Annotated in this window: 169 protein-coding genes, 1 tRNA gene, 3 other RNA genes, 12 pseudogenes and 1 riboswitch (2 of these 186 only partly in view); of the genes and pseudogenes, 90 read left to right on the forward strand and 95 right to left on the reverse strand. The window is 64.9% G+C overall.

The genetic code is table 11. The features are described from left to right. Both M3O59_RS14305 and M3O59_RS14310 read right to left on the reverse strand, forming a co-directional pair. On the reverse strand, positions 1–479 hold the beginning of the coding sequence (locus M3O59_RS14305) for a cytochrome ubiquinol oxidase subunit I (RefSeq protein ID WP_064632057.1). Its footprint begins 919 nt before the window's first position; 479 of the gene's 1,398 nt are visible here — the first part of the coding sequence; its start codon is at positions 477–479; its stop codon lies off the left edge, out of view. A 1,040-nt stretch (positions 480–1,519) separates the two neighbouring features. Then, positions 1,520–2,908: an amino acid permease gene (locus M3O59_RS14310; protein WP_064632059.1), complete on the reverse strand. Its 1,389-nt coding sequence runs from the start codon at positions 2,906–2,908 to the stop codon at positions 1,520–1,522. 162 nt (positions 2,909–3,070) lie between these two features. On the opposite strand from M3O59_RS14310, the gene M3O59_RS14315 reads away from it, so the two are divergent. Then, complete coding sequence (locus tag M3O59_RS14315; RefSeq protein ID WP_181920547.1) at positions 3,071–3,226, forward strand: hypothetical protein; 156 nt, start codon at positions 3,071–3,073, stop codon at positions 3,224–3,226. A 55-nt stretch (positions 3,227–3,281) separates the two neighbouring features. On the opposite strand, the gene M3O59_RS14320 is transcribed toward M3O59_RS14315, so the two are convergent. The 3 genes from M3O59_RS14320 to M3O59_RS14330 all read right to left on the reverse strand — a co-directional run bounded on the left by M3O59_RS14320 (position 3,282) and on the right by M3O59_RS14330 (position 7,202). After that, on the reverse strand, positions 3,282–4,343 hold the full coding sequence (locus M3O59_RS14320; RefSeq protein ID WP_064632060.1) for a pectate lyase family protein: 1,062 nt from the start codon (positions 4,341–4,343) through the stop codon (positions 3,282–3,284). Between the two features lie 752 nt (positions 4,344–5,095). Further along, positions 5,096–6,037, reverse strand: a complete 942-nt coding sequence (locus M3O59_RS14325; RefSeq protein WP_064632061.1) for a proline iminopeptidase-family hydrolase — start codon at positions 6,035–6,037, stop codon at positions 5,096–5,098. A 400-nt stretch (positions 6,038–6,437) separates the two neighbouring features. After that, the gene (locus M3O59_RS14330; RefSeq protein WP_064632115.1) at positions 6,438–7,202 is read right to left on the reverse strand and encodes a LuxR family transcriptional regulator; all 765 of its coding nucleotides are present in this window, start codon (positions 7,200–7,202) and stop codon (positions 6,438–6,440) included. 193 nt (positions 7,203–7,395) lie between these two features. On the opposite strand from M3O59_RS14330, the gene M3O59_RS14335 reads away from it, so the two are divergent. The 4 genes and pseudogenes from M3O59_RS14335 to M3O59_RS14350 form a co-directional block, all read left to right on the forward strand. Further along, entirely contained in the window at positions 7,396–8,778 is a 1,383-nt protein-coding gene (locus tag M3O59_RS14335) for an APC family permease (RefSeq protein WP_249047063.1), read from the forward strand. 471 nt (positions 8,779–9,249) lie between these two features. Then, positions 9,250–10,647 (forward strand): trypsin-like serine peptidase, encoded by a 1,398-nt coding sequence (locus tag M3O59_RS14340; RefSeq protein WP_116905789.1) that lies wholly within the window; start codon positions 9,250–9,252, stop codon positions 10,645–10,647. A 190-nt stretch (positions 10,648–10,837) separates the two neighbouring features. Beyond that, positions 10,838–11,236, forward strand: a complete 399-nt coding sequence (locus tag M3O59_RS14345) for a hypothetical protein (RefSeq protein WP_116905819.1) — start codon at positions 10,838–10,840, stop codon at positions 11,234–11,236. A gap of 51 nt (positions 11,237–11,287) precedes the next feature. Then, a pseudogene (locus tag M3O59_RS14350) lies at positions 11,288–11,809 on the forward strand (MBL fold metallo-hydrolase); the annotation flags it as partial. Positions 11,810–11,851: 42 nt separating this feature from the next. On the opposite strand, the gene M3O59_RS14355 reads toward M3O59_RS14350, so the two are convergent. The 6 genes from M3O59_RS14355 to soxR form a co-directional block, all read right to left on the reverse strand. Beyond that, positions 11,852–13,369: a tryptophan halogenase family protein gene (locus M3O59_RS14355; protein WP_116905820.1), complete on the reverse strand. Its 1,518-nt coding sequence runs from the start codon at positions 13,367–13,369 to the stop codon at positions 11,852–11,854. A 40-nt stretch (positions 13,370–13,409) separates the two neighbouring features. Continuing rightward, a complete protein-coding gene (locus M3O59_RS14360; protein ID WP_249047064.1) occupies positions 13,410–14,456 on the reverse strand; it encodes a cupin-like domain-containing protein in 1,047 nt (348 codons plus the stop codon). 4 nt (positions 14,457–14,460) lie between these two features. Further along, positions 14,461–15,219, reverse strand: a complete 759-nt coding sequence (locus tag M3O59_RS14365; protein WP_116905821.1) for a SapC family protein — start codon at positions 15,217–15,219, stop codon at positions 14,461–14,463. Positions 15,220–15,549: 330 nt separating this feature from the next. Continuing rightward, positions 15,550–18,708 carry a TonB-dependent receptor gene (locus tag M3O59_RS14370; RefSeq protein ID WP_181920541.1) on the reverse strand — a complete coding sequence of 1,053 codons (3,159 nt, stop codon included), beginning with the start codon at positions 18,706–18,708 and terminating at the stop codon, positions 15,550–15,552. Positions 18,709–19,714: 1,006 nt separating this feature from the next. Further along, positions 19,715–21,712 carry a M1 family metallopeptidase gene (locus M3O59_RS14375; RefSeq protein WP_249054651.1) on the reverse strand — a complete coding sequence of 666 codons (1,998 nt, stop codon included), beginning with the start codon at positions 21,710–21,712 and terminating at the stop codon, positions 19,715–19,717. A 409-nt stretch (positions 21,713–22,121) separates the two neighbouring features. Next, positions 22,122–22,577 (reverse strand): redox-sensitive transcriptional activator SoxR, encoded by a 456-nt coding sequence (gene soxR / locus M3O59_RS14380; RefSeq protein WP_116905792.1) that lies wholly within the window; start codon positions 22,575–22,577, stop codon positions 22,122–22,124. A gap of 100 nt (positions 22,578–22,677) precedes the next feature. Here soxR and M3O59_RS14385 point away from each other — a divergent pair, with 100 nt between their 5' ends. After that, positions 22,678–24,051, forward strand: a complete 1,374-nt coding sequence (locus M3O59_RS14385; protein ID WP_249054649.1) for an MFS transporter — start codon at positions 22,678–22,680, stop codon at positions 24,049–24,051. 526 nt (positions 24,052–24,577) lie between these two features. On the opposite strand, the gene M3O59_RS14390 is transcribed toward M3O59_RS14385, so the two are convergent. The 8 genes from M3O59_RS14390 to pdxH all read right to left on the reverse strand — a co-directional run bounded on the left by M3O59_RS14390 (position 24,578) and on the right by pdxH (position 30,543). Then, a complete protein-coding gene (locus tag M3O59_RS14390) occupies positions 24,578–25,744 on the reverse strand; it encodes a glutathionylspermidine synthase family protein (RefSeq protein ID WP_116905794.1) in 1,167 nt (388 codons plus the stop codon). Between the two features lies 1 nt (position 25,745). Continuing rightward, the gene (locus M3O59_RS14395; RefSeq protein ID WP_116905795.1) at positions 25,746–26,321 is read right to left on the reverse strand and encodes a DUF1190 domain-containing protein; all 576 of its coding nucleotides are present in this window, start codon (positions 26,319–26,321) and stop codon (positions 25,746–25,748) included. A 12-nt stretch (positions 26,322–26,333) separates the two neighbouring features. Continuing rightward, positions 26,334–26,738: a DUF350 domain-containing protein gene (locus M3O59_RS14400; protein WP_064632088.1), complete on the reverse strand. Its 405-nt coding sequence runs from the start codon at positions 26,736–26,738 to the stop codon at positions 26,334–26,336. A gap of 34 nt (positions 26,739–26,772) precedes the next feature. Then, complete coding sequence (locus M3O59_RS14405) at positions 26,773–27,450, reverse strand: YjfK family protein (RefSeq protein WP_181920542.1); 678 nt, start codon at positions 27,448–27,450, stop codon at positions 26,773–26,775. Then, positions 27,447–28,529, reverse strand: a complete 1,083-nt coding sequence (locus tag M3O59_RS14410) for a potassium channel family protein (protein WP_116905797.1) — start codon at positions 28,527–28,529, stop codon at positions 27,447–27,449. The genes M3O59_RS14405 and M3O59_RS14410 overlap by 4 nt, the downstream gene beginning before the upstream one ends. Positions 28,530–28,554: 25 nt before the next feature. Then, positions 28,555–29,328 carry a PspA/IM30 family protein gene (locus M3O59_RS14415; RefSeq protein ID WP_116905798.1) on the reverse strand — a complete coding sequence of 258 codons (774 nt, stop codon included), beginning with the start codon at positions 29,326–29,328 and terminating at the stop codon, positions 28,555–28,557. A gap of 12 nt (positions 29,329–29,340) precedes the next feature. Further along, the gene (locus M3O59_RS14420; protein WP_039414395.1) at positions 29,341–29,757 is read right to left on the reverse strand and encodes a YjfI family protein; all 417 of its coding nucleotides are present in this window, start codon (positions 29,755–29,757) and stop codon (positions 29,341–29,343) included. 186 nt (positions 29,758–29,943) lie between these two features. Beyond that, positions 29,944–30,543, reverse strand: coding sequence for a pyridoxamine 5'-phosphate oxidase (pdxH, locus tag M3O59_RS14425; protein ID WP_116905799.1), 600 nt, complete (start codon positions 30,541–30,543; stop codon positions 29,944–29,946). Between the two features lie 365 nt (positions 30,544–30,908). On the opposite strand from pdxH, the gene M3O59_RS14430 reads away from it, so the two are divergent. From M3O59_RS14430 to M3O59_RS14475, 10 genes and pseudogenes are all read left to right on the forward strand, one after another. Beyond that, on the forward strand, positions 30,909–31,451 hold the full coding sequence (locus M3O59_RS14430) for a shikimate kinase (protein ID WP_064632098.1): 543 nt from the start codon (positions 30,909–30,911) through the stop codon (positions 31,449–31,451). Next, entirely contained in the window at positions 31,448–32,560 is a 1,113-nt protein-coding gene (gene aroB / locus M3O59_RS14435) for a 3-dehydroquinate synthase (RefSeq protein ID WP_249047067.1), read from the forward strand. The genes M3O59_RS14430 and aroB overlap by 4 nt, the downstream gene beginning before the upstream one ends. A gap of 196 nt (positions 32,561–32,756) precedes the next feature. Next, on the forward strand, positions 32,757–33,008 hold the full coding sequence (locus tag M3O59_RS14440) for a WGR domain-containing protein (protein ID WP_064632101.1): 252 nt from the start codon (positions 32,757–32,759) through the stop codon (positions 33,006–33,008). 13 nt (positions 33,009–33,021) lie between these two features. Continuing rightward, positions 33,022–34,086, forward strand: coding sequence for a uroporphyrinogen decarboxylase (gene hemE / locus M3O59_RS14445; RefSeq protein ID WP_064632104.1), 1,065 nt, complete (start codon positions 33,022–33,024; stop codon positions 34,084–34,086). Positions 34,087–34,674: 588 nt separating this feature from the next. Then, positions 34,675–34,986, forward strand: coding sequence for a DUF2946 family protein (locus tag M3O59_RS14450; protein WP_239686980.1), 312 nt, complete (start codon positions 34,675–34,677; stop codon positions 34,984–34,986). Between the two features lie 109 nt (positions 34,987–35,095). Beyond that, the gene (locus M3O59_RS14455) at positions 35,096–35,806 is read left to right on the forward strand and encodes a Plug domain-containing protein (RefSeq protein ID WP_116905801.1); all 711 of its coding nucleotides are present in this window, start codon (positions 35,096–35,098) and stop codon (positions 35,804–35,806) included. A 93-nt stretch (positions 35,807–35,899) separates the two neighbouring features. Continuing rightward, positions 35,900–37,177 (forward strand): TonB-dependent receptor, encoded by a 1,278-nt coding sequence (locus M3O59_RS14460; protein ID WP_116905802.1) that lies wholly within the window; start codon positions 35,900–35,902, stop codon positions 37,175–37,177. Positions 37,178–37,299: 122 nt separating this feature from the next. After that, positions 37,300–37,719 carry a hypothetical protein gene (locus M3O59_RS14465; protein ID WP_116905803.1) on the forward strand — a complete coding sequence of 140 codons (420 nt, stop codon included), beginning with the start codon at positions 37,300–37,302 and terminating at the stop codon, positions 37,717–37,719. Positions 37,720–37,755: 36 nt separating this feature from the next. Further along, a pseudogene (locus M3O59_RS14470) lies at positions 37,756–38,764 on the forward strand (IS481 family transposase). Between the two features lie 27 nt (positions 38,765–38,791). Then, positions 38,792–39,664 (forward strand): annotated as a pseudogene (locus M3O59_RS14475) (MFS transporter); the annotation flags it as partial. Positions 39,665–39,682: 18 nt separating this feature from the next. Here the strand turns inward: M3O59_RS14475 and M3O59_RS14480 are convergent. Beyond that, a complete protein-coding gene (locus tag M3O59_RS14480; protein WP_330462214.1) occupies positions 39,683–40,897 on the reverse strand; it encodes an IS4 family transposase in 1,215 nt (404 codons plus the stop codon). Positions 40,898–41,002: 105 nt separating this feature from the next. Between M3O59_RS14480 and M3O59_RS14485 the strand changes: the two are divergent. Next, positions 41,003–41,572, forward strand: a pseudogene (locus tag M3O59_RS14485) (MFS transporter); the annotation flags it as partial. A gap of 101 nt (positions 41,573–41,673) precedes the next feature. After that, positions 41,674–41,747: non-coding RNA, sX9 sRNA (locus M3O59_RS14490), on the forward strand. A gap of 3 nt (positions 41,748–41,750) precedes the next feature. On the opposite strand, the gene M3O59_RS14495 is transcribed toward M3O59_RS14490, so the two are convergent. The 3 genes from M3O59_RS14495 to M3O59_RS14505 all read right to left on the reverse strand — a co-directional run bounded on the left by M3O59_RS14495 (position 41,751) and on the right by M3O59_RS14505 (position 53,079). Continuing rightward, positions 41,751–45,296: a hybrid sensor histidine kinase/response regulator gene (locus M3O59_RS14495; protein WP_181920674.1), complete on the reverse strand. Its 3,546-nt coding sequence runs from the start codon at positions 45,294–45,296 to the stop codon at positions 41,751–41,753. A 135-nt stretch (positions 45,297–45,431) separates the two neighbouring features. Continuing rightward, complete coding sequence (locus M3O59_RS14500; protein ID WP_249047015.1) at positions 45,432–48,935, reverse strand: hybrid sensor histidine kinase/response regulator; 3,504 nt, start codon at positions 48,933–48,935, stop codon at positions 45,432–45,434. A gap of 568 nt (positions 48,936–49,503) precedes the next feature. Next, complete coding sequence (locus M3O59_RS14505) at positions 49,504–53,079, reverse strand: hybrid sensor histidine kinase/response regulator (RefSeq protein ID WP_116906904.1); 3,576 nt, start codon at positions 53,077–53,079, stop codon at positions 49,504–49,506. A 96-nt stretch (positions 53,080–53,175) separates the two neighbouring features. Between M3O59_RS14505 and M3O59_RS14510 the strand changes: the two genes are divergently transcribed. The 4 genes from M3O59_RS14510 (at position 53,176) to M3O59_RS14525 (ending at position 55,697) form a co-directional block, all read left to right on the forward strand. Beyond that, complete coding sequence (locus M3O59_RS14510; protein WP_249045178.1) at positions 53,176–53,847, forward strand: YceI family protein; 672 nt, start codon at positions 53,176–53,178, stop codon at positions 53,845–53,847. Further along, positions 53,844–54,407, forward strand: a complete 564-nt coding sequence (locus M3O59_RS14515) for a cytochrome b (protein WP_064633988.1) — start codon at positions 53,844–53,846, stop codon at positions 54,405–54,407. The genes M3O59_RS14510 and M3O59_RS14515 overlap by 4 nt, the downstream gene beginning before the upstream one ends. Before the next feature lie 9 nt (positions 54,408–54,416). Further along, a complete protein-coding gene (locus tag M3O59_RS14520; RefSeq protein ID WP_064633986.1) occupies positions 54,417–54,986 on the forward strand; it encodes a YceI family protein in 570 nt (189 codons plus the stop codon). Between the two features lie 150 nt (positions 54,987–55,136). Next, on the forward strand, positions 55,137–55,697 hold the full coding sequence (locus M3O59_RS14525; protein WP_249047008.1) for an excalibur calcium-binding domain-containing protein: 561 nt from the start codon (positions 55,137–55,139) through the stop codon (positions 55,695–55,697). A gap of 49 nt (positions 55,698–55,746) precedes the next feature. On the opposite strand, the gene M3O59_RS14530 is transcribed toward M3O59_RS14525, so the two are convergent. Then, positions 55,747–55,980 (reverse strand): glutaredoxin family protein, encoded by a 234-nt coding sequence (locus tag M3O59_RS14530; RefSeq protein ID WP_064633981.1) that lies wholly within the window; start codon positions 55,978–55,980, stop codon positions 55,747–55,749. A gap of 87 nt (positions 55,981–56,067) precedes the next feature. Here M3O59_RS14530 and M3O59_RS14535 point away from each other — a divergent pair, with 87 nt between their 5' ends. Then, positions 56,068–57,450, forward strand: a complete 1,383-nt coding sequence (locus tag M3O59_RS14535) for an L-serine ammonia-lyase (RefSeq protein ID WP_116905985.1) — start codon at positions 56,068–56,070, stop codon at positions 57,448–57,450. Between the two features lie 2 nt (positions 57,451–57,452). Here M3O59_RS14535 and M3O59_RS14540 read toward each other — a convergent pair. Next, positions 57,453–57,526: non-coding RNA, sX9 sRNA (locus M3O59_RS14540), on the reverse strand. 335 nt (positions 57,527–57,861) lie between these two features. On the opposite strand from M3O59_RS14540, the gene M3O59_RS14545 reads away from it, so the two are divergent. Then, a complete protein-coding gene (locus tag M3O59_RS14545) occupies positions 57,862–58,857 on the forward strand; it encodes an alpha/beta fold hydrolase (RefSeq protein WP_116905991.1) in 996 nt (331 codons plus the stop codon). Positions 58,858–58,952: 95 nt separating this feature from the next. Here M3O59_RS14545 and M3O59_RS14550 read toward each other — a convergent pair whose 3' ends face one another. Genes M3O59_RS14550 through metX form a run of 3 tightly spaced genes read right to left on the reverse strand, consistent with a single transcriptional unit; the run spans position 58,953 to position 62,283 of the window. After that, on the reverse strand, positions 58,953–60,041 hold the full coding sequence (locus M3O59_RS14550; RefSeq protein WP_181920568.1) for a homoserine dehydrogenase family protein: 1,089 nt from the start codon (positions 60,039–60,041) through the stop codon (positions 58,953–58,955). Then, positions 60,038–61,255 carry an O-succinylhomoserine (thiol)-lyase gene (locus M3O59_RS14555; protein WP_116905984.1) on the reverse strand — a complete coding sequence of 406 codons (1,218 nt, stop codon included), beginning with the start codon at positions 61,253–61,255 and terminating at the stop codon, positions 60,038–60,040. Before M3O59_RS14555 ends, M3O59_RS14550 begins: the two co-directional genes overlap by 4 nt. Continuing rightward, positions 61,252–62,283, reverse strand: coding sequence for a homoserine O-succinyltransferase MetX (gene metX / locus M3O59_RS14560; RefSeq protein ID WP_116905983.1), 1,032 nt, complete (start codon positions 62,281–62,283; stop codon positions 61,252–61,254). The genes M3O59_RS14555 and metX overlap by 4 nt, the downstream gene beginning before the upstream one ends. 70 nt (positions 62,284–62,353) lie before the next feature. Continuing rightward, positions 62,354–62,473, reverse strand: a riboswitch (SAM riboswitch). 128 nt (positions 62,474–62,601) lie between these two features. Here metX and M3O59_RS14565 point away from each other — a divergent pair. The 5 genes from M3O59_RS14565 to M3O59_RS14585 all read left to right on the forward strand — a co-directional run bounded on the left by M3O59_RS14565 (position 62,602) and on the right by M3O59_RS14585 (position 68,090). Further along, positions 62,602–63,501: a M23 family metallopeptidase gene (locus M3O59_RS14565; RefSeq protein WP_372367282.1), complete on the forward strand. Its 900-nt coding sequence runs from the start codon at positions 62,602–62,604 to the stop codon at positions 63,499–63,501. 130 nt (positions 63,502–63,631) lie between these two features. After that, entirely contained in the window at positions 63,632–65,236 is a 1,605-nt protein-coding gene (locus M3O59_RS14570; protein WP_116905981.1) for a peptide chain release factor 3, read from the forward strand. 7 nt (positions 65,237–65,243) lie between these two features. Further along, entirely contained in the window at positions 65,244–65,435 is a 192-nt protein-coding gene (locus tag M3O59_RS14575; protein ID WP_116905980.1) for a hypothetical protein, read from the forward strand. Then, the gene (gene trhA, locus M3O59_RS14580) at positions 65,432–66,076 is read left to right on the forward strand and encodes a PAQR family membrane homeostasis protein TrhA (protein ID WP_064633963.1); all 645 of its coding nucleotides are present in this window, start codon (positions 65,432–65,434) and stop codon (positions 66,074–66,076) included. The genes M3O59_RS14575 and trhA overlap by 4 nt, the downstream gene beginning before the upstream one ends. Before the next feature lie 49 nt (positions 66,077–66,125). Then, positions 66,126–68,090 carry an AsmA family protein gene (locus M3O59_RS14585; RefSeq protein WP_116905989.1) on the forward strand — a complete coding sequence of 655 codons (1,965 nt, stop codon included), beginning with the start codon at positions 66,126–66,128 and terminating at the stop codon, positions 68,088–68,090. 428 nt (positions 68,091–68,518) lie between these two features. On the opposite strand, the gene M3O59_RS14590 is transcribed toward M3O59_RS14585, so the two are convergent. Genes M3O59_RS14590 through mtgA form a run of 3 tightly spaced genes read right to left on the reverse strand, consistent with a single transcriptional unit; the run spans position 68,519 to position 70,693 of the window. Continuing rightward, positions 68,519–68,947 (reverse strand): CBS domain-containing protein, encoded by a 429-nt coding sequence (locus M3O59_RS14590; RefSeq protein WP_064633960.1) that lies wholly within the window; start codon positions 68,945–68,947, stop codon positions 68,519–68,521. A 19-nt stretch (positions 68,948–68,966) separates the two neighbouring features. Beyond that, positions 68,967–69,953 (reverse strand): glycosyltransferase family 2 protein, encoded by a 987-nt coding sequence (locus tag M3O59_RS14595; RefSeq protein ID WP_147308502.1) that lies wholly within the window; start codon positions 69,951–69,953, stop codon positions 68,967–68,969. 2 nt (positions 69,954–69,955) lie between these two features. Then, the gene (gene mtgA, locus M3O59_RS14600; protein WP_116905978.1) at positions 69,956–70,693 is read right to left on the reverse strand and encodes a monofunctional biosynthetic peptidoglycan transglycosylase; all 738 of its coding nucleotides are present in this window, start codon (positions 70,691–70,693) and stop codon (positions 69,956–69,958) included. Positions 70,694–70,768: 75 nt separating this feature from the next. Between mtgA and hslO the strand changes: the two genes are divergently transcribed. The 3 genes from hslO (at position 70,769) to M3O59_RS14615 (ending at position 75,745) form a co-directional block, all read left to right on the forward strand. Next, entirely contained in the window at positions 70,769–71,659 is an 891-nt protein-coding gene (gene hslO / locus M3O59_RS14605; RefSeq protein ID WP_116905977.1) for an Hsp33 family molecular chaperone HslO, read from the forward strand. A gap of 152 nt (positions 71,660–71,811) precedes the next feature. Further along, entirely contained in the window at positions 71,812–72,648 is an 837-nt protein-coding gene (locus tag M3O59_RS14610) for an XOO1806 family protein (protein WP_181920567.1), read from the forward strand. Between the two features lie 241 nt (positions 72,649–72,889). Beyond that, the gene (locus tag M3O59_RS14615) at positions 72,890–75,745 is read left to right on the forward strand and encodes a TonB-dependent receptor domain-containing protein (RefSeq protein ID WP_116905975.1); all 2,856 of its coding nucleotides are present in this window, start codon (positions 72,890–72,892) and stop codon (positions 75,743–75,745) included. 126 nt (positions 75,746–75,871) lie between these two features. On the opposite strand, the gene M3O59_RS14620 is transcribed toward M3O59_RS14615, so the two are convergent. Further along, the gene (locus tag M3O59_RS14620) at positions 75,872–76,480 is read right to left on the reverse strand and encodes a TetR/AcrR family transcriptional regulator (RefSeq protein WP_064633946.1); all 609 of its coding nucleotides are present in this window, start codon (positions 76,478–76,480) and stop codon (positions 75,872–75,874) included. Positions 76,481–76,616: 136 nt separating this feature from the next. Here M3O59_RS14620 and M3O59_RS14625 point away from each other — a divergent pair, with 136 nt between their 5' ends. Both M3O59_RS14625 and M3O59_RS14630 read left to right on the forward strand, forming a co-directional pair. After that, positions 76,617–77,540 (forward strand): alpha/beta fold hydrolase, encoded by a 924-nt coding sequence (locus tag M3O59_RS14625; RefSeq protein WP_116905974.1) that lies wholly within the window; start codon positions 76,617–76,619, stop codon positions 77,538–77,540. Beyond that, on the forward strand, positions 77,537–80,011 hold the full coding sequence (locus M3O59_RS14630) for an acyl-CoA dehydrogenase (protein ID WP_064633942.1): 2,475 nt from the start codon (positions 77,537–77,539) through the stop codon (positions 80,009–80,011). The genes M3O59_RS14625 and M3O59_RS14630 overlap by 4 nt, the downstream gene beginning before the upstream one ends. A gap of 215 nt (positions 80,012–80,226) precedes the next feature. On the opposite strand, the gene M3O59_RS14635 is transcribed toward M3O59_RS14630, so the two are convergent. After that, positions 80,227–80,580, reverse strand: coding sequence for a DUF1304 domain-containing protein (locus M3O59_RS14635; RefSeq protein ID WP_116905973.1), 354 nt, complete (start codon positions 80,578–80,580; stop codon positions 80,227–80,229). A gap of 294 nt (positions 80,581–80,874) precedes the next feature. After that, positions 80,875–82,236: an NTP/NDP exchange transporter gene (locus M3O59_RS14640; RefSeq protein WP_064633937.1), complete on the reverse strand. Its 1,362-nt coding sequence runs from the start codon at positions 82,234–82,236 to the stop codon at positions 80,875–80,877. 368 nt (positions 82,237–82,604) lie between these two features. On the opposite strand from M3O59_RS14640, the gene M3O59_RS14645 reads away from it, so the two are divergent. Next, positions 82,605–83,948, forward strand: a complete 1,344-nt coding sequence (locus M3O59_RS14645; RefSeq protein WP_181920571.1) for a serine hydrolase domain-containing protein — start codon at positions 82,605–82,607, stop codon at positions 83,946–83,948. Positions 83,949–84,694: 746 nt separating this feature from the next. Here the strand turns inward: M3O59_RS14645 and M3O59_RS14650 are convergent. Then, on the reverse strand, positions 84,695–85,198 hold the full coding sequence (locus tag M3O59_RS14650; RefSeq protein WP_082925818.1) for a histidine biosynthesis protein HisIE: 504 nt from the start codon (positions 85,196–85,198) through the stop codon (positions 84,695–84,697). Between the two features lie 384 nt (positions 85,199–85,582). Here M3O59_RS14650 and M3O59_RS14655 point away from each other — a divergent pair, with 384 nt between their 5' ends. After that, on the forward strand, positions 85,583–86,128 hold the full coding sequence (locus M3O59_RS14655) for a hypothetical protein (RefSeq protein ID WP_116905971.1): 546 nt from the start codon (positions 85,583–85,585) through the stop codon (positions 86,126–86,128). An 82-nt stretch (positions 86,129–86,210) separates the two neighbouring features. On the opposite strand, the gene gcvH is transcribed toward M3O59_RS14655, so the two are convergent. The 8 genes and pseudogenes from gcvH to nudE form a co-directional block, all read right to left on the reverse strand. Further along, entirely contained in the window at positions 86,211–86,606 is a 396-nt protein-coding gene (gene gcvH / locus M3O59_RS14660) for a glycine cleavage system protein GcvH (protein ID WP_064633931.1), read from the reverse strand. Positions 86,607–86,766: 160 nt separating this feature from the next. Then, complete coding sequence (gene gcvT, locus M3O59_RS14665; RefSeq protein ID WP_116905970.1) at positions 86,767–87,876, reverse strand: glycine cleavage system aminomethyltransferase GcvT; 1,110 nt, start codon at positions 87,874–87,876, stop codon at positions 86,767–86,769. A gap of 180 nt (positions 87,877–88,056) precedes the next feature. Further along, positions 88,057–88,173 (reverse strand): annotated as a pseudogene (locus M3O59_RS14670) (NfeD family protein); the annotation flags it as partial. Beyond that, a pseudogene (locus M3O59_RS14675) lies at positions 88,174–88,473 on the reverse strand (SPFH domain-containing protein); the annotation flags it as partial. A gap of 2 nt (positions 88,474–88,475) precedes the next feature. After that, the gene (locus tag M3O59_RS14680) at positions 88,476–88,811 is read right to left on the reverse strand and encodes a YnfA family protein (protein ID WP_116905968.1); all 336 of its coding nucleotides are present in this window, start codon (positions 88,809–88,811) and stop codon (positions 88,476–88,478) included. Beyond that, positions 88,808–89,842, reverse strand: coding sequence for a nucleoside triphosphate pyrophosphohydrolase (gene mazG, locus M3O59_RS14685; RefSeq protein WP_116905967.1), 1,035 nt, complete (start codon positions 89,840–89,842; stop codon positions 88,808–88,810). The genes M3O59_RS14680 and mazG overlap by 4 nt, the downstream gene beginning before the upstream one ends. Positions 89,843–90,081: 239 nt before the next feature. Further along, a complete protein-coding gene (gene cysQ / locus M3O59_RS14690) occupies positions 90,082–90,882 on the reverse strand; it encodes a 3'(2'),5'-bisphosphate nucleotidase CysQ (protein WP_116905988.1) in 801 nt (266 codons plus the stop codon). Further along, the gene (nudE, locus tag M3O59_RS14695) at positions 90,879–91,427 is read right to left on the reverse strand and encodes an ADP compounds hydrolase NudE (protein WP_064633673.1); all 549 of its coding nucleotides are present in this window, start codon (positions 91,425–91,427) and stop codon (positions 90,879–90,881) included. The genes cysQ and nudE overlap by 4 nt, the downstream gene beginning before the upstream one ends. 41 nt (positions 91,428–91,468) lie before the next feature. Here nudE and bioA point away from each other — a divergent pair, with 41 nt between their 5' ends. Next, complete coding sequence (gene bioA, locus M3O59_RS14700) at positions 91,469–92,887, forward strand: adenosylmethionine--8-amino-7-oxononanoate transaminase (protein ID WP_116905966.1); 1,419 nt, start codon at positions 91,469–91,471, stop codon at positions 92,885–92,887. After that, positions 92,878–93,612 (forward strand): 16S rRNA (uracil(1498)-N(3))-methyltransferase, encoded by a 735-nt coding sequence (locus tag M3O59_RS14705; protein WP_116905965.1) that lies wholly within the window; start codon positions 92,878–92,880, stop codon positions 93,610–93,612. The genes bioA and M3O59_RS14705 overlap by 10 nt, the downstream gene beginning before the upstream one ends. A 134-nt stretch (positions 93,613–93,746) precedes the next feature. On the opposite strand, the gene M3O59_RS14710 is transcribed toward M3O59_RS14705, so the two are convergent. Then, complete coding sequence (locus M3O59_RS14710) at positions 93,747–94,745, reverse strand: glucokinase family protein (protein WP_181920570.1); 999 nt, start codon at positions 94,743–94,745, stop codon at positions 93,747–93,749. A 719-nt stretch (positions 94,746–95,464) separates the two neighbouring features. Here M3O59_RS14710 and M3O59_RS14715 point away from each other — a divergent pair. The 9 genes from M3O59_RS14715 to M3O59_RS14755 all read left to right on the forward strand — a co-directional run bounded on the left by M3O59_RS14715 (position 95,465) and on the right by M3O59_RS14755 (position 115,929). Then, positions 95,465–98,143: a TonB-dependent receptor gene (locus M3O59_RS14715; RefSeq protein ID WP_064633665.1), complete on the forward strand. Its 2,679-nt coding sequence runs from the start codon at positions 95,465–95,467 to the stop codon at positions 98,141–98,143. Positions 98,144–98,349: 206 nt separating this feature from the next. Next, positions 98,350–100,035 carry an alpha-L-fucosidase gene (locus M3O59_RS14720; RefSeq protein WP_064633663.1) on the forward strand — a complete coding sequence of 562 codons (1,686 nt, stop codon included), beginning with the start codon at positions 98,350–98,352 and terminating at the stop codon, positions 100,033–100,035. 3 nt (positions 100,036–100,038) lie between these two features. Then, positions 100,039–101,106: a glycosyl hydrolase family 18 protein gene (locus M3O59_RS14725; protein WP_064633661.1), complete on the forward strand. Its 1,068-nt coding sequence runs from the start codon at positions 100,039–100,041 to the stop codon at positions 101,104–101,106. A gap of 253 nt (positions 101,107–101,359) precedes the next feature. Next, entirely contained in the window at positions 101,360–103,810 is a 2,451-nt protein-coding gene (locus M3O59_RS14730) for a family 20 glycosylhydrolase (RefSeq protein ID WP_181920566.1), read from the forward strand. Between the two features lie 21 nt (positions 103,811–103,831). Further along, on the forward strand, positions 103,832–106,522 hold the full coding sequence (locus M3O59_RS14735; RefSeq protein ID WP_181920565.1) for a beta-mannosidase: 2,691 nt from the start codon (positions 103,832–103,834) through the stop codon (positions 106,520–106,522). A gap of 380 nt (positions 106,523–106,902) precedes the next feature. After that, positions 106,903–109,563 (forward strand): glycoside hydrolase family 3 C-terminal domain-containing protein, encoded by a 2,661-nt coding sequence (locus M3O59_RS14740; RefSeq protein WP_116905964.1) that lies wholly within the window; start codon positions 106,903–106,905, stop codon positions 109,561–109,563. Positions 109,564–110,059: 496 nt separating this feature from the next. Further along, positions 110,060–111,523: a glycoside hydrolase family 125 protein gene (locus M3O59_RS14745; protein WP_116905963.1), complete on the forward strand. Its 1,464-nt coding sequence runs from the start codon at positions 110,060–110,062 to the stop codon at positions 111,521–111,523. Between the two features lie 135 nt (positions 111,524–111,658). Beyond that, positions 111,659–114,001 carry a GH92 family glycosyl hydrolase gene (locus M3O59_RS14750; RefSeq protein WP_116905962.1) on the forward strand — a complete coding sequence of 781 codons (2,343 nt, stop codon included), beginning with the start codon at positions 111,659–111,661 and terminating at the stop codon, positions 113,999–114,001. 86 nt (positions 114,002–114,087) lie between these two features. Then, positions 114,088–115,929: a glycoside hydrolase family 35 protein gene (locus M3O59_RS14755; RefSeq protein ID WP_116905961.1), complete on the forward strand. Its 1,842-nt coding sequence runs from the start codon at positions 114,088–114,090 to the stop codon at positions 115,927–115,929. Between the two features lie 75 nt (positions 115,930–116,004). Here M3O59_RS14755 and M3O59_RS14760 read toward each other — a convergent pair whose 3' ends face one another. Next, complete coding sequence (locus M3O59_RS14760; RefSeq protein WP_064633646.1) at positions 116,005–116,265, reverse strand: XAC0095 family protein; 261 nt, start codon at positions 116,263–116,265, stop codon at positions 116,005–116,007. A 156-nt stretch (positions 116,266–116,421) separates the two neighbouring features. Between M3O59_RS14760 and M3O59_RS14765 the strand changes: the two genes are divergently transcribed. The 8 genes from M3O59_RS14765 (at position 116,422) to M3O59_RS14800 (ending at position 126,604) form a co-directional block, all read left to right on the forward strand. Further along, the gene (locus M3O59_RS14765; protein ID WP_181920564.1) at positions 116,422–117,009 is read left to right on the forward strand and encodes a restriction endonuclease subunit S; all 588 of its coding nucleotides are present in this window, start codon (positions 116,422–116,424) and stop codon (positions 117,007–117,009) included. A 15-nt stretch (positions 117,010–117,024) separates the two neighbouring features. Beyond that, positions 117,025–118,533, forward strand: coding sequence for a type I restriction-modification system subunit M (locus tag M3O59_RS14770; protein WP_116905959.1), 1,509 nt, complete (start codon positions 117,025–117,027; stop codon positions 118,531–118,533). Next, positions 118,526–119,392 carry a BRO family protein gene (locus tag M3O59_RS14775; protein ID WP_181920563.1) on the forward strand — a complete coding sequence of 289 codons (867 nt, stop codon included), beginning with the start codon at positions 118,526–118,528 and terminating at the stop codon, positions 119,390–119,392. Before M3O59_RS14770 ends, M3O59_RS14775 begins: the two co-directional genes overlap by 8 nt. Before the next feature lie 162 nt (positions 119,393–119,554). After that, positions 119,555–120,643 carry a virulence RhuM family protein gene (locus tag M3O59_RS14780; RefSeq protein WP_239687008.1) on the forward strand — a complete coding sequence of 363 codons (1,089 nt, stop codon included), beginning with the start codon at positions 119,555–119,557 and terminating at the stop codon, positions 120,641–120,643. A 125-nt stretch (positions 120,644–120,768) separates the two neighbouring features. Further along, on the forward strand, positions 120,769–122,067 hold the full coding sequence (locus tag M3O59_RS14785) for a restriction endonuclease subunit S (protein WP_220375936.1): 1,299 nt from the start codon (positions 120,769–120,771) through the stop codon (positions 122,065–122,067). Continuing rightward, complete coding sequence (locus M3O59_RS14790; protein ID WP_116905956.1) at positions 122,064–125,354, forward strand: type I restriction endonuclease subunit R; 3,291 nt, start codon at positions 122,064–122,066, stop codon at positions 125,352–125,354. Before M3O59_RS14785 ends, M3O59_RS14790 begins: the two co-directional genes overlap by 4 nt. Next, the gene (locus M3O59_RS14795; RefSeq protein WP_373419018.1) at positions 125,354–126,097 is read left to right on the forward strand and encodes a M48 family metallopeptidase; all 744 of its coding nucleotides are present in this window, start codon (positions 125,354–125,356) and stop codon (positions 126,095–126,097) included. Before M3O59_RS14790 ends, M3O59_RS14795 begins: the two co-directional genes overlap by 1 nt. A 306-nt stretch (positions 126,098–126,403) precedes the next feature. Next, positions 126,404–126,604: a hypothetical protein gene (locus M3O59_RS14800; RefSeq protein ID WP_116905954.1), complete on the forward strand. Its 201-nt coding sequence runs from the start codon at positions 126,404–126,406 to the stop codon at positions 126,602–126,604. A 57-nt stretch (positions 126,605–126,661) separates the two neighbouring features. Here the strand turns inward: M3O59_RS14800 and M3O59_RS14805 are convergent, their stop codons facing one another. After that, on the reverse strand, positions 126,662–126,991 hold the full coding sequence (locus M3O59_RS14805; RefSeq protein ID WP_116905953.1) for a RebB family R body protein: 330 nt from the start codon (positions 126,989–126,991) through the stop codon (positions 126,662–126,664). Positions 126,992–127,394: 403 nt separating this feature from the next. Further along, positions 127,395–127,471, reverse strand: a non-coding RNA gene (locus M3O59_RS14810) — sX9 sRNA. A 108-nt stretch (positions 127,472–127,579) separates the two neighbouring features. On the opposite strand from M3O59_RS14810, the gene M3O59_RS14815 reads away from it, so the two are divergent. Then, positions 127,580–128,665 carry a sialidase family protein gene (locus M3O59_RS14815; protein WP_064633630.1) on the forward strand — a complete coding sequence of 362 codons (1,086 nt, stop codon included), beginning with the start codon at positions 127,580–127,582 and terminating at the stop codon, positions 128,663–128,665. Between the two features lie 838 nt (positions 128,666–129,503). Continuing rightward, positions 129,504–130,855 (forward strand): IS3 family transposase gene (locus tag M3O59_RS14820; protein WP_409350118.1). Its coding sequence is split into 2 segments (ribosomal slippage): positions 129,504–129,960 and positions 129,960–130,855, totalling 1,353 coding nucleotides; the frame shifts between segments, so codons are not numbered across the junction. 243 nt (positions 130,856–131,098) lie between these two features. On the opposite strand, the gene M3O59_RS14825 is transcribed toward M3O59_RS14820, so the two are convergent. Both M3O59_RS14825 and M3O59_RS14830 read right to left on the reverse strand, forming a co-directional pair. Further along, positions 131,099–131,836, reverse strand: coding sequence for a copper homeostasis protein CutC (locus M3O59_RS14825; protein WP_064634648.1), 738 nt, complete (start codon positions 131,834–131,836; stop codon positions 131,099–131,101). Next, a complete protein-coding gene (locus M3O59_RS14830; protein WP_116905338.1) occupies positions 131,833–132,897 on the reverse strand; it encodes a N(4)-(beta-N-acetylglucosaminyl)-L-asparaginase in 1,065 nt (354 codons plus the stop codon). Before M3O59_RS14830 ends, M3O59_RS14825 begins: the two co-directional genes overlap by 4 nt. Positions 132,898–133,652: 755 nt before the next feature. On the opposite strand from M3O59_RS14830, the gene M3O59_RS14835 reads away from it, so the two are divergent. Then, entirely contained in the window at positions 133,653–134,036 is a 384-nt protein-coding gene (locus tag M3O59_RS14835; RefSeq protein ID WP_116905339.1) for a hypothetical protein, read from the forward strand. A 12-nt stretch (positions 134,037–134,048) separates the two neighbouring features. Here the strand turns inward: M3O59_RS14835 and M3O59_RS14840 are convergent, their stop codons facing one another. The 8 genes from M3O59_RS14840 to pilG form a co-directional block, all read right to left on the reverse strand. Beyond that, a complete protein-coding gene (locus M3O59_RS14840) occupies positions 134,049–134,627 on the reverse strand; it encodes a GNAT family N-acetyltransferase (RefSeq protein WP_116905340.1) in 579 nt (192 codons plus the stop codon). Positions 134,628–135,013: 386 nt separating this feature from the next. Further along, positions 135,014–135,490 (reverse strand): chemotaxis protein CheW, encoded by a 477-nt coding sequence (locus tag M3O59_RS14845; RefSeq protein ID WP_116905341.1) that lies wholly within the window; start codon positions 135,488–135,490, stop codon positions 135,014–135,016. 33 nt (positions 135,491–135,523) lie between these two features. Further along, positions 135,524–136,711: a chemotaxis protein CheB gene (locus M3O59_RS14850; protein ID WP_116905342.1), complete on the reverse strand. Its 1,188-nt coding sequence runs from the start codon at positions 136,709–136,711 to the stop codon at positions 135,524–135,526. Positions 136,712–136,718: 7 nt separating this feature from the next. Then, positions 136,719–143,954, reverse strand: coding sequence for a hybrid sensor histidine kinase/response regulator (locus tag M3O59_RS14855; protein WP_116905343.1), 7,236 nt, complete (start codon positions 143,952–143,954; stop codon positions 136,719–136,721). Between the two features lie 113 nt (positions 143,955–144,067). After that, complete coding sequence (locus tag M3O59_RS14860) at positions 144,068–146,104, reverse strand: methyl-accepting chemotaxis protein (protein ID WP_064634642.1); 2,037 nt, start codon at positions 146,102–146,104, stop codon at positions 144,068–144,070. 39 nt (positions 146,105–146,143) lie between these two features. Further along, a complete protein-coding gene (locus M3O59_RS14865) occupies positions 146,144–146,674 on the reverse strand; it encodes a chemotaxis protein CheW (protein ID WP_064634641.1) in 531 nt (176 codons plus the stop codon). Continuing rightward, entirely contained in the window at positions 146,674–147,036 is a 363-nt protein-coding gene (locus M3O59_RS14870; protein ID WP_006450735.1) for a response regulator, read from the reverse strand. The genes M3O59_RS14865 and M3O59_RS14870 overlap by 1 nt, the downstream gene beginning before the upstream one ends. 17 nt (positions 147,037–147,053) lie before the next feature. Further along, positions 147,054–147,455: a twitching motility response regulator PilG gene (gene pilG, locus M3O59_RS14875; RefSeq protein ID WP_005913706.1), complete on the reverse strand. Its 402-nt coding sequence runs from the start codon at positions 147,453–147,455 to the stop codon at positions 147,054–147,056. Positions 147,456–147,692: 237 nt separating this feature from the next. Between pilG and gshB the strand changes: the two genes are divergently transcribed. Continuing rightward, a complete protein-coding gene (gene gshB, locus M3O59_RS14880; RefSeq protein ID WP_116905344.1) occupies positions 147,693–148,643 on the forward strand; it encodes a glutathione synthase in 951 nt (316 codons plus the stop codon). Beyond that, positions 148,640–149,515, forward strand: a complete 876-nt coding sequence (locus M3O59_RS14885; RefSeq protein ID WP_116905345.1) for an energy transducer TonB family protein — start codon at positions 148,640–148,642, stop codon at positions 149,513–149,515. The genes gshB and M3O59_RS14885 overlap by 4 nt, the downstream gene beginning before the upstream one ends. A gap of 82 nt (positions 149,516–149,597) precedes the next feature. On the opposite strand, the pseudogene M3O59_RS14890 reads toward M3O59_RS14885, so the two are convergent. From M3O59_RS14890 to mrcB, 6 genes and pseudogenes are all read right to left on the reverse strand, one after another. Further along, positions 149,598–150,155 (reverse strand): annotated as a pseudogene (locus M3O59_RS14890) (ADP-ribosylglycohydrolase family protein); the annotation flags it as partial. Positions 150,156–150,422: 267 nt separating this feature from the next. Continuing rightward, a pseudogene (locus tag M3O59_RS14895) lies at positions 150,423–150,778 on the reverse strand (ADP-ribosylglycohydrolase family protein); the annotation flags it as partial. After that, positions 150,775–151,494, reverse strand: coding sequence for a tRNA (adenosine(37)-N6)-threonylcarbamoyltransferase complex dimerization subunit type 1 TsaB (tsaB, locus tag M3O59_RS14900; protein ID WP_116905346.1), 720 nt, complete (start codon positions 151,492–151,494; stop codon positions 150,775–150,777). The gene tsaB and the pseudogene M3O59_RS14895, both read right to left, overlap by 4 nt. A gap of 320 nt (positions 151,495–151,814) precedes the next feature. Continuing rightward, positions 151,815–153,812, reverse strand: coding sequence for an ATP-dependent DNA helicase (locus tag M3O59_RS14905; RefSeq protein ID WP_116905347.1), 1,998 nt, complete (start codon positions 153,810–153,812; stop codon positions 151,815–151,817). Positions 153,813–154,248: 436 nt separating this feature from the next. After that, complete coding sequence (locus M3O59_RS14910) at positions 154,249–154,773, reverse strand: hypothetical protein (protein ID WP_064634635.1); 525 nt, start codon at positions 154,771–154,773, stop codon at positions 154,249–154,251. Between the two features lie 13 nt (positions 154,774–154,786). Next, positions 154,787–157,231, reverse strand: a complete 2,445-nt coding sequence (gene mrcB / locus M3O59_RS14915) for a penicillin-binding protein 1B (protein WP_064634634.1) — start codon at positions 157,229–157,231, stop codon at positions 154,787–154,789. Between the two features lie 239 nt (positions 157,232–157,470). Here mrcB and M3O59_RS14920 point away from each other — a divergent pair, with 239 nt between their 5' ends. Continuing rightward, on the forward strand, positions 157,471–159,573 hold the full coding sequence (locus M3O59_RS14920) for a glycosyltransferase (RefSeq protein WP_249046929.1): 2,103 nt from the start codon (positions 157,471–157,473) through the stop codon (positions 159,571–159,573). A 341-nt stretch (positions 159,574–159,914) separates the two neighbouring features. Here M3O59_RS14920 and M3O59_RS14925 read toward each other — a convergent pair whose 3' ends face one another. Then, positions 159,915–161,357 carry a hypothetical protein gene (locus tag M3O59_RS14925; protein WP_064634663.1) on the reverse strand — a complete coding sequence of 481 codons (1,443 nt, stop codon included), beginning with the start codon at positions 161,355–161,357 and terminating at the stop codon, positions 159,915–159,917. A 387-nt stretch (positions 161,358–161,744) separates the two neighbouring features. Then, positions 161,745–163,931 carry a RelA/SpoT family protein gene (locus tag M3O59_RS14930; RefSeq protein ID WP_249048973.1) on the reverse strand — a complete coding sequence of 729 codons (2,187 nt, stop codon included), beginning with the start codon at positions 163,929–163,931 and terminating at the stop codon, positions 161,745–161,747. 291 nt (positions 163,932–164,222) lie between these two features. Between M3O59_RS14930 and pqqA the strand changes: the two genes are divergently transcribed. The 9 genes and pseudogenes from pqqA to M3O59_RS14975 form a co-directional block, all read left to right on the forward strand. After that, positions 164,223–164,303, forward strand: coding sequence for a pyrroloquinoline quinone precursor peptide PqqA (gene pqqA, locus M3O59_RS14935; protein ID WP_002812057.1), 81 nt, complete (start codon positions 164,223–164,225; stop codon positions 164,301–164,303). Positions 164,304–164,384: 81 nt separating this feature from the next. Then, entirely contained in the window at positions 164,385–165,284 is a 900-nt protein-coding gene (pqqB, locus tag M3O59_RS14940) for a pyrroloquinoline quinone biosynthesis protein PqqB (RefSeq protein ID WP_249054496.1), read from the forward strand. Further along, a complete protein-coding gene (gene pqqC / locus M3O59_RS14945; protein ID WP_064634630.1) occupies positions 165,281–166,033 on the forward strand; it encodes a pyrroloquinoline-quinone synthase PqqC in 753 nt (250 codons plus the stop codon). Before pqqB ends, pqqC begins: the two co-directional genes overlap by 4 nt. Further along, positions 166,030–166,308, forward strand: coding sequence for a pyrroloquinoline quinone biosynthesis peptide chaperone PqqD (pqqD, locus tag M3O59_RS14950; protein ID WP_249054502.1), 279 nt, complete (start codon positions 166,030–166,032; stop codon positions 166,306–166,308). Before pqqC ends, pqqD begins: the two co-directional genes overlap by 4 nt. Further along, complete coding sequence (pqqE, locus tag M3O59_RS14955; RefSeq protein WP_249054509.1) at positions 166,305–167,423, forward strand: pyrroloquinoline quinone biosynthesis protein PqqE; 1,119 nt, start codon at positions 166,305–166,307, stop codon at positions 167,421–167,423. The genes pqqD and pqqE overlap by 4 nt, the downstream gene beginning before the upstream one ends. A 61-nt stretch (positions 167,424–167,484) precedes the next feature. Next, positions 167,485–167,997, forward strand: a complete 513-nt coding sequence (locus tag M3O59_RS14960) for a hypothetical protein (RefSeq protein WP_064634627.1) — start codon at positions 167,485–167,487, stop codon at positions 167,995–167,997. 438 nt (positions 167,998–168,435) lie between these two features. After that, positions 168,436–169,947, forward strand: coding sequence for a PhoPQ-activated pathogenicity-related family protein (locus M3O59_RS14965; RefSeq protein ID WP_249054516.1), 1,512 nt, complete (start codon positions 168,436–168,438; stop codon positions 169,945–169,947). 296 nt (positions 169,948–170,243) lie between these two features. Then, a complete protein-coding gene (locus M3O59_RS14970; RefSeq protein WP_249054522.1) occupies positions 170,244–171,278 on the forward strand; it encodes a glucokinase family protein in 1,035 nt (344 codons plus the stop codon). 102 nt (positions 171,279–171,380) lie between these two features. After that, positions 171,381–172,550: pseudogene (locus tag M3O59_RS14975) on the forward strand (TonB-dependent receptor domain-containing protein); the annotation flags it as partial. Positions 172,551–172,694: 144 nt separating this feature from the next. Here the strand turns inward: M3O59_RS14975 and hrpA are convergent. Continuing rightward, complete coding sequence (gene hrpA / locus M3O59_RS14980; RefSeq protein ID WP_116905352.1) at positions 172,695–176,816, reverse strand: ATP-dependent RNA helicase HrpA; 4,122 nt, start codon at positions 176,814–176,816, stop codon at positions 172,695–172,697. A 102-nt stretch (positions 176,817–176,918) separates the two neighbouring features. Between hrpA and M3O59_RS14985 the strand changes: the two genes are divergently transcribed. The 4 genes from M3O59_RS14985 (at position 176,919) to M3O59_RS15000 (ending at position 180,897) form a co-directional block, all read left to right on the forward strand. Continuing rightward, entirely contained in the window at positions 176,919–177,467 is a 549-nt protein-coding gene (locus tag M3O59_RS14985) for a Dps family protein (protein WP_064634622.1), read from the forward strand. A 529-nt stretch (positions 177,468–177,996) separates the two neighbouring features. Then, on the forward strand, positions 177,997–179,793 hold the full coding sequence (gene recQ / locus M3O59_RS14990; RefSeq protein WP_116905353.1) for a DNA helicase RecQ: 1,797 nt from the start codon (positions 177,997–177,999) through the stop codon (positions 179,791–179,793). 138 nt (positions 179,794–179,931) lie between these two features. Next, complete coding sequence (locus M3O59_RS14995) at positions 179,932–180,414, forward strand: hypothetical protein (RefSeq protein ID WP_116905354.1); 483 nt, start codon at positions 179,932–179,934, stop codon at positions 180,412–180,414. 78 nt (positions 180,415–180,492) lie between these two features. Further along, a complete protein-coding gene (locus M3O59_RS15000) occupies positions 180,493–180,897 on the forward strand; it encodes a response regulator (RefSeq protein ID WP_064634619.1) in 405 nt (134 codons plus the stop codon). Positions 180,898–181,737: 840 nt separating this feature from the next. Here the strand turns inward: M3O59_RS15000 and M3O59_RS15005 are convergent. Continuing rightward, on the reverse strand, positions 181,738–182,448 hold the full coding sequence (locus tag M3O59_RS15005) for an rRNA pseudouridine synthase (RefSeq protein ID WP_249046931.1): 711 nt from the start codon (positions 182,446–182,448) through the stop codon (positions 181,738–181,740). A 221-nt stretch (positions 182,449–182,669) separates the two neighbouring features. Between M3O59_RS15005 and M3O59_RS15010 the strand changes: the two genes are divergently transcribed. Together M3O59_RS15010 and M3O59_RS15015 are read left to right on the forward strand one after the other, a co-directional pair. Next, entirely contained in the window at positions 182,670–182,876 is a 207-nt protein-coding gene (locus tag M3O59_RS15010; RefSeq protein WP_064634617.1) for a hypothetical protein, read from the forward strand. 499 nt (positions 182,877–183,375) lie between these two features. After that, positions 183,376–185,544: a methyl-accepting chemotaxis protein gene (locus M3O59_RS15015; RefSeq protein WP_116905356.1), complete on the forward strand. Its 2,169-nt coding sequence runs from the start codon at positions 183,376–183,378 to the stop codon at positions 185,542–185,544. Here the strand turns inward: M3O59_RS15015 and M3O59_RS15020 are convergent. Together M3O59_RS15020 and M3O59_RS15025 are read right to left on the reverse strand one after the other, a co-directional pair. Beyond that, positions 185,456–185,920 (reverse strand): GNAT family N-acetyltransferase, encoded by a 465-nt coding sequence (locus M3O59_RS15020; protein ID WP_116905357.1) that lies wholly within the window; start codon positions 185,918–185,920, stop codon positions 185,456–185,458. The genes M3O59_RS15015 and M3O59_RS15020 overlap by 89 nt on opposite strands. A 24-nt stretch (positions 185,921–185,944) precedes the next feature. After that, positions 185,945–186,430 (reverse strand): annotated as a pseudogene (locus M3O59_RS15025) (LysE/ArgO family amino acid transporter); the annotation flags it as partial. Between M3O59_RS15025 and M3O59_RS15030 the strand changes: the two are divergent. Beyond that, positions 186,379–186,659, forward strand: a pseudogene (locus tag M3O59_RS15030) (LysR substrate-binding domain-containing protein); the annotation flags it as partial. The pseudogenes M3O59_RS15025 and M3O59_RS15030 sit on opposite strands and share 52 nt — an antisense overlap. Before the next feature lie 56 nt (positions 186,660–186,715). On the opposite strand, the gene M3O59_RS15035 reads toward M3O59_RS15030, so the two are convergent. Continuing rightward, entirely contained in the window at positions 186,716–187,075 is a 360-nt protein-coding gene (locus M3O59_RS15035; protein WP_064634615.1) for a response regulator, read from the reverse strand. Next, complete coding sequence (locus M3O59_RS15040; protein WP_249046932.1) at positions 187,072–188,079, reverse strand: sensor histidine kinase; 1,008 nt, start codon at positions 188,077–188,079, stop codon at positions 187,072–187,074. Before M3O59_RS15040 ends, M3O59_RS15035 begins: the two co-directional genes overlap by 4 nt. 229 nt (positions 188,080–188,308) lie before the next feature. Here M3O59_RS15040 and queC point away from each other — a divergent pair, with 229 nt between their 5' ends. Further along, positions 188,309–188,983: a 7-cyano-7-deazaguanine synthase QueC gene (gene queC / locus M3O59_RS15045; RefSeq protein WP_064634613.1), complete on the forward strand. Its 675-nt coding sequence runs from the start codon at positions 188,309–188,311 to the stop codon at positions 188,981–188,983. Between the two features lie 47 nt (positions 188,984–189,030). Continuing rightward, positions 189,031–189,106, forward strand: a tRNA-Lys gene (locus tag M3O59_RS15050). 254 nt (positions 189,107–189,360) lie between these two features. Here M3O59_RS15050 and queE read toward each other — a convergent pair. From queE to aspS, 16 genes are all read right to left on the reverse strand, one after another. Further along, positions 189,361–190,044 carry a 7-carboxy-7-deazaguanine synthase QueE gene (gene queE, locus M3O59_RS15055; RefSeq protein WP_064634612.1) on the reverse strand — a complete coding sequence of 228 codons (684 nt, stop codon included), beginning with the start codon at positions 190,042–190,044 and terminating at the stop codon, positions 189,361–189,363. 44 nt (positions 190,045–190,088) lie between these two features. After that, positions 190,089–190,907: a tol-pal system protein YbgF gene (ybgF, locus tag M3O59_RS15060; protein ID WP_249045216.1), complete on the reverse strand. Its 819-nt coding sequence runs from the start codon at positions 190,905–190,907 to the stop codon at positions 190,089–190,091. A gap of 6 nt (positions 190,908–190,913) precedes the next feature. Continuing rightward, on the reverse strand, positions 190,914–191,432 hold the full coding sequence (gene pal, locus M3O59_RS15065; protein ID WP_016904129.1) for a peptidoglycan-associated lipoprotein Pal: 519 nt from the start codon (positions 191,430–191,432) through the stop codon (positions 190,914–190,916). Between the two features lie 57 nt (positions 191,433–191,489). Beyond that, positions 191,490–192,809: a Tol-Pal system beta propeller repeat protein TolB gene (gene tolB, locus M3O59_RS15070; RefSeq protein ID WP_116905361.1), complete on the reverse strand. Its 1,320-nt coding sequence runs from the start codon at positions 192,807–192,809 to the stop codon at positions 191,490–191,492. 271 nt (positions 192,810–193,080) lie between these two features. Next, on the reverse strand, positions 193,081–194,121 hold the full coding sequence (tolA, locus tag M3O59_RS15075) for a cell envelope integrity protein TolA (RefSeq protein ID WP_116905362.1): 1,041 nt from the start codon (positions 194,119–194,121) through the stop codon (positions 193,081–193,083). After that, entirely contained in the window at positions 194,111–194,560 is a 450-nt protein-coding gene (gene tolR, locus M3O59_RS15080) for a protein TolR (RefSeq protein WP_064634608.1), read from the reverse strand. Before tolR ends, tolA begins: the two co-directional genes overlap by 11 nt. 154 nt (positions 194,561–194,714) lie before the next feature. After that, a complete protein-coding gene (gene tolQ / locus M3O59_RS15085; RefSeq protein ID WP_003482569.1) occupies positions 194,715–195,494 on the reverse strand; it encodes a protein TolQ in 780 nt (259 codons plus the stop codon). Positions 195,495–195,505: 11 nt separating this feature from the next. Further along, a complete protein-coding gene (gene ybgC / locus M3O59_RS15090) occupies positions 195,506–195,964 on the reverse strand; it encodes a tol-pal system-associated acyl-CoA thioesterase (RefSeq protein WP_064634607.1) in 459 nt (152 codons plus the stop codon). A 52-nt stretch (positions 195,965–196,016) separates the two neighbouring features. Beyond that, positions 196,017–197,054: a Holliday junction branch migration DNA helicase RuvB gene (ruvB, locus tag M3O59_RS15095; RefSeq protein ID WP_116905363.1), complete on the reverse strand. Its 1,038-nt coding sequence runs from the start codon at positions 197,052–197,054 to the stop codon at positions 196,017–196,019. Positions 197,055–197,214: 160 nt separating this feature from the next. Next, a complete protein-coding gene (locus M3O59_RS15100; RefSeq protein ID WP_064634605.1) occupies positions 197,215–199,122 on the reverse strand; it encodes a potassium transporter Kup in 1,908 nt (635 codons plus the stop codon). Positions 199,123–199,317: 195 nt separating this feature from the next. Further along, the gene (gene ruvA, locus M3O59_RS15105; protein ID WP_064634604.1) at positions 199,318–199,902 is read right to left on the reverse strand and encodes a Holliday junction branch migration protein RuvA; all 585 of its coding nucleotides are present in this window, start codon (positions 199,900–199,902) and stop codon (positions 199,318–199,320) included. Positions 199,903–200,041: 139 nt separating this feature from the next. Then, the gene (gene ruvC / locus M3O59_RS15110; protein ID WP_064634661.1) at positions 200,042–200,560 is read right to left on the reverse strand and encodes a crossover junction endodeoxyribonuclease RuvC; all 519 of its coding nucleotides are present in this window, start codon (positions 200,558–200,560) and stop codon (positions 200,042–200,044) included. Between the two features lie 127 nt (positions 200,561–200,687). Beyond that, on the reverse strand, positions 200,688–201,422 hold the full coding sequence (locus M3O59_RS15115; RefSeq protein ID WP_064634603.1) for a YebC/PmpR family DNA-binding transcriptional regulator: 735 nt from the start codon (positions 201,420–201,422) through the stop codon (positions 200,688–200,690). Positions 201,423–201,511: 89 nt separating this feature from the next. Then, positions 201,512–202,159, reverse strand: a complete 648-nt coding sequence (locus M3O59_RS15120; RefSeq protein WP_147308457.1) for an alpha/beta hydrolase — start codon at positions 202,157–202,159, stop codon at positions 201,512–201,514. Between the two features lie 195 nt (positions 202,160–202,354). Beyond that, complete coding sequence (locus M3O59_RS15125; protein WP_064634602.1) at positions 202,355–202,882, reverse strand: GNAT family N-acetyltransferase; 528 nt, start codon at positions 202,880–202,882, stop codon at positions 202,355–202,357. A gap of 150 nt (positions 202,883–203,032) precedes the next feature. Beyond that, the gene (aspS, locus tag M3O59_RS15130) at positions 203,033–204,799 is read right to left on the reverse strand and encodes an aspartate--tRNA ligase (RefSeq protein WP_064634601.1); all 1,767 of its coding nucleotides are present in this window, start codon (positions 204,797–204,799) and stop codon (positions 203,033–203,035) included. A 157-nt stretch (positions 204,800–204,956) separates the two neighbouring features. On the opposite strand from aspS, the gene M3O59_RS15135 reads away from it, so the two are divergent. Then, entirely contained in the window at positions 204,957–205,733 is a 777-nt protein-coding gene (locus M3O59_RS15135) for a DUF3011 domain-containing protein (RefSeq protein WP_116905364.1), read from the forward strand. Between the two features lie 27 nt (positions 205,734–205,760). Here M3O59_RS15135 and M3O59_RS15140 read toward each other — a convergent pair whose 3' ends face one another. Both M3O59_RS15140 and M3O59_RS15145 read right to left on the reverse strand, forming a co-directional pair. Next, positions 205,761–206,378: a hypothetical protein gene (locus tag M3O59_RS15140; RefSeq protein WP_116905391.1), complete on the reverse strand. Its 618-nt coding sequence runs from the start codon at positions 206,376–206,378 to the stop codon at positions 205,761–205,763. Between the two features lie 77 nt (positions 206,379–206,455). Next, positions 206,456–206,749 carry an FmdB family zinc ribbon protein gene (locus M3O59_RS15145; RefSeq protein WP_064634599.1) on the reverse strand — a complete coding sequence of 98 codons (294 nt, stop codon included), beginning with the start codon at positions 206,747–206,749 and terminating at the stop codon, positions 206,456–206,458. A gap of 549 nt (positions 206,750–207,298) precedes the next feature. Between M3O59_RS15145 and M3O59_RS15150 the strand changes: the two genes are divergently transcribed. Together M3O59_RS15150 and M3O59_RS15155 are read left to right on the forward strand one after the other, a co-directional pair. Further along, positions 207,299–208,543, forward strand: coding sequence for an MFS transporter (locus M3O59_RS15150; protein ID WP_064634598.1), 1,245 nt, complete (start codon positions 207,299–207,301; stop codon positions 208,541–208,543). Between the two features lie 183 nt (positions 208,544–208,726). Further along, positions 208,727–210,400 (forward strand): phospholipase domain-containing protein, encoded by a 1,674-nt coding sequence (locus tag M3O59_RS15155; RefSeq protein ID WP_181920485.1) that lies wholly within the window; start codon positions 208,727–208,729, stop codon positions 210,398–210,400. Between the two features lie 152 nt (positions 210,401–210,552). On the opposite strand, the gene bla is transcribed toward M3O59_RS15155, so the two are convergent. Beyond that, positions 210,553–211,446, reverse strand: a complete 894-nt coding sequence (bla, locus tag M3O59_RS15160) for a class A beta-lactamase (protein ID WP_116905365.1) — start codon at positions 211,444–211,446, stop codon at positions 210,553–210,555. Positions 211,447–211,546: 100 nt separating this feature from the next. Between bla and ampR the strand changes: the two genes are divergently transcribed. Then, on the forward strand, positions 211,547–212,419 hold the full coding sequence (gene ampR, locus M3O59_RS15165; RefSeq protein WP_116905366.1) for a LysR family transcriptional regulator AmpR: 873 nt from the start codon (positions 211,547–211,549) through the stop codon (positions 212,417–212,419). Positions 212,420–212,874: 455 nt separating this feature from the next. Here ampR and M3O59_RS15170 read toward each other — a convergent pair whose 3' ends face one another. Beyond that, positions 212,875–214,734 (reverse strand): ABC-F family ATP-binding cassette domain-containing protein, encoded by a 1,860-nt coding sequence (locus tag M3O59_RS15170; protein ID WP_116905367.1) that lies wholly within the window; start codon positions 214,732–214,734, stop codon positions 212,875–212,877. 180 nt (positions 214,735–214,914) lie between these two features. Here M3O59_RS15170 and M3O59_RS15175 point away from each other — a divergent pair, with 180 nt between their 5' ends. From M3O59_RS15175 to M3O59_RS15190, 4 genes and pseudogenes are all read left to right on the forward strand, one after another. Then, positions 214,915–217,296 carry a TonB-dependent receptor plug domain-containing protein gene (locus M3O59_RS15175; protein ID WP_116905368.1) on the forward strand — a complete coding sequence of 794 codons (2,382 nt, stop codon included), beginning with the start codon at positions 214,915–214,917 and terminating at the stop codon, positions 217,294–217,296. Positions 217,297–217,343: 47 nt separating this feature from the next. Next, a pseudogene (locus tag M3O59_RS15180) lies at positions 217,344–217,622 on the forward strand (VOC family protein); the annotation flags it as partial. 275 nt (positions 217,623–217,897) lie between these two features. Then, on the forward strand, positions 217,898–220,285 hold the full coding sequence (locus tag M3O59_RS15185) for a TonB-dependent receptor plug domain-containing protein (protein WP_064634593.1): 2,388 nt from the start codon (positions 217,898–217,900) through the stop codon (positions 220,283–220,285). Between the two features lie 329 nt (positions 220,286–220,614). Then, positions 220,615–223,014: a TonB-dependent receptor plug domain-containing protein gene (locus tag M3O59_RS15190; RefSeq protein WP_116905369.1), complete on the forward strand. Its 2,400-nt coding sequence runs from the start codon at positions 220,615–220,617 to the stop codon at positions 223,012–223,014. 204 nt (positions 223,015–223,218) lie between these two features. Here M3O59_RS15190 and M3O59_RS15195 read toward each other — a convergent pair whose 3' ends face one another. After that, complete coding sequence (locus M3O59_RS15195) at positions 223,219–224,412, reverse strand: cytochrome P450 (RefSeq protein ID WP_116905370.1); 1,194 nt, start codon at positions 224,410–224,412, stop codon at positions 223,219–223,221. A gap of 503 nt (positions 224,413–224,915) precedes the next feature. Here M3O59_RS15195 and ybaL point away from each other — a divergent pair. Beyond that, a complete protein-coding gene (gene ybaL / locus M3O59_RS15200; RefSeq protein ID WP_116905371.1) occupies positions 224,916–226,613 on the forward strand; it encodes a YbaL family putative K(+) efflux transporter in 1,698 nt (565 codons plus the stop codon). A 154-nt stretch (positions 226,614–226,767) separates the two neighbouring features. Here the strand turns inward: ybaL and M3O59_RS15205 are convergent, their stop codons facing one another. Genes M3O59_RS15205 through M3O59_RS15215 form a run of 3 tightly spaced genes read right to left on the reverse strand, consistent with a single transcriptional unit; the run spans position 226,768 to position 229,258 of the window. After that, positions 226,768–227,337 carry a hypothetical protein gene (locus M3O59_RS15205; RefSeq protein ID WP_064634589.1) on the reverse strand — a complete coding sequence of 190 codons (570 nt, stop codon included), beginning with the start codon at positions 227,335–227,337 and terminating at the stop codon, positions 226,768–226,770. 29 nt (positions 227,338–227,366) lie between these two features. Further along, positions 227,367–228,683 (reverse strand): alpha/beta hydrolase family protein, encoded by a 1,317-nt coding sequence (locus M3O59_RS15210; RefSeq protein WP_116905372.1) that lies wholly within the window; start codon positions 228,681–228,683, stop codon positions 227,367–227,369. Next, positions 228,680–229,258: a hypothetical protein gene (locus tag M3O59_RS15215; protein ID WP_116905373.1), complete on the reverse strand. Its 579-nt coding sequence runs from the start codon at positions 229,256–229,258 to the stop codon at positions 228,680–228,682. The genes M3O59_RS15210 and M3O59_RS15215 overlap by 4 nt, the downstream gene beginning before the upstream one ends. A 344-nt stretch (positions 229,259–229,602) precedes the next feature. On the opposite strand from M3O59_RS15215, the gene M3O59_RS15220 reads away from it, so the two are divergent. Both M3O59_RS15220 and M3O59_RS15225 read left to right on the forward strand, forming a co-directional pair. Then, positions 229,603–230,364 carry an HpcH/HpaI aldolase family protein gene (locus tag M3O59_RS15220; protein WP_116905374.1) on the forward strand — a complete coding sequence of 254 codons (762 nt, stop codon included), beginning with the start codon at positions 229,603–229,605 and terminating at the stop codon, positions 230,362–230,364. Next, positions 230,365–230,686 carry the start of a TonB-dependent receptor family protein gene (locus tag M3O59_RS15225; protein ID WP_116905375.1) on the forward strand. 1,814 nt of this gene lie beyond the right edge of the window, so the window shows 322 of its 2,136 coding nt (coding positions 1–322); it begins with the start codon at positions 230,365–230,367; its stop codon lies off the right edge, out of view. It begins immediately after the preceding gene.

Genomic DNA, 230,686 nt, shown 5'->3' on the forward strand with positions numbered 1-230,686 from the left:
TCGATCACCTCGAAGCCCGCCGGCGTCTGCAACCAGCTGTTGGACGAGAGAATCCAGAAGGTGGAAAACAGCGTACCCAGCGCCACCATGCAGGTGGCAAAGAAGTGCAGGCGCTCGGAAATGCGGCCCCAGCCGAACATCATCACGCCCAGAAAGCTGGCCTCGAGAAAAAACGCAGTAAGCACTTCATAGCTCAGCAACGGCCCGATCACGCTCCCGGCAATCCGGCTCAGTTCCGGCCAGTTGGCGCCGAACTGAAACGCCATCACGATGCCGCTAACCACGCCCATGCCGAATGACACGGCGAAGATCTTCTGCCAGAAAAAATACAGCTCGCGCCAGACCGGCAGGCGCGTGCGCAGCCAGCGCCATTCCAGGAACGCCAGCAGGCTGGAAAGCCCGATGGTGAATGCCGGAAACAGCACGTGGAAGGCAATGACAAACCCGAACTGGATCCGTGACAACAGCAAGGCATCCATGGAGATCCCTCAAGGAAAAGTGGGGTTAATCGTCAGCGTGCAGGTCGCACATCGATCGCCGGGTAGACGCTGCGGTGGTCGATGTGGCGCTGCCGCGCTACGTGATCATGATAGGGACGGTCGGGCCCGTTCCCGATGCGACACGGCGTCGCATCTGCGGCAAAACGTCGCTTCTGCGCTTTGGAGCGGCTGACAAAACTACGTCATGCCGGTCGGCTGGGGGCTGGCTGATCAGCGGTCTGGCTGCAAGCACGCTGATCTGCGGGTTGGCTGCAGGGCCCTTGCCCGCCCACCATCGCAGGACACGCCGTCAATCCGTCCCTGGAGGCTCTGGCGCGGCATCCATGCCGCTCAAGGTCCCGCGACGGTGAGCGGGCAAGGACCAGTCGAGATGGTCGGTGCGCACAGGTTTCGACAAGCGATCAGCAAACTGGTGAAGCTGTGTCTTCGCTCTTCCATAAAACCACCGACCAACTGTCTGGCGCGGTGTCCTTACCGATTGCGGGACCGTTGGCGGCATGGATGCCGCCACCGAGCCCCCATGGACGGGTTAACGGCGTGTCCCGCGAGCGGTGAGGGCACCGCGCACTCGACATCTTTGCGCTTGCTGCAGGGCCCTTGCCCGCCCACCATCGCGGGACACGCCGCAAGTACGTCCGTGTAGGCTCTTACGCGGCATCCATGCCGCGTAAGGTCCCGCGACGGTAGGCGGGCAAGGACCAGTCGAGATGGTCGGTGTGCACGGTAGGGGCCGTGACTAATGCGCATTGTTCGATCATGACGCGCAGGCTCAACACCTGATGCGCAGCGCGCTACAAGCAGCTTTAACGCAACCACCGACCAACTGTCTGGCGCGGTGTCATCGCCGCTTGCGGGACCGTTGGTGGCCTGGATGCCACCAACGGTTCCGCAAGGGTGGGTGCACGACCTGTCCCGCAAGCGGTGAGAGCACTGCGCGCTCACTCACTCAGCGTTTGACCCCGGACTACCGGCGCCGCTCCATCGCGCGCCAGCGCGCTGCAACCAAACGTTGTGGATGTTCAGTGCTGGCGACGCATCCGCCGTGCAAGCTCGCTGAACAACGCAAACGCTGCGGTCAAACCGACCATCGACAGGAACTGCGCGCGCGTGTCGGCCGAGCTGGCCAACAGCACGAAGATCACCGCCAGGATCGCCAGCGCCAACACCGTCAGAAACGGATAACCGCGCATACGGAACGGCAACGCGATGCCGGCGCGGTCGGCGCGGCCGCGCAGGATCAGCTGCGACACCAGCGAGATCGTCCACACCAGCAGGCAGGTGGCGCCAACGATGTTGAGCAGCATCGGCAACACCTTGTTGGGATACAGCAGCTCCAGCGCCGCCGCGGCAAAACCGAACAGCACGCTGGCGATCACTGCCACCAGCGGCACCTGCTCGCCGCTGGTCTTGCCAAGCAAGCGCGGCGCTTCGCCACGCTGGGCCAATGAGAAGATCATCCGCGAGGCGCCATACAGATTGGCATTGAGCGCCGACAGCAACGCCACGACCGCCACCAGGGTAATGGCCGTGGCCGCGCCGGGAATGCGTGCCACTTCCAGCACGGCAGCGAACGGCGAGCTGAGCGCGGCGCTGGTCCACGGCACCACCGCCACGATCACGCTGATCGAGCCGATGTAGAACACCAGGATGCGCCAGGCCACGGTGCGGATGGTGCGCGCCAGGCTACGGCCCGGGTCGGCAGTTTCTGCCGCGGCCACCGCCACGATCTCGGTGCCGCCAAAGGCAAACACCACCACCAGCAAGGCCGAACCGATACCGGCCAGGCCCTTCGGCGCAAAGCCGCCGTTCTGGGTGAAGTTGGACAACCCCGGCGACACCACACCGGGCAACCAGCCGGCCAGCAAGGCCACACCGATCAACAGGAACACGATGATCGCCACAACCTTGAGGATGGCGAACCAGAATTCGAACTCGCCGAAATTGCGCACCCCCAGCAGATTGATCGCGGTGAAGGTGGCCATGAACAGCAGCGCCAGCAAGGGCACCGGCAACGCGGGCCAGACGGTCGCGAGCAGGCCGGCGGCGCCGACGGCTTCGGCGGCAATCACCACCACCACCTGGAACCACCACAACCAGCCCACGGTCGCGCCGGCGGTCGGGCCCATCGCATCGGCCGCGTACACCGAGAACGCGCCGCTGGCCGGCTTGGCGGCCGCCATTTCGCCCAGCGCGTTCATCACGATGATGACCAACGCACCGGCAATCAGGTACGAGATCAGCACCGCCGGCCCGGCCGCATGGATCCCCACGCCGGAACCGAGAAACAGCCCGGCGCCGATCGCCGTGCCCAGGCCCATCATCATCAATTGCCGCGGCTTCAGCGCGTGGCGCAGTGCAGGCGCGGCGGACGCAGCGGTCTCAGCAACGGGATCGGTCGGAAGCGGCATGGACGGGTTTGAACGAATGGAATCGCCACACGATACCGCGTCGCGGCGCCTGCCGCGCCTCTTGACGCCGGCCCGGCGAAGGAGTGGCGAAGGAGTGGCGACGCCACGAAAGCGTGCCCTGCCCTCACTTGCAGCAGGCAACGCTCGGCCACCTGCCGGGACGTGCTGCCGCTTGCCTGCAGGTCCCGGTGGCCGATCTCGCTGCTGTCGCGCGAGGTCAGCGGTTTCCTGATGTTCTCGAAAGAGTTCGACGCGATCTTCGCCGCGCCGCCCGTGCGCACGTTGATGCCCGAACTGATCACATTGTTGACTGCGTAAACCCACATCCCCGGGCGGGCAGGGGATGTGGGTTGCTGCCACTACGCGCTGCCGGTCACTCGGCCAGGTTCTTGCCCGCACCCGCCGTGGCGATCACCTTGGCCTTGACCTGCGCGGCCGGGGTGATGGTGTAGGTGTAGCCCAGCGATTCCGGGAACACCTTGGAGCTCACCCAGTTGGTGGCATTGGCGTAGGGCTTGCTGCCATCGGGCGTGCCCCAGGTGATGCCGCTGCCGACGTAGTTGTTGATCAGGTCCCAGTAGCCGATCTCGCTGCTGTCGCGCGAGGTCACCGGGTTCTTGATGTTCTCGAAGTAGTTCGACTCGATCTTCGCCACGCCGCCCATGCGCACGTTGATGCCCGAGGTAAACACATTGTTGAAGTAGTTGTTGTAGATGTGGCTCAAGCCGCGGCGCTGCAACGGCACGCGCGATTCCACGTTCTCGAAGCGGTTGTGGTGATACGTAGTGCGCGCGGCCGAGTTCTTGGTGTCGCTGTCGCTGTAGCCATTCAGCGCGACCTTTTGATAGTTGTAGACGTAGTTGTAGGACACGGTGACGTGGTGCACGCCCTTCTTCATGTCGATGCCGCCATCGAAGGAGGCATCGCCCGCACCGGAGCATTTGGTCAACGAGGCGAACACGGTGTTGTGGTCGACCCATATCCTGGACGGCGAGCCGCTGGAGTTGCCTTCCAGCGAAATCGAATCGGCATCTTCGCCACCTTGCAGCAGGCCGATGGTCATGTTCTGGATGATGATGTTGTTGGCGTTGCCCACGACCCACAGACCGAAGTTGGCCGCCGAGCCATTCGCCCCCCTAATGGTGACATCGCTCTTGTTCTTGATCTGCACGGTCTTGGCCGGCAGCTTCCACTGCGCGCAGACGTCCTTGATGGTGCCGTAGTCGAACTTGCCGGTGTAGTTGAGCACCAGCCCACCGCTGCCGGAATAACTGTCGATGGCGGCCTGCATGGCTTCGAACGTTGCCACGTTGACCGGTGTCTTGTTGCCGCCACCGGTGGTGGCCGCACCGTACCCGACCGGGCCGGCGATGGCGCTTGCTGCGCACGTGGATAGCGCAAGCGCGAGCGCGCCCTGGAGCATCTTGCTAGTCATGCAGCCTCTCCCAAAGAAGTCGATAAGCGATGCGTGCCGTCTGCGCAGTGGCAACGACAACGACAAAGCGGGGCGTGGGGGCCGCATTCTTCGCGCGATTTAAAACATAAAACAATTATCCATCACTGAAAGTTTGACGCACCACGGTGTTCTCTTTGCGGGACATGCAAAAGAGACAGCAAAGGACAGCCGGGACAGGACACGGCAGTGCCGGGAGATGCGATGGATGTGCATGATCGATGCGCGTCTGCGCTGGTGCAGGCATGCCTGTGCTGCAGGTGCGTGCGCTCGAGCGCGCACGCCTGCGTGGATGTTCGCCACTTCACGCCTGTGGTGCTTGCGTACTGGTCGCCATTGCGGGCATGAGCTGCACATGCGCCTGGCGATGACAGCTGCGACGCAGCGAATTTGCAGCGCAGCAATACAACACGTGCACCGGCAACGACGCGCCAATGCGTGTCGCCCGGATTCTCGCGGGATTCTGCGGGTTGCCTGCAGCGTTGCTGCACAGCAGCAGAACGCTCGCGTGCATTTACATTGCAAGCCTACGGTGGCGAAGACGCTGCACGCGGTGCGCGACGGCGCACGCAAACAGATTGCACCAGCAATCAGCACGCCGTCGAATCAAGCAGCTGTCTGCGTGTTCGTCCGCATGCCGCACGGTCCGCTCAACGTCGGACGCACTCAGAGATCGCAATGGTGAAGAATCGCAAACCACGCATATCGAACGTCAGCGTCCGCACACCGCGCACTCAAACAGCGCGATTGACCAGCGCCGAAGAACGCACCATCTGCCCACCGGGCCAGGGTGTCTGATCGTCCAGGAAGTTGCCGACCAGGCGCATGCAGGCCGCGCGTTCTTCCACGTGCGGCATGTGGCTGGAATTGGCGAACACATGCCAGCGCGCATCCGGAATCAGCCGCGCATACGGCTCGACGGTTTCCGGCGTGGCTTCGTCGTACTTGCCAGAAAGCACCAGTGTGGGCGCGGTGATGCGGTGCAGGCGCTCGATGATGCTCCAGTTGCGCAAGCTGCCCACCACATGAAACTCGGTCGGGCCGTTCATGGCGTGATACACGGTCGGGTCGGCATCGATGGCGGCAAAGGTGCGTGCCACTTCGGCAGGCCATGGCACGACGCGACACACGTGCTGTGCGTAGAACACCTGGCTGGCGGCGCGGTAGGCCGGATGGTCCAGCGTACCGGCGGCTTCGTGCTCGTCCAGCGCGGCCTGGATGTCCTCGGGCAGCCGTGCACGCAAACGTAGCGCCGCAGCACGCCACAAACCCATCGAAGCGGGCGAGTTGGCGATCACCAGCGCACGCAGGCCGGTAGGACGGCGCACTGCATGTTCGGCCGCCAGCATCCCGCCCCAGGACTGGCCCAGCAACGCGTACTGCGAAACCCCAAGATGCGCGATCAACGTCTGCAGCTCGTCCAGAAACAGCCCAACCGTCCAGAAGCCTGGGTCGGCGTTGGGCAGATGGGTGGAGTTGCCGTTGCCGAGCTGGTCGTAATGAATCACCGCACGGCCGCTGGCCGCCAGGTCCGTGAAGCTGTCCACGTAGTCGTGGGTGCACCCGGGGCCGCCATGCAGCACCAGCAACGGGCAGGCATCCGCGCGCAGGTCGCCGGTGATGCGGTACCAGGTGCGATAACCGCGAAATTCGACGTAACCCTCAGTGCACTGCATGACCTGCGCCTGCCTGCGGCAATAATGAGCCTTGAGCTTAGCGACGGCGCCGACTGGCGTTAACTGGCAAATCTCACAGGTTTGGATGCACCGGGGACGCGGTTGGCGCTGGCGGAAGACCAGTTCGACCGCAGGCTGCGCGTCGCCGCATGCCGCAAGGCATCGCACGACGCCACTTCGCATCTCGATCGAACCGTGCGCTTCGAATCAGCGTAACTATCTCGCGCGCGCAACGTCGCCGACGTTGGAGCTGTCAGGCATGCGACACCAGCGCTCGCGATTTGATGCACTGGCGAAAGCGTGCGAATAGCGCACGAGGACCAGGATTGCGTGGCGTAACGCCGATTCGGAGTACCTGCTGCGCCAGCGTGCCGGCATCGCAGGCACCGGCCAGCGTTGCTTATGGCTCTAGCAAGCGATAGTGCATCCCGCGCACCACTGCTTCCACGCGGTTGCGGGCGCCCAGCTTGCGGGCGGCCGAATTCAAATGCAGGTTGACCGTGGCAGTGGAGCGGTTGAGTGCAGCCGCGATACTTTTGGACGTCAGGCCTTTGGCCGAATACTGCAGGCATTCGCGCTCGCGACGGGTCAATGCAATGTGGTGGCAGCGGCGCTCCTGTGGGTCCAGCACTTCCTGCGCACGCGCCTGGAAGGCGTGTGCCAGCAGCAGGAACGGCAACAGCTGCGCCTCGGCCAGGCGCGGTGCTTCTGCAGCGCCGGCATCGACCGCGCCGCTGAAAGTGGCGAACGCGCCACCGGGCAGATGCAGCGGCACGGTGACACCGGTTCCCATGCCGCTGTCGCACAGATACCGGGTCACTTGCCGGTGCTGCCCGCCCACGTATTCCACGCCTGCACGGTTGCCGTCGTTGCGGTACGACCACACGAACGGAGTGGTGCGCCGCGCTGCACGCTGCTGAACGGGGTCATGCTGGTAGTAGCCGTGCTCGCACCAGACATGCTGCATATCGCCCGGCGCATTGCGCTGCATGAACACGGTGGGCGTGATCAGCGCACCTTCCATACTGAGCGGCACTGGCGCGTAGTCGTAGACCAGCGACTGGAAACCGAGTGCACAGACGTCGCGAAACACCCGATCCAGGCAGCTGTTGAGCGTATGCAGCACCTGCAGATCGCGGCCCAGGCTGGCCAGAGTGTCGAACATGGTGAGTCCTTGGGTACCGATGTTTGCCAGCAACTGGCAAGCAGCATGGAAAACCTAGCACTTTTACCAATGGATGGGCTTGCCGGCCACATTATCGTCACAATGCCGGTCACATGGCTGCAGCGCCGCATCGGCGTTCAGGTCCTTCAAGCGCCTGCGCTGTGCGCCGGCATTCCTTTCAGCGGACACCTGCATGACCGACACCCCACGCCGCGACGATGCGGCCACGCTGGAACGCTTTGGCTACGCACAGGAGCTCAAGCGCCAGCTCACGCTCAAGGATCTGCTGATCTACGGGCTGGTCTTCATGGTGCCGACGGCGCCGTTTTCGATCTTCGGCGGCGTGTTCGACATCAGCGCCGGGATGGTGCCGCTGACCTACCTGGTTGGCTTCGTGGCCATGCTGTTCACTGCGCTGAGCTACCAGCAGATGTCGCAGGCATTTCCGGTGGCCGGCTCGGTGTATGCCTATGTGGGGCGCGGGCTGAGCAGCGGCATGGGATTTCTGGCCGGCTGGGCCATCCTGCTCGACTATCTGCTGGTACCGACCCTGCTGTACGTGGTCGGCGCCAATGCGATGCATAACGTAGTGCCGGCGGTGCCGCAGCCGGCGTGGATCGCGTTCTTCGTGGTGCTCAACACCTTGGTGAATCTACGCGGCATCGAAACCACCGCGCGTGCCAATCGCTTTTTTCTGCTTGCGCAATTGGTGGTGCTGGCGGTGTTCGTGGTGCTGGCGACCCTGGCGATCCAGCGCGGCGTCAACGGCGCGCACTGGAGCTGGCGCCCGTTCTACAACCCGCAGGCGTTTTCGCCGCAGTTGATCTTCAGCGCGTTGTCGGTGGCGGTGGTGTCGTTCCTCGGCTTCGATGCGATCTCCACCTTGTCGGAGGAAGCGCGCGGCGGCAACCGCGTGGTAGGGCGTGCGACCTTGCTGGCGTTGCTGATCGTGGCAGGCCTGTTCGTCCTGCAGACCTGGCTGGCGGCGTTGCTGCAGCCCACCCTGCAGCGCTATCCCAGCGCGCAGGCATCCAACGATGCGTTCTTCGAAATCGGCCGCCTGATCGCCGGGCCGTGGCTGCAGATCGTCATTGCACTTACGGTGGCGATCAGCGCGGCGATTGCCAATTCGCTGGTGGCGCAGGCGGCTACATCGCGCCTGTTGTTCGCGATGGCGCGCGACCGCCAGTTACCGGCGTTCCTGCGCTACATCCACCCGCGCACCGGCGTGCCGCAACGTGCGATCTTGCTGGTGGCGGGCCTGAGCATGGTGCTGGGCGAAGTGTTCGTTGGCCAGATCGCGTTGCTGTCGTCGCTGTGCAATGTCGGCGCGCTCACTGCGTTCGTGCTGCTGCATGTCGCGGTGTTGTGGCACTTCCGCGCCCAGGGGCGCCGCGTGCTGCATGGCGTGGTGCCGTTGGTCGGCATCGTCATCCTGGCCTATGTATTGATCAATGCAGACGCGCATGCGCAACTCGGCGGCACTGCATGGATGCTGATTGGGCTGGCGGTGCTGGCCTTTCTGAAACTCAGCGGACGCTCCACCGAATTCCGCGCCAGCGATGCGCTGGAATAGCCGCGGCAGCAGCGGTGCCTGTTGCAGTGCAAGGTTGGCGACAAGTCCTGAAAAACGCGGTCTCTGATGCCACCGCAGGGCATGGCCTGCAAGCGGTATCAGGCGCCGGAAACGCGTTGCTGCAGATGAAGTGATGGACGTGTTGCGGCATGCATCGCGTATGCATTGGGCACGCACCAGACAGAGGTGCGCCTAGCGCGCACAGCAGTGCGCGGGCGCACGCCGCGGTGGGTCAGCGACGCTGCCACCTCATCGGCATGTGCACACCCACCATCCGGCTCACCGTCCGCAAGACGCTGTCCGTCGATGCGCGAAAGATCAACTGTATTTTTCGGGACTGTTTATCTCTGAACGAGATTTTCAGCACATATTCAGCTATGAACTTTCGCTAGTCTCGTTGGGCGCCACCGATGGCGCCGCACGTTGCAGCCCCCGCTGCAGCCTGCCGATCCCTGACGAGAAGGACTACCCATGAATCGCAAGAACGCGTTGTATCTGGCGCTGTTTTCCGCTGTTTCCGGTACTGCAATGGCCACACCTCCCACCGAGATGGATGCAGCGCCGGTGACCACCGCGCCGCAGGCGGCCAAGCTCGGTGCGGCGACGTTGCAGTCGGCAAGTTTGCGTGGCGGCATCCTGCCCACGCGCGTGGCGCAACTGACCGCGCCGACCAGCACGGAGATCAGCCGTGTGCGCGAGCGCCGCATTGCGCAGGTCAAGCATGGGCAGCCGTTGCAGATCGGTTTTTCGCGTGCAGTGGCGCAGCCGCTGGTGAACCTGTCCAAGCTCGATTGGCAGATGGCACCCGATGGTTCACGCGTGGCCAGCCTGAAGGTCAGCTCCGCACAAGCCGCGTCGCTGCGTGCGTCGCTGACCTTGCGTGGCGCCGGTGCGACGCCGGGTGACCCGGCCAAGGTGACGCTGCGCTTTGCCGGCGACGATGGGCGCGTGTTCGAACAATCCGGCGCCAGCTTCGCGGCCGGCGGTAACGACATCGGTTGGTCGCCGACGGTAAGCGGCGAGAATCTGCTGATCGAATTGTCGTTGCCGGCCGGCCTGTATCCGGAAAATTTCAGCCTGAGCATTCCGCAGCTCTCGCATCTGGACATCAGCCCCACCGCCAGCCCGCGCGACATGATGACCATTGCCATTGGCGAAAGCGATTCCTGCCAGAACGACATCGTCTGCCGCGCCAACCCCACCGCCGGTTTCACCAGCGCCGCAAAGGCGGTGGCGCGCATGGTATTCACCACCAGCCAGGGCTCGTTCCTGTGCACCGGCACGCTGCTCAACAACACCAATTCGCCCAAGCGCAATCTGTTCTGGACCGCAGCGCATTGCATCAGCACGCAGACCGTGGCCAATACGCTGCAAACCTACTGGTTCTACGATGCTGCCAGCTGCAACGGCAACACTGCCAGTTCGCAGGCAACCACGTTGACCGGCGGTGCGTTCCTGCGCCATGCCAACACCACGCGCGACACCGCCTTGCTGGAGCTGAAGACCGCACCGCCAAGCGGCGCCTTCTATGCAGCGTGGAATAGCGCGGCGATCGGCACCACCAACACCTCGATCGTCGGCATCCATCACCCGTTTGGCGACGTCAAGAAGTATTCGCTGGGCAGCGTGAATGGGCTGAACACCTCCATCGACGGCAAGAGCCCGCTGTACCGCGTGGTCTGGAACGATGGCGTGACCGAAGGCGGCTCGTCCGGCTCGGGCCTGTTCACCATCGCCAGCGGTGGCGCCTACCAGCTGCGCGGCGGCCTGTATGGCGGCTACTCGTACTGCACTGCGCAGACCGATCCGGATTACTACTCGCGCTTCTCGGACGTGTATTCCACCATCTCTACCTACTTCGGCCCGTAAGCGGCCAGCCCACGTGGCAGGCGGTGTTGCGCCTGCCACGTCCGATCGCGCTTCGCCTGGCATCGCACTCTGCACTTCCATGGCGACGCCGCTTACGGTGTTGGTGCTGCACCATGCGCACGCACGCGCAGCCAGCGGCACGCCGCGCGATGAGGCAGACTTGCCGGGTCTCCATCAGCACCCATCGCCCATGCTTCGCGCACGCACTGCACTCGTCATCATCACCCTCGCCGCCCTCGCGCTGCAGACCACCGCGCTGGCAGCCGGCAAAACGGCCGATCGCGAGGACATCAAGGCCTACGCGCTGCAGCGCTGCCTGGATAACAACTACGCGCGCAGCGGCAAGTACGCGCCAGACCAGCTGCGCGACCGCTCGTATTTGCTGACCACCTATGCGATGGACAACGCCAAGGCCGGGGCGACCGATCGCCTGCATCGCTTTGTCGACGCCAATACAGCGGATTTCGACAACGGCGAAGTCCCGATGAAGGACGAAGCACGCCGCGGCCCGTTCAACCGCATTTTCGTCCAATGCATGGCGTTCTACCGTTCGCCGGCATTGACCCAGTTCATCGCGCGCGAGCTTTGAGCCTGGCGGCAAGAACCGCAGCGCCTGACCTCACTTGGTGGATCAGCGCCCATCGACATCGATGCGCGCATTCGTGAGGAAGGCCGCCCGCCCTTCAGGCCGCTGATTCATGTGCATGAGTTCGACCAGCCTGGCACGGTGCTGAAGAACGATCAGCTCACCGTGACCGCCACCTTGGTGGACCATTACACGCTCAAGCCGGCATTTGCGTATCGGTTCGAGGCACGCGACCGCAGCGTGGTGTTCTCCGGCGATACGCGCTACCTGCCTGCGTTGGCAGAGTTCGCGAAGAACACCGACATCCTGGTGCATGAAGTGATGTATCTGCCGGCGCTGCAGAAGATGCTGCAGACCAACGACAACGCACCGACGCTGCTGGACCATCTGCTCAAGAGCCATTCCACCAGCGAAGAGGTCGGCAAGATCGCCGCCGCGGCCAAGGCGAGCCTGCTGGTGCTCACGCATTTCGTGCCCGGTGGCGATGCATCCATCACCGATGCGATGTGGAGCGAAGGTGCGCGCAAGCATTACACCGGGCCGATCGTGGTCGGCCAGGATCTGATGCGGCTGTAGCGCAGGCACGTACTGCAGCTGGCCTACAGTGCAATGCCGGCGCTAGGCCGGCAGCGGGTTGCGTCCCCCCCACACCTGTTCGCCTGTCTTGCAATAGCGCTCGATGAAGGCCTGTTGCGACGGCATCTGCTGCACCGCGTGCTGGATCGGCTGGGCGATACCGTCGAGCAGACGGCGCAGATCGTGATCGGAAAAGGCGCGGGTCAGCGGGTGATGTTGTTCCGGCATCAGGCCCTGCCCCATCAGCACATGGGTCCAGGAATCGACACGAAACAGCTCGTCGGCGCCCTGCCACGCGTGTGCGCATTCGCGCCAGGCACGCAGGCGCAGCGCCAGTGACTCCGGCAGCTCCATCTCGCGGCATTGCTGCCACAGCGGTTCCTCGCGCTGGGTGGCGTGATAGTGCAAGGTGACGAAGTCGCGCACATGTTCCATTTCGGCGCGGCTGACGTCGTTGAACAGCTGCACCTGCGACGGTGCGATGCCTTCGGCCGGAAACAGCGCCAGCAGCCGCACCACCGCAGAGATGGTGAGATGGATGCTGGTGGATTCCAGCGGTTCGATAAAGCCACTGGCCAGGCCAAGCGAAACCACGTTCTTGTTCCATGCCTTGAGCCGGCGGCCGGTGCGGAACGGCACCATCCAGGGATCCTTCACTGCCGGCGCGGCGGCGTCGTGCAGCAACTTGGCATGCGCTTCATCATCGGACAGGTGCTTGCTCGAAAACACCAGGCCGTTGCCGACGCGATGCTGCAGCGGAATATGCCAACGCCAGCCAGCCGCGTGCGCGATGGCGCGGGTGTACGGCACCGGCGGGCCGACCGCTTCGGTCTGCACCGCCACCGCGCGGTCGCACGGCAACCAATGGCTCCAGTCTTCATAGCCGGTGTGCAGCGTCTGCTCGATCAGCAGGCCGCGAAAGCCGCTGCAATCGATGAACAGATCGCCTTCGATCACTTGCCCGTCTTCGAGCACCAGGCTGGCGACATCGCCGCTATGCGGCTGCACGGTCACCTGCTGGATCTTGCCTTCGATGCGCTTGACGCCGCAGGCCTCGCTGCGTGCGCGCAGGAACCTGGCGTATAGCGCCGCATCCAGGTGATAGGCGTAATTGACCGCCGGCTCGCCCTGCAGCGCAAAACGGTCCACGCGCGAGGCCACCGTTTCCAGGCAGTAATCGCCGAAGCTGCCCGGCATGCCGCGGCGCTGGCTTTCCAGCCATAGATGGTGGAACGCGCACACCAGGGTGCCCTGCCCGGTGATGCCGAACGGATGGATGTAGCGCTCGCCCTGGCGGCGCCAATGCTCGAAGGAGATCGACAGCTTGAAGGTGCCGGCCACCGCGCGCAGGAATTCCTGCTCGTCGATCTGCAAAAACCGGTGGAAGGTGCGGATGGGTGGCACGGTGGATTCGCCCACGCCCACGGTGCCGATCTGTTCCGACTCGACCAGGGTGATGTCCAGCAGGTCGCGAAATTGATGCGAGAGCGCACAGGCTGCAATCCAGCCGGCCGTGCCACCACCGGCGATCACCACCTTGCGAATCTGAGCCTGAGTCACTGCGCACTCCTGGGAGATGGGTTGCAGGCGGTCTTGCACATCAGCGGTTCAACTTGCCGATCAACATGGCGCGCAACTGCCGCGCCAGCATCGGGTCGATCGGACCAAGCGCCTGCCGCGCCGGTTCGGGCAGATGTTCGCCGGCCTGCCCGGCAGGGCCGAACACGTAGTAATCGAACAGCGCGCGCCATGCCTGCTTCTCTGCTGCCGGGCGGTCGCGAATAGCCCACAGCGCGTGGTAGAGCGCCGGCATCGCGGCAGGCAGCTGCGCGGGCGCACTGCTCCACCAGTAGTTGATGAGCACGTTGAAGGGCTGCAGCGATTCGACGTGATGCCACCACATGCCGGGAATGAACAACGCATCGCCCGGCGCCAGCACCACGCTGCGCGCATGCGGCAAGGCCTCGGCAAAGCGCGGAAAGCGCTGCAGATCCGGCTGGGCGAAATCGACCATGCTCACCACCTGCCCCCCCGGCGTGGGATCGAGCGGGCCCGGGTAGAGATTGGCCACCTGCTCCGGTGGAAACAGCGTAAACCGCCGTTGCCCGACTGCGCAGCACGCCAGATTATCCAGTGCATCGTAGTGACACGAGGCAATCACGCGGTTGCCGATCCAGATGCTGGGCTGCACGGGGCTGCCGTGGGCAGTCACATCCAGCGAGTTGTCTGCACGCAAACCCGGCAGGTTGGCATCCACCGGCAACGAGGCCAGGTAATAGGTGGGCGGTTGCACGTCGTTGCGATGTGCCGCAATGGCATCCAGCAAGGTGCTCACGCTGCCGCGCTGCACCTCGAAGTTGAGCGCACTGCAATCGTCGCGATAGAACGGGCGGCTGCCGATGTCCGGGCCGCCGTAGGAATACTGCAGATGCCGGCCGGTATCGTGCGCCCGTACCAGCGCCATGGCGTCCTCGGCGCTGCGCAGCCCCGCCTGCACCAGCGACCAGTGGCGTGCCACGCCACGCAGCACCACCGGCTCGGCGGCGTCGCAGAGTGCAGCCAGCGGCAATGCGTCGGGAGTGCAGTCGCTGCGCTCGGCAATGACGGCACGTGCGGCGACAGAGGGATCGGTTGCGCGTACGGCCATGTGCTTAGGCAAACGCGGCAACGGGGTCGCTGTGCGACTGCTGCAGGCGGCGCTGCTTCTCGGCCATCAGCCGGCGCACATTGTGCTGCGATGCCAGCATCAGGAAGGCGCCTTCCAGATAACCGGCCTGATGCAACTGGTGCAGCGCAGGTGCATCGAGCGCGGCGAGCCGCTCGCGGTCGATGGCGAACAACCCTTGCAACTGCGTGGCATGGCTGGCATCCAGGGCCACGTCCAGGCGCACCGGCTGGATCAGGCCCAGCGTGTCGAACGCGGCCGCCATCGCCTGCCCGGCGTCCACGCCCTCACGAATGCCGCGCAACACGCCGATGATGTGCTCCAGATACGGGCTGTGGCCGCCCTGCGGCAGGAACACCGGCTCGCCCTCGCTCCGGCTCACGCGCGGATGCTCCACATCGAGATGGATCACCGGCTCCTGCACCAGCGCGCCGTCGATGTGCTGCTCCTGGAACCCGATCAGGAACGGCCCCTTGGCGACGATGCCCGGCAGGTAGCTGGCATTCCAGCGCCCGTCCTGCAGAAACAGGTTTTCGTCCTGCGCAAAGCCCAGCAGCGCGACCGACTGATAACTGCCGTTGGCCGGGTCCTTGCGGAAGAACAGCGGGTACTCGCGCTGCAGCTCGGCGTACTCGGTGACGAAGGCCGGCACCACGCCAACCGCATCGCCGAACTCGGCGCCGAAGCGCAGGATCACGTGCAGATCGTGATGCGCCACATTGTTGAGCACTGCGTATCGCGTCATTAAAAACTCCGGCCGCCATCCCTCGCGGAAGACTGCAGTCAATAAAGAATTCGGTCGCACGCACTACACCGTGCGTGTCGACACTGAGCATTGCCAAAAATCGCTGCGCCGGCAAGTCGCAAGGCAGCAATGCGCGGCATGAGTGCGGACGCCAGCGTGCGGGACGTCCGTGCGCACAACGCATGCGGTGACCAGACGCATGCATACAGCGTGCGCGACTGCCGTGTGGCTGCATGCGGTGCGCGAACGCCTGCCTGCACAACCGGTCGCGGCCGCCATCAGATGATGGCGGCCGCAGGTGCACCCACCGGCATGCACCGGCTCGCCGGATCAGAACGCGTAACGCACACCCAGCGTGTAACGTGGCTGCTGGTCGATCAAACGCACGATCTGCTTCTCCGAACGCCCATGCCACCGGACATCTTCGCCGGTGAGGTTGATCGCCTCGAAGCCAAACGACAGCTGCTTGTTGAGTGCATAGCTGACGCTCAGATCGAACTGGTGGTACGCCTCGACGTAGTACGGGTTGCGGTTGGATGCATCCTGATTGGCCGCAATCAGATACTCGTCGCGCCAGTTCCAGGCCAGGCGTGCGCTCCAGCCGTATTTTTCGAACATCAGCATCACGTTGGCGGTATCGCTCAGGCCCAGCAACGCAAACTGGTCGCGGTCGATGAGGTTGTTGTCGAAGGCCACATCGCCTTCGACGATGGTGTAGTTGGCATAGATACCGAAGCCGCTGCTGCCGAAGAAGTACTGCCCGCCCAGCTCCCAGCCGTGGATGTTGGCCTTGTTCTGGTTGATCGGGCGCGACACGTCGAACTGGTACAACGGGTCGGCCGCGGTGCCGACCAGGTCGTAGGCATTTTCCACCGCCAGGCTCTGCGCGGAGCTGCCGTTATAGGCGCCCAGGCCACCAGTGGCCGCTGCGTTGCGCAACAAGGCGGTGGCGGCGAACAGGGAAGTGTCGTTGGCCGAACAGGCCGCCGCCACGTCATTGCCGGCCGCACCGACCTGCGCGGCGCAGGCACCGCTTTGCAGGAAGGCCAACGCGGCTTGTGCATCCGGCCCCGAGGTGGGGTCGGTCAGCCCGTACAGCGTCTCGCGCGATACCGTGGTGCCGATGAAATTGCTGACGCGCTTGTTCCAGAACGTGGCCGAGATATAGCTGGCGTCGGCGAAATACCACTCCAGCGCCAGGTCGAGGTTGTCCGATTCCAGCGGGTCCAGCGTAGGCGTCTGCGAATCGCCGCTGGCCCGGTTGGACGGGTTGATCAGGATCGAGCCGGCCGGCGTGTTCGGCGTCGGCCCGGCGAGCAGGTTGTTGTACGGCGCCCGCGCAATGGTCTGGCCGAACGAGGCGCGGCCCTTCAGCGACTCGGTGATGTCGATGCTGAAATCCAGATTCGGCAGGATGTAGTTGTAGCTGGTCTTTTCGCTGAAGGGCTGCTGCTCGGCGGAACGCAGCAACTGGAAGTCGTTGTTTGCCTGCCATTGCAGCGCCGTCGGTGTGGCCACCTGCGAGGTGGATTCCACATCGGTGCGCTCGTAGCGCAGGCCCAGGCGCGTATTGGTGGTCATGCCGGAGATGTCGCCGGTCAGTTCCAGTTGCACGTACGCCGCACGGGTCTTTTCTTCGACCTGGTTGTTGGCGCTGTACAACGGGTTGTAGCGCGTCTGCGCGCCGTACTGGCTGCCACCCCACAGCGCCAGCTGGCTGGCATCGCCGCGCCACGCATTGCGTGCCGTGCCGTTGGCATTGAAGTCGTCGAACATGCCGACAATGCTTACCGGCCGCAGCAAGTCCGTCATGCCCGGCTCCCTGCCGGCATTGGCCACGCCCCAGTCGCCCAAGGTGGAGTTGTTATCGCTGGTCAGGCGATGCATGGTGGTGTTGGACGAGCTGACACCGAACTGGAAGCGCCCGTCGTCGAAGTCGAACTTGCCATCCAGGCGGCCTTCCTTGGTTTCGGTCACCTGCTTTTGATAATAGATGCGCTGCACCTGCGAGCCGAGATTGTTGGTGGTGAAATCCGGATTGACCACGCCATTGGTGCCGGCCAGCGAATCGGCCACGGTGGGGTACCACGTGCGCGCGCCGATCGGCAGCGAATTGTTGAACCACAATTCCTGCCCCCATTGGCCGCCGCACGAAGGGCCATTAGTGCAATTGTTGGTGCCGGCAAAGCTGAAATAGGTCGCGCTGCCGCCGGTGATCGGGTCGTTGGGCAGGCTCTGGGTCTTGGAGTTGTGCGCATCGAAGGTGAGCTGGAAGCGGTCGCTCACCTGCCAGTCCGCATTGAAGCCGAGCGAGCCGAGCGTGTACTTCTGCTCGTTGCGCTGTTGCTCCATGCCGAAGTCCTTGGCGCCATTGGGCACATCGCGCAGGTAGACCGGCGTGGCGACCGTCTGGCCGGTATCGAAGGTGAGATCGGTGAAGCTGTTGGCGCGTTGCAGCCAGATGCCCTGCTCGCCACGTTCTTCGCGGATTTCGTTGGCCGAATAGGTGTAATCCAGGGTCAGCGTGACGCTGTCGGTGGGCGCGAACTGCAGCACCGCCTGGCCGTTCATGCGCTCGCGCTGGAAATCGGCGAATGCGTAGCGAATGTCGTTGGGCAGGCCATACAGCTGGCCGATCGCCGGTGCGTTGGTGACCACGGTGTCCGGACGCAATGCCGGGTCGGTGCCGGTCCAGCGCTGGATGTTCCAGCGGTTCTCGGTGGCCTGCACCGAACCGCCGTGACGCTTCTGGTAGCTGGCGCTCAGGCCGATACCGAAGGTCTTGTCCGGGTTGGTGTAGCTGAAGATGCCCGACACTTCCGGGGTGAGCGAATCGCCGAACGGCTGCGAGCGGTCCGACACCATCTTGGCGCCGGCATTGGCCACCACGCCCTCGTGATTGAACGGCTTGTCGGTCTGGATGTTGATCGTCGCACCGATACCGCCGCTGGGCGCGGTGGCGCGGCTGGTCTTGAACACCTCGATACCGGTGATGGCTTCGGACGCGAGCTGGGCGAAGTTGAACGCACGCGTGCCGACATCCACACCGCCGATCGGCGTCTGGCCGGGCGCACCGAAGGCATCGGCACCGGGAATCAGGCGGCCGTTGAGGGTGACGGTATTGAACTGCGGGCCGAAGCCGCGCGCGGTGACCTGCGCACCCTCGCCGTCGCGACGCTCGATCGAGATGCCGGTGATGCGTTGCAGCGATTCGGCCAGGTTGGTGTCCGGAAACTTGCCGATGTCCTCGGCACTGATCGCATCCACCACACCGGCGGCATCGCGCTTGATGCCCATCGATTGATTGAGGCTGTTGCGGATACCGGTGACGGTCACCGTATCCAGCGTGGTGGCAGCGTCGCTGCTGGACTGCGGCGCCGCTGCGGGCGGCTGCGCGACATCCTGCGCAAACGCGGGATTGATGACCAACAGGCCGCCAACGAAGGTGAACATGGCCTTCGACTTGAAGCTGTTCAACGTACGACGCATCGATGTGTCCTCGGGAGTGGAGTCCAACCGCCAACGGCCGATATCGCGGCATGCGACATGGCAGAATCATGGCCGCTGCCCAACGGGCCGTGGCGACCGGTGCTGCAACTGCTGGAGCCACCAACCCGACGCCTGCGCGTTCGCCATGCGCGCGCAGCCGGCATGCGGATCCGACATGCGCTGCGCATGTCTTTCCGTTTTTGCCGTGCCACACGCACTACTCGACCACTGCGCTACGTTGTGTCAGCCGCTCTTCGAACTTTCCCCTAGCACGCAACCCACCGGTCGCCCCTTCGACCGTTGACCTGCGGTGTGCTTGCACCTGGACGCTGCGCATCAACGGCAACGTGTGCCATTGCTGCAGGTTCGAACGGATGCTTTGCACCGCATGTCAGCCAGTGATAGCGCTAACACGCAGCGCAGCCTAGTCAGGGCATAAAGGGCTTGTCACCGTGCGTTGCAGCATAGTGATGGGGGTGCACTGTTACAGCCGATACGGCAGCCGCTTGAGCCCGCATATGGTTTTCAACGCTGGCGCGGCTGTAAGCGTTATCACGGCATTACGCAAAAACCGGCAAGGCACGCGGGGAAATTTGCACAATGAAACGGCCGCAGCAGTGCCGGATGCGGCGAGTGCGCAAACGCAGAATCGAACTGACGCTGTTGGCGAAGTGGTTGTATGGCACAGGCCGCGCAATCTACCGGACGCAGCAGCGACGCGGCGGGCGATCTCGTTACTACTTCCGCCCGCGGATGTGGAACGCAGCAGGCACGGCGCATAGAAAAACGGCGCAATCTTCGCAATCGATTGCGCCGTTGGTAGAGCGTCCGACAACACGAAGTGCGCCGTCATCAGATGAGCGTGAATGGCGTAGAGGCACCACGGTGTGCGAATGCGACCTGCCGCATTTAGCACCAGCCGCGTCCGCCAGGCGTCTAGCGCAGTCGGTGTGTTGGCCGCTCTTTTCGCCGCCACCGCGTCAGCCTGTGTGTCCTATCGCAACACTCAGCCGATCACGTCCACACGCGCATCGCTGCGGTCGGCGTCCGGCAGCACGTGGTCCGGGTCCAGCGTTACGTGCAGCACTTTCCGGGTGGTCGGCAGGGTCAGCGTGGGGGTGCTGGTCTGCAGCCAGGTTTCCACCGGCACGCGCCGGTCCAGGTGGCTGCCATCGGCCAGATCCACGCGCACGGTCACCGGCATCACCAGTTTCTGCCGGCTGCGCAAGGTGAGCTGCACGCCCTTGGCCGGGTCATGGTCGACGTAATGCGCCTCGGTGATGCCCATGTCCAGCTGCCAGTTGTTGAAGTACCAGCCGCGCCACCACCACGACAGGTCTTCGCCACTTTCGCTTTCCATCAGCCGGAAGAAATCCGACGGCGTGGGATGCTTGTAGGCCCAGGTGGCGATGTATTTGCGAAACGCCGGATCGAAGCGCGCCGGCCCCAGGATCTGTTCGCGCAACAGCACCAGCCCCAAGGCGCCCTTGAAGTAGGTCAGTGGATGGCGATAGGTCTCGCTGGTGGAATCGGCGTTGTCCATCAGCGTCGGCGCACTGGCATCGGCCAGCAGCGGCAGGATTTCATCGACCGGGTTTCCGCCCTTGGGCGCATATTCCGAATCGCGCTTGGGCGCGTATTCGCCCTTGTTGAAGGCATCGGATGCATAGACGTCGATGAAGGTATTGAAACCTTCATCCATGAAGGCGTGCCGGCGCTCGTTGGAACCGACGATCATCGGGAACCAGGTATGGCCGATCTCGTGTGCGGTGATCCAGAACAAATCCTTGCCGCCGTCTTCGAAGCCGTCGAAGACGATGCCGGGATATTCCATGCCGGCGCCATAGCCACCCAGATTGATCGCTGCCGGCCACGGGTACGGGTACCACTGCGAAAAATGTTCGATCGCGCCTTTGACGTATTCGGTAGAGCGGTTCCACTTGTCTGCGCCCACGCCCTCCACCGGGTAGACCGACATCGCCAGCGATTGCTTGCCGCCGGGCACGTTGATGCGCGCCGCGTCCCAGACGAACGCCGGCGATGCAGCAAACGCCACATCGCGGGTGTGCTCCATATGGAAGCGCCAGGTCTGCGTGCCCTTGCCCGCCGGTTTGGCTGCACGTGCCGTCACTTCGGCGGGGGTGCGGATCAGTACCGTGCGGTCGCTGCCGCGCGCCTGCTCCAGGCGTTGCTGCTCGGTGCGGCTGAGCACGTCCTGCGGGTTGGTCAGCGCGCCGGAGCCGGCGACCAGGAAGCCCTCCGGCACGGTCACTGCGTAGTCGAAATTGCCGTATTCCAGATAGAACTCGGACCCCAGGTAGGGCTGGGTGTCCCAGCCGCGCAGATCGTCGTAGACCGCCATGCGCGGGTACCACTGCGCAATCTCGTAGATTTCTCCCTGCTTGCTGGCGCTGAAGGCGGTACGCCCGCCCCAGGTGCCGGGAATCGTGTAGCGGTAACGGATATGCACGGTGAGCGCCTTGCCCTGGCCGGCCAGCGGCTGCGGCAAGTCCACGCGCATGCGGGTATCGTCGACGACGAACTGCGCAGGCTGGCGGCGCCCACCTGCATCGACCTGGACACTGGCGATCTGCATGCCTTCGGTGAACTGCTTGCGTCGTAGCGGACGGCTGGCGGCAGCACGCGCATCGGCCCGGTAGATGTTCTGGTCCAGCTGCAGCCACAGCACGTCCAGCGTGTCGGGGCTGTGGTTGGTGTAGGTGATTGCGGCCTCGCCGGTGAGCGTATGCGTTGCAGGGTCGATGCTGGCGGCAAGGCTGTAATCGGCACGGTTCTGCCAGAACGCCGGGCCGGGCACCCCACCGCCGCTGCGATAGGCATTGGGGGCATCGGGCAACTGCAAGGGCGCGAACAAGGCCAGCGGGTCGAATGCGTTCGCAGGAGCCGTTGCGGCGCCAACTGGTGCGGCAGCGACAAGCCCGGGCATGGCAACACATGCCAACGACACGGCAAGGGGGAGCGATCGGCGCACGGTGGGGGGCATGCGAAATCCTTCGGCGGAGGGGGATTGCCATCCTACGGCGCACCATGCCCCGCACGGGAATGCCATTGGTCCCGGATGGCGCACCTGGCGACATCGGTCTGCTGCTTGGCTGCAAGGACTGGTGGAGATGGTTGGTGTGCATGGTTTTCAACGAGCAACCGGCAAGCCGCGATGCGCTCCTCGCACTTCAACAAAACCACCAGCCAACTGTCTGGTGCGGTGTCCTTGCCGATTGCGGGTCCGTTGGCGGCATGGATGCCGCCACCGAGCCTCCAAGGACGGATTCACGGCGTGTCCCGCGAGCGGTGAGGACACCGCGCCCTCGACCCACCCAGCGTTTCCGACGGCCACCACCAAGAAACGGCCGACAAAACCAGACTCACCGCCAGGCGCCCGCGCGCTACGTGTCTTAGCCACTTTTATTCGGAATCACGCTACCCAGCCGCGATGCACCCTCACCGCCCTCGCCCATGGCGTCGTCCGGATTGCTCAAGCGACAGCGACGCAGCGACAGACAGCCACAGCCGATGCAGTCGGTGAGCTGGTCGCGCAGCGCCTGCAGTTCGCTGATGCGCGCATCCAGCTGCCCACGCCAGCGCGCCGACATGCGCGCCCATTCCGCACGCGTGGGCGTGCGCTGGTCGGGCAATACCGAAAACGCATCGAGCACCTGCTGCAACGGCACCCCGAGCCGCTGCGCCACGCGAATCACCGCAATCCGCCGTAACACATCGCGCGCATAGCGGCGCTGGTTGCCGGCAGTACGCAGGCTGCGGATCAAGCCCTTGCGCTCGTAGAAATGCAGCGCCGACACCGCCACGCCACTGCGCTTGGCCACTTCGCCCACGGACATCTCACGCTGCATCGCCTTGACCTCAACCTAGGTTGAGGCAGGATGCTGCGCGGCCATCACCGGTGCAAGCACCTGTGTCATGGCTCCACACACTTCTGTTCCTGGATGTTCGATGCCCACCGAAATGCCGACCACTGCCGCCACGCCGCGATACGCCACGCAGCCTATGTCCATCCTTGCCGCGCCCTACCGCGCGGCGACGCTAGGCATGGTGGCGCTGGTGTCGCTGAACGCCTTCGAGTCGTTGGCCGTTGCCGCCGCCATGCCGACCGTGGCGCGCGAATTGAATGGGCTGCCGCTGTATGCATTGGCGTTCGGCGGCACCCTGGCTACCAGCGTGGTCGGCATGACCGCAGCCGGGCGCTGGAGCGACCGGCGTGGCCCAGCGGGTGCTTTGGCCTTGGGTTTGCTGTGTTTTGTAGTCGGCCTGCTGGTTGCCGGGCTGGCGCCGAGCATGCCGCTGCTGATTGCCGGGCGCCTGCTGCAGGGCCTGGGCGCCGGCGCCTATTCGGTGGCGTTGTACGTCATCGTCGGGCGGCTGTATCCGGAAGCCTTGCGCCCGCGGGTGTTTGCGGCGTTTTCGGCCGGTTGGGTGGTGCCATCGTTGATCGGGCCGGGCATCAGCGGATTGATCGTGCAACACGTGGGCTGGCGCTGGGTGTTTCTATCAGTGCCGCTGCTGGCGATTCCAGCTGGATTGATGCTATGGCCGGCGCTGCGCGGGCGGACCTGGGCGAGCGACGCATCCGATGCGCCGACTGCATCGCTGGGCTGGGCCGTGGGTGCGGCGTTGGGCGTGCTGGGCGTGTACCTGGGTGGGCAGCTGCACGGCATGCTGGTACCGGGCGCGATGCTGCCGGCACTGTTGCTCACCGCGTATTGCGCCTGGCACCTGCTGCCGACCGGCACCTTGCAACTTGCACGCGGCCTGCCCAGCGTGATCGCGTTGCGAGGCATCGCTGCGGCCGCATTTTTCGGTTTCGAGGCCTTCCTGCCGTTGCTGCTGTCGCGCGAACGCGGGCTCTCGCCGCTGCTGGCCGGCGTGGCGCTGAGCGTGGGCGCATTGGGCTGGTTCAGTGGCTCCTGGTACCAGGGCCACAGCCGCGCCGGTTGGTCGCGCCCGCGCCTGCTCAAGACCGGCGCGCTGCTGATGACGCTGGGCATCGCAATCAGTGCAACTGCGGTGTGGCCGGCGATGCCGGTGCCGCTGGCAATCGCCGGCTGGGCGCTGACCGGCCTGGGCATGGGCCTGCTGTATCCCAGTTTGTCGGTGGTGATGCTGTCGCTGTCGCCACCGGCGCAGCAAGGCGCCAACAGTTCTGCCTTGCAATTGAGCGAAGCCATTGCCGTGGCGGCCATGCTGGCGCTGGCCGGTGCCTTGTTCGCGGCGCTGCTGACATCGGCAACGAGCGCGGCATACCTGAGCGTGTTCGGGTTGGCGTGGCTGCTGGCGGTGGCGGGCTTTTGTGTGGCGCGGCGGGTGTGATGGGTGCGCGGTGTGCGCAGAGTGTCGAAGTAAAGCGGCACCGAGCGCCGATGCTGGCGCGTCTTGCGCGCGGCGCTGGTGCGGTCTGCGCGATCTGCATGCTCGATACGTCGCGTTGGCATGCCGCAACACAAGCCACGACATCGCAGCACAACCGACTTTGCCGATCCTGTCGAGATCGCTGCGACGGAGACTGAAAAAACTTCGCCGCTCACGGCTGGTCATTTTTTCGCCACCCATCTTGACAGCGTTGCAGGCCGGGGCCTGCACCCACTTGTCCACAGCCTTGTGCAAGTTCCATCCACAGGGGGTGTGGAAAAGATGCGCCGCCTTGCATGCGCCAGAGGCCTTGCGCGGCGCCGGTGCTTGTGCCAAGCGCGATACCAACAGCCGGCGCAGCTGCGTCGTGGGCACTTGCGGCAGGCCCGCCAGCATCCAGAAAGCGGATTCCGCTACACCGCACAAGACGGTGGCTCCCACGCGCAACACCGCCAGCTCACGGTGGCGATGCACGCACAGCTGCGGATCAATCGATGATGACGTGCGGCACGAAGCGCGACGTATCGCGGGTGATCGGGCCATCGTCGTCGCGCATGCCCAGGCCGGCAGGGCGATCGGCGACCACCCAGCTGCCCACCAGCGCATGCCGGCCGTCGAATACCGGCAACGGATGGTGTGCCTGCAGGATTGCCGGCCCGTCCAGATACGGGCCATCCGTCTGTGCAGTGGCGCCCTGCGCGGTGACCAGGGAGATATTGGCGCCCTCGCGCGACAGCAGCGGCTTGCGCACCCAGCCTGCGGTCGGTGCTTCGCCGGCTTGCGCAAAGCGTGCCGGCAGCAGATTGGGATGGCCTTGATGCCGCTCCCACAGCAGCGGCAGGATGCCCTTGTTGCTCAGCACCGATTTCCACGCCGGCTCGATCAGGCGCACACGGTCGGCGATCAGGGCCGGCCCGAAGCGTTCTTCCATCATGAATTCCAGCGGGTAGAGCTTGAACAGCGTGTGGATCACCCGGTCCTGCTCATCGGTGAACCAGCCATCGGCGCTCAGGCCGATGTCTTCGATGGCCACTTCCTCGGTGCTGATGCCCACCTGATGCGCGCAGTCGCGCAGGTAACGCACGGTGGCACGATCTTCCAGCGAATCGCGCACCGCCGAAAAATGCATCTGCGCGCCGATCGCGCCGTCCACCGCCAGCGCACCCAGCGTCTCGCATAACAGGTCCTGGATCAGGTTGTACTGATCGGTACCCTTGGGCAGCGCGCCGCTGGCGATCTGCTGTTCAAGCCACAACCACTGGAAATACGCCGACTCGTACAGCGAGGTCGGCGTGTCGTAATTGAGCTCGTACAACTTGGCCGGGCCATCGCCCGAATACGCCAGGTCCATGCGCCCGTACAAATGCGGGTCGCGGTCTTTCCACGAATTGGCGATCCAGTCCCAATAGAACGGCGGGATCGCCAATTGCGTCATCAGCTGTTCCGAGCCCACCACCTCGTCCACCAACTGCATCGCCATATCGTGCAGGTCTTGGGTGGGCGCTTCGATGTCGTCTTCGATCTGCTGCAACGAAAACGCGTAGTAGGCGCTTTCGTCCCAATACGGCGCGCCGTCGATGGTGTGGAAGTGGAAGCCGAGCGACTCGGCCTGCTCGCGCCAGTCCGGGCGTTCGGCAATTGCGATCCGTTGCATGTCAGCCGCCGAACCCGGAACTGCGACCGCCGCTGCCGAACGAGCTGCGCGCCGCCGCGCTGGAGCCGAAGCCCGAGCGCGATACGGTGATGGCGCGCGTCGGCATGTCGATCGCGCCGCTGCGCCCGCGCACGGTGCCGATGCGGTTGCTGGCCAGATCGCCGTTGGGCTTGTAATACCCGCCGCTGCGGTAGTCGCGGTACAGCGGAATCGAGCCGCCGTAGCGGTAGCCGCCGCCACCGGTCATGTTGCCCAACGCGTAGCCCAGCAGGAACCCGCCCATCGGCGGGACCCAGCTTTGCTGGCCCTGCGCCGTCTGCACCGCCGTGCAACTGCCGAACTGCGCATCGCACTCGTAGCGCGTGTTGAAGCGCGGCGCGGCCTGCTGATGCTTGGCCACCGCCTCGTCGTAGGCCTTGAGGCATTGCTGGATGTCGCTCTGTTCCTGTTTGATCTGGTAGCAGTCCGAGGCCGACTGCAACACCACACCGGTCTCCGGCTCGGAGCCGCAGCCGGTGACGAAGGCGGCCGGCAGCGCGGCCATCAAGGTGAGTTTGAGATTGCGTGATCGCTTCATGCCTGCGCTCCGTTACGGCGTGATCGCGGCGGCATTGATCAGCCCCACCGCGATCGACACGCCCGCCGAAAAGATGCCGGCGGCGGTGACGTTGTCGGTGATCTGCCGCGAGATGCGCCCGGCCACCAGGTTGGCCAACAGGTACGCCACCACCTGGATGCCGCAGGCAACCACGCCCCAGATCAGCGCATCGACCAGGCTCACCGAATGGGTGATGGCCGAATGCAGCGGCAATGCCACGCCGATCAGGTTGCCGGCCAGCGCGGTGGCTGCAGCCACGTTGCCCTGCCGCAGCAGGGTGAAATCCTTGTGCGGGGTGACCAGGGTCACCAGCACCACCGCGACGATCAGCACGCCCAGGCCGGTGCCGAAGTAGGAAAGAAATGCGAGAAAACTCTGCAGGTTGATCGGGTTCATGACAGGACCGTTTGAGTGAAGGGCGAGCGCATGCTCAGGTGATATCCAGATCGGCGACGGTGACATCGATACCGACCGCATAGGTGACGCAGAATTCGTTGGGGCCGGAATCCTCACCGGTCACCAGCAGAAATTCTTCGCGCTGCAGCTCGCGCACATCGCGGCTATAGAGCATGGCGTAGTGGGTCAGGTCGCCATCGCGGCGCGGCGGCTGATAGCGGTACAGCACTTCGTCGTAGGCGATCGGCGGAATCCGCGCAGCATCATCGATGGACTGCGTGGCGCGTTGCCAGCGCTTGCCGGCGTAATCGATCTGCGCGGCACCCAGATGCGGATGCTGCATCACGAACTCCTGAAACGCCTGCTTGCTGGGCGGGTTCACCGTTTCGCAATACACGAACGCCTTCATCGCTTCCAGATCGCCACCCACGGTGGTGACCTGCAGGAACGCATCGTCATCCAGATAAAAGCGGTGCAGCGAATAGCCATCGCCCAGATTGACATGGCCATAGCACGGAATGCCCTGGTGCCCGCCCGGCAATTCGGCGGTCATGGCATCGGGCGCCATGCGGTACAGGGTGGTGTCGATTTCCACCTGGCCGCCGACACGCAGCCCCAGCGGCAACGTGTGGCCGATCGCGCCGGTGCCGGACGTGGGCAGCGGCGGCGGTTGCGGTTGACCGAACAACTTGCTGAAAAAACTCATCGTCATGCACCTTGTGGCGATGGGGAAATGGGGGCTGTCTCGCTGCGCATGGCCTGCCACGCAATTGCGTGGACGGGCACGCGCTGCTCGGCCAGGTAATACAGCATGGCACCGGCGGCGACAGCGGTGCGTGCTGGCGGGTTCAAGCGCAACGCGCCGTCGGGTGCGCGCAGGCCCAGCAGCAAGGCGCCGCGCTGACCGAAATCGGCCGCAAGCCGGCTGTAATCCAGCGCTTGGACGTTCGCTGGCACTGAAAGACTGAACTGGGTGGGGCCATCGTCCACCGACAGCAACTCGGCGGTGATCGCCGCGCTGCCCGGGTCCTGCGCGGCGCGGGCCAGGATTTCGGCGGTCATCGGGCGTGTGCATTCGATGGCCGGGTAATGGTGGTTGACCAGCCGCGCGGCGCTGGCCGAATCGAAATGCGCCACGATGTGCGCAGCCGGTGCGTGCGCCATCAACGCGAAGACCGCTGCCAGGGTCTGGTCGTCGGAGGGCGGGTTGACGATCACCCGCGCCGCACCGGCAATGCCGGCACGCCGGTACACCTCGGTGTGCGTGTACGACTCGGCGGCAATGAAGCGCATGTGGTCGGGCATCGGGTTTTCGGCCACGCCCTCGGCGATCAGCACCACGCCTTCGTCATCGGTGGCAGTATCGGAGAGCAGCAACTCCAGCAGGCGCACCGAGGCCGCGCCCTGCCAGCCGATCAAAATGGTGTGCCCGCGCAGATCGGCATAGGCCATCTTGCCCATGTGGTGGCGCCTCCAGAACGTGATGAGGACGCCGCTGGTCTTGGCCAGCACCGTGGCGAACAACGCCACCGCACCCGGCATCAACACGAAGGCGGCAATATAGCGCCCGGCCACCGAGCCCGGCGACAGGTCGCCGTAGCCGATGGTGGTGGCGGTGGTCATGTAGTAGTACGGAAACGCGTCCAGGCCGACGAGCTTCTGCTCGCCGGCCCACAGCAGCAACACCCAGCTCAGCCCCATGTGCGCCAGCAGTGCCAGCGCCACCATGCCCCAGCTGACGCGGCGCACGTGGCGCCGCAATACCCGGAACAGCCGTCCAACGATGATCATGGCGCATCCTGTGCCGTGCGGTGGATCAGCTGTCGCCGCGCGGAACCTGCTGCACGTCGCGCACCTGGCCGATCAGCGGCGCGGTGCTGCCGGTGGTGTCGTGGCCCAGCTGCGCGGCCGGCTTCTTGAAGCGTGCCAGCACCGCGGCCGCATTGGATTCGCCTTCCATCAGCCCGGCCGCGGCCAGACGCCGGTTCAGATCGCCGTCGCCGCTGGACGATTCCAGCTCTTCGGCCGATTCGATACGCGCCGAGGTTTCGGCCTGGCGCGCCTTGATGCGCTCCAGCGATTCCAGCGCCGAGCCCATCTTGCTGCTGGCGCCGGAATGGCGCGCAGCGATGGCGGCCTGCGCCTTCTGCACTGCGTCGGTGGCCTTGACCGTATCGATCTGCTGGCGCATGCCGCGCAGCTGGTTTTCGGTCTTCTGGATGGTGGCCTTGAGCGTCACCACCGACTGGTCCAGCGAGGTCTTGGAGGCCTTGTCGCCGGCGTCTTCGCTTTCCAGCGCGGCCAGCTTGGCCGCCACATCGTGCGCCAGCGCTTCATCGTTCTTGGCCAGCGCACCTTCGATATAACGCGTGTACTCGGCCATCTTGCCGGCGCGCGCGTCGATCTTCTGCTGCGCCAGCTTGCTCTGCGCCATCAGCTTGGTCAGCTCTTCGCGCGAGCGCGTGAGCTGGGCGCCGGCATCGCGCATTTCCTGGTCCAGGATGCGCAGCGCATTGGCGTCGACCGCCTTCTGGCCGGTTTCGTGTGCGGTACCACGCAGCAGCGTGATCAGCTTGGAAAAAATACTCATGACAACACGCCTTTAGGAAAAGAACGGCTTGAGAGATTCGGCGGCATCCAGCGTATTGGCCGCCAGGGTCTGGATTTCCTCGTCGATCTGGTCGAGCGTGGACGACGCCGACAGCTCGCCGAAGACCACATAGCTGTCCTTGCCGTCGACCTGGACCAGGCCCAGGTTGGACAAGGGGTTGAGCGGATTCAGGCGCAGGCAGGCGTCGTTGAAGGCGGCGCGGTCGTTGACCTGGTCGGCGTTGGCCAGCAGCGTGGAGACGAACACCTGCGAGCCGGAAGCGGCAACCTGGATCTGCATGTCGCCATGGTCGGCCAGGGTGAGGTTGATGGCCGGCTCCAGGCCGTCGATCAGTTCGACCTCGATCGGCTGACCGCGGTAGCGCTCGGCCAGCAGGCCGTGCAATTCGACAGTGGTGTACTGCGTCATACGATGTCCTGTCCTTTGATCATGCAGCGGTGGTGATGCAGCAGGAGTCCTGCAACGACAGGACATACTACAGACTGCCTGTGACCGGCAGAAAGGGCCGGACGTCAGCCGGTCAGGCAGGCGGCAGGCAGGCAGCAGGCCGGAGCAGACCAGCCGTTCAGCTGGCCCACGCGCCAGGCTGCCCGCTCACGGGTACAGCATCCGCTTGCTCCACTGGCTGGCCGCGTCGGCCTCGTAGCGCCAGCGCTCGTGCAGGCGGAACTTGGCGCCGTACCAGAACTCGAACGCCTGAGGCACCACCCTGAAGCCCCCCCAGCCATCCGGGCGCGGCACCTGCCGCCCTTCGAAGGTGGCCTCGACCTTGGCGATCGCCGCGTCGAATTCGGCGCGCGAGCCCAGCGTCTGCGACTGCAGCGAGGCCCAGGCGCCGATCTGGCTCATGCGCGGGCGCGAGGCGAAATAGGCATCGGCTTCGTCTGCGCTGACCAGCTGCACGCCGCCTTCGATACGCACCTGGATGCCGGCCTCGCGCAGGCTGCGCCACAGGAACAGCAGTGCCGCCTGCGGATGGGTCTGCAGATCGCGGCCCTTTGCGCTATCCAGATGCGTGTAGAACACGAACCCGCGCGCGTCGAAGGCCTTGAGCAACACGGTGCGCGCGCTCGGCCGGCCATCCACGCTGGCGGTGGCCACGGTCATCGCGCTGGCTTCGAGTTCGGCGCTGTCCTGCGCCTCGGCGTACAGCGCGGTGAAGGTGGCAAGGGCTTCTGCGTACAGATCGGTCATGACGGGGCGTGGGCAGCAAGGTTGGCGCCTATTGTGGGCGCATCGCATGTGCTTCGCCTACGTGCGGCGATCGGGCACGCCGCACGCCCCCATGTACGTAGCCGATAACGGAGATTTGTGCGCGGCGGCCGCGCGCGTCGTCTGCACCCGGCCCGGGCGCGGGCTGCGCCCAATGGCCGACATCGCTCGCCGATGGCTATATCGCCTGGGTTCGATCGCGAACGCTGGGCCGTGGCGGTGCTCATTAGTGTTGTGCACCTGTTGACGCCGGCTACCGGCGCGGACGGCGTGGCGCGCGATGCAGATTCGTTGCAACCCGCACGACCCGGCCCGAGCCAATCGTGTGAATGCTACGATCCCTGCGCATGAACCCCGCTCCCAATCTCGTGATGGTCGGCCCGATGGGCGCCGGAAAAAGCTGCATCGGCCGTCGCCTGGCCGAGCGCTTCGGGCTGGAGTTCGTCGATGTGGATCAGGCCATCGTCGAACAGGTGGGCAGCAGCATCCCGGCCATCTTCGAACAGCACGGCGAAGCGCGATTTCGGCAGCATGAGGCGGACATCCTGCAGGCGCTGCTGGAACAGGACAACAAGCTGATTTCCACCGGCGGCGGCGCGGTGCTGGACCCACACAACCGGCAGCGCATCTGCGAACGTGGGTTTGTGGTGTACCTGCATGTGAGCGTGCCGGCGCAGCTGACGCGGTTGGCGCGCGACCGCAATCGCCCGCTGTTGCAGCGCGCCGACCGCGAGCAGGTGTTGCACGCAATGGCCGCGCATCGCACGCCGCTGTACCAGCAGGTCGCCGACCTCAGCCTGGAAACCGATCATCTCTCCCCCGCCGAGGCCACCGCGCAGCTGGTGCTGCGCCTGGCCGCGCAATGGCGCATGTCGAGTACCCCCGCATGACACTTCCCCGTTCCTCGCGCAGCGTCGATGTCGACGGCGCGCAGCCTTACACCATCACCATTGCTCCCGGCCTGCTGGCCGACGGCGCGCGCCTGGCCGGCCACGTGCGCGGTCGCCATGCGTTGCTGCTCAGCGACTCGCAGGTGGCGCCGCATTACGCCGCCGGCGTGCGCGCCGCGCTCTTGCGCGCGCGCCCGGACCTGCAGGTGGGCGAGCTGGTCATCGCCGCCGGCGAAGCCTCCAAGACGCTGGACGCCTTCGGCGCCGCAATTGCGGCACTGGCCGAACTGGGCGCCACCCGCGACGCCTGCGTCTTCGCGCTCGGCGGCGGCGTGGTCGGCGACCTGGCCGGCTTTGCGGCGGCGTGCTGGATGCGCGGCGTGGACTGCGTGCAGCTGCCCACCAGCCTGCTGGCCATGGTGGATTCGTCGGTCGGTGGCAAGACCGCAGTGGACATCCCGCAGGGCAAGAACCTGGTCGGCGCCTTCCATCCGCCACGCGCGGTGATCGCCGACACCGACACCTTGCGCACCCTGCCCGCGCGCGAGCTGCGGGCCGGCCTGGCCGAGGTGATCAAGTACGGCGCCATCCGCGACCCGCTGTTCTTCCAGTGGCTGCACGCCGAGCGGCGCGCACTGCTGGACAGCGACCCGGCCGCGCTGGCGCAGGCCATTGCCCGCAGCTGCGAGCACAAGGCCGAGATCGTCGCGCGCGACCCGCTGGAAAAAGGCGAGCGCGCCCTGCTCAACCTGGGCCACACCTTCGGCCACGCGATCGAAACCGAACAAGGCTATGGCGCGCCTGGCAACGACAACCTCAACCATGGCGAGGCCGTGGCGGTAGGCATGGTGCTGGCGGCGCGGCTGTCGGCTTCGCTGGGCATGAGCACTGCGCAGGACACCGAGGCGCTGCGCGCCCTGCTGCACGACTTCGACCTGCCCACCGAAATCCCGCCGGGCCTGACCCCGGGAGCCCTGCTCGCACGCATGCGGTTGGACAAGAAAAACATCGCCGGCCGTCTGCGCTTGGTGCTCTGGCGCGGCATCGGCCAGGCCGAGGTGGTGCCGGATGTGGACGAAGCTGCGGTGCTGGAGATCCTGGCGGGCTGAGCAACGCCGTTACTCACTGTCTCCAGCGCATTGGTAGGAGCGCCCTAGGGCGCGACAGGGCATTACCGGCAAATGCCCATCGCGCCCAAGGGCGCTCCTACACATTGCCTGACTCCCAACGCTCTCTTCATAACCGGAGCAACCCTGCCGGCCCATTGCTCCCAGCCTTCAGCAGCGCCCGGCTACAATCGGCCGCATGCGCATCCTTCTTCAACACGATCCCGGCGGCAACGCGCCGCTCCGCTACGTCCAGCTGACCCTGCAACCGGATCTGTTCGGTGGTTGGGAATTGCTGCGCGAAACCGGCCAGATCGGTGGACGCACGCAACTGCGACGCGACCAATACCTGCAGCAGGATGAAGCCGACCGCGCTTTCGACAAGGCGCGCGACACCCAACTCAAACGCGGCTTCCAACTCATCACCGGCGGCGCCGACGCGCCGCGCTGAGGACACACCTCCCATGCTCAAGAACGATCGCCTGCTGCGCGCCCTCAACCGTCAGCCCGTGGACCGCACCCCTGTGTGGTTGATGCGCCAGGCTGGCCGCTACTTGCCGGAATACCGCGCCACCCGCGCGCGCGCCGGCAGCTTTCTGGGCATGGCCAAGAACCCGGACATCGCCTGCGAAGTGACCCTGCAGCCGCTGCAGCGCTTCCCGCTGGATGCAGCGATCCTGTTCTCCGATATCCTGACCATCCCCGATGCGATGGGCCTGGAGCTGTATTTCGTCGAAGGCGAAGGCCCCAAGTTCCGCCACCCGGTGCGCGATGCCGCGGCAATTCACCGTCTGGGCGTGCCGGACATGGAAACCGAACTGCGCTACGTGATGGATGCCGTACGCGTGATCCGCCGCGAACTGGATGGTTCCGTACCGCTGATCGGCTTCTCCGGCAGCCCGTGGACGCTGGCCTGCTACATGATCGAAGGTGGCGGCAGCAAGGAATACGCGCGCATCAAGGCCATGGCCTTCAACGCGCCGGAACTGCTGCACCACCTGCTCGGCACCGTCACCGATGCGGTGATCGCCTACCTGGCCGCACAGCGTGCGGCCGGTGCGCAGGCATTGCAGGTGTTCGACACCTGGGGCGGCGTGCTGTCGCCGGCGATGTACCGCGAATTTTCGCTGCCCTACCTCACCCGCATCGCACGTGAGCTGGAACGCGGCGTTGGGGCCGAGCGCACCCCGCTGGTGCTGTTCGGCAAGGGCAACGGTGCCTACGTGGCCGACCTGGCCGCCAGCGGCGCCGAAGCAGTGGGCGTGGACTGGACCATCTCGCTGGCCGATGCCGCCCAGCGCGCCGGCGGCCGCGTCGCACTGCAAGGCAACCTGGACCCCGCCACCTTGTACGGCTCGCCCGACGCGATCCGCGCCGAGGCCGGCAAGACCCTGGACAGCTACGCACAAGGCAACGGCGGCTCGCGCGAAGGTCACGTCTTCAACCTCGGCCACGGCATGTCGCCGGATATGAATCCGGACCATGTGGGCGTGCTGGTGGAAGCGGTGCAGAGTTTGAGCAAGCGCTGATCCGAACGTGATCGACAGCGCGTGGGTAGTGCGGTGCTGTCGCTGGCTCGCTCAAACCGAGCATTCAACAGCCACAGCTTTTCTTTCAGCCACCGACAATGATCGGCAGCGCCTGTGCGCGTGCCAGCGTGGAACCTTAGTCGGCATGGATGCCGCGTAAGAGACTCCATGGACGTATGTGCGCCGTGTCCCACGACGGTACGCGTGCATGCGCCTTCATCGCGCATTGCTTGCTGAGTGGCTTCGCCCCGTCCTCTCTCCCCAGCCCCTCTCTCGCAGCCCGCAGGAGAGCGGCCTGAAACACGGTCCCACCCCAATACGACATCGCGTTGCCATCCGACGCCGGAACTGAACATCTAGACTTCTTGCGATGCCGCTCTGCTCAATTGACTTGAAGACAGTCAGAGCCTGGGACTTCGCGCGAGTGCGGCAACTGGTCGCACCGCAGGCCAGTGCCTTTCTGAAGTCGCGATCTGGTGTGCACGCTACACTCGCAACATGGCTGGGGGCTCGAAATTAAGGAGCACGTTCGCGTGGCTGTCACTGACGGCTGTGCTTCTGCTTGCCTTGCTGCCTTCGATAGGGCGTTTGGCCACATCCCATGACGAAGGCCCACGCATCGTTCTGATGGAGATGTGCACGACGGGTGCCGACCGGTTGATCAGTATGGTCGATCCTTTCAACCTGCTCGATACAGCGCAGCCGGGGCCAATTGACCACGGTGACATGCCGGACTGCACCTACTGTCAACTGCTCGCGACGACGCTGATTGCGGTGCTATGGCTGGTATGGTCGCTGCGGCCTCTCTTGCCGACACTGGTAACCGCGTTGCGCGCTGTTTGCACGATTGCGCGCCATCCCTGCGGACTTGGCTCTCGCGGACCGCCGCTGGCAGCCTGAGCCTCCTGCCCGCCGCGACCGACCGGTCGCCCTTTGTTTGAGACGCCCGCGCACAGCGCGGTGTCGTCTGTGCGCTGCACTGATCGCGCGCATTGCACCGGATTTCACGATGCCTCATTCCTCGTTTTTGCAGCCAATCGTGGTTGCGGCCCCGCCGAGCACGCACCCCGTCGTCAGTTGCCTCGCTTTCCTCATCGGCTGCACGCTCGCCGCACAGGCCCACGCCGACACGGCAACACAACCCCGCGAACTTCCAACCCTCGAAGTCCGTGGTGAGCGTGACCAGGCGGCGCAAGCCATCGAAGGTGCTCGCCATGCGCTCGAGTTGCGTGCAGGGGGCACCACACTGGTTCGCGCCGAGGACTACAGTGCAGGCCGCGCTACCACGGTCAGCGACATGTTGGCCTTCGCGCCCGGGGTGTATGCGCAGACGCGCCACGGTGAAGACACGCGCTTCTCGATTCGAGGATCGGGCATCCAACGTGGTTTTCTGATGCGCGGCATCCAGCTTTACCAGGATGGCATTCCACTCAATCTCGCCGACGGTTCCGGCGACGTGCAGTCGATCGATCCCTTGGCCCTGCAGCACATCGAGATCTGGCGCGGTGCAAACGCGCTTGAGTACGGTTCGAGCACGCTTGGCGGCGCCGTGAACTTCGTGACGCCGACCGGCCGTACTGCTGCGCCAGCAACGCTGCGCATCGACGCCGGTGAGCATGGTCAGCGGCGCATGCATGCCGCAGTTGCCGGCGCTGGAGACGCGGCCGACGGCATGATCAGCCTCACCCATGGTGAGCAGGACGGCTGGCGCTCGCACTAGGCAACACGTTCGACGCGCCTGTCCGCGAACGTTGGGTTGCGATTCGATGAGACCCTCGAAGGACGGGTTTACCTGCAGCATGTCGATGCCGACATGGAAATGCCCGGCAGCATTTCCCGCGCTGCAATGGCGGTCGACCGTCGCCAAGCAGCGCCGAACAGTGCCCGTTTGGATGCCGGGAACAACTACAAGCTGAACCGCGTTGCGACCCGGCTGACGTGGAAACCGGACACCCACCGTTCGCTGACCGCATCGGCATGGCTCGCAGACCGCGAACGCTTCCATCCGATGGTTTTCGGCATCCTGCAGCAGGACTCTCGCGATACCGGCGTCGACCTACGCAGTGTCATGGACTTCGCCGTCGCCGGCGAGCCGCAGCGGCGACTCGCGTTCGGCGCCTCCAGTGCGCGTTACCTTGGCAACGAACGTCGCTTCACCAATCCGGATGGTCGTCCCGGCCTACCGACCGGTCGCCAGTCTCTGGACGGACGCGCGCATGCGCTTTACGCCGAGTACTCCCACGGCGTCGACGAGCGGCTGACCGTGCAGGCAGGGGCGCAGGCCACACGTGCAACCCGTCGCCTTGACAACCGCACTGCTCCTGCCGGTAGCTACGACGTTGACTTCACTGGCGTCAGTCCGAAGCTCGGCCTGCTGTTCGACACCGAGACAAGCGGTCAGTTTTACGCCAACGTCAGCCGCAGCTTTGAGCCCGCCCCATTCGGCGAAGCGACCGTGCGTCCCGCGCTGCCTCTGCCGAACGCGCAGAAGGCCACGACGCTCGAAGCGGGTTGGCGCCACCGCGCAGGTGAGGTCGACCTTGAAGCCACCGCATATCGCGCTCGCATCAACGGCGAACTGCTTGCACTAACCGATGCCACGGGCGCCTCCATCGGAACGGCCAATGCAGACCGCACAATCCATCAGGGCGTCGAGCTTGGCGCCAGCCTGCCGATCCGTGATGCGCTACGGCTGCGCGGGGCCTATGTCTGGAACGACTTCGTCTTCGACGACGACATCGCCTATGGCGACAACCGCATCGCCGGCATCGCGCCTCACTTGCTCCGTGGCGAAATCGAATGGCGCATCGCTCCATGGCTGGCGGTTGCCCCGAGCGTCGAGTGGCAACCGGTCGGCACCTGGATCGACCACGCCAACACCGTGAGACAGGATGGCTACACGCTGATGCACTTGCGCGTGCATGGCGACCTCGGCAGTAACCTCCGCTGGTTCATCGACGTGCGCAACCTGACCGATCGCGAATACGTTGCCAGCACTGCGGTGCAGGCCAACGTGCGAGGTGCGGATGGAGCCTATTACTTCCCGGGCGATCCGAGATCGGTCTATGCGGGCCTGGAGTGGCGGCTGTGAGGACGCTGTTTGCGCCATATGGCGCCGGATGCGAATAGGCGCGATGCCATGGCCGTGTCGTCGCGCGTAGGCAGAGTGCCTGATCGTCGTCGGCTTGCACTCGCTCTGATCGCAGCGGTGGTGTGCTGCCGGGCGCGTCCCAAGGCGAAGCAGTCGACGCGCGCGACACGATAGCGCAACCCACCAGGGCTCAACCGGAGCATCGCGCCGACGATGGCCATCAGCCACTCGACGACTCGCAGACTCGGCGTGACGCGGAGCGCGTCCAAGAAACGGCCGCAGACGCCGGCATCCGCGGCAGTGACCACTCCGAAGCAAGCAGTCTTCGCGAGTTCGATCGCCTGTTGGTGACAGCGCCGCGCGTACTGACCGAAGGTAGTGACGCTTATGCAAGCGGCGCCGTCACTGCTGGCAGCAAGATGGCGATGGCTTGGAAAGACGTGCCACGCGCGGTGTCCACGTTGACTCGCCAACAGCTCGACGATCAAGGGTTCTTGGGATTCGAACGCGCCATGGACCAGGCGTTTGATCCCAGGCTTTGATGGTGCATTATTTTCCCACGAATGGAAGGAAGCACTATGGGCCAGGTTCTGCATGGGAGCGCCACTACGACAGAGGCGATCCGTCGAGCGATACAAAATAGTCAAGAGAGCCTGAGAGCGCTCTCCAAGCGCTACGGCATCAATCAAAAGACGGTGGCCAAGTGGAAGAAGCGAACCTCGGTTGCCGATCTGCCCACTGGGCCGAGGCAGCCGTGTTCCACCGTGTTATCCGTTGAGGATGAGGCGGCGATCGTCGCCTTCCGCAAGCACACCTTGCTGCCGCTGGACGACTGTCTCTACGCGCTGCAGCCGAGCATCCCGCATCTGACGCGCTCTTCGTTACACCGTTGCCTGCAGCGCCATGGCGTCTCGCGCTTACCCGACATCCAAGGCGAAAAAGCCGTCAAGAAGCGGTTCAAAAGCTATCCGATCGGCTACTTCCATCTCGACATCGCAGAGGTGCACACGGCCGAGGGAAAGCTCTATGTTCGTGGCCATCGACAGGACGTCAAAGTTTGCGCTCACCGAGCTGCATGCCTCGGCCAACAAGATGGTTGCAGCGCAATTGCTGCGCAATGTGATCCAGGCGGTGCCCTACACCCTGCACACGGTTCTGACGGATAACGGCATCCAGTTCACCAACCGCAGTTCCGACCGCCATGCCTGCCCCCACATTTTCAGTCGAGTCTGCGAGGAACACGGCATCGAACACCGCTTGACCAAGGTCAAGCACCCCTGGACCAACGGGCAGGTCGAGCGGATGAATCGGACCATCAAGGAGGCCACTGTCAAACGCTTTCATTACGACGATCACGCACAACTGCAACAGCATTTGGCCGACGTCATCGACGCCTATAACTACGGTCGCAGGCTCAAAGCCCTGAAGGGTCTGACACCGTATGAATTCATCTGCAAACAGTGGACATCCGAACCCGAACTGCACAACATCGCGGTCCCATCCGATGCCGGCACGCTTGCAGGCGCGCTCAGTCAACGAAGCAAACGCGCACGTTTTTTGAGTGCCTGCACATCGGCGCGGGGATAATGCGCTGTCTTTCTTACGGCGATGCCCATGTCTCAGCCCGTCCCCAGCTTGCGCGCCTACGACACCATCAAGCCGTTGCTGTGGCTGGTGTCGCTGGCGATCTTCATGCAGATGCTGGATGCAACCATCGTCAACACGGCGCTGCCGTCGATGGCGCGCAGCCTGCACGAAAGCCCGCTGCAGATGCAGTCGGTGGTGTTCAGCTACGCGTTGGCGGTGGCGATGTTCATCCCGGCCTCGGGCTGGATTGCGGACCGCTTCGGCACGCGGCGTACCTTCCTGGCGGCGATCATCGTGTTCACGCTAGGCTCGCTGCTATGCGCCGCTGCGCAGCAGCTGCCGCAGCTGGTGGCCGCGCGCGTGGTGCAAGGCATCGGCGGGGCGATGTTGCTGCCGGTCGGGCGGCTGGCGGTGCTCAAGACGGTGGCGCGCGAAGACTTCCTGCGCGCGATGAGTTTCATCGCCATTCCCGCACTGATCGGCCCGTTGATCGGCCCGACCCTGGGCGGATATCTGGTCGAAGTGGCGTCGTGGCATTGGGTGTTCTTGATCAACCTGCCGATCGGGGTGATCGGGTTTGTTGCCGCACTCAAGATCATGCCCGACCACTATGGCGATGCACGCAGGCGTTTCGATCTTGTCGGCTACCTGATGCTGGCGTTCGGGATGGTGGCGCTGTCGCTGGCCCTGGATGGCATTTCCGAACTCGGCTTGCGCCACGCATTTGTGATGCTGCTGGCGATCGGCGGACTGGCCGCATTGGCCGGCTACTGGCTGCATGCGGGCAACACCCCCAATGCGCTGTTTCCGCTGGCCCTGTTCAAGGTGGCCAGCTACCGCATCGGCATTCTGGGCAACCTGTTCGCACGCGTGGGCAGCGGCTCTATGCCGTTCCTGATCCTGAGGTATCCCCACGTTTTACAGCACCAACGTCATCTGCTCACGCACTGCGTCGGGCAATGTGCGTAAGCGTTCTAGCCAGCGTGAGACCGGTTCCATCGGCCAGCGCCTGACTAACGCCTCGCGGCCGACACGCAGTGTCGAATGGAGCTTGCGGGTGCTGTTGCGCGGCGACAGCCACTGCGCGATGCCGGTGGCTTCGCAGCCGAGTCCTGCCAGCCAACTGGCGAAGGTGGCCAGCGTGTGGAGTAACAACAGGATCTGCAGGCGCTCACCGCGCCGGGTCAAACTGTCTTCCATTGCCTGGCCGTAGCGGTGCGATTTCAGATCACGAAATGCCAGCCCGATCTGCATCCGCCGTGCGTACAGGTTGACCAACTGCGTTGCGCTGGGTGCGTGCAACTGGGGTGATGCAACGATCAACCACGGCTCGCGCTCACGCGCTGCTGCTTTCAGGCTCGATGATGCACGCGAGACGTTGGCAGGTGAGCGCCGGTTGCGGTGCTGACGCCCTTTTCGTGCTTTGGCATAGAGCACCAGGCGGCAATTGAGTGGATCGCTGCGATTGATCTGCATCGGTGGTAATTCGTTTGCATGGTTGGAAGCCAATGCATGCAGGTTCCGGCTATCGATCCATTGCGTTACATCATCGGGCACGGCTTGCGGCTTGACCTGCGTGTGTCCGCGCAGTCGCCCGACCCAATCCCAGCCCATCGCCGACACCGCACGAAACCATGGCGTGCGGAAGCCGGCATCAGTGACCAGGATCGGACGCACATCGTCTGGAATCAATGCGCGCAGTTGCTGCAAGAAACGCTTCTCCGCGCCAGGAGAGCCTTGTTGCTTTCCCGGAACCACCATGTCCAGCAAGGTGAGCGTGCGCCCACCGATCGGGACGGCTGCACGCAGCAGGCACCACGATTTGTCCGGCTTCAGATCGCTCCAATTGATCACGATCACTGGCTGCGTACCGCGCAACAGCCAATGCGCCATGTCCCGCTCGATCACGGACCGCTCGGCGTACAACGCGCGATTGCACAGCAGGCGGTCGCATGCCTTGAGGGGCGCACGTACCCGCGTCGCGCCTGGCCACGCGCGTGCGATGTCGATCAACGTCAGCCGGCCTCCATGCACTAGCGCTTCAACCGCGCGCAGCAAGCTGCGTTGGCGTAATGCATGCATCCCGGAGAGTGAGTTAGACAAGCACTTCTGTAATACTTCGCTGGCGCGCATGGTCGGCACTCTTCTTTGGCTTAGTCACCTTGAAGCGTGCCCCATGCGCGCACTTTCTTCCACACCCTGGCACACCAAGTGTTTGATCTTGCAGGAAGAAATGTGGGGATACATCAGTTCCTGATCCCGTTGTTGTTGCAGGTGGGCATGGGCATGAGCCCGATGAATGCCGGGCTGATGATGGTGCCGGTGGCACTGGCCGGCATGGCCGCCAAGCGTGCCGCCGTGAAGTTGGTCGGTCGCTATGGCTATCGGCGCGTCTTGATGCTCAACACCGTGTTGGTGGGCGCGGCGATGGCCAGCTTTGCGTTGATCGCTATCGGTCAACCGCTGTGGCTGCGGCTGGTGCAACTGGCCTGCTTCGGCGCGGTGAATTCATTGCAATTTACCGTCATGAACACAGTGACCCTGCGCGACCTGGACCGCGAGCAGGCCAGCCCTGGCAACAGCCTGCTGTCGATGGTGATGATGCTGGCGACCGGCTTCGGCGCGGCAGCAGCGGGCAGTCTGCTGGCTGCGTTCAACACGCATCTGGGCGACACGCATGGCGCCACCGCGGCGTTGCATGCCACCTTCCTGTGCGTGGGCGGTATCACCTTGTCGTCGACGTTGATCTTCTGGCAGCTGGCCGAAACGCGGCCGCATCCGAAGGAAGTCGAAGCGGTTGCCGAGTAGTTGCTGTGACAGCACTGCACGACGCACCTCGCGCGGTGAAGAGCAGCTGGCAGCACGATGACCAAGCCGCCAGGGGAACGCAGCCGCTGCCCGGCATCGACACGTACCGCGCGTAAGCGCTGGTTCCTGCACGCCGTCCGCTCACCTGAACACCGCTCGCTACGCCTGACCAGCCGCTCTAAACCCCATCATGCGGGCGCTTGTGTCCTAGCGCCTCGGCAATGGTGTCGGCCAGCAGCTCACCTGTCAGCGGCTTGCGCAGGAAACAGTCGAACCCGGCTTCCTGCGCATTTGGTTCGACTGCTCCATCAGAGCGCGCCGTCACCGCAATCAGCGGCATCTCGTAGCCGAATACGCGCAGTTGCCGCGCCAGTGCGAAGCCATCCAGGCCGGGCAGATCCAGATCCAGCAACGCCAGATCGAAGGTGTTGTCGGCAGCCTCGGTCAGCGCAGCCAGGCCGTGCGGGGCATGGACCACCGAATGGCCCTGCGCGCGCAGCAGCCCGATGATGACCTCGGCGATGGTCGGGTCGTCTTCCACCAGCAGGATGCGCTGCGGCGCGACCGCGCTACCGGCAGGTGTCACGTCGCCGCCCAACGTTGCATTGGAAGCGACCCAGCGCAGCGGCAGATCCACCACGAACCGCGTCCCTGCACCGAGCCGGCTGATCACCTCGATATGCCCGCCCATCGCCATCGCCAGTTCCTGGCAGATCGCCAGGCCAAGACCACTGCCGCCGTAGCGCGAGGTGGTCTTGGCACCATCGCCCTGCTCGAAACGCTGGAACAGGCGCGCCTTCTGCTCGGCATTGATGCCGGGCCCTGTATCGGCGACTTCAAAACGCAAGCCCTGATAGGAACCGAGCGTGGTCAATTTCAAACCGATCACGCCGCGCTCGGTGAACTTGATCGCGTTGCTGAGCAGATTGAGCAGGATCTGCCGGATACGGGTGCAATCGCCGTTGGCGGTGATGTCGCCAAGCAAGCCGATTTCCAGACTGAAACGCAGGCCGCGGTCTTGTGCCAATGGCGCCATCAGCGCCTCCACCTCGGCCACGAGCTGGCGCACCGAAAATGGCTCCAGATCCAGTTCCAGCCGCCCGGATTCGATCCGCGCCAGATCCAGCGCATCGTTGACCAGCCGCAGCAGATGCGCGCCCGCACGACGGATCGACTCGGTGTAGCTGCGCTGCTTGGCATCCTGCGAGGTCTTGAGCAACAACTCGCTCATGCCGAGTACGCCGGTCATCGGCGTGCGGACTTCGTGGCCGAGCGTTGCCAGGAAACGGGTCTTGGCCAAAGAGGCCTGCTCAGCCAATTCCTGCTTGTGCACCGCCAGCTGCCAGGCAGTGAGGCGACGCAGACGACGGCGGTACAACAAGATCGCCGCAGCGATCACGCACACGGTCAGCAGGGCCAGCCCGCTTATGCCCCACGGCGACAACCACCACGGCGGCAGCACCCGAAAGCGCAATGTCTGGCTCGCCGACCAGATGCCATCGGCAGTGCGTCCCTGCACGTCCAGCGTGTAACGCCCCGCTGGCAGGCGCGAGAACAAGCGCTCGCCCGTGGTGCCCACCTCGATCCAGTCCGGATCGTAACCACTGAGGCGGAAGCGGTAACTGGTGGACTCGGGGTTGGTAAACGTGGGCATCCGCGCAACGATCTGCAGATCGCGATCGCCGTCCTGCACCTGCAGCGGCGTTTTGCCGGTGACATCCAGTTCGCGTTCGCCGCGTCGCAGGCTGACACGTTCGATCAACAACTGCGGGCGGCGCAAATTCGGCCGCACCATGGCCGGATCGAACACGACGATGCCATCGGATGTGCCGCCCAGGATTTGCCCCGTGGTTGCCTGCACCAGCGTGGCCACCTGCATCGGCGAGCTGGGAAGCCCGTCGTGCACGTTGTACACGCGGACTAGCTTGCTGCCGGGATCGACCCGGATCAGCCCGCGATGACTGGAGACCCAGGCCACGCCGCCGGCATCGACCACCAGGCCGGTCGGCGCCACCTTCGGAAACTCCTGATCCTTCCCTACCGTGTCCAGATGCGTGAGCTGCGTGCCGTCCCACAGATAGCGCCGCAGCTCTCCCGCCAATCCGATCCAGACGATGCCGCCCTCTCCCTGGCGAAACACATAGGTGGGCACAGCCGGCGCACCGCGTACCGGAACGAACCGGTCGGCACGCGGGTCCCATCGCCACAGACCGGCGTTGTTGCTCAGCCAGATCTGCCCGTCCGGCCCGATCCGCATGTCCAGCACGGTCAGCGCTTTCAGGCCGTGGCTTCCGTAATCGATCGTCCTGAGCAGTTGTCCCTCGCCGTTCCACAGCTGTATTCCCTGGGTCATCAGCGCCACCCAGATGCGCCCTTGCGCATCATCGGCCATCCGGCCCGGCCTGCCCGCGTTATCGGGGCCTGCCGCAGGATCGACATGCTGCAACAACGGCAAGCGCTTGACCTGACGTGTACGCGGGTCGTACCGCACCAGCGTTCCCTGTACGCCGATCCAGACCACCCCCTGCCTGCTTTCGAACACGCTGTCGGGGACGCGAATCGGATCGATATTGGGCAGATGCAGCTTGACGCGGCCGGTCGCCGGATCGAAGTACTCCAGCGCGCTATGCGAGCCTGTCACCCAGACACCACCGGCGGCCGATGGCGCTGTGGCGGTAATCGACGGGTTGGCCAGCGACTGCGCGTCATCCTTGTGATGCGAGAACACCGCAAAGGTGTCCCAACGCGGCGGCAGATGCCACAGACCGCCCTCGAGGCTGGCAAACCACAGCCCTCCTTCGCGATCCTGGTAGGACTCGATCCAGTTCCGGTTGACCAGGCCGTGCGCAGACGCACTGTAGGTGGGCACCTTATCGACGGACGAACCGTCGGTGCTGATGCCCAGACCAGCGTCGATATCCAGCCAGTAGCGCCCGCGTCGATCACGCAACAGCACGCTCCTGACCTGCGGCTTGGCCGCAGCGCTCTGCCATGGGCGCGTGATGGACCGCCCCACGGTATCGAGCCGAAATGCGTTGCCCGCAAAGTCGGACACCCACAGCACCTTGCCGCCCGGCTCCTTGGAGAGCCTGTTGACGGTCTGTTCTGCAACCGGAAGCGGCACGCGCTGCATGCGTTGACCGTCCCAGTGCACGAGCCCGCTCCAGGTACCGATCCACATCGAGCCGTCAGCGGCGGCTTCCAAACCTACGACGCTATCGGACGGCAGCTGGTGCAGCCCACCGGCGGTCGCGGAAAAGTGCTGGATGCGTCCGTCCGGCCGGTACCGGTACACGCCCTGCTTGGCGGTTCCGATCCACAGCGCGCCATCCGGTGTCGTTGCCAAAGTCCACACCATGGCATCGCGCAGTTCCGGAAAATGCGGATCTTCCAGCCGCTTGAATGTGCGCGTATTCGCTTCCAGATAGCCAACGCCGCCATCCTCGAAGCCCATCCACACGCGGTCCTTGGTATCGACACAGACGGTCCAGACCACGTTGCTGGTCAGGCCATCTTCCATCCGCCAGATGCGGTAGTTGCGGCCATCGAACCTGGCCAAGCCGTCATCGCTGGCAAGCCACAGATACCCCTGTCTGTCCTCGGCCAATTCATTGATCGTGTCGGACGGCAGTCCGTCTGCGATCGTCAACTGGCTGGGCACCGGTGTCGCAGGCGTACGCGCCTGCACGGGAAGTGCCGCCAGACACAGGAATACCCAGAGCACAGCGAGCAGCCAATGGGGCAAGCGGGATAGAAAGCGCACCGGATCAGTTTCACGACAAGTCGGCGCATAGTGCGGGCCAGGCGCGGTGCGGGCAAGCACGGGTCTGTGCATACGGCTGCGCATGCGCTTACCCTGTCAGCGCGTGCTGCGTAACGCCTCGGCAATGGTATCGGCCAGCATGTCACCGGTGAGCGGCTTGCGCAGGAAACAAGCGAAGCCTGCTGCCTGCGCGTTCGGCTCGGCTGCTTCGTCGGAGCGTGCCGTCACTGCGATCAGCGGCATCTCGTAACCGAACACGTGCAATTGCCGCGCCAACGCGAAGCCATCCAGGCCGGGCAGGTCCAGATCCAGCAACGCCAGGTCGAAGGTGTTGTCGGCCGCCTCGGTCAACGCAGCCAGGCCGTGCGGTGCATGCACTACGGAGTGGCCTTGCGAACGCAGCAAGCCGACGATGACCTCGGCGATGGTCGGGTCGTCTTCCACCAGCAGGATGCGCTGCGGCGCGATCGCAGCGCCGGCATGCTCCGCATCGCCGCCGAGCGTTGCATTGGCGGCCACCCAACGCAGCGGCAGATCCACCACGAACCGCGTCCCGGCACCGAGCCGGCTGATCACTTCGATATGCCCGCCCATCGCCATGGCCAGCTCCTGGCAGATCGCCAGACCTAAGCCGCTGCCGCCATAGCGCGAGCTGGTCTTGGCACCATCGCCCTGCTCGAAGCGCTGGAACAGGCGCGCCTTCTGCTCGGCATTGATGCCCGGCCCTGTATCGGCGACCTCGAAGCGCAGACCTTGATAAGAACCGAGCGTGGTCAATTTCAAACCGACCACGCCGCGCTCGGTGAACTTGATCGCGTTGCTCAGCAGATTGAGCAGGATCTGCCGGATGCGGGTGGAATCGCCGCTGGCAGTGATGTCGCCAAGCAAGCCGATTTCCAGGCTGAAGCGCAGGCCCCGCTGCTGCGCCAACGGCGCCATCAGTGCCTCGACCTCGGCCACGAGCTGGCGTACCGAAAATGGCTCCAGATCCAGTTCCAGCCGCCCGGACTCGATCCGCGCCAGATCCAGCGCATCGTTGACCAGCCGCAGCAGGTGCGCGCCTGCACGGCGAATGGATTCGGTATAGCTGCGCTGCTTGGTATCCAGCGGCGTCTTGAGCAGTAATTCACTCATACCCAGCACGCCGGTCATCGGCGTGCGCACTTCGTGGCCGAGTGTTGCGAGAAAACGGGTCTTGGCCAACGAAGCCTGCTCTGCGAGTTCCTGTTTATGGACTGCCAATTGCCACGCGGTCAAACGGCGCAGGCGACTGCGATACAACAAGATGGCCGCAGCGATTACGCACAAGGTCAGCAAGGCCAGCACGCTCAAGCCCCATGGCGACAGCCACCACGGCGGCAATACCTGAAAACGTAATGTCTGGCTGGCCGACCAGATGCCATCGGCAGTGCGCCCCTGCACTTCCAGCGTGTAATGCCCCGAGGGCAAGCGCGAAAACAAACGCTCGCCACTGGGCCCGACGTCGATCCAGTCCGGGTCGTAGCCGCTGAGGCGGAAGCGATAGCTGGTTGACTCCGAATGCGTGAAGGTCGGCATGCGCGCGACGATGTGCAGGTCGCGATCGCCGTCCTGCAGTTGTAGCGGCTCCACGCCGGTGACATCCAGTCCGCGCTCGCCACGACGCACACCTACGCGCTCGATCAGCAACGGAGGCCGGCGCGTATTCGGACGCATCTTGGCCGGATCAAACAGCACAACCCCATCAGGCGTTCCGCCTAGAATCTGCCCGCCCGTTGCTTGTACAAGGGTGTTTTCCTGGAATTGCTGATTGGGAAGCCCGTCATGAACACCATAGACCCGCACCATCTTGCTGGCAGGATCCACCCTGATCAGACCGCGCGCACTCGATACCCAAGCCACGCCTGCTCCGTCCACCACAAGTCCGTTAGGCGCCACCATGGGGAACTCTTGTGTACCGTCAATGGTGTCTAGATGTTTGAGCTGCGTGCCATCCCAGAGGTAGCGGCGCAGCTCTCCCATCAACCCGATCCATACAACGCCTGTGTCGGTGAAACGGAATACATAGTTCGTTGAGGCCGGCGCACCTCGAACCATGACGAAAGCATCCGCTTTCGGATCCCAGCGCCGTAGGCCCGTCGTACTGGCGAGCCACATCTGTCCATCGGGACCAAGCCTTAGATCGTAGGCGCTGGAGTCATCTAGCCCGTGGTCACCCTGTTCGATTTCACGGATAAGCTGACCCTCTTCATCACGAATCTGCAAGCCCGTCTTGGTCAGTGAAATCCAAAGCTGATTGCGTGCATCCATCGCCATGAGATCAGGCGTCACCATGTCAGCCACAACATTGGGAGCTGTGGATAGTGGCCAATTTTTTCTTTGTCGGGTACGTGGGTCATAACGAACCAGAGATTCTGGCAACCCAATCCAGACGTAGCCCCTTTTACTTTCAAGGATGCATATTGGCCAACGCACACCTGAGATAGGACGAAGGTGGCGTTCCAACTTGCCGCTAACAGGATCCAAGTGTTCTAACACGCCACGCGTGCCTGCAACCCACAACCCACCGGATGCCGACATTGCTGTGGCCTTTACAAAAGGATTGGCCATCGATTGCGGGTCGTCAGCGTGGTACGACAACACTGAAAAAGTGCTCCAGTTGGGCGGCAGATGCCAAAGACCGCCATTGAGGCTGGCGAACCAAAGACCACCTTCGCGATCCTCGTAGGCACTTGACCAACTCGGCTTGACCAATCCGTGTGCCGACAAGCTGTAGACAGGCACATTTTGGACATGCGCACTGTCGGAAATACCCAAACCGGACATCGTGTCTAACCAATAATGCCCACTTCGATCCTGCAACAACATGCCTATAACGTGTTCGCCGTCGCTTGTAGTCTGCCAAGGCTGCGGAATAAAATTTCCGCTAGAGTTAAGTCGATATAGCACGTTATTACTATCGGTAACCCATAGGTCACCGTTGATACTAAGGCGTAGCCCATTGGAAACCTGGCTATTTCCCGGCAATGCCTTACGATCGAAATACACCCCATTCCATCGCGCGAGGCCTCCGTTGCCTCCAATCCAAAGCGCCCCGTCAGACGTAACCCGTATTGCAGTCACTCGGTTAGAAGGCAGACTGTGCACGTCGTTTGCCGAGAACGTAAAGCGCTGCACACTACCGTCCGGCCGCCGCCGATACAGACCATTTCTTGATGTTCCAAACCATAGATCCCCATCCGGGGTCTGCGCGATTGCCCACACGATACTACGCTCGAGTTCAGGAAACTGCGGGGTCTCCAATCGTTTGAAGGCCCGCTGTTTAGCGTCCAGGACACCGACGCCACCATTGTCAAAACCAACCCACACCGCATCGTCGGTATCGACCGCTAAAGCCCATACAAAGTTGTTTGTCAGCCCGTCTTCCATCCGCCAAATGCGGTAACTCCGCCCATCGAACCTGGCCAAACCATCGCTGCTTGCCAGCCACAGGTAGCCGCTTCTGTCCTCGGCGAAGTCGTTCACCGTGTTGGAAGGAAGTCCGTCGGCCACAGTGAGCTGGATCGGCACAGGAGTGGCTGGCACTGCCGCAGAGGCCAGCAAGGGCGCCGCCGTGATCATTAGGACCAACCACAGTGCAGCAAGGGTGTGACCGAAATCGGAACAAGGGCGTAGGCGTGACATAAAAATTTCACTGCAGATAGCCGCATAGTGCGGGCCACATCGTGCATGAGCAAGCATGCATTCCCTCATTTGGATATCTCCGATGCAGCGCCCTCGGATCGTGCCGCGCACGATCTTGCCGCGTCGCGTGCAGCCGCGATCGCTTCCAGCAGAAAATCGGCGGTGACCGCCCTTGCGCGGGAATCCATGGAAGGCTGCGGCCTGCGCCGGGGTTTCAGCGGCGCTGTCTGCGCGTGCAGTGACTGCGAGCGAGGTAAAGCGATGGCCGTGCTGGCGCAGTGGCAATGCCGGTGCAAGCCATCCAGCCCGGGGAAATCCAGATCTCGATCCAGCGCCGCCACTCTTCCGGGCAACCATTGTCTTGCCTGGAAGATGCCGCATGTGCTTGACGTGCCCGACACTGCCTGCAGTGGCCGCTGCGTCGATTTTAAGAGCTGCCCAGCTGAGCAGAAAAAGCGTCAGCGACTCGATCCTGGCGAGCCCTCGTGCCACCAACCGCATCGACCTACGCGTCAACGCCATCACTTTCGCCTTTTCCATCATCAACATCGGCAAGCACCCGCGCCAAGGCTTGCGCGAGCAAGTCGCCAGTGACCGGCTTGCGCAGAAATCCATTGCAACCCGCAGCCATCGCCTGCGGTTCGGCATCGGCATCGGCACGTGCGGTCACTGCCACAATCGGGAAGCGCACGCCGCGCGCGCGTAACTGCGCCACCAGTGCCACGCCATCCAGACCGGGCAGATCCAGATCGCACAGACCTGCATCGAAACGGCGCGTACTCACCTCGGCCAGCGCTGCAAGACCATGCAATACATGGGTGACGTGATGCCCACGCGTCTGCAGCAAGCCAACGATCACCTGCGCCACGGTCGGGTCGTCTTCGACCAGGAGCAGCTGCAGCGGCGCCTGCTGGTGCTGCGCGTCTGTGCGCACTGGCAGCTGCGTCGCTGCGGGTAACTTGGCTACCCAGCGCAGCGGCAGCTCGACCACGAAACAGGCGCCCTGCCCCAACTCGCTGCTGACCGTCACTGCCCCGCCCATCGCCGCCGCAAGCTCCCGGCAGATCGCCAACCCCAGGCCACTGCCGCCGTGGCGCGCCAAGGTCAGTGCGCCTTCGGCCTGCTCGAAGCGCTGAAACAGGCGTCCATGCTGCTCCGGGCTCATGCCGGGCCCGGTGTCGCGCACTTCCACACGGACGCCCTGCTGCGTGTGCTGCGGCAGCGCCGCAACGCGCAGGGACACGCCACCGCGCTCGGTGAACTTGACCGCATTGAACAGCAGATTGAGCAAAATCTGTTGCACGCGCCCCGCATCGCCATGCAATGCCGGCGGCAAGGCATCGTCCAATTGGCACTCGAACGCCAGCTGCTTCTGCGCGGCGCTCGGGCGCACCAGTTCGGCCACGTGCCCGATCAGCTGGCGCAGATCGAAATCGCGATAGTCCAACGGCAGTTTACCGGCTTCTATCCGGGCCAGATCCAGCGCGTCGTTGACCAGACGCAGCAAGTGCTTCCCCGCCAGCTGGATCGCACTCGCATACTCTTGCTGCCGGCCATCCAGCGGGGTCTGCAGCAGCAACTCGCTCATGCCGAGCACGCCTGTCATCGGCGTGCGCACCTCATGGCCCAACGTCGCCAGGAAGCGCGTCTTGGCCAGCGATGCCTGTTCGGCCAACTCGCGCTTGTGCTGCGCCAGTTGCCATTGCGCACGCATGCGGAGACGGCGGCGATAGGCGGCGGCCAGCAAGGCACTCAACAGCAAGCCCGAGAGACAGATCAACGCAATACCGATGTCGCTGCGCCACCAGGGCGGTCTGACCGAAAACTGTAGCGAGCGGACCTGCGAGCGATTGCCCAGCGGATCGATGCCCTGCAGCGAGAGCTCATAATTGCCCGCAGGCAGAATGGCGAATTCGCGGACACCCGTACTGCCTGCGGTCTGCCAGTCCGTGTCGAAGCCTTTCAGGAAGCTGCGATAGCGATTGGAGAGAGGGTCGCTGTAAGACAACAAGCGGCTGACGACCTGCAGCTGACGGTCCTCCGGGCCCAACTCAAACGGGCGATCCATTGGCAAAGCGATGCGTGCGCCATTGCGCAGCACGCTGACATGTTCCAACTGCAGTGCCGGGACGAATGGTGCGACGTCCGGCATTGCAGTATCCAGCAGCACGGTAGAGCCATCGCTGGTCGCGCCAATCAAGATATCGCCCGACATCAACAGGCAGTGCTGGATGAACTCCTGACTGGTCAGGCCATCGCGCGTGCCGATGTTGCGTACGCGTGCCGGATGCACCGAAGGGTCGATCCGCCACAGCCCGCGCAGACTGGAAATCCAAACCCTGCCACGCGGGTCGATCTGCATGGCAGAGGCGTCGAAGCCGGCCAGCCCGTCGGCCTCTCCCACCTGACGAACCCGCTTCCAGCGGGCCGCGACCTTCTGCCACTGTTCTGCGCCAGAGGCCCGGTACACCCAGACCGTCTCTGCCGACTGGCTGGCAAATGCCTGGATCGGCGTTCCTTCGAGCCCTGCCACCGGCACGAAGCGGCGCGACGTGTCGTCCCACGCAAACATGCCGCCTTCGCCCGCGACCCACACGCGTCCGTCGGGGCCCTGTTCCAGCTGTTGGACGCCGATCGCACGCAAGCCATGCAGGTCTTGTTGAGTAATGCGCTGCAGGACCTTGCCAGTACGCAAATCGCGCTGCTGCACCATGTCGAGGAAGGTCATCCACACAGTGTCGCCATGCTCGGTGATCCAGTCCGCCGGCGACAACCCCGATGCGGGGTCGGGCCCATCGAAGGGCCAATGAATGAACTCACCGGTGCGCAGATCCATCCGCGAAAGGCCAAAACTCAAATTCCCCAGCCACACGCGTTGCAGGCGATCTTCCAGCGCCGACACCAACTCCATCCCCTTGAGATGCCGCGACTGCAGACCTGTCTGAAACGAATCGCCGGTGCTCGGATCCACGCGTAGCAGACGTCCCTGCGCATCCACCTGCCACAAGCCACCGGAGCGCGCGGCGGCCGCCAGGTTGCAATAAATCGCATCGCCCATTGGCACGGGGGGCTTGAGCACGGCACTGCGTTTCCAGTCTGCCGGCAAATACCCCAGGCCGGTGCCATGCATGGGCACCCACAGCCCCCCATCGGCCGCCGCCATCAAGCCGACCACGTTGCGACGCGACAGCGGTTCCTGGCCACTAAGGACGGGCACCGGCGGACGCTCGCCACGCGTGCGCCACAGACCACGCCCGCTAGCCAGCCAGAATTCGCCATCCGGCGCAGCGACTGCACCCCAGAGCTCATTACCGGGACCAAACATCGTTGACCACGCAAGCGGCTGCCAGTGACCGTCGGCCCGCAGCACATGCAGCCCGGAGTCGCTCCCCAGCCACAAACGGTCGCCGGTCCACTGCAAACCGAAGATGGCCGACTGCCGGCTCGGTTCGTCGGGTATGTATTTGCGACGCAGGTGCTTGCCGTCGTAATAGGCCAGGCCGCTGCTGGTACCGATCCACAAGCGGTGCTGGTTGTCCGCCGCCAGATTCATGACCATGGCCTGATCCAGCGCGCCTTCGAGCTCGCCCAGATTCACGGCCGACATCTTTCCGCCTGCATTGATGCGCACGAGGGCACCGGTCGTCGTGCCGGCCCAGATATCGCCGTCGAATGCGGCGATGCTGTAGATCTCACCGTCCTTCATCAACGGGTAGTCGGCATCCCGATAATGACGAAAGCCGCTGCGGCCGGCATCCAGGACACTCAGCGTCTTGCCGCATCCCACCCAGACCCGGTCCAACGCATCGATATGCAGCGCCTGCACGGCGTTGCAAGATAAGGAGGCAGGGTCGGCCGGATCGTGACGCCAGGTCCTGAATCCTGCGCCGTCGTAACGCACCAGACCGTCGAGTGTTGCAAGCCACAGGTAACCGGCCCGGTCCTGGCTGATGGCAACCACCATTGTCGATGGCAATCCTTCGCTGGGGCCCACGATCCGAAAACGCGGCACTTCCGGAATCTTTGCCGCACACGGGCAAATCGCCAACAACAAGACCAGCACCACGATGAGTCCACGCATGTGGGAATCCCTTCCACGTCCAGCCGGCATGCTCGCAACGGATCGTTGCGAGCGCAAGCCAAGCGCGCGTTGGCGGGATGTGTCTAGAATCCGCCCATGACAATCCTCGCCCGCCTGCTGGTGTCCCCCGCGCTTGTCCTGGCCAGCCTCGCTGCCACCGCTGCGCCGGTGCGTTACGCGCTGGATCCGGTGCACACGCGCGTGCTGTTTGCGGTGGAACATGCCGGCTTTTCCAAGGCATTGGGCACCGTTTCCGGCAGTAGCGGCACGCTGGTGTTCGACCCCGACGACTGGGCCGCCGCCCGGCTGGATGTCACCGTGCCGCTGCACCGCGCCGACCTGGGCGATGCCAAGTGGAACGAGGCCACCCTGGCACGCAACCTACTCGATGCCGAGCGCTTTCCTGACGCGCATTTCGTCTCCACGCGCGTGGAACCCAGCGGCAAGAACCAGGCAAAGGTCACCGGCAATCTGACCCTGCATGGCGTCACCCGCCCGGTCACCCTGGAGGTCACCCTCAACGCGCTCAAACGCCATCCGCTGCCACCGTTTCGCCGCACCGCCGGGTTTTCGGCCACGGCCACGCTGAGCCGTGCGGAATTCGGGATCGATGCCTGGAAATCGATGATCGGCGACAGCGTGGAACTGCGCATCGAAGCCGAAGCCGTGCGCGAAGGCCGCGCCGATGACCAGACGCCCGATACGCCAGCCGCTCCGGCCGCGCCCGCCCCCCCTGACGCCCCCACCCGCCCGGACGCTGAAACATGAGCCCGAAGAACGTCGAACGCTGGGGCGGTGTGAGCCAGACCCTGCATTGGTTGATCGCGCTGTTGATTCTGGTGCTGGGCATCGTCGGCCTGACCATGGGCGAGCTGCCCAAGACGCCGAAATATTTCTGGATCTACACCGCGCACAAGTCGGTCGGGCTGACGGTGCTGGCTTTGGTGATCATGCGGCTGGGCTGGCGCATCTACGCCGGCGCACCGCCGCCGGTCGCCGGCACGCCGCGCTGGCAGGAGCGCATCGCCGGGCTCACCCATTGGCTGCTGTACGCCATGATCTTCGCCATGCCGCTGTCGGGCTGGTTGTACGACTCCACCAGCGGCCTGCGCCCGTTCCGCTGGTTCGGCCTGTTCAATGTGCCCAAGCTCAGCCCGCCGGACGAACAACTGCGCGCCACCGCGCACGTTATCCACGAATGGGGTTTCTGGCTGTTGATTGCTGTGGTGCTGGCGCACGCCGGCGCTGCGCTGTACCACCATCTGTTCCAGCGTGACGCCACCTTGGCGCGGATGTTGCCGCGCGGTTGGCTCTCCCCCAAATCCTGAGGAATTCCCATGTCGTCCAAGTTGTTTGCCTCTCCGTTGCTGGTCGCCGCCTCGCTGGTTGCCACCTTCGCCGCTGCGCCGGTGTCCGCCGTCGAGTACGTGCAGGCGCCGGGCTCGTCGTTGGTGTTCGCCAGCAAGTACGACGGCGAAGTGTTCACCGGCAAGTTCCCCGGCTTCGACACCACGCTGAGTTTCGATCCGGCCAACCTGGCAGGCGCCAAGCTCGACGTGCGCATTCCGCTGGCCAGTGCGATCAGCGGCAACAACGACCGCGATTCCACCCTGCAGGGCCCGGACTTCTTCAACGTCGCCAAGTTCGCCACCGCGCGCTACCGCGCCGACAGGTTCCGCGCCCTGGGCGGTAACCAGTACGCCGCCGACGGCACCCTGGAACTGCGTGGCGTCAGCAAGCCGGTCACGCTGACCTTCACCTGGACCCCGGGCGCACAGCCGGTGCTGGCCGGCAAGGCCGTGGTCAAGCGGCTGGATTTCGGCGTGGGCGGCGGCGACTGGGCCGACACCAAGACCATTCCCAACGAAACTGCGATCAGCACCAAGGTCGTGTTGAAGGCGAAGTAACGCCACAGGCCGCAACCGGACGCAGCCACTGGGCGGCGGACATCCTCGTCGGGTCCGCCGCTTTTTTATGCCCGCCTGTCACATAACACCGCGCGACAGCTAGACTCGGTGGCCACTTCAAGGACACCAACGATGCGTACACACGGAACGTTGACCCGCTGGAATAGCGACCGCGGTTTCGGCTTCATCACTCCGGCGCAGCCCGGCGATGACGTGTTCGTGCATATTTCCGCGTTTCCGCGCGGCTTCGAGTCCCCGCGCATCGGCGAGGTGATCTCGTTCGAAACCGAGCCTGGCCCGGATGGTCGCCTGCGCGCGGTGCGCGTCATACGTGCCGGTACCCCTGTGCCCAAGCATAACGCCCCCGTGCGACGCACGACGCGCACGGTGCCGGCAAAGGGAAAGATCGGCCTTGGCAACGTCTTGCGGATGATGCTCGTACTCGTTGGCGGCGCGTTTGCCTATCAGCAGCGCGATCACTTGATCGCTGCGTTCAAGCCGGCGGCGTCACTAGAGCAAACGTCGGTCCCGGTGCGGCCCGTAGCAGCCGCTCCTGCATCTGCACCCGCGCACTACAGTTGCGGCGGGCGCACGCGTTGCACACAGATGAGTTCCTGCGCCGAAGCGACTTACGTACTGCAGCATTGCCCAAACACCGCAATGGACGGCGACAACGATGGCGTGCCCTGCGAGGACCAGTGGTGCCGTTGAACAGCGACGCCAGGAACGCCAGACGCAAACCAGGTCCGTACGCGCCACATCAACGCGTACCGGCATCCAGCCACGCACGCAGACCGGTGCCATCGAACGGCCAATCCAGCTCGCGTCCACGGGCATCGCGCAACACCGGCACACGCTCGCCATAAGCGGACTCGAGCGCTGTGTCGTTGTCGATAAACACGCTGCTGAACTCGCCGGCACGTACCTGCGCCAGCACTTCCACGGCCTGGTCGCACAGGTGGCAATCGTCGCGCTGGTACAAGGTCAGGGACATCCGCTCAGCTCTCATGCTGCGCTGCAGCCGTGCCGCAATCGCCGAACGACTAGAATAGCCGCCTTTACGCTTACCTCTCCGGCACGCATGGCTGTCAGCACGTTCGACCTGTTCAAGATCGGCATCGGTCCGAGTTCTTCCCACACCGTGGGGCCGATGCGCGCCGCCGAGCGCTTCGTGCATCGTTGGCTGCTCGATGCCGGGCGCCTGCAGGATGTGGTGCGCATCCGCGCCGAGGTGTTCGGCTCGCTTGCCCTCACCGGCCGCGGCCACGGCACCGACAAGGCGGTGCTGCTGGGGCTGGAAGGCCATCGCCCGAACCTGATCGACCCGGACATCATCCCCGCCACGCTGGAACGCATCCGCACCAGCAAGCGCATCAGTTTGATGGGCCAGCACACCATCGGTTTCGACGAAAAGCGCGACCTGCCGATGAACAAGCGCCAGAAGCTGCCTTACCACACCAATGGCATGCGCTTCACCGCATACGACGCGGAGGAAGGCGTGATCGCCACACGCGACTATTACTCGGTCGGCGGCGGCTTCGTGGTCAACCAGGATGACGCTGCCGACGACCGCATCGTGGCCGACGAGACGCCGCTGCCCTACCCGTTTCTCAGTGGCGACGAATTGCTGGCGCAGTGCGCACGCAGCGGTCTGAGCATCGCCGCGCTGATGTTCGAAAACGAAAAAAGCTGGCGCAGCGAAGACGAGATTCGTGCGGGCCTGCGCGAGCTGTGGAATGCGATGCAGTCCTGCGTGGAGCGCGGCATCCGCCAGGAAGGCACGCTGCCCGGTGGCCTGAACGTCTCGCGACGCGCACCGGCGCTGTACCGCGAACTCTCATCCAAGCCGGAAGCGGCGATGCGCGACCCGCTGACCACGCTGGATTGGGTCAACCTGTACGCACTGGCAGTCAACGAAGAAAATGCAGCCGGCGGCCGCGTGGTCACCGCGCCCACCAACGGTGCCGCCGGCATCATCCCGGCGGTACTGCATTACTTCGACCGCTTCTGCGCCGGGGCATCCGAGCAGCGCATCTTCGACTTCCTGCTCACCGCCGCCGCCATCGGCATCCTCTACAAGGAAAACGCCTCCATTTCCGGTGCCGAAGTCGGTTGCCAGGGCGAAGTGGGCGTGGCCTGTTCGATGGCCGCAGGCGGCCTGGTTGCCGCACTCGGCGGCAACCCGGGGCAGATCGAAAACGCGGCCGAAATCGGCATGGAACACAACCTGGGCCTGACCTGCGACCCGATTGGCGGGCTGGTGCAGATCCCGTGCATCGAACGTAATGCAATGGGCGCGGTGAAAGCGATCAACGCCAGCCGCATGGCCATGCGCGGCGACGGCAAGCACAAGGTCTCGCTGGACAAGGTCATCAAGACCATGCGCGACACCGGCCGCGACATGCAGGACAAGTACAAGGAAACCAGCCGCGGTGGTCTGGCGGTGAACGTCATCGAGTGCTGAGCGGCTAAAAACGTAGCGAGCAGTCGTCAGGTGGGCACGCACGGCGCGGAGGAACCGGAGTGTACGAACGGCACATGCCGATTCCAGGCACCGGCCGCGCCCGCCTGACGGCTGCGTAGGAGTTTTGTTAGCTGCGCTAGACGAGCAGCGTCGCCAGGCAACTGAGCAGCGCACCAAAACGTGCGCAACGCGCGAACAGTACACAGGCGCACCGCACCAGACTGCGAACACCTTGCATAAGCGCGCCAAGGCGCGTGGAGCCTGGCCGTTAACGCCTGATCGCGCGCCCGCGCACTCGACCCACGCAGCCCATCATCTACCGCGTCCGCTCGCGCGCCTTCACCCAAGGCTGTACGTCCCCACGACATCCACCCGTGTACGTTGCGAGCTGGATTCCGATTGGAGATCGCGATGCGACAGCTCGCTTGCACCCTCGCCCTTGCCATGGCTTGCGCCCCATTGATGGCGCAAGAAAGCAGCTATGGCCCGCGTCTGGAAGGCTTCGACTACCCCTACCCGGTCAAGATCGACGCCTTCACTTCGCAACAGCAACCGCTGGAAATGGCGTATCTGGATGTCGCTCCAAGCGGCAAGGCGAACGGGCGCACCGCCGTGCTGCTGCATGGCAAGAACTTTTGCGCAGCGACATGGGAAACCACCATCGCGGCATTGAGCAAGGCCGGCTACCGCGTGATCGCGCCGGACCAGTTGGGCTTTTGCAAATCCAGCAAACCGGCGGCCTATCAGTTCTCCTTCGCGCAATTGGCCGACAACACGCATGCGCTGCTGAAAAAACTCGGCATCGAGCGCGCGGTCGTGGTCGGCCATTCGATGGGCGGCATGCTCGCGATCCGCTATGCGTTGATGTATCCGCAGGCCACAGAGCACCTTGCCCTGGTCGACCCGATCGGCCTGGAAGACTGGAAGGCCGAAGGCATCCCGTGGCGCAGCGTCGACGCCTGGTACGACAACGAGCTGAAAAACAGCTTCGAGCGGATCAAGAAGTATCAGATGGACGTGTACTACGCCGGCCAATGGAAGCCGGAATTCGAACGCTGGGCGCGCATGCAGGCGGGCATGTCGCTGGGCAACGGCAAGCAGGCCGTGGCCTGGAATCAGGCCCTGACCTACGACATGGTGTTCAATCAACCGGTGGTGTACGAACTGCCCAAGCTCACGGTGCCGACCACGCTGTTCATCGGCCTCAAGGACCGCACCGCGATCGGCAAGGACACCGCCCCGCCGCAGGTCAAGGCACGCGTCGGCGATTACACCAAGCTGGGCAAGCGCGCAGCTGCGGCGATTCCGCAGGCAACGCTGGTCGAATTCGCCGACCTTGGACATTCGCCGCAGGTGCAGGACCCAACGCGTTTCAATGCGGCCCTGTTGAAGGCGATCGCGAAGTAATTGCCGCAAGGCAGGGCGGGAGGACGGCGCATGTCTTACCGCTCTGCCACATCAACGTCGCTTCCGGGCCGTGGTCCAGTTCCACGTCGAGCCCATCACCCAGCCACGATCCGCAACACATCATCCAGCAGCGCCGCGGCAGTCACTTCTGCACCCGCGCCCGGGCCCTGGATCAACAACGGCTGCTCTCGGTACCGGTCGCTGCTGATCGCCACCCGGTTGTCGGTACCGGCGCCGCCAGCCAACGGATGTTCCAGCGCCAACTCGCGCAAGCCCACGCTCGCCCCATGTGCATCCACGCGACCCACGAAGCGCAGGCAACGCCCTGCGGCGCGCGCCTGCTGCCAGCGCGCGCCCACCACCGCATCCAGTGCGCCCAACTGCGCGTTCACATCAGCCAGCGGCACGTGCGCAATGGCTGCCGGCACCAGCGATTCCACATGCACCTGCTCGGCCTCCAGCTGCCACCCCGCAGCGCGCGCCAGGATCAGCAATTTGCGCCGCACATCCTCGCCAGAGAGATCGATACGCGGATCCGGCTCGGTATACCCGCAGGCCATCGCTTCGCGTACACACTCGGAAAACGCAGCGCTGCCGTCGTAACGATGAAACAGCCACGCCAACGAGCCAGACAACACGCCCTCGATCGAATGGATATGGTCGCCCCCGGCCACCAGCGCGCGCACGCTGCTCAACACCGGCAGCCCGGCGCCCACGGTCGCACTATCTCCGTAGTGCGCACCACTTGCATGGCGCGCCGCGTGCAAGGCCTGCGCACGCGACAGCGCCGTGCCCTGGCCCAACTTGTTGGCGGTGACCACGTGCACACCACGCAGCAGCCATTCCACATGCCAATCGGCCACCACATCGCTGGCAGTCGCATCAACCAGCACATCGCCGGCACGCAGCGCGGTGGTTTCTGCCCACGGCTGCACGACTGCCTGCCCGCGCGGCGCGGCATTGGCGTGTTGCAGCGCCTGCTCGGCACTCACGCCGCAATCCTGTGCAGTGCGCGAATTGGCCAACCAATCAAAACGCGGCAAACGCAGTTGACGCGCCTGCAGCGCGGTATAACGCGTCACGAAGGCGCGCCCCACGGTGCCGGTCCCCAGCAAGGCCAGACGCGGCGTCGGCGTCACCGCAGCGGCCGGAGCGCGGCGCGAAACAGGCAGCACAGTGCTCACGCGTCCACCTGTTTGCGGTTGGCAGTGGTCAGGGTGGCTTGCGCGCGGGCCAGACCGGCGCGCAGATCGATCAATAGATCTTCGGCCGATTCGATCCCGATCGACAGCCGCAGCAGCCCATCGGAAATGCCGGCCGCCGCGCGCGCTTCGGCGGTCATCGCCGCATGCGTCATCGAGGCCGGATGCGCGATCAGGCTTTCCACCCCGCCCAAGGATTCGGCCAGGGTGAAATAGCGCAAGCCATCGACAAACGCGCGCACCGCCGCTTCGCCGCCTTCCAGCTCGAAACTCATCATCGCGCCAAACCCCTTCTGCTGACGCGCGGCCAGCGCATGGCCCGGATGCGCCGCCAGACCGGGGAAATACACCTGATTCACCGCCGCATGCCCGTCCAGCAACGCGGCGATCGCATCGGCATTTTCCTGGTGCACGCGCAGCCGCGCATCCAGCGTGCGCAGACCGCGCAGGGTGAGGAAGGCATCGAACGGCGAGCCGGTCAGGCCCAGCGCATTGGCCCACCACACCAGTTGCTGATGCAGCTCGGCATCGCGCGCCACCACCGCACCGCCCACCACATCGCTGTGGCCGTTGATGTACTTGGTGGTGGAATGCAGCACCAGGTCGGCGCCGAATTCCAGCGGCTTCTGCAGTGCCGGCGACAGGAAGGTGTTGTCCACCACGGTCAACGCGCCCACTTTCCTGGCAGCTTCGATGACGAAGCGCAGATCGGTGATGCGCAGCAGCGGGTTGGAGGGGGTTTCGATCAGTACCAGCTTGGGCGACTGCGCCAACGCATCGGCCAGCGAACGCGGGTCGGTGAGGTCGGCGGTGATCAGCGCGAAGTGGCCTTTCTTGGCCAACGCATTGAACAAGCGCCAGCTGCCGCCGTAAGCATCGTGCGGTACCACCAGCGTGTCGCCGGGCTGCAGCAGCGCGTTGAGCACCAGATTGATCGCGCCCATGCCGGTGGAGGTGATCACCCCGCCCGCGCCGCCTTCCAGTTCGGCCAGCGCTTCGCCGAGCAGATCGCGGGTCGGATTGCCGCTGCGGGTGTAGTCGTACTGGCGCTTGTTGCCGAACCCATCGAAGGAAAAATTCGACGACAACACGATCGGCGGGGTCACCGCACCGTAGGCAGTATCGCGATCGATACCGGCGCGCACGGCGGCAGTGGCAGCGGTACAGGGGGCGTCGGAGGGGTCACGAAAGCTCATGCGGTTTCTCCGGTGCTGCGAAGGGCAGTAGTGAGGATCGCGTCGATGCGATCGATTTCTTTCAGGAAGGCGTCGTGGCCATACGGCGAGCGCAACACGCGCAGGCTGCCGCGCGGCCCCAAGCCTTCGACCAGGCTGACCAGGTCGGCCAGCGGCACCAGGCGGTCGCCCTCCACCGCCACCACGACGGTGGGCACGCGCACCTGCGCCGGGTCGATGCGGTGCAGGTCGATGGATTCGGACAGGCGCAAGTAAGCGTTCACCGGCGTGCGCGCCACGTACTGCGCACCGGCAGCGTCCAGATAGTCTTCCGCCGCCACACGCACGCGGCCATTGATCACTTCCGGCGGCGCATCGAAGCGTTCGCTGAATTCTTCCGGCGTGCGGTAGCTGAGCATGGCGAATTGACGCGCCAGCGCCAGCCCATGATTTTCCGCGCATTGCAGCTGGCCCAGCGCCACCGCGCGGCGTTGCAATGCACGCCAGGCCGCGGCATACGGGTGCGCGCGATGCGCACCGCTCACCGCAATCAGGGTGCCGACGCGGGCCGCATGGCGAATGGCGAACTGCAGGCCAACCAGCGCACCGTAGGAATAGCCGACAAAGCCGTGCAACCGCGCGATGCCCAGTGCGTCCAGCAACGCGGCGATGGCATCGGCCTGGTCGGCAGTTTCGATCGGCGCATCCAGCGTGCCGTCGGCACCAAGAAAATCGAATGCCAGCAACCGGCGCGATGCCGGGTCCAGCGCGCGTCCGCCGCCGACCAGCCCATCCACCCAGCCCTTCTCGGGAAACAGCGCACTGGCAGCGAGATGGCGGTGCGCGGAGATACCGCCGGCCACGAACACCACCGGCGCATTGGCCGCGCCGATCAGTTCATAGCGCAGCCGCAGCTCACGCATGCCGGCATGGCGCATCGGCAGAGCAATGACAAGTTCGCCGCGCGCGGCAGTAATGCCATCGTCGTTGCTGGCGGGGATGTAAACGGAATCATTGGTAGACGGCGATGCTGTATTCACGAGGCTCATGGCGGTATCCAGGGTGGATCGGCCATCGAGCTTCGCGGAGCTCGCGTTCGACGTGCACAAGGCACGATTCGAACCATCTTTCGGCGGACGCGTGGTCCCCGCAGGATTTGGCACCAAACGCGGGCGCTTGCGCGCTCCGCTGGCTGCCCCGGCATCAAAGGGCCTGTCCCTCCGCCGGTCTCGATGGTGAGGCTAAGATGCCACCGGCTTTTTGCGATGTCAATCTCTTCATGCGGATGGAAAGATATATTTTCATCCGATACCACTCCAGCCTGTGATGGGCCGCATACTTGCGCCCCTTTTGCTCGAGTCGATGGCGTGCCCCACCCCGTGCCCCGCATCGCCCTCGTCACAGCATTGGCTTCATTGCTGGCCAGCGCATCTGCGGCACATGCGCAGCAGCGTTGGCACTGGCCTGGCGCTGCCGCACCCCCCTCGCCCCAGGCACCGGCCGCGCAACCCGCGCCGGCAGCCGCCGGTCCCGGCGCTGCGCTGCAACTGGAATGGCAGGCACCGGTGTATCTTGCCTGGGTCACCAATCCGCTGGCCGGGCCTGCGCAACTGCGCGTGAGCGCGCCGCCCAGCGAGGATTACCGCGCCGTGCCGCAATTGCCGCTGACACTGCAGCTGGACGCACATGAGCGCCGCTTGCTGACCCGGCTGTATCCGGCCAGCAACCAGCGCATCCTTGGCGGGCTCGGGCTCACGCTCGACGTGGTTCCGGGCGACCCACGGGCCACGCCGCAGCCCGTGCGCTATCAGTTGCCGTTCCACGGCGTGCCGGTGCAGGTGGCGCAAGGCTTCGGCGGGCACTTCAGCCATGCCGATCCGCCCAACTGGTATGCGGTGGACTTCGCCCTGCCGCAGGGCACGCCGGTCCTGGCGGCACGCGACGGCGTGGTCATGCAGGTGCAGCGCGGTGTCCTCGACAACAGCCCGAACGACCCCGCAGCCGGCGGCGGCAACTTGGTGCGCGTCCTGCATGCCGATGGCAGCATGGCCCTCTACGCCCACCTGGCGCCCGACGGCGTCGCCGTCCGGCCAGGCCAGGCGGTGCGCAGCGGCGAGCGGCTGGGCGCCTCCGGCAATACCGGCTTCAGCACTGCACCGCATCTGCATTTCGCGATCCAGCGCAATGCCGATCTGCAGCTGGTCTCGCTGCCGTTCCGCATGCTCGGCCCGCAGGGCGAGCTGCAGTTCCCCTCGCCGGCCCCCTGACGCTAGCCACCTGCCCGGTCAACCCGCTCGCCGGAGCCTGCCCAATTCCCCAAAAGCGTGCTGCAGCGAAGCCGCTATAATCCCCGGCTTCCTCAGTTCCCGCAGGCGTCCGACCGGGCGCGCCCAGCCCATGTCCGAAGTCTCCAACGAAGCCGCGCGCCGCCGCACCTTCGCCATCATTTCCCACCCCGACGCCGGCAAGACCACGTTGACCGAAAAGCTGCTGTTGTTCGGCGGCGCGATCCAGATGGCCGGCTCGGTGAAGGGCCGCAAGGCCGCGCGCCACGCCACTTCGGACTGGATGGCGCTGGAAAAGGAGCGCGGCATCTCGGTCACCTCGTCGGTGATGCAGTTCCCGTACGAGGGCAAGATCGTCAACCTGCTCGACACCCCCGGCCACGCCGACTTCGGCGAGGACACCTACCGCGTGCTCACCGCGGTGGACTCGGCACTGATGGTCATCGACGTGGCCAAGGGCGTGGAAGAACGCACCATCAAGCTGATGGAAGTCTGCCGCCTGCGCGACACCCCCATCATGACCTTCATCAACAAGCTCGATCGCGAGGGCAAGAACCCGATCGATCTGCTGGACGAAGTGGAAACCGTGCTCGGCATCCAGTGCGCGCCGGTGACCTGGCCAATTGGCATGGGCCAGCGCCTCAAGGGCGTGGTGCATCTGATCACCGGCGAAGTGCATCTGTACGAACAGGGGCGCAATTTCACCCGCCAGGACTCCACCATCTTCCCGTCGCTGGATGCACCGGGCCTGGCCGCCAAGATCGGCGAGCAGATGCTGGCCGAGCTGCGCGAGGAACTGGAACTGGTGCAAGGCGCCAGCAATGCGTTCGATCTGCAGGCGTATCGCGCCGGCCAGCAGACCCCGGTGTTCTTCGGTTCGGGCGTCAACAACTTCGGTGTGCAGCCGCTGCTGGACTTCTTCATCGAACACGCACCGCCGCCGCAGGCGCGCGACACCACCGGCCGCCGCGTCGAGGCCACCGAGCCCAAACTCAGCGGCTTCGTGTTCAAGATCCAGGCCAACATGGACCCGCAGCATCGCGACCGCGTGGCATTCATGCGCGTGTGCTCGGGCAAATTCACCGCCGGCATGAAGACGCTGCATGTGCGCAGCGGCAAGGACGTCAAACTCGCCAACGCGCTGACCTTCATGGCCTCCGATCGCGAAATTGCCGCCGAGGCCTGGCCGGGCGATGTCATCGGCATCCACAACCACGGCACCATTTCCATCGGCGACACCTTCACCGAAGGCGAATCGCTGTCGTTCACCGGCATCCCGAACTTCGCGCCGGAATTGTTCCGCCGCGCGCGCCTGCGCGACCCGCTCAAGCTCAAGCAGCTGCAGAAAGGCCTGGCGCAGCTGTCCGAAGAAGGCGCCACGCAGTTTTTCCGCCCGTTGATGAGCAACGACCTGATCCTGGGTGCGGTCGGCGTGCTGCAGTTCGACGTGGTCGCCTACCGGCTCAAGGACGAATACGGGGTGGATGCGATCTTCGAGCCGGTCAGCGTCACCACCGCGCGCTGGGTGCATTGCGACAACCCCAAGAAGCTGGAGGAATTTCGCGAGAAAAACGCCGGCAATCTGGGCATCGATGCGGCCGGCCAACTGGTCTATCTCGCACCGACGCGCGTCAACCTGCAACTGGCGCAGGAGCGCGCGCCGGACGTGCGCTTTTCCGCTACCCGCGAACATGCGCATGCCAAGGCGATCGATTGAGGCCAGCTTGCAGCACCTGCGCGCAACCGCCTGCTGCGCGCGGCCGGTGTTCGCCATGACAGCTGCGCCGCGCCGCCGCGCCATCCACCTTTACCTGATGACCACCTGCAAGGTTTTGCTGGCCGCCTTCAATCGCGACAAGGGAACGCCACTGCTGGCGATGCGAATTGCGCACAGTTGCGGTACCTTTTTGGCATGAACGCAGACGCCTCCCCCTCGACTGACCTGCGCGACGAAATCGCCAGTGCCGTGACCCACGGCCTGGGTGCGATTGCTGCATTGGCCGGTGGTTCGGTGCTGATCACGCTGGCCGCCGTCTATGGCGATGGCTGGCAATTGGCCACCTCCATCGTGTTCAGCGCCACGCTGATCCTGCTCTACGTCGCCTCCACGCTCTTCCACGCCATCCCGCACCCGGGCGCCAAGGCGCGCCTGCAGGTGCTCGATCATTGCGCGATCTATTTGTTGATCGCCGGCACCTACACACCGTTTACGCTGATCAATCTGCGCGGCCCCTGGGGCTGGGGATTGTTCGCCGCCATCTGGACGATCGCCGCCGCCGGGGTGATCTTCAAACTGTTTTTCACCGGCCGCTTTCGCTTGCTATCGACCATCCTATATCTGGCGATGGGCTGGCTGATCATCGTGGCGATCCAGCCGTTGCTGCGCTCGGTCGACACCTGGTCGCTGTGCTGGCTGCTGGCCGGCGGGCTCTTCTACACCTTGGGCACGTATTTCTATCAACGCGACACCCAGCGCTACTTCCACGCGATCTGGCATCTGTTCGTGCTTGCCGGTAGCGCTTGCCACTTCGTTGCGGTGATCGCACAGGTAGTGTGATCTGTGACCTTTGCCGCGTTCGCGCGCCGTGCACGAGGCATCGCCAACCATGGCTCGCGTGAACAATGTGACCGACACCTCAGCTGTACCACCTTCCCGCGCGCCACGTCGTCGACGCTGGCTGGTCGCGCTTGCCATCGCCGCCGCCGCCGTGGTGATCTTCGTGCTGCTGTTCCAGTGGAACTGGCTGCGCGGTCCGGTCGAGCGCGTGGTCAGCGCCAAGACCGGTCGCGAATTCCATCTCGGCTATCTGGATGTCAAGCTGGGCCGCACGACCACCGTGCGCGGCAATCGGCTGCGTCTGGCCAACGCAGCGTGGTCCAAGCGCGGGCCGATGGCCGAGCTCAATTCGGCCGAAATCGATGTCGAGTTATGGCCGCTCTTGCGCGGCAAAGTGCGTCTGCCGGAAATCCGTCTGGATCACCCAACCGTCTTGCTGGAAGCCGGCGACGACACCCATCCCGGCAACTGGGTATTCGATCAGGACGATGGCGATGGCACGATGCCGCGCCTTGGCCGCCTGCTGGTGAACAACGGGCGCCTGCAGTACATCGATGCAGCCAATCGCTCGGACGTGGATGTGGCGATCAACAGCCTTGCACCACCGAGCAGCGACCAACGTGCAGCGCCGATCGGCATCGACGGCAAGGGCCGCTGGAAGGGCTACCCGTTCACGCTCAAGGGCAATACCGCGTCACCGCTGGAGCTGAGCCAGAGCGAGCACCCGTTCCGTATCGATCTGCGCGGCAGCGCCGGCGCCACCCGGACGCACGTGCGCGGCACCTTGACCAACCCGTTCCAGTTCCAGGTCTTCGATCTGCAAATGGCGCTCAGCGGCCAGGACATGCAGGATCTGTATCCGCTGACCGGCGTGGCCATGCCGTCGACGCCGCCGTACAAGCTAGACGGTCATCTGCGCCGCAACGGCCAGCTCTGGCGCTACGAAAAGTTCACCGGCACCGCCGGCGACAGCGATCTGTCGGGCACTGCAGAAGTGGACCTGCGCAACAAGCGTCCGTTCCTGCGTGCCGATCTCGCGTCCAAACGCCTGGACTTCGACGACCTGGCAGGGTTCGTCGGCGCACCACCGAAGACCGGCGCGAACGAGTCGGCAAATGCCGAACAGAAAAAACAGGCGGCACAGCTCGCAGCCAGCGCGCGCGTGCTTCCCGGCACCCCTTACGACTTGTCGAAGCTACGCGCGATGGACGCGCAGGTACGCTGGCGCGCACAGCGCATCAATGCGCCGTCGTGGCCGCTGGACGACATGGATGCCTCGCTGACATTGAAGGAAGGCCTGCTGCAGCTGGACCCGCTGAACTTCGGCGTTGCCGGTGGCGATATCCGCTCTACCATCCGCATGGATGCGCGCAACGAGGTGATCACCACACAACTCAAGGCGGGCCTTCGCGGCATTCGGCTGGATCAGCTCTTCCCCGATACCGCGCTTGCCAAGCAGGCCTCGGGTGCCATCGGTGGCGAATTCGATCTGCGTGGCCGCGGCAACTCGATCGGTGCGATGCTCGGCACCGCTGACGGCACGATCGGCGTCGGCATGGGCCGCGGCCATGTCGGCAACCTGATCATGGAACTGGCCGGGCTGGATATCGCCGAGTCGCTCAAGTATCTGGTCACCGAGGACCGTCAGATTCCGGTGCGCTGCATCTTCGGCGACTTCGGCGTGCAGGACGGCCTGATGCAGTCGCGCGCGCTGGCGTTCGACAGCACCGACACCATCATCGTCGGCGAAGGCAGCATCAACCTGAAAGACGAAACGCTGGACCTGCTGCTGCGCCCGCGCCCGAAAGACCGCAGCATCCTGAGCCTGCGCTCGCCACTGCGGATCGGTGGTAGCTTCAAGGACCCGACCTTCCGTCCCGACTTCAAGGCATTGGGTCTGCGCGGCGCGCTTGCGGTCGGCCTGGGCATGATCGCTCCACCGGCCGCCCTGCTAGCAACTTTCGAACCGGGCCCCGGCAAGGACAGCGATTGCGGCGGCAAATTCGCAAAGTAAGTGCACTCCACGACTCTGGGCGACCAGCAGACCTGTCCAACGCTGTAGCGATGGTGGCGAGGTTATGACCGCATGCACTTTCTCTGACTGGTGCAGTGGTCCCGAAACCTGCAGTAATGGCCCGCATCGGAGGGAGCTGATCAGACCGCAGTCCTCTGAAGACCGCACGGCATGCGCTGCTTGCACCGTGCACACCGGCCATCTCGACGGGTCCTTGCAGCAAACTCAGAGCGTCGAGAACACCGAACCAGAGAGTTTGCTGACTGTTTTATTGAAAGCTATGCATACCGACCATCTCAACTGACCCTTGCGACCAGGCCGCAGATCAAACACTTTAAAACTGATCAATCTGCTCGCCACACTCCTCACGCTATGTCGAGCAACAGCGTGGCCCAAGACAAGACGCAGGAAACTTAGCCGGCACGGCCCTAGCTGGCGATATAACGCTGCAATTGATCGATATCGCGCTGCTGGGTCTCGATCACCGCCTTGACCAGATCGCCGATCGAGATCACGCCCTGCACGCGGCCGTTTTCGACCACCGGCAGATGCCGGAAGCGCCCGTCGGTCATCAACTGCATGCAGCGCTCAACCGTGTCCGATGGCGATACCGTCACCACCTCGCTGCTCATGATTTCGGCAACGCTGGTGGTCGATGACGCGCGATCGCGCAGCACCACCTTGCGCGCGTAATCGCGCTCGGAGACGATGCCGACCAGGCGCGGCCCGTCCATCACCAGCACCGCGCCAATGGCCTTCTCAGCCATCAGGCGAACCGCCTCGATCACCGCGGCATCGGCCGCAACCGCAAATACCTCAACCTGCTTGGTCCCCAACAGCTGTCGTACGGTCTGCATGGCCCGCTCCGCGCTTGGTCTAGTGGTCGCAGCCTACTCCCACCGCGCCGCGGTGGGTATCGACCAGATATAGCGGGCGCTGCTTGGCCTCGTCGTACAACCGGCCCAGGTATTCGCCGATCAGGCCCAAGGCGATCAGCTGGATGCCACCCAGAAACAGGATCACCGACATCATGGTCGGCCAACCCGCCACCGGGTCGCCCATCAGCGCGGCCTTGATCACCACCCAGCTGCCGAACAGGAACGCCAGTAACGCGGTCAGCAGGCCCAGATAGGTGGCCGCACGCAGCGGCACCGTCGAAAAACTGGTGATGCCATCGAGCGCGAAATTCCACAGCCGCCACACCGTGAACTTGCTGCGCCCCGACAGACGCGGCGCACGCCGATACGGCAGCGCCGCCTGCCGAAACCCGACCCAGCCGAACAGCCCTTTCATGAAACGGTGGCGCTCGCGCAGCTGCTGCAAGGCCTGCACCACACGTGGCGACAGCAAACGGAAATCGCCGGTATCGGCAGGAATCGGCGTGCGCGACAAGCGCCGGATCACCCGGTAAAACGCGTGCGCGGCACTGCGCTTGAGCCAGCTCTCGCCCTCGCGAAATACCCGCGTGCCAAAGATGTTGTCGTAGCCCCCACGCCACAGCGCAACGAACTCAGGAATCAGCTCCGGCGGGTCCTGGCCATCGGCATCCAGCAACACCACGGCCCCCGGCAACACATGATCCAGACCGGCGGAAATCGCCACTTCCTTGCCGAAATTACGCGACAGCCGGACCGCGCTCACCTGCGGGTCAGCGTCGGCGAGCGCCTGCAGCACGTCCCAGGTGCCATCGATGCTGCCGTCGTCGACATACAACACGTGGGTCTGCAATCCGCGCAATCCCGCCAGCACCGCACACAAGCGCGGATGCAGCAGGGGAATGCTGGTTTCTTCGTTAAAGGCCGCGATGACCACCGTCAGGCGCTCGGCGGCAACCGGCAGTGGGGCGGTATCGATGGCGCTCACGCTCATGGCGCCTGCAGATACGCAGGGCCGCCCAACTGGCGCGCCTGTCGCTGGATCCATGCGGTACGCCGCTGCACGAAAGCACCCGGGCGGCGCGCGTCGTAGCGCCGGGGCGATGGCAACACCGCCGCCAGGCGCGCCGATTCGGCCGGCGACAAATCCGCTGCATCCTTGCCCCAGAACTGCCGCGCAGCCGCCTGCGCGCCATACACCCCGTCGCCGAATTCGGCCACGTTGAGATACACCTCAAGGATGCGTTGCTTGGGCCAGAGCAATTCGATCAACACCGTGTACCAGGCCTCCAGACCTTTGCGCACCCAGCTACGGCCTTGCCATAGAAAGACATTCTTGGCGACCTGCTGACTGATCGTGCTGGCGCCGCGCACGCGCCCACCGCGGGCATTATGGTCGCGCGCCTTTTCGATCGCCTGCAGGTCGAAACCGTGATGCATCGGAAACTGCTGATCCTCCGCAGCCACCACCGAAATCGGCAGGCTCGCGGCGATCTTGTCGTAATCGCGCCACTGCTGGTGCAGCGAAAAGCTCCCGTCTCCTTCGCTCCAAGCCTCCAGGTAGCGCCCGATCATCATGCTGCTGATCGGCGGGTCGACCAACCGCAGCACCAGCACCTGCAGCACGCTCGCTGCGACGAACAGCAGCGGCGCCGCCAGGATCCAGCGCAGCCAGCGCCGGCGCTGCGGTGATGTCACCTGCTTGCCATCCAATACATCCGTCCCCATTAGTGTGCTTCGCCCTTCTATCCCGATGCCTGCCGCATTATCCGGCAACCAGCGTCCCTTACGTCCGATGTCTCCATGACCGATCACGATCAGCTTTTCCGTTTCCTGCTGCCCGCCGCCGGCGTGCGCGGCGTCCATGTGCGCCTGACCAAGGCCTGGCAAGACATCCAGGGGGCGGCCGAGTACCCGCCCGCAGCGCGCCAGCTGCTGGGCGAAGCCGCAGTGGCGTCCGCCTTGTTCACCGGCCACACCAAGGTCGACGGCCGGCTGTCGGTGCAACTGCGCGGCAATGACACCTTACGCACCCTGTTTGCCGAATGCACCGCCGCTGGCACCCTGCGCGGCATCGTGCAACTGGCCGAGGGTGCTGACGCGCCCGCCGACCTGCGCGAGCTGGGAGACGCCGCGCTGTTGGCAATCACCATCGAAAACCCCGGCCTGGACCCGCGCGAACCGCAGCGCTACCAGAGCCTGGTCGGCATGCAGGCCCCGGATCTGGCCGAAGCCTTCGAAACCTATTTCCAGCAGTCCGAGCAACTGCCGACCCGCCTGTTGCTGGCCGCCGGCCCGGATCAGGCTGCCGGCCTGCTGCTGCAGAAACTGCCTGGCGACGAAGGCGACACCGACGGCTGGACCCGCATCGGCGCCCTGTTCGACACCCTCGGTGCTCCCGAGTTGTTGTTGGTGGCCGGCGAAGACCTGGTGCATCGCCTGTTCCACGAAGAGGACCCGCAACTGCTGGGCGGCAAAGCGCTGAACTTTGGTTGCTCCTGTTCGCGCGAGCGGGTCGCCTCGATGCTGGAATCGCTGGGTGAAGAAGAAGCGCGCGCAGCCGCCGAAGAGACTGGCGAGGTAGAAGTGCGGTGCGAGTTCTGTGGCCGCCAGTATCACTTTCCGTTGACCGAGTTAGCCGTACTTTTCAGTACGGCCCAGCCCTCGCAGCAGGCGCCGGAAAGGTTGCAATAGATAGCATTGCGGATGCGTTCTGGGGAACGTGACTACTTGTTAAATAATCATAAACACCCTAGCATCCTCCTTGCCCGCTCTCGGGAACTTAACAACTGCTCCTGGGTCTGACCTCTGGTATGCGACACCTCCTGCGCCGTCCGCTAGCTTTGATGATTGCCCTCGCGGCAGCCACCGGTGTGCACGCGCAGTCGGCACCGCAGCAGGTGCGCGAAGGCACCGTGTTGCCGGTGTGGAACAAGGGCAGCGGCAAGGTGGAAGCCTTCCTGTACCTGGAGCCCACCGGTGAGCAGAAGGCCGGCGCACGCTGGCATTTCGGGCGTAACTCGCTGGACGCAGCATTCGGCTTGACCTCCGGCGACTCGCTGGGCCTGCTCTGCAACAGCAGCCGCGGCACCAACATCAGCGGGCTGGCCAGCCACTGCCTGCTTGCCGGTATTGGCGATGACGAAGACGACAGCGCTGCAGCATCGCTTCGCGTCTCCGGCACCTTGGGCTTCAGCCGTGCCGGTGGCCGCGTTGGCGTGACGGCCGGTACCGGTCGCGACACCCTGCCCGCCTGGCTGATCGGCGCCGGCAAGGCACCACTGACCCGCGTCGAGCAAAACGATCTGACCGTCTTTGGCCAGAAGAACATCGGCCGCGAAGGCTTTGTTTCGATCGGCGGCACCTACGCCCGCGCCCGCCTGGTCCCGTTGGCCGACGTCTCCCCGGCGATTGCCGACCAGTGGGACAGCAAGACCTTGAGCGTCGGTGGTGGCTACGGCGCCTTCAGCGCGAACGTGATCGGCCGTGTCGTCGATGTCCCCGGCCAGCCGGAAAAATGGGAAGGTCTGGGTCTGGGCCTGACCTGGCGCACCCCGTGGAGCGGCCAGTTGACCGTCGGCGCCGAAAACGTCATCTCCCGCGGCAAGAACCCGTTTGCTCCCAGTAACGAGAGCAACAGCGACGGGACAATTCCTTATGTCAGGTATGAGCAAGACCTGTAAGCCACTGACGTAAAACGGAATTCCAATAGCGCCACCGATCACACAATCGGTGGCGTTTTTCGTTCAGGAATGCCTGAAACAGCCCTTTTTCACGACTTCCTTCTTTTTCGTTAACGGGACTTTAATTCCGGGCGCAACGCATATACCATCGGTTCACCTTGTCGATTTGGATCCGCTTCTTCGGCCCCCCGGCAGGCAAACAACCCTTGGCAGTACCCAAGATCACTTGGAGAGAGAGCTAATGAATTGCAAGTCCAACAAACTGCGCGATGCAGTTGTCCTCGCGCTTGTCGTGGGTGTGGCCGGTACCGGTACCGCCATCGCTCAGGAAGCCGGCGGCGCCACCAACCTCGACAAGATCGAAGTGACCGGTTCGCGCATCAAGCGCGCTGACGTCGAAACATCGCAGCCGGTCTTCAGCATGAGCCGTCAGCAGATCGAATCGCAGGGTCTGACCTCCATCGGCGACGTGATCCAGAACATCAGCTCGGGCGGTTCGGCGCTCAACAGCAACGTCAACAATGGTGGCAACGGCGAAACGCGCGTCAACCTCCGTAACCTCGGTTCCAACCGCACCCTGGTGCTGGTCAATGGTCGTCGTTGGGTCGGCGGCACAGGCCTGGGCGGCGCAGTCGACCTCAACACGATTCCGACTGCTGCCGTCGAGCGCATCGAAGTCCTGAAGGACGGCGCCTCCACGATTTACGGCTCCGACGCCATCTCCGGCGTGGTCAACATCATCCTGCGCCAGAACTTCGATGGCGCCGAAGCGAATGCTTACTTCGGCCAGTACGACAAGGGCGACGGCAGCCGCGAGTCCTACGACTTCACCATCGGCTCGACGGGCGATCGTTGGCACGCCACCCTGGGTGTTGGCTACGTCAAAGAAGAGCCGGTATGGGCGGGCGATCGAGAGATTTCCGCAGTGGCGGTCTCCGGCGCCGTTCCCGGCACCGGCAACAGCACCACGATTCCAGGTGGGCGTTTCGGCATTTTTGGACCGACTGGCCCCGACCCCACTACCGGCGCGCCGACATTCGGCGCAACTCGTTTCAATGGAACGCCTGGGTTCTCTATCACCAACAACGGTGGTACGACCTCGCGCAATTACACGGCTGCCGATAGCTACAACTTTGCGCCGGCCAACTATTTAGTGACCCCGCAGGAGCGTAAGTCGGTGTTCGCCGACGCCGGCCTGTCGATCACCGACAACGTGCGCTTCAAGACCACGGTGACCTACAACGAGCGTGAGTCGAGCCAGGTCCTCGCGCCGATGCCGATCGTACTGGGCCGCTCCGCACCTGGCACCAATGGTGCAGACATCGTCATCTCTGCCAACAACATCTATAACAACACTGGCAGCGATATTGATTACATCCAGTACCGTGCTGAAGAGACCGGCGGCCGCATTTTCACCCAGAACGTCAAGACGTTCGGTTTCAGCGGCGCATTCGAAGGTGACTTCGAAATTGGCCAGCGCTTCTTCAGCTGGGAAGCCGGTATGTTCTACGGCAAGAACGACCAGACCGACCGCACCACCGGCCTGTTCAACATCTCCGCGCTGCGTAATGCGCTTGGCCCGTCGTTTGTTGACGCAGGCGGCGTCGCACGTTGCGGCACTGCTGCCAGCACCATCGACGGCTGCGTCCCGATGGACATGCTGAGCGGACCGGGTTCGTTGACCCCGGAAATGCTGAGCTATGCCGGCTTCAATGCACATGACCTCTACGGATATGAGCAGAAGACTTACTTCGGCAACATCGGTGGCGAACTGTTCGATCTGCAGGGAGGCGCGTTTGCATTCTCCTTGGGCGCTGAACACCGCGAAGAATCGGGCTTCGATGATCCGGACGCGCTGATCAACTCTGGCGACACCACCGGCAATGCGCGTACCGCCACCAACGGCGGCTACAAGCTGGACGAAGCCTACCTCGAACTCGCCGTGCCGCTGCTGGCCGATCTGCCGGGCGCACAGCTGCTCGATTTCAGCCTGGCAACGCGCTATTCGGATTACAGCAACTTCGGTGATACCACCAACAGCAAGTTCGGTTTCCGCTGGAAGCCGATCACCGACTTGATGATCCGTGGTAACTGGTCGCAGGGCTTCCGCGCCCCGTCGATCAACGAGCTGTTCCAGGGTGTGAGCGATACCTTCGAAGATGTGCGCGATCCTTGCGCAGGTTCTTTCAGCGACGGTTCCGTCAATGGAACGCGTCCGGGTTCGTGTGGCGCCGTGCCGGCTTACGCGCAGGCCAACCCGCAGGTGCGTACCGCTACCGGCGGCAATCCGAATCTGCAGCCGGAAACCTCGACGTCCAAGACGTTGGGCTTCGTCTACAGCCCGGGTTGGGTGACCGGCCTGGATGTCTCGCTCGACTGGTGGAACATCGAGATCGAAGACGCGATCGATTTGCAGACCGTGCAAGAAACCCTGGACAGCTGCTACGTGGGCGGGATCGCCAATGCCTGCTCGCTGATTCAGCGTGAGGCGACCGGCGAAGTCTCCAACCTGCTGGCAGTGCCCAACAACATCGCCAAGATCGAAGCCGAAGGCTACGACCTGACCGTGGGCTATCGCTTGCCGGACACCGCTTGGGGTAGCTTCAATGTGGTGTGGGATTCGACCTACATGAGCAAGTTCGTGGTCGAGAAGCCGCTGCAGGATCCGGAAACCCGCGTTGGCCTGTACCGTGGCGGTTCGGCACGTGACAACAACTGGCGTATCCGCTCCAACCTGATGCTCAACTGGGAATTGGGCGATGTCGGCGGCTCGGCCTCTATGCGCTACTACAGCTCGCAGGTTGAAAACTGCACAGGCGCCAACGTCGCTACCCCGGCCAACGTGGCACTGCTGTGCTCGGATCCAAATCGTAGAACCGATGCTGGCGCCGCTCCGCGTAACCATGTGCCGAGCGTGACCTATACTGATCTGGCCGCTTATTGGAAGGCTCCGTGGAATGCACGCGTGACCGTCGGCGTGAACAACGCTTTCGACCGCGATCCGCCGCAGGCTGCAACCGCGTTTGCCAATAGTTTTGACTCGCAGTACGAAATTCCGGGTCGTTTCTATTACATGCGCTACACCCAGAGGTTCTGATAGGCAGTTTGGTTAAAACGTAAACCGCAAACAAAAAGCCGCTATTCGAAGGAATAGCGGCTTTTTTATTGGTTTTTGCTTGCTTGGCTATTGCTTTGACACGTCAAGCGATAGCTCGAGACGAACTCACCCAGGAATCAACGTCTGAATCACATGCTCGACATAGGATTCAAATTCTTCGCGGGCCTGCTTGGGTTGCTGCAGCTGCAGCGATAGCTGCAGGAAGCCGACGTAGGCGGCGTAGGCCAAACGGGCGCGGTGCTGGGCGTCGGTGCGTGACAGGCCGGCCTGGCGGAACGAGGCGATCAGGTAATCGAGGCGGCGTTGCGAGACGCGGTCGATGACCGGGCGCACGGCCGGATGATCGAGTGCCTTGAGCAACTCGCTGTAGATCACGTGCGGCGTGACTTCGTGTGCAACCAGTTGGAACAGCGCGCGCAGGCGGGCACTGGGGTCGGGCACGTCTTCCAGACTGCCGAACACTTCCTTTTGCTCGAAGATTTCCCAGCGCTCCAGGGCGGCCTGCAATAGTGCGTCGCGCGAGGGGAAGTGCCAGTAGAAGCTGCCCTTGGTGACGCCGAGCCGGCGCGCCAGTGGCTCGACGGCGACCGCTCCCACGCCCTGTTCGGCAATCAGGTCGAGCGCGGCCTGTGCCCAATCGTCCGCGCTGAGGCGGTTGCCGCGACCGGAGCTGGCGCGGGGCGTGGTAACGCTGGAGTCGGTGATGTCGTTCATGACGCGATTTAACCATACGCTTGAGTCAGTTGCAGTATGCATCACGTGATTGACTGGCCACAGGCACGAGTCAATGGCTTAACCATCCATACCATTGAGTATTGACATCACGCGGCCCGTATCCATACCATTAGGTATGGTCACCTCACCTTCTACCCTTGCCGTCAGTGCGTCCGTGTCTAGTGTCAACACTGGCGACGCCGTGCTTGCGGTATCGGTACGGGGCGTCGAATCCGCGCAGGCCGTGCTGCTGGCGCACGGGTTGGGGCAGACGCGGCACGCCTGGGAGAGCACTGCAGCGACGCTGGCCGAAGCGGGCTACCGTTCGCTGTCGTACGACGCACGCGGGCATGGCGATTCAAGCGTCAATGCGGCCGAGCTGCCCTATTCGGCAACGCAGTTCACGAACGACCTGATCGTGTTGGCAGGCGAGCAGACCGAACCGCCCGTGCTGGTTGCCGCATCGATGGATGGCCTGTTCGGGTTGCTTGCAGAGGCGCGCTGGCCGGGACTCTTCCGTGCCATCGTGCTGGTCGACATCACGCCGCGGTGGGACACCACGGGCGTTGAGCGCATTCTGCGCTTCACGACCGCGCATCCCGATGGATTCACATCGCTGGATGCGGCGGCCGATGCAATCGCCGCGTATTTGCCGCATCGCCCACGCAAGACGACTGAACAATTGCAGGCCTTGTTGCGGCAGCGCGACGATGGCCGCTGGCATTGGCATTGGGACCCGCGTCTGGTCGACGAGCTGGCCGGTCAGGATGCGCAGCTGCAGCAGCACGCCTTGGTGGAAGCTGCAGCGCAGGTACGCTGCCCGATGCTGCTGATCAGCGGCGGGCGCAGCGATCTGGTCACCCCGGCCAACATCGCCGAATTCCTGTCCATCGCCCCGCACGCGCAGCACGTGCATCTGCCCGAGGCCACGCACATGCTGGCCGGCGACGACAACACCACCTTTACCGCCACCGTGTTGCATTATCTGGACGCACTGCCCTCGGTTGGCACCATCGCAGCGTCCAACATTACCGAGCATGTCACTGGAGCAAGACCATGAGCATCGTTGCACCGTTCCTCCTCGTCATCCTGGCGGCGGGCATCGCTGCCTACCACCGCATGCGGCTTGCCACCTGGGTTGCAATCAGCGCCTGCGTGCTGGTGGCATGCTGGCTGTTGGGTGCCAACCTCACCGCGACCATCGCCGCCGCCGTGCTGGTGGTGCTGATTTCCGCGCCGGTGCTGTTGCCGTTCCTGCGCAAGCCGCTGCTCACCACACCGTTGATGGGCTTCTTCCGCAAGGTGCTGCCGCCGCTGTCGCAGACCGAGCGCATTGCGCTGGAAACCGGTTCGGTCGGTTTCGAGGGTGAGCTGTTCACCGGCGACCCGGATTGGCAGAAGCTGCTCAATTATCCCAAGCCGCAGTTGAGTGCCGAAGAGCAGGCATTCCTGGATGGCCCGGTGGAAGAGTTGTGCAAGATGGTCAACGACTGGGAGATCACCCACGTCCATGCCGATCTGCCGCCGGAATTGTGGGACTACATCAAGAAGAACAAGTTCTTCGGCATGATCATTCCCAAGCAGTATGGCGGCCTGGGCTTCAGTGCGCTGGCGCACCACAAGGTGATCCAGAAGCTGTCCTCGATCTCCAGCGTGGTCAGCTCCACGGTCGGCGTGCCGAACTCGCTTGGACCGGGCGAGCTGCTGCTGCATTACGGCACGCCGGAACAGAAGGACTACTATCTGCCGCGCCTTGCGGTCGGTGCGGAAGTGCCGTGCTTCGGTCTGACCGGCCCATTCGCCGGTTCGGATGCGACCTCGATCCCGGACTACGGCATCGTCTGCAAGGGCGAGTGGAACGGCGCCAACGTGCTCGGCGTCAAGCTCACCTTCGACAAGCGCTACATCACCCTGGCGCCGGTGGCCTCGCTGATCGGCCTGGCGTTCCGCGCCTACGACCCGGAAGGCCTGATCGGCGACAAGAAGGACATCGGCATCACCTTGGCGCTGCTGCCGCGCGAAACACCCGGCGTGGAAATCGGCCGTCGCCACTTCCCTTTGAACTCGCCGTTCCAGAACGGACCGATCCACGGCGAAGAAGTCTTCATCCCGCTGAGCCAGTTGATCGGCGGCGTGGAGATGGTAGGCAAGGGCTGGAACATGCTCAACGAGTGTCTGGCGGTCGGGCGTTCGATCACCCTGCCCTCCACCGCCAGTGGCGGCGGTAAATACGCGGCGGTGGTGACCGGTGCATATGCGCGCATCCGCAAGCAGTTCGGTCTGTCGGTGGGTCGCTTCGAAGGCGTGGAAGAGGCGCTGGCACGCATCGGCGGCAAGGCCTATGCAATCAGTGCGTTGGCGCAGGCCACGGCCGCTGCGGTGGATCGTGGCGACGTGCCATCGGTGCCGTCGGCAATCGCCAAGTACCACTGCACCACCATGGGCCGCGAAGTGGTCAGCGACATGATGGATGTGATCGGCGGCAAGGGCATTATCCTGGGGCCGCGCAACTTTGCCGGCCGCGCCTGGCAGGCCGCGCCGATCGGCGTGACCGTGGAAGGCGCCAACATCATGACCCGCAGCCTGCTGATCTTCGGCCAGGGCGCGATCCTGTGCCATCCGTGGGTGATGAAGGAAATGAAGGCCGCGCAGGACCCGGATACGCGTCGTGGCCTGGAAGAGTTCGACCAGAGCCTGTTCGGGCATATCCGCTTCGGTATTTCCAACGCCGTGCGTTCGTTCTGGTTCGGCCTGACCGGTGCGCGCATCGGCGCAGCGCCAGGCGATGCATACACGCGTCGCTTCTTCCGCAAGCTGGATCGCTATTCGGCCAACCTGGCATTGATGGCGGACGTGTCGATGCTGATGCTGGGCGGCAAGTTGAAGTTCAAGGAGTCGTTGTCCGGTCGCCTGGGCGATGTGCTGAGCCATATCTACATGACCAGTGCGATGCTCAAGCGCTACCACGACGAGGGCGCACCGGCGACCGATCAGCCGCTGCTGGCATGGGCCTTCCACGATAGCGTGCACAAGATCGAAACTGCGCTGTCTGCAGCGCTGCGTAATTTCCCGATCCGCCCGGTGGGTTGGTTGATGTGGGTGCTGATCTTCCCGCTGGGCCGTCGTGCCGAAGCACCGGGCGACCGCCTGGGCCATCGCGTGGCATCGATCCTGATGGCGCCAAACGAAGCGCGCGACCGGCTGGCACAGGGCGTGTTCCTGACGCCGTGCGCCAACAACCCGGGTGGCCGTATTGCCAGCTACCTGACCAAGGCCGTGATGGCCGAGCCGGTGGAGCGCAAGTTCCTGAAGGCGCTCAAGACCAAGGGCATCGAAGCGCTGGACTTCCCCGCGCAGCTAGACGAAGCCGTGGCCGAAGGCGTGCTCAGCCTTGAAGAGCGCAAGCTGCTGGAAGAGCTGCGCGAGATCATGATGGACACCATCACCGTGGACGACTTCGATCCGCACGAGCTGCGTGCGGCCAGCTACTACGACAAGCCGCAGGCGCAGCAACCGCGCGAAGCGGCGTAAAGCGCAAGCCAAGGTGACAATAAAGACGGCGGGCTTCGGCCCGCCGTTGTTGTTTGTGGAGACCTGCTGCTACGTGGCTGCGCTGCCGGCAACCTTGGGTTGCCGGCCGGTTTCCAGCGAGCCGCGCCTTGTTGAAGCGGGCCTGCTCGCGATGCGGTCTTGTCGGTAACGCTTCATCGCGGGCATGCCCGCTCCTACGAAGCGAACAACCCGCCTCAGCGGGGCAACCACACCAGCGCCAACGCGATCAATGCGGGCAACGCCTGCACGAAGAAGATGCGACGGTTGACGCTGTAGGCGCCATAGCAACCTGCCACCACCACACAGCCCAGGAAGAAGCTCAGCACGTCGGTGCGTGCAGCCAGTGCGCCCCAGAACAGGCCCGCAGCCAGGAAGCCGTTGTAAAGGCCCTGGTTGGCTGCAAGCACGCGGGTGGCCTGCGCCCTCTGTGGGCTATTGCGGAAGGTCTTCAAGCCCAGCGGGTGCGTCCACAGCAGCATTTCCAGCACCAGGATATAGACGTGCAGCAGCGCGACGCACAGGCCGGCGACGATGGCGAACAGGGACATGGCGGATAGGTGTGATGGAATGGCGGCCAGCATAGTCGCGATCGTGGTCGTCCTGTCAGTCGCCGTGAGGCGCCCTGGCGCTGACGCAAGCGTGGCTGAAGAGATGCAAGGGCTGCTGCGTATGCGCTTAGAGCACCGCGATGACGCGCGCCGGCTGCCCTCGTTCCACGGTTGTGCAACGGCCGCAAACGGCCTGCTTTCTGCTCCGACCCGCAAGCCGCGGGAACGCCGCAGCACAGAGTTGCAAGCTGCGTGGTCGAGAAACATGGCTCACGGAAGACCCCGATGCCGCTCTTAGTCGGACGCCTGCCTGGCGGTCTCAGCATCACGCTCGGCAGGCAACTTGCGTGCCTCGCGCAACAGGCCGAACGCACCAACCGTCAGACCGGTCGCCACGAGAAATCCAACGCCGAACACGGCGCTGGAGCCCAACGCAGACACCAGTTTGTGGACCCAGACGAAGGTGAGATCGCCGCCGCGATAGACCACCGTGTCGATCGCCGCGCCAGCCTTGTAGCGCCACTCACGATCTACGCGCGTGTACAGCGTCTCGCGCGCGGGTTTGGCCAATGCGAATTCGCTGGAGCGGGTGATCACCTGCACGATCGCAATCATCATCGGTAACGGCGATGCCGCCAGCACGGCATAGCCGAACATGATCGCCACACCCGGGATCAACAACGCCGGCGCGATGCCGAAACGCGACAACAGCGCGCGTGTCACCAGCAATTGCAGCACCAGCGCCAGCGCGTTGATCGCCAGGTCGATGCTCGAGTAATAAGCGGTGGCCGCCGCTGCGTCTGTGTAAAGCCGCCGCACCAGCGCTGCCTGCTCGTTGTAGAGCAAGGTGCCCACCCCCACGCCGAACAGCACCATGAAGGCCAACCAGCGCAACAGCGGCTCGCGCACGATCAGTTTGAGCCCGCCGAGCACGTCGCCGCCCATCGGCACTTCGCCGGAGCTCAGCTGGCGCTGCTGTTCGCGCGCAACGGCCCACAGCCGCAGGCGCAACACGCAGACCACGCACACGGTCAAAAACCCGGCCGACACCAGCATCAGATGCGCAATGCCGATGCGCTCGACCAGGGTACGGGTGAGGATCGGCCCGAGAAACGCGCCCAGCGTGCCCGCCGCACCGATGTAACCGTAGTAGCTGCGTGCTTCGGCGTTGCTGAAGACATCGGCCATGAAACTCCAGAACACGGCCACCGCAAACAGGTTGAAGACGGTCACCCACAAGAAAAACGCCATGCCGCGCCCGGGCACGCCGCTGTCGAACAACACATAGAACAGCAGCAGCGTCGCGATGAAGAAGCCGTACACCAACGGCAGGAACACCCGCCGCGGATAGCGGCTGACCAGCGCGCCGTAGACCGGCTGCAGCAGCAGCATGATCAGGAAGGCGCAGGTAAACAGCACCTGCAGGGTGAAGTCCTTCAGCGGCATGCCGTGTGCGGCGAAGAACGCGATCATGCCGGTCGGGAAAATTGCTTCCACATCGGCTGAGGCGCTCATCGCTTCGCGCACCGGGCGCAACACGTAGTAACCGCTGAGCAGGCAAAAGAAGTAAAGAAACGACCACGCCAGCGGCGGCGAGCTTCGCAGTGCCGCGCTCAGGCGGCCAGCCGCAGATCGCGGCGCAGAAGAGCTAGTCATCGTGTAACGGCTGCCCACGCAAGCGGGCACGACGGCAAGAACATGGCAGCGGCGCACCCGCGAAAGAAGCGCGCAAGTTAGCCGATGCGGCCCGGCACCACCAGCGACCGCCCGCAAGACACTGCAGCCCGGACGCCGCCTGCCCAGGCACGCCGCTTGCAGCTTCCGCGGCATCAGTAGAAAGCGACGACTCGGCCCCACCGGAACGCTCGATTTCTGAATCTGAAATCATCAATAGGATCAATATGATGCCCATTCATCTTCCGGCAGTTTGTGCTATTGCAAAGCGCGGCGCTAGAATCGTCGGAGGCAGTGGAACAGGCGGGACAACCATGACAGAAATGCGCACGCGCCGACGGTTCCGACCGTTGGCCATCGGGCTGCTCGGGGCATTACTGCCTCTGGCCCTCTCTTCCACCGCGCAGACACCCGCGCCCACCGCTACTGCGCTGCAGCCGGCCACGCGTGCGCAGTCGCCCACCGCTCCGCTGCCGTATCGCACCTCGCTGCCGGCCGATCAGGTGTTGGCACCGGCCGCCGGTTTCGATGTGGCGGCCTTCGAGTCGATGGCGGACCAGTTGACCTACGGCAACCGCGTGCCCGGGATGGCGATGGCCATCGTGCAGGGCGGCAAGGTGCTCAGCGCCCGCGGCTACGGCGTCACCGACGTCAATCATCCGCAGCCGGTCGATGGCCACACCGTGTTTCGTCTGGCCTCGCTGTCCAAAGCCTTCGCCGGCACCATGGCCGGCCTGTTGGTCAACGACGGCGTGCTGCGCTGGGACAGCAAGGTGGTCGACTACGTGCCCGGCTTCCAGCTCAGCGATAACGTGGCGACCCGCCAGCTCACCGTTGCCGAAGTGCTCAGCCATCGCGTCGGCCTGACCCGCAATGCCTACGACCGCGATATCGAATCCAATGTCGACTACTACTCGCTCAGCCACAAGCTGGCAACCGCGCCACTGCGCTGCGCACCTGGCGACTGCTACGCGTATCAGAACGTGGCCTTCAGCCTGGTCGGCGATGTGGTGTTTGCCGCATCGGGCAGCTTCTATGAGCAATCGGTGGAACGCCGCATCTTCAAGCCGCTGGGCATGAACGACGCGAGCATGGGGCTAGCAGGCATCCAGGCCAGCCCGCACTGGGCGCGCCCGCACGTGCGCAGCCGCAATGGCTGGGTGTCGCTGACACCCAAGCCGACCTACTACCGCCTGGCGCCCGCTGCGGGCGTCAACGCCAGCGCCAGCGATATGGCGCAGTGGCTGCTTGCACACACCGGCCATCGCACCGACGTGCTGCCTGCGCCGCTGCTGGCGACGCTGCATGCGCCGCTGATCTCCACGCCGGGCGAAATGCGCTCGGGTTGGCGCCACGAGCGGGTAGATGCGGCCAGCTACGCGCTGGGCTGGCGCGTGTTCGATTACGCCGGCCATCAAGTGGTGTTCCATGCCGGTGCGGTGCAGGGCTACCGCGGTCTGGTTGCGCTGCTGCCCGAGCGTGATCTGGGCATTGCAATCATGTGGAACGGCGAAAGCGGCATGCCCTCGGGCATGCTGCCGACCATCCTGGACCGCGCGCTCGGCCTGCCGGTCAAGCGCTGGCTGGATATCGATGTGGACGGCGACTTCGGTAGCGAGAACATGCTGGCAGAGAAGCCCGACCCGGCTGGCAAGGGCGCGTCTTCCGGCAAGTCGGTGGCGTCGCCGCGCTGAATGGCCTCACTGCACCGACCTGCTGTCGGTGACTGCAGACAAAGGCGGCTTCGGCCGCCTTTGTCGTTTGTGGTGCTTCCGCTCTCGCGTGCGTCGGCCACCCGCAGGCGCGCCGATCGGGTTCAGCTGCCTCACATATGCGAGGCCATCCGTGTCGGGCGCAACTTGGTAGTTGCACGCCCGCTGTAGGCACTGGGTGGTGACAACCTGGAAGGTATCGCATAGAGCGCATGGCAGATGCCGACGGAGCATAGTCGTTGCCACTCAGCAGATCGTTGAAACCCGGCCGGCGCCGCGGATCTCGCACGCGTCTGCCTCTGCGAGCGACACAGGCCAGGATCAACATCGGGCCGTCGGTGCTGCTGGAGAGGTGCTTAGCAGCCGAACGCACGGCCAGGGCCGTATCGATCATCCACCATCGCGGGGCCACGACGCCGGTTGCCAAGCGCGCGATCGACTGCGTTGGCGGATCGGCTGAAGTGAGGCTCAAGGAATCGAGCCATCGCTCGTTCCCTGTCAACGATGGCACCTTCGCACGACCCCAGCGATGCACGTGCGCGTTCTCGACACAAGATAGTGCCCGAAGGACAAGGCACGAAGGGCGCGCGCGATCGCCTTCAGGTCGCCGGCCCGCACTCGGGCACTGACGGCCGTAAATCGCCACACCCCAGGCAATAAAAAAGCTCCCTCCCCGCTGGGCGTCGGGGAGAGAGCTCGATGTTTTACGGCGATCGGGTGTTACAAGATCAGATCAGCGGTGCCGGGGTTGCGGGCAGCGCGACCGGAGCAGCCTTCTTCTTGCGAACGGCCGGCTTCTTCTTGGCGACCTTCTTCACTGCAGACTTCTTGGTAGCAGCCTTCTTGGTGGCGGACTTCTTGGTCGCCTTCTTCGCTACTGCCTTTTTGGCGGTCTTCTTGACGGCTTTTTTAGCGGTCTTCTTCACTGCCTTCTTGGCGGCGGCCTTCTTGGTCGCCTTCTTTGCGGTCTTCTTCACTGCCTTCTTGGCGGTTGCCTTCTTTGCAGTCTTCTTTGCAGTCTTCTTGACCGCCTTCTTGGCAGTCTTCTTCACTGCCTTCTTGGCGGTTGCCTTCTTTGCAGTCTTCTTGACGGCCTTCTTGGCAGCAGTCTTTTTCACTGCCTTCTTGGCGGTTGCCTTTTTGGCGACCTTCTTGACTGCCTTCTTGGCGGCAGTCTTCTTCACTGCCTTTTTGGCAGTGGGTTTCTTTTTCGCAGCTTTTGCAGTGGCCATGTAATTGGCTCCTCGTCAGTGAACTATGGAGGTGAAACGCCCAGTTGAACCAAACCCCGCGACAGCATGCCGTCGTCGGGAACCGTCCGCAGGTGATGCGCGACGGGACGGATACAGAAACACCCGCATCGAACGGCGACACGGGTGCGTAGTCGAAACGACAACTGCTTTCTTGGAGAGAAGCGGACCCGACTCCACCGTGGTTGGCGCTTCGGTGGACATCCGGAACAAGCTTGTCGGCGTGATGTCGATCTTGCTTACTCTCTTCCGCAGCAATGTCTGCTGGGCGAAACCTAATCACGCTTTTTTTTACTGTCAACACTCTTTTGCAATTTTTTTTCAGCCAGGCATCGCGGCATACCGCATCGACGACAGAGAAACAGCATGCTCGCCGGCATGCATGCCTGGCCAATACGCGCGTCACTCCAACAGCGTTTTCAAAAAAGCACTTCTTTTCTGCTGTTTTTTTTCAGCAGTGCACTTGCACACCGGTTCAAGCGCTTCGACGACGCGGCGGAGACATCGACGCGACGGCATTGCTTGCCGCCTGTCCGCCAGCTGAAAATCTTTTATCGACCAGCCGTACTTCCGACGCCGCTTGAGCAGAAATGCGCAAACTTATTGTGTGGTTTGATCGCCATGCATGCGTCCACGCACACCGAACACGGCATGCATCGCACGCGCTGCCGGATGATTGCGACAGGCAACACGGCCGAAAATTTTTCACCGGCTGCACGCCAGATCCTCACGAACGACTCACGTCAGAAATCCGTCGCGCCTGTCGGTGGACGTGCAGTGGCAGCGCGTTCGATCGTTGCTGCCAACACGCCAACCGCAGCCACGCGCCACCACCGCGATCGTCGACGACCGACCGATGGCGTACCCATCGCAGATGGCACTGACGCTGGCATGGTATCGCTGCACCGCTAATGCGCTTCGCTGGCGACGGCGCGCCCCAAAAAAAAATGGCCGCTCTGAGAGCGGCCATCGGTGCCAGCGCGAAGATTGGAGGTCAGTGCTCGTCGTCTTCGAGCAGCTCGGCGTAGTCGTCGGGAGCCAGCAGGTCGTTGAGCTGTTCCTTGTCGTCGATCTCGACGACGAAGATCCAGCCCTCGCCGTAGGCGTCTTCGTTGATGGTTTCCGGCTTGTCGCTCAAGGCGCTGTTGACCTCGACGACGGTGCCGCTGACCGGGCTGTAGACGTCGGAGGCGGCCTTGACCGACTCCACCACCGCAGCGCCGTTGCCGACCTGCACGGTATCGCCGACACCCGGCAGTTCGACGTAGACCAGGTCACCCAGCAAGCCCTGCGCATGGTCGGAAATACCGACGGTCACGCGGCCGTTGCTTTCGACGCGGGCCCACTCGTGGGATTTGAGGAACTTGAGGTCGCCAGGGATCTCGCTCATGGGTGTGCTCCGGGAAAGATGAGGGTTGGGGACAGGTGGCTAGTTTAGACCGCGCGACAAGACAGGTGCACGCGCGTCGGTCTGGTGGTGGATGTTGCAGATGCATGCACGGAGCCGGGCGCGGAGTGCGCGGCCGGCGCCGCACGCTTCAGGGCCGCTCTCAGTCGCCGAGCACGCCGGGCTGTGCCTGGCCGTCGCGCACGAAGGGAAATTTCACCGCGCGCAACGGCACCTGCTTGCCGCGGATGTCCACACGCAGCTGCTCGATGCTGCCGGCCGGCACGCGTGCGAAGGCAATCGCCTTGCCCAGCGTTGGCGAAAATGTGCCGGACAGGATTTCGCCTTCGCCACTGCCAGTGAGCACGGTCTGGCCATGTCGCAGCACGCCCTTCTCGTCCATCACCACACCGATCAGCTGGCGCGGTGCGCCTTGTGCTTTTTGCGACTCCAGCACGCTGCGGCCGATGAAGTCGCGGCCTTCGTCCAGGGTGATCGTCCAGGCCAACGCCGCCTCGTAAGGTGTGACCGCATCGTCCATGTCCTGACCGTAAAGATTCATGCCGGCTTCCAGCCGCAAGGTGTCGCGTGCACCCAGGCCGGCCGGCTTGACGCCCTGGGTGAGCAGCGCATTCCAGAACGCGACTGCAGCGTCCTGCGGCAACACGATTTCGAAACCGTCTTCGCCGGTGTAGCCGGTGCGCGCAAGAAACAGTTCGATGCCATCGCGCGAACGCGTCTGCAGTGCGGCGAAACGGCCGAGCTTGCTCGCCGCTGCGGTGTCGGCCGGGTCCAGCAGGTCGATGACCTTGGTGCGCGCGTTGGGGCCTTGCACGGCGATCATCGCAAAGTCGCTGCGCTCTTCCACGCGTACCTCGAAGCGCGCGGCCTGCTCGCCGATCCACTGCAGGTCCTTTTCGCGGGTGGCGGCGTTGACGACCAGGCGGAAGAAGTCTTCGCGCATGTAATAGACGATGAGATCGTCGATCACCCCGCCCTGCGGATTGAGCATGCAGGTGTACAGTGCCTTGCCGGCGACCTTGAGCTTGTCCACCGAGTTGGCGAGCAGGTAGCGCAGGAACTCACGCACGCGCGCGCCGTGCAGGTCGACCACGGTCATGTGGCTGACATCGAACATGCCTGCGTCGCGGCGCACCTGATGGTGCTCGTCCAGTTGCGAGCCGTAGTGGATCGGCATGTCCCAACCGCCGAAGTCGACCATCTTGGCGCCGAGCGCACGATGGGTGTCATTGAGGATGGTCTTCTGGGTCATGAGCGCCGTTCCAAGGAAAAGACGCCCATTATCGCTGCCCTGCCGCGCCTGGGGGAACGGCATGCAGGCAGCCGCGTGCATGCGAGGGAAAACCAACCGCGTTGCGCACGCGCGGCACCAGGCTACGCCGCGCTGCAGCAATGCAGGCGTCGGCATGGCAGCGCGCCTCGCCCGCACGGATCAATCGGCGGGTTGCACCAGCAAGGTCATGGCATCGACACCGACGATGCGCACCGGCATGCCGGCCGACAGGTCCGGACCGCCGACCACCCAGAACGCATCGTCGACCCTGGCGCGACTCCCTGCGCGCGGCGGTATCGGCGGCACGCGCACGGCGGGCGCGTCGGGCTTGCCAATCGCCTCCTTGGCCAGCTCGGCGATACCGGCGATCGAGCCGATGATGCCGCTGGATTCCATCGGCATCAGCACGAATTTCTGGTCGGGCGCGGTGGCCAGCGCCTTGAACGCTTCCACATACGTCTGTGCGACGAAATAGTTGAAGGCCTGCACGCTGCCATTGGCGATCGCGTCGGACACTACCTGGGTGACGCGCGCCTCGGCCAGACGTTCGCGGCGCGCGTCGGTGTCGCGGAACGCTATCAGGCGCTACGCGGCGAGAACATGATGATCGCCATGCCGAGCAGGCAGCAGGCGGCGCCGAGCAGGTCCCAACGCGTCGGCGTCACCCGGTCCACCCACCACAACCACAGCAGCGCACTGGCGATGTAAACGCCACCATAGGCTGCGTACACCCGGCCGCTGGCCTCCGGATGCAGGCTCAACAGCCACACGAAGATCGCCAGGCTCAACGCGGTGGGCAGCAACAACCACGCGCTGCCGCCCTTGCGCAGCCACAGATACGGAAGGTAGCAACCGACCAATTCGGCGAGCGCGGTTGCCGCGAACAGCAGCAGCGTGATGGGCGTGGTATTCATGCGGGACGTGGTTTATTGGCACCTGGAGTGTCGAGCGTCGCTGGATGCATGTGCGCGCGCTCGGCAGTTTGCGTGCAACCAGCGGGGTGAACGGTGCTAGCGCTGTCGCCAGGCGGTTGGTCGGACACCGCTGCGGCTCTGGTGGGTGCGTGGCTGGTGGGTGCGTGGCTGGTGGAACCATCGCCTGCCGGACTGTCGATGGCCGAGGCATCGCCGCCTCGTTCGCCACGCTTGACCTGCTGCCACAGCGCTTCCTGATCGCTTAGCGACAACGCATTCAATGCAGTGCCGGCCGCGTGCGCCTGTGCTTCCATCGCACGGAAGCGACGTTCGAATTTGAGGTTGGCGTGCCGCAGCGCAGCGCCCACATCGACCTTGGCGTGCCGCGCCAGATTGGCGCAGACGAACAAGACATCGCCAAGTTCGTCTTCCAGCCGCGCCTGATTGTCGAGCACCGGGCCGCGCGCGAATTCCACGCGCAGCTCTTCGATTTCTTCCTGCAGTTTCTCCAGTACCGGTGCCGGGCCGGGCCAATCGAAGCCGACCCGCGCCGCACGCGCCTGCAACTTGGTGGAGCGCTGCCATTCGGGCAGACCGCGCGCGATGCCGGCGAGTGCGGAGTCGTCCTGGTTGCCGGCGGCGCGACGTTCCTCGCGTTTGATCTGCTCCCAGGTGGCGCTCACCGCCTGCGCATCGTCGAGCTGCTGATCAGCAAACACATGCGGGTGACGACGCACCAGCTTGTCGCTGAGCGTGGCGACCACGTCGGCGAAACCGAAGGCACCCTGCTCGGCTGCCATCTGCGCATGGAAGACGACCTGCAATAGCAAATCGCCCAGTTCGTCGCGCAGGCCCGCCAGGTCGTTGCGGTCGATCGCATCGGCCACTTCATAGGCTTCTTCGATGGTGTACGGCGCGATGCTGGCGAAAGTCTGCTGCACATCCCAGGGGCTGCCATGGTCGCGATCGCGCAGGCGCGCCATCAGCTGCAACAGCTGCTGGATGTCGCCGGTCGGCGGGGTCTGGGGCATCGTGTGTTCCTGGAACCTTGAGAGTGAGTGCGCTGCCGGCGGTACGTCGCACGTGGGGCGATGTCATCGCATGCTGCAGCACGACCCCGCATGCAACCGCGCACGGGCACCCAAGTGTACCTTTCAGGTCGTCCGCTTCTTGCGCGGCTGCGGCGTAGGCATAGCCGCAGCAGTCCAACGCGCGCGTGGCAGCGCGTCGCGCCAGCACGGTGTCGCGCGCTGTCCTCCACGCGCACCACTCACGCCAGCCAATCGCGCCAGGGCAGATTGGGGTCGCCCAGTGCGATGAAGTCGCCATTGAGCAAGGTATCGCGGCGGTTGTAGCGGAACGGTTTGCCGCTGCCACCGGCCAGCAATACGCCGCCGGCCGCATGCAGCACGCACTGCCCGGCGGCGGTGTCCCACTCGCAGGTGGGGCCGAAGCGTGGATAGACATCCAGGTCGCCTTCGGCGATACGGCAGAACTTCAACGACGACCCTTGCGCCACCACCTCGATCTCGCCCATGCGTTCCAGTGCGGCGGCGGTGCGCGCGTCGCGGTGCGAGCGGCTGGCGGCCACGCGCAGCGGCATGGCCGCCGGGGTGCGGGTGTGCAGCATCTCGTCGCGGTCGCCGTCGCGGCGGAAAGCGTTCTCGCCGCGTGCGGCATACCAGACCCGCCCATCGACAGGCGCCTGCACCACCCCCAGCACCGGCGCGCCCATATGGATGAGTGCGATGTTGACGCTGAACTCGCCATTGCGCTTGACGAACTCGCGGGTGCCATCCAGCGGATCGACCAGCCAGTAGCTGGTCCAGTACTGCCGCTCTTCCCAGGCAACGTGCGCAGACTCTTCCGACAGCACCGGCACATCCGGGGTGATGCGGCGCAAGCTCTCGACGATGACCCGATTGGCGGCCAGGTCGGCCTGGGTCAGCGGGCTGGCGTCGTCCTTGATCTCGACAGCAAAGTCCTGTGCGTATACCTGCATGATGGCCTCACCCGCTTCGCGGGCGATGGCGATCACGGTTTCGCGCAATTCCATCGGGATGCGGATCACCGGTTGCGCTCCAGCCATTCGCGCGCAATGAACAATGCGGCCAGCGAGCGGCCTTCGGAGAAATCTTCGCGCAGCATCAAGTCGTCCAGACGGGCGATCGGCCAGGGAATCACGTCCATCTCTTCCGGCTCGTCGCCGACCAGGCGTTCGGGGTAGAGGTCGCGCGCCAGCACCAACCAGGATTGGTGACTCATATAAGTAGGAGCGAGCGTCATCGCGCGCAACACCTGCACCTGGCGCGCGCCGTAGCCGGCTTCTTCCTTGAGCTCGCGGTCGGCGGCCTGCTCCGGCGTCTCGCCCGCATCGATGCGGCCCTTGACCAGACCCAGTTCATAGCGATGCACGCCGGCGGCATATTCGCGCACCAGCAGCACGGTCTGCGCATCGAGCATCGGCACCACCACCACGGCCCCATGGCCCTGGCTGAGTTGACGTTCGTAGATGCGCCGCTGCCCGTTGGAAAATTCCAGATCCAGCTGCTGGCGACGGAACGGCCCCTCGCCCAGATCGGTGATCTTGTGGATGGTCGGCAGGCGCGGGCTCATGCGTCGCACGCAGCCGCGGAGCGGGCCGATAGAATAGGAGGATGCATCGACATGTTCATGAACCCGAAATCCTAGCAGACCCTGCAGCCGCACAAACTGCCGAACATTGGCGGCAACGCGATCTTGCAGTGCTGTGGCACCCCTGCACGCAGATGCGCGAGCATCCGCACACGCTTCCGTTGGTGCCAATCGCGCGTGGCGACGGCGCGTGGCTGGTCGGCCATGACGGCCGCCACTATCTGGACGCAGTCAGCAGCTGGTGGACCAACCTGTTCGGCCATGCCGAACCGCGCATCGGTGCGGCCATCGCGCGCCAGGCCGGCGAGCTGGAGCAGGTGATGCTGGCCGGCTTCACGCATGCCCCGGCCGTGCAACTGGCCGAGCAGCTGCTGGCGATCGCGCCGCGCCAGGCAGGGCGCGCGCCGCTGGCCAAGGTGTTCTATGCCGACAACGGATCGGCCGGCGTGGAGGTCGCGCTGAAGATGGCCTTCCACTATTTCCACAATCGTGGCGAGCACCGGCGCACGCGCTTTGTCGCCCTGGAGAACGGTTACCACGGCGAAACCATCGGTGCGCTATCGGTGGGCGACATCCCGCTGTATCGGCGCGTGTATGCGCCGCTGCTGTTGGAGTCGATATTTGCGCCCTCGCCCGATGCCTACCTGGCCGAGCCCGGGCAAAGCGCGGAAGACTACGCATTGCAGGCCGCCGATGCGCTGCAGGCACTGTTCGAACGATCGCCCGGCGAAATCTGCGCGCTGATTCTGGAGCCGCGCGTGCAATGTGCCGGCGGCATGCGCATGTACCACCCGGCCTATCTGCGTCGCGCGCGCGAGTTATGCGATACGCATGGCGCGTTTTTGATCGCCGACGAAATCGCCACCGGCTTCGGCCGCACCGGCACCCTGTTCGCCTGCGAACAGGCCGGCGTGATGCCAGACCTGCTGTGCCTGTCGAAGGGGCTGACCGGCGGCTTCCTGCCGCTGTCGGCGGTGCTGGCCACGCAGCAGTTGTACGACGCGTTCCTGGACGATTCGCGCGAGCGTGCCTTCCTGCATTCGCACAGCTACACCGGCAACCCGCTGGCATGCGCGGCGGCGCTGGCGACGTTGCAGATCTTCGCAGACGACGAGGTGATTGCGCGCAACCAGCACACGGCCGCGCGCATGCGCGAGCTGGCTGCGCAAATCGGCGAACACCCGGCCGTGGCGGACGTGCGCCAGGCCGGCATGATCGTGGCCTTTGAACTGACCCAGGGCGGCGACAAGCGCACCCCGTTCCCGTCTGCGGCGCGGGTTGGGCTGAAGGCCTATCGCGCCGCGCTCGACAAGGGCGTGGTGCTGCGCCCGCTCGGCGACGTGCTGTACTGGATGCCGCCGTATTGCGTGGACGACGCGCAGCTTGCGCTGCTGGCCGAGACCACGCGCCATGCCATCGCGGAGGCGGTCGCATGCGCCTGACCCGTTCGCATGTCGCGCTGCCGCTGCACTGCGACCAGGAAGTGACGCTGCCGGAAGAGTCGGCCAACCACCTGCTGCGGGTACTGCGGCTACGCGAGGGCGATACCTGCATCCTGTTCAACGGCGACGGCAGCGACTACCACGCGCGCATCACCGTGGCCGGCAAGCGCGAGGCGCGCGCGCTGGTGGAACGCGTGGAGGCGCTGTCCAACGAGTCGCCCTTACGCATCACGCTGCTCCAGGGCATCGCACGCGGCGAGAAGATGGATCTGGTCCTGCAAAAAGCCACCGAGTTGGGCGTTGCGGCCATCGTGCCGGTCAATGCCGAGCGCACCGAGGTCAAGCTCGATGCAGCACGCATGGAAAAACGTGTCGCGCATTGGCGCAGCGTGGTGGTGTCGGCCTGCGAGCAATCCGGTCGCGCACGCGTACCAACCGTCGCAGCGCCGCTTGGCTTGCAAGAGGCAGCGCAGGCCAGCGACCTACAGGCGCGACGGCTGACACTGGACCCGCAGGGCGAGCATCGCCTGTCCACGCTGAGTGCGGATGTCGCGCAAGGGATCATCGTGGCGATTGGGCCGGAAGGCGGCTGGTCGCCGCGCGATCGCACGATCCTAACCGAGGCCGGTTTTAGCGGCCTGCAACTGGGTCCGCGCATCCTGCGCACCGAAACTGCCGGGCTGGCGGCGATTGCCGCACTGCAGTCGCGGTTCGGGGATCTGTAGCGCGGTGTTGCGGGTCGTGTGATGCCCGCCGTAAATCGTAGAAGCGCGCTGGCGCGCGATGAGGCGTTATCGGGAAAGCCTCATCGCGTCCAAGGACACTCCTACACGAATGCGGAATGCGGAATGCGATCAAATCAGCGGCCGTGCTGCAGAAACCAGCTGGCTGCACCGATGACGCCGAGCTGGCCATGCTCGACGATGCTCACCGGCACCTGCTCCAGCGCTGGACGTAATGCGCCCTTGTCGAGCAGGCGTGCGACAAAGTCGCTGTTGGCAATGAAGGTGGCGATCTGCGGCAGGAACCCGCCAGCCAGATAGACGCCGCTGCGCACGCCATAGAGCAGCATCATGTCGCCGACCACGCTGCCCATGAATCCGCAAAACGCCTGCAATGCATCGTGCGCGAGCCCGTCGTTGCCGGCCAATGCGGCGGCGGTGACATCGGCCGGACCTTGATGCACGGCAGGCTCGCCGCGCAGCGCAGCCAACGCGGTGTAGAGGTTCAACAGGCCCGGGCCGGACAACAAGGTTTCGGTGCCCACGTGCGTGCGCGTGCGGCGCAGTTCCTGCAGCAAGGCCACTTCCAGATCGCTGGCGGCGGCGAGCGCGGCGTGGCCGGCTTCAGTCGGCAACACCATCGGGTTGGCGCCATTGGGAATCCATACCGCCGCACCCAGCCCGGTTCCGGGGCCGAGGACCAGCGCCGGGCCTGCGGCACCTTGCGCAGGGCCGGACAACTGCATGACCTGATTGCCGGCCATGTAATTGGCGGCGTAGGCGACCGCTTCGAAATCGTTGACCAGGTGCAAGGCCTGCATGCCGAGCTGGCGGCGAATCTGCTCCGGCGCCAGTACCCACGGCAGGTTGGCCGTGATCACGGAGCCGTCTTCCAGCGCATAACCGGCACTGGCGATCACGCCGCGGCGTACCGGCGCGCATTGCAGCTCGGCAAAGAACGCGGACATGATCTCGGCCAGGCCTGGGTAATCGGCGCAGCGATACTTGCGGTAGTCCAGCACCGTGACCGGCTTGCGCGCATCGGCGCTTGCGCAGACCAGTGCCAGGCGCACATGCGTCCCTCCCACGTCTGCGGCAACGAAGGTGTCGGGGCGCGGAAAGGACACCGCTTCCATTGGGCTGCTTGCGCTCACGCATTCTCCTGATAAGTGGCAGCGGGCTGGCGTCTTGTCCCGTTGTCCGACGAACGGCAGTGGGTAGACAACGTTGTCAGTATTCGCCCCGTAACGCAACCACGGCGACCACGTGCAGCGGGATTTCCCGCCCCGCCCATCATCCACGAAAATTCCGCACGAATCACGGCGATTTACGCACAAAAACCCGAGCGGACGCGAGCGAAGGCCGCACAGCGATTGAAGGCTTCAATTGCGCACACGATGCCTAACCTCACGTGCGCGCAAGCTCTCACCGACTTCGACACCGACGTCCAAAAAAATGCTGCGTCGCAGCGCAATCGCAGCCGCATCAGAGATCTGTGACGATGTGTTGACAACGCTGTCAGCGCTACGCGAGACTCGACCCAAATCGAGGTTCTGGCAGGAGGGGCCAGGAACTGTTCGGTACTGACGAACGGCGCTTCCCTCGCCTGCATGCCCAGATTCGCGAGTGGCACGTCGCCAGACGTTCGACTCGCCGATGTCGCATTCGCTCTACCGTTTCACCACACGGGGGACACCTCCTCTACCACGCGAATCGACACCACCTGCTGCCCTTGCGGAGCAAATGAGTGCGACCACCGCGATCGGTCAGGACGTGTTGTTTTGCCGGCCACGCCGAGCGCTTGACGCCTTGAAGAAGGCCGCGCGCTCACAGCACTAACCAAAGAGGTTTAGCCATGCACAGCCGCACCACGACGTTAGCACTCTGTATCACCGCCGCTCTGTACTGCTCCGGCTCTGCAATGGCTGCCGGACAAGAACAACAAGCCCCGGCCAGCGCGCCGTCGGCCACCACCGAGCTGGACACCATCACCGTCACCGGCTACCGCGCGTCGCTGGAGAAGAGCCAGGCGGTCAAGCGTTCGGCCAACGCCATCGTCGATGCGATCAGCGCCGAAGACATCGGCAAGTTCCCGGACATCAATGCCGCTGAATCGCTGTCACACCTGCCGGGCATCACCGTCGACCGCCAGTTCGGCGAAGGCGAAAAAGTCAGCATCAACGGCACCGACCCGGCCTTGAACCGCGTGCTGCTCAACGGCCAGACCATTGCCTCGGGCGACTGGGGCGGCAATCCCACCGACACCAGTGGCCGTACCTTCAACTACACCCTGCTGTCGCCGGAAATCATCGGCCTGATGGAGGTCTACAAGACCCCGGAAGCGCGCATCGACGAAGGCTCGATCGGCGGCACCGTGATCGTGCATACCCGCAAGCCGCTGGACCTGCCCAAGAACACTATCCGCGGCTCGATCGGCTACAACTACAACGACCGTTCGGAAGAAGGCAATCCGCGCGGTTCGGCGCTGTGGAGCTGGAAGAACGACGACGAGACCTTCGGCGCGTTGATCTCCGCCACGCACGACAAGCAGGACCTGGCACGCGCCGGTATCGAATACTTCGGCTACACCACCGGCGCCGGCATTCCGCCCACCGCCACCATCACCGGCGACGGCAGCGATGTGGCCACCGCACGCGTACCGGCCGGCATCAGCAGCGCGTTCTTCCAGCAGACCCGCGAGCGCAGTGGCCTGCAGGGTGCGTTGCAGTGGAAGCCGAACGAGCAGAACGAATTCAACCTGACCGGCTTGTACATCAAGGGCAAGTACAACAACTTCAGCCAGGCGCGTTACGTGTGCCCGGCGTGTAATGACGACCGCCAGAAAATCACCAGAGCCAACGTGGAAAACGGTGTTGTCACCTCGGCCACGGTGAGCGATGGCGCAGCGGGTCAGCCATATGCGCAACTGGATGCCAACTACCGCGAGAGCACCGTCACCACCAAGAGCCTGAACCTGCGTCACGACTGGTCCGGCGAAAAGTGGGTGTTCACCACCCAGGGCGGTTACACCGAAGCCACCGGCGGCAAGAACCCCGAATACCTGATGAAGTTCCTGATGCAGGACGGCGGTTACAACTACGCCTTCGATGGTCGGAGCACCGCAGTGAACTACGATAACGGCGGCGCCTCGAACTGGGTGTTGCCGGGAAATCCCGCCGGCCTGGCGCCCGGCCAGGAGGGCAATGTTCCGGGCACCACGACTGGCATCATGCAGGCTGGCGGCATCGCCTACCAGGAGAGCCTGGACGAGGAAAAATACTTCCAGTGGGATGCCGCACGCGATCTGGAATGGGGCCCGTTCACCAAGCTGCAGTTCGGCTACAAGTACATCAACCACGACAATGGCGTGGATGCACGCGGCAACCGTATCAACTCCACTGACACGGTGGCGTTGACACAGTTCAATCCGGGCATCACGCCCAGCAGTCTTTACGACGGTCTGGGTGCCAGCGGCGACCTGACCACCTGGCCAACTGCAGGCCTCGGTGCCGTGCGTAATTACCTGCTGTCGCAGCCGCAGGGACCTTATCGGACCGACTTCGGCGCGTCGTTCCAGGTCGGGGAGATCACCCAGAACATCTACACGCAATTGAATTACGAAACCGGCAAGATCCGCGGAAACGTCGGTGTGCGCCTGGTGGATACCACCAACAAATCCGAGTTTTGGCAAAGCAACGACGGCGGCGCAAACTTCAACCGTGTTGCCGAAACCAACGACTATCGCAAGGCGTTGCCGAGCTTCAATATCGCCTATGACATGACCGAAGACAGCGTACTGCGCTTCTCGGCAGCCAAGGTGATCGCCCGTCCGCGCTACTCCGATCTGGCCGGCACTTTCACCATCAACAGCGGCACCGGCGATCTGACCGCCAGTGGCGGCAATCCGAATCTCAACCCTTATGAGTCCACCAACTATGACGTGGCGGCCGAGTGGTATTTCGCACCGTCCAGCATGTTGTCCGGTGAAGTGTTCTATCGCGACATCAGCTCCTACATCGTCAGGACCACGGCCAGCCAGCAGTTGAATCCAGCACCGCCTGCAGTGGCTGGCGTGTATCAGGTCACTACGCCGATCAACGTGTCCGACGCCAAGGTCAAGGGTGTGGCGGTGAATTACCAGCAGACCTTCGGTTTGGGTTTTGGCTTGCAGGCCAACTACACGTTTGCCGAATCCGATTCCAGCTCCGGCTTGAACCTGCCATACCTGTCGCGTGACACCTATAACGTGATCCCGTATTGGGAACACGGCGACTGGATGGTGCGTATGAACTATAGCTATCGCTCCAAGTACTTTACCCAGATCGGCCGCTTGGCGTCGAACGACTTTGCAGACGCTTACAAGCAGCTGGATTTGAGCGCCTCGTATCAGATCACCGACTACATGGGCATCACCTTCGGCGCCACCAACCTGCTGGATTCAACCTACCGACTCTTCAGCAACACGCGTGATACCCCAACGGCGTTCTACAAGAACGGCCGCGGCTACCAGGCCCAGTTGAACTTCAAGTTCTGATGTAGCACCGGCGCGCCACCGCCCCTCCACGGTGGCGCGTTTTTTTTGACCCGACCGTTGCACGCAACGGTCGGGTTGATGTTGTACCAAGGAGTGGTACTGGCCACGCCCCTTCGCAGCTGAGGGAGCATGGCCAGGCCCGCTTTTGCCATCCACGCGCGGCCGCAGCATGACCGACGCGTCTCGCTTACAGGAGTGCAGTTCCCATGACGACCGATAGCCGCGTGTTTGCGGCTCCATCCCGCCGCCACGCCGGAGCTGCACCCAGGAGTCGAGCGCTCGCGTTCGCTCTGCTGCTTGCGTTGCCCGCCGTGCAGGCGAGTGCCGCGCAATCGCCGACCGCGCCGACCGCTACCACGCTCAGCCCCGAGGCCATCGACCAGCAGTGGCTCGATGCCACCGCCAAGTACGCGCCCGAACGCGAGCGTCTGGTGCGCGAAGCCGAAGCCGGCGCACGCAAGGGTCCGTTCCGTCCCGACTGGGCCGCACTGAAGGCGTATCAGTCGCCGGCGTGGTACGACAACGCCAAGTTCGGCATCTTCATCCACTGGGGCGTGTTCTCGGTGCCGGCGTTCGGCAGCGAGTGGTATTCGCGCAATATGTATCTGCAAGGTTCCAAGGAATTCGCCCATCACGTCGCCACCTACGGGCCGCAGGCCAGCAGCGGCTACAAGGATCTGATTCCCAAGTTCACCGCGCCCAAGTTCGACCCCAATGGCTGGGCCAGGTTGTTCCGTGAGTCCGGCGCGCGCTATGTGGTGCCGGTGGCAGAGCACCACGACGGCTTCGCGTTGTACGACTCCAAACTCTCCGACTGGACCGCGATGAAGATGGGGCCCAAGCGCGACCTGCTGGGCGAGCTGTCCAAGGCGATCCGCGCGCAGGGGCTGCACTTCGGCCTGTCGTCGCATCGTGCCGAACACAATTGGTTCTTCGACGGCGGGCGCACCTTCGACTCCGACGTCAACGACCCGCGCTATGCGGCGCTGTACGGCCCGGCCCAGGTGCGCCTGCCGGGCAAGGACGATGCCGATGTGGCCAACGACTGGACGCCGGTCTCGCAAGCCTGGCTGGACGATTGGCTGGCGCGTACCACCGAGTTGATCGACACCTATCAACCGGACCTGATCTATTTCGATTGGTGGATTGCCCACCCCACCTTCCGGCGCAGCCTGCCGACGATGCTGGCGTACTACTACAACCAGGGCGCAGCGCGGACCGAGGCCGACCGCGGCGTGGTGGTGAACTACAAGCTGGGCGCCTTCCCCGAAGGCGCCGGCACGCTGGATATCGAGCGCGGCCAGCTGACCGGCATCCATCCCACCCACTGGCAGACCGATACCTCGGTGAGCAATGCCTCGTGGGGCTACATCGAAAACGACACCTACAAGTCGCCCACCTTCATCATCCACATGCTGGCCGATGTGGTGGCCAAGAACGGCAACCTGATGCTCAACATCGGCCCGCGTGCGGATGGCTCGATCCCGGACACCGAGCGCGGCATCCTGCTTTCGATCGGTCGTTGGCTCAAGACCAACGGCAGCGCGATCTACGACAGCACGCCGTGGCGCGTGTATGGCGAAGGCCCCACCGAAGTGGTGGGCGGCACCTTCCAGGACGTCAAGACCAAGCCATATACGGCCGAAGATTTCCGTTTCACCACCCGCGATGGCGCGCTGTATGCGATCGAGCTGGGTTGGCCGAGCAATGGTGAGGCGGTGATCCGCTCGTTGACACCTGCCGATGGCGTGCGCGGCGTGACGCTGCTGGCCAACGGCAAGAAGATCCCGTTCGAACAACGCGCCGATGGCCTGCATCTGCGGCTGCCGGTCAAGCCGGTTGGCGAGAGCGCGTATGTGTTCCGCATCGACCTCTCTTCCCCCACTCCCTGATGGATGTTGTCTTTCATGAGTAAGCGATTGACCTGGATGTTGCTTGCGCTGGCGTTTGCCTGCGCCCCGGCCCTGGCCAAAAATCCCACGGCGTTGTTCTATCTGATGAACACGCAGAAATCGACCAACTCGTTCATCGCCAACGTCGACAAGATCGATGTGGTGGTGCCCACCTGGTACGGCGTGGATCAGAACGGCCTGGTCAACGGCACGCCCAACATGTACCTGTACGACATCGCCAAGCAGCACAAGCTGCGGGTGATGCCGATCCTGTCGATGACCACCGGCCGCGACGGCTTCCACAAGCTGATGCACGATGAGGCGGCCAAGAAGCGCATGATCGAATCGCTGCTGATCCACGGCAAGCGGCACAAGTACTACGGCTTCCAGTTCGATTTCGAAAACATCGCCTGGACCGATCGCGATGCCTACACCTTGATGGTGAAGCAGACCGCCGATGCGCTGCACAAGGCCGGTTTCAAGATGTCGGTGGCAGTGGTGCCCAATGCACCGGGCCATGCCGAAGGCGGCCAGTTTTCCAAGTGGATGTGGGAATACTGGCGCGGTGCGTACGACCTCAAGGCGCTGGGCCAGGCCGCGGATCTGGTCAGCATCATGACCTACGACCAGCACACCCGCTGGACCACGCCGGGCCCGGTCGATGGCATGGTGTGGATGAAGAAGCACCTGGATTACGCCATCACCCAGGTGCCGAAGGAAAAGCTCTCGCTGGGCATCGCCACGTACGGCTACCGCTGGTACACCGGCAACCCGGTGAAGGAAGACGGCACCGAAGCGTCGAACATCGCAGCCGCGTATATCGATGCCGACGAATCCTTCCCGCTGGCGATCGAACAGAACGCCACCGTGCAGTGGGATCCGGTGGAGCAGGAATCGTGGTTCTATTTCTATCGCGACGATATGCGTGAGTGGGTGTTCCGCCCGGACGCGCGCAGCTTCAAGGCGCGTTATGAGCTGACCAAGCAGTACGGCCTGGAAGGTTTCAGCTGCTGGGTGCTGGGCGCCGAAGATCCGAAAGTGTGGGATGAGCTGCCCACCGCGCAGCGCTGACAGCAGCTGACGCAACGCTGCGCATGCGCGCGGGCGAGGCCGGTGCTGGTGGCGGACTGCATGTACTGCGACCCGCTTCCTGCGCTGCACGCGCCCGTTTTGCAACGACCGATGCGGTTGCCTTGGTCGCGCGACAACGCACTGGCTACGCTGCGCAGCGGGATGAAGCGTGCGCCAGTCCCTGCGTCTTCCGACACGGCTTTGCTACTGTGCGTGGCTGCCGTGTACCGCCGCCACATCAGGATGTGATTGCATGATGTCGAACTCCGCACCCACCGCGCGCCTGACAGCCGCGCCGCCGTTGTCCTCGCGCCTGCTTGCGCTCGTATTCGCAGCGGCGTCGCTGGCCGCTTGCGGTCAACGTGCAGCCGGCACCTCGCCAGCGGCGGCCACTGCAGGCGCGCCTGCAGTGGCAACAACAGCGAGCGCCAACGCAGCGTTGCCGTTGATCCCTGCAGCGGTCGAAGTCGAACGCGGTAGCGGCAGCTTTACGGTGGGCACCGGCACGGTGATCTCGATCTTGCCCGGCGATGCCGATGCGCGCCGCAGTGCCGAACATCTGGCCGATCTGCTGCAGCGCACACGTGGGCTGCGGCTGGAAGTGCGGGTCGAACCCAGCGCATCGCCGGGCAGCATCCGCCTGGAGCGTACTGCGCAGGCGCCGGTGGCACACAAGGAAGGCTACAGCCTGGAGGTGGATGCCAAGGGCGTGCGCATTGCCGCGCGCGATGGCGCCGGCTTGTTGTATGGCGCCATCAGCGCCTGGCAACTGATGACACCGGATGCGCGCAAGGGCGAAGTCCAGCTGCCGTCGGTGGCGATCCGCGACTGGCCGCGTTTCAGCTGGCGCGGCCAGCATCTGGATGTGGCCCGCCACTTTCATGATGTGGCCACGGTCAAGCATGTGCTCGATACGATGGCCTTGCACAAGCTCAACGTGCTGCATTGGCATCTCACCGACGACCAGGGTTGGCGTATCGAAATCAAGCGCTACCCCAAGCTCACCGAGGTTGGCGCATGGCGCACGCCTCCGGGTGGCGGCCAGCACGGCACGCCGCAGCGTTATGGCGGTTTCTACACGCAGGAGCAGATCAGCGAGATCGTCGCGTATGCGGCGCGCCTGCACATCACCGTGCTGCCCGAGCTGGACATGCCCGGGCATGCGCAGGCAGCCGTTGCCGCCTACCCGGAAGAAGTGGGCGTGCCCGGCGTACGCACCCAGGTGGGCGTGGACTGGGGCGTGAACCCGTATCTGTTCAACACCAGCGAACGCAGCCTGAGCTTCATCACCAACGTGCTGGATGAGGTGCTGACGTTGTTCCCGTCGACCTACATCCATATCGGTGGCGATGAGGCGGTGAAGGATCAATGGGAAGCCTCGCCGGCCGTTCGCGCACAGATGCGCAGGCTGGGCGTCAAGGACGCGCATGCGATGCAGGGCTGGTTCAACGAACAGCTGGCGAGCTACCTCACCCAGCACGGCCGGCGCATGATCGGCTGGGATGAAATTCTGGAAGGCGGCGTGCCGGCCAGTGCATCGGTGATGTCGTGGCGCGGCGTCGAAGGCGCGGTGGTGGCGGCAAAGCAAGGTCACGATGTAGTGCTTGCGCCGGGCGACTGGTTGTATCTGGACAATTTGCAGACCACGCGCAGCGACGAACCGAACGGCCGGCTGACCGTGTTGCCGCTATCCAAAGTCTATGCATTCGATCCGGTGCCGGCCGAGCTCAGCGCCGAACAGGCCAGGCACGTGCTGGGCGCACAAGGCGCGTTGTGGTCCGAATACATTCCGTCCAGATGGCATGTGGATCACGCCCTGTTCCCGCGTCTGTCGGCGGTGGCGGAAGTGACCTGGTCGCCGCCGGCAGCACGTAACTGGAACAGCTTTCTGACGCGCCTGCCGGCACAGCTACAGCGCTATAAGGCACTGGGCATCGACTACAGCGACGGCGCCTTCGCCGCCGATATCGCGCTGGAATCCGGTCCCAACCCGGTACTCGCCGGCGGCCCGGCCAAGGTGGCGTTGAGCACGCAGACCGGTGCGGGCACCCTGCACTACTCCATCGACGGCAGCGAGCCCACGCCGGCATCGCCGCGTTATCAAGCACCGTTTACGATTCAATTGCCAACCACGGTCAAGGCCACTGCGTTCGATGCCAACGGCACGCCGCTGGCGGCCACGCGCAGCCGCAGCTTCGATCGCGCCAGCCTGTTGCGGGTGGACACGCAAGGGCTGCGCCACTGCGTGGAGTCCGGCACGCTGGGCCTGCGCCTGCCGCTGCTGCCGGAGATGACCGGCGCCGACACGCCGGTCTACAACGTCGATCTGTTCCATGCCTGCCGCATGTATCCGCAAGCGCGCCTGGACGGGATCGGCGCGATCCGCATCGACGCCGCACGTCTGCCGAACAACTTCGGTCTGGCCCACGAGCAATCCAAGGTCGTGCAGTACCCGGCCAAATCGCGCGGCGGTGAGCTGGAAGTGCGACAAGGCTGCGAGGGCGAACTGCTAGCCAGCGTACGTCTGCCCCAGGGCGACGGCGTGGGCGAGCAGCTCACCCTGGAAACCCCATTGCCTGCACGCACCGGCGTCCATGATCTGTGTCTGCGTTTCACCGCACCCATTCGCGGCCCGTTGTATGCCATCGGCGCCGTTCAATTGATTGAAACCACCGCGCAGGCGCCCCCCGCCGCCACGCGCTGATCCATCCAAGGAGAGTCACCCATGCCCCTGTCCCGTCATCGTTTCGTCCCCGCCCCCGCCCGTCTCGGGCTTGCCCTGGCCTTGGCCATCTCGCAGGCCTGGGCCGCGCCTCCCACGGCAGAGACCCTGGATAAAGGCTGGCAGGTGCGGCTGGTGCCGGGGCAGGAACAAGCCAAGACCTATCCGAAAGCCGCAGCGTGGTTGCCGGCGCAGGTGCCTGGCGCGGTGCAGACAGATCTGATCGCCGCCAAGATCGTGCCCGACCCGTTCTATCGCGATAACGAAGGCAAGATCCAGTGGGCGGGCCTGAGCGATTGGCAGTACCAGACCCGCTTCAACGTGGATGCGGCCACGCTCAAGCGCGAGCACGTGGAACTGGTGTTCGATGGCCTGGATACCTTTGCCGAGGTCACCCTCAACGGCAAGCCGCTGCTCAGCGCCGACAACATGTTCCGGCAGTGGCGGGTGGATGCGAAATCCCTGCTCAAGCGCGGCAACAACGTGCTCGAGGTCAAGCTGTACTCGCCGATCAAGAAGATCCAGCCGTGGCTGGCCAAGCAGCCGTATGCGCTGCCGGGTGCCTACGATTCGGCGTTCGGCGACGAGCCCGAATCGCGTCACAGCTCCACTTATGTGCGCAAGGCACCGTACAACTTCGGTTGGGATTGGGGCCCGCGCATGGTCAACGCCGGCATCTGGAAAGATGTGCGCGTGGAAGCGTGGGATGCCGTGCGTGTGGACGGGCTGCATATCGCCCAGCAACGTGTGGACGCGGACGCTGCGCAACTGCAGGCGCAGCTGGAACTGCAGGCAGGCCGCAGCGGCCCGGTGCAGGTGACGCTGGATGTGCTGGGCCCGGATGGGCAAAAAGTCGGCCAATTCACCCAGGACGCGGTGGTCGACCCGGGCCAGAACCGCATCGACCTGGCGGTGCGCATCGCCAAGCCCAAGCGCTGGTTCCCGGCTGGCTATGGCGCGCAGGACCGCTACACCTTCGTGGCCAGCGTGCGCGACGCCGATGGCGACAGCCAGCAGATCAAGCGCGCCACCGGCCTGCGTTCGGTAGAGCTGCGCCGCGAAAAAGACAAGTTCGGCAAGAGCATGGAGATCGTGATCAACGGCATCCCGATCTTCGCCAAGGGCGCCAACCTGATCCCGCTGGATGCGTTCCCCGCGCGCGTCAGCCCCGAGCGCATGCGCAGTACCCTGCAGGACGCGCGCGATGCCAATATGAACATGCTGCGCATGTGGGGCGGCGGGCATTACCAGGACGACCACTTCTACGAGGTGGCCGACGAGTTGGGCATCATGATCTGGCAGGACTTCATGTTCGGTGGCGCAGTGCCGCCGTACGACGTGGAGTTCCGCGAGAACACCCGGCAGGAGGCCATCGAACAGGTCAAGCGCCTGCGCGACCACCCCAGCATCGTGCTGTGGTGCGGCAACAACGAAGTGCAGACCGGCTGGGAAAACTGGGGCGACCGGGTCAAGTTCAAGCAGTCGGTGGACCCGGAAGAACGCAGCCGCATCGAGCGCGGCATGACCACCTTGTTCGGTACCGTGTTCCGCGAAGTGGTGGCCACCTACGATAGCGACGTGCCGTACTGGGCTACTTCGCCGGGCACCAATTTCGATGGCGCTGCGGACCAGGCCAACGATGGCGACATGCACTACTGGAAGGTGTGGGGCGGCCCTGCGCTGCCGGTCACCGAATATCTCAACGTCACCCCGCGCTTCATGTCCGAATACGGCCTGCAGTCGTTCCCGGACATGCGCACCGTGCGCGCGTTTGCCGAATCCGGCGACATGGATCCGGAATCGCCGGTGATGCGCGTGCATCAGAAGTTCGACAAGGGCAACGGCAACAAGCGGCTGATGCTGTATATCCGCCGCGAATTCGGCGAGCCCAAGGATTTCGAAAGCTTCGTCTACCTGAGCCAGCTGATGCAGGCCGAAGGCATCAACCTGGCCGCCTCGCATCTGCGCGCCTCGCGCCCGCAATCGATGGGTTCGCTGTACTGGCAGCTCAACGATGTATGGCCGGGCGCGTCGTGGTCCAGCGTGGATTACTACGGCCGCTGGAAGGCGCTGCACTACCATGCACGCCGCTTCTACGCGCCGGAAATGATCGCCGCGTTGCGTAACGACAAGGGCCAGACCGAGGTCTCGCTGGTGTCCGACCGCACCACGCCGCTGGCGGCACGCTGGCGCATGCGGGTGATGAGCATGGACGGCAAGCTGCTGAGCAAGCGCGAAGAAAAAGCCAGCGTCAAACCGCTCAGCAGCCTGCAGGTGGGCAACTTCAGCGACAAGCAATTGCTGGGCAGCGCCGATCCCAAGCGGACCTACGCGGTGTTCGAGTTGTTCGACGGCGAGAAGCTGCTGTCGCGTGAAGTGGTGTTCTTCGCACCGGCCAAGCAGCTCGCAATGCCGGCCGCAAAGATCGACAGCCAGTGGCGCGCCGATGGCGACGGCTATGCGCTGACGCTGACCAGCAACACGCTGGCGCGCGAGGTGTGGCTGTCGTTCGGCGATGTGGACGCCACGCTGTCGGATAACGCCTTCGACCTGCTGCCCGGCGAGCCATTGACCGTGCGCGTGAGCAGCAAGGCTGCGTTGGCACAGCTGCAATCCACCCTGCAGGTGCGCGACCTGGCGAGCACGCTGGCCGGTGCACCGCCGGAGCCGCAGGAAGCGCCGGCCGCGAAATGAGCCACGACCGGGCGCGATTGATGCGTTATTCGGGCCCGTCTCCCGCGGTATGGGAGACGGGGTTGCCGGCCGCACGGCAGTCTCGCTGGGCCCGATCATGCAGCCAGCGGAGCTGACGGTTGTGCTGGCAACGCCGGGCGCAGACGTTGCACACGGCAAGGGAAGGCGCGTCTCAATCGCGAGGTTTTACGACAAGGCCGCTGTTCTGCACCGCGCTGGCAACGCTCGCCGCACAGACACGGATCTGGCAATGACGTACCAGCCAGCCCCAGGTAACGACCGGCAACCGCGCAGCGTTCCCCAAACCCCTGTTCTGCCGCGCTCCCTGCGGCAGCACCCAAGACAACGCGCGGCGCTGACCGCTGCGCAGGAGTAGATCGATGTCATCCGTGTTTGTATCGCGCCTTGCCATTGCGCTGGGCCTGAGCCTTGGCTTGCCGTGCAGCGTGCATGCCGCCACTGCCCAGCGCGCCGGTAGCCCCGAACAACGTGCCGCTGCCTTGGTGGCGCAAATGAGCCGCGAAGAGAAAGTCGCCCAGGCGATGAACGATGCGCCAGCGATTCCGCGTCTGGGCATCCCCGCCTACGAATGGTGGAGCGAAGGCCTGCATGGCATCGCGCGCAATGGCTACGCCACGGTGTTTCCACAGGCGATCGGCCTGGCCGCCAGCTGGAACACCACGCTGATGCAGCAGGTGGGCACAGTGGTCTCCACCGAGGCGCGCGCCAAGTTCAACCAGGCTGGCGCCCCGGGCAAGGACCACCCGCGTTACGCCGGGCTGACCATCTGGTCGCCCAACATCAACATCTTCCGCGACCCGCGCTGGGGCCGTGGCATGGAAACCTATGGCGAGGATCCTTTCCTCACCGGGCAACTGGCGGTCGGTTTCATCCGCGGTTTGCAGGGCGATGATCTGGAACACCCGCGCACGATCGCCACACCCAAGCACATCGCCGTGCACAGCGGCCCGGAGCCGGGTCGGCATGGGTTCGATGTGGATGTCTCGCCGCGCGATGTGGAGGCGACCTATACGCCGGCCTTCCGCGCGGCGTTGGTCGAGGGCCAGGCCGGCTCGGTGATGTGTGCCTACAACTCGCTGCACGGCACCCCGGCGTGCGCGGCCGACTGGCTGCTCAACGGCCGCGTGCGTGGCGATTGGGGCTTCAAGGGCTTTGTGGTCTCCGACTGCGATGCGGTGGACGACATGACCCAGTTCCATTACTTCCGCCCCGACAATGCAGGTTCGTCTGCCGCAGCGCTCAAGGCCGGGCACGATCTCAACTGCGGGCATGCCTATCGCGACCTCGGGACCGCCATCGAACGCGGCGAAGTGGACGAAGCGCTGCTCGATCAATCGCTGGTGCGCCTGTTTTCCGCACGCTATCGGCTGGGCGAACTGGAAGCCCCGCGCAAGGATCCGTACGCGCGGCTTGGCGCGAAGGACATCGACAACCGCGCCAACCGTGCATTGGCCCTGCAGGCGGCTGCCGAATCGATCGTGTTGCTGAAGAACGCCGATGCCACGCTGCCGCTGAAAGCAGGCACGCGGCTGGCGGTGGTCGGCCCGAATGCCGATGCATTGGCCGCGCTGGAGGCCAACTACCAAGGCACCTCAGCTGCGCCGGTGACGCCACTGCTCGGCCTGCGCGAGCGCTTCGGCACCCAGCAGGTGCGCTACGCGCAAGGCGCGCCGTTGGCTGCCGGCGTGCCGGGCATGATTCCGGAAACGGCATTGCGTAGCGACGGCAAGCCGGGGCTGCGTGGCGAATATTTCGACAATGTGGACATGACCGGCGCGGCCCGCGTGGTGCGGCAGGACCGCGTGGTGAGCTTCAACTGGGACCAGGTCGCCCCGGCAAAGGGCGTGCCGGCCGACCGTTACGCCGTGCGCTGGAGCGGCGAGCTGCTGCCACCCGGTGCCGGCGATTACACCCTGGCAGTGCGCGTGGCGCGCTGCTTCGATTGCACCGGCCACGACCCGGTGCGGCTCTACATCGACGACAAGCTGGTGGTTGCCGGCAATGCCGAAGACAAGCACGTGCCGGCCGGCATGCACAACGCCGATGGCCGCAGCGTGGAAACCGTGCTGCATTTCGACGATACCCGCCCGCGCAAGATCCGCCTGGAAATGGAGCACCGCGGCCAGGACCAGGGCGTGCGCCTGGAATGGCTGGCACCGGCAGCCGCGCAGCTGGCCGAAGCAGAACGGGCCGTGGCGCAGGCCGATGCAGTGGTGGCCTTCGTCGGCCTGTCGCCGGATGTGGAAGGCGAAGAGTTGCGCATCGATGTGCCCGGCTTTGACGGCGGCGACCGCAACGACATCGCCCTGCCCGCCCCGCAGCAAGCGCTGCTCGAACGTGCAAAGGCCTCCGGCAAGCCGCTGGTGGTGGTGTTGATGAGCGGCAGCGCAGTGGCGGTGAACTGGGCCAAGACGCATGCCGATGCGATCGTGGCCGCGTGGTACCCGGGCCAGTCCGGCGGCACCGCCATTGCCCGTGCGCTGGCCGGCGACGACAACCCCGGCGGGCGGCTGCCGGTGACGTTTTACCGCTCCACCAAGGACCTGCCGGCATATGTCAGCTACGACATGAAGGGCCGCACCTATCGCTACTTCAAGGGCGAGCCGCTGTTTCCGTTCGGCTACGGGCTGAGCTACACCAGCTTTGCGTATGCGGCGCCGCGCCTGTCCACCACCACGCTGCAGGCCGGCAGCACGCTGCAGGTGACCACCACCGTGCGCAATACCGGCACCCGCGCCGGCGATGAAGTGGCACAGGTGTATCTGCAATACCCGGACCGCCCGCAATCGCCGCTGCGCAGCCTGGTCGGCTTCCAACGCGTGCACCTCAAGCCGGGCGAACAGCGCGAACTCACCTTCACGCTGGATGCGCGTGCGCTGAGCGACGTGGACCGCACCGGGCAACGCGCGGTGGAAGCCGGCGATTATCGCGTGTTTGTCGGTGGTGGGCAGCCGGGTACCGGTGCGCCGGGCGAGGCAGCAGCATTGACGATCCAGGGTCGGTCGCCGCTGCCCAAGTAGGCGCGTGGTGGCGTTGATGCGTGCAGGCGCCGGTTCAATGCCGACGCTTGTGCGCAGACGGCATACGCAGCAATTCGGGTGCGTCGTCAATCGCCTGCTGGTGCCCGCACGGTGTCTTGTGCAGACGTGTCTTTTAAAGCCGTGTGGGCGCATCGGCGCATCGTGCCTATCCAAAGATGGCGGCCAGCGCACGCGCGCTTCCTGCAAGCGCCCTTGGCGCCCTTGGCGCGGGTGGTGCAAGCGTCGACACCCCGGCCACCAAAGGTTTGCGCGCATACGCGCAAGCCAAGGACCAGCCCGCCAGCCACGCCGTCGCACAGCCGCGCATACGGCAACGAATTGTGCGGGCGCACTATGCATATTCGGCGCACACGTTGTATGGTCATCAGGAATTGGTCATGCATAGGTCTCATCGCTCTGGCTGCCCTGCGGCGGCCGCCAGCGCAGGGATGAGGGTCGTGCGGATCGCCGGTCGAACCCATGGAGTCTTGAGGTCATGCATACCCGCCGCGACATCCTTCAGCTGCTCGGCGCCAGCGCCGGTGCCGGTTTGCTGGCCAGCGCCCTGCCCGCGTTCGCGGCCGTGCCTGCTGCACGTGCTTCCACTGCGGGCGGTGGGTTCGTCAGCAAGCGCCCGCCCAAGGCGCAGCGCCGCTTCGTCAGCAAGGCAGTCGAGCAGCAGATCGTGCAGATCAAGGCGCAGATCGCCGACCCGGAACTGGCCTGGCTGTTCGAGAACTGCTACCCCAACACGCTCGACACCACCGTGGAAACCGGCACCCGCAACGGCAAGCCGGACACCTTCGTCATCACCGGCGACATCCATGCGATGTGGCTGCGCGATTCGTCCGCGCAGGTGCACCCGTATGTGCCATTGGCCAAGCGCGACCCGGCGTTGCGGCGCATGTTCCATGGCCTGATCCAGCGCCAGGCTGCGTGCATCAAGCTCGACCCCTACGCCAACGCCTTCCTGCCCGATGGCCAGACCCAGCGCCTGAAATGGTCGCTCAACGACATCACCGAGATGAAGCCCGGCGTGGGCGAGCGCAAGTGGGAAGTGGATTCGCTGTGCTACCCCATCCGCATCGCGCACGAATACTGGCGCGCCACCGGCGATGCCGCACCGTTCGACGACGACTGGCGCGAAGCGATGCACGTGGTGGTGCGCACCTTCCGCGAGCAACAGCGCAAGGACAACCGCGGCCCGTACGTGTTCCAGCGCCCCTCCCCGCTGGCCACCGAAACGCTGGTGCTGGAAGGCTACGGCCAGCCGACCAGGCCCAACGGCATGATCCATTCGATGTTCCGTCCCTCCGACGATGCCTGTGTGTTTCCGTTGTTCGTGCCGGCCAACCTGTTTGCGGTGACCTCGCTACGGCAATTGGCCGCGATGAGCACGGCATTGCATCGCGACACCGCCTTTGCCGCCGAGTGCACCGCACTGGCCGATGAAGTGGAAACCGCCACCCGCCAGTTCGGGCAATTGCGCGACAGCGATGGGCAGGCGTACTGGGCATTCGAAGTGGACGGCTTCGGCAACCTGCTCTTCATCGACGACGCCAACGCCCCCGGCCTGCTCAGCCTGGCCTACCTGGGCTGCTGCGACCGTGCCGACCCGGTGTTCCTGCGCACCCGCCAGCTGGCCTGGAGCGAGCGCAACCCGTATTTCTCGCGCGGCACCGCCGCCGAGGGCGTCGGCAGCCCGCACAGCGGCATGGGCACCATCTGGCCGATGTCCATCGTGCAGTACGCGCTGGTCAGCGACGACGACGCACAACTGCGTCAATGCCTGCAGTGGCTGAAGACCACGCACGCCGGCACCGGCTTCATGCACGAGGCATTCGACAAAGACACCCCGAGCACCTTCACCCGCGACTGGTTCGCCTGGGCCAACACCTTGTTCGGCGAACTGATCATCGACCTGCATCAACGCAAACCCCAGCTGCTGCGTAGCGCCTGATTCCCAGCGGGAAAGGCGCAGCGTTCGGCGCCTTCCTTCTCCCCTCGGGACCTCGGTCCCCTTCATGGGGAGAAGGTGCCCGAAGGGCGGATGAGGGTACGGCGCACCCACCTCGCGACATCAGAGACCACACACATGGCAACACGACGCGGTTTTCTCCAAGGTGCCATCGCCGCAGCACTGTTCGGTAGCGTCGGCCTGCCCGGCATGGCCCGCGCGCGTGCCGGCAACTACGCGCTGCCGGCCGACGCGCACACCCGCGCCGATCTCACCCGCCATGTGGATGTCTTCATCGGTACCGGTGGCCACGGCCATACCTTTCCCGGCGCCACGCTGCCGTTCGGCATGGTGCAGCTGAGCCCGGACACCTACAACGCGGTGTGGGATTCGTGCTCGGGCTATCACGAGTCCGACGGCTCGATCATGGGTTTCTCGCACACGCATCTGTCCGGCACCGGCATCGGCGACATGCTGGATTTCCTGCTGGTGCCCGCCACCGGCGAAGTCAGGCTGGTGCCCGGCCCGCTCGACAATCCGGACGCCGGCTACCGCTCGCGCTACGACCATGCCGATGAAGCCGCATCGCCCGGTTACTACCGCGTGCGCCTCAAGGACAGCGGCGTGCATGCCGAACTCACCGCCACCGCGCGCGCAGGCCTGCACCGTTACCACTTTCCCAAGGGCAAGCCGGCACACGTGCTGCTGGACCTGTGCCATGGCATGCAGGACAAACCCGGCATCCCCACCCGCGTCAGCGATGCGCAGCTGCGCGTGGTCGACGCACAGACCCTCACCGGTGGGCGTCGCGTGTATCAATGGGCCAAGGGCCGTTACATCTACTTCGCGCTGCGCGTCTCGCGCCCGTTTGCGCGCGTGCAGCTGTACAACGAAGACCAACCGCTGGCTGCCGATGCGCGCAGCAGCGACGGCGTGCATCTCAAGGCTGCGCTGCACTTCCCCGATGCATCCGACGCCCCGCTGCTGATCAAGGTCGGTATCTCCGCGGTCAGCGCCGACAACGCCCTGGCCAACCTCGACGCCGAACTGCCCGACTTCGACTTCGCGCGCGTGCATGCGCAAGCCGTCGCCGCCTGGGAAAAAGAACTGGCCCGCGTGCGCATCGACAGCGACGACGAGGCGCAACGGCGCATCTTCTACACCGGCCTGTATCACAGCCTGCTGGCACCGACGCTGTTTTCCGACGTGGACAACCGCTACCGCGGCATGGACCTGCAGATCCACACCGCGCCTGCCGGCTACCACAACTACAGCACCTACTCGTTGTGGGACACCTACCGCGCCGCGCATCCGCTGCTCACGCTGGTGCAGCCAGAGCGCGTGCCCGACCTGGTGCAATGCCTGGTGCGCGGCGCCAACGAATGCCCGGACGGCGTGGGCATCTGGCCACTGCAAGGCGTGGAAACCGGCTGCATGATCGGCTACCACTCGGCCGTGGTATTGGCCGAAGCGCATGCCAAGGGCTTTACCGGCATCGACTACAAGGCCGCATGGCCGGCGTACCGCAAACGGGCAATGGACGACACCACCCACGGCCTGGGCGAGTACCGCAAACTCGGTTATATCCCTGCCGACAAAGTGGACGAAGCGGTCAGCCGCACGCTCGAATACGCCTACGACGACTGGGCCTGCGCACATCTGGCGCAAGCTGCGGGCGCCACTGATGATGCAAGCGCATTGCGCGAACGCTCGCGCAATTACCGCAACGTGTTCAATCGCGACAGCGGCTTCGTGCAGGCGCGGCTTGCCGACGGCAGCTGGGCCACACCGTTCGACCCGCGCGGCATGGGGCACATCGCCAAGTGGCGCGATTTCACCGAGTCCAATGCCTGGCAGGCCACCTTCCTCAATCAGCACGATCTGTACGGCTACATGGACTTGTACGGCGGCCGCGACGGCTTTGTCGCCAAGCTGGACGAGCTGTTTTCCACCAGCTCCGACCTGCCCGCCGACGCACCGCCGGACATCGACGGCCTGGTCGGCCAGTACGCGCACGGCAATGAGCCCAGTCACCACGTGGCGTATCTGTTCGCCTATGCCGGGCAACCGTACAAGACCCAGGCGATGGTGCGCCGCTTGCTGCGCGAGCAGTACCACGACGCGCGCAACGGTCTATCGGGCAATGAAGACTGCGGGCAGATGAGTGCGTGGTTCGTGCTCAGCGCGCTCGGGTTGTATGCGGTGGATCCGGTCAGCGGCAACTACATCGTGGGCAGCCCGTTGTTCAAGCGCGCCACGCTGGATGTGGGCAACGGCCGCACCCTGCGCATCGTGGCCAACAACAACAGCGCGCAGAACGTGTACGTGCAATCGCTGACCTGGAACGGCAAGCCGCTCAACCGCGCCTGGCTGCGCCATGCCGATCTGGCAGCAGGCGGCACGCTGGAATTTGTCATGGGGTCCAAGCCGAATCCCGCTTTCGGTGCGAACAAGCAGGATCTGCCGCCGTCGTTTGCGTAAGACAGGCCGGGCACACCGCCTGCCCATGCCTGCCGCTTCGCTCCGTTTCATCGCCATCCATCACGCGTTACCGTCGAGAACCGCCCATGTTGCGCACTACCCTTTGCCCCCTCGTTCTGGCTCTCGCACTCGCGCTGCCTTTAACCGCTGCAGCCGCAGACGCCGAACGCTGGCCCAGCGTCGGCACGCAGGGCACGCAGTTCGTGCGCAACGGCAAGCCTTACCAGATCCTCTCCGGCGCCATCCATTTCCAGCGCATTCCGCGCGCCTACTGGAAAGACCGCCTGCAGAAAGCGCGCGCACTGGGCCTGAATACCGTAGAAACCTACGTGTTCTGGAACCTGGTCGAGCCGCAGCAAGGCCAGTTCGATTTCGATGCCAACAACGATGTCGCCGCGTTCGTGCGCGAAGCCGCCGCACAAGGCCTCAACGTCATCCTGCGCCCGGGCCCCTACGCCTGCGCCGAGTGGGAAGCCGGTGGCTACCCGGCCTGGTTGTTCGGCAAGGACAACATCCGCGTGCGCAGCCGCGACCCGCGTTTTCTCGCCGCCAGTCAGGCGTATCTGGACGCGGTAGCCAAACAGGTGCAGCCGCTGCTCAACCACAACGGCGGCCCGATCATCGCCGTGCAGGTGGAGAACGAATACGGCTCCTACGACGACGACCATGCCTACATGGCCGACAACCGCGCCATGTTCGTCAAGGCCGGCTTCGACAAGGCATTGCTGTTTACCTCCGACGGCGCCGACATGCTCGCCAACGGCACCTTGCCCGACACCCTGGCAGTGGTGAATTTTGCGCCAGGCGAAGCCAAGAGCGCCTTCGACAAGCTGATCAAGTTCCGCCCCGAGCAACCGCGCATGGTGGGCGAATACTGGGCCGGCTGGTTCGACCATTGGGGCAAGCCGCATGCCGCAACCGATGCCAGGCAACAAACCGAAGAACTGGAGTGGATCCTGCGCCAGGGCCACTCGGCCAACCTCTATATGTTCATCGGCGGCACCACTTTCGGCTTCATGAATGGCGCCAATTTCCTGGGCAATCCCAGCGACCATTACGCACCCCAGACCACCAGCTACGACTACGACGCCATCCTCGACGAAGCCGGTCGCCCCACGCCCAAGTTCGCACTGATGCGCGACGCCATCACCCGCGTCACCGGCGTGCAACCGCCCGCGCTGCCGGCGCCGATCGCCATCGCCGCACTGCCGGAAACCCAGCTGCGCGAATCCGCCTCGCTGTGGGACAACCTGCCCGCACCGATCGCCATCGACACCCCGCAACCGATGGAACACTTCGGCCAGGACTATGGCTACATCCTCTACCGCACCACCATTACCGGCCCGCGCAAGGGCGCGCTGTATCTGGGTGAGGTGCGCGATGTGGCGCGCGTGTATGTGAATCAACAACCGGTCGGCAGCGTCGAACGCCGGCTGCAACAGGTTTCCATCAACGTGGACATTCCGGCCGGCCAACACACCCTGGATGTTCTGGTCGAAAACAGCGGCCGCATCAATTACGGCCAGCGCATGGCCGACGGCCGCGCCGGCCTGGTCGACCCGGTATTGCTGGACAACCAACAACTCACCGGCTGGCAGGCGTTTCCGCTACCGATGCGCTCGCCCGACAGCCTGCGCGGCTGGACCCGCAAGCCTGTGCAAGGCCCCGCCTTCCACCGCGGCACGCTGCGCATCGGCACCCCCACCGACACCTATCTGGACATGCACGGCTTCGGCAAGGGCTTCGCCTGGGCCAACGGCGTCAACCTCGGCCGCCACTGGGCCATCGGCCCGCAGACCGCGCTGTATTTCCCCGCGCCGTTCCAGCGCAAGGGCGACAACACCGTGGTGGTGTTCGATCTGGACAGCACCGCCAAGCCCAGCGTGCGCGGTTTGAAGCAGCAGGTGTGGCTCAAGCCGAACGATTGACCACGCCCGCTGTTCCAGAAACGGCAATGCGATCGCGCAGCGGCGCAAACGCAAGCGCCGTCCTTCGTCAGTCACTTACTCGGCAACGTCTAGCGTTGCCGGCCGGCGCGCTTGCTCAAGAACCTGTTGCACTTGTTCGGCCAGCAGCTCCATGCAGAACGCCAGTTCGTCCATGCGGATCGCCGCACGCGGTGCTTGCTCTTCGCTGCGTGTGCGCGGCTCGGCCATGCGCGCCAAAAAACGCATGTGGTCTCCTAGTTTCTGCAGGCGGTACTGCGCCTGCTCCGGCAGGTAGTAGCCGGGCAATGAGCCGGCTGCGTCGGGTCCTTGTCTCATCCATCCTCCAGCAGCAGGTGAGTGGCGCCAGTAGCTGCGGCACCTGGCTTGAATGCTACCAGCTAGATAAAGCAATTTTTCCAATTTTCATTGCTTCATTTCGAATGAAGCGAAACTTTGTTGACTGGCGAACAATGCTGCGTCACCATGTGCTTCATGTCGAATCATGCAGTCAATTTTACGCTATCCGAACTGGCCGACACCCGTATGGGTTACCCGTTCCGGGGCGCGATCCCTGAAGTCGCCGATGGCAGCGTCCGTGTCATCCAGACCAGGGATGTCACGCGTACCGGCCTTTGCGCCTACAACACGCTTGTTGCAACAGAAGTCGAAGGGCGCAAAGAGCCCGATTGGCTACAGGACCAGGACATCGTCTTCATCGCCAGGGGCGCACATACCTTCGCAGCGCTGGCACAGGCACCGCCGCCGCGCACGCTTTGCTCGCCCCACATCTACGTCATCCGGGTCAAGGCGCCACACCGGTTATTGCCAGCCTTTCTTGCATGGCAGCTCAACCAGGCCCCGGCGCAACGTTACCTGCGCCAATCTGCCGAAGGCAGCAACCAGCTAAGCATTCGCCGCGCTGTCCTGGACAGCACCCTGATTCGATTACCCCCGCTACAGGTCCAACGCGCCGCCATCGCCATCGACCAGGCCGCGCAGGCCGAGCGCGCCACCCTCCACGCATTGATCGACAACCGCACCACCGAGCTGGCGATCTTCGCCGAGCGCCTCCTCGCCTAAGCCTTTGGAACTCCCATGAGCAAGACCGATATCGCCCAGGACACCATCAACGCCGCCGTCTGGGGCGCCTGCGACACCTTCCGCGGCACCGTGGACCCCAGCGTCTACAAGGACTACGTGCTAACCATGCTGTTCCTGAAGTACGTCTCCGACGTCTGGCAGGACCACTATGACGACTACAAGACCAAACACGGCGACAAGCCTGGCCTGATCGAAGAATTGCTCAAGAGCGAGCGCTTCGTGCTGCCGCATAGCGCCAACTTCTACACGCTGTACGACCAGCGCCACCGCCCCGGCAATGGCGAGCGCATCGACACCGCCCTGCACGCCATCGAAGACGCCAACCTGGGCAAGCTGCGCGACGTATTCCAGGACATCAGCTTCAACGCCAACAAGCTGGGCGAGGAGCAGCAAAAAAACGATCTGCTGCGCCATCTGCTGGAAGACTTCGCCAAGCCGGCGCTCAATTTGCGCCCCTCGCGTATCGGCCAGCTGGACATCATCGGCAACGCCTACGAGTACCTGATCAAGAACTTCGCCTCCAGCAGCGGCAAGAAGGCCGGCGAGTTCTACACCCCGCCGGAAGTCTCCGCGCTGATGGCGCGCCTGATGGACCCGCAACAGGGCGATGACATTTGCGACCCTACCTGCGGCTCCGGCTCGCTGCTGCTCAAGTGCGGCCGCCTGATCCGCGAGCGCACCGGCACCGGCAAGTATGCGTTGTACGGCCAGGAAGCCATCGGCAGCACCTGGGCGCTGGCCAAGATGAACATGTTTCTGCATGGGGAAGACAACCACCGCATCGAATGGGGCGACACCATTCGCAACCCTAAATTACTGGCTGGCAACCACCTCAAGGACTTCGACATCGTCGTCGCCAACCCGCCGTTCTCGCTGGAAAAATGGGGCTACGACAGCGCCGGCAACGACCCGCACGACCGCTTTCGTCGCGGCCTGCCGCCGCGCACCAAGGGTGACTACGCCTTCATCCTGCACATGATCGCCACCATGAAGCCGCGCAGCGGCCGCATGGCGGTGGTGGTGCCGCACGGCGTGCTGTTCCGTGGCGCCGCTGAGGGCCGCATCCGCCAGAAGCTCATCGACGAAAACCTGCTGGACGTGGTGATCGGCCTGCCGGAAAAGCTGTTCTACGGCACCGGCATCCCAGCGGCGGTGCTGGTGTTGCGCACCAAGAAAAAAGACAAGAACGTGCTGTTCATCGACGCCAGCCGGCACTACCAGGACGGCAAGAACCAGAACCTGCTGCGCGAAAGCGACCTGCAGCGCATCCTGGACACGGTGCAGGCGCGCCAGAGCGTGGACAAATACGCCTACCTGGCCAGCCCGGCCGAGATCGCCGGCAACGACTACAACCTCAACATCCCACGCTATGTCGATACCTTCGAGGAAGAAGCCGAAATCGACCTGATGGCGGTGCGCCGCGAGCGCGAGCAGTTGAAGGGCGAGCTGGCAAAACTGGAGATGCAGATGGCCGCGTATTTGAAGGAGCTTGGCTATGAGTGACGACAAACAAGACATCGCCATGGATACCGACAACGGCTTTCCCGCACAGAGCGCTACAGCAGTACGACGCACCTGGCACGAGGGCCGCTGGTGGTTTGCAGTCATCGACGTGGTGGCTGCCCTGAGCGACTCGGAAAATCCGGAAAACTATTTGCGCAACCTGCGTCGCCGCGATGAGGAACTGTCCAGTAGTTGGGACAGTCTGGTGCGCCCCTTGCGCGTCACCACGCCAGGCGGACCACAGCAGCTTAATTGCACAACGCTGGAAGGCGCGCTGCGCATCATTCAATCCATCCCCTCGCCCAAAGCGGAACCCTTCAAGCGTTGGCTGGCACGCATCGGCAACGAACGCATCCAGGGCGAAGAGGCAGCTGATTTCGATGCATTGAGCGAGAATCAGCGCCGCCTGTTCCTGCGCGACCAGATCAGCCAGCACAACAAGGATCTGGCGGCGGCCGCCAAACAGGCCGGCGTGGAAACGCCATTGGAGTACGCCGTCTTCCAGGACCACGGCTACAAGGGCCTGTACGGCGGCCTGGGCGCAAAGGACATTCACGCGCGCAAGGCGCTGAAGAAAAGCCAGAAGATCCTCGACCACATGGGCAGCACCGAATTGGCCGCCAACCTATTCCGGGCCACGCAGGCCGAAGAAAAGCTGCGCCGCGACAACGTGCATGGCAAGACTGCGGCCAACCGCACGCACTACGCTGTCGGCCAGACCGTGCGCAAGACCATCGAAGAACTGGGCGGAACCTTGCCGGAACACCTGCCTACCCCGCAGACCAGCATCAAGCGGCTGCAGAAGGACGCCACGCCGCCGCTGGGGCAGGACACGGACGACGACCAGGACGCACGATGAACCTCCATTTCGTCTCATGGCAAATCAAGCACTTGCCGCAAGGGGGGGGTCAATGTGACCCCCCCCTTGCCTGGGTTAGGCCGACAACCGCCCAAGCCGGTTTGCAGCGATGTGCCTCTCAATTCCGGACCTGGGTGGCCGCTTGGCTGGAGGTGACTGGCGATGCGTAAGCGCCCACATCCTGACCAGCCCCCCCCCTCGGCCACCGCAGGTGCCGAGGGGGCGGACAACACGCACGGCGAACTTGTGCTCTACGCCACCGAAGACGGCGCAACGCGCTTCTATCTGCGCGCCGAGAACGGCAGCGTCTGGCTCAGCCAGCTGGAACTGGCCGCGCTGTTCCAGACCTCCGTCTCCAACATCAACATCCACATCAAGAACGTCCTGGCCGAAGGCGAGCTGCAGGCCGGGGCAACCATTAAAGATGACTTAATGGTTCGTACCGAAGGCACCCGCCAGGTACGGCGGCCGTTGAAGCTCTACAACCTGGACATGATCCTGGCCATCGGCTACCGGGTGAAGTCCCCGCGCGGCACCCAGTTCCGCCAGTGGGCCACCAACCACCTGCGCGAGTACCTGGTCAAGGGTTTCGTGATGGACGACGCGCGCCTGAAGGACCCGGCCGGCTGGGACCACTTCGACGAGCTGCTGGAACGCATCCGCGACATCCGCACCTCGGAGAAGCGCTTCTACCAGAAGATCCGCGACCTGTTCGCGCTGTCGGTGGATTACCGCGACGACGACACCGCCACCGGCCAGTTTTTTGCCATGGTGCAGAACAAGATGCTCTACGCCGTCACCCAGAAGACCGCCGCACAACTGATCGTGGAGCGTGCCGATCCCGACCGGCCCAATATGGCGCTGACCGGCTGGAAGGCCGGGCGCGTGCGCAAGACCGATGTCATCGTGGCGAAGAACTACCTGCATGCCGAGGAGATCACCCAGTTGAACCGCATCGCCGCGATGTTCCTGGACTACGCCGAGGACCGCACCAGCCAGCGACATGACCTGCGCATGGACGACTGGCGCCAATACGTGGACCGCTTCGTCGAATTCAACGAACGGCCGCTGCTGAAGGATGCCGGCACTGTGAGCCACGAGCGCATGCAGCAGATCGTCCATGAGCGCTATGCGCTGCTCGATGCGAAACGTCGCAAGGAAGAGGCTTTGGCGGCGGACAAGGAAGACATCAAGGCGCTGGAGTCGGTGGAAAGGTTGGCGCGCAAAGGAGGCAGTCGTGCTTCCGAATGACGAGAGTAACGCGATGCCAAAAACACCTTTTTTATTCCCAACCGGCAATCCCGCATGTGGCTTCTTGCCTACCGCTCACATCACATCAACCGTCGATACGAAGAAAAGTTACAAGGAAAGCCGTGATGCTACCTGAGGGCTGGAGCCGCCGACCGCTTCACGAAGTTGCGGATGTGCGCACTGGAGTGGCGAAAGGGAAAACTGGTCTGACTGACCCGGTGGAACTTCCCTATCTTCGCGTGGCAAATGTGCAGGATGGCTTTATCGACCTCAGCGAGGTAAAGACGATTGCTGTGGAAAGGCATCAGATCGATCGGTACTCGCTCCAGGCGGGCGACATCCTGATGACCGAGGGCGGCGATTTCGACAAGCTGGGGCGAGGCGCCGTTTGGAGCGGCACGATTGATCCTTGCCTGCATCAAAATCACGTTTTCGCAGTCCGTGCCAAGCGAGAGCTGGTCAATCCACTATTTTTATCCGCGCTATCTGGGAGCGAATACGGACGCACATATTTCCTCGGATGCGCAAAACGCAGCACCAACCTTGCAAGCATCAACTCTTCGCAGTTGAAGGCATTTCCGGTCCTGCTGCCTCCCGTTGCCGAGCAGAATCAGATCGCCCACATCCTCTCCACCTGGGATCAAGCCATCGCCACTACTGAACATCTGCTGGCAAATGGCCGAATGCAATGGAACGCCCTAATCGGCATTACCCTACACCTGCCTTCTGCCAATCCAGATAGTTCAGCGCCAGCGGAAAACAACAATTTTCCTGCGTCGGTGCAACCTGGCATACCCACGTTGCCGCCCGCCCCACCAGAATGGCGTCGTATCCAATTGGGTGACCATCTCAAGGAAGTGCGTCGCCAGGCAGTCTTGACGAAAAACGAGACCTACACACTTGTGACCGTCAAACGGTCTCGGGGCGGCGTAGCACTGCGCGAGGTCTTACAAGGGAAAGAAGTCAAAACGCCAACGCAGTTCTATGTTCATACGGATGACTTCCTCATTTCAAAGCGTCAAATCGTGCACGGTGCCTGCGGCATCGTGCCACCAGCGCTGGATGGAGCAGTAGTCTCCAACGAATACGCTGTTCTCAACACGGATGGCGAGATCGACCTGCAATTTTTACGCTATCTTTCCGAGACGCGTTACTTTCAGCAAACGTGCTTCCATTCCAGCATCGGCGTGCACGTTGAAAAAATGATTTTCAAGGTCGACCACTGGCTCAATTGGCCATTCAATATTCCCCCTCTGGCACGGCAACAGCACATCGTAGAAATCCTAGACATCGCAAGTCGTGAGATCGCCGCCATTTCAAAGCAGTTGAAAGCGCTCAAACGCGAGAAGTCTGCGTTGATGTCCCAACTCATCACCGGCAAGCGCCGCGTGCGCCTGCCCGCCGGCGGGGCAAGCACCGCATGAGCCACAGCGCCCCCGACACCCGCGAACAGGCCAGCGCGCAGCTGCCCGCACTGCACCTGCTGTGTAACCTGGGCTGGCAGTACCTGAGCGCGGCGGACTGCCTGGCGCTGCGCGGCAGCACGCGCGAAGTGCTGCTGGTGCCGCGGCTGCTGGAGGTGCTGCAAACGCGGCGATACCGCTACAAGGGTCAGGAGTATCCGCTCTCGCCCGGCGCCATCGACCAGATCGTGCGCGAGCTGTCGGCGCTGCCGCTGGGCGAGGGGCTGTTGGCCGCCAACGAAACGTTGTACAAGCGGCTGGCGCTGGGCATCACCGTCACCGAGTTCATGCCCGACGGCAAGAAGCACCAGCCCACCATCGCGGTGATCGACTGGACGGATACATCCGCGAACCGCTGGGACATCACCGAGGAATGCGAGGTGCTGTCTGCGCAGGGCACGCATGCCCGCACCCCGGACATCGTAGGCTACGTCAACGGCCTGCCGCTGGTGGTGATCGAGACCAAGCGCGCCAATGCCGGGCATGCCGGCAAGTCGATGGTGGACGAGGCCATCAGCCAGCAGTTGCGCAACCAGCGCAGTGAGGAGATTCCGCAGCTGTTCGCTTACGCGCAGCTGCTACTGGCGCTCAGCCTGACCGAGGCACGCTACGGCACCACCCAAACCCCGGCCAAATTCTGGGCGCGCTGGCGCGATGAGCAGTTCGACGAGGCGTATCTGCATCGCCTCAAAAACGCTGCCTTGCCCGCGGCTACCCGCGATGTGCTGCTGGCCGGCAAGCCGGCACCGTTGCGCGCCTACTGCCAGGCGTTATGGGCGCACCCTATGCTGCCCACCGAGCAGGACCGGCTGCTGGCCGGCTTGCTCACGCCAGCCCGCTTGCTGGAGGTTCTGCGCAACTTCGTGCTGTTCGACCGCAAGGTGGGCAAGCTGGTGGCGCGTTACCAGCAGTTCTTCGGTATCCGTGCACTGCTGGCGCAACTGCGCAAGCTCCGGCCCGATGGCAGCCGCGAGGGCGGCGTGCTCTGGCACACCACCGGCTCGGGAAAGAGCTTCACCATGGTGTTCCTGACCAAGGCGCTGCTGCTGGATGAGGCCCTGCAGGAATGCCGGGTGCTGGTGGTCACCGACCGCACCGACCTGGAAACCCAGCTGGCGCGCAACTTCCTGAGCGGCGGCGCGTTCGGCTCGGCGGTCGCCACCCGCAAGGACGGCGAGCGCAGCAAGGCCACCACCGGCCGCGACCTGGCGCAGCGCATCGGCCAGGGCACTGAGCGCATCACCTTCTCGCTGGTGCAGAAGTTCACTACTGCCGCCAAGCTGCCCGAGTGCCGCAATCCCTCGCCCGATCTGATCGTACTGGTGGACGAAGGCCACCGCAGCCACGGCGGCGAAACCCACGAACGCATGCGCAAGGCGCTGCCCAATGCGGCCTATCTGGCCTTCACCGGTACCCCGCTGCTGAAGGACGAAAAGACCGCCAACAAGTTCGGCCCGATCCTGCACGCCTACTCGATGCAGCGCGCGGTGGAAGACCAGACGGTGGCGCCGTTGCTGTACGAAGAACGCGTGCCGGAGCTGGATGTCAACGAAGCGGCGGTGAACCGCTGGTTCGACAAGATCACCGCCGGGCTGTCCGAGGCGCAGAGCAGTGATCTGAAGAAAAAGTTCGCCAGCAAGCGCGCGGTGTATGGCGCCGAAAACCGCATCGAACTGATCGCCTGGGACATCGCCGCCCACTACCACGAGCACGTCAAGCCGCTTGGTTTGAAGGGCCAGGTGGCCACCGACAGCAAGCGCGACGCAATCCGCTACAAGCGCGCATTGGACCAGACCGGCCTGGCCAGCAGCGCCGTGGTGATCTCCCCACCCGACACCCGCGAGGGCAACAGTACGGTGGATGAAGACAACGCGCCGGACATCCACAAGTGGTGGAAGCAAACCATGACCGATGCCCGCATCAGCCCGGAAGACTACGAGCGCGAAACGGTGCACGCCTTCGGTGGCGAGGGCGACCCAGATCTATTGATCGTGGTGGACAAGTTGCTTACCGGCTTCGACGAACCGCGCAATGGCGTGCTGTACATCGACAAACCACTGAAGGGCCATAACCTGATCCAGGCGGTAGCGCGAGTGAACCGCCTGCACGATGCAAAGCGCCACGGCCTGCTGGTGGATTACCGCGGCATCCTGCCGGAGCTGGATACCGCCGTGCGCGCCTACCGTGATCTGGAAACCCGCACGCAGGCGGGCTTCGACGTGGCCGACCTGGAGGGGCTATATCACGCGGTCAGCAGCGAATATAAACGCTTGCCGGCACTGCATGCGCGGCTATGGGCGTTCTTCGACGGGGTGACCAACCGCCGCGACCTTGAACAGTTCCGACAACGCCTGATCCCGCACTTCGTGCACGGCGCCGATGGCGAGGACTACGACGAACGCCAGGCCGTGCGCGAAGACTTCTATGCGGCACTGACAGAATTCGGCCTTTGCCTGCAGACTGCCTTGTCCTCGCGTAGCTTCTTTGAAGACACCGCCTTTCCAGACGCGCTGATCGATCGCTACAAGCAGGATCTGCGCTTTTTCTCTGGCCTGCGGCTGATCGCCCGGCAGGACGCGATGGAGACAGTGGACTACGGCATTTACGAAGAGCAGATCCGCAAGCTGGTGGACAAGCAGGTGATCGGCCGCGAGGTCCGTGAACCCGAAGGCGCCTACGTGGTACATGAGCTGGGCCAGCCACAGGACCCACAGTCATGGTCTGACGAAAAAACCCGCAATGAGGCGGACCTGATCCAAACCCGGCTACGTAAGACCATCGAACAGGACCTGGCAGGCGATCCTTACGCACAAAAGGTCTTCGGCGAGCTGCTGCGGCAGGCCATCACCGAGGCAGAAGCCATGTTCGACCATCCGTTGAGGCAGTACGCAGTCTTCAAGACCTTTGAACAGCGGATGGCATCCGAGCAAACACCTGGCATTCCTCTCGCATTGACCGACAATCCGCGTGCCAGCGCCTACTTCGGGGCCATCCGGCTTGGGCTGGGCGAGGAGGCGATGCAGGCCAAGAATGCTGCCGAGATGGCGCAACTGATTGAACTGGCCACCACAATCGACGAAGTGGTCCGAAACGCCGTCGCGGAGCATTCGCTGAACCTGCACAGCATCGAATCGCAAATCCGCCAGACATTGCTTCCGCTGATCTTTGATCTACTGGGGCTGGACCGCGCCAAACTCATCGTGGAACAGGTGATCCAGATCACGCGTGTCGGACTGAGTCGCACGTGATCCAGGATCCGGCCGATGCCCACGTGGTGGTGACCTATGGCGAGCGCCGCATCTACTGCAAGATCCGCCGATCTGCGGCACGGCACACCCAACGGGTGGCCATCCATGTGGAGCCTGACGGCCAGGTGCTGCTGGATGCGCCGTTGCAGGCAACGCAGGCGCAGATCAGGCAGGCGCTCACCCGGCGTGCGCGCTGGATCCACCTGCACCTGACAGCAATCGAAAGCCGCCTGAAACATGTCGCACCCTACGCATACGTCAGTGGAGAAACCGTGCTGTACCTGGGCAGACGCTACCGGCTGAAGGTAATCCTGGACGACCAACTGCACAGCGTGCGCTTACGTGGCGGCTACCTCGAAATCCGCCTCCCCAGCCGTGCCCCCGAGGCGATACGCGCGGCGCTGGAACGCTGGCAGCGCGAGCGCGCCAGGCAGGTTTTGCCGCAACGCGTGAACGCCATGGCCGAGCACCTACGCTGGATCAAGCAGTCACCGCCCCTGGCGGTGCGGCCGATGCAGCGCCAGTGGGGAAGTTGTTCGCCTCTCGGCAGAATCAGCCTGAATCTGGCCCTGATCCGTGTTCCTAGCGCCTGCATCGATTACGTCATCCTGCATGAGCTATGTCACCTCAAGTTCCACAACCACGGCAAGGCGTTCTACCGCCTGCTCGATGCCCACATGCCGGATTGGCGAAACGTCAAAATGCGCCTGGATGGCCTGGCCGAGCTGGCATTACGTCACTGAGCCAGAGCTGGTCTTTGGACGGCAGGCAGCTTTCAGCCAACGCCATCGGTGCGGCTTCGACAGGGCAGGTCGCTTGCCAATTGGCAATGCCTTCAACGATAGATTAAACAAACGTCAGGAGTCTGGCGGCCGGCGCTTCAGACCTGAGCCTGCCCGCCGTTATCAGAACGTCCGGTGCCGCTGCACCGCCCGTACCATCCAGGTATCGGACGGCGCAGATTCCAGGCAAGATCACCGGCTGACACCGTTACGCGGGCGCTTTGGTTGCTACGTAGACGGCCTGATTGCAGGTTCCAGGAGCGTTGCATGTCGTCGTCCACCGTTGCACAAGAATCCGTCCCTGCAGGTCCGGAACACACCCAGCACGCCTTCGCAGAGCAGATCCACAGCAAGCCCATGGGCAGTGCCGAGGCCGCGCACCTGATGACGTTCCTGTCCCAGACCGAATCGGCCAAGAAGCCGCAGACCCTGCTGCCACCGCAAGCGCGCGACGACAACGCCGCCTGAGCGATGCGCTGGCCTCTGCGGGAATGGCGACAGCACCGACGCTGTCGCCAGAGGCTGTTACTTGGACGAGTTGAACGCCTTGAGCACGGTCAGCAGGCTGGCGAGATTGTCTGTCACGCCGCCGTGCGCGACCTTCTCGACATCCGCTGCTGATGCGGACGTGCCGACACCGTGGACCTGCATCACGCCCTGGTTGGTGGCCGCCTGCGCCACTGTGTTCTGCTGCCGTTGCGCACAGACTGCGTCCTGAAACAGGATGTCGCCCGCATGGGTCATGCCTTGGTACATCGTCCCCATCGCCATGGCCGGCGCTTCGCCTACGACCTTGACGTTGGACTGCGTGACGGCATCGGTGATCTGTTCGTTGACTGCGGTGGGAAACGCCATGGATGTGCTCCTGAGTGGATGGATGCACGGCGGTATACGTTCTGCAGGCCAATGGTCGCTAAAAACCAACCACGATTTTTTCCCCATCGCGCCGCGCGCCGACACAACAGCACGCCAGCTGCACACCGTGCCATCTCGATAGCGACCGCCCCGCGCGTAACTCGATCCCCGCAATGCCACTTCTCAATGCGCGTCGCAGCACGACTGTGATCGTGCACCTGTATGCGATGCCGGACAGCAACCGCTCACCCAGGCGCAGGCTTTTCTCATACTTTCAGCAGTCCTCCCAGCCACTCAAGTGCGGCCAATGCCACAGCAGAGCGTCTGGCATGACATCGCGACTCATCAGACTAATCGGCGACTAGCGCCGCCCCGACGGGGCTGCGCACCTGGTCTTTGGAGCGGCTAGCAACACGTGGCGAGCAGTCGTCAGGTGAGCGCAGACGGTGCGCTCAGAAACGGAGTGGACGAGTGGTGGATCAGATTCCGAACACCGGCTGCGCGCGCATGGCGGCCACGCAGTAGTTTTGTCAGCTGCCCTCGATAAATAATAGTTAGTTTTTCAATTCATCACAGGACCAGATCACGATGCATTCGTCACGCTTGATGAGGCGCCTCGTTGCAAGCCTTGCCGCGAGCCTTGGTGTGTCAGCTGCGCTGGCGCAGCCGGCAACGTCGCCGCCCTCGCCGATCGTGCTCAGCGAATTCATCGCCGACCCGGCCCCAACCCCGCAAGCACACGCATCCACATTGCTGGAGACGCGCGACGGCACCCTGTTGGCCGCCTGGTTTGGTGGTGCGCACGAAGGCGCGGCCGACGTCGGCATCTGGCTTACCCAGCGCGGCGCGCAGCGGTGGCAGCCACCGCGCCGCATCGCCGATGGTGCGCACGCCGGCGCCGATGGCGCTGCAGTGCCGGCCTGGAATCCGGTGCTGTTTCAACCGGCCAACGGGCCGGTGCAGCTGTATTACAAACTCGGCCCCAATCCGCGCGATTGGTGGGGCCTGCGCATCACCTCGACGGATGACGGTGCGCACTGGTCACCACCACAGCGCCTGCCCAACGGCATCCTCGGGCCGATCAAGAACAAGCCGGTGCAGTTGCCGAATGGTCGCATCCTCGCGCCCAGCAGCAGCGAAGACCGCGGCTGGCGCGCGCATCTGGAATGGAGCGACGATGACGGCGCGCAGTGGCAGCGCGGCATGCCGCTCAACGATGCGGGCGCGATCGGCGCGATCCAGCCCAGCCTGCTGCTGCACCCCGATGGCCGCCTGCAGGCGCTTGGCCGCAGCCAGCAGAACAAACTCTTCAGCACGTTCTCAAGCGATGGCGGCCTGCATTGGCAGCCGATGCAGTTGCTCGAGGTGGATAATCCCAATTCCGGCACGGATGCAGTGATGTTGCGCGATGGCCGTGCATTACTGGTCTATAACCCTGGGGTTGCAGGCAAGGACTGGTGGGACGGCCGTGGCACCCTGGCAGTTGCCGTCTCCAACGACGGCACGCACTGGCAGCGCGTGCTGACACTGGAAAACAGCGAAAAAGACGAGTTTTCCTATCCGGCCGTCATCCAGACCCACGACGGCCTGGTACACATCAGCTACACCTGGAAGCGCCAGCGCATCAAGCACGTCGTGATCGATCCGGTACGGCTTGTTGGCAGCGAGAAGTGAGTCGTAATGAGTGATGCGCCACTAGCAACGGTGTCGCAACGTTTGGTTTGAGGCTTGGTGCAATAACCGACGCGCCTGGATGGGCTCGTCGATGCGGATGCCATCGCGTGCGCGCCGCTGGTAACTTGCCTACAAACCAAGTCGACTGGTCCTTGCACAAAATTCACGGCGTCGGTCGAGTGCGTGGAACCCTCCCCGCTCGCGAGACACGCCACAAACCCGTCCCTTTAGCTCGATGGCCGCATCCATGCCGCCAACGGTCCCGCAATCGGCGAGGGCACCGCACCAGACAGTTGGCTGGTGCCTTTATTGAAGAACGAGAACACCGCATAACGCGGCTTGCTGGCCGCTTGTTGAAAACGTTGCGCATCGACCAGCTCCACTGGTCCTTGCCCGCCCACCGTCGCGGGACCTTGAGCGGCATGGATGCCGCGCCAGAGCCTCCAGGGACGGATTCACGGCGTGTCCCGCGATGGTGGGCGGGCGAGGGCCCTGCAGAAAACGCTAAGAACTCGAGTGCGCGGTGCCCTCACCGCTCGCGGGACACGCCGTTAACCCGTCCAGGGGGGCTCGATGGCGGCATCCATGCCGCTAACGGTCCCGCAATCGGTAAGGACACCGCACCAGAAAGTTGGCTGGTGGTTTTGTTGAAGAACGAAGACAGCGCACCAGAGCGTCGCTGAAAGCTCTTCTGTTGAAAACTCTACGCACCGACCAACTCCATTGGTCCTTGCCCGCCCACCGTCGCGGGACCCTTGGAGTCATGGATGCCGCGCCAGAGCCTCCAGGGTGAAGTGACCCCCGGAAGTTGGACACCCCGTCCAACTCCGAGGATTTCATGAATCGATATGACGCACGCTTCAAACTTCAGGTCGCCAAGGAGGCCTGCAAGACCTCAATCTCGCTCAAGGCGGTGGCCCGCAGTTATGGTCTGGATTTCTCTACGGTCAGGCGTTGGGCAGCGACCTACCGGCTACATGGTTGGCGCGGGTTTGACCGCAAGCCTCGGTCCTACGATGTCCCGTTCAAGCTGGAGGTTCTTGAAAAGATGCGCCAGGAGGGGATGTCTGCGCGCGAGGCCACGAGCTACTTCCAGATAGGCAGTGCCGGCGCGGTGGCACAGTGGCAACGGCTGTATGCTGACGGCGGCGCCCAAGCGTTAGCGCCACCTCCATTGCCGCCTCACAAACCGATGAAAAAGACCAGCTCGTCCAAGCCCGCCGAGGACATGAGCCGCGATGAGCTGCTCAAGGAAGTGGCCTACCTGCGTGCGGAGACGGCCTACCTAAAAAAACTCGATGCCTTGATCCAGCAAGAGCAGGCGGCGCAGCGTACAAAGCGCACGCCGTCCAAGGATTGAGGCAGACCCACGCACTGCCGCTTTTGCTCGAAGCGGCCGAGCTATCACGCAGCACGTTTTACTACCAGATGCATGCCCTGGCCCATCCCGATCAGGGCGAGGTCGCGCTGTGTGAGCGCATCCGCGCGATTTACGATGAACACCAAGGGCGCTATGGCTATCGCCGCATCACACTGGAATTGGCCAATCAGGGTGAGGCGATCAACCACAAGCGGGTGCAGCGTCTGATGGCCGCACTGGGCCTGCAATCGCGGGTACGCATCAAGCGCTACCGCGCATTCAAGGGCGCAGCCAATGTCATCGTGCCCAATGTACTGGACCGCCAGTTTGAAGCCGCTATGCCTAACCAGAAGTGGGTGACCGATGTCACCGAGTTCAAGGTGCAGGGCATGAAGCTCTATCTTTCACCAATCATGGATCTGTACAACGGCGAAATTGTGGCTTACCAGATGAAACGCCGGCCGGTGTTGGACCTGGTAGGTCAGATGCTGGATCAGGCAATCAAGAAACTGTCACCCGACGCTCGGCCGATGATCCACTCTGACCAGGGATGGCACTACCAGCACGAAAATTACCGGCATAAGCTCGCAAACCATTCTCTGAAACAAAGCATGTCCCGACGCGGCAACTGCTTGGACAACGCGGCCATGGAGAGCTTCTTCGGGACGCTGAAGTCAGAATTTTTCTACCTCAACAGCTTTGACAGCATCGAACGCCTAGAAGCCGGGCTGGTGGAGTACATCAGGTACTACAACGAAGACCGGATCAAGTTGAAATTGAACGGCCTGAGCCCGGTAAAGTACCGGCAACAGGCCGAGCTAGCTGTCTGATCGCCCAACTGTCCAGCTTTTGGGGGTCACTTCAGGGACGGATTCACGGCGTGTCCTGCGATGGTGGGCGGGCACGGGCCAGTCAGACCATCCGCAGATCAACGCTCTGCACATGAGCCCGCGCAGCACTCAACCAACGTGACATGACCTGTCTTTCGGAAGACAGCTTGGCAAAGCTGCAGTCACAAGCCGCTTCAGCTGCCAAGCAACACCGACTGAGAAACCCTTATCGAGTAAGAGACCTCACTCTGCCGACTCGTGCAACAGCCCCACGATCCGCCGCACGCGCGCCACGTCGGTACGCTGATAGTCGCCGCCCAGGTCAGTGATATACGCATGCGGCGCATGTACCTGCGCTGCCACCGGCACGCGCGATGAGGCATGAAACTCGTGCGCGCCGGTGTTGGCCCGCAGCGCCAGCACATTGCTTTCCGATACGCCCGCGCCCGGCATCACGCTGATCCGATCGCCGGCCTGACGGACCAGCGCGGCGATGGTCTCGATGCCGTCAAGCGCCGTTGCCCGCCCACCCGATGTCAGCACCCGCTTGCAGCCTAGCGCGATCGCATCTTCCAGCACGCGCGACGGATCGGCGCTGACATCGATCGCACGATGAAACGTCACCCCCAACGCCCCTGCTGCCTCGATCAATACACGCATCGTCGCCAGATCGACCTGCCCATGCCGGTCCAGCGCGCCCAGCACCACCCCATTGCACCCAAGCCGCACGCACTGCTCCACATCGCGACGCATCACCTCCACTTCGCTAGCGTCGAACACGAAGTCGCCCACGCGCGGACGAATCAATACATACAGCGGAATCCGCAAACGCTCGCGCACCACCGCCAGCGTGCCGAATGACGGCGTCAGCCCGCCGCCGTCCAGCCCACCGCACAGCTCCACGCGCATGGCCCCGCCTTCTTGCGCGGCGAGTGCCGAAGCGACCGAATCGGCCGCCACCTCCAGCCCCAACGCACTCATGCCGCCGGCTCGCTGGTGTAATGGCTCTCGCCAGGCACCAACAGGTCTTGCCGCTGCGCATCGCACACCGCGTAACTGAAGCCCTTCTGGATCGCGAACGCACCCACTTCGCCGCGTTTGTTCATCGCCAGAAAGCCGACCTGCAAGGTGCGTGTCAGCTCCGGCTTGCGACGGATCAGCCGCATCACCACCTCGCGGCAGGCATCGGCCGGCGATTTGCCCTGCCGCATCATTTCCACCACCGCGAAACTGCCGACGTTACGAATCACCTCTTCGCCAACGCCGGTCGAGGTCGCACCGCCCACTTCGTTGTCCACATACAAGCCCGCACCGATGATCGGGCTGTCGCCCACACGACCGTGCATTTTCCACGCCATGCCGCTGGTGGTGCAGGCACCGGACAGGTTGCCGTGCGTATCCAGCGCCAGCATGCCGATGGTGTCGTGATTATCCTTGCCACCCGGCAACTTGGCATCGCGCCAGGCGCGGTTTTCGATATTGGCTTCCGGTGAATACTTGGACGTCTTCAGCCATTCCTTCCAGGCCGCTTCCGAGCTTGGTGTGAGCAGCTTGGTTTTCGGGAAGCCCTGCTCCAACGCGAACTGACGCGCACCATCGCCCACCAACATCACGTGCGGGGTTTTCTCCATCACCGCGCGGGCCACCGAAATGGCGTGCACCACATCTTCCAGCGATGCCACTGCGCCGCAATTGCCCAGGTGATCCATGATGCAGGCGTCCAACGTCACCCGCCCGTCGCGGTCCGGATAACCGCCCAGGCCGACGGTGGGATTGGTCGGGTCCGCTTCCGGCACGCGCACGCCGGCTTCCACTGCATCCAGCGCAGTGCCGCCGCTGCCGAGAATTCTCCAGGCCTCCTGATTGGCGGCAATGCCGAAATCCCAGGTGGAAATCACCCGTGCCGCACCACGCGGCAGCGCCGGCGGCCGCACGCCCGGGGTGGCGCCTGCCGCGGCTTGCGCGCGTGCGCCCCAGCCGGCCAGCCCGGAAGCGATCGCGCCCAGCGTGGCGCTCTTGAGGAAGTGACGACGTTGGATCATCCGGGCAACTCCATGATGGAAACGGGCGGCCGCACAGTGCGGCAACAGCCTTCCATCATGCGGCAGCGTCGCGTGCGGATAAACCGCATTGCGGCGCTGTCGTGTGCGGATCCACGCACAACCGTTGCTTGGCTGGGCCGAGCGTGGCTGGACCGCCGCGTGTTCGATGCGTGGATCGAACACGCGGCAGGCGACGGAAGGCGCCATGCGCAGCCATGCCGAATCGCGCCTGGTCGAGCAGAGGAGGCAGCCAGCCCTGCCCTCTTCGTCGCACCCTCATCCGGCGCTGCGCGCCACCGTCTCCCGGTGGGAGAAGGGATTGAAACCCGTCACGACACGGCTACGGGCAACGGTCCAGCTGCAGTGCCGCAGCGCACGCAGGGCACGCAGGGCCGGCGAAAAAATTTTCCGTCCGGTTAACCCCATTCGCTGCGCTGGCCCGTTTCACTGACAGAGGCGCAGTGCACGGCGACCTCGGGCTATCCGGTTGTTCACTCATCCACCTTCGCCACGCAAAGGATTTCCCATGCCACGTCATAGCCTGATCGCGCTCGCCTTGCTGCTGAGCGCCTGCTCGCACGAACCCGCCTCACCCGTCGTTGCCGACGCCAGCGGCCGCGCCGGCATTTTCGCCGCCGCCGTCGCTGGACCCATCCCTACACGTCGAGCGCGCGGCAGCAAACGCAGCTGCGACGAACGAAGTACCGATACCACACAGCGCGCCGTTTGCTGCGCCAAGCGCAGCAACCGCACGCATGCGGTCGCAGCAGCTTGCCAGACCGCAGCCCGAGGCATCTCGTCAAACCTTGTCGCCGCAGCCGGCCGGCACTGCCGCAACAACACAGGCACAGCCGCAGCGCGACGAAGACAAACCCAACCAGGTACCAGGCACAACGTCGCTGAAACTGTCCACATCACCACGCGACTGGCTTGCACGCCATGACGCATCCGGCGCGCAGACGCCGCTGAAGATCCGCATTACCGCAGCCGAACCTGATGCAACCGCAGTACAGACCTGGCTGACGCAGTTGCGCGATCAACTCAAACACCGGGGTTGGCCAACCCGGATCGAGCTTGCACAAGACCGCAGTCTCGGCACCGATCAGTTACGCCTCGAACTCTCGGGCGTTGTGCCCTGAAAGCGGCTGGCATCACGCCGCACCGTCGCCAGTCGTGTCGTCGTCGCGCAGCCTGCTGGTCAGCACATGGTCGCGCCAGTGGCCGTTCAACTGCAGATAGCGGCGCGCATAGCCTTCGATCTGGAAGCCCAGCCGCTGCAGCACGCGCGCACTGCGCAGATTCTGCGGGACGTATTGCGCCATTACCCGATGCAGGCCGAGCGGGCCGAAGGCGAACGCGATCCCCTGCGTGGCTGCCCAGTGGGTCAGACCGCGGCCCTGCTGCGCCGCATCCAGGCCGTAACCCATGTGGCAGGCCTGGAATGCGCCGCGCTGGATCTGGGTGAACCCGGTGGTGCCGATCACCTGCTCGCCCTGCAGCAACACCAGTTGCAGCTCACGCTCGCCGGGCACCGCGCTGCGGTATGCGATGCACAGGCGGCGCCAGCCTTCGACGGTGTAGAACGCAGGCGGCCGCAGCGGCATCGCATCGGCAAGATGCGCGCGGTTGCGCATGTGGTAGTCGGCGATCGCAGCCGGGTCGACCACGGCCAGATCGCACAGCGTCACGCCGTCGGCGTGCCGCACCGGCGCGAACACCGGAAGACTCACGACCGGCGCGCCTCGAGCGCGGCTGAAAGAACGTAGCGAGCGGTCGTCAGACGGGAGTTGACGGCCGGGAACCGCAGCGCACGAGCGATAGATGCCGATTCCAGGTGCCGGCGAGGCCCGCCTGGCGGCTGCGCCGTCCTTTTGTTGGCGGCTCGACGCTTGCACGCCTCACACATGCGCGCAATGTCGCCGCCAGGTGCATCCAGCTGATGCATACAGATCACGCTCCGCAAGCCGTCTCCGAAACGCAGCGCCCGCTGTGCAAGGCCTAGCGCGGCCGAGTGCAAATCACACTGTCGTTGCATGTTACTCAGTGCAAGACGCCATCCGCTGCATGTGCGACTGCACCTGCCTGTCGGCGAGCGCAGTGGGTGTTGCAACCGCTCTTATGCGGCAGCGGCCGCAAACGCCTGGCCCACCTGCGCTTGTATGGCGTCCAGGTTCGGCAGCAACGCGCTTTGCTCGCCGAGCAGCACGCGCATATGCACGCCGTCGGGCAGCGCATCTTCCGATGCGTCGGCCAGCAGGCCATCGCGCGGTACCGAGATCAGCTGCGGGAACGAGGCGGTCAGCAGCGCGAAATACGGCAACGCGGGATTGCCGCCCAACGCCTTCAACACGATGACCTTGTTGTTGACCGCGGTGGGTTCTTCACCCATGCCGCTGAGGCGCGCGAACGACAGCAACGGCACCTTCCAGCCATACCAGTCGATACGCCCGACCACCCAGCGCGGCATGTCGGGCAGCGGCTCCACGGCCACGCGCGACATCACCTCGGCCACCGTCGCGTTCGGCAGCAACACGCGCTCCTGCCCGGCCTGGATCAGGACGCCGCGGATTTCGTCGTTATTGGCGTAGCTCATCGCATGATTCCGATTTGAAAGGGAGCGCCCGGCTTACGCCGGCCAACGCTGTGCCAGCGCCTGCGCCAGCTGCGCAGGGTCGCCGGTCAGAATGCCTTGCCGCGCCAGACGCGCTGCCGCAGCCGGGTCGTAGCAACCGTCGGCGGACTGCCCGGCCAACCAGGCGCCCTGCTCGGCCAGCGCCAGCGATGCATCCACCAGCGCCTCGTTGGCACCGCTGAGCATCAGCACCGCACTGTCGGCCGGCGGCAGCGCGGCGATCAGCCCGGCCGGATCGGCCTGCGTCACGAACGCCAGCGCGCCGGCATGCTGTTGCACGCCGATCTCGTCGGAGAGCACGTACACCTTGCCCGGTGCAATCACCTGCCCCGCTTCGCCCAGTTCGACCGGCAGCGCAGACACGCGCCCCATCTGCCGCACCAGGTTGCCGTACTGGCCACCATCCAGGGTCATGCGCACCAGCACCGCGCGCGGGAATTCCGGCGGCAACGCGGCCAGCAGGCGGCGGATCGCATCCGGCCCGCCGATGCCCGCCATCACCAGCACTGCGCCGGTCACGCTGCCGCTCTGCTCCAGATCCACCAGCGACAAGCCGCCGGTCGACAACGCTGCAACATCCAGTTCGGCGCGCGGGCGCACCACTACGGTGACCTCGTCGACCAGGCCCCAGGTGCTGGAATCGCCCAGGGTCAGAGCCGGCTTCTCGGCAGCGGCCGGCGCCACGTCATGCATGGCCGCTCGCGTAAACAGCGCATCGCTAGGCACGCTTTCGAACGCATGTGCAGCCGCCTGCAGGTGTTGATCCAGCTGCAGATCCGAATGCTGGCGTGGTGCCAGCACCAGACCCGGCTCGGGCTGCAACGACGGTTCGCTTTCAGTGCCCGGCGGCAGCACGTCGGCATGGCCATGCAGTTTGGCGGCCAGATGGCGCACCCAGCGCTGCGCTTCCCAGCCCTCGCGCCGCACGGTCAGCTCGGCCTCGTCGAAGATCACCGTCACGCCGGGCATGTTGAAGGCCGGTTCAAGTGCTTCCAGTGCGTCTTCGATCGACGGCTCCAGCGACACCAGCACCGCTACCGGCTCGGCGTCGCGCAGCATCTGCACGTCGACTGCAGACGGTTCGTCTTCCAGCACCACCTGCGCGCCGGCCAGGCCGAGTGCTTCGCGCAGGCGCTCGCGCGCCTCACCAGGCCGGCCAAGCAGGGCGACCGGAGTTCCCATTGCGTCATTAGTCTCGGACACGGGCGATCCCCAGCAGGTCATACACGTTTCGCATCAGATCCAACTCTTGGTAAGGCTTGCCCAGGTAACGCTGCACGCCGATCTCGAAGGCGCGCTGGCGATGCTTCTCGCCACTGCGCGAGGTGATCATCACGATCGGCACCGCCTTGAAGCGCGGGTCGGCGCGCATCGCGGTCGCCAGTTCGTAGCCGTCCATACGCGGCATTTCGATATCCAGCAGCATCAGGTCGGGCACGCGCTCTTCGAGCTGTTCCAGTGCTTCGACACCGTCGCGTGCGGTGGTGACGTCCAGGTTGTGGCGCTCCAGCACGCGGCTGGTGACCTTGCGCATGGTCAGCGAATCGTCGACCACCATCACCAACGGCACCTGCCGCTGCGTTTCGGCCTGCGTTTCCAGCGCCGGACGTGCCGGTTGGCTGAGGTAACGCCGCACCAGCGGGGCCACGTCCAGGATCACCACCACGCGGCCATCGCCGGTGATGGTGGCGCCGTAGATACCCGGCACCGAAGCGATCTGCAGGCCCACCGGCTTGACCACGATTTCGCGGTTGCCCAGCACCTGGTCGATCGCCACTGCGGCGCGCAGGTCGCCCGCACGCACCAGCAGCAACGGCACCTGCGCCTGGCCATCGGCACGCGCGGCGGCCTGGCCGACCAGCGAACCGAGATCGTGCAGCACGTACTCTTCGCCGGCGTAGTGGTAACCGCCCTCGCCCGACTCGTAACGGGTGCGCGAGATGCGGCCGATACCGCTGACCGACCCGACCGGCACCGCAAACGTGGTCTCGCCGATGCGCACGAACACCGCCTGGGTGACCGCCAGCGTCTGCGGCAGACGCAGGGTGAAGGTGACGCCCTGGCCGCGCACCGAGTGGATGTCCACCGAGCCGCCCAGCTGACGCACTTCGTTGCGCACCACGTCCATACCCACGCCACGGCCGGCCAGCTGGCTGACCTGCTCGGAGGTACTGAAGCCGGAGGCGAAGATCAATGCATCCAGTTCGGCATCGCTGAGCTCCTGGCCGGGTTCGATCAGGCCGCGCTGCTCGCCGCGGCGACGGATCGCCTCGCGGTCCAGCCCGGCGCCGTCGTCGGCCACTTCCAGCACGATTTCCGAGCCTTCGCGGCGCAGGCGGATCGCGATGCTGCCTTCTTCCGGCTTGCCGGCGTCGCGGCGTTGCTCGGGCGTTTCCAGCCCGTGCGCCACCGAGTTGCGCAGCATGTGTTCCAGCGGCGCGACCATGCGGTCGAGCACGTTGCGATCGAGTTCGCCCTGGGTGCCTTCCAGCAGCAGATGCACCTGCTTGCCGGTGTCGCTGGCGGCTTGACGCACCACACGGCGCAACCGCGGCACCAGACCGTCGAACGGCACCATGCGCGCGCGCATCAGGCCGTCCTGCAGTTCGGAGCTGACGCGCGACTGCTGTTGCAGCAAGCCGTCGTACTGGCGCGACAGGTCTTCCAGCACGCCCTGCAAACCGCCCAAGTCGGCGGCCGATTCGTTCAGCGCGCGGCTGAGCTGCTGCAGGGTGGAGAAGCGGTCCAGTTCCAGCGGATCGAAGGTGCGATCGCCCTGATCCTGCTCGCGCTGGTAACGCGCCACGATCTGCGCTTCGGTTTCCAGATCCAGACGGCGCAACTGGTCGCGCAGACGGGCGTTGGTGCGATCCAGTTCGCCCATGGCGCCGCGGAACGCGCCCAACTGCTGCTCCAGGCGCGAACGGTAGATCGCCACTTCGCCGGCGTGGTTGACCAGGCGGTCGAGCAGGTCGGCGCGCACGCGCACCTGCTCCTGCTGCACGCGCGGCAGGAAGTCTTCTTCGGTCTGGCCTTCCACCGGAACCGGTGCGGACAACGGTGCCGGTTCCACCGACGCCTTGGCGATCGCGCGGACATCGGCGTCGCTGGGCGGGGCGGCATTGCGGCCACGGGTGCGGGTTTCGAAGGCTTCCACCAGATCGGCCGGCATCGCCACGGCGCGGTGCATGCCGGTGCGGGTCAGCAACTGGTGCAGGCGGTCGAAGCCACGCTCGAACAAGCGCACGTCGTCGCGATCGATGTCGGTGCGGTTGGCCGCCACCGCTTCCAGCAACGATTCGATCGCATGGCCGAGGTCGCCGATGGCGTTGATGCCGGCCATGCGCGCGCCGCCCTTGAGCGTGTGCAGATCGCGCTGCAGTCCGTTGAGGACATCGCGGTCTTCCGGCACTTCGCGCATGCGGGCGATCAGACCGTCGCAATGGTCCAGCAGGTCGCGGCCTTCTTCGACAAAGATATCGACCAGCTCGCCGTCGAGTTGATCGAAGTTGAGCGGGCCGGTATCGAATGCCGCGCCGACATCGCTGCCTGCCGTCTCGGCACGCGCAGCCTCTTCCACCGGCGCGCTAAAGACTGCAGCGCTGGTGTCTTCCGGCGCGACTGCGCTGTGGTCGGTTGCATCGGGGTCGGTTGCATCGTGCTCGCTGGCGGCTGCGCGCCGGTCTGGGATCGCGTCGGCGTGCTGGTTGGCATCGCTGTGTTCGCCGGCATCCGCGTGATCGGCATGTTCTGCGTGCTTGGCCGCGACAACCGCGTCGCTGGCTGCATGCGCGTCGGCATCTGCCGCTTCGTCGGAGGTGGCAGGCGCTGCGTCGTGCCGTTCCGGCGCGGTGCCGGATTGCGGATCGCCCGCCTCCTCGACCCGATCGGCCGCATGCGCCATTTCGAATGCCTGCACCGATTCGATGGTGTGATCGGGCATTGCTTCAGCGTCGGCCTGCTCAGTGTGTGCATGCTCGGCTTGTGCATGCTCAGTTTCTGCAAGCTCGATTTCTGCATGCTCGGCTTCGGCCTGCTCAGCCTCCGAGTGTTGCGTTTCGGGATGCTCGCCTTGCGATTGCCCGGACGTTGCAGCGTGCTCGGCTTCGGTTGCGTGTTCGTGCAAATACGTGTCCGGCTGCGACTGCTCGCCGGAATCGACGTCCTGCTCCGCCTGCGCCTGCTCGCCTGGGTGCTGCTGCGCATCCGTAGGTGCGTGCCCGCCCGAATCCTCCTGCTGATTCGAAGAGGCGTGCGCTTCAGCGTCTGCGTACTCACCCAGCTGCGCGGCGTCTTCGGCGTACTGCTGTTCGCCTACAACATGCGCATCATCGGCGTGCGACAGTGCTGCATCGCTGCGCTGCGCCGCCTCGTCTGCCGGCTGTTCGCCGAACTGTTCCTGCGTGTCCGCGTGGTCGTGGCCGAACTGATCGGCCGCATGGCCGTCCTGGTCGGTCGGCACGCTATCGAGCGCTGCAGTTTCCGGCGTCCAGTCGTCTGCGGTGGTTGCGTGCGGCGGCTCGCCCAACGCAGCGTCGGCGTGCACGGCGTGCACGGCGTGCAAGGCTTCGATGGTCTCGACTGCGTCGTCCAGGCCTGCTGCTGCCTGCTCGTCGTGCGCCGGCACGTGGTGTGCCTGCGCGTCCGTTGCCTGCTCGGCATCGGCCGCGGCCAGCGTCTGCGCATTGCCCAAGGTGGCTTCTGCGTCGGCCAGCTCGTCTACCGCAACGCTGTCGGTGTGCGTGCTGGTCGCATCGGCGTCCTGCTCGCTGGAGACACCATCAGCAACTGCCTCATTCGGCACCTGTCCGGCGTGGTCGTGCGGCGCGGTTTGCGCATGTTGCAGCCCGGTCGCATCCCAGGCGTCGGCTTCGATCAGCGGCTCGTCGGCTGGCGTGTCGTCTGCGTCCTGCAACGCGGCCTGGTCTGCCTGCGTGCGCTGCGCGGCATCGCCATGCAGCGCATCGGCGAGCTGCTCGGAATCGGCAACCGATACCAGCGCATCATCGCTGGCTGCGGGCGCAGCGTCGGCAGTTGTGTCGACGTGTTCGTGTTCGTGCGACGCAGCGTGGCCGGCCTCGTCGACGGCATGCGGTGCAGGCGCGTCCAATGCGAGTGCCGAATCGTGCTCGGCTTCAGCCTCGGCCAGTTCGTCCACTGAAATCGGTGCATCGTCCGCCTGCGGCTGTACAGCGTCGGCGTCTTGCGTCGGTGCGGGCGCGTCGGACGGCAGCGCACTGGCGTCCAGGTACTGCGACAGATCCTGCGCACCGGTCAGTTCGACCGCGCCATCGCTGCCGGCTGCCGCTTCGCTTGCCGCGTCGTCATCGCCCAGCTCGTCCAGGAACACCTGCGGCGGCCATTGCGCTTCCGGCAAGGTGTCCACCAGCGCGCGCAAGCGCTCGGTCAACGGCGCGAACGACGGAATCAACGGCGCATCGGCACGCAGCGCGGTCACCGTGGTGGCGATCGCCGCAGCGGTTGCGGCGATTGCATCGATACCGTCGGCCGACGGCGTGACCGACGCGGCCAGCAAACGCTTGACGTAGCTTTCGGCCGGCGTCGTCACCAGGGTGATTTCCGGCACGTCGGTCATCGCGAACGCACCACTCATGGTGTGCACGGCACGCAACAGTTCTTCGGTCGCCAGCTGCGGCTCGGCGTGGCTGGCCTGCAGCCAGCCGTTCACCGTGTCCAGGTGCGTGGCGACCTCGGCTTCCAGGATCTCGCGCAGCACGCTGTCCACCGAGGCCGGCGTTCCGCCGCCGGCGACAAACACGCCCGCCGCCACCGGAAGCACCACAGCGTCGGCAATCACCGGCGCTGCGGCTGCGGGAACGTAATAAACCTCTTCGCCAGCGGCAACGCGCTCGGCAACGGCCTGGATGTCCGGCAGATCGGCGCTGATGCGGCCCTGGTCGCGCAGCGCGGCATTGAACTGCGGCAGCACCTCGTAGGCCAGCTCCACCATCGCCACGACCGCCGGGCTGGCCGGTCGCGAGTTATCGAGCACGCGGTTGAGCATGCTCTCGATTTTCCAGCTGAACTCGCCCAGCACGCTGGCACCGACCAGACGCCCACTGCCCTTCAGGGTGTGGAAGACGCGGCGGATCGGGCGCAGGTTTTCCGGGCTGTTGGGTGCGGCGCGCCACACCGGCAACAGCTGACCCAGGTTGACCAGCTCTTCGTCGAATTCCTCCAGGAACACATCGCGGATATCGTCGTCGATATCGCTATCGCCGAAGCCGCCGAAAATGCCGGCATCGGCGGCGGGCTGAACACTCGCGTTCGACACCGGTTCCGACGATGCCTGCGCGGTCTGTGCATCGGCAGCGGCTGCTGGCGCCTGCGGGCGCTCCACTTCGAACTGTGCAGCAGCCGCGTCGAGCTGGGCCAGGAATGCCGCGGATGCGTCGTCCAGTTCGAACTCGCTGACCACGGCCTGCTGCACGCGCGGCGCGCCCTGTTCGGCGGCTTGCTCGGCAGGCGCATCCTGCGGCTCGGGCACGGATTCGACGAACGGGTCGTCCAGTTCCTGCGGCGGAATCGGCGGCGGCGAGAACGCATCTTCGATGCTGGTCTGCGCACGACGCGTTTCGTTTGCAGCGATGAAATCCAGCGGCGCTTCGGTCTGATCGGCATCGCCCGGCAGGTCGATCTGCTCGATCTGCAGCGGTGCGTCCTCGGCAACCATAGGCGCGGCGTCATGCTGCTCCAGCGCGCTCAGATCCACCGTGTAGCTGACCTGTGCAGACTCGCTGCCATCCTGCTCGGCCGACACCGGGTCGAACGCGGAAGGAGCGATCGGCGCGGCCTGCTCGGTGCTTTCCAGATGCCAGTCGCCGGGCGCCTGCGCGCCGTCGTCGGACGACTCCAGCGGTGCCACGGTGAACGGCACATGCGCCTGGCCGGAGACGGTTTCTTCCGCGGCGACCGGGTCGAACGAGAACACCGTATCGGTCGCGGCGGCGCCGGTGTCGTGCACCACGCTGGCGGCGAACGGCGCCTCGACAACGGTTTCGTTGGCCCATTCCAGCGCGGGCACCGGCGCGGCATCGTTGGCGGCTTGCGGCGCGTCGGCATGCTGCAGCGGCGGAGCGGCCGCCGGCTGCGGCGCGGCCGCGCTGCCCGGCTGATCGGTGCCAACCGGCAAGTCGGACGGCTGGCCCGACGGCAGCGGCCAATACCGCAGTGTTTCCAGGCTGTTGCGGGTGATGTCCAGAATCTCTTCGCGGCCGGGACGGCGCTCGCGCAGGGCTTCCAGGTAGTACTCCAGGCTGGCCATCGCGTCGGCCAGGGTGTCCAGCTGCCGGCCGCTGGGAACGCGCTGCTTGCCGATCAATTCCAGATCGACGTAGCGCCGCACGCCTTCCAGATAATCGGCGGCCTGCGGCAGTTCGAGAATGCGCAATGCACCGCCGACTTCGCCGAGCAGGTGCGGCACATCGGCCAGACGGGCGTGGTCCCAATTGGTTTCGATAAAGGCGACGAAATGCTCGCGCGCCGCACCGAAGTTGGCGATCGCTTCCTGCGCCAGCACATCGACCGTGCGACGCACTTCCGAGGAGTTGGCACTGTTGCTGGCTTCGTTGCCATCGCCGACATCGGCGCCAAGGCTGGCGACCTGATCGTCCAGCGAGGCATCCACGTACAGCAGCGCGCCGGCGATATCCAGCAGCACGCTTTCGTCCATCTGCACCTGGCCATCGACCACGCGCGCCAACGCGTCGCGCTGCTGCACGACGACATTGCGCGCCACGCCCAGGCCCATCATGCCCAGCGTGTCGGCAACGCTGCCCAGATCCGTGACCTGGGTCTGCAGCTCGGCGATGTCGCCGCCGGTGCGCAGATGCAGGTCCAGCGCGTCCTTGACGCGCAGCAATTCTTCCTTGACGGCATTGCCGACGGTGTCGAGCAATTCGCGATTGCGCCCCCTGAGGCTGCCGCGCGCGTGATCCAGCTCGGCCTCGGTGGCAACACCGGCCTGCGGGTCGAACGCGAACAGCACGCTCTCATTCAAACCCGGCTGGCCACGGGTGGCGCGGATCTCATTGAGCAGCGGCAACAACACGATCGGAATGTCGCGGTGACCGTTTTGCAGCCGCTCCAGATAATCGGGCAGCAGCACGGTGCCGCGCATCAGCATGGCGCAGGCTTCGTCGCGGTCGGCGACTTCGCCTAGCTGCACGGCCTGGGCCAGCAGCTCGAGCTCTTCGGCCACCATGGCCGGCGCATACAACTCCACCATCCGCAGCGTGCCCTGCACCTGGTGCAGATAGCCCGCGCAGAAACGCATCCGACTGGTGTCGGAGGGTTCTTCGGCAAAGTATTCGATCTCGTTGCGCGCCTGGCGCAACGTCTCGTCCAGCTCTGGCTTGACCCAGCCCAGTGCGGCGTGACTCATCGCATCGCGAAGCGCGCTCATTGCAGCCCCCTGACAACGGCCGGCTCACCGCCAGCGCGGCAACCGGTCACTTCCTGCATCGACGTAACGCTACTACGCGCCATCTGCTGATCCTTTCCCGTTCCGCGTCGTGGTCACGCCGGCAGCTTGAAGTCGGCGACCGAACGGCGCAGATCGGCAGCGAGCTCGGCCAGGTTGCCGATCGATTCGGCCGTCTGTTCCGCACCCTGCGATGTCTGGCTGGTGATCTGACGGATCACGCCCATGGTCTGTGTGATATCCGTCGCCGCAGCCGACTGCTGGTGGGCAGCGATGGAGATGTTTTTAATCAGGTTGTTCAAGGCGTTGGACACGCGCTCGATTTCAGTCAGCGCAGTGCCGGCGTCTTCGGCCAGGCGGGCACCGGAGACCACTTCGGAGGTGGTCTGCTCCATCGAGCTGACCGCTTCGTTGGTATCGGCCTGAATGGTCTGCACCAGGCCTTCGATACGTCGGGTCGCACTCGAAGTGCGTTCTGCCAGGCGCTGCACTTCGTCGGCCACCACCGCGAAACCGCGGCCGGCCTCGCCTGCGGACGCGGCCTGCACCGCGGCGTTGAGCGCCAGGATGTTGGTCTGCTCGGAAATGTCGTTGATCAGTTCCACGATCGAGCCGATCTCCTGCGAGGATTCGCCCAGCCGCTTGATGCGCTTGGAGGTTTCCTGGATCTGGTCGCGGATCTGGTCCATGCCCTGAATCGTCTCGCGCACCACACCGGCACCTTCGGCGGCGATGACCACCGAGCGCTGCGCCACTTCGGCCGACTCGGTGGAGTTGCGCGAGACCTGTTCGATGCTGGCGGCGATTTCGCTGATGCGCTCGGAGGCGGTGGTGATCTGGTTGGCCTGCTGACCGGCCGCTTCGGCCAGCTGCATGGCCGTGGCCTGGGTTTCCTGGGTCGACACGGCCACCTTGGCCGAAGTGTCGTTGATGGTGGTCACCAGGTGACGCAGTTCGTCCACGGCGTAGTTGATCGCGTCTGCAATCGCGCCGGTCATGTCTTCGGTCACCGAGGCCTTCACGGTCAGGTCGCCCTCACCGAGCGAGCTGATTTCGTCCAGCAAGCGCATGATCGCCTGCTGGTTGCGGCTGTTGAATTCCACCTGCGACTGGTAGCGCACGTCCTGCTCGCGCGTCCGCACGCGCACCGAGCTCCACACGAAGCCGATGATCGCCAGCAGCGCGACCAGGCCGGACACCACGCCCAGCCAGAAGTTCGGAAACAGGCGCGTATCGCGCACCGAACCGAACGCGGAGAACGCATCGAACAGCTTCTTGCTGTCCTCGAGCATCTTGTTGGAGCCGGCCGTCAGCGCGGCGGCCGAGGACTGCGCGGCAAACAGGTTGCGCGAGCTGGCGAGAATGGCGTCGATGTCCTTCTTCATCGTCGTCCATTGCGTCTGCGACTGCTCCAGTGCCGCCAGCGCGGCCGGGTTGCGCACCGCCGCGATGCCGAGCTCGTCATTGCCTGCGCGCAGGCCGTCCAGCATCTGCGTGAACACCACCGAGTCGCGTGCCAGCGCGTCGCCAGAGGCGGCCGCATTGGCGCCACCGGCGCGCATTTCGGTGACCCGGCGCGCCATGGTGCCGGCGACCACCACCTGCTGCAGCGTGTTGTAGATCTGCGAAGCGGGCGCGCCGCTGACCGTCATCGCGCGCACCACTTCGTTCAACTGCGCCTGCAGCTGCGGCACGCTGCCGGAAAAGCGTTCGGCGTCACCGGCCAGGCCGAGCACCGCCGATTCGCTGGCGATGACCTGATCGGCGTTCTTGCTCAGCGGCACCCAGGTCGCCTTGAGCTGCGCCATCGCACTGGCCACCGAACCTTCCTGGCCGTAACGGCCATCCAGTTCGTTGACCGTGCTGTCGATGCGGCCCTTGGTCTGCTTGAATGCGGCGAATGCCTTGGCGTCGCCGGACACCGCTTCGCGGCCCTGGTTGGCCAACTGCTGCGAGAGCACCTGCAGGTCGGCCGCGCCGATGCCGGCACCGGCAAGACGGCTGCCCTGCCAGGTCGCGACGCCGGTGTTGGCGCCAAACACGATCATCGACAACACCAGCAAGCCAAGCCAGAAGCTGGTGCTGACGCTGCCGAGCTTGTTGGTCTTGCGGGCGTCCGGGGCGGTACTCATGGTTCGACCTCGATCTGTATGACGTGGCGGGGTCGCGGCTTAGGCCGCGGCCTGCCGGAATTCAGGAGTGCGCGACAGCAACGCCAGGGAGAACACACCCCAGTCCTGCGTCTCGTTACGGAAGGCACGATCGATGAAGTGGGCATAGCGGCCCTGGGCCAACTCGCCGGGTTCGACCGCCTGGGACTGTTCGAAGCTGCGCTGGCCGTACAACTCATCGATGGTCAGTGCGACGTCGCCGCCGCTCTGACGCATGATCAGCACACGCTGGCCTTCCTGCAGCACCGTGCGACGGCCCTCCAGGAACTGCTTCAGGTCGATCACCGGAAACAGATTGCCGCGCAGGTTGCCCACGCCCAGCAACCAGGGCTGCCCGCCGGGCACCGGCGTCACCGACGGCATCGGCACGATTTCCGCCACTTCGCGAAAGTCCGAGACCAGGCGCCGGGTACCGACGCGATAACCCACACCGCGCCAGATATCGGCCGAGAACTGACGTTCCGGCAGCGGCGTGGCGTGCGCAAGACTACGACGCTCGTAGTCTTCGAGAATATCGAATGGAGAACGCATCAACGCACCAGTTGTTTGATGCGCGCGATCAGATCGTCTTCGCGCGGCGGCTTGACGATGTAATCGCTGGCACCTTGTCGCAAACCCCAGGCCTTGTCGGTTTCCATGCCCTTGGTGCTGACCAGCAGCACCGGGATGTCCTTGGTGGCCTGGTCGCGCGCAAGTGCACGCGTTGCCTGGAAGCCGCTCATGCCGGGCAACACCACATCCATCAACACCAGATCGGGCGCCTGGCTGCGAATCAGCTCAAGTCCTGCTTCGGCGTTGTCGGTGGCGACGACCGTATGGCCAGCTTTTTCCAGCCATTGACTGAAGACTGCCCGGTCGGTGGGCGAGTCCTCGATCAATATAATTCGAGCCATGTTGCCTTTCCCCCTGGTCAGGCGTGGACGTACGTGCGAATCGCGCTCAGTAGTTCTTCACGGGTGAACGGCTTGGTCAGATATTGCTCGGAGCCGACGATGCGGCCGCGTGCCTTGTCGAACAGGCCATCCTTGGACGACAACATGATCACCGGCGTCGATTTGAAGAGCTGGTTGCCCTTGATCAACGCGCACGTCTGGTACCCATCCAGGCGCGGCATCATGATGTCGACAAAAATGATCTGAGGTTGCTGGTCCGCAATTTTGGCCAGTGCCTCGAAACCATCCGTTGCTGTCACTACTTCACAACCTTCCCGCTTCAGCAGCGTTTCGGCGGTGCGGCGAATGGTTTTCGAATCATCGATGACCATCACCTTCAGTCCTGCGAGTTCCCCACCCGCAGCAATGTTTTCACTCATGCAAATATCCCCGGACGCGCAACGCTTCATCCCTTCCGACGTCGCTACGAAACTGCATGTATATCCCAAGACCCGCATTGACTGTCAAGGGCGCATTGCCGGGGGCCCGCCAGGCGGACGTTCCGACCACGTCTGAGCGCCTCCGGGCCGACAAGTCGCGCATCCGCGACCGGCCGGGCACGCCATCGCCCACCGCTTGAAGTTACCATCGGCAACTTGTTCGAAAGGTTTAGCCCCATGTCGCTCGACGTCGTTGTGGTGATGGATCCCATCGCCTCCATCAAGATCGCCAAAGACACCACCTTCGCCATGTTGCTGGAAGCCCAGCGCCGTGGTCACCGTTTGCATTACGTGCGCCCGGGCGGGCTCAGCCTGCGCGAAGGCCGCGCGGTGGCGCAGGTCGCGCCGCTGAGCGTGCGCGAGGACAAGAGCGGCTGGTTCACCCTGGGCGAGTTCGCCGAACTGGCATTCGGCCCAGGCCAGGTGGTGCTGATGCGCAAGGACCCGCCGGTGGATGCCGAGTTCGTCTACGACACCCAGGTGCTGAGCGTGGCGCAGCGCGCCGGCGCGCAGATCGTCAACGACCCGCAAGGCCTGCGCGACTACAACGAAAAGCTGGCCGCGCTGCTGTTTCCGCAGTGCTGCCCGCCGACCCTGGTCAGCCGCGACGCTGCCGCACTCAAGGCGTTCGTGCTGGAACACGGCCAGGCGGTACTCAAGCCGCTGGACGGCATGGGCGGGCGCTCGATCTTCCGCAGCGGCACCGGCGACCCCAACCTCAACGTGATCCTGGAAACGCTGACCGACGGCAACCGCAAGCTGACCCTGGCGCAGCGCTTCATCCCGGACATCACCGCCGGCGACAAGCGCATCCTGCTGGTGGACGGCGAGCCGGTGGACTACTGCCTGGCGCGGATTCCGCAGGGCGATGAATTCCGCGGCAACCTGGCCGCCGGCGGGCGCGGCGAAGGCCGGCCGTTGTCCGAGCGCGACCGCTGGATCGCCGCGCAGGCGGGCCCGGAAATGCGCCGCCGCGGCATGCGCTTCGTCGGCCTGGACGTGATCGGCGATTACCTGACCGAGGTCAACGTCACCAGCCCCACCTGCGTGCGCGAGCTGGATGCGCAGTTCGGCCTGAACATCGCCGGGCTGCTGTTCGACGCGATCGAGGCCGGCGCTGCGCAATGAGCACGGCCGCAGCGCTGCCTGCAGCGATGGACGAACGCCAGCGTCTGAGTGCGATGCTGGTGATTTCGCTGCTGCTGCACGCCGCGCTGATCCTCGGCGTGGGCTTCGCCGTCAGCGAGGACGCGCCACTGGTGCCGACGCTGGATGTGATCTTCAGCCAGACCAGCACCCCGCTGACGCCCAAGCAGGCCGATTTCCTGGCCCAGGCCAATCAGCAGGGCGGCGGCAATCACGACACAGCGCAGCGCCCGCGCGACAGCCAGCCGGGCGTGGTGCCGCAGGACCGCACTGGCCTGGCCCCACAGGCGCAACGCGCCACCAGCGTGAACGCGCCGGAGCCAACCCAGACCCGCGTGGTGACCAGCCGCCGTGGCGAGCAGGCGGTGCCGAGCCCGCAACCGAACCCGCAGACCGACCCGCTCACCCCGGCCGATGCGCAACGCGTGCAGCGCGATGCGGAAATGGCCCGGCTGGCAGCAGAAGTGCATCTACGCTCCGAGCAATACGCCAAGCGCCCCAACCGCAAGTTCGTCTCGGCCAGTACCCGCGAATATGCCTACGCCAACTATCTGCGCGCCTGGGTGGACCGCGCCGAGCGGGTGGGCAATCTGAATTATCCGGACGACGCACGCCGGCGCCGGCTCGGCGGCAAGGTGGTCATCAGCGTGGGCGTGCGCCGCGACGGCAGCGTGGAAAGCAGCCGCGTGCTGATCTCCAGCGGCGTGCCGGCGCTGGACAATGCGGCACTACGCGTGGTGCAGCTGGCACAGCCGTTCCCGCCGCTGCCCAGAACCAAGGACGACGTGGACATTCTCGAAGTCACGCGCACATGGTTGTTCCTGCCCGGCGGCAAACTGCACGACGATCGTTGAAGCGGTGCGCGCCTGATCGATGCGCGCACGGTGGCACGCTGCGGACTGGATGACGGTGCTGCCGATGCAGATGCTCGCGCTGCTATGCGACCTGTGCCGCCACGTACAGACGGTCTGCCAGCGCCACAATCTCCGCCGCGTCCTGCACGCGCTCGCGCCATGCGGCGGGGATGCGGTCGATGCCATAGAACGCACCCGCCAGCTGCCCGCAGATTGCCGCGGTGGTATCGGCATCGTCGCCCAGATTGGCCGCACGCAGCACCGCGTCGGCAAACGTCTCGGTGGTGGCAAAACACCACAGCGCGGCCGACAGCGAATCGACCACGTAACCGGTGCCGCGGATCTGCGTCACCGGCACCGCCGCATGGTCGCGCATGGCCAAGGCGCGCACCGCCGGCGTGACCAACCCATCGCACGGCGTCTGCAGCACTGCCTGGCGATCGCCGCCAAGCAGCGCAGCGCGTAGTTGCAGCGCGAACAACCGGCAGGCGTCCAGCGCTTCGGCAGCACCATGCGTGGTGCGCGAACTGTCTGCGGCACGCGCGCCCAATGCGTCCGGGCGATGCGCGTACTACATCGCCACCGGCGCCAGCCGCATCAACGAGCCGTTACCGGCAGCGTGCGGATCCTCGCTGCCGCCAGAGCGTGTCATCCACTTTGAGATGAGGTGCGTTGGTCGTCAGCGGTGCGGAGCGGGTGTTGCGTGGCGCTGGCTTGGCTGGCGCCAAGGCAAGCCGCGCGGCGTCCGCTCCGTGCCGCTGACGGCCAACCCTCCGGGAAGTGGCCTGTGGCGCACCGATACTACGTTGCGCGCTTTGCCCAGGCAGCCAGCCTGGGCCGCAGCGCACGCCTTGTCTCGACGCGCCACAGGCCGCTTCGCACTCATCTCGAAGTGGATGACACGCTCTAAGCCGGGCCACCATCGAGATAGCGCTCCAGCGCCTGCCGCACGGTCGCGCCGATATCGAAGCAGGTGCCGGTACTGCTGAGATACCCGTGCTGGTACCAGTTGCAATAGCGATTCATCTGGTCGGCTGCATCGAATCCCTGCCGGTGCAGCAGGCTATGCGCCAGACACAAGGCCATCGAGGTGTCGTCGGTCCACTGCCCGGCCTGCAAGGCGAACGGGCCGCCGCCGCGCATGTCGTCGATTGGCGTGAAACTCCCCGGCGCGCAGAATTCCAGCGTGGTGCCCAGCGCATCGCCGACTGCCAGGCCGAGCAGGCACCCGCGAAAACGGGCGCGTTGTGCAGCGTCGGTCATGGCGTCGCGCCGGCTGCCTTGGCGGCGCGGGCGGCCTGTTGCTCGACCAGGGTGAGTGCGACGTTGTCGCGCAGGTAAGCCGGCTCCACCCGCTCCGGCGCCACGCCTTCGCCGCGCTGCAATGCCGGCACCGCGAGCGTGAGCAGATCGGCCGCACGCGGCAGCGCGGTTGCATCGACACTGGTCAGGCGGGCCGCAAAACGCTGTTGCAGCAGTGCGTCGGCCGCGGCGAGACCGGTGCCGACACCGGCCATGCGCGCTGCGCTGTCGGGCAGCGCGAGCGCGTCCGGTGCGCACACCACTTCCGGCGCCAGTTCCAGCAAGCTGTCGCCGCTGCGCGCGAAGAGGCCGGCATACACCTCGCCCATGCGCGCGTCGATGCAGGCCAGCACATGGGGTGCATCGGCCGGCGCGCGCAAGGCCAGCACCTGCAGCGTGGAGACGGCCAGCACCGGCAGATCCAGCGCCAGGGCGATGCCTTGCGCGATGCCGATCGCCAGACGCACGCCGGTGAATGCACCGGGACCACGGCCCACCGCAATCGCATCGAGCTGACGCCGCGTGATGCCCGCCTCGGCCAACAGCTGCTCGGCCCACGGCAGTGCCAGTTCGGCATGGCGGCGTGGCGCCAGTTCGAAACGCTCGATCACGCGCCCATCCACATGCAGCGCAACGGAGCAGGCTTCGGTGGACGTTTCGAATGCGAGGATGTTCATGGGAGCAAGCCGGAACCGGGGACCCGGGACTGGGAACCCGGAAAGGGACAAAGTTTAACTGATCGATTCGAAGGGCCGGGGCGGTGCCTGGGGGTACCAACCGATGCGTGTGGTACTTGTGCGCCAGCGACTGCGCGGGCCGACCGGCCACGCGACGTGCGCGAGGGCCATTGCACATCGATGCGACATCCGCGGCTGCCTTGCGCACTTCGCTCTGTGCTTCGCCGGGTCTCGGTCCCGAGTCGCGGCTTGCAGATCGCACCGCGCCAGCAACCCAGCAACCCAACATATGCGACGGCCACCACCAGCGCTCCCTGCGTTTATCCGGGTTCCTGGTCCCCGGTCCCTGGTCCCGCCCCCTGCGGCTCGAAAAACGCCTGCACATCCGCAATCTCGCGTGTCCGCGCAAACGGCGGCAGCGATTTCATGAAGGTGCGTCCGTAGCTCTTGTTCACCAGCCGCGGGTCGCACAGCACCAGCACGCCACGGTCGGTTTCGCTGCGAATCAAGCGGCCCACACCCTGTTTGAGCGCGATCACGGCCTGCGGCAGTTGCTCGTCGCGGAACGGGTTGCCGCCGTCGCGGCGGATCGTATCCAGGCGCGCTTCGAATACCGGGTCGTCCGGCGCGGCGAACGGCAGCTTGTCGATCACCACCACGCTCAAGGCATCGCCGACCACGTCCACGCCCTCGCGGAAACTGGCCGAGCCCAGCAGCACGCCGTTGCCGGAATCGCGGAAGCGCTGCAGCAAGGTCGCGCGCGGCGCTTCGCCCTGCACGAACAACGGCCACGGCGCACCGCGCAAGGCTTCGGCGGCTTCGCGCAGCGCGCGGTGCGAGGCGAACAACAAGAACGCACGGCCATTGGAGGCCTCCAGCACCGGCGTCAGCGCTGCGATCAGCGCCGTACCGAACCCACGTGCGGCCGGATCGGGCAGGTTCGGCGGCAGATAGCACAACGCCTGACGCGCCCAGTCGAAGGGACTGGGTTGTAGCAGGGTCACCGGATCGCTCAGGCCCAGCCGTAGTGCAATGTGGTCGAACTCCCCGCCCACCGCCAGCGTGGCCGAGGTGAACACCCAGGCCGCGTGCGATTTTTCGCGGTGTTCGCGCAGCGGGCCGGACACATCCAGCGGCGTGCGCTGGCAGCGGAATCCACGCGGACTCAGTTCGTACCAGAGCACATCGTTGTCGACCGGCTGTTCCGGCGGATCCTGCGCAAAATCCGCCACCGGCACGTCTTCGCCCAGCCAGCGCGACAAGCGATTCAAGGCTTCCTGCGCACGCGCGGTGCAGCCATCGAAGCCGGGCGAGGCCTCACGCAGGGGCAGCAGCGCCTCACCCAATCGCGCCAGCGACGACAGCACGGCGTCGAAGCCGTCGCGCACCTGCGGTTTGGCCAGCGCGCGCCATTGCGTGCCACGCGGCGGCAGCCCTTCCATGCCGGCGCGCAGGCTGCGCAAGGCCTCGTCCAGGGCCAGGATCGGCGCCTGCAGGCTGGCCTGCGCGCCGGCAACCAGGCGCGCTTCGACCATGCAATCGCGCGCCAGCTCCTGCCACGGCCGCATGCCGAAACTTTCGCCGAAGAAATTCGCCGCCAGCTCGGGCAATTGATGCGCCTCGTCGATGACGAAGGCCTGCGCGCCCGGCAGGATTTCGCCGAAACCTTCCTGCTTGAGCGCCAGATCGGCCAGCAGCAGATGGTGGTTGACCACCACCAGATCGGCCGCCTGCGCGCGCTGGCGCGCCTGCACGACGAAGCATTCGCTGTAGAGCGGGCATTCGGTGCCCAGGCAGTTGTCGACGGTGGAGGTCACCATCGGCAGCAGCGGCGAGTCATCCGGCAAGGCTTCGAGCTCGGCCATGTCGCCGAACTGGGTGCGCCCGCTCCAGGCCACGATGCGCTGGAATTGCGAGACCTGTTCGGGCGTGGCGAAGCGCGGTTCGCCACGCGCCTGCTGGGTGCGGTACTTGCACAGATAATTGGCGCGCCCTTTCAACAATGCGCTGCGCAGGCCCACGCCCAGCGCGGCGCGCACGCGCGGCAGATCGCGATGGAACAGCTGGTCCTGCAACGCGCGCGTGCCGGTGGAGACGATCGTCTTGAGCCCGGACAGCAGCGCAGGCACCAGATACGCGTACGTTTTGCCGGTGCCGGTACCGGCTTCGGCCAACAACACGTCGCGCTGCTCGAAGGCCTCGGCGATGGCGCCGGTCAGGCGCAACTGCGCATCGCGCGGCGCAAACGCATCGAGCTGACGCGCCAGCGCCCCGCCCTCGCTGAGCGCTTCGATGCTGGCAGTGGCAAGTTGGGACATGAGACCGAACGAAAAGCGGACAGGAAGCGCGACAGCCTAGCGCGTGCGCGGTGATGCTGCCTGGGTTCGGCTTGCCGCAGCCGGTAAACACGTCATCGCAGCGAGGAGACCGCAGCAGACGCAGGAGGCATCGAATTTATGATTGCACCCTGCCGGCCATGGCTGACGACGATTGCCAGCAGGGTTGCAGGCGCCTTTCGATGCAGTGCTGCGCCGTGGCCCTTGCGTCATCCGCGTGGTTGAACGCTGATGCGTTTTCGTAGCTGCCGATGCCCTGCCCCATGCAGCCACGTCAGACCCGGCACTCACGAGGCTGCGGGCGCTCGTGTCGCGTTGAACACGCGGGCTGCCTGATGAAGCGAAGCTGCCTGTCCCCCGCATGCGGCAGCCGACCAACCGGTCGCGCTGCTGGCAGCGCAACCGTTACCGTGCGCACTCAGTACCGCTTCACGCCTGGCACGGTGCAGCCGGCGATCTGCGCCTTGGCAGAGGCCGCACTTTCCTTTTCGCCACGTGCCAGCCGCGACTGCTCGATGGTGGCCCAATGGCGACGGCACAGCGGGCCGGTCTTGGAGCCGAGCTCGATCGCCTGCTTGGCAAACCGCTCGGCGGCCGGCCAGTCGGCCTGCAGTACGGACACTTCAGCGCGTTCCTGCAGAATCGCCGGGTCGCCCGACACCAGGCCCAGCGCCTGATCCAGCGCCGCGGCGGCGGCGGGTAGATCGCCGGCCTGGCGCTTGCTCTTGGCGGTCTCGCGCAGATCGTCCACCTGCGGGTCGCGCAGCGGCTGCACCGACAGTTCGGTGTCGTCCACGCCGGCTTCGCGTTCGATCAGCAACAGCCGTTGGGGCGGGGTGGTCGGATCCACCGGAGCCGGCGGCGGTGGAGGCGGCGCGCTGACGCAAGCGGTAAGTGCGGCCAACACGCCGGTCAGGGCAAGCAAACGGTGGATTCGGATCATGGGGTCACTCCAGTCAATGCGCAGGTGGGGCCGTGGCAGGCGCCGGGGCGGCTTCTTCGGGCTTGTTTTCCAGACCGAAAAAGCGGCGCCAGCCACCGCCGCTGGATTGCTCGGCGGGCGCGGCAGTCTCGCCGGGCGCGCCCTCGATCGCAGGGGCATTGCCCGCGCAGGGAGCATACGCGGGGGTGAAGCCGACCACGAACGGGAACTGCCGCGCGCCGGGGCAGCCGGGGTCGGTGACGCCGGTGCCGCTGGCGTCCACCCACTGCCAGTCCAGGCCCTTGCCGCTGACCTTCAACGGCGCGCTCGGCAGGCGGGCGAAGATGCTCGACCACACCCGCATCGCGCCGGTGGCGCCATACAGGCCGGTCTCGGCATTTTGGTCGTTACCCATCCAGATCACCGCCAGATGATCGCCGGTGTAGCCGGCATACCAGCTGTCGCGGCCATCGTTGGAGGTACCGGTCTTGCCGGCCGGCGACAACCGGCCCAGCCCGTCGCCCAGCAGCTGGCGCGCGGTTCCGCCGCTGACCACCTGCTGCAACGCGATGCTGATGAGGTTGGCGGCCACCGAATCGCCTTCCTGCGCCGGCGCCGGGGTCTTGTCGTAGCGTTTGAGCAGTTTGCCTTGTGGATCGAGCACGCCGCGCACCGCGTGCAGCGGCTGAATTTCGCCGCCGGCGGCCAGGAATTGATACAGCTGCGCCATGCCGTACGGGCTCTGGTCGGTGGTGCCCAGGATCAATGCTGGATTGGTCTCGGTCTTGATGCCGGCCAGTACCTGGACCAGCTGCGCAATGCGGTCCGCGCCGACCTGCATGCCCACGCGCACCGTGGCCTGGTTATAGGAATGCGCCAGCGCATCGATCAGCCGCACCGTGCCGTGGCTGCGGTTGTCGGAATTGCCGGGCGACCAGGTCTTGCCGCGGCTGAGCTGCACGGTCACCGGCGAGTCGTCGACCCAGCTGGACAGCGACCAGCGGTCTGGCGAGGCCAGCGCCAGCATGTAGACGAACGGCTTGAGCAACGAACCCACCTGACGCTGCGCCTCGACCGCGCGATTGAAGCCCGGCTTGGCCACATCACGGCTGCCGACCACGGCCAGCACGTCGCCGTTGTGCACATCGGTGACGACCAGGCCGGCCTGCAGCGGCGGGCGTTTCTTGTTGTCCAGCCGCTTGATGGTGCCGGTGACGGCGCCTTCGGCATACGCCTGCGCAGACGGCGACATGCCGGTGAGCACGCTCATGCCGGCGCCTTGCAGAACACCTTCCGGGTAGTCGTGCGCCAGCTGGCGCCGTACCAGATCCACATAGGCCGGGAAACGGTTGGCCGCCACCAGGCCAGGCTCGGTGGGCACGCCCAACGGTGCGGCCAGCGCGCGCTTGTATTCGGCATCGTTGATCAGGCTGTTTTCGTGCAGCTTGCCGAGCACGAAGTTGCGCCGGTCCAGCGCGCGTTCCGGGTTACGCCGCGGGTCGTAATACGAGGGCCCTTTGACCAACCCGATCAACAACGCAATCTGCTCGGTGGTCATCGAATTGAGCTCGCGGCCGAACCATAGCTCGGCGCCCGACGACACACCATGGATCGCCTGCCCGCCGCGCTGGCCCAGATACACCTGGTTGAGATAGGCCTCCAGGATGGTGCGCTTGTCGTAGCGCGCCTCCATGATCACCGCGTACAGGATCTCGTTGAATTTGCGCGTGACCGTCTGTTCCTTGCCGATGCCGAGCAGCCCGCTGCGCGCCAGCTGCTGGGTCAAGGTACTGGCACCCTGGCGGACCTGGCCGCCGGAGCGCACCATGATCCACGCTGCGCGCACCATGCCGCTCAGGTCGATGCCGTGGTGACTGTTGAAGTCGCGGTCTTCCACCGCCTGCAGGCCGGTGACCAGCAGCTCGGGCACTTCTTCCATGCGCACCAGGCGCCGCTCTTCCTGCTTCTGCCCGTACAGGGTGGCGATGCGCGCCGGATCAAGGCGTGCACTTTTGAGCGTCTTGCGGTTGCCGGCATCGCGCAGGCTGGCCACACGCCCGCCCGCCAGACTGACTTCGACCCGGCGCGCGGGCACACGTCCGTCCACGTCGATATAGCCGCGGCTGGCGATGGTGAAGCGGCTGCCGTCCTGCTGATAGGTGCCAGCCAGCTTGGCCTGGCCGTCGTCACGGTACGACGCCGCATCCAGCTCGGTCTTCAACGTCGCCGTATCTAGTGCGATACCGGGCGCCAGTACCAACGGCCGCCCATACACCCGGGTCGGGATCTGCCAGCGTAGCTCGCCAAAGCGCTGGGTGACCTGCTTGTTCAGATACACCGTATAGGGAATCAGGAAACCGAGCGCCAGCGCGAATGCGGCAAATCCCCAGACGATGAGTCTGCGTTGCCAGCGGGAGCCTTGCTCGTGGGTGTCGTCCTCGAAATCGTCGGGAGCGTCGTGGTCGTGGCGTCGGGGCACAGGGATGCGAGAATGTAGAGTCCGGCGAGTCTAGCGCAGCGCTGTCGTGGCTGTGACCTGCCGGGCCCGTCGACTTAAGAGCGGCTAACAAAACTGCCGCGTGCATCATCGCTGGCCACGCCCCCTGCTCGGCAGCAACGGGCGCGGCTCGTACACTGCGTTGGCGGGTACCCCGATCGCATCCGGCGGACCTCTGCTCGCCTGGTTTCACTGCCACACCACGCTGGAGTTCCAACGCAATGTCGATGTCTTTGGCCGATGCGCGCTATCTGTTCAATCGCGTTCTCGGCCTGATCCACCGCAGCGTGGCCAGCATGCGCACACGCGGCTGGCGCGCCACCTGGCAGCGTATTCGTGTGCACACGCAGCCACCGCCGGTCGCGCTCGGCACGCCGTTGTGGTTGCCGGAATCGGCACCATTTGCCACGTTTGCGGTGCCGCACAGCCCCATGCCACGCGTGACGGTGGTGATTCCGGTCTACAACCACATCGCGCATACCTTGGCCTGCCTGCGCGCACTAGCGGCGCATCCGCCGCTGGTCAGTGTGGAAATCATCGTCGTGGACGATGGCAGCAGCGATGCCACCGGCGTGCAACTGCCGCAGATTGCAGGCCTGCAGTATCACCTGCGGGCCAGCAACGGCGGCTTTATTGCGGCCTGCAACGACGGCATTGCGCTGGCGCGTGGCGACTACGTGGTGCTGCTCAACAACGACACCATCCCGCAGCCAGGCTGGCTGGATCGGTTGATCGACACGTTTGTGCAACACCCCAGCGCCGGCCTGGTCGGCGCGCAGTTGGTGTATCCGGACGGGCGCCTGCAGGAATCCGGCGGCGTGGTGTTCGGCGATGGCAGCGCCTGGAGTTACGGGCGCTTCGAATCGGCCGACGACCCGCGCTATGCCTATGTGCGCGCGATGGACTATTGCTCGGGCGCGGCAATCGCGTTGCCACGCACGCTGCTGCAGACGCTGGGCGGGCTGGATCGGCGCTACATGCCGGCCTACTACGAAGACACCGATCTGGCGTTTGCGGTGCGCGCAGCCGGCTACCAGGTCCTGGTGCAGCCGGCCAGCGTGGTGGTGCATGACGAAGGCACCAGCAATGGCACCGATACACGTACCGGGGTGAAGGCCTACCAGGTACGCAATCAAGGCGTCTTCGCCGAGAAATGGCAGCAGCCGCTGAACGCGCAGTTGCCGGTCGGCACTGTTCCCGGCCCTGCTTTGCTGCATCGGGGCCAGCGCCAGGTGTTGATCCTGGACGAGTGCGTGCCGCAGCCGGACCGCGATTCCGGCTCGCTGCGGCAATTCAACCTGATCCGCCTGCTGATCGAAGAAGGCGCGCACGTGGTATTCGTGCCGACCCGCCGCGAGCATGCCGGGCGCCACACGCAGGCGTTGCAGCAGCTTGGCGTTGAAGTCTGGTACACCCCGTTTCTTGAAGGCATCGGCAGCTGGCTGCGCACGCACGGCGCGCGGTTTGCAGTGGTGCTGCTGGTGCGCCACCACGTGGCGCATGCCTGCCTGCCGTTGCTCAAGCGCTACGCGCCACAGGCGCGCACGTTGTTCGATACCGTCGACCTGCATTACGTGCGCGAACGCCGCGGCGCCGAGTTGGCCGGCGATGCCAATCTGCTGCGTAGCGCAGAGCGCACCCGCCAGCGCGAGCTCGAGATCATGGCGGCCACCGACGTCACCTTGCTGGTGTCGGCGGCAGAACAGGCGCAGTTGCGTGCGGATGCGCCGCAGATCCACACCGCCCTGCTTTCCAACCTGCATGAAATCGCCGGCAGCGGCCATAGCTTCGCGCAGCGCCGCGATCTGGTATTCGTCGGTGGCTTTCGTCATCCGCCGAATGTGGATGCCGTGCAATGGTTCATCAGCGCCATCTTTCCGCAGGTCCGCGCGCAGCTGCCGGATGTGGCGTTTCACTGCATCGGTGCCGATCTTCCCGAGGCCTTGAAGCTATTGGCCGACGAATGCCCCGGCGTACAACTGCATGGCCACGTGCCGGATCTGGTGCCATTCATGGACAGCGCACGCATTGCGGTGGCACCGCTGCGTTTCGGTGCCGGCGTGAAAGGCAAGATCAATCTGAGCATGGCGCACGGCCAGCCGGTGGTCGGCACCACCTGCGCGGTGGAAGGCATGCACCTGCACGATGGCGAGGACGTGTGCGTGGCCGATGACGCGCAGGCCTTCGCCGATGCGATCGTGCGCCTGTATCAGGATGCGGCGCTGTGGCAGCGGTTGGCCGACAACGGCTTGCGCAACGTGGCCGAGCATTTCTCGCTGGATGCGGCACGCGCGACGGTGCGTGCGGTGTTTATTGCGGAGTGAGCAGGTGTTGGGTGCAGATGGTGGACGGAGCCTTTGCGCCGCACCGCCTCACAATGCACCGCGTGACTGGTTATTGATCGGCATGGCGATAGATCGCCAGGCTTCGCGCGTACCCTCATCCGCCCCTGCGGGGCACCTTCTCCCGGTGGGAGAAGGATTGCGTTTCGCAGATTGCACTGCGTCCTTGTTTACAGGCTGTACGGCATGTCTGGCGTGCTGCATGAGCGCGCTCCAGCATTTGAGATGCAGGCAGGCGGCTTTAACAGGTAGGCGGCTTTAAAACGTGGAGTCGCGCTGCTGGCTCGGCAGGCTCCGCTGTCGGCGACACCGCCAGCAACCGCTCAACGCTGCTCGGGCACGGCCTTGACCCGTCGCGTGAATTCGGCAAGTTCCGGCAAGCCGGGATCCAGCTGGTGCGCCTCGTCCTGCGCACGACGGGCGAATGCCGCGTCTTCCTGGCCCAGCCGTTCGCTGCCGACTGCTACCCAGCGCTGCGCCAGACGGCGGCGCGCGCCTGCCAAGGCGTCGGCATTGGGTGTCAGCGCCTGCCACGCGTCCAGGCATCCACGCGCAGCACGCAGGCGGTTGTTGCGCAGCTCGTCCTCGAAGCAGCGCTGGCTGGCCGGCACCACGCGCGCTGCGGCCTGCAGCACGCGCGGGTCGCGCGGTGCCAATGCCTGGGCGGCACGCACGGCGTCGTAGGCGCTGGCGCCAGGCGGCGTCATCCAGTGGTGCTGCGCTTCGGCATCGGCAACGTGCTGCAGCAATGCACGCAGGCGGCGTTCGCGCGCGCTGCGCGACAGGCCGGTGTCTGGGCCGCGCTGAGCATCACGCGCGCGCGCAATCGCCTGTTCGGCCTGCACGATCGATGCGGCGCCCGGCACCAGCGCACGCGCCTGCTGCAGCGATTGCAGGGCATCGTCGAAGTGGAAATCCGCCGCTTGCCGGCTGGCCTGCGCGGCGTACTCGCCAGCCACCTGATCCAGCCCACGCTGCGCGGCTGCATCGCTCGGCTCGGCCGCCAGCACCGCGTTGAAATCGCGCGCGGCCGGAGCCAGGCGGCCACGTCGCAGCAAGGCCTGCGCACGTTGGCGGCGCTGTTCCAGCACGCGGTGATACTGGCCTTCGGTCAGCGGCACGTCGACATGCCCGGCGTCGTAACGCTTGGCCGCGGCCAGCAGCGCCGACGCGTCGCCGAGCGCATCGCGCGCCAATGCGTGGCGGGCCTGTGCCAACAGGTCGGTCAAGGCATCTTCGCGGCCTTCCAGTGCGTCGGTGCGGTCCGGCGCCAGGCTCAGGATGCGTTGGTACAGCGGCAACGCGCTGTCCGGCGTGCCGTCCAGGCGGCCTTGCTGCTGGGCAACCGCCGCCTGCGCCAGCAAGGCATCCAGCCCGACCCGACGTGCCTGCAGCGCGCGCAGCCGCGCGGCCACCGGGGCGATCTGCGCCTGCGGCGCTTCCAGGGCGGTTGCCAGCGCCAGCGCGCGTTGCGCTGCTGCGGCATCGCCGGCTGCGATCGCCGCGCGTGCCTGCACCACCGCAGCAGCGCCGGTCCGCGCCAGCCCGGCACGTGCTTCACCACGGTCGCCATCCAGCGCAAGTGCGGCGGCGAACAGTTCGCGCGCGCCGCTGCCATTGGCGGCACTGAGCTGGCCGCGCGACAACGCTGCATCGCCCCGCTGCAGCAACTGCTGGATGCGCGTGTCCGGCCATAGCCAATCGGCCAGCGGCTTGCGCAGCACCACAACGGTGAGCAACAGACACGCGCATAGCGCCAGTACCACGCGCCACAGCGCAGGGCTGCGCAGCGGCGCCCACAGACGAGGCGATCTGGCCCAGCGCGGAAGCGAAAACATGCGGTGGCGTCCATCCTTGGCGCGACCTGACGGGGACGCGTTCACCCGACTATGGTAGCTGCCTGCTGCGAAGACGATGTGCGTTTCGGGTATCGGGAATCGTCAGGCAGACATACCTGATCGGCGGATGCGCTTCGCAGATCCACTAATGAACCGTCGAGACACGAGCAGTAGCGGGCGTAGCGACTTGCACAGCATCGCCGCCATCGTCCGCTTGTTGACCATCGATGGATGCCAAGGCATGCGCCGTGACGATTGGTAGCCCTGGTTTCTACGGCGCCCGCCAAGCGAGCGCTACCGCCTTATTCCCCAGCGTCAGCCCAGGCGCCTGACCTCATTGACGCCGGGCAAGGCGTCCAGCTTGCCGAGCAGGGCCGACAGCTGGTCGTAGTCGCTGACCTTGAGCCGCAGCCGCAATTGCGCCCTGCCGGTATCGCGCACGTTATCGCTGTTGATTTCCAGCACGTGGGCGTCTTCCTGCGCGATCAGGTTGGTGATGTCCTTGAGCAGCCAGCGGCGGTCCACCGCACGCACCTGCACATCCACCTCGTAGCCGCTGCCGGCCTTGCCCCACTCCACCGGCAACACGCGCTGCGGGTGGGCGGCGGCCAGGCGCGCCAATGCCGCGCAATCGGTGCGGTGCACGGTGATGCCGCGGCCGCGGGTGAGGTAGCCGGCAATCGGTTCGCCGGCTACCGGCTGGCAGCAGCGCGCCAGCTGCACCAGCAGGTTGCCCACGCCCTGCACGGTGAATTTGGATTTGCCCAACCCATCGCGGCGCGCGGTCGGGCGTGGCGGCGCAGGCACCGCCGGCTGCGAAGCGGCCCGCTCGGCTTCCAGCAACGCGCGGCTGACCTGGTTCGGCCCGGTATCGCCCAGCGCCACCTGGATATACAGATCGTCGATGGTGTCGGCGTGGAATTTGCGTGTGGCCACGCTCAGATCGGCATGCTGCAGACCCAGCCGCTTGAGCTCGCGATCGAGCAGGTCCTTGCCGGCCTGCACGTTGCGCGCGCGGTCGAGCTTGTGGAACCACGCGCGCACCTTGTCGCGCGAGCGCCCGCTGGCCAGAAAGCCATTGGACGCCAGCAGCCAGTCGCGGCGCGGGTCGGCTTCCTTGGCGGTCATGATCTCCACGCGGTCGCCGCTGCGCAGCCGGTAGGTCAGCGGCACGATGCGGTCGTTGACGCGCGCGCCGCGGCAGCGATGCCCGACCATGGTGTGCACGTGATACGCAAAATCCAGCGGCGTGGCGCCCTGCGGCAGATCGATCACCTCGCCCTTGGGGGTCAGCGCATACACGCGGTCTTCGATCAGCTCGGCATCCAGCGCACCGGCCAGCTCGCCGTGCTCGCCTTCCTGCACCTGTTCCAGCAGCTGGCGCATCCACAGAATCTTGCGGTCGAAGGCCTTTTCGCCACCCTTGCCGCCTTCCTTGTATTTCCAGTGCGCGGCCACGCCGAGTTCGGCCTGGGCGTGCATTTCGAAGGTACGGATCTGGATTTCGATGGTGCGCCCTTCCGGGCCGACCACGGCGGTATGCAACGAGCGATAGTCGTTGGCCTTGGGCCGGGCAATGTAATCGTCGAACTCGCTCGGCACCGGCGCCCACAGCGAATGCACCGCACCCAGCGCCGCGTAGCAGGCCGCCACGTCGTCCACCATCACCCGCACCGCGCGGATGTCGTACAGCTGATCGAACGACAGCCGCTTTTTCTGCATCTTCCGCCAGATGCTGTAGATGTGTTTTGGCCGCCCGCTCACTTCAGCGCGCAGGCCCTGCTGCGCCAGCGCCGCCGACAAGCTGCGCTTGACCGCCTCCAGATAGCGCTCGCGCGCGATGCGGGTTTCGTCCACCTCGCGGGCGATGCGGCGGTAGGTCTCCGGCTCCAGATGCCGGAACGCCAGGTCTTCCAGCTCCCACTTCACCTGCCAGATGCCCAGACGGTTGGCCAGCGGCGCATGGATGTCGCGGGTGAGCTGGGCCAGTGCGCGGCGCTGTTCCTCGTTGAGCCGGTCGGCCACGCGCATGCGCGCCAACTGCCGCGCCAGCAGGATCGGCACCACCCGCAGGTCGTGGATGATGGACAGCAGCAACCGCCGCAGGCCTTCGCTGTTGCGCCCGGCCTCGCGCCCGGCATGCAGCGCCCAGACCTGATCGGCCGCATCCAGGCCGTCCAGCAACCCTTCCACCGCCACCCGGCGCTCCGCCGGTTGCCACGGCAGGCCAGCGACCGCACCGCGCAAGGCGGGCACATCGAACAACAACGCCGCAATCAGCGTGGCCTCGTCGGCGGCCAATAGCGCCAATGCATCCAGGGTGTCGCCAAGCAAGGCCCACGGCACGTGATCGGCCTGCGCGGGCGGCAGCTCCTGCCAGGCCCGCGTCAACGCCTCGCGCAACGCCGGCGCGATCGAGGCCACAGCAGGGCGCTGCAGCACAGATTGCAGGCGATCGAATGAGGAACTGGTCACAGCGGTGGACACGGCGGCGGGCAACAACGGGGGGGCTGGCGACTACGGTAACGTGCGCGTCACCTTCTCCACAACGCGTGCTGGCGGCGCAATCGCTGCGTGGGACGGCCGCCGTGCTTATTCCCGGTTCACCCGGCAACGTCTTGATTCGTAACCGCTCGATGCGGAAAACGGCAGAGCGTTGCGCGCGACAAGGAGCGTTGCGGCACCTTTTTACATGCTCTTTACAACTGCGCCAAACCGGCTGCCTATGCTCAACCCACGTCGTGTGCTGCATCCGGCAGCCAACGACGTTTTTCCCAACTGCGAGGTAGCCGAATGAAGACCTGGAAGAAGCCTGTCGTTCGTGAAGTCAATTGTGGCGCCGAAATCAACTGCTACGTCTCCGGCGAGTTTTGATCCGGCAAGTTTCACGCGCACCTGCCGCCCTTCCTCTTGATGCATGACCGGTACAGCCGGCAGCTTAGGTAACAGTTCTCCATGCGCATCATTGTTTTAGGATCGGCGGCCGGCGGTGGGCACCCGCAGTGGAATTGCCACACCCCCGCGAGTCTGCGGGCGTGGCAGCAAGCAGACGGTGCCCAGCGTCGTACCCAGGCCAGTATCGCAGTCAGTGCCGATGGCGAGCGCTGGGTGCTGATCAACGCCTCCCCCGATTTCCGTCAACAAATCCTCGCAACGCCGCCATTGTGGCCGCAGCATGGCTTGCGGCATTCGCCGATCGAAGCGGTGCTGCTCACCAGTGGCGAGATCGACCATATCGCCGGGCTGCTTTCGATGCGCGAAAGCCAGCCGTTCTCGCTGCATGCCAGCAGCCGCGTGCTGGATCTGCTCGCGCAGAACCCGATTTTCGATGCCGTCAACCCGCAGCACGTGACCCGGCAGCCATTCGCGCTGGACACGCCGCTGGCGCTGTGCGGGCTGCAACTCACCCCGTTCTCGGTGCCCGGCAAGGTGCCGTTGTTCATGGAATCGCGCAGCGGCGGCGACCTTGCCGGCTCCAATGAAGAAACCCTCGGGCTCACCATCGACGATGGCAGCCACCGCGTGCACTACATTCCCGGCTGCGCGGCGATGACCGACGCACTGCGTGCACGCCTGCACGGCGCCGAACTGCTGTTCTTCGACGGCACGCTGTGGCGCGACGACGAAATGGTGCAGCTGGGTGTCAGCCAGAAGACCGGCCAACGCATGGGCCACATGAGCATCGATGGCCCCGACGGCACCATCGCCGCATTCGCTGCGTTGGACGTGGCACGCAAAATCTTCATCCATCTCAACACTACCAATCCCGTGCTCAACACCCGGTCGCCCGAGTTCGCCCATGCGCGCGCCAGCGGTTGGGAAGTTGCACACGACGGCCTGGAGATCGCCCTGTGACCGCCCTGCTCAGCCCCGACCAACTGGAAGCGGACCTGCGTGCCATCGGCGCGCGTCTGTATCACGACCAGCATCCGTTCCATGCGCTGTTGCACCATGGCAAGCTCGATCGTGGGCAGGTGCAGGCCTGGGCCTTGAACCGCTTCGAATACCAGCGCTGCATTCCGCTGAAGGACGCCGCGATTCTGGCGCGCATGGAAGACCCGGCGCTGCGGCGGATCTGGCGGCAGCGCATCCTCGATCACGACGGCAATAGCGCCAGCGATGGCGGCATCGCGCGCTGGCTGCATCTCACCGATGCGCTGGGCCTGGACCGCACACTGGTGGAATCGGGCCGTGCGTTGCTGCCCGGCACGCGCTTTGCAGTGCAGGCGTACCTGCAGTTCGTGCGCGAAAAAAGCCTGCTCGAAGCGATCGCCTCCTCGCTGACCGAGTTGTTTGCGCCCAACATCATTGGCCAGCGCGTGGCCGGCATGCTCAAGCATTACGACTTCGTGTCGTCCGAGGCCTTGGCCTATTTCGAGCATCGTCTGACCGAAGCGCCGCGCGATTCGGACTTTGCGCTCGACTATGTCAAGCAGCACGCCGACACGGTCGAAAAACAGGCGCTGGTCAAGGCCGCACTGCACTTCAAATGCTCGGTGCTGTGGGCACAGCTGGATGCATTACACGTGGCCTATGTCGCCCCCGGTATCGTGTGGCCGGACGCCTTCGTGCCGGACCGCGACGCCAGCCGAGCCGCTGCGTGAGCAGCATTACCCGCGATAGCCAGCCGGCCCTGCGCGCAGGCGTGCGCCTGCAACACGACCGCGCACGCGACCAATGGGTGCTGCTGGCGCCCGAGCGCGTGGTCGAGCTGGACGAGATCGCCTTGGTGGTGGCGCAACGCTTTGATGGCACGCGCTCGCTGGCGCAGATTGCGCAGGAGCTGGCCACAGAATTCGATGCGGATGCGGCGGTTATCGAGCTGGATGTGATCGAACTCACCGGCACCCTGCATCAAAAGCGTTTGCTGCGGCTATGAACATTGCACCGCCACCGCTGTCGGTGTTGCTGGAGCTGACCCACCGTTGCCCGCTGGCCTGCCCGTATTGCTCCAACCCCATCGCACTGGCCGCCCTGCGCGAGGAAATGGACACCGCCGGCTGGCGCTCGTTGCTGCGGCAAGCGGCCGACATGGGTGTACTGCAGGCGCATTTTTCCGGCGGCGAGCCGATGCTGCGCAAGGACCTGCCCGAGCTGGTGGCGCATGCGCGCGCGCTGGGGCTGTACAGCAATTTGATTACCTCCGGTGTCGCTGGCGGCGAGCCGATGCTGGACCAATTGCAGGCTGCCGGGCTGGAACATGTGCAGCTGAGCGTGCAGGACGTCGACCCGGCCGGCGCCGATCGCATCGCCGGCTACCGCAATAGCCTGTCGAAAAAGCGCGAATTCGCCGCCGCCGTACACGCGCGCGGCCTGCCGCTGACGCTCAACGCGGTGCTGCACCGCCATAACGCCGAGCGCGTGCCCGGCATGATCGCGCTGGCGCTGGAGTGGCAGGCCGAGCGCATCGAAGTGGCACATACCCAGTACTACGGCTGGGGCCTGCGCAATCGCGCGGCGCTGATGCCCAGCCGCGCGCAGCTGATGGCCACCATCGAGGCGGTGGAAACCGCACGCCGCGAGCTCGGCGATCGCCTGGCGATCGACTTCGTCACCCCCGATTATTACGCGCGCCAGCCCAAGCCGTGCATGGGCGGCTGGGGGCAGCGCTTCGTCAATATTTCTCCGCGCGGCGACGTGCTGCCTTGCCATGCGGCCGAAACCATCGAGGGCATGCGCTTTGACAATCTGCGCGAGCGCTCGCTGGCCGATATCTGGAACAACGGGGAGGCCTTCGTGCGCTTCCGTGGCACTGCCTGGATGCCCGAGGTCTGCCAGGGCTGCCCCAAGCGCGAGATCGATTGGGGCGGCTGTCGCTGCCAGGCACTGGCACTCAGCGGCGATGCCGCCACGCTGGACCCGGTCTGCGAACGTTCGCCCGCACATGGGCAGGTGCGCGCAACTGCCGAACGTGAGGCCGCATCGCCGGCACCGGAGTTCATTTACCGCCGCCCGGCCCGCTCGGCACCAGCCACTGCGGACACGCTGGAATAAGCGGCGTCGGCCGGCACAACAGCGTCTACACTAGCCCTCTCTTCTTCCTTGGATGGCTTCCATGTCGCTCGCGCGCCGCATTCCCCTGCTGGTTTGCCTGACCCTGGCGTTGCATGCCGCCCCCGCCCTGGCGCAACGCGCCGTGCAAGGCGATCTGCAGTCGCAGATGAGTGCCGAACAGTTCAAGGCCGCCGGCCTGGACAAGCTCGATGCCAACGAACTGGCCGCCCTCAACGATTGGCTGCAGGGCAAGGTCGCCAAGGAGGCCGCGGTGGTGGTCGAGCAGGCCAAGGAAGCCGGCCGCCAGGAAGTCATCGTCAAGAACCGCGGCTTCTTCGACTTCGGCAGCAAGGAGCCGATCGAGAGCACGATTGTTGGCGAGTTCAGGGGCTTTTCGAAAGGTCGCGTCTACACGCTGGCCAACGGTCAGGACTGGGAGCAAACCGATGCGGCCAGCCTGGCCGGTGTGCGTAAGGATGCGCCCAAGGTCAAGATCAAACCGGGCCTGGTCGGCGTGTGGTATCTGCAGATCGAAGGCTACAACACCCCGGCCAAGGTGCGGCGGATCAAGTAAGCGCACCAACCAGCGCTGCGCGGCTGCCCATGGCGGTCGCCGCGCTTGCAACCAGAGCGCAGCACGCAAATCCGGCCGCTGCGCGTTGCGCCCGCGACATTGCAACTGCGGCCGCTGGATTCTCGCTCGCTGCAATACAGTGCATGAAAGAGGTAACGCTGATCCCCGGCGGGGGTGCCGCAGACGTGCGTGGTGTAGTCGCACACACGCCACGCTCGGCACACGGACGCGGCGCACCGGATCATCGCAGTCAGCAACGCACACACGCACCCTGTTCGGCAGCGATAGGTGGTGTACTCGTTCGCGATAGATACCACGCGTACACTCCCGTTCAAGCTGTGCCATCCACCCGCCTGACGCGACTGCTGGCCGCGTCGCCTCCGGCACCGATTGGCTTGCAGCAAACACTGGCAGAAAAACGCCACCTGGAGAACGTGCATGCGCTCGATCACCCGTTGCAGCGTCGCCCTGGTCGCCTCGCTGTTTCTGTTTAGCGGCGCCGCTGCGGCTGCGGTCACCACCACGGCTTCGCCAGCGGAGCGCTGCGCGCATGCACCCGAGGGCGGCTTCGGCCAGGCGTTGGTGTGTTATCACGATGCGATCGAACAACAACCGCTGCTCTACACGCGCGTTGCCACCAGCAGCGTTGCCGGTGTCGAGCGGCGCGATTACCTGCTGACCTCGCAAGACTGGTCGCCCGAAGGACTGGTCACGCCGGCACGCTGGCAGCACGATGTGGCGATCTACGTGCCGAAGGACGCCTTGCCCACGCGCGCAGTGTTGATCTCAACCAACGGCACGCGTCATCCCGGGGCTGGCAGCGCGGCGCAGCTGGCCAATGAGCTGCAGCCCGAGGCGCTGGCAACACTGGCGCAACGCACCCGCACCGTGGTGATTGCGCTCAGCGATATTCCCAACCAGGCGCTGAGGTATCAGGGCGATGCCAGCCCACGGCGCGAAGACGACAGCGTGGCCTATAGCTGGTCGCTGTTCCTGCAGGCGCCGCAGCAGCGCAAGACCATGCCGTTGCACGTGCCAATGGCGGCGGCGATTGCACGCACCATGAGCCTGGCCGAGCGCGAACTGGCACCGTTACGGATCCATCGCTTCGTGCTTGCCGGCGCCTCCAAACGCGGCTGGGCCAGCTGGCACGCCACCATCGCCGACCAGCGCGTGGACGCGGTGGTGCCGTTGGTGATCGACATCCTCAACATGCCCGCGGTGTTGGAGCATATGTCCCGTACCTATGGCGGCAACTGGCCGATTGCCTTCAACGCCTATGCAAAGCAGGGAATCACCTCGCAACTGCAGACGCCGGCCTTTGCGCAATTGGTACAGCTGCAGGATCCGCTGAGCTATTTGCACACGCCGTACCGCAAGCGGCTGGCAGTTCCCAAGTACATCGTCAACGCCAGCGGCGACGACTTCTTCCTGCCGGACAACACCCAGTTTTTCTACAATGCGCTGCCCGGCAGCAAGGCGCTGCGCGTGCTGCCCAACAGTGCGCACAACATCCGCGCCTCCATCGTCGACACGCTGGCGCCGTTTATCACGCGCCTGCAGCAGCAGCGTCCGCTACCGAAGGTGAGCGATGCCTTGCGGATGAGCGAGGCGCCGCAGATTCGCTTCCGCTCCTCCGAACGCCCGACGCACTTGCAGCTATGGAGCGCCAACAATCCACGGGCACGCGACTTCCGCTATGCCTGCGGCATTCGCTACAGCGCCACGCCGATCACGCTCAACGGCAGCAGCACGGTCTCGGTGCCGGTGCAGGTTGCGCAGGCCGGCTGGAGCGCGTATTTCGTTGAAGCCACCTATGCGGATGGATTCGTTGCCACCAGCCAGACCTACGTGCTGGGCAAGCAGCGCTACCCCACGCAGGCACCGCCTACCGACGACGCGGCCTGCAGCACCTTGCCTGGCACTGCCAATGGCGCTACTGCGCGCTGAAGCGGTCGTCACACCTCCATTCATGACGTGGCTGACTGGAGCGTGCCGCGCTCGGCCTATAGCGATGCATCGATTGCAGGGTCCGCTTTGGACGCCAGCTGGTGATCAAACTGGACGCATGTCCGTTTTTCGCAACGAAGGCCGCATAGACAATGCCAGGCGGCACGTTTGGCGCTTGAGTACGCCAGCAAGATCGATCCAACCTGACTGATCCATTGACATCGTTGTCAGCAGCTCCTACACAGGCCCGTACGCGCTGACGGCATCGGCCGATCAGACAGACCAAAGGATTGAATGTGGCTGCGACTTCGCGTTCCGCTTACGCCTCTGCCTCGCCTGCTGCTCCCACTGCCACCAGCTTCATCGCCGCCGATGTCGGCGGTACGCATGTGCGTGTCGGTCACATGCTGCAGGCAAGCAATGCAGGCTTGGAGCTATCGCATTACCGCACCTACCGGTGCGCCGAGCACGCCAGCCTGGAAGCCATCCTCGCCGACTTTCTGCAGCAGGTACACGGCATCGATGCGGTGGTGATCGCCAGTGCCGGTGTGGCGCTGGACGACGGCAGCTTCATCAGCAACAACCTGCCGTGGACGCTCTCGCCCAGCCGCATCGGCGCCGCGCTGGCGGTGCGCAACGTGCACCTGGTCAACGACTTCGAAGCAGTCGCCTATGCCGCGCCGCAGATGGACCAACGCGCCGTGCTGCAACTGAGCGGCCCGACCCCGCGCCATGCGCGTGCCAGCGGGCCGATTCTGGTGGTCGGCCCCGGCACCGGCTTGGGGGCGGCGGTGTGGATCGATGCAAACCCACGCGCGATCGTGCTGGCCACCGAGGCCGGCCAGGTCGCGCTGGCCAGCACGCACGAGCACGAGCGTTCACTGCTGCAGATCCTGTTGCGTGGCCGGCAGTATCTGCCGCTCGAGCACGTGCTCTCCGGGCCGGGCCTGCTGCACCTCTACAACGCCGTCTGCGAGCTGCACGCTGCAACGCCGCGCCATCGTCTGCCCGCTGCAATCACCCACGCCGCGCTGCATGAAGACGACGCGCGCGCGCGCGAATGCCTGCAGCTGTTCTGCGGCTTGCTGGGCAGTGCGGTCGGCGACATGGCGCTGGCCTACGGCGCCGCCGGCGGCATCTATCTGGCTGGCGGCATCTTGCCCACGATCGGCCAGTTTCTGCTCGGCAGCACATTCGGCGAACGTTTCCTGGCCAAGGGCAACATGCGCGCGGTGCTCGAACGCATCCCGGTCAAGTTGGTCGAGCACGGGCAACTGGGCGTGCTCGGCGCGGCCAATTGGTATCTGCAACACCGCACCGACGTGTCGTAAGCGAACCACCACGCGCTTCACCCCGAGCGCGCGTCTGCAAGACCCCGCATCCGGCGAGCAATCGCCCGCCGTCCATCCCTGTGCGTGATGAGGAGAGACATCATGAACTACAGACTGACCCTGCTATCCAGCGCCATTGCCCTGTCGCTGGCATTCGCTGCGCAGGCCCAGGACAGCGGTGACGCGCAAGCCACCGACCTGGACCCCGTCCAGGTGGTCGGCATCCGTGCCAGCCTGGAAAAATCGCTCGACACCAAGCGCAACAACACCGGCATTTCCGAGGCGATCACCGCCGAAGACATCGGCAAGTTTCCCAGCACCAAGATGGCCGAAGCCCTCTCGCAGAATCCTGGCGTCACCCTGGACAGGCGCTTCAGGCAAGGCGAGCACGTGAGTATCGATGGCACCAACCCCTGCCTCAATCTGTCGTTTCTGGACGGGCACCCGGTGGCGCAAGCGATCTGGTTGTACGGCGAACAGCCCAGTCGGGCTTCGATTACACCCTGCTGGCTCCGCAAATCCTGGGCCGTGCAAAAATTTTCAAATCGTCCGAAGCGCGCCTCACCGAGGGCAGCCTGGGCGGCACCGTGCTGATGCACACGCGGCAACCGCTGGATCTGAAGGCCAGCGAGGTGGCCGCCTCCATCGGCTACAGCTACAGCGACCAGGCCAGTCAGGGCAACCCTAATGCAGCACTGCTCTACAGCTGGAAAAACGCTGCCGACACCTTCGGCATTGCGGTGTCGGCGCAGCATTACGAAGAACGCGTGGACCGACGCGCTGTCGTACGACACCAGCGATGACTGGGTGTTTCGCTTCGCTGCGGCCAAGGTCATCGCCTGGGCACCGTACGACCAGATGGTCAACCACACCTTCCTCAACGCCACCACCTTGACCGGCAGTGGCGGTAATGCAGAGCTGGCGCCGTACGAATCCTGGAACCTCAATCTCTCTGCCGAGTACACCTTCGCCCAGCAAGCTGTGGTGGCGTGGTCGCTGTTCTACAAGAAGATCGACAACTACATCGATACCAGCGCCAGCGTGGAGCGCCAGTACAACGCGCTAGGCGACATCGCGCCGCAGAGCTGGGCGCAATTGCTCGGCAGCACTGGCTGCACGGCGGATGGCTACTGCGACAACAGCATCCAGCGGCCACGCAACGCCGGCGACGGCAAGGTCAAGGGCTTCAACATCTCCTCCCAGCAACCGTTCGGCGACAGCGGCTTCGGCCTGACCGCCAACTACACCTATGCCAACGGCACAGCCGACACCACGGCGACGACGTGTCGGCCGTGTGAACTGCAAGCCGCGCCGACCGCCCGATGCGATCGGAGCGGCCGGCGTGCGCGTGGTGCGTTCCTGATTCGGCGAGTGCATCCGACTACGGGCGAGGCGCTGCCACACGTCAGATGCAGCTCAGCTCCGCAGCGCTGCGACGCGCTGCGACAATTTCTTCGCAGACACACCCGACTTGGCACCCAACTCCTGCGCAAACACCGACACGCGCAGCTCTTCCAGATCCCAGCGCAGCGATTGCCATTCCTCGCGCTGCCGCAAACCGCGCGCGGCCGCGTCATCCAGCGCATCCACGAAGGGCTTGAGCTCGAGCATGCGCGCCTGGTCGCGCGCAGGATCGCGCTTGGCACGTTCGGTGCGCAGGATCATCGCCTTGAGGTAGCGCGGATAATTGGCCAACGCTTCGGCCGGCGTGTCGCGCAGGAAGCCGGCATGCACCAGCGCGCGCAGTTGCTGTTCCATATCGTCCAGATTGCCGCGTGCCCAGCCCATCAACGGCGCTTCCAGTAACGGCTTGAGTTCGGCCACTGCACTCAGGATGCTTTCGGCCAGCTTCAAGCGTTCCATCGCTTCGCCGAACAGCCGCTTGATCGCATCGTCGCGGCGCTGCGCAAACGCGCCGGGGTCGCGAATGGCGCCCAAGCCATCGGCCAGCACCGCATTGAGCGCGGCATCGACCAGATCGCCGCGCAGGCGTTCCTGCGATTCGATTGACGCATACAGCAGCCCGGTCTTGGGCGACACCGGCAGTTGCTTGCGCGCCTGCTTGATCTTGTCGGCCAACGCGATTCCCAGCAGGCGGCGCACGCCGCGCGGATGCGCACGCGCCGCCTCGTTGCGGTCGGCGAAAATACGCAGCGCTGCGTTATCGCCCTGATCCACCAGCGCCGGGTACGCCGGCACACCGGCCTCGCCTGCCACCTGCTCGGGAATCGGCGTGCTCGGAAAATCGCGCAGGCCTTCGGCAGCCAGCGCACGCCCGGCACGCGCGGCAAACGCCTGGCCGGCACGTTCGCCGAAGCGCGCACGCAGCCCGTCCAGGTCGCGCGACTCGGCCAGCACCTTGCCGTCGTCGTCGCGCAGGCGCAGGTTCATCAGCAGATGGGTGTCCAGCGCGTCGTCATCGAAATCCAGCGCTGCCACTTGCGTGCCGGTGGCCTTGGTCAAAAAGCGCGCCAGCTCGCCGCGGATATCGTCGGCCGAAGCAACGCAGTAGGCCTCGTAGAACGCACGCCCGAAGTCCGGCGCCGGCACATAGTTGCGGCGCTGCGCCTTGGGCAGGCTGCGAATCAATGCAGACGCCTTGTCGGCAACGAAGCCCGGCGCCAGCCACGACAGGCGGGCCGGATCCAGCGCGTTGAGCAGGTGCAACGGCACATCCAGGGTGACGCCGTCATCGATGGCACCGGGCTCGAAGCGGTAATGCAGCGGCAGCCGCGCATCGCCAAGCGGGAAGTACTTCGGAAAGCGGTCGGCCTCGCTGCCTTCGCCGGGCAGCAGATCGTTCAAGCTCCAATGCAGGCTGCGGCGTTTGTCGGGCGGCAAGGTCTTCCACCACGCGTCCAGCCCACTGGCCGAATGCAACTCGGCCGGAATGCGATCCAGATACCAGCGCGCCTGCCAGCCTTCGTCGGCCACGATGCCGGCACGCCGCAGCTTGGCCTCTTCTTCGCGCGCCTGCTCCAGCACCTTGAGGTTATCGGCCACGAAGGCCGCGCGCGAGTTGATCTCGCCGGTCACCAGGCCCTGGCGCACGAACAGGTCGTGCGCGGCGGCCGGGTCGATCTTGCCGTAATGCACCGGCTTCTTCGGCGCCAGCACCAGCCCGAACAGACTGATCTGCTCGGAGGCGACCACCTGCCCCTGTGCACGCGACCAATGCGCATCGAAGTGCTTGCGCGCAAGCAGGTGCCCCAGTTCGGCGATGGCCCAGTCCGGCTCGATCGCCGCGTTGGTCATGCCCCAGACCTTTTGCGTGTCCAGCAGCGTGGCAGCCAGGATCCACGGCGGCGGCTTGCGCGCCAGCGCAGAACCCGGAAACGGCACGAAGCGACGTTGCCGGGCCGCCAGATAATCGCCCTTTTCGGTGCGATGCCCGATCTGCGTCGGCAGGCCTGCCAGCAGCGCACGATGCAGCGATTGATATGCCGCCGCACGTTCGCGCTCGCTGGTCCGTGCAGATGCCTCGGCCGGGTCGGGCTGTTTGTTCGCAGCTGCAGGGACGCGTTGCGCAGGCGCTGCGTTGGGATCCGGCTTGCCTTCGCGCGCCAGGCGCGCAGCACGATGCAACTGCCCGCGCGTGGGCCGGTTGGCGTTGTGGCCGTCCTCACGGGCAGGCGCGCTGGCACCGGCCAGCAGCGGCGCAAGCATCACATTGGCCGGCTCCTCGTTCCAGCCGAGCTCCTCGCAGAGCAGCCGCAACTGACGATGCAGCTCGCGCCACTCGCGCATGCGCAAAAAGCCGAGAAAATGCCGGTTGCACCAGTCGCGTAACTTGGATTGGGTGAGATCTTCATGCACCTGTCGGTACGCGTCCCACAGACGCAGGATGCCGACGAATTCCGAACGCCCATCGGCAAACAGCGCATGTGCATTATCGGCGGCCTCGCGCGCTTCGGGCGGGCGCTCGCGCGGATCCTGGATGCCCAGGAAGGACGCAATGATGATCATCTCGCGCAGGCAACCGTGCTGCTGCGCGGCCACCAGCATGCGTGCCAGCTTGACGTCCACCGGCAGGCGCGCCATCTGGCGGCCGGTGGCGGTCAGACGGCGTTCGCCATCGATCGCGCCGAGTTCCAGCAACTGCTGCCAGCCATCGGCCACCGCACGTTCGTCCGGCGCTTCCAGGAACGGAAAGTCTTCGATCCGCCCCAGTCCCAGCTGCAGCATGCGCAAAATCACGCCGGACAACGACGAACGTCGAATTTCCGGATCGGTAAATGCCGGGCGCGCGGCGAAATCGGCTTCGGCATACAGCCGGTAGCAGATGCCCTCGGCAATGCGTCCGCAGCGGCCCATGCGCTGGTTGGCGCTGGCCTGCGAGATCGGCTCGATATGCAGGCGGTCCAGCTTCTGACGTGGGCTGTAGCGTTTGACGCGCGCAAATCCCGGGTCCACCACATAGCGGATGCGCGGCACCGTCAGCGAGGTTTCGGCCACGTTGGTGGCCAGCACCAGGCGTCGGCGCGGGCCGGGATTGAACACACGGTCCTGATCGGCCGCCGACAGCCGCGCGTACAGCGGCACCACTTCGGTTTCGCGGTATTTGCGCCGTTCCAGCGACTGGTGCGCATCGCGGATCTCGCGCTCGCCCGGCAGGAACATCAGGACATCGCCACGCGGGTCGATGCGGGTGATTTCATCGATGGCCGCCACGATCGCATCGTTGACAGTGCGCTCGCCCTCGCGCCCGTTACTGTGCTCTCCGTCACCGCTTTCGCCCATATCGCCTTCGAGCGGGCGGTAGCGCACTTCCACCGGAAAGGTGCGGCCTTCCACATTGATCACCGGCGCATTGTCGAAATGCTGCGCGAAGCGCTCGGTATCGATGGTGGCCGAGGTGACGATCAGCTTCAGGTCGGGGCGCTTGCTCAGCAATTGCTTGAGATAGCCCAGCAGGAAATCGATGTTGAGGCTGCGCTCGTGCGCCTCGTCCACGATGATGGTGTCGTAAGACGAGAGCCAACGGTCGCTGGCGATTTCGGCCAGCAGGATGCCGTCGGTCATGAACTTGATGCGCGACTGCTCGCTCACGCGATCAGTGAAGCGCACCTGGAAGCCCACCGTGGTGCCCAACGGGGTCTTCAACTCCTCGGCCACGCGCGCGGCCACCGCACGTGCGGCGATCCGGCGCGGCTGGGTGCAGCCGATCATGCCGGCGGCACCGCGCCCGGCCGCCAGACACAACTTGGGCAGCTGGGTGGTCTTGCCCGAGCCGGTTTCGCCGGCGATCACGACAACCTGGTGGTCGCGGATCAGCGCGATGATGCGCTCGGCCTCGCGCGCGATCGGCAGCTGGTTGTCCAGCGTGATGGTGGGCTGCTGTTCGGCACGCGCCTGCCGCTGCGCCAGCGATGCCGCCAGGGCCTGCTCGAACGCGTCGCGCACCTGCGGGTTGCCCGGCTTGCCCTGCCAGCGCGACCATAGGCCCAGCAAACGGCCACGGTCGCGGCTCATCGCGCCATCCACGGCACGGCGGCGCTCGCGCAAGGTGTTGGCAAGGTCGGTATCGATAGCGCTCATTGATGGAGAAATGTGAAAGATTGAATGACGTTTGATCCTTTAGCCTGTCTATTGTGCCGCCATATCAGTTCCCTACGACATCAACCCCGCAAGGACCATCCCATGTCCAAGAAAAAGAACGCCAACAAGCCCGTCGTCGTCAGCGACGCCCTGCCGGTCGCTGCTGCATCGGCGCCGCATATCGATATCGGGATCAAGGACAGCGATCGCAAGCAGATCTCCGACGGTCTGGCCCGCTACATGGCTGACGCCTTCACCCTGTATCTGAAGACCCACAACTTCCATTGGAATGTCACCGGGTCGATGTTCAACTCGCTGCACACCATGTTCGAAACCCAGTACACCGAGCAGTGGGCCGCGCTGGACGAAGTGGCCGAGCGCATCCGCGCCCTGGGCTACAACGCGCCGGGCTCCTACCGCGAATTCGTTGCGCTGACCTCGATCGCGGAAGAGCCGGGCCTGAGCGACAGTGCCGACTGGCGTGAAATGGTGCGCCAGCTGGTCAGCGGCAACGAAGCGGTCTGCCGCACCGCCCGCAAGGTGCTGGGCACCGCCGACGACGCCGGCGACGACCCGACCGTGGACCTGCTGACCCAGCGCCTGCAGACCCACGAAAAGTACGCCTGGATGCTGCGCTCGCTGCTGCAGTAAACCCTTCGGGCTTCGCCCCTTCGGGTTTGCCCAAGGTTTCGCTGTTGCGAAAACCTTGGGCCCCTGCTCAATTGCCTGCCACACCCCGCGCCTTCGGCGCGCCCCCTGACTCAGGGGGCTACTGGGGTCACTTTCTCGGCAATGGAGCACATGGCGGGCAAGTTGCTCGGCGCTACGCTGCTTCTTTGCCATGTGATCATCATGATGCCGGACATCGCGCCCCTCTCCCGCTGGGGCGAGAAGGCACGGCTTGCGCGCCACCGGGGCGCGTGCCTCGGAGCGCCCGCGCCGCAAGCGCGGGCCGGGGCGCGGGGAGGGGTTGGGGTGAGGGTACGGCGCGAGCCAGGGTCGTTTCAGACGCAACGCCTACCTGACCTCTCCTGTGCCACGAGAACCATGCAACGCCGGACGCCTCTTCCAGGCACTGTTGGGCGCACACCCTCGCATCGCGGCGTTCCCCGACCCGCCAGTCCGCAACCCGGCAGGCATGACACCAACCAGGGCTTGACCCGCGCGGTATCCTAGGCGGATGTCTTCCCCCGCCCACGAACTGCTCAGCCGCGTCTTCGGTTACGACGACTTCCGCGGCCCACAGCAGGCCATCGTCGAACACGTCGCTGCCGGCAACGATGCCCTGGTCCTGATGCCCACCGGTGGCGGCAAATCGCTGTGCTACCAGGTCCCGGCGCTGTTGCGCGACGGCATCGGCATCGTGGTCTCGCCGCTGATCGCGCTGATGCAGGACCAGGTCGAAGCGCTGCGCCAGCTCGGCGTGCGCGCCGAATTCCTCAATTCCACCCTGGATGCAGAAAACGCCCAACGCGTCGAACGCGCCTTGCTATCCGGCGATCTGGACCTGCTGTACGTCGCGCCGGAACGGCTGTTGACCCAGCGTTTCCTCTCCCTGCTGGAACGTAGCCGCATCGCGCTGTTCGCCATCGACGAGGCGCATTGCGTCTCGCAATGGGGCCACGATTTCCGCCCGGAATATCGCCAGCTCACCGTGCTGCACGAGCGCTGGCCGCACATCCCGCGCATGGCGCTGACTGCCACCGCCGACCCGCCGACCCAGCGCGAAATCGCCGAGCGCCTGGATCTGGTGGATGCGCGCCACTTCGTCAGCTCCTTCGACCGCCCCAACATCCGCTACACCGTGGTGCAGAAGGACAACGCCCGCAAACAGCTGCAGGAATTCCTGGGGCGTTATCGCGGCTCGGCCGGCATCGTCTATGCGATGTCGCGGCGCAAGGTCGAAGAAACCGCGCAGCACCTGTGCGCGCAGGGCTTCACTGCGCTGCCCTACCACGCCGGCCTGCCGGCCGAGGTGCGCGCGGAAAACCAGCGCCGTTTCCTGCGCGAGGACGGCATCATCATGGCTGCCACGATCGCCTTCGGCATGGGCATCGACAAACCGGACGTGCGCTTCGTGGCGCATGTGGATCTACCCAAATCGCTGGAAGGCTACTACCAGGAGACCGGCCGCGCCGGCCGCGACGGCGACCCCGCCGAAGCCTGGCTTTGCTACGGCCTGGGCGATGTGGTGCTGCTCAAGCAGATGATCGAACAGGGCGAAGCGGCCGAAGAACGCAAGCGCCTGGAGCGCGCCAAGCTCGACCACCTGCTCGGCTACTGCGAATCCATGCAATGCCGCCGCCAGGTGCTGCTGGCCGGTTTCGGCGAGACCTATCCCAAGCCCTGCGGCAATTGCGACAACTGCCTGACCCCGGCAGCGGCCTGGGACGCCACGGTGGCCTCGCAGAAAGCGCTCAGTTGCGTCTATCGCAGCGGCCAGCGCTTCGGCGTGGGCCATCTGATCGACATCCTGCGCGGCAGCGAGAACGAACGCATCAAGCAGCTCGGCCACGACCAGCTGAGCACCTACGGCATCGGCCGCGATCTGGACGAACGCACCTGGCGCGGCGTGTTTCGCCAGCTGGTGGCCGCCAGCCTGCTGGAAGTGGATAGCGAGGGCCACGGCGGTCTGCGCCTCACCGATGCCAGCCGCCAGGTGCTCAAGAGCGAGCGCCAGGTGATGATGCGGCGCGAAAATCCGGCCGCCGGGCGCGACCGCGGTGCCCAGCGCACCGGCCTGCCGGTGCAGGCCCAGGACCTGGTGTTGTTCAACGCCTTGCGCGGCCTGCGCGCAGAGCTGGCCAAGGAACAGAATGTGCCGGCATTTGTGATCTTCCACGACAGCACCTTGCGCAACATCGCCGAACAACGTCCCACCAGCATCGACGCGCTGTCGCGGGTGGGCGGCATCGGCGGCGGCAAGCTGGCGCGTTACGGCGCGCAGCTGATCGAGCTCGTGCGCGAACAGGGCTGATGCAGCAGCATGTGTCACCGCAACGCCGCCGATGGCACAAAACTCCGCAGGATCGACAGCGCGCATTCAATCAGCCGTTGCTAGTTTCACAAAGCTAGCTGGCACGCGCTGCCAGCCCTCCTTCGTAGAGTCCAACCGATGAAACGCAGTCTGCTTCTCCTGGTCACTCTGTTCGCCACCGGCAGCGCATTGGCCCAAGCCAGCGATGGCAGCGCCGAGACCGCGACACCGCGCTCGCTGGACCTGAGCGTTCCGCAAGCGCCGGTGCAGTACCGCTCCGACCCGGAATACAGCACCGACCCGCCGGGCACCTTCTACGGCGACAAGAGCGGCCCCAAGCCGGCACTGGCGCGGCCCAGCGCTGCATCCATCGCCGCCGAGCGCGCCGAGCAATGCCAGGGCAAGCTGCATGGCGCAGTCGAAACCGGCATGGGCTATTCGAACCGCGGCGGCAACAGCAACTGGCAGGCGGTCAATTTGAACTCCTGCAAGACCTATTACGACGATGACGGCAAGGCGCACCAGATCGGCGTCAGCATCAGTGTCGGGCGTGGCGAAGGCCCGGTTTTTGGCCCGCGTTATGCGCCCGGCGGGTATGGCCCCGGCCCGCTCGGCTGGTAACCATACGGCTCCGTTTGCATTGACGGAGGGTTCACTGCCGCATCGCTGAGAATGGGGCTTGCCTTACGGGACGCGCGCATGTCACAGAACAAGGAACGGCCGGTCGTATTCGTTGTCGAAGACGGCGACGGCACCCGCCAACTCAGCTGCCTTGTGCTGGAGAGCTACGGTTTCACCTGCCGCAGCGCCGGCTCGGTCGAAGAAGCGTTGTCCCTGATCGAAAGCGACCCGCGCGTGGACGTGCTGTTTTCCGATATCCATTTTCCGGGCGGGCTGACCGGTGTGGATCTGGCGCTCAAGACGGCACATGCCCCCTACAACCTGCCGGTGCTGCTGACCTCCGGACTAGCGGTCGAGTATGTGGAAGAGATCCTGCCCGATGGTGTGGCCTTCCTGGAAAAGCCCTACACCCCCGAGCAGCTGCTGAGTGCGATCCGCAGCGTGATGGCGAAGCACCGCGTGCTGGCCACTCCGGTCGCGTAACACCGTCGGCTAGCCGATGCGTTTGTCCCGTGGCTGGTCAGGCAATCGACCATCTCAGGCGTAATCGCATCTCCTGCGTGCGCACGCGCACCGCCAAGCGCTGAACGCTCGTCTAGCCGATACAGTGGATGCAGCTGATGGTTAGTTGCGGATCACCGCCGGAAATCGCAAATGCGTCATCGCAACCGCACGCCGGCCGGGCGCGTATCCCCAGACGTAACACCAGGTAGCCCTGCCGCGTACACGTCTGTGCCCAAAGCGCTGCATGCCCGCAGCGCAAACCGACGCAAGCACTCGCCGATAGATCAAGTCTCAGTACCTGCTTGCACGCATGCAGGGTATTTCACGCGATCAAGCAGCCTGCTCGCTAGGCTAACGTTATTGCAGCACTGGGCTGCGGAAGACTGTCAGGAGTTCCTCATGGGCGACAATTCGTTTCTATCACCGGCTTTCATCATCCTGGTCATCGGCGTGATTGCCGTTGTGCTGTTTCTGGTCACGCGCGCCAAGAAAAAGCGCAACAAGAAATAACATTCGCACGGTGACGGCCGCGACTGCTTACGCGTGCGACGCCGTCGCTGCGTCATTGCATTTACCCAGGCGGCGGTCGACGCAGTCGGCCTTTGCTTGGTCAGGCATGCCGCTGGCGTCTTGATTGATCGAACAGGCGCTGCGCAGCGATCAGGAAGATGCCCTGGCCAGGGCGCATGTCAGCATTAGAAGTCCGCAGTGCCGTCGAATCGCACCATGCCAATGCTGCGGCTGTTCCCGCCACACCAAGACAGCACCAGCGGCACGCCCTGACAAGCGCCACGCAGCCGCATACATCAGGTGCTGCAATCAGAACCGCTCGCCCGCCGGCAGATAGCGCCATTCGCCGATCGCCAGCTTGCCCAGCGACACCCGGCCCACGCGCAAGCGGCGAATGCTGACCACCTCCAGCCCCACTTCGCCGCACATGTAGCGCAGCTGGCCAGGCTGCATGTTCTTGATTGCAAACCGCAGGCGCTCTTCGTTTTGCCAGCTCACCTTGCACGGCGACAGGCTGCGCTGCTGGTAGACAAGGCCGTGCGCCAACCGCGCCATGCCGTACGGACGCAATTCGCCCTGTACTTCGACCAGAAATTCCTGCTCGATGGAGCTGGCATCGGCACTCAGCCTGCGCAGCACGCGGCCGTCCTGGCTCAGCACCAGCAGGCCGCTTGCCGCGTCTTCCAACGGCAGCGGCGCCGTCAGCCGCAGGAAGTGCCGCTTCAGCACACGGGTGTCGGAGTGATCCAGCGCGCTGCGCGTCGCCGGCGTGGCAAGCGCCAGCGCGGCGTCGGCGGACACCCCTGCCGGCTTGTGCAGCAACAAGGTGGCGGGCTCGGCAGGTGCCAGCACCGCATTCTCGGCCAGCGTGACCTGCGCTGCGGTCGCCAACGCCTGCGGCTCTTCGACCACCACCCCGTCCACGCTCACCCAGCCACCCTCGATGTACTGCTGAGCCTCGCCACGCGAGCAACCGAATACGGCGGCCACGCATTTATCGAGACGGATCGGATCGGACATCGGGCGAGCTCAGCATCAGGGGACGGCAGTGTACGTGCTGGGTCAACGGATGCGTGAGTCGCTGCCAATCACAGCGATGCACCTCTGTCACCGCTGCACCGGCACCATCTGTCGGCCACGGGCACGTTGTCCCCGGCATGCGCAGCTGCGTACGCTGACGCCGGATGCTTCTGTGCCGCGCAACAAAGTGGGAAACTCGCCGCTCACACAGGAGATTGCAGATGTTCATCAAGTTCGGCAACGCGCGGGTCCGCCTCAACCATGTCTCCGTCATCAGCGACCCGTTCAATGCGGGCGAAAGCTTCGGCTCTTACTGTCACTCGGTTCGGGTCGGGCTGATCTCCGGCGAAGAAGTCATCGCACGCTTCAACAGCGAAAGCGGCGCCGAGCAGCTGCATGCCGACGTGCTTGCCGCACTGGAAGCCTGAGCGCAAGGCCATCCTCATCGCGTCGCGCCGGCTGCGCGCGATGCGTGGGATGCACCACCGCTGCACACAAGATGCGTGCTGCAGCGCGCGCGGTATCACCCGCACCGCGAATAAAGCGCTTCGCATCGGCCTTCCATCACGGCTGCACGCCGGTGCATTACGGTTCCAAACGACGAACTCGACCATTCAACGCGCTCCGCTTGCTGGTCTTCAACACCTTCACGCGCGCGCTCCAGATGTCGGTAAAACGTCGGAAATTCGCTGTACCACTGGCACGCTTCGATCCAGCGAAATCCCGTTCGTTGCTCCGCTTCCAGCATCCCTGTCAGGACGCGCAAAGTCGCTGTCAGGAACTTCCACTCTGTAATGAATCGACGCTAAGTATTTTGCGATTGAGGGCCTTTAGCTCCGCGCAATCCGGCCGCTAGCTGGGCAAGACGCTTGAGTCGATGCACCCCGCATCCACCAGGCGACTCAGCTGCACTACCTGGATTCGGTCATGAATGACTTTCTGCAACGCCTCAATGTCGGCCGTCGCCTGGGAATGGCGTTCGGCATTTTGATTCTCTTGTCTGGCCTGCTGGTGGCCACCGGCCTGATCACCATGTCCAATGCCCGTTACGAGCTGGACACCATCGTCAACAGCAACATGGAAAGGATCCGGCTGTCCTCCGAAATGCTCGACGCCAATACCAACGTGGCGATCGGCCTGCGCGATATCGTGATGGTCTCCGGCGATGCGGCCAACCGCGCCGCGCTTGCGATGATCGAGCAGAACCGCACGCGCTATCACCAAGCCCACGACGCGCTGGCGGCGATGCCCAGCAGCGACGTGGAAAAGGCCGCACTCAAGCGCGTGCAGGAAAAGCGCGACGTCTCGGTCAAGTTCAACAACCAGATTCTCGAATACGGCATTCACGACCAGAACCAGGAAGCGCAAGCCTTGCTGCAAGGCGCCGCCGCTACGGCGATGAACGAGCAACAGGCCGCCATTCGCGCAAACGCCGAACTGGAACGCCGGCTCAGCAAAGAGGCATATGCAACCGCCGTTGCGTCGATGCACCGCGGCAAGGTCACCCTGGCCAGCGGCGGCATTGCCGCGCTGGTCATCAGCGCGCTGCTTGCCTGGTTGATCACGCGCAGCCTGACCACGCCGTTGAGCCAGGCCACGCGCACCGCCGAGGCCATTGCCGGCGGCAATCTGCACAACGATGTCCACACCACCGCCACCGACGAAACCGGCCGCCTGTTGCAGGCCATGGACAAGATGCAACTGCAGCTGCGCAACCTGATTGCCGCGCAGACCGACATGGCCAAGCATCACGATAGCGGCCAGATCAGCTTCCGCATCGACGCCTCCGCATTCCCGGGCGACTACGGCCGCATGGCCAACGACACCAACCTGCTGGTGGCCTCACACGTCGCGGTACAAAACGATCTGGCGCGCATCATGGGGCGCTACGCCATCGGCGAACTTGCCGAGGACATGCAGCCATTGCCGGGCGAAAAGGCCGTCTTCAGCAACACCATGGCGCAGGTCAAGCTCAACCTGTCGGCGATGAATCACGAAATCAAGCATCTTGCGCAGGCGGCGGCCAATGGCGACTTCAGCGCACGTGGCGATGTCGAACGCTTCCAGTTCGATTTCCGCATCATGGTCGAGAGTCTCAATCACCTGATGTCCACCGCAGATGGCAACCTGCAATCGCTGTCGGCCTTGCTGCAATCGATCGCCGCGGGCGATCTTACGGCACGCATGGGCGGCGAGTTCCGCGGCGTGTTTGCGCAGATGCGCGACGATGCCAATGCAACGGCAAGCCAGTTGGCGCAGATCGTTGGCAACATCCAGCAGTCCGCGGTGTCGATCAATTCGGCTGCCAGCGAAATTGCGGCCGGCAACCAGGACTTGTCGCAACGCACCGAGCAGCAAGCAGCCAACCTGGAAGAAACCGCCGCGTCGATGGAAGAGCTGACATCCACCGTCAAACAGAATGCCGAGAGCGCACGCCAGGCCAATCAACTGGCGATCGGCGCCGCAAGTGTGGCCTCGCAAGGTGGCCAGGTGGTGGGCAAGGTCGTGGAAACCATGTCCGGCATCGAAGCCTCGTCCAAGAAGATCGCCGACATCATCAGCGTCATCGACGGCATTGCGTTCCAGACCAACATCCTGGCGCTGAACGCCGCGGTGGAAGCCGCACGTGCCGGCGAACAAGGCCGCGGCTTCGCGGTGGTGGCCTCCGAGGTGCGCACGCTTGCGCAGCGTTCGTCCGGTGCAGCCAAGGAGATCAAGGATCTCATCGACGATTCCGTCCAACGCGTGGCGGAAGGCTCGGCACTGGTGCACAGCGCCGGCAAGACCATGGGCGACGTGGTAGCCAGTGTGCAGCGCGTCACCGACATCATGAGCGAGATTTCGGCGGCATCGCAGGAACAGTCCGCCGGCATCGAACAGGTCAATCAGACCATCACCCATATGGATGAAACCACCCAGCAAAATGCTGCACTGGTGGAAGAAGCCACCGCTGCCGCACGCTCGATGGAAGAACAGGCCGTGCAACTCACTGACGCGGTAGCCATCTTCAAGATCGATGCACGGCAGGCACGTCGCGCAGACACCCGTGCGGCGGCGCCGGTCGCGCAGCTGCTGAACAAGGTTCGCAACGGCTGAGCACCTGCACGGCGCGCTGGCTGGCCGCATACAGCCGGTGCGCGTCGCTGGTGGCAAGGCTGAAACGGCGCAGCCCCTGCAGCTTGGGGTGCGCCATGACCGCGTCCATCAGCGCGTTGCCATAGCCCCTACCCTGGTGCTCGGGCAGCACGAAGACATCGCCCAGATACGCGAAAGTGGCGTAATCGGACACCACACGCGCGAACGCCGCCTGCCCGCTGCCAGTGAAACCGCCAAAACAGCGCGAGTTATCGATCGAACGCTGCACCAGGGGCAATCCAATGTCCCTGGCCCAGCTGGTGTGCTGCGACAGATACCGGTGGATCAGCGCCACGTCGGGTTCGGACGCTTCGGTGGTAACGCGCAACGGCAGCATGACAGCGCTCCAGGCAATGGCCGGTCAGGGCAGCGCAGGCTGCGAGGGCAGCAGCAGCAACAGCACGCACAGCAGCAGCATGAACACCGCGATCAGCCCATCCAGTACACGCCATGCACGCGGATGCCGGAAGACCGCCTGCAACAAGCGTGCGCCGTAGCCCAGGCTGAAGAACCAGGTCACGCTGGCCAGTCACGCACCCAGCGCAAATGCCCAGCGCCGCGCGCCCGGGTAATGCGTCGACAGGCTGCCGAGCAAGACCATCGTGTCCAGATACACGTGCGGATTGAGGAAGGTAAACGCCAGGCAGGTGAGCATGGCGCGCTGCCAGTGGTCCGCACCCTGCTCCGCCGGCGCCATTGCGCTGTCGCCACGCCAGGCGCGGCGTGCGCCCATCCATCCATACACCGCCAGAAACGCCGCACCCGCATATCGCAGCAGCTGCAGCAGGCCCGACCATTGCTGCACCAACACACCGATTCCGGCGACGCCCAGCAGGATCAGCGCGATCCTCCACCAGCTTTGTCGAAGCCGCTGCGCGCGGGCTCGGCTGGTGCCTGGCGCCTGAAGCGATGGTCATGCCTGCGGTCCGCAACAAGCAGGTCGTCATCATCGACCCCAGCCGCTGGCTCGATGTTCCGCTGTACTGGCAATACGCCGCAGTGCGCTCAAGCGCCCTGCACACCTCAGCCAGGCACTGCGCGAGGCCGCTGCCAGCAGTTTGCGTGGCAGCAAATAACCACGAAGACGTCGCCGTGACCAGCGTCATTCAACTGCGACACGACCAGCGATGGCTCACTCGGCACTGCGCCGTTGCAACAGCGATAGCGCATGTTGCAGATCGCGAAAATGAAAGGGCTTCTGCAGGCCATGCCGATGCCGGTACCTTTCCGGAATCCCGCCCTGCGCGTAGCCGGTCACGAAGATGTAGGGCACCCCGCGCGCATCCAGCTCTTCGGCAATCGGAAACGACAAGGTGCCACCCAGATTGATGTCCAGCAGCGCCAAATCGAGATTGCCCGCCTGCACCGCCTGCAGCGCGGCGTCCACGTCGGCCACGGTTGCAGCGACTTCGTAGCCCAGCTCCGTCAGGCAATCCTCCAGCAACATGGCCACCAACGACTCGTCTTCGACCAATAGCACGCGCATGGTCATGGCCCCGCCTCGGCAAGCTCGGCCGGTAACGGAATGGAGACCCGGAAACACACCCCGGCCGGGTCGAACGCCAGATCGACCTCGCCCTTGAGGTCGTGTTTCAAGCCACGTTCCAGCAAACGGGTGCCGAACCCCTTGCGCGTGGGCAGCTGCACGGGCGGCCCACCGGCCTCCTGCCAGACAAGCTCGAGCTGCTCCTGCCCGCCGCGTGTCTTGCGCTCCCAGGAAACCAGCACCGCCCCCGCCGGCGAGGACAATGCGCCGTGCTTGAGCGCGTTGGTACACAGCTCGTGCAGCGCCATCGACAGCGCCAGCGCACGCCGCGGATCCAGCCGACAGGAGCTGCCCTGCAAGGTGAAGCGCTGGCTGTCGTGCGACTCGTAAAGCGCAGCCGCGTCGCGGGTCAGCTCCAGAATGTCGGCGCTGACCCAGTTCTCGCGCGTCAATGTGTCATGTGCGCGCGACAGCGCCAGCAGTCGCGCATCGAGCTTTTCCTGTGCGTCCGCAAGGCTGGCAGCATTGGTGAACGATTGCCGTGCCAGCGATTGCACCATCACCAACGAATTCTTGACCCGATGGTTGAGCTCGTTGATCAGTAGCTGCAGATGCTGCTCATGCTGCTTGTGCTCGGTGATGTCGCGCGTGGCGCCGGCGATCGCTTCGACCTTGCCATCGGGCCCGAACACCGGCGTAAAAATGTAGTCGTAGACGCGCAGGCCACTAGTCGTGTGCGGAAACGGCACTTCGCCGCGGACCGGCTGGCCCGTCGCAATCACCCGTTCGATCTCTTCATCGTGCGTGGCCGCATGCCAGGGCTCGTAGCCCAGTTCCAGACAGGTCTTCTTGCAGGCGTCTTCCCAGCGCATGCCCCACATCGCCAATAGCGCCTGATTGGCGTAGACGAAGCGGTGCTGGAGATCGAACACATACAAAAAATCCGGTGTTGCCTGTAGCAGGGCCTCGTAAATACGCGACTTCGCTGCGTCTTCCTGATGCTCGGCCATTACGTCATGGTCCTGAAATTACGGCAAACGATAAGTCGAGTTACGTGAACGCCTGATCATGCGTATTTCACTGGCAAATGAACCCGCGCGGTCTGCATGGGTCAGGCACGGGATGCGACCGGCATGACATCAGGACATTCGCTGTTGAGCAGCGAGCGGCCGCATGGTCGCCCTGCACCGCCGTCCCTGATAGCCTTTCGTGCTATTCCGCAGTGATCGCCGATCCGTCATGAAAAAAGCCGTTGTTCTGTTGTCCGGTGGCATGGATTCCGCCGCCGTCGTCGCGCTCGCGCAGGAGCAGGGCTTTGCCGTGCATGCACTGAGCGTGCGCTACGGCCAGCGCCACACCTCCGAACTGGACGCCGCCGCGCGCGTTGCCGCCGCGCAGGGCGTCATTGCGCACAAGGTGGTCGACGTGGATCTGCGCAGCATCGGCGGCTCGGCGCTGACCGACGACATCGACGTCCCCGACGCCGGCGGCGACGGCATCCCGGTCACCTACGTGCCCGCGCGTAACACCATCATGCTGTCGCTGGCGCTCGGCTGGGCCGAGGTGGTGGGCGCCAACGACCTGTTCTGCGGTGTCAATGCGGTGGATTACTCGGGCTACCCGGATTGCCGCCCCGAGTTCGTGCGCGCCTTCGAAGTGCTGGCCAATCTGGCCACCAAGGCCGGCGTGGAAGGGACCGGGCTGCGCGTGCACGCGCCACTGCAGTTCCTCAGCAAGGCCGACATCGTCCGTGAAGGCGTGCGCCTGGGCGTGGACTTCGGCCTGACCGTCTCCTGCTACCGCGCCGACGCCGATGGGCGCGCCTGTGGCCATTGCGACGCCTGCCGCCTGCGCGCGGCCGGCTTCGCCGATGCCGGCATCCCCGACCCCACCCACTACGCCATTTTGTCTTGACGCCTGCGTAGGGTAGAATGCGCACCCCGGCGCAATGTCGGGTCAGTGGGCCGTTAGCTCAGTCGGTAGAGCAGAAGACTTTTAATCTTTTGGTCGATGGTTCGAATCCATCACGGCCCACCATCTGCAGCAAGGCGCTTGAGCGAGTTCCATCGCTGCGCAAGAAGGCCTCTTCTCCGCAATTCAATTCGTCTTTCTGCGGCCGTGCATACGCTCGGGCACAGGTGTACCGCACAGCTCCCGCCTCGTCAGCGTGGTGGCGTTCGGGTCCTGGTTCCGTTGCAGAATCGCGCACTGCGGAATACGCCAGCACCCAGTCTCGATCTATCGGTCGACAGGGCCCGCTAGCGTCGTGCGCTGCGCGACGCGCCCGATGTTCAGCGCCCTGGTTCGTCGTTCCACAGCAGCTTGTGCAGCTGCATCTGAAAGCGCACCGGCAGACGATCGGCAACAATCCAGTCGGCCAGCTGGCGTGGAGTCACTTCGCTTTTGCTGGGCGAAAACCACACCGTGCAGCGGCGATCGAGCGCGTGCGCCGCGACGATCTCGCGCGACCATTCGTAGTCGGCGCGGCTGCAGATCACGAACTTGATCTGGTCGCGCGCGGTCAGCAGCGGCAGATTTTCCCAGCGGTTACGCGCCTCTTCGCCGGAGGCCGGCGTCTTGATGTCGACCACACGCGAGACGCGCGGATCGACGGCAGACACATCCAGCGCACCGGAAGTTTCCAGCGAGACATCAAAGCCGGCATCGCAGAGCTTCTGCAGCAGCACCAGGCAGCGCTTCTGCGCCAGCGGCTCGCCGCCGGTCACGCAGACATGGCGCACGCCATGACTGGCGACTTCGGCAACGATGGCGTCGATGTCATGCCACTGCCCGCCGTGGAAGGCGTAGGCGGTATCGCAGTACAGGCAGCGCAGCGGGCAGCCGGTCAGGCGCACGAACACGGTCGGCCAGCCGGCGGCTTCGGCCTCGCCTTGCAGGGACAAAAAGATTTCGGTGATCTTTAATCGCGGCAACGGCGATTGGACGATCTCGCTGGGGACGGCGGCGGCGTTCATGGGCAAAGTATGCGCCGTGCCGACAGGCACCGACGCGACGCGGCTCAGCGCAGTTGCTGGCCGAGACGGATGGACTGCAGGCGTTCCTGCGCAACGCGTGCTGCGTCGGAGCCGGGATACTGCGAGACGACCTGCTGCAAGGTCTGCTGGGCTTCGTTGTTCTTGCCTTCGCCGTACTGCGACAGGCCGAGCTTCAACAGACCGCCAGCGGCCTTGTCATGCGTGGGATAACGGCCGACGAGATCGCGAAACTGCGCCTCGGCGAGCTGGAAATTGCGGGTGGCGTAATAGCTCTCACCCAGCCAATACAAGGCATTGGGGGTGTAGACGCCGTTGGGATAGAGCTCCAGAAAGCTCAGGAACAGCTGCGACGCATCGTCGTACTTGCCATTCTTCAACGCGTCGAATGCCACGTTGTAGGCAGTGCGTTCGTCATTGCTGACGGCCAGGGTGCCCGGGTCGCCATGGACGGTGGGCGGCTTCTCGGAAGTTGCCGCCGCTGCAGGCCGCGCGGCAGCTGCCGGGGCCGGGGTGACGCTGCCAGTGGCGGGGGGCAGTGGCGGCGTTGCGCCACCAGCACCTTCCAACCGGTTCAGGCGTCCGTCCAGGTCCAGATACTGGTCCTTGGACTGTTGCTTGAGTTGCTCGTTGTCGTGCTGCAGTTGTTCGACGGTCGCACGCAATGCCTGCAGGTCCGAACGCGCCTGCTGCAGCTGATTGAGGAGATCGTTGTTGGCCTGACTACTGGCCTGCTGCTGCTCGAGCACCGCCACACGATCAGCGAGACTGGCTCGCTGGGCGTATGCCGGCGCGGCGACCACAAGGGCCGCCGCGACGAACAGGGATGTCACTCGAAAGCGCATCGCTTCTTACTGAGCCGTGTACACGATTTCGACGCGACGGTTCTGCGACCAGCAGCTTTCGCTGGTTTCGGTGCAGACCGGACGCTCTTCACCGTAGCTGACGACGGTCAGCTGGCTGGCCGAACCACCGGCAGCCTGCAGCGACGACGACACGGCATTGCCGCGACGCTCGCCCAGACCCATGTTGTACTCACGCGAACCGCGCTCGTCAGCATTGCCCTGCAGGGTGATGCGCGAGGAAGGACGGTCACGCAGGTACTTGGCGTGGCAAGCCATGATGGCCTGGAATTCCGGCTTCAGGGAGTCCTGATCCAGATCGAAGTAGACCACGCGCTGGCGCAGGCAGGCATCGGTATCCAGGTCGCCCGGGCCGTACAGGCCGGAGGTGGACGGGCCGGTGGGAACGGAGGAACCAGCGGTGGTATCGGTTGCGGGAGGCGGAGTTTCCTTCACCTTCTTCGAGCAACCAGCCAACACGGCAACGGACAGCAGGGAGACAAGCAAGACGCGGGTGGACTTGTTCATGGGGTACCTATGGAGGCTCTGGGCCAATGAGTGGTTTAACGCAGCGAAATATTAACATTAATGCGCGGTTCGGTAAGGCCCCCATGCGGGTTCTCTCACATCGCCGTCCGCCAGAACCAGACGCTGGCGGACCCGAGCGTCGGAAGAGACGGCGTACAGCACGCCACGGCCGCCTTCGCGCGCGGCATATAACACCATGCTGGCGTTAGGCGCAAAGCTCGGCGATTCGTCCAGCGAACCCGGCGACAGCGTGCTCCAGCTGGGCGAACCCAGGCTGCGGTCCATCATCGCAATGCGGTAGCTGTTGCCGCTGCCCTGCGCCACGGCGATCTTCTTGCCGTCGAACGAGACGCTGGCGGTGGCGTTGTAGTTGCCCTGGAAGGTCACCCGATTGGCGCTGCCGCCACTGGCGGAAACCTGATAGATCTGCGGACGGCCGCCGCGATCGGAGGTGAAGTAGATGCTGCCGCCGTCGGCTGCCCAGGTCGGCTCGGTGTCGATGCCGAAGTGATTGGTCAGCTGGGTCAGCTGCTTGCTGCCCAGATCCATCACGTAGATTTCCGGGTTGCCGCTGCGCGACAGCGCCAGCGCCAGGCGACGGCCGTCAGGCGAGAACGACGGTGCGCCGTTGATGCCACGGAAGCTGGAGACCAGTTCGCGTGCGCCGGTGGCGATGTCCTGCAGATAGATCGACGAATTGCCCCGCTCGAAGCTCACATACGCCAGCTTCTTGCCGTCCGGGCTCCAGTTCGGCGACAGCAGCGGCTCGGCCGAGCGCACGATGGTCTGCGGGTTGTAGCCATCCGAATCGGCCACCATCAACGCGTAGCGCATGGCGCCACCCTTGCCGCTGGCGGTCACATAGGCAATCCGGGTCCAGAACGCGCCGCGCACGCCGGTGATTTTTTCGTAGATCGCATCGGCCATCTGATGCGAGACGTCGCGCATCGCGTTGGCGCGCGCGGTCATCGCCAGGCCAAGCATGCGCTCGCCCTTGGCCACGTCGAACAATTCGTACTCGACCCGGTAGGCGCCCTCGCCCGCATCCATGACACGGCCGACGACGATGTAATTCTGCTTGAGCGTGCGCCAGGTCTGGAACTGCACCTCGGTGCCGCGGCTGGGTTTTTCGACGATCTGCGCAGCCGGCAGCGTGCGGAATTGGCCGGAGCGATCCAGGTCGGCGCCGACAACGGCCGACACATCGGTCTGCGGCGCGGTGCCGGAGCCCTGGTAGGGCATGGGGATGACAGCGATCGGCGTGGCCGACGCGCTACCGCCCACGATGTCGATGGTGAGCCCTTGCTGTTGCGCGAGTGCGCTCAGCGGCAACAACAGGGCGGTCAAGGCAGCTAGCCAACGCAGCGGTTTCTTCATGGACGGCTCGGATCGGGCAGGAAAAGTGTGCAAGGGATAGCAATCAACGGGTGAACATACTCGCAATCGTGAACGAGATGACGTGAAAATGGAGCGAGCGATCGTGTAGCGAATTCGAAGGCACTGCCGGCGAGGCACCGGTGCGCAGCGACTGCCTCACTGCCTATCGGCAGTAGCAGCCGTCACACGCACCCCGGCTCGGACAGTATTGCCGGCGTCGCCGGGCTGCAGCGCCGGAAGGCAGCCGCAGCCCGGCCAGTACCAAAGCAGGTTACTGGTCCTGCGCGGTGAACACGAAGGTCAGGTTGCGCTGGAACACCGATTCGAACCCGCGGTATGGCAACGGCTGCGCGCTCAGTACGGCGGCTTCGATCGAGCGCTGGCCAGCCTCGTCGTAGGGGCAACCCGGCGCGACCTTGGCTTCCATCACACTGCCGCCCGGCAACTGGCGGATGTTGATGGTGCATTTCTGGCCAGGCGGCACCGACGGCGGGCGCACCCACTGCGCCAATACCTTCTGCTGGATCGCCGCAGCGTACTTGGCCGACAGGTCGGTACTGGTCCCGCCCTGCCCTGCAGTCGGCTGCGCGCTGGTTGCGGCGGCCGCCGAAGCCTGCTGCGCACGCGCCGCGGCAACCTGGCGCAACTTTTGCTCGGCCAGCGCGGCCTCCTTGGTAGCCTGCTCGCGCTGGCGGCGGATATCGGCGATCTTCTTTTGGCGCTCGGCTTCCTCGGCCTGCTGCTGCGCAGCCGCCTGCTTCTTCTTGGCGTCGGTTTCTTCCTGCTGCTTGGCCAGGCGCAACTTCTGCTCGGCCTCTTCCTGGCGTTTGCGCTCGGTCAGGTCGATCTGCTCCTGGCGACGCTTGGCTTCCTGCTCCTGCTTGGCCTTTTCGGCGGAAATGGCCAGTGCGTCGACCTTCTCCTGGTCCACCTTGTCCGGCTGGGCCACACGCTCCTGCGCCTGCGCCTGTTGCGGCGTGGGCGCATCCTGCGGGCGCGGTTCGGGGATCGGCTGCGGCGGCGGCACGCTGTCTTCCGGCGCGGGTTCGGGCAATGGCGCGGGCGGCGGCGGCGTTTCGACCGGCGTGGCTTTCAACGCCTGACGTGCGACCCGCGCTTCTGCCGCGGACACGTCCAGCGAGGCTTCCATGCTGGGGTCGCCCGCTGCCGGCTCGACCGCACGCTCGGGCGACCACAGCCAGCCGGCGATGAACACCAGCGCGACCAGGACATGCACGACCAGCGCCAGCACGACCGGTCGAAACCAGCCGTCTTCGCGCGCCGTCTGCGTGGGGAGTGCGTCAGCGTGCATCGCTGCCTGCAGTGCCGCCGGAATCGGAAATCAGACCGACCTTCTCGACCTTGGCCTGCTTGAGCACGTCGATGGCATCCATGATCTTTTGATACGGCGCGGCGCGATCGCCCGCCACCACCACGCGTGCCTCTTTGTCCTGCGCCACGATGGCAGCCAGCTGCGCCTGCAGCGCGGCCACGTCCATCGCCTGCGGCTTGCCCTTGGGCAGCTGCAGTGCAAGTTGGCCATCGGCCGCCACCACCACGATGACCGGGTCCTGCTTGCTCTCCAGCGCCTTGGCGCGCGAGCTCGGCAGGTTGACGTCGGTGCTCAGGGTCAGCAGTGGCGCGGTCACCATGAAGATGATCAGCAGCACCAGCATCACGTCGATGTACGGCACGACATTGATGTCGGATTTGAGCTTGCGCTTCTTACGACGGGAAATACCGGAAATCATCGTGCAACGTTCCTAGTTAGTCCTCGGCGCCGGGCGGCAGCGTGGTCGCGGCGTCCGGGTGAGGGACATCCGCGTGTGGCGCTGCCGCTGACGCGACTGGCTCTGCCGGCCACTTCCCGCGTAACGCCGTGCGGGTACATGCCGGCAGCGCGCATCACTCGTCGGCGCCGGCCTGGCGCTGCAGGATGGAGCTGAATTCGTCGGCAAAGGTTTCGTAGCGGACCGACAGCCGTTCCACGCGCGTGGTGAAGCGGTTGTAGGCCCATACCGCCGGAATCGCGACGAACAGACCGATGGCGGTCGCAAACAATGCCTCGGAGATACCCGGCGCCACCGCTGCGATACCGGCCTGCTCGCCGCTGCTGACCATATCGTGCATGGTCACCATGATGCCGAACACGGTGCCGACCAGGCCGACGTAAGGCGCGGTGGAACCGATGTTGGCCAGCAATTCGAGATTGCGCTCGAGCTGGTCGACTTCGCGGGTGAAGGCGGTGCGCATGGCGCGCTGTGCGCCTTCCAGCTGCACGCGTGCATCCAGACGGCGGCGGTCGCGCAGACGCGAAAACTCGCGGAACCCGCTTTCGAACATCGACTCCAGACCACCGACAGTGCGGTTGCGGTCGGTCGCCGAGGCGTACAGCTTGGCCAGGTCCGCACCGGACCAGAAGCGGTTTTCGAACTCGTCCGCCTCGCGGTTGGCCTGCTTGAATGCACGCGCCTTGCGGAAAATGATCACCCAGCTGATGAACGAGCCGATCAGCAACAGCAACACGATGATCTTGACCGGGATACTGGCGCGCAGGATCAGGTCTACATAGTTGATGCTGCTGTTGTGCGCCACGCTGGCGGTCTGCGCCGCGGCAGCGGCGACGTCCTGCGGCAGTGCTTCCACTACCGTGTCCTGCAGGGCCAGGAGCAATGCAATCGACATCCGTTCGTTCCTCAGTAATCGGATTCTGTGGTTTCTAGAGCTTTCAACACGTCATACACCGCATCGTCCATGCCACGCGGGCGGAAGTCGCTGGTACCGAGCGCGGCGATGCGCACCTCGGCAGTCAGCAGCACTTCGCCCTCGCGACGCACCGATTGCGCAAACAGCAGGCTGGCCCGCCTGCATCTCAGCAGTACCGCCGACACTGACAGCGCGTCGTCGAGCCGGGCCGGCTTGAGGAAATCCAGTTGCATAGAACGGACCGCAAACACCAGACCATGGTCTTGGCGCATCAGATCCTGCCCGTAACCGGCCGCGCGCATCCACTCGGTGCGCGCACGTTCCATGAAGGCGACGTAGCGCGCGTGGTAGACCACCCCGCCGGCGTCGGTATCTTCCCAGTAGACGCGTGTCGGCCAACTGAATACAGGCGGGGATTCAAGAATCGGGAGCCGGGAATCGATGGTCATGGGCACGGAATGTCGGTCGGGACGGCCCGGGCGAGCGACGAACCGAGCGCCATCAAAACAGCTCTCCCGGTTCGCCGATGCCCGAGGCGCGGTCGCGCGGCGGCTTCAGGCCCAGATGCAGGTAGGCCTTGGTGGTGGCCATGCGGCCGCGCGCGGTGCGGATCAGAAAACCCTGCTGGATCAGGTAGGGCTCGATCACGTCTTCCAGTGTGCCGCGCTCTTCCGACAGCGAGGCGGCCAGCGATTCCACGCCCACCGGGCCACCATCGAAATGTTCGACGATGGTGCGCAGCATGCGGCGATCGAGCTCGTCGAAGCCTTCCGGGTCAACTTTCAGCATCTGCATGGCGGCCTGCGCCACCGGCAGATCGATATGCCCGGCGGCCTTGACCTGGGCGTAGTCGCGCACGCGGCGCAGCAACCGGTTGGCGATACGCGGGGTGCCGCGCGCCCGGCGTGCGATCTCGGCGGCGCCTTCGGGCGTGCAATCGATGCCCAGAATCGCCGCTGAGCGGATCACGATGCGGGTCAGTTCCTGCGGCGAATAGAATTCCAGCCGCTGCACGATGCCGAAGCGGTCGCGCAGTGGCGCGGTCAGCAGGCCGGCGCGGGTGGTGGCGCCGATCAGGGTGAACGGCGGCAGGTCGATCTTGATCGAGCGCGCGGCCGGGCCGTCGCCGATCATGATGTCGATCTGGAAATCTTCCATCGCCGGGTACAGCACTTCTTCCACCACCGGCGACAGCCGATGGATTTCGTCGATGAACAGCACATCATGCGGCTGCAGGTTGGTCAGCAGCGCGGCCAGGTCCCCTGCCTTTTCGATCACCGGGCCGGAGGTGGAACGCAGGTTCACGCCCAGCTCGTTGGCGATGACGTGGCTGAGCGTGGTCTTGCCCAGGCCGGGCGGGCCGAAGATCAGCACATGATCCATCGCCTCGCCGCGCGCCTTGGCTGCCTGGATATAGATGTCCATCTGCTCGCGCACCGGCTGCTGGCCGAGATAGTCGGCCAGGCGCTTGGGGCGGATGCTCGCATCGGCGGCATCGTCTTCGCGGGTGGCGCTGCTGGCGATGATGCGCTGTTCCATTAGCGGGACCCGGGAACCGGGACCGGGGACCCGGGAAACGCATGGCGTGCGATTGCGGGCGGGGCAGCAGAGGGCAGGAAAGACATCATGATCCGGCAATTGTAGAAGACTGCAGCACGCTTTTAGCGGGCCCCCGGTCCCCGGTCCCGTGTCCCGGCATTTAAATCTCCACCTGCGCGCCCAACTCGACCAGGCGATTACCGGGGATGCGGAAGAAGCCGGTGGCCGGGGCGGCGTTGCGATGCATCAGCGCGAACAGCTTGTCGCGCCAGATCGGCATGCCGCGGTTGGCGCTGGCCACGATGGTTTCGCGGCTGGCGAAGAAGGTGGTGTCCATCGGGTCGAAATGGATGCCGCCCTGGTCGCAGGAGCGCATCAATGCCAGCGGCACGTCGGGCGTTTCCATGAAGCCGAAGCGCACGTAGACGCGGTAGAACTCGTCGCCGATCGATTCGATCTGCAGGCGCTTGTCCGCCGGCGCATACGGAATCGGCAAGGTGTCGACGTTGAGGAAGATGTTGCGCTCGTGCAGCACCTTGTTGTGCTTGAGGTTGTGCATCAATGCATGCGGCACCACCATCGGATCGGCGGTAAGGAACACCGCCATGCCCGGTACCCGCGCCGGCGGCGCCAGCATCAGGCCGGGCAGGAAGCTGTCGATACGGATGCCGTCCTTGCGGATTTCCTCGCGCAGCAACGCGCGGCCGCGGCGCCAGGTGCGCATCAGGGTGAACACCACGATGCCCAGCGCCAGCGGGAACCAGGCGCCCTGCAGCAGCTTGGCGCCGTTGGCGATGACGAAGGCCAGTTCGATGATGAAGAACACCACGCACAGCGGCAGCACCCAGTTGCGCCAGCGCGGCCACAGCGAGCGCGCCACCAGCGCCAGCAGCAAGGTGTCGATCAGCATGGTCATCGAGACCGAAATGCCGTAGGCCACCGCCAGATTGGTGGAGCTGCGGAAGATCAGCACCAGCGCGATCACCATCACCATCAGCAGCCAGTTGATGCCGGGCACATAGATCTGGCCGATGGTGGTGCGCGAGGTGTGCTTGATCAGCATGCGCGGGATGTAGCCCAGCTGCATGGCCTGCCGGGCCACCGAATACGCACCGGTGATCACCGCCTGCGAGGCGATCACCGCCGCCAGCGTGGCCAGGATGATCATCGGATACAGCGCCCAGCTTGGCACCGCTTCGAAGAACGGGTTTTTCAGCGCGGACGGGTGATTGAGCACCAGTGCGCCCTGGCCCAGGTAGTTGAGCAGCAGCATCGGCAGCACGAAGAAGTACCAGCCGTGACGGATCGGGCGTGCGCCGAAATGGCCCATATCCGCATACAGCGCTTCGCCGCCGGTCACCGCCAGCACCACCGCACCGAGGATGAACACCCCGTGCCAGCCGTGCTCGATGAAGAAGCGGATCGCCCACCAGGGGTTGAAGGCCTTCATCACTTCCGGCGCATCGACGATGTTCCAGATGCCAATGGCGCCCAGCGACAGGAACCACAGGCAGGTGATCGGGCCGAACACCTTGCCGACGGTCTCAGTGCCGAAGCGCTGCACCATGAACACGATAAGCAGGACCACCACGGTGATCGGCACGATGAAGGGGTGCAGGCTGGGCGCGGCGATTTCCAGGCCTTCCACTGCGCCCATCACCGAGATGGCCGGCGTGATCACGCCGTCGCCGAAGAACAGCGAAGCGCCGAAGATGCCGAGGATGCCCACCACATATGCCGAGCGCGAGCCCTGCTTGAGTGTGCGCTGGGTCAGCGCCATCAGCGCCATGATGCCGCCTTCGCCCTCGTTGTCGGCGCGCATGATGATGGTGACGTACTTGAGCGTGACGGTGATCATCAGCGCCCAGAACGCCAGCGACAGCACGCCCAGCACAGTGTCGTGGTCGCTGGTCAACCCGTAGTGCGGCGAAAACGCCTCCTTGAGGGTGTACAGCGGGCTGGTGCCGATATCGCCGAAGACGACGCCGATCGCACCAATGACCAATGCCATGTGGCTGTTTGCGGGCGCATGGCCGGAGCCGGCTGCGGGTGTAGGGGTGTGGGACATGATGTGAGCAGTTTTGGCCAGACAGCGTGAAGAAGAGGAGGAAGGCAGCGCCCACCGCAGGCGCCTGCCCGAATGTCGCAGGCAGCCGCCACACGGCGGACCGCTGCAAGGAAGCGCAGTGTACGAGCCGTACCTGCCGATTCCGAGTGCCGGCCGCGTCCGCTTGGCGGCGCCGCAGCGATGTGGCGGCTGCGCTCAACGCAGCGCGGCTTGCAGCGCCTTGCGAATGACGGTGGCGACTTCGTCGCCTTCGGCCCCGGCGTCGCGCGCCATGCGGGCGGCCTCGGCCGGCTTGTAACCCAGCTGTTGCAGGGCCACGGTGGCTTCGGAGACGGCGTCCGGTCCCAACTGGCCGGTGATCGGCGCACCGCTGCTGAAATCGGCAGCGCGGTCGCGCAGTTCCACCACCATGCGCTCGGCGGTCTTCTTGCCGATGCCGGGAATGCGGGTGAGCGCGGTGATGTCGCCGCCGGTGATCAGGCGGGCGAACTCGTCCACGCTGACGCCGGACAGCACCGCCAGCGCGATCTTGGCGCCGATGCCGGTGACCTTTTGCACGTCGCGGAACAGCCGCCGCTCGCCTTCGCGCAGAAAGCCGTACAGCGACACGCTGTCTTCCTTCTGCGCGTAATGGGTAAACAGGATCACGTCGCGGCCGACATCGGGCAGGTCGTAGAAGGTGCTCATCGGCGCCTCCAGCTCATACCCCACTCCGCCCACATCGATCACCAGCCACGGCGGCTGCTTGTAGGCCAGGATCCCGCGCAGACGGCCGATCACGGTGAAACACCGGGACCGGGAACCCGGGACCAGGCACCGGAAAAAGCGGCGATGCCTGTGGCTTTATCGGCAAACGTGCTCCGGGTCCCGGGTCCCCGGTCCCCGGTCCCGACTCCACTGCCGCTTACCATTATCATCGTCATTTCCGGCTCCAGGCCTGTTGGGTATTGACGCCCAGGCGCTGCGCAGTGGCGCGCACGTGGGCGTGAGTGATGGCGACCGCCAGTGCGTCGGCGGCGTCGGGCTGCAGCTTGCCTTTCAGGTTGAGCATGATGCCGACCATGTGCTGCACCTGCACCTTGTCCGCACTGCCCTTGCCGACCAGGGCCAGCTTGACCTCGGTGGCCGCGTACTCGTGTACCGGCAGGTCGCGCATGACCACGGCACAGATCGCCGCGCCGCGCGCGTGGCCGAGCTTGAGCGCCGAGGCGGCACTCTTGCCCATGAACACCTTCTCGATCGCCACCTCGTCCGGCCGGTAGGTTTCGATCAGCTCGCCCAGCCCCTGCAGCAGGCGCTTGAGCCGCTGCGCAAAATCGCCCTCGCCCAGCAGCACCAGCGGCGCGTGGTGCACATGCCGGCTACGGCCGCCTTCGTCGATATCGATGATGCCGATGCCGGTGCGCTGCGAGCCGGGATCGATGCCCAGGATGCGGATGGTGCCGGGACCGGGGACCGGGGACCGGGGACCGGGCACAGCAACCTCGGTAACGGCCTGACCATCGGCACCGCCCTTCCGGGTCCCCGGTCCCGGGTCCCGGGTCCCGACAGGTGCCACTGCGGCCTTACGCCCCGGCACCGAGCGCTGCTTGATCGACGTTCGAATACACGTCCTGCACGTCGTCCAGGTCTTCGAGCATGTCGAGCAGCTTGCGCACCTGCAGCGCGGTGTCGCCGTCGACGGCGATGTCGTTTTCGGCGCGAAAGGTGATTTCGGCGTGCGCCGGCTGCAGGCCGGCAGCGGCCAGGGCGTCCTGGACCTGGGCGAAGGTGTCCGGGGCGGTCAGCACGTCGATGGCGCCGTCTTCCGGGTACACCACCACGTCGTCGGCGCCGGCTTCGATGGCCGCCTCGGTGAGGGTGTCTTCGTCGATGCCGGCAGCGAAGCTGAGCACGCCCAGGCGTTTGAACATGAAAGCCACCGAGCCCTCGGTGCCCATGTTGCCGCCGCACTTGCTGAAGGCGTGGCGCACGTCGGCCACGGTGCGCACGCGGTTGTCGGTCAGGCAGTCCACGATCACCGCCACGCCGCCGGGGGCATAGCCCTCGTAGCGCACTTCTTCGTATTCCACGCCTTCCAGCTCGCCGGTGGACTTCTTGATGGCGCGCTCGATCACGTCCTTGGACATGTTCGCCGACAACCCTTTGTCCATGGCGGTGCGCAGACGCGGATTATTGGAAGGATCGCCGCCGCCGGCGCGCGCGGCCACGCTGATCTCGCGGATGATCTTGGTGAACATCTTGCCGCGTTTGGCGTCGGAGGCGTTCTTGCGGCCTTCGATCGAGGGGCCTCTACCCATGGGTGGTTCCAGACTGGCTTGGATGACAGGGCGCGAATTTTACCTGATTGCCCGCCCTCACCGGGGCCACAGCATCCGCCGGCGGATGTTCACGACTGAAAGCGGCCGGTGCGCAGGAAGGCCAGCGCCTGGGCGGCGGCCTCGGGCGAGCGCAACAGGCCGCTGTGGCTGGCGTTGACCACGCAATGGTCGCGCAGCCCGGGCAGGCGGGTTTCGGCCAGCGCCACGGTGCCGTCCGAGCCCTCGGCCAGCGGTGCCAGCCAACGGCCGACGCCGCGCGGCACGCAGCCGGCAACCTGGCCGATCTCCGCCTGACCGTCCCAGCGCGCAAACCCCTGCTGCAACAGGGCGGCGCTCCGGCCCATCGCCCAGACGCCACCACGCCGGGCCAGTCCGCGCGCGGCGGCGCTGCCACACAGGGGCGAGCCCAGGCAGACCACGCGGCGCACCGGCAGGTCGGGGGCGTCGCACAAGGCCTGCAGGGCCATCAGCCCGCCCAGGCTGTGGCAGACCAGCAATTGCGCGCGGCTGCTGTGCAGGCGGTCGATCAAGCGCGGCACTGCCTGCACCGGCCCGCCGAGCACGCTGGCATAGCCGAACAGCGCCGGTGCCAGCCCATCGACGCGCATCCGGCGTGCGAGCGGCAACAGCCAGTGCGCGGTATTCCAGATGCCGTGCACCAGCAGCACGTCGGCGGTGGCGGTGACCGCGTACTTGCGCGGACTGCGCCGGGGCATGACCGGGAGGGACGACGATGGGATGAACAAAGGCGTGGTCACCGGGATGGGGGCAAAGATCAGGCGCGTGTCTGACACGCGCACGGCATGCAGGGAACAGGCCTGGTACCGATCGTTCGCATGCGCTGCGCCGATCGTGCGGCAAACGCCGCGCACGGCAAGCGAACGCGGCGTCGCATCGTACGGACGCCTGGCTTACTCGGCTGCAACAATCGGCTTGCGGCGCAGGATGAACTCGCGGTCGACGATCTTGCCCACCGGGAAATCGTATTCGCCGATTTTTTCGAAGCCGTAGCGGGCATAGAAGCGCTGCGCGCCAAAATTCTCCGACCACACGCCGATCCACAAGGTGCGTGGGCCGTCGCGTTCGAGCCATTCCAATGCGGTTTCGAACAGCCGGCTACCCCAGCCGCTGCTCTGGTAGTCCTTCAACAGATACAGCCGCTTGAGCTCTCCATCGCCTGGGCGCACCTCATCGTGCGGCAGACCGCAGGGGCCGGCGGCGGCATGGCCGACCAGCAGGTTGTCCATCTCCAGCAGCCAGATCGCATAGTCCGGATGCGCCAGCACGATGCGCGCGCGCTCGACCGCATAGGTCTCTTCGAGAAAACCGCGCAGGTCTTCTTCTGGATACAGATGCCCGAAGGTTTCGGTAAAGGTCTGCGCTGCCAGCAGCGATAACGCTTCGGCATCGTCCGATGTGGCGCGGCGGATGCGGGTCATGCGGAGCCTCTCGTGCCATGTGGACATGGCAGCTTCTCGCATGCAGATGCGCTACCGCAAGCGGGCGCCGCGGGCAGTGCACGCCGGGCAGAACCCGAGGTGCACGCCCTACAGGGACATGCGGTGCGCATGCCCCTGCGCGTTTGCGCATCAGACCTGCTTCGGGCGGACCTGCACGTGCACTTCGGCGAGCTGATCGGCGGCGATCGGCGACGGGGCGTCGGTCATCAGATCCTGTGCGCCCGTGGTCTTGGGGAACGGGATCACGTCGCGGATGGATTCGGTGCCGGCCATCAGTGCAGCGATGCGGTCGATACCGAAGGCGATGCCGCCGTGCGGCGGTGCGCCGTAGTTCAGGGCATCCAGCAGGAAGCCGAACTTGGCGCGCGCTTCTTCGGCGCCGATGCCGAGCAGCTCGAACACCGCGCTTTGCATGTCCGGGCGATGGATACGGATGGAGCCACCGCCGATCTCATTGCCGTTGAGCACCATGTCGTAACCGCGCGACACGGCGGTGCGGGCATTGGCGCGCAGGTCGGCAATGTCGTCCACCGCCGGCGCGGTGAAGGGGTGATGCAAGGCGACGTAGCGCTGTGCTTCGTCGTCCCATTCGAACATCGGGAAGTCGGTGACCCACAACGGCGCCCAGGTGTCGGCGACCAGCTTGAAATCCTTGCCGGCCTTCAGACGCAATGCACCCATGAAATCGGACACGGTGTTGTAGCCGCCGGCACCGAAGAACACGATGTCGCCGTTGCCGGCACCGACGTGCTTGAGCAGCGCGGCAAAGGCCTCTTCGCCAAAGAATTTGGCGATCGGCGAGCCGACTTCGCCGGTCTCCGAGAGCTTGATGTAGGCCAGGCCCTTGGCGCCGTACTTGGCGGCATGCGCGGCGTATTCGTCGATCTGCTTGCGCGACAGGCTGGCGCCACCGGGGATGCGCAGCGCGGCCACGCGACCATCGGCATCGTTGGCAGCGGCGGTGAAGACCGGGAATTGGCTGGATGTGACCAGCTCGGCCACGTCGATCAGTTCCAGATCGATGCGCAGGTCCGGCTTGTCCGAGCCGTAGCGACGCATCGCCTCGGCCCAGGTCATGCGCGGGAACTGCGTCGCCAGCTCGACATCCACCACTTCCTTGAAGATGGCGCGGATCATGTCTTCGACGAAATCCTGCACGTCGCGCTCGCGCACGAAGGCAAATTCCATATCGAGCTGGGTGAATTCCAGCTGGCGATCGGCGCGCAAGGCTTCGTCGCGGAAGCAGCGCGCAATCTGGTAGTAGCGGTCGAAGCCGGCCACCATCAAGATCTGCTTGAACAGCTGCGGGCTCTGCGGCAACGCGTAGAACTCGCCTGGATGCATGCGCGCCGGCACCAGGAAGTCGCGTGCGCCTTCCGGGGTGGCCTTGGTCAGGATCGGAGTTTCGATGTCCTGGAAATCGCGCGCATCCAGATGCCGGCGCAGCGCCTGCACCAGCTTGATGCGGGTGCGCTGCATGCGCTGCATTTCCGGGCGGCGCAGGTCCAGATAGCGGTACTTCAAACGGGTTTCTTCGCCCGGATTCTCGTGCGCGTGGAACGGCAGCGGCGCAGCCTTGTTGAGGATGCTGATGCGCGTGGCGATCACTTCCACCTTGCCGGTGCGCAGCTTGTCGTTGACCGCATGGCGCGCGCGCACCACGCCTTCAACCTGCAGCACGTCCTCGTAGCCAAGGCTGGCGGCCACCTTGAACAGCTCCGCGCTGGCGTCGTCGCCGGCCACCGGTTCCACCGTGACCTGCACGATACCTTCGTGGTCGCGCAGGTCGATGAAGCACACCCCGCCCAGGTTGCGGGCCACGTCGGTCCAGCCGGCGAGAGTGACGGTTTGGCCGATCAAGGTCTCATCGACCAGGCCGCAGAAGTGGGTACGCATCGAAAGCTCCGCTGAAAACCCGACACAGGACAGCGCCGGAGAGCCGGATATTCTGGGGCCGGCGGACGACAGGAGCAAATGCGTGGGCGCTCATGGGCGCTTAAGTCGGCGCCCGGCTGAATAGGCGCCACGCCCCTCCCGCACCAAGGACGACACGATGCTGCGCACCGCCCTGCTGCTTTCCGGCTTCGGCCTGATCACCCTGACCGGCCTGCTCGCCAGCGCCTCTGCCGCGGCGCAGGAGCGCGGCTGGAACGGCCCCAGCATCACCTGCTCCAGCAACGACAACCGCCGCCGCGAGTGCGATACCCCGTTCCGCGGCCGCGCCGTCTTGGTGGAAAACATCTCGGGCACGCGTTGCATCGAAGGCCGCAACTGGGGCAGCGACCGCGGCAGGATCTGGGTGGACAACGGCTGCCGCGGCCGCTTTGTCGACGGCCGCAACGGCGGTTGGGGCGGCGGCAACGGCCCTGGGTATGGTGGCGGCGGGGTCGCCGGCACGGTGCGCTGCGAGAGCAACGACCAGCGCCAGAAGATCTGCGACACCGGCTGGCGCCGCGCCACCCTGGTGCGCCAACTCTCGAACACGCCTTGCGTGGAAGGCCGCAACTGGCGCCAGGACGGCGGCCGGATCTGGGTGGACGACGGCTGCCGGGGTGAATTTGCGCAGGCCCGCGGTGGCGGCGGCTGGGATCGCGGCGACGGCGACTATGCTGGCCGCGACGACCGTCCACGCAACGACTACGCCATCAACTGCGCCAGCGACGACCGCCGCCTGCGCACCTGCGCCTGGGACGGCCGTTATGGTCGCCCGGTGCTGACCCGCCAGCTGTCCGACACGCGCTGCGAGGAAGGCCGCAGCTGGGGCTACGACGATCGCCGCGCAACGGTGTGGGTCAACGATGGCTGCCGGGCGCGCTTCGAGGCGCGTTGAGCACTGGAAGCCCCGTCAGTGCGCGGCTCAGCTCCCCCACGGCGCAGGTGGCAGCGCCACTGGCCGGGTGAGATCGAATTGGACCCGGAACAGGCGCCCATCCGGGCGACTCAGTTCGTAGACAACGCTGCGACCAGGCCGGATCTCCAGCGCCCAGCGATTGCGCAGCGAGGCGGTCGAGCCCAGGCGCTTGAACAGCGCGACCGACTCGGCATCGACCGGGAATTCCTGGCGGTGCGCACTGCCGGCATCGACGGTGTCGCCGCCGTACTGGGTCAACGCATCCGGGCTGCCATCGGCGTGGCGATGGTCGTGCTTGAGCCGCAGCCCGGTGTCGGTGCGCGTCAGCACCCAGGTACGCGAGCGGTCGTCGCCGACATGAAACGGCACCCGCAACGTGCGCGTCGGGTCATCGCAACCACGCACATGCATCACCAGCGGCTTGCCGGCGAATGCACTTGGCGTTGCGGACGCGGGCGTATCGACGATGACCCGGCCGGCAAAGGCCTGCCCGCAATGCATGGCCAGGGCGGCCAGAAATCGATCTGCGGGCGCCGCGTCGACCGCAGCGTGCGGCACCGGCGTGGCACAGCCGGCTAGCGCAGCGAGCAGCACCAACGCGGCCCACCGTGATGCAGCGGGCATCACGGTGCGCGCCGCGGCGGCGACTGCAGCGCTGGGCATCGCGCTGGGCTGCAACACTCTGCGCGCGCCGCGGGTCTTCATGCGGGGCCGGACGCGGGTTTGGCCGCCGGCTTGCTCTCTACAGCCGCGGCCGGTTTGGCATCGCCACCGCCGCTGCTGCTTTCGGTCAGGTTTTTCTTTTTCTCGCCGGCCGACTTGAAGTCGGTCTCGTACCAGCCGCTGCCGGACAGGCGAAACGACGGTGCGGTGATCTGGCGCTTGATGGTGGCCGCCGCGCAGGCCGGGCAGGTCTGCGGATCGGGGTCGGCCATTTTCTGCAGGCGGTCGAACGCGTGGCCGCAAGTGGTGCACTGGAAACCGTAGATGGGCATGGCAGGATCAGCTGAAGACGATGCGGGGGCGAAGATTCTAGACGCATGCAGGCGGGCAGGTGCAGTGCCCTGCCGCGCGGCAGGCGAAGGGCGTGGACGACAGGGCGCAGCAGGCAGCGGGCACCGCGACGATGATCGCTCGCCGTTTCGACAGCCGCGCACGCAGATGGCTGTTTGTCCCGATGCAATGTCGAACGGCCCTGCCCGCGCGCAACGGTTTGCAGGCATGTCGCTTCTCTGCCAGATCAGCGCGTATGGCATGCAGATTGGTTTGTTGTACCGATGCAATGTTCAGCGCCCCTGCCCGCACGCACAGCGATCCGCAGACATGCCGCAGCCCTGCGCGATTGACATGCGGGCGGCTACGCCCTGCAGGCAGTGCAGCGCGCAAGCAGTGCCACACGTCCCACACCTTGCGCGAACCACACAGACACATCGTCATTGCCAAAACGCCGCACATGCCCTTCGGCTTCAATCGAGCCGCGCTGGACAGGCTGCTACACTCGCCCGCGTGACCGACGCGCCTTTTCCCCCACGAGGGCCGCATCCATGTTGCGGCTGACTGCCTTATTGCTTGGCGTTGCCCTGCTGCTCACCGGTAGCGGGCTGCTTGGCACGCTGCTCGCCGTGCGCGGCGGCCAGGCCGGCTTCGATGCGCGTGCGCTGGGCCTGATCATGTCCGGCTACTTCGCCGGTTTCTTTCTCGGCACCTTCTTCGCACCGCCATTGATCCGCCGCATCGGGCATATCCGCGCCTTTGCGTTCTACGCATCGCTGGCGGCCATTGCGGTGTTGCTGCATCCGATCTGGCTCGATCCCTGGGGCTGGGGCGTATTGCGCCTGGTCACCGGGGCGGCGCTGGTCGGCCTGTATACGGTGATCGAAAGCTGGCTCAACGCCGAGCCGGACGCGCGTCGGCGCAGCCGGGTGTTTTCGGTGTACATGGCGATCAATCTGTCGGCGCTGGCGCTGGGCCAGATCCTGCTCACCATCGGCGATGCCGGCGCACCGGCCATGTTCACGCTGACGGCGATCCTGATCTGCGCGGCAGTGATGCCGGTGATGACCACGCGGCTGATCCCGCCCGAGGTGCCGCACGTTTCGCGCCTGCGACTGAAGACGCTGTACGCATTGGCGCCGGTGGCCACGATTGGTGCCGGCCTTTCCGGGCTGGCGATGGGTGCGTTCTGGGGCTTGCTGCCGGTGTACGCCAACCGCATCGGGCTGGATGCCGACGGCGTGGCGATGTTCATGCTCACTGCCATCGTGGGCGGTGCGGTGCTGCAGTGGCCAATCGGGCGCATCAGCGACGGGCACGACCGCCGTATCGGGCTGGTCACGGTGAGCGCACTGGCCGCCGTTATCGCCATTGCTGCCGCATTGCCGATGGTGCAGACGCAGACCACCGTGCTGTTCGTGCTGTTCTTCGTCTATGGCGGGTTGGCGTTTTCGCTGTACCCGTTTGCGGTCGCGCACATGCTCGATTACCTGCCCCGCGAAGATTTGCTGTCCGGCTGCAGCAGTTTGTTGCTGGTGCACGGTGTGGGTGCAGCGATCGGCCCGGCGCTGGCCGGAGGCGCCATGCAGAAATTCGGCCCGGCAGCCTTGCCGGTGTACTTTGCGGTGATGCTGCTCGCACTGGCCGGATTCACGCTGGCGCGGCTGCTGCGCTTCAGCCGCCGCCGCACCCATCCCATCGCCTTCCGCCCGATGCTGCGCACCACGCCATCGGCACTGGAATTGATGCCGGAAACCCAGCAGATCGAAGCGCCACCGCGCACCAAGCAACGCTGACACAGCGCTTCCCACCGAGGTCCAGGATGGCTCTGCAATTCTGCCGGCATAACTTGCAGAACATCGTGGCTACGGCCAGCGTCACTCGCCACATTTCGAAATTTCGCCCGCTTTTAAAAGCGATCGAACACGCCTGATATGCAAGTTTCAGAGCGGATGGCTTGCGGCTTGGCTGCAGGGCCCTTGCCCGCCAACCGTCGCAGGACACGCTGCAAGTACGTCCTTGGCAACCGCGATACGCAGCAGATCGGCACCACCATCGACGGCGTGCCCAATGGCGGCTCGGGCTATGGCGGCGGCTCCAAGGCCAATCGTTTTATCGACCTGCCGGATCTGGAAACGGTGGAAGTGAGCCAGGGCACCGCCGACATCGCCTCGCGCTCCAACGAAGCGTTGGGCGGCACATTGAACTACCTCACCAGCGAACCGCGGGACACCCAGCGTGTGCGGGTGATCGGCGGCATTGGCGACAACCAGGCGCACAAGTATTACGCCCGTTACGACACCGGGCTGCTCGGCGACAATACACGCGCCTGGATCAGCGGCTCGTCAGCGCGTAACGACGACTGGATCGACGGTAGCGGCCACACCAGCCGCGATCACCTGGCCGGCAAATTCGCCAGCGCGTTGAACAAGTGGGCGCTCAGCGGCTACGCGTCCTACGACGATGCCGACGATGCCGACGAATCCGAATACACCAGCGTGACGCCGGAGCAGATCGCGCGCGCCCCCGAGCACGATCTGTTGACCGGCACGCTCACCGGCATTCGGTATCTGGACCAGAACTACCGCTCCGGCTCGCGCGCGTTACGCAAGAACACCTTCGGTTATCTACGCGGCGCCTTCGATGGCGGCAGCGGCTTCAAGACCACGCTCACTGGCTACGCGCACCGCATGCAAGGCCGCGGCGACTGGATTCCGCCGTATCTGGTGGACGTCACCAACGACGGTGCAGGCGCGCCGGAGTCCGAAGCGCGCGGTGGCAACACCGTGCATGCCGGCAGCGACCTGGGCAAGCTGTATTACCTCACCCCCGGCGGCGCGGCCGCGACGATGCTGGCCGGTTGCGCCGGTAGCGATGCGGTGCCGGCCGAATCCAATCCGGCCTGCGACCCGGCCGGCTCGGTGCCGGTGCAGTCGTACCGCCACAGCCACTACGACAACCACCGCGCCGGCGCGATGGCCGATGTGGAATGGCGTGCCGATCTCGGCGCCATCGACAACACCGTGCGCGCCGGTGCCTGGCTGGAGCGCATCGAGCGTAGCGTCACCCGCGACTGGCATCGCCTGCTCAACGTCGGCACCAACATCAGCTTCGATCACCGGCCGTACGGGGTGCAGTTCACGGACAACTACCAGACCGACGAACAGATGTACTACGTGGAAGATGTGATGCGCTACGGCGCGTTCGCCTGGCGCGTGGGCGTAAAGCAGTTTTTCCTTGACCAGAGCCGCGACCGCCGCATCGGCGAGGCGCAGCATGTGGAATCGGATGCGCACTCGGACCCGCTGCTGTCGGCCGGCCTGACCTGGACCACGCCAAACGATTCCACCTTCGTGCTGCTATCGCTACGTAATGGCGGCAGCACTACCGTACAGGCGGAACTGCAACCGGGTGCGTACACAGCCGCACAGCCGTGCGAACGCCTGAGCATTGCGCCCGGCGCGAGCGAGCAGCGTCGTTGGAAAGCGGCAGCAACCGGTGGCTGGTACGACCTGTGGGTGCACCACGACGGCGCGGCCCAGCGTCTGGCCGAACGCATTGAGACCGCTATGGACAGCGTCAGCGACCCGGCCATGGGTGGGCCGGCGCGCTTGCAGCAGGACCAACCCGTGGTGATCGGCGCACTTGGTTGAGCGGTGTGACTGGATTGAATGTCGCTACTGACCAGCGCTAACAAGCGCTCTGCGTCAGGGCTGCTGAGTAGGGGAAAAATCGCAGCCTCGCTCGGCGTCATTGCGCCAGGCGAAGCAACCTGCGCCGCGATTGCTGCTTGTCGCGTCGACGCTCACCCTGCGAGCGATTCCCGCACCGCGACCGCCACCGCCTTCAATGCCGCGTCGCGCGCGGCGGCGTCGACCTTGGCGCCGTTCAAGTACGTCGTCAGCAGCAGCGGCGCCCTGCCCTCCGGCGGCCAGAGGATGGCGATGTCGTTGCGGGTATCGGTGCCATTGCTGCCGGTCTTGTCGCCGATCTTCCACTCGCGCGTCAGCCCAGCACGCAGGCAATCGTCGCCGGTGCGGTTGTCGATCATCCAGTCGGTCAGCTGCTTGCGCGAGGCAGGCTGCAGCGCGTCGCCCAGCAAAAGCGTGCGCAGCGTGGCGGCCATTGCCGCAGGCGTGGTGGTGTCGCGCGGGTCGCCGGCGGCGAACCGATTCATCTCCGGCTCGTAGCGATCGCTGCGGGTGTGGGCATCGCCGATGCCACGCAGAAACGCGGTCAGTCCGGCCGGGTCGCCGACCAGCGGAAACAACAGGTTGGCGGCCGGGTTATCACTGTAGATCATGGTAGCCCGGCACAGCTCGGCCACGCTCAGCGACCCGCCGACGTGGCGCTCGGTCACCGGCGCATGCGCGAGCATGTCGGCAGTGTGGATCTTCACCCGTTGCGCCAGCGTCAGCTTGCCTTGGTCCACCCGCTGCAGCACCGCCGCAGCCAATACAAATTTGAAGGTGCTGCACATCGGAAAGCGCTCGTCTTCACGCTGGCCGATGTGCCAGCCGGTGGCGCTGTCGAGCAGGCCGATCCCGAGGCGACCACCGGTGCCGCGTTCGATTTCCGCCCAGCGTGCCCGCAGCACGTCGTCCACCGTCACCGCCGGGGTGAGCGCCCGCGCGGGCTTGGCAGCCGCAAGCAGTACGCCTGCGCCGGTTGCGTACAAGAACTGTCGCCGATTCAACATGCGCCTGCCTCCTTGAGGGAGCCCGCAGTATCGGTGCGCAGCAAACAGGCGACCATCGCGAAATTTCGATCCCAGACATGAATTGAACTAATCTCTGCGCATGCCCAGGCCCCGCCTCCCGCTCAATGCCCTGCGTGCCTTCGAGGCGGCTGCCCGCCATCAGAACCTGACCCGCGCGGCGGACGAGCTATGCGTCAGCCAAGCCGCGCTGAGTCACCAGATCAAGGCGCTGGAGCAGCGCCTGGGCACCAGCCTGTTCCACCGCCTGCCACGCGGGGTGGCGCTGACCGACGAAGGCGCCGCGCTGGCGCCGGTGCTGGGCGATGCGTTCGACCGCATCGCCGCCACCCTGGAACGCTTTGCCGACGGCCGCTACCGCGAAGTGCTCAGCGTGGGCGTGGTGGGCACCTTCGCCACTGGTTGGTTGCTGCCGCGGCTGGCGGCGTTTCATGCCGCGCATCCGGGTATCGAGTTACGCCTGTCCACCCATAACAATCGCGTCGATCTGGCCGGCGAAGGCCTGGATCTGGCAATTCGCTTCGGCGATGGCGATTGGCAGGGCCAGGTTGCCGAAGCGGTGATGGAAGCGCCGTTTGCGCCGGTCTGTGCGCCGGCGATGGCGCGCAGCTTGCGCACCCCGGATGATCTGGCGCAGGTGCCGTTACTGCGCTCGTATCGGCTGGACGAGTGGCCGCGATGGTTTCGTGCCGCGGGGACGACCGACGTGCCTGCGCGCGGGGCGATGTTCGATTCATCGTTGACGTTGGCCAGTGCGGCGGCAGCTGGCGCCGGCGTGGCGTTGTTGCCGCTGCCCATGTTTCGTGAGGATCTGGACGCCGGGCGCTTGGTCTGCCCGTTCCCGATCACGATCGATGCGGGCCGCTATTGGCTGACGCGGCTACGCTCGCGGCCTGAGAGTGAGGCTGGGCGACGTTTGCTTGCGTGGTTGCTGGCGGAGCAAGCGCCAGGGTGATGTGGATGCGTGGTGGGTTGACTGCGTGCGTATGCTCGACACAGCCTTGCCCGTATGCGATGGCTGGGCCGCACCTTATCTGGCCCCTCCATCAAGATGGCTGTCTTCCGCCTTACCCTCACCCCAACCCATCTCCCGCAGGGAGAGGGGCTTTTCATCACCAGAGCTGCGGCTTGCTCCCTTCTCCCGCCGGGACATTGTCCTCCTTCATGGGGGAGAAGGTGGCGCGTAGCACCGGATGAGGGCACGGGCGCGAAGCGCAACGCATTCTGCCTGCACGGCCCTACCCACCTAAGCTTCAGGCACACCCGATGAGCGGCACACATGCTCGTCCAGACACTGCTCAGTCGACGCATGATGCAGAACAGCAATAGCCCTGCACCGCTAAAGATCACCTTCGGCAAGCGCGATCGATCAGCACGATCAACACGCAGCAGCATCATCTCGTCCACGCCTTACGCGCCGTCGATCAACTCCATCCACGCCGCTTCCGCTGCGGCCAGCTGTTGCGCCGTCGCCTCGCGGTCGCGCCCCAGCACGGCCATCTTGTCGCTGTCGGCGTAGTTGCCCGGGTTGGCCAACTCGCGGTCCAGCGCGGCCAGCGCCGCTTCCAGCTCGCCGACGCGCTTTTCGGCGCTGGCCAGCTTGTGCGGGTTGACGGCTTTCTTCGGCGGCAACGGCTTGGTCGGCGGTGGCGGGGTTGGCGCCACTTCGGCCATCTTCTGCTTGGTGCCTTGGGCGGCCGGGCGGCTACGCAGCCAGGCGGCGTATTCGTCCAGATCGCCATCGAACGGCTCGACCACGCCATCGGCCACGCGCCAGAAACTGTCGCAGACCAGGCCGATCAGATGGCGATCGTGCGAGACCATCACGATGGCGCCTTCAAAGTCGCTCAGCGCCTCGGCCAGCGCCTCGCGCATTTCCAGGTCCAAGTGATTGGTCGGTTCGTCGAGCAGCAGTACGTTGGGCTGCTGCCAGGCGATCAGCGCCAGCGCCAGGCGCGCGCGCTCGCCGCCGGAAAAACCATCCACCACCTCGAACGCGCGGTCGCCGGCGAAATTCCATTTCCCCAAAAAGTCGCGGAACGCCTGATTGGAGCCATCCGGCGACAGGTCGCGGAAGTGGTCCATCGGCGACTGGCCTTCATGCAACGACTCCACCGTGTGCTGCGCGAAGTAACCGATACGCAAGTCCGGATGCGCGCTGCGCTCCCCGGACAACGGCTGCAGTTCGCCCACCAGGGTTTTGACCAGCGTCGACTTACCCGCGCCATTGGGGCCCAACAACCCGATGCGGTCGCCCGCCTCCAGGCCGAAGCCAACGTCGTGCAGGATCACCGAATCTGCGCCGTAGCCGGCATTCAGATGATTCAAGCGGATCAACGAAAATGGCAGCCGGTTGGGCTGGGCGAACTGGATACGGAATTCGCGCTCGGCGCGCACCGCTTCGGTGCCGGCCATCTTGGCCAGGCGCTTCATGCGGCTCTGCGCCTGCGTCGCCTTGCTGGCCTGCGCCTTGAAGCGGTCGATGAAGCTCTGCAGATGCGCGCGTTCGGCCTGTTCCTTGTCGTGCGCGATCTGCTGCTGGCGCAGGTGTTCGATGCGCTGGCGTTCGAAATCGGTGTAGCCGCCGACATACAGCTTGGCGGTGCCGCCATGCAGATGCAGCGTGTGGGTGGCGACGTTGTCGAGGAACTCGCGGTCATGCGAAATCAGCAACAAGGTCCCCGGGTACTTGAGCAGCCATTGCTCCAGCCACAGCACCGCGTCCATGTCCAAGTGGTTGGTCGGTTCGTCGAGCAATAACAGGTCGCTGGGCATCATCAGCGCGCGCGCCAGATTCAGCCGCACGCGCCAGCCGCCGGAGAACGACGACACCGCGCGGTGGTGCGTATCGGCCGGGAAGCCCAGGCCATGCAGCAGCTTGCCGGCACGCGCCTCGGCGTCGTAGGCGCCAAGCTCGGCCATCTTCTGGTGCGCGTTGGCTACCGCTTCCCAGTCTTCGCGCGCGGTGGCCTCTGCCTCTTCCTGCAGCACCGCGGAAACCTCGATATCGCCGCCGAGCACGAACGACAGCGCCGGGTCGGGCAGCGACGGGGTTTCCTGCGAGACGCTGGCGGTGCGCACCTTGCCGGGTAGATCCACGTCGCCCTTGTCGGCTTCCAGCTCGCCCTTCACTGCGGCGAACAGGCTCGACTTACCGGTACCGTTCCGGCCCACCACGCCGACGCGGTAGCCGGCATGCATGGTCAGGTCGACGTTGGACAACAGCAGACGCTCGCCGCGTCGCATGGAGAAGTTGCGCAGGGAAATCATTGATGGACAGTCCGATAGAACGAAAAGGAATGAGCAGATGAGCAGCATTCCTGCGACGCCATTCTAGCGTTAACGAATAATTAGCGCCTTCAGGTTGGCCGACACATGCGCTTCGCACGGCCTGATCGCCAACCGCCAAGTCTAGTTGGCCCCGCTCGGGCTGCCGTTTTCGGAGTTGTCATGAACATCCCCCTGTCCTGCCTTGCGGCCGCCGTGGTCGCTGCACTGCTTGCCTCTCCCGCCCTGGCGCAGGGTGCCGCGCCGGCCACTGCCAACACCCTGGACACGGTGATCGTCACCGGCACCCGCGTGTCCGACCGCACCGTGGCCGAATCGCAGTCGCCGATCGACATCATCAGCGCCGAGTCGCTGCAGGCCACCGGCACCCCCGAACTGGCCACCGCACTGGCGCGCGCCCTGCCCTCGCTGAACTTCCCGCGCCCGGCCTTGAGTGACGGCACCAGCGCGATCCGCCCGGCCCAGCTGCGCGGCCTGTCGCCGGATCAGGTGCTGGTGCTGGTCAACGGCAAGCGCCGCCACACCTCTTCGCTGCTCAACCTCAACGGCACCATCGGTCGCGGCGCCGCAGCGGTAGACCTGAACACCATTCCGGTGGCGGCAATCGCGCGCGTGGAAGTGCTGCGCGACGGCGCCTCGGCGCAGTACGGCTCCGATGCCATCGCCGGTGTGATCAACCTCGTGCTCAAGGGCGCGGAAAAGGGCGGCAGCCTGCAGGCCGGCTTCGGCCAGTATTCGGCCGGCGACGGCAGCAACTACGAGCTGTCCGGCGACACCGGCGTGGCCTACGGCGGCGACCGTGGCTGGCTGCACGTGGCGGCCCAGCTCAATCAGCAAGACCCCACCGACCGTGCACGCGGTTATGCCGGCGCTCCCAGCGTCTCGCAGCCGTCCGTGGGCCAGAAGGCGTTCAAGATCGGCGACCCGGACGTCAATGCGCAGGCCGCCTCGCTCAACACCGAATACCAGTTCAGCGACAGCATCACCGGCTACGCGTTCGCCAGCGCCAGCAACCGCGATATCACCTCGTTCGCATTCTTCCGCGCACCGGGCAGCACCACCCAGAATATCTTGTCGATCTATCCGCAGGGCTTCCTGCCGGAGATCCAGAGCTACGCCAAGGACCGCTCGCTGGTGGCCGGCGTGCGCGGTTCCACCGCCAGCGGTTGGGATTGGGACGCCAGCTACAACTACGGCTACAACCGCATCGATTTCCACACCCGCAATACGCTCAACGTGAGCCTTGGCCCGAACTCGCCGACGGCGTTCTACGACGGTGCGCTGGAAACCACGCAGAACATCGTCAACCTGGACGTCAAGCGCGGCTTCGACTGGGGCCTGGCGTATCCGGTGACGGTGGCCTTCGGCACGGAATACCGCAACGAAAAGTGGAATCAGTCGCCAGGCGAAGTGGGCTCGTATTTCCAGGCCGGCACGCTGGCCGGTGGCGCGCAGGGCTTCGGCGGCTTCGCGCCGAGTGTGTCGGGCCAGTCTTCGCGTGACAGCTACGCGCTGTACGCAGATCTGGAAGCCGATTTCACCGACAAGTTCTCTGCCGGCCTGGCCGGGCGTTACGAGGACTACAGCGATTTCGGCAGCCAGGCCTCGGGCAAGTTGTCTGCGCGTTATGCGTTCACCGACAAGATCGCCTTGCGCGGCACGGTGTCGTCCGGCTTCCGCGCGCCGTCGCTGGCGCAGCAATACTTCCAGTCCACCAGCACCACCTTCCTGGCCGGCAACCCGACCCCGTTCGAGATCCGCACCTTCCCCGCCGACAGCAATGTGGCGCGCGCGCTCGGTGCCGAGCCGCTGGACGCGGAAACCGCGTTGTCCTACAGCCTGGGCCTGGTGCTGCAGCCCACCGATGCGCTCTACCTCACCGTGGATGCGTATCAGATCGATGTGGACGACCGCATCGTGCTCTCGTCCAACCTCACCGGCACGGGCGTGCGTAACCTGCTCGAAGCGCAGGGCATCTTCGGCATCAACGGCGGGCGTTACTTCACCAATGCGGTAGACACGCGTACGCGCGGCGTGGATGTGGTGGGCAGCTACCGCTGGCAGCTTGCCGCCAGCAGCGTGGATCTGACCGCCGGCTACAACTACTCGGAAACCGAAGTGCGCAGCGTGGCGGCCAACCCGGCGGCGCTGTCGGCCAACGGGCTGAGCCTGGAGCGCATCGACCGCACCGAACGTGGCCGCATCGAAGAGGGCTTCCCGCGCGACAAGTTCCTGATCAACGGCAGCTGGAATCTGGAGCACTGGACGCTGGCCCTGGGTGCGACGCGCTACGGCAAGTACAGCACCCGCCCGGCCGCGGCGATCAACGACCAGACCTTCGGCGCCAAGTGGGTGGTGGATGCATCGGCCAGCTACAGGGTCGATCGCTGGACGCTGACGCTGGGCGCAGACAACGTGCTGGACGAATACCCGGACGAAAACAACTTCGCCAATTCCACCAGCGGGCAGTTTCCGTACAGCAATCTGTCGCCGTTCGGCTTCAATGGTGCCTACGTGTACGGACGCATCAACTACCGCTGGTAAGCACTGCGCCTGCGCGTCGGGTGTGCCTGTTGCAATGTGAGGCGGGCGCCGACGGTGCCCACCTCTCCGACCGCGACACGGTGGCGCAGGGCGTGCTCACCGGCCGCCATCACCTGGCTTTCCAGGCGCACGACGTCGCCATGGTGCAGGCATTCCATCAGGCCGCGCTCGCCAACGGTGGTCGCGACAACGGCGCGCCCGGCCTGCGCCCGTATCACCCGCGCTACTACGCGGCGTTCGTGCTCGCTCCGGATGGCAACACTATCGAAGCGGTGGTCCATGGAGTTGCGCAACACAGTGCGGATGCGATGCAGATCACCTTCTGATGCAGAAGTTTCATAACTGGTATCGATGTCCATGATGGTGCAAACAAACCCCCGCCGCGGCAGGTCTGGTGCAAGCAACGCATTACTTTGGTGCACGATGACAACGTTGCCAGCAACACATCGCCGATGACAATTGCTTGCGCAACGTAACCAAAATTTGACATGTGGTTACGCGTGGTTAATGGTTGAGAACGCACCGCAGCTGCCGCAACGGACGCGGCCCGGGAGGGGGCCCCACTGCGCTGCATCCGTTCCCCACTCGGAGTTGTCACCGCATGAATTGCAAGACCAGTCCACTCGCAGTCGCCGTTGTTCTTGCACTGTCGTTTTCCGCTTCAAGCGCATCTGCGCAATCGCAGGCACCGACCCAGAAAACCCTCGACACCCTCATTGTGACCGGCACGCGCGTGGCCGATCGCACCGTGGCCGAATCGGCATCGCCGATCGACATCATCTCGCCACAGGCACTGGAATCGACCGGCACCACCGAGTTGGCGACCGCGCTGTCACGCGCGATCCCCTCGCTGAATTTCCCGCGCCCGGCCATCTCCGACGGCTCTGACGCAGTGCGCCCGGCGCAGCTGCGCGGCCTGTCGCCGGATCAGGTGCTGGTGCTGGTCAACGGCAAGCGCTATCACAGCACTGCGCTGATCAACCTCAACGACACCCAGGGACGCGGCTCGTCGCCGGCCGACCTCAACACCATTCCGATCGCCGCAGTGGAGCGCATCGAAGTGCTGCGCGACGGTGCATCGGCGCAATACGGCTCGGATGCCATCGCCGGCGTGATCAACATCGTGCTCAAGGGCAGCGGCGAAGGCGGCAGCGTCAATGGCCGCTACGGCAAGTACAGCGCCGGCGACGGCGAGCAGTATCAGTTGTCCGGCGATGCCGGTTTCAGCTTCGCCGGCACCGGCAAGGTGCATCTGGCCGCGCAGGCCGGGCACTCGGACCAGACCAACCGCGCGTTGCCGTTCGGCGGCCGCGTGGAGCAGCGCTACGGCGACCCCGAAATCGACCAGGGCGCCATCTCGTTCAATGGTCAGTACAGCCCCACCGATTACCTGACCTTCTACTCGTTCGGCATGGTCAGCCGGCGCGAAGTGCTGTCCAACGGTTACTTCCGGTTTGCCGGCGACAACCGTAACCGCCCGGAAATCTATCCGGACGGCTTCCTGCCGCAGATCTACAACGTCAGCAAGGACGTCTCGTGGGTGGGCGGTTTGAAGACCTCCACCGAAGGCGGTTTGAACATCGATCTGAGCTACAACTACGGCCAGAACAACCTCACCTTCGATGTGCGCAACAGCTTGAACAACAGCCTGGGGCTGGCCAGCCCGACCGACTTCCACGCAGGTACGCTGGAAGTGACGCAGAACGTGCTCAATGCCGATTTCACCAAGACCCTGGACTGGGGCCTGGCCTACCCGGTCACGCTGGCGTTCGGTGCGGAATGGCGCGGCGAAAAGTTCAACCAGTCGCCTGGCGATGCGGCGTCATCTGCCAATGGCGGCATTCCCTCGGCGGCGGGGACGCTGATTCCGGGCGCGCAGGTGTTCCCCGGCTTCAAGCTCTCCGATGCCGGTTACTACAACCGCAACAGCCACTCGGCGTATGTAGATCTGGAAGCGGATCTGACCGAGAAGTTCTCCGCCGGCCTGGCCGGGCGCTACGAGAAGTACAGCGACTTTGGCGACACCGCCACCGGCAAGCTGTCGTTGCGCTATGCCTTTACCGACAAGGTGGCATTGCGTGCTACCGCGTCGACCGGCTTCCGCGCACCGTCATTGCAGCAGCAGAACTTCCAGTCGATTGCCACCCAGTTCCTCAATGTGGCGCAGCCCAACGGCACGGTCACCGCGATCCCGTTCGAGATCGGCACCTTCCGTACCGACAACCCGGCCGCGATCGCGCTCGGTGCCGAACCGCTCAAGGCCGAAGAATCCAAGAACTACGGTCTGGGCGTGGTGCTGCAGCCGGTGGAAAATCTGTACATCACCGTCGACGCTTACCGCATCGATATCGACGACCGCATCGTGCTTTCGGAGAACCTCACCTCGACCGCCGCACGCAACTACCTGCAGGCCAATGGCTTCCCGGGTATCGGTGGCGGGCGTTACTTCACCAACGCGGTGGACACCAAGACCCAGGGCGTGGATGCGGTCGGCACCTACCGCTGGAACCTGGACGGCGGCAGCGCCGAGTTCACCAGCGGCTACAACTACAACAAGACCGAAGTGGAGCGCATCGCCGACAACCCGGCCGCATTGGTGGCGATCGACCCGAATGCAGTACGCATCGGCCGCGCGGAACTCGGCCGCATCACCGAAGGCACGCCGCGCGACAAGTTCTTCCTGGGCGGCACCTGGGCGCCGGGCAACTGGTCGTTCACCGGCACTGCCACGCGCTGGGGCGAGTTCAGCACCTTCGGCACCAATGCCGGCAGCGACCAGACCTATGCGGCCAAGTGGACGCTGGATCTGGCCGCGTCCTACAAGCTGGGCGCGTGGAACTTCACCGTCGGTGGCGACAACGTGCTCAACGAATATCCGGACCGCCAGGAAGCCGGCCTGGGCACGCGCACCTACCTGCCCTATAGCAGCGCCTCGCCGTTCGGTTTCAACGGTGCGCTGGTCTACGCCAACGTGAACTACAAGTGGTAAGAGCAGGCACTTCAACTTGCAGTGTGCGGGTCGGTAACGCCCCGTGCCGGCAACGCACTGCGACGCCACACTGAGGCGTTGCAGACACGCGGCACTACGCCTGCGCTCCCAATAACGATGGGAGCGCAGGCGCTTCATCAGCAGCTTCTTGAGCAAGGATGCGCAACACGCCATCGCGCGTTGTAGAACGATGTCCTGCCGGCGCATGCCGCCCCCAAGTGCAACACCGGGCGCGCAGGCAGCACCGCTCGTCAGTACGCAGTCGTATTTCCCCGGTCTTTCGCGCGCTTCACCGCTGCGTCCATCATCCACCTTGAGCCTTGATTCCCATGCACACTTCCAACGCACTCTCGCTTGCGATTTCGGTCGCGCTCACCGTCTGTTCGTTCGCTGCCAGTGCGCAGTCGCAATCGACCCAGCCACAGAAAACCCTGGATACCCTGATCGTCACCGGTACGCGCGTGAGCGACCGCACCGTGGCCGAATCCGAATCGCCCATCGACATCATCACCGAGCAATCGCTGCAGGCCACCGGCGCCACCGATATCGCCACCGCACTGGGTAAATTGCTGCCGTCGCTGAACTTCCCGCGCCCGGCGATCTCCGACGGCAACGATGCCTCGCGCCCGGCCACCTTGCGCGGCCTGTCGCCGGATGCGGTGCTGGTGCTGGTGGACGGCAAGCGTTATCACACCTCGTCGCTGATCAACTACAACCCGTACGTGGGGCGTGGTTCGGCACCGGCCGACCTGAATTCCCTGCCGATGTCGGCGATTGCGCGGATCGAAGTGCTGCGCGACGGCGCATCGGCGCAGTACGGTTCCGATGCGATTGCCGGCGTGGTCAACATCGTGCTCAAGCACGGCGCCGATGCAGGCAGCAACAGCATCTCGGTCAATGGCGGCATCATGGACAAGGGCGATGGCGAGCAGAACGGCATCGACGGTTCGGTGGGCCTGGCCTTTGGCGGCAGCGGCGGCGACACCGCACCGGGCTGGGTACGGCTGTCGTGGAACTACCAGAACACCATGAGCACCAATCGCGGCGAAAACACCAACCGCGCCACCACCGTGCCGGGGACGCCCAATCCGGGCGGTGTGCCATACCAGCGCCACGGCGACCCGGCATCCAATTTTTATCAGGGCCTGGCGGCATTCGGCTACGAGTTCTCGCCCAATGTGGAGCTGTACGGCCACCTGAGCATGAGCCGTCGCGAAGTCACCTCCAACGGCTACTACCGCGCCGCCGACAACACCGCCCGCAATGTGCAGGCGATCTACCCGAACGGGTTCCTGCCGCAGATCTACAACCCCACCAACGACCGCTCGGCCGTGCTGGGCCTGAAGGGCAGCACCGCCAGCGAGTGGAATTGGGACGTGTCGGCCACCTATGGCAAGAACGACATGACCTTCAACATCCTCAACAGCATCAATACCAATCTGTACTGGACCACCGGCGCATCGCCGACCAACTTCAATTCCGGCGGCTTCGAGACCGAACAGGGCACGATCAACGTCGACGTCAACAAGTCCTTCGACTGGGGCCTGGCCTATCCGGTCAATGTGGCCTTCGGCGCCGAGCACCGCCAGGACCGCTATGAGATCACCGCCGGCTCGCCGGCCTCGTACTTCTTCGACCCCAACACCATCAACCCGGACACCGGCGCACCCTACCCCGGCGGCGCGCAGGTATTCTCCGGACTGGAACCGTCGGTTGCCGGTCGGTTCGGCCGTCACAGCAATGCGATCTACGCCAACCTGGAAGCGGACATCACCGACAAGCTCTCCGGCGGCATTGCCGGGCGCTTTGAAAACTACAGCGATGCCGGTTCCACGCGATCGGGCAAGTTGTCGGCACGTTACGCCTTCACCGATACGTTCGCGCTGCGCGGCACCATCTCCAACGGCTTCCGCGCACCGTCGCTGGCGCAACAGAACTACGCCTCGGTGGTGACGCTGATCCAGGACGGCGAGTTGGTGCAGGTGGGCACGTACCGCACCTCCGATCCGGTCGCCATCGCACTGGGCGCCGGCCCGCTGAGCCCGGAAAAATCCACCAATTACGGCCTGGGCGGCGTGTGGCAGCCGACCGCCAACTTCACCTCCAGCCTGGACGTGTACCAGATCCGTATCTGGGACCAGATCCTGTATTCGGACCAGTTGCAGCTGGCGCAGCCGATCGGCCAGGTGGCAGCGGTGCAGTTCTTCGTCAATGGCGCCACCAGCCGCACGCGTGGCGTGGACTGGATCAACAGCTATCTCGCCGATCTGGGCAACTACGGCAAGCTCAATCTGAGTGCGAGCGCCAACTACAACAAGACCACCATCCTGGAGCTGTCCAACCCCAACTTCGGCCGCGCCAGCCAGGGCCTGCTCACCGATGCGACGCCGCGCACCAAGTACATGGCGGCAGCGGACTGGTCGATCGGCGAGTTTGCACTCAACTTCAACGCCACCCGCTACGGATCGATCAAGCGCATCAGCGACCCGGCCGATGGCAGCCAGGACCAGACCTACGACGCGCGCTGGCTGTTGAATCTGGCCGCCAGCCAGACCTGGAACCAGTTCACCTTCACCGTGGGCGCGGACAACCTCACCAACCAGTACCCGACCAAGGCGCAGTTGACCACCGCCTATGACGATCGTGCCGGCGGCCTGCAGTACTCGTCGCTGTCGCCGTTCGGCTTCAATGGGCGCTACTGGTATGGCCGGGTGACCTACCGCTTCTGAAAGCGCTCGTAGACCGGAGCGCTGCGCGTGGCGTGCATTGCCACCACGCACGCGCTCTTTGCCGCTCCAGATGCCTGCATTGATCGCGATTGCGCCCAATGCAGGCGTATCACAGGCATCGCCGATCACTCGGTGGTGCCTGTTTTTTTAGGCAGGTCCACAGGCGTGGGCACCGAAGGCTGCAACCCACGCGGTGACGCTGCGTCACCAGGACGCCAGCAAGGCATCCACGCCGCGCAGGTTGGCACGATCGTTCCAGCTCAGCGTCCCAAGCTGCTCCAGCCGCAATGCCGGCAACTGGGTGAGCAACGCCGCAAGCGCAGCTTCCATCTCGATCAACGCCAGCCGGTTGCCCAGGCAATGGTGGATGCCACCACCGAACGACAGCGCGCGGCCCTGTTGACGCAGGATATCCAGCGACTGCGGCGCACTGAACTGGCGCGTATCGTGGTTGGCCGCACCCAACATCAGATACACCATGGCGCCTGCCTGCAGCTGCACGCCATCGAGTTCGAACGCCTGCAATACCGTGCGCGTGGCCATCTGCACCGAGCTGTCGTAGCGCATGCATTCGAGTACCGCATTGGGCATCAATGCGGGGTTGTCGCGCAGCAGCGCCAACTGCTCGGGATGCCGGTGCAACGCAATCAGCGCATTGCAGATCATGTTGGAGGTGGTTTCGTGACCGGCGAAGAACAGCAGGATCACGTTGGAGACGATTTCATCGGTGCTCAGGCGGCGGCCATTGTCTTCGGCATGGATGAAGCGCGAGATCAGGTCCTCGTCCTGGCTGCCCCGGCGCTGCTCGATCACCGTACGAAAATACGCGTCCAGCTGGTTGTAGGCCGCAGCAGTGGTTTCCAGTTCTTCGGCGGTCATCATCGCGTCGAACACCTTGCCCAGCGCGCTGGTCGCCTGGCCCACGCGGGTGGCATCGGCAGGATCGATATCCAGCATGCGGCAGATGATGGCGATCGGTAGCGGAAAGGCGAAGTCTTTCAGCAGATCGCCGCGACCGTTCGCCTTGAACTGCGCGATCAACTGCGTAGCGATCTCGCTGGCAATCTCACGCATGACCTCCATCTGCCGCGCAGCGAAGGCTTGAGTCATCAGCCCCCGCAACTGCGTATGCATCGGCGGATTGACCAGCAGGAACATGCGGCTCAGGCCCTGGAACAGCGGCATCTCCTCCGCCGCATCGCCATAGCGCAGGCGAGTGCTTTTCAGATAATCGCGGCCCACGCGGCGATCGCCGAGCAGGCGGTCGACCACTGCGTAGTGACCGGTCATCAAGCGGTGCTCGGCCACCTCCACCAGCGGCCCTGCATCGCGCAGGCGTGCATAGGTGGGATAGGGATCGTGCCGGAATTGCGGCGTGACAAATTCGCTGAGGTGCATGGCGTGGCTCGTGTTGCCTCGCCACCGCAACCTGCGTGGCGAGGGCGTGGGCCTGTTGAAGAACGCAGCGGCTCCAACAGTGGGGGAGCCCGGATTGTTCGCCGTCCGCGCGCGCACGCCCTGCACCAAGGCGAAGCGTTGTCGTCAAACTCGATTCGATTGCACGCGCCGGGATGGGTTTGCAATCCAGTGCCGCAGCACCCGTGCAGCGCGCACGTTTTGCAAGGTCTGGCAGTGCGGTGACGCCGATCACCGCTTGCGACCAGGCAGTGCGTCTTCGGCACGCACTGCATGCCGCTGCGGGTGCGCTGCGCCGCGTGTCGCATCGCGTTAATCAAGCGCTGTGTACTATGGGTGCCCGGCCAACCGGACCTGCTGTGCGGTCCTGTCCCCCTCGCCGGACACCATCCATCACCACGCAATGCCCGCAGGCGACGCCCGGCGCAGTGCCGTTGGCTGGGTCGACCTCGACGATCTTTCGGACACTCTCACAACGGATTGGAATGCATCACGACACCAGCCTCATCGACATCATCGCCGTCGGCCTCGCGGTCGCTTTCGTGCTGGGCACGCTCGCACAGAAAGTGAAACTCTCGCCGCTGGTCGGCTATCTGCTGGCCGGCGTCTGCGTCGGGCCGTTCACGCCCGGCTTCGTGGCCGACCAGACCATGGCCAACCAGCTCTCCGAGCTGGGTGTGATGTTGCTGATGTTCGGCGTGGGCCTGCACTTCTCGCTCGACGACCTGATGGAAGTGAAGTGGATTGCGGTGCCCGGCGCATTGGCGCAGATCGTGGTCGCCACCCTGCTCGGCTGGGCGCTGGCCTGGAGCATGGGCTGGCCGTTGATGCACGGGCTGTTGTTCGGCCTGGCGTTGTCGGTGGCCAGTACCGTGGTGTTGTTGCGTGCGCTGGAAGAGCGCCGCCTGCTGGAAACCCAGCGCGGCCGCATTGCGGTGGGCTGGTTGATCGTCGAAGACCTGGTGATGGTGATCGCGCTGGTGATGCTGCCGGCGTTGGCCGAGGTGCTCGGCACCGGCGCACCGGCGGCCGCGCATGCCGGCGAGCCGACCTCGCTGCTGGCCGCGCTCGGTCTGACCGTGCTGAAAATGGTCGCATTCGTGGCGGTGATGCTGGTGGTCGGGCGGCGGGTGATTCCGTGGTCGCTGGAAAAGGTGGCTGCCACCGGCTCGCGCGAACTGTTCACCCTGGCCGTGCTCGGCATCGCGCTGGGCGTGGCGTTCGTGTCGGCCACCCTGTTCGGGGTGTCGTTCGCGCTGGGCGCGTTCTTCGCCGGCATGCTGCTCAAGGAATCCGAGCTCAGCCACAAGGCGGCGAGCGATTCGCTGCCGTTGCGTGATGCGTTTGCGGTGCTGTTCTTCGTGTCGGTCGGCATGTTGTTCGACCCGATGATTCTGGTCGAGCACCCGTGGCAGGTGTTGGCGACGTTCCTGACCGTCACCGTGGGCAAGTCGCTGGCCGCGTTCGTGATCGTGCGCGCGTTCGGCCACCCCACCGGCACCGCGCTGACCATTTCCACCAGCCTGGCGCAGATTGGCGAATTCTCTTTCATCCTGGCCGGGCTGGGCGTGCAGCTGGCGATCCTGCCCGAAACCGGGCGCGACCTGATCCTGGCCGGTGCGCTGCTGTCGATCATCGCCAACCCGTTCCTGTTCTCCTGGCTGGACCGCTGGCAGGCCAGGCAGGCGCAGGACGCGCCCGCAGCGGTGGAACCGGAACTGCCGCCGGGCCCGGTGTTGCCGGCGGATGGACATGCCATCGTGATCGGCTACGGCCGCGTGGGCAGCGCGTTGGCGCAGTTGCTGCGCAGCCGCGGCGTGCCGGTGCTGGTGATCGACGACAACGGCGACCATGTGGCCAAAGCGCATGCGGCCGGCATCCCGGGCATCCGTGGCAGTGCAGCAGCCGACCGGGTCCTGGCCGAGGCACGTCCAGAGAATGCCAAAATCGCGATCCTGGCCATTCCGCAACCGCTGGAAGCCGGCGAGGCGCTGGCCAAATTGCGCGCAATCAACCCATCGCTGACCTTGCTGGCGCGCGCGCACAGCGATGCCGAAGTCAAACATCTGCTCGAACACGGCGCCGACGGCGCGGTGCTGGCCGAGCGCGAGCTGGCCTATTCGCTGGCCGAGATGGTGATGTCCACCCCGCCGTATCGAGCGTCGAGTGTGCCGGCGTCATGACGCCGGCGGCTTGTTTTGGTAGCGTCTGGTTCATCGCCAGACCAACTGATGCGCATGACGCAATGCATCGGCGATGGGGTCTGTTGCAGCGACTTGCGTAGAGCGTTTGCGCAACGCCCGCAGGGCGATGGGCAGACCGCTGTCAACGCCGACATCAGCGGGCTTTGACCGGCCGATACTGACGACGGTCACCGTACGCGGCGCCTTTGGTCTCCACATTGGCGCATAACCGGTCGCCGCACAGCACTACGTCGGCGGCGTTGTAGGCGCGCAGCAACTCGGCACGCAACTGGTTGTCGCGGATCTCCTGGCGATACTGGCTCAGTAACCATCCGCCGCCTACCAGCAACAGCAGCAGACTTCCCAGGACAACTGCCGCGCCTTTCCAGAGCAGCAGGCGCTGCCCGCGTTCGATACGCTTGAGTTGATCAGACAGCGACTGCGCGCCTTCGCCGATCAAACCACCGGCTTGCTGTAGCCGCTTTTCGAACCCGGCGACAGGTTGGTCCAACCCCTGCTGGATGCTTCGAATCAACGTGTCGGGCACGCGCTGTAACGTCTGTTCGGCCGAACGCGTCACTACGTTTGGCAGCGACTGCGCCACCTGCTCCAACTGCTGCGCAAGACGGCGTTGCAGTTGCTCCAATTCGGCACATCGGCGCTCGAACTGTTCCATCAAGGCAGCGGTCTTGCTGGCCAGCTCCATCGGGTCGTGTGTGCTCATCGTGCGTCCTGCCTTCCTGGTGATGACGACTACAGGCTGCGCGCACCGACGCGCATGGTTTCCTGCTGTTGCGACTCGGCCTGTTGCCGCTGCGCCTGCATCGCCTGCTGGGCCGCCTGTTGTTCCAGTTGGTTTACCGCCTCCACCGCCTCGGCGCGCAAGGCGCGGCCAGGCGGTTCGTTGGCCAGGGTCTGAGTCATCTGACGGAACTGATCACGGTCCCCGCTCTGTGCGGCGGCCAACATGCGGTCGAGAAATGCGCCGGGATCGTCCTGCAGAGAGGACGGCTTGCCGCCGTGTGTCGGCGACGCCGCGCGCATCTCCTGCGCATCCGGCTTGAGCGGAACCTGCCAGGTCTGTGGCGCATGGCTGCGCTCGCGGTCTTGCTGAAATTGTTGCATCTGTTGCTGCCAGCTGGGCGCATCCATTTCCCGACGCCCGGCCCCCGGCTCCACCGGACCGCGCAGCTGATCGACGCCATCACGGACAAGACCAGAAACTCCCCGCGAAGACAGCGTCAAGCCCGCCCGCAGCGTTTCCACGTCATCGCGATACTTCTCGATCATTGGCGCGTACTGCTGCGCGAGCTGACGTGCTGCGGGGTTTTCCGATACGGAACGATCCGGCTTGCTATCGGCATCGACGGGGAGAAAGTTGTGCATGCGATGCGACTCGCCCAACCTGACTGCAGCAGACAAGGGGTCGCGAGCGTCCAGCGCACCGTTGTCGTTGGCGTAATCGGATCTTTTCAGTGTGGCTATTTCGTTCGGCGTGGCATAGATCTCGACCCGCCCGTAGTGCCGGCTGGCAGCGCTGACCGCATCGCCAGCCATGACATGATTGATTACATCGTTACCACCTTCGGGAATTCGCCGATCCAAGCTGGTCGCCCCGTAGGCGTTGAATGTCTGTCCTTTCAAGCCGAAGTGGTGAGCAGTGACCTGAGCCAAATCGCCACCCAGGGAATGACCCGCAACTGTCACTTGGGGGGCTGGCTGGCCGGTCTTGATGCGCGCTTGTTCTGCGTAATCCAACGCATGCCGAGTAAAATCGACAGCGTCGGCAATCTGTGCGTTATGACGCGTTGCCACCATACCTCCATCGGCAAATGCGCCGTCCTGCATTGGCTGGCGATCAAACTCGCTTCCTCGGTGCACAACCACCATTTCACCAGTATCGGCCCTCTCGTAGATCACGCCTTGGTAGCCTGACGGCTTATCCACATAGTCTAGGCGTCTGCACGGAATACCGCCGATATCTACGATAGGGCTTGTGGGCCCCACCTTATCTGGCTTTTGGTATGCATCGTACGCAAGCGCAGCGTATTCCTGACTAGTCAGATTCATGGGACCAACCTCTCCGCCTTGAGAGTTACAACAAACAAATTTCTTCGGTTGGGCTCAGCGTAATTCTCGGCGGATGGCTTCCCTGTATCCGGGAAGTCATCGACGCCGCTTTTCGGATAACCATTTTTCCAGAAGTAGGTTTTCTTTGAGGCCGACTGCAGGATCTGCTCTTTCTCCAAACTAGGCGCAAAATCAGTCTCCTCATGTTTTCCACTCGCTTTTAGCGACATACCAACACCAATCAACTCCCAATGGCATACCCCTCTGCCATAGTAATCCGCATCCACCATGCCATCTGCAAAAATCGTCGCCACATAGGTCGTGGCATCGATTTTTTTGAAGACTGCAGGAACACCATCTTCTTTTTGCTTGGACCAGACCCCTGCAATCGGCTCAATCGGGGTGCACAGCGTATGATTCGTCATCTGATAAAAAGCCGCGCCATCTACGAAACCAAACGGTCCTGGCGCATCCTCGATGGTCATGGTGATCCGATAGGCCTGCGTAGGGTGCGGGTTCTTCCGATAGATCGGATCGCCGTCAGCGTCGCGGGCCTGCACGTCCTTTGATTGCATGGTGGTCTCCTTTGCCCCGCAGGCGCACAGTAAAGTCGCCAGGGAGATGCATAGCAGCGCGGCTGAAGTGCGATACATGGTGTAGTTGGCCGATAAACGCCTTGTTTCTTCAAGGCTACGTCCTTTCCTGGACAGCAACAACATTTCTATTGGCGCAATGCCAGTGCTGCCAATCGAATCGAGCGCGGGCAGCAAAGCTCTGGCGGTATTCGATGCCTATCTCCAAATTCAAGTCCAAGGAGCCAAGCCACCTCCCCTGGTTACCCAAAAAGACCGGAAGACACACTTGATAATCATTCCCATCGAGCGCAGGATGAGCGCCCGTTTCCCTGGCGGCCTCTTCCATGGCGTTTGCGGTTGGACTCCTCAATGCGGTGCCCAGTGTGCAGCTGTGCGAGCTGCTGGGCCGCGTGGGCTATGGATTCGTGGTGCTCGATCTGGAGCACGTGCTGCGCGCGCCCGATGAGTTGGAACATGCCATCCGCGCCTGTGAGGTGTCCGGTTGCGAGGCTTGGGTGCGGGTGCCGGAGGTGGACGAAAAACTGATCGGCCGGGTGCTGGACGCCGGTGCACGCGGGATCGTGATTCCGCGTGCCGAGTCGGCGGCGCAGATCGCCGATGCAATCGCTGCGGCGCGCTTTCCGCCACTGGGCCGGCGCGGCATCACCGGCGGCCGCGTCACCGGCTTCGGCAATGTCGATCTGCCTACCTACATCGCGCAGGCCAACGCCGGTATCCGCATCGTGCCGATGATCGAAAGCGCCGCCGGGGTTGCTGCACTCCCGGACATTCTCGCCGTGCCCGGCGTGGCGCTGGTGATGGAAGGCGCGCTGGATCTTGCGCTGGATCTGGGCCTGGGCCCGCAGCCCACCCATGTGCAGGTGTGGGAGTTGCTGCTGCAGCTGCATGCGCAGTGCGTTGCCGCCAACGTGCCGTTCTGCCCCAACCCGCGCACCGATGCGCAACGCGCGCACTGGCTGCAACAACCCGATCTGCGCTGGCTGCTGGCCGGCGAAGACCGCGCGCTGATTCAACGTGCATTGCGCGGCCATCTGGCCAGTTGTGCCGTTCCCACGTCACCACCCGCCTGCAGGAGCACGCCGTAGATGTCGACGTTCCGTTTCCACGCCCTGGCCATCGCCATCGCGGCGATCACGCTGCCCCTGCCGCCGCTGGCGCTCGCAACCGAGACCGCCGATGCAGTTGCCAACCCCGGAGGCGATCCGCCGATTCGGGCACTGGATGCGATCCAGGTACAGGGCAGCCTGCTTGGCCGTTCCAAGCCCGACGATGTGCAACGCTACGCGGGCAGCCGCCAGGTGATCGACCGCGAGCAGCTGCGCAACGGCGGCAACCGCTCGATTGACGATGCGTTGCAGCGCGTGCCCGGCATCAAGATCTTCGACGAGACCGGCACCGGCGCCTTGC

The organism is Xanthomonas nasturtii, from assembly GCF_023337365.3.
GTDB classification, from domain to species: Bacteria; Pseudomonadota; Gammaproteobacteria; order Xanthomonadales; family Xanthomonadaceae; genus Xanthomonas; species Xanthomonas nasturtii.

What these genes read in the sequence shown, in the direction of transcription:
- gcvH (WP_064633931.1), bottom strand. Translation starts at nt 86,606, where the DNA reads ATGAGCGAGATCCCTGGCGACCTCAAGTTCCTCAAATCCCACGAGTGG.
- recQ (WP_116905353.1), top strand. Translation starts at nt 177,997, where the DNA reads ATGTCTTCCCCCGCCCACGAACTGCTCAGCCGCGTCTTCGGTTACGAC.
- M3O59_RS15145 (WP_064634599.1), bottom strand. Translation starts at nt 206,749, where the DNA reads ATGCCCATCTACGGTTTCCAGTGCACCACTTGCGGCCACGCGTTCGAC.
- M3O59_RS14410 (WP_116905797.1), bottom strand. Translation starts at nt 28,529, where the DNA reads ATGATCATCGTTGGACGGCTGTTCCGGGTATTGCGGCGCCACGTGCGC.
- trhA (WP_064633963.1), top strand. Translation starts at nt 65,432, where the DNA reads ATGAACGCAGACGCCTCCCCCTCGACTGACCTGCGCGACGAAATCGCC.
- M3O59_RS15135 (WP_116905364.1), top strand. Translation starts at nt 204,957, where the DNA reads ATGCTGCGCACCGCCCTGCTGCTTTCCGGCTTCGGCCTGATCACCCTG.
- ybaL (WP_116905371.1), top strand. Translation starts at nt 224,916, where the DNA reads ATGCATCACGACACCAGCCTCATCGACATCATCGCCGTCGGCCTCGCG.
- M3O59_RS14500 (WP_249047015.1), bottom strand. Translation starts at nt 48,935, where the DNA reads ATGATCACGGCGGCGCCCTTGCTGGCCTCTGCGGCAGTGCCAGCCACT.
- M3O59_RS14640 (WP_064633937.1), bottom strand. Translation starts at nt 82,236, where the DNA reads ATGACTAGCTCTTCTGCGCCGCGATCTGCGGCTGGCCGCCTGAGCGCG.
- M3O59_RS14570 (WP_116905981.1), top strand. Translation starts at nt 63,632, where the DNA reads ATGTCCGAAGTCTCCAACGAAGCCGCGCGCCGCCGCACCTTCGCCATC.
- M3O59_RS14340 (WP_116905789.1), top strand. Translation starts at nt 9,250, where the DNA reads ATGAATCGCAAGAACGCGTTGTATCTGGCGCTGTTTTCCGCTGTTTCC.
- M3O59_RS14780 (WP_239687008.1), top strand. Translation starts at nt 119,555, where the DNA reads ATGCGTAAGCGCCCACATCCTGACCAGCCCCCCCCCTCGGCCACCGCA.
- M3O59_RS15005 (WP_249046931.1), bottom strand. Translation starts at nt 182,448, where the DNA reads ATGTCCGATCCGATCCGTCTCGATAAATGCGTGGCCGCCGTATTCGGT.
- pilG (WP_005913706.1), bottom strand. Translation starts at nt 147,455, where the DNA reads ATGAGTGAAAACATTGCTGCGGGTGGGGAACTCGCAGGACTGAAGGTG.
- M3O59_RS14655 (WP_116905971.1), top strand. Translation starts at nt 85,583, where the DNA reads ATGCTCGCCGGCATGCATGCCTGGCCAATACGCGCGTCACTCCAACAG.
- M3O59_RS14770 (WP_116905959.1), top strand. Translation starts at nt 117,025, where the DNA reads ATGAGCAAGACCGATATCGCCCAGGACACCATCAACGCCGCCGTCTGG.
- soxR (WP_116905792.1), bottom strand. Translation starts at nt 22,577, where the DNA reads ATGCAGCGTGAGATGTCCGTGGGCGAAGTGGCCAAGCGCAGTGGCGTG.
- M3O59_RS15015 (WP_116905356.1), top strand. Translation starts at nt 183,376, where the DNA reads ATGAATGACTTTCTGCAACGCCTCAATGTCGGCCGTCGCCTGGGAATG.
- M3O59_RS14505 (WP_116906904.1), bottom strand. Translation starts at nt 53,079, where the DNA reads ATGCGTGGACTCATCGTGGTGCTGGTCTTGTTGTTGGCGATTTGCCCG.
- M3O59_RS14480 (WP_330462214.1), bottom strand. Translation starts at nt 40,897, where the DNA reads ATGCGCGCCAGCGAAGTATTACAGAAGTGCTTGTCTAACTCACTCTCC.
- pal (WP_016904129.1), bottom strand. Translation starts at nt 191,432, where the DNA reads ATGAACAAGTCCACCCGCGTCTTGCTTGTCTCCCTGCTGTCCGTTGCC.
- M3O59_RS14710 (WP_181920570.1), bottom strand. Translation starts at nt 94,745, where the DNA reads ATGGAAGCGGTGTCCTTTCCGCGCCCCGACACCTTCGTTGCCGCAGAC.
- M3O59_RS14460 (WP_116905802.1), top strand. Translation starts at nt 35,900, where the DNA reads ATGGAAATGCCCGGCAGCATTTCCCGCGCTGCAATGGCGGTCGACCGT.
- M3O59_RS15125 (WP_064634602.1), bottom strand. Translation starts at nt 202,882, where the DNA reads ATGACCCGCATCCGCCGCGCCACATCGGACGATGCCGAAGCGTTATCG.
- M3O59_RS14785 (WP_220375936.1), top strand. Translation starts at nt 120,769, where the DNA reads ATGCTACCTGAGGGCTGGAGCCGCCGACCGCTTCACGAAGTTGCGGAT.
- M3O59_RS14830 (WP_116905338.1), bottom strand. Translation starts at nt 132,897, where the DNA reads ATGATCCAACGTCGTCACTTCCTCAAGAGCGCCACGCTGGGCGCGATC.
- M3O59_RS14850 (WP_116905342.1), bottom strand. Translation starts at nt 136,711, where the DNA reads ATGGGAACTCCGGTCGCCCTGCTTGGCCGGCCTGGTGAGGCGCGCGAG.
- aroB (WP_249047067.1), top strand. Translation starts at nt 31,448, where the DNA reads ATGACACTTCCCCGTTCCTCGCGCAGCGTCGATGTCGACGGCGCGCAG.
- M3O59_RS14910 (WP_064634635.1), bottom strand. Translation starts at nt 154,773, where the DNA reads ATGATCCGAATCCACCGTTTGCTTGCCCTGACCGGCGTGTTGGCCGCA.
- M3O59_RS15010 (WP_064634617.1), top strand. Translation starts at nt 182,670, where the DNA reads ATGTTCATCAAGTTCGGCAACGCGCGGGTCCGCCTCAACCATGTCTCC.
- M3O59_RS14310 (WP_064632059.1), bottom strand. Translation starts at nt 2,908, where the DNA reads ATGCCGCTTCCGACCGATCCCGTTGCTGAGACCGCTGCGTCCGCCGCG.
- mazG (WP_116905967.1), bottom strand. Translation starts at nt 89,842, where the DNA reads ATGCCCCAGACCCCGCCGACCGGCGACATCCAGCAGCTGTTGCAGCTG.
- M3O59_RS14855 (WP_116905343.1), bottom strand. Translation starts at nt 143,954, where the DNA reads ATGAGCGCGCTTCGCGATGCGATGAGTCACGCCGCACTGGGCTGGGTC.
- M3O59_RS14730 (WP_181920566.1), top strand. Translation starts at nt 101,360, where the DNA reads ATGATGTCGAACTCCGCACCCACCGCGCGCCTGACAGCCGCGCCGCCG.
- M3O59_RS14515 (WP_064633988.1), top strand. Translation starts at nt 53,844, where the DNA reads ATGAGCCCGAAGAACGTCGAACGCTGGGGCGGTGTGAGCCAGACCCTG.
- M3O59_RS14520 (WP_064633986.1), top strand. Translation starts at nt 54,417, where the DNA reads ATGTCGTCCAAGTTGTTTGCCTCTCCGTTGCTGGTCGCCGCCTCGCTG.
- M3O59_RS14335 (WP_249047063.1), top strand. Translation starts at nt 7,396, where the DNA reads ATGACCGACACCCCACGCCGCGACGATGCGGCCACGCTGGAACGCTTT.
- aspS (WP_064634601.1), bottom strand. Translation starts at nt 204,799, where the DNA reads ATGCGTACCCACTTCTGCGGCCTGGTCGATGAGACCTTGATCGGCCAA.
- M3O59_RS15190 (WP_116905369.1), top strand. Translation starts at nt 220,615, where the DNA reads ATGCACACTTCCAACGCACTCTCGCTTGCGATTTCGGTCGCGCTCACC.
- M3O59_RS14920 (WP_249046929.1), top strand. Translation starts at nt 157,471, where the DNA reads ATGTCGATGTCTTTGGCCGATGCGCGCTATCTGTTCAATCGCGTTCTC.
- M3O59_RS14825 (WP_064634648.1), bottom strand. Translation starts at nt 131,836, where the DNA reads ATGAGTGCGTTGGGGCTGGAGGTGGCGGCCGATTCGGTCGCTTCGGCA.
- M3O59_RS15210 (WP_116905372.1), bottom strand. Translation starts at nt 228,683, where the DNA reads ATGAATCTGACTAGTCAGGAATACGCTGCGCTTGCGTACGATGCATAC.
- M3O59_RS15170 (WP_116905367.1), bottom strand. Translation starts at nt 214,734, where the DNA reads ATGATTTCCCTGCGCAACTTCTCCATGCGACGCGGCGAGCGTCTGCTG.
- M3O59_RS15120 (WP_147308457.1), bottom strand. Translation starts at nt 202,159, where the DNA reads ATGCCCCGGCGCAGTCCGCGCAAGTACGCGGTCACCGCCACCGCCGAC.
- M3O59_RS14430 (WP_064632098.1), top strand. Translation starts at nt 30,909, where the DNA reads ATGAACCCCGCTCCCAATCTCGTGATGGTCGGCCCGATGGGCGCCGGA.
- ybgC (WP_064634607.1), bottom strand. Translation starts at nt 195,964, where the DNA reads ATGACCATCGATTCCCGGCTCCCGATTCTTGAATCCCCGCCTGTATTC.
- M3O59_RS14800 (WP_116905954.1), top strand. Translation starts at nt 126,404, where the DNA reads ATGTCGTCGTCCACCGTTGCACAAGAATCCGTCCCTGCAGGTCCGGAA.
- M3O59_RS15150 (WP_064634598.1), top strand. Translation starts at nt 207,299, where the DNA reads ATGTTGCGGCTGACTGCCTTATTGCTTGGCGTTGCCCTGCTGCTCACC.
- M3O59_RS14390 (WP_116905794.1), bottom strand. Translation starts at nt 25,744, where the DNA reads ATGCAACGGATCGCAATTGCCGAACGCCCGGACTGGCGCGAGCAGGCC.
- M3O59_RS15000 (WP_064634619.1), top strand. Translation starts at nt 180,493, where the DNA reads ATGTCACAGAACAAGGAACGGCCGGTCGTATTCGTTGTCGAAGACGGC.
- M3O59_RS15035 (WP_064634615.1), bottom strand. Translation starts at nt 187,075, where the DNA reads ATGACCATGCGCGTGCTATTGGTCGAAGACGAGTCGTTGGTGGCCATG.
- M3O59_RS14620 (WP_064633946.1), bottom strand. Translation starts at nt 76,480, where the DNA reads ATGAACGACATCACCGACTCCAGCGTTACCACGCCCCGCGCCAGCTCC.
- queE (WP_064634612.1), bottom strand. Translation starts at nt 190,044, where the DNA reads ATGAACGCCGCCGCCGTCCCCAGCGAGATCGTCCAATCGCCGTTGCCG.
- M3O59_RS14625 (WP_116905974.1), top strand. Translation starts at nt 76,617, where the DNA reads ATGGTCACCTCACCTTCTACCCTTGCCGTCAGTGCGTCCGTGTCTAGT.
- M3O59_RS14415 (WP_116905798.1), bottom strand. Translation starts at nt 29,328, where the DNA reads ATGAGTATTTTTTCCAAGCTGATCACGCTGCTGCGTGGTACCGCACAC.
- M3O59_RS14965 (WP_249054516.1), top strand. Translation starts at nt 168,436, where the DNA reads ATGCGCTCGATCACCCGTTGCAGCGTCGCCCTGGTCGCCTCGCTGTTT.
- M3O59_RS14325 (WP_064632061.1), bottom strand. Translation starts at nt 6,037, where the DNA reads ATGCAGTGCACTGAGGGTTACGTCGAATTTCGCGGTTATCGCACCTGG.
- gshB (WP_116905344.1), top strand. Translation starts at nt 147,693, where the DNA reads ATGTCGCTCGACGTCGTTGTGGTGATGGATCCCATCGCCTCCATCAAG.
- tsaB (WP_116905346.1), bottom strand. Translation starts at nt 151,494, where the DNA reads ATGAACATCCTCGCATTCGAAACGTCCACCGAAGCCTGCTCCGTTGCG.
- M3O59_RS14845 (WP_116905341.1), bottom strand. Translation starts at nt 135,490, where the DNA reads ATGAGCTACGCCAATAACGACGAAATCCGCGGCGTCCTGATCCAGGCC.
- hslO (WP_116905977.1), top strand. Translation starts at nt 70,769, where the DNA reads ATGACCGATCACGATCAGCTTTTCCGTTTCCTGCTGCCCGCCGCCGGC.
- M3O59_RS14705 (WP_116905965.1), top strand. Translation starts at nt 92,878, where the DNA reads ATGCGCCTGACCCGTTCGCATGTCGCGCTGCCGCTGCACTGCGACCAG.
- M3O59_RS14860 (WP_064634642.1), bottom strand. Translation starts at nt 146,104, where the DNA reads ATGAGTACCGCCCCGGACGCCCGCAAGACCAACAAGCTCGGCAGCGTC.
- M3O59_RS15175 (WP_116905368.1), top strand. Translation starts at nt 214,915, where the DNA reads ATGAACATCCCCCTGTCCTGCCTTGCGGCCGCCGTGGTCGCTGCACTG.
- M3O59_RS14805 (WP_116905953.1), bottom strand. Translation starts at nt 126,991, where the DNA reads ATGGCGTTTCCCACCGCAGTCAACGAACAGATCACCGATGCCGTCACG.
- M3O59_RS14905 (WP_116905347.1), bottom strand. Translation starts at nt 153,812, where the DNA reads ATGTCCCAACTTGCCACTGCCAGCATCGAAGCGCTCAGCGAGGGCGGG.
- M3O59_RS14740 (WP_116905964.1), top strand. Translation starts at nt 106,903, where the DNA reads ATGTCATCCGTGTTTGTATCGCGCCTTGCCATTGCGCTGGGCCTGAGC.
- M3O59_RS14995 (WP_116905354.1), top strand. Translation starts at nt 179,932, where the DNA reads ATGAAACGCAGTCTGCTTCTCCTGGTCACTCTGTTCGCCACCGGCAGC.
- M3O59_RS15205 (WP_064634589.1), bottom strand. Translation starts at nt 227,337, where the DNA reads ATGAGCACACACGACCCGATGGAGCTGGCCAGCAAGACCGCTGCCTTG.
- metX (WP_116905983.1), bottom strand. Translation starts at nt 62,283, where the DNA reads ATGAGCCTCGTGAATACAGCATCGCCGTCTACCAATGATTCCGTTTAC.
- M3O59_RS14775 (WP_181920563.1), top strand. Translation starts at nt 118,526, where the DNA reads ATGAGTGACGACAAACAAGACATCGCCATGGATACCGACAACGGCTTT.
- M3O59_RS15220 (WP_116905374.1), top strand. Translation starts at nt 229,603, where the DNA reads ATGGCGTTTGCGGTTGGACTCCTCAATGCGGTGCCCAGTGTGCAGCTG.
- M3O59_RS14370 (WP_181920541.1), bottom strand. Translation starts at nt 18,708, where the DNA reads ATGCGTCGTACGTTGAACAGCTTCAAGTCGAAGGCCATGTTCACCTTC.
- bla (WP_116905365.1), bottom strand. Translation starts at nt 211,446, where the DNA reads ATGTTGAATCGGCGACAGTTCTTGTACGCAACCGGCGCAGGCGTACTG.
- tolR (WP_064634608.1), bottom strand. Translation starts at nt 194,560, where the DNA reads ATGATTTCCGGTATTTCCCGTCGTAAGAAGCGCAAGCTCAAATCCGAC.
- M3O59_RS14960 (WP_064634627.1), top strand. Translation starts at nt 167,485, where the DNA reads ATGTCGCTCGCGCGCCGCATTCCCCTGCTGGTTTGCCTGACCCTGGCG.
- queC (WP_064634613.1), top strand. Translation starts at nt 188,309, where the DNA reads ATGAAAAAAGCCGTTGTTCTGTTGTCCGGTGGCATGGATTCCGCCGCC.
- pqqE (WP_249054509.1), top strand. Translation starts at nt 166,305, where the DNA reads ATGAACATTGCACCGCCACCGCTGTCGGTGTTGCTGGAGCTGACCCAC.
- tolQ (WP_003482569.1), bottom strand. Translation starts at nt 195,494, where the DNA reads ATGTCGATTGCATTGCTCCTGGCCCTGCAGGACACGGTAGTGGAAGCA.
- bioA (WP_116905966.1), top strand. Translation starts at nt 91,469, where the DNA reads ATGCATCGACATGTTCATGAACCCGAAATCCTAGCAGACCCTGCAGCC.
- tolA (WP_116905362.1), bottom strand. Translation starts at nt 194,121, where the DNA reads ATGCACGCTGACGCACTCCCCACGCAGACGGCGCGCGAAGACGGCTGG.
- pqqB (WP_249054496.1), top strand. Translation starts at nt 164,385, where the DNA reads ATGCGCATCATTGTTTTAGGATCGGCGGCCGGCGGTGGGCACCCGCAG.
- M3O59_RS14440 (WP_064632101.1), top strand. Translation starts at nt 32,757, where the DNA reads ATGCGCATCCTTCTTCAACACGATCCCGGCGGCAACGCGCCGCTCCGC.
- M3O59_RS14555 (WP_116905984.1), bottom strand. Translation starts at nt 61,255, where the DNA reads ATGAGCTTTCGTGACCCCTCCGACGCCCCCTGTACCGCTGCCACTGCC.
- M3O59_RS14815 (WP_064633630.1), top strand. Translation starts at nt 127,580, where the DNA reads ATGCATTCGTCACGCTTGATGAGGCGCCTCGTTGCAAGCCTTGCCGCG.
- ybgF (WP_249045216.1), bottom strand. Translation starts at nt 190,907, where the DNA reads ATGCGCTTTCGAGTGACATCCCTGTTCGTCGCGGCGGCCCTTGTGGTC.
- M3O59_RS14870 (WP_006450735.1), bottom strand. Translation starts at nt 147,036, where the DNA reads ATGGCTCGAATTATATTGATCGAGGACTCGCCCACCGACCGGGCAGTC.
- M3O59_RS14765 (WP_181920564.1), top strand. Translation starts at nt 116,422, where the DNA reads ATGTCGAATCATGCAGTCAATTTTACGCTATCCGAACTGGCCGACACC.
- M3O59_RS14545 (WP_116905991.1), top strand. Translation starts at nt 57,862, where the DNA reads ATGCGACAGCTCGCTTGCACCCTCGCCCTTGCCATGGCTTGCGCCCCA.
- M3O59_RS14790 (WP_116905956.1), top strand. Translation starts at nt 122,064, where the DNA reads ATGAGCCACAGCGCCCCCGACACCCGCGAACAGGCCAGCGCGCAGCTG.
- M3O59_RS14630 (WP_064633942.1), top strand. Translation starts at nt 77,537, where the DNA reads ATGAGCATCGTTGCACCGTTCCTCCTCGTCATCCTGGCGGCGGGCATC.
- M3O59_RS14615 (WP_116905975.1), top strand. Translation starts at nt 72,890, where the DNA reads ATGAATTGCAAGTCCAACAAACTGCGCGATGCAGTTGTCCTCGCGCTT.
- M3O59_RS14760 (WP_064633646.1), bottom strand. Translation starts at nt 116,265, where the DNA reads ATGAGACAAGGACCCGACGCAGCCGGCTCATTGCCCGGCTACTACCTG.
- M3O59_RS14735 (WP_181920565.1), top strand. Translation starts at nt 103,832, where the DNA reads ATGCCCCTGTCCCGTCATCGTTTCGTCCCCGCCCCCGCCCGTCTCGGG.
- M3O59_RS14755 (WP_116905961.1), top strand. Translation starts at nt 114,088, where the DNA reads ATGTTGCGCACTACCCTTTGCCCCCTCGTTCTGGCTCTCGCACTCGCG.
- M3O59_RS14330 (WP_064632115.1), bottom strand. Translation starts at nt 7,202, where the DNA reads ATGTTCGACACTCTGGCCAGCCTGGGCCGCGATCTGCAGGTGCTGCAT.
- M3O59_RS14395 (WP_116905795.1), bottom strand. Translation starts at nt 26,321, where the DNA reads ATGAAGCGATCACGCAATCTCAAACTCACCTTGATGGCCGCGCTGCCG.
- M3O59_RS14865 (WP_064634641.1), bottom strand. Translation starts at nt 146,674, where the DNA reads ATGCGTTCTCCATTCGATATTCTCGAAGACTACGAGCGTCGTAGTCTT.
- ruvB (WP_116905363.1), bottom strand. Translation starts at nt 197,054, where the DNA reads ATGGAACAGCGCATCATCGCCAGCAGCGCCACCCGCGAAGACGATGCC.
- M3O59_RS14320 (WP_064632060.1), bottom strand. Translation starts at nt 4,343, where the DNA reads ATGACTAGCAAGATGCTCCAGGGCGCGCTCGCGCTTGCGCTATCCACG.
- M3O59_RS14680 (WP_116905968.1), bottom strand. Translation starts at nt 88,811, where the DNA reads ATGAATACCACGCCCATCACGCTGCTGCTGTTCGCGGCAACCGCGCTC.
- M3O59_RS15115 (WP_064634603.1), bottom strand. Translation starts at nt 201,422, where the DNA reads ATGGGTAGAGGCCCCTCGATCGAAGGCCGCAAGAACGCCTCCGACGCC.
- M3O59_RS14715 (WP_064633665.1), top strand. Translation starts at nt 95,465, where the DNA reads ATGCACAGCCGCACCACGACGTTAGCACTCTGTATCACCGCCGCTCTG.
- M3O59_RS14745 (WP_116905963.1), top strand. Translation starts at nt 110,060, where the DNA reads ATGCATACCCGCCGCGACATCCTTCAGCTGCTCGGCGCCAGCGCCGGT.
- hrpA (WP_116905352.1), bottom strand. Translation starts at nt 176,816, where the DNA reads ATGAGCGCTATCGATACCGACCTTGCCAACACCTTGCGCGAGCGCCGC.
- M3O59_RS14720 (WP_064633663.1), top strand. Translation starts at nt 98,350, where the DNA reads ATGACGACCGATAGCCGCGTGTTTGCGGCTCCATCCCGCCGCCACGCC.
- M3O59_RS14405 (WP_181920542.1), bottom strand. Translation starts at nt 27,450, where the DNA reads ATGACGATGAGTTTTTTCAGCAAGTTGTTCGGTCAACCGCAACCGCCG.
- M3O59_RS14635 (WP_116905973.1), bottom strand. Translation starts at nt 80,580, where the DNA reads ATGTCCCTGTTCGCCATCGTCGCCGGCCTGTGCGTCGCGCTGCTGCAC.
- M3O59_RS15040 (WP_249046932.1), bottom strand. Translation starts at nt 188,079, where the DNA reads ATGGCCGAGCATCAGGAAGACGCAGCGAAGTCGCGTATTTACGAGGCC.
- M3O59_RS15195 (WP_116905370.1), bottom strand. Translation starts at nt 224,412, where the DNA reads ATGCACCTCAGCGAATTTGTCACGCCGCAATTCCGGCACGATCCCTAT.
- nudE (WP_064633673.1), bottom strand. Translation starts at nt 91,427, where the DNA reads ATGAGCCCGCGCCTGCCGACCATCCACAAGATCACCGATCTGGGCGAG.
- M3O59_RS14585 (WP_116905989.1), top strand. Translation starts at nt 66,126, where the DNA reads ATGGCTCGCGTGAACAATGTGACCGACACCTCAGCTGTACCACCTTCC.
- M3O59_RS14610 (WP_181920567.1), top strand. Translation starts at nt 71,812, where the DNA reads ATGATTGCCCTCGCGGCAGCCACCGGTGTGCACGCGCAGTCGGCACCG.
- M3O59_RS14385 (WP_249054649.1), top strand. Translation starts at nt 22,678, where the DNA reads ATGCCCACCGAAATGCCGACCACTGCCGCCACGCCGCGATACGCCACG.
- gcvT (WP_116905970.1), bottom strand. Translation starts at nt 87,876, where the DNA reads ATGACCCAGAAGACCATCCTCAATGACACCCATCGTGCGCTCGGCGCC.
- M3O59_RS14365 (WP_116905821.1), bottom strand. Translation starts at nt 15,219, where the DNA reads ATGACGCGATACGCAGTGCTCAACAATGTGGCGCATCACGATCTGCAC.
- hemE (WP_064632104.1), top strand. Translation starts at nt 33,022, where the DNA reads ATGCTCAAGAACGATCGCCTGCTGCGCGCCCTCAACCGTCAGCCCGTG.
- pqqA (WP_002812057.1), top strand. Translation starts at nt 164,223, where the DNA reads ATGAAGACCTGGAAGAAGCCTGTCGTTCGTGAAGTCAATTGTGGCGCC.
- M3O59_RS14530 (WP_064633981.1), bottom strand. Translation starts at nt 55,980, where the DNA reads ATGTCCCTGACCTTGTACCAGCGCGACGATTGCCACCTGTGCGACCAG.
- ampR (WP_116905366.1), top strand. Translation starts at nt 211,547, where the DNA reads ATGCCCAGGCCCCGCCTCCCGCTCAATGCCCTGCGTGCCTTCGAGGCG.
- M3O59_RS15020 (WP_116905357.1), bottom strand. Translation starts at nt 185,920, where the DNA reads ATGCTGCCGTTGCGCGTTACCACCGAAGCGTCCGAACCCGACGTGGCG.
- M3O59_RS14375 (WP_249054651.1), bottom strand. Translation starts at nt 21,712, where the DNA reads ATGCCCCCCACCGTGCGCCGATCGCTCCCCCTTGCCGTGTCGTTGGCA.
- M3O59_RS14535 (WP_116905985.1), top strand. Translation starts at nt 56,068, where the DNA reads ATGGCTGTCAGCACGTTCGACCTGTTCAAGATCGGCATCGGTCCGAGT.
- M3O59_RS14985 (WP_064634622.1), top strand. Translation starts at nt 176,919, where the DNA reads ATGTCCAAGAAAAAGAACGCCAACAAGCCCGTCGTCGTCAGCGACGCC.
- M3O59_RS14725 (WP_064633661.1), top strand. Translation starts at nt 100,039, where the DNA reads ATGTTGTCTTTCATGAGTAAGCGATTGACCTGGATGTTGCTTGCGCTG.
- M3O59_RS14360 (WP_249047064.1), bottom strand. Translation starts at nt 14,456, where the DNA reads ATGGCCGTACGCGCAACCGATCCCTCTGTCGCCGCACGTGCCGTCATT.
- M3O59_RS15215 (WP_116905373.1), bottom strand. Translation starts at nt 229,258, where the DNA reads ATGCAATCAAAGGACGTGCAGGCCCGCGACGCTGACGGCGATCCGATC.
- M3O59_RS14345 (WP_116905819.1), top strand. Translation starts at nt 10,838, where the DNA reads ATGCTTCGCGCACGCACTGCACTCGTCATCATCACCCTCGCCGCCCTC.
- M3O59_RS15100 (WP_064634605.1), bottom strand. Translation starts at nt 199,122, where the DNA reads ATGTCCCACACCCCTACACCCGCAGCCGGCTCCGGCCATGCGCCCGCA.
- M3O59_RS14650 (WP_082925818.1), bottom strand. Translation starts at nt 85,198, where the DNA reads ATGGCCACTGCAAAAGCTGCGAAAAAGAAACCCACTGCCAAAAAGGCA.
- M3O59_RS15185 (WP_064634593.1), top strand. Translation starts at nt 217,898, where the DNA reads ATGAATTGCAAGACCAGTCCACTCGCAGTCGCCGTTGTTCTTGCACTG.
- tolB (WP_116905361.1), bottom strand. Translation starts at nt 192,809, where the DNA reads ATGAAGAAACCGCTGCGTTGGCTAGCTGCCTTGACCGCCCTGTTGTTG.
- pdxH (WP_116905799.1), bottom strand. Translation starts at nt 30,543, where the DNA reads ATGACCGATCTGTACGCAGAAGCCCTTGCCACCTTCACCGCGCTGTAC.
- M3O59_RS14835 (WP_116905339.1), top strand. Translation starts at nt 133,653, where the DNA reads ATGCGGTCGCAGCAGCTTGCCAGACCGCAGCCCGAGGCATCTCGTCAA.
- M3O59_RS14400 (WP_064632088.1), bottom strand. Translation starts at nt 26,738, where the DNA reads ATGAACCCGATCAACCTGCAGAGTTTTCTCGCATTTCTTTCCTACTTC.
- M3O59_RS14420 (WP_039414395.1), bottom strand. Translation starts at nt 29,757, where the DNA reads ATGACGCAGTACACCACTGTCGAATTGCACGGCCTGCTGGCCGAGCGC.
- M3O59_RS14885 (WP_116905345.1), top strand. Translation starts at nt 148,640, where the DNA reads ATGAGCACGGCCGCAGCGCTGCCTGCAGCGATGGACGAACGCCAGCGT.
- M3O59_RS14750 (WP_116905962.1), top strand. Translation starts at nt 111,659, where the DNA reads ATGGCAACACGACGCGGTTTTCTCCAAGGTGCCATCGCCGCAGCACTG.
- M3O59_RS15140 (WP_116905391.1), bottom strand. Translation starts at nt 206,378, where the DNA reads ATGCCCGCTGCATCACGGTGGGCCGCGTTGGTGCTGCTCGCTGCGCTA.
- M3O59_RS14590 (WP_064633960.1), bottom strand. Translation starts at nt 68,947, where the DNA reads ATGCAGACCGTACGACAGCTGTTGGGGACCAAGCAGGTTGAGGTATTT.
- M3O59_RS14510 (WP_249045178.1), top strand. Translation starts at nt 53,176, where the DNA reads ATGACAATCCTCGCCCGCCTGCTGGTGTCCCCCGCGCTTGTCCTGGCC.
- mtgA (WP_116905978.1), bottom strand. Translation starts at nt 70,693, where the DNA reads ATGGGGACGGATGTATTGGATGGCAAGCAGGTGACATCACCGCAGCGC.
- M3O59_RS14455 (WP_116905801.1), top strand. Translation starts at nt 35,096, where the DNA reads ATGCCTCATTCCTCGTTTTTGCAGCCAATCGTGGTTGCGGCCCCGCCG.